General features: G+C 72.8%; 195 protein-coding genes, 1 pseudogene and 1 riboswitch (1 of these 197 cut by a window edge). Of the genes and pseudogenes, 112 read left to right on the top strand and 84 right to left on the bottom strand.

Features of this window, described 5'->3' with window-relative positions; genetic code table 11:
* The 3 genes in view from ACZ6CV_RS21455 to ACZ6CV_RS21445 are tightly spaced (at most 3 nt apart) and all read left to right on the top strand, a layout consistent with a single transcriptional unit that may run on beyond the window.
* Positions 1-1,303: the 3' portion of a hypothetical protein gene (locus tag ACZ6CV_RS21455; protein WP_469252324.1), read on the top strand. 203 nt of this gene lie to the left of the window's left edge; 1,303 of the gene's 1,506 nt are visible here — the last part of the coding sequence; the start codon falls outside the window, past its left edge; it ends in the stop codon at positions 1,301-1,303.
* Positions 1,300-1,791 (top strand): hypothetical protein, encoded by a 492-nt coding sequence (locus ACZ6CV_RS21450; RefSeq protein WP_469252323.1) that lies wholly within the window; start codon positions 1,300-1,302, stop codon positions 1,789-1,791. Before ACZ6CV_RS21455 ends, ACZ6CV_RS21450 begins: the two co-directional genes overlap by 4 nt.
* Before the next feature lie 3 nt (positions 1,792-1,794).
* On the top strand, positions 1,795-3,909 hold the full coding sequence (locus ACZ6CV_RS21445; protein WP_469252322.1) for a hypothetical protein: 2,115 nt from the start codon (positions 1,795-1,797) through the stop codon (positions 3,907-3,909).
* A gap of 36 nt (positions 3,910-3,945) precedes the next feature.
* Here ACZ6CV_RS21445 and ACZ6CV_RS21440 read toward each other — a convergent pair whose 3' ends face one another.
* The 4 genes from ACZ6CV_RS21440 to ACZ6CV_RS21425 form a co-directional block, all read right to left on the bottom strand.
* Positions 3,946-5,292, bottom strand: coding sequence for a serine/threonine-protein kinase (locus tag ACZ6CV_RS21440; RefSeq protein ID WP_362367050.1), 1,347 nt, complete (start codon positions 5,290-5,292; stop codon positions 3,946-3,948).
* 42 nt (positions 5,293-5,334) lie between these two features.
* Positions 5,335-6,228 carry a protein phosphatase 2C domain-containing protein gene (locus ACZ6CV_RS21435; protein WP_469252321.1) on the bottom strand — a complete coding sequence of 298 codons (894 nt, stop codon included), beginning with the start codon at positions 6,226-6,228 and terminating at the stop codon, positions 5,335-5,337.
* Entirely contained in the window at positions 6,225-6,884 is a 660-nt protein-coding gene (locus tag ACZ6CV_RS21430; RefSeq protein ID WP_355806246.1) for a vWA domain-containing protein, read from the bottom strand. Before ACZ6CV_RS21430 ends, ACZ6CV_RS21435 begins: the two co-directional genes overlap by 4 nt.
* A gap of 124 nt (positions 6,885-7,008) precedes the next feature.
* Positions 7,009-9,549, bottom strand: coding sequence for a GTPase-associated protein 1-related protein (locus ACZ6CV_RS21425; protein ID WP_469252320.1), 2,541 nt, complete (start codon positions 9,547-9,549; stop codon positions 7,009-7,011).
* Positions 9,550-9,766: 217 nt separating this feature from the next.
* On the opposite strand from ACZ6CV_RS21425, the gene ACZ6CV_RS21420 reads away from it, so the two are divergent.
* The 3 genes from ACZ6CV_RS21420 (at position 9,767) to ACZ6CV_RS21410 (ending at position 13,441) form a co-directional block, all read left to right on the top strand.
* Positions 9,767-10,615 carry an alpha/beta fold hydrolase gene (locus ACZ6CV_RS21420; RefSeq protein WP_469252319.1) on the top strand — a complete coding sequence of 283 codons (849 nt, stop codon included), beginning with the start codon at positions 9,767-9,769 and terminating at the stop codon, positions 10,613-10,615.
* A gap of 77 nt (positions 10,616-10,692) precedes the next feature.
* On the top strand, positions 10,693-11,973 hold the full coding sequence (locus ACZ6CV_RS21415; RefSeq protein WP_469252466.1) for a cytochrome P450: 1,281 nt from the start codon (positions 10,693-10,695) through the stop codon (positions 11,971-11,973).
* Between the two features lie 46 nt (positions 11,974-12,019).
* Positions 12,020-13,441 (top strand): DUF1266 domain-containing protein, encoded by a 1,422-nt coding sequence (locus ACZ6CV_RS21410; RefSeq protein WP_469252318.1) that lies wholly within the window; start codon positions 12,020-12,022, stop codon positions 13,439-13,441.
* A gap of 23 nt (positions 13,442-13,464) precedes the next feature.
* On the opposite strand, the gene ACZ6CV_RS21405 is transcribed toward ACZ6CV_RS21410, so the two are convergent.
* Positions 13,465-13,905 carry a Pycsar system effector family protein gene (locus tag ACZ6CV_RS21405; RefSeq protein ID WP_469252317.1) on the bottom strand — a complete coding sequence of 147 codons (441 nt, stop codon included), beginning with the start codon at positions 13,903-13,905 and terminating at the stop codon, positions 13,465-13,467.
* Positions 13,906-14,150: 245 nt separating this feature from the next.
* Between ACZ6CV_RS21405 and ACZ6CV_RS21400 the strand changes: the two genes are divergently transcribed.
* The 6 genes from ACZ6CV_RS21400 (at position 14,151) to ACZ6CV_RS21375 (ending at position 21,649) form a co-directional block, all read left to right on the top strand.
* A complete protein-coding gene (locus tag ACZ6CV_RS21400; RefSeq protein ID WP_469252316.1) occupies positions 14,151-15,191 on the top strand; it encodes a LacI family DNA-binding transcriptional regulator in 1,041 nt (346 codons plus the stop codon).
* Entirely contained in the window at positions 15,188-16,744 is a 1,557-nt protein-coding gene (locus tag ACZ6CV_RS21395) for a sugar ABC transporter ATP-binding protein (protein ID WP_469252315.1), read from the top strand. Before ACZ6CV_RS21400 ends, ACZ6CV_RS21395 begins: the two co-directional genes overlap by 4 nt.
* Positions 16,734-18,680: an ABC transporter permease/substrate-binding protein gene (locus ACZ6CV_RS21390; RefSeq protein WP_469252314.1), complete on the top strand. Its 1,947-nt coding sequence runs from the start codon at positions 16,734-16,736 to the stop codon at positions 18,678-18,680. Before ACZ6CV_RS21395 ends, ACZ6CV_RS21390 begins: the two co-directional genes overlap by 11 nt.
* 112 nt (positions 18,681-18,792) lie before the next feature.
* Positions 18,793-19,719: a ribokinase gene (locus ACZ6CV_RS21385; protein ID WP_469252313.1), complete on the top strand. Its 927-nt coding sequence runs from the start codon at positions 18,793-18,795 to the stop codon at positions 19,717-19,719.
* Entirely contained in the window at positions 19,716-20,105 is a 390-nt protein-coding gene (gene rbsD / locus ACZ6CV_RS21380) for a D-ribose pyranase (RefSeq protein ID WP_469252312.1), read from the top strand. Before ACZ6CV_RS21385 ends, rbsD begins: the two co-directional genes overlap by 4 nt.
* Before the next feature lie 239 nt (positions 20,106-20,344).
* Entirely contained in the window at positions 20,345-21,649 is a 1,305-nt protein-coding gene (locus tag ACZ6CV_RS21375; protein WP_469252311.1) for a M28 family metallopeptidase, read from the top strand.
* An 81-nt stretch (positions 21,650-21,730) separates the two neighbouring features.
* Here the strand turns inward: ACZ6CV_RS21375 and ACZ6CV_RS21370 are convergent, their stop codons facing one another.
* Positions 21,731-22,099, bottom strand: coding sequence for a hypothetical protein (locus ACZ6CV_RS21370; protein ID WP_469252310.1), 369 nt, complete (start codon positions 22,097-22,099; stop codon positions 21,731-21,733).
* 118 nt (positions 22,100-22,217) lie between these two features.
* Positions 22,218-22,891: pseudogene (locus ACZ6CV_RS21365) on the bottom strand (dienelactone hydrolase family protein).
* 454 nt (positions 22,892-23,345) lie between these two features.
* Here ACZ6CV_RS21365 and ACZ6CV_RS21360 point away from each other — a divergent pair.
* Positions 23,346-26,534: an RHS repeat-associated core domain-containing protein gene (locus ACZ6CV_RS21360; RefSeq protein WP_469252465.1), complete on the top strand. Its 3,189-nt coding sequence runs from the start codon at positions 23,346-23,348 to the stop codon at positions 26,532-26,534.
* 293 nt (positions 26,535-26,827) lie between these two features.
* Here ACZ6CV_RS21360 and msrB read toward each other — a convergent pair whose 3' ends face one another.
* The 4 genes from msrB to ACZ6CV_RS21340 all read right to left on the bottom strand — a co-directional run bounded on the left by msrB (position 26,828) and on the right by ACZ6CV_RS21340 (position 30,298).
* The gene (gene msrB / locus ACZ6CV_RS21355) at positions 26,828-27,235 is read right to left on the bottom strand and encodes a peptide-methionine (R)-S-oxide reductase MsrB (RefSeq protein ID WP_469252309.1); all 408 of its coding nucleotides are present in this window, start codon (positions 27,233-27,235) and stop codon (positions 26,828-26,830) included.
* Between the two features lie 67 nt (positions 27,236-27,302).
* Entirely contained in the window at positions 27,303-28,706 is a 1,404-nt protein-coding gene (gene murC / locus ACZ6CV_RS21350; RefSeq protein WP_469252308.1) for a UDP-N-acetylmuramate--L-alanine ligase, read from the bottom strand.
* Between the two features lie 103 nt (positions 28,707-28,809).
* Complete coding sequence (locus ACZ6CV_RS21345) at positions 28,810-29,292, bottom strand: indole-3-glycerol phosphate synthase (RefSeq protein WP_362366672.1); 483 nt, start codon at positions 29,290-29,292, stop codon at positions 28,810-28,812.
* A 133-nt stretch (positions 29,293-29,425) separates the two neighbouring features.
* Complete coding sequence (locus ACZ6CV_RS21340) at positions 29,426-30,298, bottom strand: pyrimidine reductase family protein (RefSeq protein ID WP_469252307.1); 873 nt, start codon at positions 30,296-30,298, stop codon at positions 29,426-29,428.
* A gap of 36 nt (positions 30,299-30,334) precedes the next feature.
* Between ACZ6CV_RS21340 and zapE the strand changes: the two genes are divergently transcribed.
* Together zapE and ACZ6CV_RS21330 are read left to right on the top strand one after the other, a co-directional pair.
* Entirely contained in the window at positions 30,335-31,429 is a 1,095-nt protein-coding gene (gene zapE / locus ACZ6CV_RS21335) for a cell division protein ZapE (protein ID WP_469252306.1), read from the top strand.
* A 137-nt stretch (positions 31,430-31,566) separates the two neighbouring features.
* Positions 31,567-32,928, top strand: coding sequence for a PhoX family protein (locus tag ACZ6CV_RS21330; protein WP_469252305.1), 1,362 nt, complete (start codon positions 31,567-31,569; stop codon positions 32,926-32,928).
* 55 nt (positions 32,929-32,983) lie between these two features.
* Here the strand turns inward: ACZ6CV_RS21330 and sph are convergent, their stop codons facing one another.
* The gene (gene sph / locus ACZ6CV_RS21325; RefSeq protein WP_469252304.1) at positions 32,984-33,985 is read right to left on the bottom strand and encodes a sphingomyelin phosphodiesterase; all 1,002 of its coding nucleotides are present in this window, start codon (positions 33,983-33,985) and stop codon (positions 32,984-32,986) included.
* A gap of 331 nt (positions 33,986-34,316) precedes the next feature.
* Here sph and ACZ6CV_RS21320 point away from each other — a divergent pair, with 331 nt between their 5' ends.
* Positions 34,317-35,078, top strand: coding sequence for a class I SAM-dependent methyltransferase (locus ACZ6CV_RS21320; RefSeq protein WP_469252303.1), 762 nt, complete (start codon positions 34,317-34,319; stop codon positions 35,076-35,078).
* Here the strand turns inward: ACZ6CV_RS21320 and ACZ6CV_RS21315 are convergent.
* Positions 35,075-36,136 carry a cytochrome P450 gene (locus ACZ6CV_RS21315; RefSeq protein WP_469252302.1) on the bottom strand — a complete coding sequence of 354 codons (1,062 nt, stop codon included), beginning with the start codon at positions 36,134-36,136 and terminating at the stop codon, positions 35,075-35,077. The genes ACZ6CV_RS21320 and ACZ6CV_RS21315 overlap by 4 nt on opposite strands.
* A gap of 126 nt (positions 36,137-36,262) precedes the next feature.
* On the bottom strand, positions 36,263-36,343 hold the full coding sequence (locus ACZ6CV_RS21310; RefSeq protein WP_355806243.1) for a tryptorubin family RiPP precursor: 81 nt from the start codon (positions 36,341-36,343) through the stop codon (positions 36,263-36,265).
* Positions 36,344-36,636: 293 nt separating this feature from the next.
* Here ACZ6CV_RS21310 and ACZ6CV_RS21305 point away from each other — a divergent pair, with 293 nt between their 5' ends.
* The 3 genes from ACZ6CV_RS21305 to ACZ6CV_RS21295 all read left to right on the top strand — a co-directional run bounded on the left by ACZ6CV_RS21305 (position 36,637) and on the right by ACZ6CV_RS21295 (position 38,710).
* Positions 36,637-37,329: an alpha/beta fold hydrolase gene (locus tag ACZ6CV_RS21305; protein WP_469252301.1), complete on the top strand. Its 693-nt coding sequence runs from the start codon at positions 36,637-36,639 to the stop codon at positions 37,327-37,329.
* Between the two features lie 126 nt (positions 37,330-37,455).
* Positions 37,456-38,394, top strand: coding sequence for a polysaccharide deacetylase family protein (locus ACZ6CV_RS21300; protein WP_469252300.1), 939 nt, complete (start codon positions 37,456-37,458; stop codon positions 38,392-38,394).
* Between the two features lie 145 nt (positions 38,395-38,539).
* On the top strand, positions 38,540-38,710 hold the full coding sequence (locus tag ACZ6CV_RS21295) for a hypothetical protein (RefSeq protein WP_469252299.1): 171 nt from the start codon (positions 38,540-38,542) through the stop codon (positions 38,708-38,710).
* A 21-nt stretch (positions 38,711-38,731) separates the two neighbouring features.
* Here ACZ6CV_RS21295 and ACZ6CV_RS21290 read toward each other — a convergent pair whose 3' ends face one another.
* Together ACZ6CV_RS21290 and ACZ6CV_RS21285 are read right to left on the bottom strand one after the other, a co-directional pair.
* On the bottom strand, positions 38,732-39,400 hold the full coding sequence (locus ACZ6CV_RS21290) for an ABC transporter (protein ID WP_469252298.1): 669 nt from the start codon (positions 39,398-39,400) through the stop codon (positions 38,732-38,734).
* Positions 39,400-40,353, bottom strand: a complete 954-nt coding sequence (locus tag ACZ6CV_RS21285; protein ID WP_469252297.1) for an ABC transporter ATP-binding protein — start codon at positions 40,351-40,353, stop codon at positions 39,400-39,402. Before ACZ6CV_RS21285 ends, ACZ6CV_RS21290 begins: the two co-directional genes overlap by 1 nt.
* Before the next feature lie 124 nt (positions 40,354-40,477).
* Here ACZ6CV_RS21285 and ACZ6CV_RS21280 point away from each other — a divergent pair, with 124 nt between their 5' ends.
* Positions 40,478-41,248, top strand: a complete 771-nt coding sequence (locus tag ACZ6CV_RS21280; protein ID WP_469252296.1) for a peptidyl-tRNA hydrolase — start codon at positions 40,478-40,480, stop codon at positions 41,246-41,248.
* A 42-nt stretch (positions 41,249-41,290) separates the two neighbouring features.
* Here ACZ6CV_RS21280 and ACZ6CV_RS21275 read toward each other — a convergent pair whose 3' ends face one another.
* On the bottom strand, positions 41,291-41,656 hold the full coding sequence (locus ACZ6CV_RS21275) for a darcynin family protein (RefSeq protein WP_469252295.1): 366 nt from the start codon (positions 41,654-41,656) through the stop codon (positions 41,291-41,293).
* Between the two features lie 75 nt (positions 41,657-41,731).
* Positions 41,732-42,637, bottom strand: coding sequence for an NAD(P)H-binding protein (locus ACZ6CV_RS21270; protein WP_469252294.1), 906 nt, complete (start codon positions 42,635-42,637; stop codon positions 41,732-41,734).
* Between the two features lie 321 nt (positions 42,638-42,958).
* Between ACZ6CV_RS21270 and ACZ6CV_RS21265 the strand changes: the two genes are divergently transcribed.
* From ACZ6CV_RS21265 to ACZ6CV_RS21235, 7 genes are all read left to right on the top strand, one after another.
* Entirely contained in the window at positions 42,959-43,621 is a 663-nt protein-coding gene (locus ACZ6CV_RS21265; protein ID WP_469252293.1) for a TetR/AcrR family transcriptional regulator, read from the top strand.
* Positions 43,622-43,786: 165 nt separating this feature from the next.
* Positions 43,787-44,470, top strand: coding sequence for a TIGR03086 family metal-binding protein (locus ACZ6CV_RS21260; protein WP_469252292.1), 684 nt, complete (start codon positions 43,787-43,789; stop codon positions 44,468-44,470).
* Positions 44,471-44,537: 67 nt separating this feature from the next.
* Positions 44,538-45,305, top strand: coding sequence for a DUF4142 domain-containing protein (locus tag ACZ6CV_RS21255; RefSeq protein WP_355805081.1), 768 nt, complete (start codon positions 44,538-44,540; stop codon positions 45,303-45,305).
* Positions 45,306-45,539: 234 nt separating this feature from the next.
* A complete protein-coding gene (locus ACZ6CV_RS21250) occupies positions 45,540-46,772 on the top strand; it encodes an MbnB/TglH/ChrH family RiPP precursor modification enzyme (protein ID WP_469252464.1) in 1,233 nt (410 codons plus the stop codon).
* Positions 46,773-46,936: 164 nt separating this feature from the next.
* Positions 46,937-47,695, top strand: coding sequence for a DUF4142 domain-containing protein (locus ACZ6CV_RS21245; protein ID WP_469252291.1), 759 nt, complete (start codon positions 46,937-46,939; stop codon positions 47,693-47,695).
* A gap of 100 nt (positions 47,696-47,795) precedes the next feature.
* On the top strand, positions 47,796-48,569 hold the full coding sequence (locus ACZ6CV_RS21240) for a TIGR04222 domain-containing membrane protein (protein WP_469252290.1): 774 nt from the start codon (positions 47,796-47,798) through the stop codon (positions 48,567-48,569).
* A 109-nt stretch (positions 48,570-48,678) separates the two neighbouring features.
* Positions 48,679-50,292 carry an alpha/beta hydrolase gene (locus ACZ6CV_RS21235; protein WP_469252289.1) on the top strand — a complete coding sequence of 538 codons (1,614 nt, stop codon included), beginning with the start codon at positions 48,679-48,681 and terminating at the stop codon, positions 50,290-50,292.
* Between the two features lie 28 nt (positions 50,293-50,320).
* Here the strand turns inward: ACZ6CV_RS21235 and hemQ are convergent, their stop codons facing one another.
* Both hemQ and hemG read right to left on the bottom strand, forming a co-directional pair.
* Complete coding sequence (gene hemQ / locus ACZ6CV_RS21230) at positions 50,321-51,049, bottom strand: hydrogen peroxide-dependent heme synthase (RefSeq protein ID WP_469252288.1); 729 nt, start codon at positions 51,047-51,049, stop codon at positions 50,321-50,323.
* A 4-nt stretch (positions 51,050-51,053) separates the two neighbouring features.
* Positions 51,054-52,517, bottom strand: coding sequence for a protoporphyrinogen oxidase (gene hemG, locus ACZ6CV_RS21225; RefSeq protein WP_469252287.1), 1,464 nt, complete (start codon positions 52,515-52,517; stop codon positions 51,054-51,056).
* A gap of 125 nt (positions 52,518-52,642) precedes the next feature.
* Between hemG and ACZ6CV_RS21220 the strand changes: the two genes are divergently transcribed.
* Complete coding sequence (locus ACZ6CV_RS21220) at positions 52,643-53,650, top strand: DUF4349 domain-containing protein (protein ID WP_469252286.1); 1,008 nt, start codon at positions 52,643-52,645, stop codon at positions 53,648-53,650.
* A gap of 38 nt (positions 53,651-53,688) precedes the next feature.
* A complete protein-coding gene (locus ACZ6CV_RS21215) occupies positions 53,689-55,071 on the top strand; it encodes an FAD-dependent oxidoreductase (protein WP_469252285.1) in 1,383 nt (460 codons plus the stop codon).
* A gap of 92 nt (positions 55,072-55,163) precedes the next feature.
* Here ACZ6CV_RS21215 and hemE read toward each other — a convergent pair whose 3' ends face one another.
* A complete protein-coding gene (hemE, locus tag ACZ6CV_RS21210) occupies positions 55,164-56,237 on the bottom strand; it encodes a uroporphyrinogen decarboxylase (RefSeq protein ID WP_469252284.1) in 1,074 nt (357 codons plus the stop codon).
* Between the two features lie 85 nt (positions 56,238-56,322).
* Here hemE and ACZ6CV_RS21205 point away from each other — a divergent pair, with 85 nt between their 5' ends.
* The 3 genes from ACZ6CV_RS21205 (at position 56,323) to ACZ6CV_RS21195 (ending at position 59,281) form a co-directional block, all read left to right on the top strand.
* The gene (locus ACZ6CV_RS21205) at positions 56,323-56,985 is read left to right on the top strand and encodes a DUF3000 domain-containing protein (protein WP_469252283.1); all 663 of its coding nucleotides are present in this window, start codon (positions 56,323-56,325) and stop codon (positions 56,983-56,985) included.
* 265 nt (positions 56,986-57,250) lie between these two features.
* Positions 57,251-57,913, top strand: coding sequence for a response regulator transcription factor (locus tag ACZ6CV_RS21200; protein WP_030687574.1), 663 nt, complete (start codon positions 57,251-57,253; stop codon positions 57,911-57,913).
* 78 nt (positions 57,914-57,991) lie between these two features.
* Positions 57,992-59,281, top strand: coding sequence for an HRDC domain-containing protein (locus ACZ6CV_RS21195; protein WP_469252282.1), 1,290 nt, complete (start codon positions 57,992-57,994; stop codon positions 59,279-59,281).
* 92 nt (positions 59,282-59,373) lie between these two features.
* Here ACZ6CV_RS21195 and ACZ6CV_RS21190 read toward each other — a convergent pair whose 3' ends face one another.
* Positions 59,374-60,396 carry an alpha/beta hydrolase family protein gene (locus tag ACZ6CV_RS21190; protein ID WP_469252281.1) on the bottom strand — a complete coding sequence of 341 codons (1,023 nt, stop codon included), beginning with the start codon at positions 60,394-60,396 and terminating at the stop codon, positions 59,374-59,376.
* Between the two features lie 236 nt (positions 60,397-60,632).
* Between ACZ6CV_RS21190 and ACZ6CV_RS21185 the strand changes: the two genes are divergently transcribed.
* A complete protein-coding gene (locus ACZ6CV_RS21185) occupies positions 60,633-61,859 on the top strand; it encodes a thiolase family protein (protein ID WP_362366768.1) in 1,227 nt (408 codons plus the stop codon).
* Positions 61,856-63,988 carry a 3-hydroxyacyl-CoA dehydrogenase NAD-binding domain-containing protein gene (locus tag ACZ6CV_RS21180; RefSeq protein ID WP_469252280.1) on the top strand — a complete coding sequence of 711 codons (2,133 nt, stop codon included), beginning with the start codon at positions 61,856-61,858 and terminating at the stop codon, positions 63,986-63,988. Before ACZ6CV_RS21185 ends, ACZ6CV_RS21180 begins: the two co-directional genes overlap by 4 nt.
* Before the next feature lie 69 nt (positions 63,989-64,057).
* Here ACZ6CV_RS21180 and ACZ6CV_RS21175 read toward each other — a convergent pair whose 3' ends face one another.
* Positions 64,058-65,128: a hypothetical protein gene (locus ACZ6CV_RS21175; protein WP_469252279.1), complete on the bottom strand. Its 1,071-nt coding sequence runs from the start codon at positions 65,126-65,128 to the stop codon at positions 64,058-64,060.
* A gap of 79 nt (positions 65,129-65,207) precedes the next feature.
* Here ACZ6CV_RS21175 and ACZ6CV_RS21170 point away from each other — a divergent pair, with 79 nt between their 5' ends.
* The 4 genes from ACZ6CV_RS21170 to ACZ6CV_RS21155 all read left to right on the top strand — a co-directional run bounded on the left by ACZ6CV_RS21170 (position 65,208) and on the right by ACZ6CV_RS21155 (position 67,258).
* Positions 65,208-65,579 carry a PIN domain-containing protein gene (locus ACZ6CV_RS21170; RefSeq protein WP_362366777.1) on the top strand — a complete coding sequence of 124 codons (372 nt, stop codon included), beginning with the start codon at positions 65,208-65,210 and terminating at the stop codon, positions 65,577-65,579.
* A 139-nt stretch (positions 65,580-65,718) separates the two neighbouring features.
* Complete coding sequence (locus ACZ6CV_RS21165; protein WP_469252477.1) at positions 65,719-65,955, top strand: hypothetical protein; 237 nt, start codon at positions 65,719-65,721, stop codon at positions 65,953-65,955.
* 134 nt (positions 65,956-66,089) lie between these two features.
* Entirely contained in the window at positions 66,090-66,554 is a 465-nt protein-coding gene (locus ACZ6CV_RS21160; protein WP_469252278.1) for a hypothetical protein, read from the top strand.
* Complete coding sequence (locus ACZ6CV_RS21155; RefSeq protein ID WP_469252277.1) at positions 66,551-67,258, top strand: hypothetical protein; 708 nt, start codon at positions 66,551-66,553, stop codon at positions 67,256-67,258. Before ACZ6CV_RS21160 ends, ACZ6CV_RS21155 begins: the two co-directional genes overlap by 4 nt.
* Before the next feature lie 22 nt (positions 67,259-67,280).
* Here the strand turns inward: ACZ6CV_RS21155 and ACZ6CV_RS21150 are convergent, their stop codons facing one another.
* The 13 genes from ACZ6CV_RS21150 to ngcE all read right to left on the bottom strand — a co-directional run bounded on the left by ACZ6CV_RS21150 (position 67,281) and on the right by ngcE (position 84,536).
* Positions 67,281-68,774: an ArnT family glycosyltransferase gene (locus ACZ6CV_RS21150; RefSeq protein WP_469252276.1), complete on the bottom strand. Its 1,494-nt coding sequence runs from the start codon at positions 68,772-68,774 to the stop codon at positions 67,281-67,283.
* 82 nt (positions 68,775-68,856) lie between these two features.
* Entirely contained in the window at positions 68,857-70,350 is a 1,494-nt protein-coding gene (locus ACZ6CV_RS21145) for an amino acid permease (protein ID WP_469252275.1), read from the bottom strand.
* A 146-nt stretch (positions 70,351-70,496) separates the two neighbouring features.
* Positions 70,497-72,428, bottom strand: coding sequence for a 1-deoxy-D-xylulose-5-phosphate synthase (gene dxs, locus ACZ6CV_RS21140; RefSeq protein ID WP_469252274.1), 1,932 nt, complete (start codon positions 72,426-72,428; stop codon positions 70,497-70,499).
* A 252-nt stretch (positions 72,429-72,680) separates the two neighbouring features.
* On the bottom strand, positions 72,681-74,027 hold the full coding sequence (locus ACZ6CV_RS21135) for a sugar ABC transporter permease (protein WP_469252273.1): 1,347 nt from the start codon (positions 74,025-74,027) through the stop codon (positions 72,681-72,683).
* Complete coding sequence (locus tag ACZ6CV_RS21130) at positions 74,024-74,848, bottom strand: ATP-binding cassette domain-containing protein (protein WP_469252463.1); 825 nt, start codon at positions 74,846-74,848, stop codon at positions 74,024-74,026. Before ACZ6CV_RS21130 ends, ACZ6CV_RS21135 begins: the two co-directional genes overlap by 4 nt.
* Positions 74,849-75,072: 224 nt before the next feature.
* Entirely contained in the window at positions 75,073-76,170 is a 1,098-nt protein-coding gene (locus ACZ6CV_RS21125; protein WP_362366805.1) for a substrate-binding domain-containing protein, read from the bottom strand.
* 120 nt (positions 76,171-76,290) lie between these two features.
* Positions 76,291-77,490 carry an ROK family transcriptional regulator gene (locus ACZ6CV_RS21120; protein WP_362366807.1) on the bottom strand — a complete coding sequence of 400 codons (1,200 nt, stop codon included), beginning with the start codon at positions 77,488-77,490 and terminating at the stop codon, positions 76,291-76,293.
* Positions 77,491-77,730: 240 nt separating this feature from the next.
* Positions 77,731-78,612, bottom strand: coding sequence for a carbohydrate ABC transporter permease (locus tag ACZ6CV_RS21115; protein ID WP_355804993.1), 882 nt, complete (start codon positions 78,610-78,612; stop codon positions 77,731-77,733).
* Positions 78,612-79,559, bottom strand: coding sequence for a carbohydrate ABC transporter permease (locus ACZ6CV_RS21110; RefSeq protein WP_469252272.1), 948 nt, complete (start codon positions 79,557-79,559; stop codon positions 78,612-78,614). Before ACZ6CV_RS21110 ends, ACZ6CV_RS21115 begins: the two co-directional genes overlap by 1 nt.
* A 49-nt stretch (positions 79,560-79,608) precedes the next feature.
* On the bottom strand, positions 79,609-80,871 hold the full coding sequence (locus tag ACZ6CV_RS21105; RefSeq protein WP_469252271.1) for an extracellular solute-binding protein: 1,263 nt from the start codon (positions 80,869-80,871) through the stop codon (positions 79,609-79,611).
* A 148-nt stretch (positions 80,872-81,019) separates the two neighbouring features.
* On the bottom strand, positions 81,020-81,916 hold the full coding sequence (locus tag ACZ6CV_RS21100) for a carbohydrate ABC transporter permease (protein ID WP_469252270.1): 897 nt from the start codon (positions 81,914-81,916) through the stop codon (positions 81,020-81,022).
* Positions 81,917-81,937: 21 nt separating this feature from the next.
* A complete protein-coding gene (locus tag ACZ6CV_RS21095; protein ID WP_469252462.1) occupies positions 81,938-82,852 on the bottom strand; it encodes a carbohydrate ABC transporter permease in 915 nt (304 codons plus the stop codon).
* 247 nt (positions 82,853-83,099) lie between these two features.
* Positions 83,100-84,536, bottom strand: coding sequence for an N-acetylglucosamine/diacetylchitobiose ABC transporter substrate-binding protein (gene ngcE / locus ACZ6CV_RS21090; protein WP_469252269.1), 1,437 nt, complete (start codon positions 84,534-84,536; stop codon positions 83,100-83,102).
* 477 nt (positions 84,537-85,013) lie between these two features.
* On the opposite strand from ngcE, the gene ACZ6CV_RS21085 reads away from it, so the two are divergent.
* A complete protein-coding gene (locus ACZ6CV_RS21085; RefSeq protein WP_469252268.1) occupies positions 85,014-88,916 on the top strand; it encodes a GH92 family glycosyl hydrolase in 3,903 nt (1,300 codons plus the stop codon).
* Between the two features lie 97 nt (positions 88,917-89,013).
* Here ACZ6CV_RS21085 and ACZ6CV_RS21080 read toward each other — a convergent pair whose 3' ends face one another.
* Positions 89,014-89,475 carry an ATP-binding protein gene (locus tag ACZ6CV_RS21080; RefSeq protein ID WP_469252267.1) on the bottom strand — a complete coding sequence of 154 codons (462 nt, stop codon included), beginning with the start codon at positions 89,473-89,475 and terminating at the stop codon, positions 89,014-89,016.
* A gap of 153 nt (positions 89,476-89,628) precedes the next feature.
* On the opposite strand from ACZ6CV_RS21080, the gene ACZ6CV_RS21075 reads away from it, so the two are divergent.
* Positions 89,629-90,414, top strand: a complete 786-nt coding sequence (locus tag ACZ6CV_RS21075; RefSeq protein WP_469252266.1) for a helix-turn-helix domain-containing protein — start codon at positions 89,629-89,631, stop codon at positions 90,412-90,414.
* The gene (locus ACZ6CV_RS21070; protein WP_469252265.1) at positions 90,411-90,725 is read left to right on the top strand and encodes a DUF397 domain-containing protein; all 315 of its coding nucleotides are present in this window, start codon (positions 90,411-90,413) and stop codon (positions 90,723-90,725) included. The genes ACZ6CV_RS21075 and ACZ6CV_RS21070 overlap by 4 nt, the downstream gene beginning before the upstream one ends.
* Before the next feature lie 52 nt (positions 90,726-90,777).
* On the opposite strand, the gene ACZ6CV_RS21065 is transcribed toward ACZ6CV_RS21070, so the two are convergent.
* The gene (locus tag ACZ6CV_RS21065) at positions 90,778-91,938 is read right to left on the bottom strand and encodes a S1 family peptidase (protein ID WP_469252264.1); all 1,161 of its coding nucleotides are present in this window, start codon (positions 91,936-91,938) and stop codon (positions 90,778-90,780) included.
* 507 nt (positions 91,939-92,445) lie between these two features.
* Between ACZ6CV_RS21065 and ACZ6CV_RS21060 the strand changes: the two genes are divergently transcribed.
* Positions 92,446-92,844, top strand: coding sequence for a VOC family protein (locus tag ACZ6CV_RS21060; RefSeq protein WP_469252263.1), 399 nt, complete (start codon positions 92,446-92,448; stop codon positions 92,842-92,844).
* Positions 92,845-92,869: 25 nt separating this feature from the next.
* On the opposite strand, the gene ACZ6CV_RS21055 is transcribed toward ACZ6CV_RS21060, so the two are convergent.
* From ACZ6CV_RS21055 to acnA, 4 genes are all read right to left on the bottom strand, one after another.
* Positions 92,870-94,447 carry an ABC transporter substrate-binding protein gene (locus tag ACZ6CV_RS21055; RefSeq protein ID WP_469252262.1) on the bottom strand — a complete coding sequence of 526 codons (1,578 nt, stop codon included), beginning with the start codon at positions 94,445-94,447 and terminating at the stop codon, positions 92,870-92,872.
* The gene (locus ACZ6CV_RS21050; RefSeq protein ID WP_469252261.1) at positions 94,447-96,624 is read right to left on the bottom strand and encodes an ATP-binding protein; all 2,178 of its coding nucleotides are present in this window, start codon (positions 96,622-96,624) and stop codon (positions 94,447-94,449) included. The genes ACZ6CV_RS21055 and ACZ6CV_RS21050 overlap by 1 nt, the downstream gene beginning before the upstream one ends.
* A 123-nt stretch (positions 96,625-96,747) precedes the next feature.
* Positions 96,748-99,981, bottom strand: coding sequence for an NACHT domain-containing protein (locus tag ACZ6CV_RS21045; protein WP_469252260.1), 3,234 nt, complete (start codon positions 99,979-99,981; stop codon positions 96,748-96,750).
* 158 nt (positions 99,982-100,139) lie between these two features.
* The gene (gene acnA, locus ACZ6CV_RS21040; protein ID WP_469252259.1) at positions 100,140-102,854 is read right to left on the bottom strand and encodes an aconitate hydratase AcnA; all 2,715 of its coding nucleotides are present in this window, start codon (positions 102,852-102,854) and stop codon (positions 100,140-100,142) included.
* 360 nt (positions 102,855-103,214) lie between these two features.
* On the opposite strand from acnA, the gene ACZ6CV_RS21035 reads away from it, so the two are divergent.
* Positions 103,215-104,096 (top strand): NmrA/HSCARG family protein, encoded by an 882-nt coding sequence (locus ACZ6CV_RS21035; protein WP_469252258.1) that lies wholly within the window; start codon positions 103,215-103,217, stop codon positions 104,094-104,096.
* Positions 104,097-104,098: 2 nt separating this feature from the next.
* Here ACZ6CV_RS21035 and ACZ6CV_RS21030 read toward each other — a convergent pair whose 3' ends face one another.
* The gene (locus ACZ6CV_RS21030) at positions 104,099-104,542 is read right to left on the bottom strand and encodes a DUF4267 domain-containing protein (RefSeq protein ID WP_469252257.1); all 444 of its coding nucleotides are present in this window, start codon (positions 104,540-104,542) and stop codon (positions 104,099-104,101) included.
* 159 nt (positions 104,543-104,701) lie between these two features.
* Between ACZ6CV_RS21030 and ACZ6CV_RS21025 the strand changes: the two genes are divergently transcribed.
* Positions 104,702-105,283, top strand: coding sequence for a TetR/AcrR family transcriptional regulator (locus ACZ6CV_RS21025; protein WP_469252256.1), 582 nt, complete (start codon positions 104,702-104,704; stop codon positions 105,281-105,283).
* A 66-nt stretch (positions 105,284-105,349) separates the two neighbouring features.
* On the opposite strand, the gene ACZ6CV_RS21020 is transcribed toward ACZ6CV_RS21025, so the two are convergent.
* Positions 105,350-106,174 carry a class I SAM-dependent methyltransferase gene (locus ACZ6CV_RS21020; protein ID WP_469252255.1) on the bottom strand — a complete coding sequence of 275 codons (825 nt, stop codon included), beginning with the start codon at positions 106,172-106,174 and terminating at the stop codon, positions 105,350-105,352.
* 120 nt (positions 106,175-106,294) lie between these two features.
* Here ACZ6CV_RS21020 and ACZ6CV_RS21015 point away from each other — a divergent pair, with 120 nt between their 5' ends.
* Positions 106,295-106,891: a TetR/AcrR family transcriptional regulator gene (locus ACZ6CV_RS21015; RefSeq protein WP_469252254.1), complete on the top strand. Its 597-nt coding sequence runs from the start codon at positions 106,295-106,297 to the stop codon at positions 106,889-106,891.
* Positions 106,892-107,278: 387 nt separating this feature from the next.
* Here the strand turns inward: ACZ6CV_RS21015 and ACZ6CV_RS21010 are convergent, their stop codons facing one another.
* Complete coding sequence (locus ACZ6CV_RS21010; protein ID WP_469252253.1) at positions 107,279-108,283, bottom strand: LacI family DNA-binding transcriptional regulator; 1,005 nt, start codon at positions 108,281-108,283, stop codon at positions 107,279-107,281.
* A gap of 94 nt (positions 108,284-108,377) precedes the next feature.
* On the opposite strand from ACZ6CV_RS21010, the gene ACZ6CV_RS21005 reads away from it, so the two are divergent.
* The 5 genes from ACZ6CV_RS21005 (at position 108,378) to ACZ6CV_RS20985 (ending at position 113,976) form a co-directional block, all read left to right on the top strand.
* A complete protein-coding gene (locus ACZ6CV_RS21005) occupies positions 108,378-110,339 on the top strand; it encodes an amidohydrolase (protein ID WP_469252252.1) in 1,962 nt (653 codons plus the stop codon).
* A 143-nt stretch (positions 110,340-110,482) separates the two neighbouring features.
* Complete coding sequence (locus tag ACZ6CV_RS21000; protein WP_362366873.1) at positions 110,483-112,012, top strand: helix-turn-helix domain-containing protein; 1,530 nt, start codon at positions 110,483-110,485, stop codon at positions 112,010-112,012.
* 218 nt (positions 112,013-112,230) lie between these two features.
* Positions 112,231-112,623, top strand: a complete 393-nt coding sequence (locus ACZ6CV_RS20995; protein ID WP_469252251.1) for a hypothetical protein — start codon at positions 112,231-112,233, stop codon at positions 112,621-112,623.
* A gap of 5 nt (positions 112,624-112,628) precedes the next feature.
* A complete protein-coding gene (locus tag ACZ6CV_RS20990; RefSeq protein WP_469252250.1) occupies positions 112,629-113,297 on the top strand; it encodes a nucleotidyl transferase AbiEii/AbiGii toxin family protein in 669 nt (222 codons plus the stop codon).
* Positions 113,298-113,550: 253 nt separating this feature from the next.
* Positions 113,551-113,976, top strand: coding sequence for a DUF1360 domain-containing protein (locus tag ACZ6CV_RS20985; RefSeq protein ID WP_469252249.1), 426 nt, complete (start codon positions 113,551-113,553; stop codon positions 113,974-113,976).
* A 60-nt stretch (positions 113,977-114,036) separates the two neighbouring features.
* On the opposite strand, the gene ACZ6CV_RS20980 is transcribed toward ACZ6CV_RS20985, so the two are convergent.
* The 7 genes from ACZ6CV_RS20980 to ACZ6CV_RS20950 form a co-directional block, all read right to left on the bottom strand.
* Complete coding sequence (locus ACZ6CV_RS20980; RefSeq protein WP_469252248.1) at positions 114,037-114,627, bottom strand: hemerythrin domain-containing protein; 591 nt, start codon at positions 114,625-114,627, stop codon at positions 114,037-114,039.
* A gap of 6 nt (positions 114,628-114,633) precedes the next feature.
* Positions 114,634-115,833, bottom strand: a complete 1,200-nt coding sequence (locus ACZ6CV_RS20975; RefSeq protein WP_469252247.1) for a hypothetical protein — start codon at positions 115,831-115,833, stop codon at positions 114,634-114,636.
* 192 nt (positions 115,834-116,025) lie between these two features.
* On the bottom strand, positions 116,026-117,369 hold the full coding sequence (locus ACZ6CV_RS20970) for a helix-turn-helix domain-containing protein (protein ID WP_469252246.1): 1,344 nt from the start codon (positions 117,367-117,369) through the stop codon (positions 116,026-116,028).
* Positions 117,370-117,416: 47 nt separating this feature from the next.
* The gene (locus tag ACZ6CV_RS20965; RefSeq protein WP_469252245.1) at positions 117,417-117,707 is read right to left on the bottom strand and encodes a hypothetical protein; all 291 of its coding nucleotides are present in this window, start codon (positions 117,705-117,707) and stop codon (positions 117,417-117,419) included.
* Positions 117,708-117,968: 261 nt separating this feature from the next.
* Positions 117,969-118,715 carry a hypothetical protein gene (locus ACZ6CV_RS20960; protein ID WP_469252244.1) on the bottom strand — a complete coding sequence of 249 codons (747 nt, stop codon included), beginning with the start codon at positions 118,713-118,715 and terminating at the stop codon, positions 117,969-117,971.
* Positions 118,716-118,842: 127 nt separating this feature from the next.
* Positions 118,843-119,244: a RidA family protein gene (locus ACZ6CV_RS20955; RefSeq protein ID WP_469252243.1), complete on the bottom strand. Its 402-nt coding sequence runs from the start codon at positions 119,242-119,244 to the stop codon at positions 118,843-118,845.
* A complete protein-coding gene (locus ACZ6CV_RS20950) occupies positions 119,241-120,491 on the bottom strand; it encodes an acyl-CoA dehydrogenase family protein (protein ID WP_469252242.1) in 1,251 nt (416 codons plus the stop codon). The genes ACZ6CV_RS20955 and ACZ6CV_RS20950 overlap by 4 nt, the downstream gene beginning before the upstream one ends.
* Positions 120,492-120,600: 109 nt before the next feature.
* Between ACZ6CV_RS20950 and ACZ6CV_RS20945 the strand changes: the two genes are divergently transcribed.
* Entirely contained in the window at positions 120,601-122,250 is a 1,650-nt protein-coding gene (locus ACZ6CV_RS20945) for an AMP-binding protein (RefSeq protein ID WP_469252241.1), read from the top strand.
* A 9-nt stretch (positions 122,251-122,259) separates the two neighbouring features.
* Entirely contained in the window at positions 122,260-123,078 is an 819-nt protein-coding gene (locus ACZ6CV_RS20940) for a PaaX family transcriptional regulator (RefSeq protein ID WP_469252240.1), read from the top strand.
* Positions 123,079-123,096: 18 nt separating this feature from the next.
* Here ACZ6CV_RS20940 and ACZ6CV_RS20935 read toward each other — a convergent pair whose 3' ends face one another.
* Both ACZ6CV_RS20935 and ACZ6CV_RS20930 read right to left on the bottom strand, forming a co-directional pair.
* A complete protein-coding gene (locus tag ACZ6CV_RS20935) occupies positions 123,097-125,439 on the bottom strand; it encodes a bifunctional salicylyl-CoA 5-hydroxylase/oxidoreductase (protein WP_469252239.1) in 2,343 nt (780 codons plus the stop codon).
* Between the two features lie 5 nt (positions 125,440-125,444).
* Positions 125,445-126,272, bottom strand: a complete 828-nt coding sequence (locus ACZ6CV_RS20930) for an enoyl-CoA hydratase family protein (RefSeq protein WP_469252238.1) — start codon at positions 126,270-126,272, stop codon at positions 125,445-125,447.
* A gap of 243 nt (positions 126,273-126,515) precedes the next feature.
* Between ACZ6CV_RS20930 and ACZ6CV_RS20925 the strand changes: the two genes are divergently transcribed.
* Positions 126,516-126,959 carry an ATP-binding protein gene (locus ACZ6CV_RS20925; RefSeq protein WP_355804820.1) on the top strand — a complete coding sequence of 148 codons (444 nt, stop codon included), beginning with the start codon at positions 126,516-126,518 and terminating at the stop codon, positions 126,957-126,959.
* Here the strand turns inward: ACZ6CV_RS20925 and ACZ6CV_RS20920 are convergent.
* The 5 genes from ACZ6CV_RS20920 to ACZ6CV_RS20900 all read right to left on the bottom strand — a co-directional run bounded on the left by ACZ6CV_RS20920 (position 126,925) and on the right by ACZ6CV_RS20900 (position 135,065).
* A complete protein-coding gene (locus ACZ6CV_RS20920) occupies positions 126,925-128,379 on the bottom strand; it encodes an amino acid permease (RefSeq protein WP_469252237.1) in 1,455 nt (484 codons plus the stop codon). The two genes, ACZ6CV_RS20925 and ACZ6CV_RS20920, sit on opposite strands and share 35 nt — an antisense overlap.
* Positions 128,380-128,491: 112 nt before the next feature.
* Positions 128,492-129,490, bottom strand: a complete 999-nt coding sequence (gene argF / locus ACZ6CV_RS20915) for an ornithine carbamoyltransferase (RefSeq protein WP_469252236.1) — start codon at positions 129,488-129,490, stop codon at positions 128,492-128,494.
* A gap of 144 nt (positions 129,491-129,634) precedes the next feature.
* Positions 129,635-130,867: an arginine deiminase gene (locus tag ACZ6CV_RS20910; RefSeq protein WP_469252235.1), complete on the bottom strand. Its 1,233-nt coding sequence runs from the start codon at positions 130,865-130,867 to the stop codon at positions 129,635-129,637.
* Between the two features lie 62 nt (positions 130,868-130,929).
* The gene (locus ACZ6CV_RS20905) at positions 130,930-133,506 is read right to left on the bottom strand and encodes a polynucleotide kinase-phosphatase (protein ID WP_469252234.1); all 2,577 of its coding nucleotides are present in this window, start codon (positions 133,504-133,506) and stop codon (positions 130,930-130,932) included.
* On the bottom strand, positions 133,503-135,065 hold the full coding sequence (locus ACZ6CV_RS20900) for a 3' terminal RNA ribose 2'-O-methyltransferase Hen1 (protein ID WP_469252233.1): 1,563 nt from the start codon (positions 135,063-135,065) through the stop codon (positions 133,503-133,505). Before ACZ6CV_RS20900 ends, ACZ6CV_RS20905 begins: the two co-directional genes overlap by 4 nt.
* A gap of 236 nt (positions 135,066-135,301) precedes the next feature.
* Between ACZ6CV_RS20900 and ACZ6CV_RS20895 the strand changes: the two genes are divergently transcribed.
* From ACZ6CV_RS20895 to ACZ6CV_RS20885, 3 genes are all read left to right on the top strand, one after another.
* The gene (locus ACZ6CV_RS20895) at positions 135,302-136,186 is read left to right on the top strand and encodes a hypothetical protein (protein ID WP_469252232.1); all 885 of its coding nucleotides are present in this window, start codon (positions 135,302-135,304) and stop codon (positions 136,184-136,186) included.
* A 119-nt stretch (positions 136,187-136,305) separates the two neighbouring features.
* Positions 136,306-136,587, top strand: coding sequence for a hypothetical protein (locus ACZ6CV_RS20890; RefSeq protein ID WP_469252231.1), 282 nt, complete (start codon positions 136,306-136,308; stop codon positions 136,585-136,587).
* 10 nt (positions 136,588-136,597) lie between these two features.
* On the top strand, positions 136,598-136,936 hold the full coding sequence (locus tag ACZ6CV_RS20885; RefSeq protein ID WP_469252230.1) for a DUF6233 domain-containing protein: 339 nt from the start codon (positions 136,598-136,600) through the stop codon (positions 136,934-136,936).
* Positions 136,937-136,959: 23 nt separating this feature from the next.
* Here the strand turns inward: ACZ6CV_RS20885 and ACZ6CV_RS20880 are convergent, their stop codons facing one another.
* The 4 genes from ACZ6CV_RS20880 to ACZ6CV_RS20865 all read right to left on the bottom strand — a co-directional run bounded on the left by ACZ6CV_RS20880 (position 136,960) and on the right by ACZ6CV_RS20865 (position 140,896).
* Positions 136,960-137,943, bottom strand: coding sequence for a SigB/SigF/SigG family RNA polymerase sigma factor (locus tag ACZ6CV_RS20880; protein WP_469252229.1), 984 nt, complete (start codon positions 137,941-137,943; stop codon positions 136,960-136,962).
* Positions 137,944-138,031: 88 nt separating this feature from the next.
* Positions 138,032-139,000: a VOC family protein gene (locus tag ACZ6CV_RS20875; protein ID WP_469252228.1), complete on the bottom strand. Its 969-nt coding sequence runs from the start codon at positions 138,998-139,000 to the stop codon at positions 138,032-138,034.
* A 166-nt stretch (positions 139,001-139,166) separates the two neighbouring features.
* The gene (ligD, locus tag ACZ6CV_RS20870; protein ID WP_469252227.1) at positions 139,167-140,177 is read right to left on the bottom strand and encodes a non-homologous end-joining DNA ligase; all 1,011 of its coding nucleotides are present in this window, start codon (positions 140,175-140,177) and stop codon (positions 139,167-139,169) included.
* Entirely contained in the window at positions 140,174-140,896 is a 723-nt protein-coding gene (locus ACZ6CV_RS20865) for a DNA polymerase ligase N-terminal domain-containing protein (RefSeq protein ID WP_469252226.1), read from the bottom strand. The genes ligD and ACZ6CV_RS20865 overlap by 4 nt, the downstream gene beginning before the upstream one ends.
* A 267-nt stretch (positions 140,897-141,163) precedes the next feature.
* On the opposite strand from ACZ6CV_RS20865, the gene ACZ6CV_RS20860 reads away from it, so the two are divergent.
* The 3 genes from ACZ6CV_RS20860 (at position 141,164) to ACZ6CV_RS20850 (ending at position 144,595) form a co-directional block, all read left to right on the top strand.
* Complete coding sequence (locus tag ACZ6CV_RS20860) at positions 141,164-141,850, top strand: response regulator transcription factor (RefSeq protein WP_355804782.1); 687 nt, start codon at positions 141,164-141,166, stop codon at positions 141,848-141,850.
* A gap of 64 nt (positions 141,851-141,914) precedes the next feature.
* Positions 141,915-142,553, top strand: a complete 639-nt coding sequence (locus ACZ6CV_RS20855) for a Pvc16 family protein (RefSeq protein WP_362375565.1) — start codon at positions 141,915-141,917, stop codon at positions 142,551-142,553.
* Positions 142,550-144,595 (top strand): ATP-binding protein, encoded by a 2,046-nt coding sequence (locus ACZ6CV_RS20850; protein WP_469252225.1) that lies wholly within the window; start codon positions 142,550-142,552, stop codon positions 144,593-144,595. Before ACZ6CV_RS20855 ends, ACZ6CV_RS20850 begins: the two co-directional genes overlap by 4 nt.
* Positions 144,596-144,696: 101 nt before the next feature.
* Here ACZ6CV_RS20850 and ACZ6CV_RS20845 read toward each other — a convergent pair whose 3' ends face one another.
* The 3 genes from ACZ6CV_RS20845 to ACZ6CV_RS20835 form a co-directional block, all read right to left on the bottom strand.
* Positions 144,697-146,073, bottom strand: a complete 1,377-nt coding sequence (locus tag ACZ6CV_RS20845; RefSeq protein WP_469252224.1) for a hypothetical protein — start codon at positions 146,071-146,073, stop codon at positions 144,697-144,699.
* Between the two features lie 5 nt (positions 146,074-146,078).
* Positions 146,079-147,689, bottom strand: a complete 1,611-nt coding sequence (locus ACZ6CV_RS20840) for a peptidoglycan-binding protein (RefSeq protein ID WP_469252223.1) — start codon at positions 147,687-147,689, stop codon at positions 146,079-146,081.
* A gap of 191 nt (positions 147,690-147,880) precedes the next feature.
* Positions 147,881-151,411: an AfsR/SARP family transcriptional regulator gene (locus ACZ6CV_RS20835; protein ID WP_469252222.1), complete on the bottom strand. Its 3,531-nt coding sequence runs from the start codon at positions 151,409-151,411 to the stop codon at positions 147,881-147,883.
* Between the two features lie 413 nt (positions 151,412-151,824).
* Between ACZ6CV_RS20835 and ACZ6CV_RS20830 the strand changes: the two genes are divergently transcribed.
* From ACZ6CV_RS20830 to ACZ6CV_RS20815, 4 genes are read left to right on the top strand one after another with little or no spacing between them, the layout of a single operon-like run.
* Positions 151,825-153,414, top strand: a complete 1,590-nt coding sequence (locus tag ACZ6CV_RS20830) for a phage tail sheath subtilisin-like domain-containing protein (RefSeq protein WP_469252221.1) — start codon at positions 151,825-151,827, stop codon at positions 153,412-153,414.
* 60 nt (positions 153,415-153,474) lie between these two features.
* The gene (locus ACZ6CV_RS20825; RefSeq protein ID WP_125515614.1) at positions 153,475-153,918 is read left to right on the top strand and encodes a phage tail protein; all 444 of its coding nucleotides are present in this window, start codon (positions 153,475-153,477) and stop codon (positions 153,916-153,918) included.
* Positions 153,918-154,364 carry a hypothetical protein gene (locus ACZ6CV_RS20820; RefSeq protein ID WP_469252218.1) on the top strand — a complete coding sequence of 149 codons (447 nt, stop codon included), beginning with the start codon at positions 153,918-153,920 and terminating at the stop codon, positions 154,362-154,364. The genes ACZ6CV_RS20825 and ACZ6CV_RS20820 overlap by 1 nt, the downstream gene beginning before the upstream one ends.
* On the top strand, positions 154,361-154,519 hold the full coding sequence (locus ACZ6CV_RS20815; RefSeq protein WP_362342012.1) for a DUF6760 family protein: 159 nt from the start codon (positions 154,361-154,363) through the stop codon (positions 154,517-154,519). Before ACZ6CV_RS20820 ends, ACZ6CV_RS20815 begins: the two co-directional genes overlap by 4 nt.
* A gap of 95 nt (positions 154,520-154,614) precedes the next feature.
* Here the strand turns inward: ACZ6CV_RS20815 and ACZ6CV_RS20810 are convergent, their stop codons facing one another.
* Both ACZ6CV_RS20810 and ACZ6CV_RS20805 read right to left on the bottom strand, forming a co-directional pair.
* Positions 154,615-154,914 (bottom strand): hypothetical protein, encoded by a 300-nt coding sequence (locus ACZ6CV_RS20810; RefSeq protein WP_469252217.1) that lies wholly within the window; start codon positions 154,912-154,914, stop codon positions 154,615-154,617.
* An 872-nt stretch (positions 154,915-155,786) separates the two neighbouring features.
* Entirely contained in the window at positions 155,787-156,017 is a 231-nt protein-coding gene (locus tag ACZ6CV_RS20805) for a hypothetical protein (protein ID WP_469252216.1), read from the bottom strand.
* 1,381 nt (positions 156,018-157,398) lie between these two features.
* Here ACZ6CV_RS20805 and ACZ6CV_RS20800 point away from each other — a divergent pair.
* The 8 genes from ACZ6CV_RS20800 (at position 157,399) to ACZ6CV_RS20765 (ending at position 165,909) form a co-directional block, all read left to right on the top strand.
* Positions 157,399-158,328 (top strand): hypothetical protein, encoded by a 930-nt coding sequence (locus ACZ6CV_RS20800; protein ID WP_469252215.1) that lies wholly within the window; start codon positions 157,399-157,401, stop codon positions 158,326-158,328.
* Positions 158,329-158,399: 71 nt separating this feature from the next.
* Positions 158,400-158,837, top strand: a complete 438-nt coding sequence (locus ACZ6CV_RS20795) for a phage tail protein (RefSeq protein WP_355804748.1) — start codon at positions 158,400-158,402, stop codon at positions 158,835-158,837.
* Between the two features lies 1 nt (position 158,838).
* Positions 158,839-159,594: a CIS tube protein gene (locus ACZ6CV_RS20790; RefSeq protein ID WP_469252214.1), complete on the top strand. Its 756-nt coding sequence runs from the start codon at positions 158,839-158,841 to the stop codon at positions 159,592-159,594.
* Positions 159,591-161,510 (top strand): VgrG-related protein, encoded by a 1,920-nt coding sequence (locus ACZ6CV_RS20785; RefSeq protein ID WP_469252213.1) that lies wholly within the window; start codon positions 159,591-159,593, stop codon positions 161,508-161,510. The genes ACZ6CV_RS20790 and ACZ6CV_RS20785 overlap by 4 nt, the downstream gene beginning before the upstream one ends.
* A 48-nt stretch (positions 161,511-161,558) precedes the next feature.
* Positions 161,559-161,972 carry a GPW/gp25 family protein gene (locus tag ACZ6CV_RS20780; protein ID WP_355804739.1) on the top strand — a complete coding sequence of 138 codons (414 nt, stop codon included), beginning with the start codon at positions 161,559-161,561 and terminating at the stop codon, positions 161,970-161,972.
* 6 nt (positions 161,973-161,978) lie between these two features.
* Positions 161,979-163,940 (top strand): putative baseplate assembly protein, encoded by a 1,962-nt coding sequence (locus ACZ6CV_RS20775; RefSeq protein WP_355804736.1) that lies wholly within the window; start codon positions 161,979-161,981, stop codon positions 163,938-163,940.
* Positions 163,937-164,605 (top strand): phage tail protein, encoded by a 669-nt coding sequence (locus ACZ6CV_RS20770; protein ID WP_469252212.1) that lies wholly within the window; start codon positions 163,937-163,939, stop codon positions 164,603-164,605. Before ACZ6CV_RS20775 ends, ACZ6CV_RS20770 begins: the two co-directional genes overlap by 4 nt.
* Positions 164,606-164,607: 2 nt before the next feature.
* Positions 164,608-165,909 (top strand): discoidin domain-containing protein, encoded by a 1,302-nt coding sequence (locus tag ACZ6CV_RS20765; RefSeq protein ID WP_469252211.1) that lies wholly within the window; start codon positions 164,608-164,610, stop codon positions 165,907-165,909.
* Positions 165,910-166,057: 148 nt separating this feature from the next.
* Here ACZ6CV_RS20765 and ACZ6CV_RS20760 read toward each other — a convergent pair whose 3' ends face one another.
* A complete protein-coding gene (locus tag ACZ6CV_RS20760; protein ID WP_469252210.1) occupies positions 166,058-166,981 on the bottom strand; it encodes an LLM class F420-dependent oxidoreductase in 924 nt (307 codons plus the stop codon).
* A 187-nt stretch (positions 166,982-167,168) separates the two neighbouring features.
* Between ACZ6CV_RS20760 and ACZ6CV_RS20755 the strand changes: the two genes are divergently transcribed.
* Complete coding sequence (locus ACZ6CV_RS20755) at positions 167,169-167,582, top strand: hypothetical protein (RefSeq protein WP_469252209.1); 414 nt, start codon at positions 167,169-167,171, stop codon at positions 167,580-167,582.
* Between the two features lie 98 nt (positions 167,583-167,680).
* Here ACZ6CV_RS20755 and ACZ6CV_RS20750 read toward each other — a convergent pair whose 3' ends face one another.
* From ACZ6CV_RS20750 to ACZ6CV_RS20740, 3 genes are all read right to left on the bottom strand, one after another.
* On the bottom strand, positions 167,681-168,163 hold the full coding sequence (locus tag ACZ6CV_RS20750; RefSeq protein WP_469252208.1) for a DUF6099 family protein: 483 nt from the start codon (positions 168,161-168,163) through the stop codon (positions 167,681-167,683).
* Positions 168,164-168,417: 254 nt separating this feature from the next.
* Positions 168,418-168,753 carry a nucleotide pyrophosphohydrolase gene (locus ACZ6CV_RS20745; protein WP_469252207.1) on the bottom strand — a complete coding sequence of 112 codons (336 nt, stop codon included), beginning with the start codon at positions 168,751-168,753 and terminating at the stop codon, positions 168,418-168,420.
* Entirely contained in the window at positions 168,750-169,916 is a 1,167-nt protein-coding gene (locus ACZ6CV_RS20740) for an AAA family ATPase (protein ID WP_469252206.1), read from the bottom strand. Before ACZ6CV_RS20740 ends, ACZ6CV_RS20745 begins: the two co-directional genes overlap by 4 nt.
* Before the next feature lie 544 nt (positions 169,917-170,460).
* On the opposite strand from ACZ6CV_RS20740, the gene ACZ6CV_RS20735 reads away from it, so the two are divergent.
* The gene (locus ACZ6CV_RS20735; RefSeq protein WP_469252205.1) at positions 170,461-171,525 is read left to right on the top strand and encodes a serine hydrolase domain-containing protein; all 1,065 of its coding nucleotides are present in this window, start codon (positions 170,461-170,463) and stop codon (positions 171,523-171,525) included.
* Positions 171,526-171,638: 113 nt separating this feature from the next.
* On the opposite strand, the gene ACZ6CV_RS20730 is transcribed toward ACZ6CV_RS20735, so the two are convergent.
* From ACZ6CV_RS20730 to tsaD, 3 genes are all read right to left on the bottom strand, one after another.
* The gene (locus ACZ6CV_RS20730) at positions 171,639-172,031 is read right to left on the bottom strand and encodes a cell division protein SepF (protein WP_355804711.1); all 393 of its coding nucleotides are present in this window, start codon (positions 172,029-172,031) and stop codon (positions 171,639-171,641) included.
* 220 nt (positions 172,032-172,251) lie between these two features.
* Positions 172,252-172,878 (bottom strand): GNAT family N-acetyltransferase, encoded by a 627-nt coding sequence (locus ACZ6CV_RS20725; RefSeq protein ID WP_469252461.1) that lies wholly within the window; start codon positions 172,876-172,878, stop codon positions 172,252-172,254.
* A 2-nt stretch (positions 172,879-172,880) separates the two neighbouring features.
* Positions 172,881-173,972, bottom strand: a complete 1,092-nt coding sequence (tsaD, locus tag ACZ6CV_RS20720) for a tRNA (adenosine(37)-N6)-threonylcarbamoyltransferase complex transferase subunit TsaD (RefSeq protein ID WP_469252204.1) — start codon at positions 173,970-173,972, stop codon at positions 172,881-172,883.
* Between the two features lie 145 nt (positions 173,973-174,117).
* On the opposite strand from tsaD, the gene cbiE reads away from it, so the two are divergent.
* Both cbiE and cobM read left to right on the top strand, forming a co-directional pair.
* On the top strand, positions 174,118-175,368 hold the full coding sequence (gene cbiE, locus ACZ6CV_RS20715) for a precorrin-6y C5,15-methyltransferase (decarboxylating) subunit CbiE (RefSeq protein ID WP_469252203.1): 1,251 nt from the start codon (positions 174,118-174,120) through the stop codon (positions 175,366-175,368).
* Positions 175,365-176,114: a precorrin-4 C(11)-methyltransferase gene (gene cobM / locus ACZ6CV_RS20710; protein WP_362375625.1), complete on the top strand. Its 750-nt coding sequence runs from the start codon at positions 175,365-175,367 to the stop codon at positions 176,112-176,114. Before cbiE ends, cobM begins: the two co-directional genes overlap by 4 nt.
* Positions 176,115-176,149: 35 nt before the next feature.
* Here the strand turns inward: cobM and ACZ6CV_RS20705 are convergent, their stop codons facing one another.
* The gene (locus tag ACZ6CV_RS20705) at positions 176,150-177,352 is read right to left on the bottom strand and encodes a cobalt-precorrin-5B (C(1))-methyltransferase (protein WP_469252202.1); all 1,203 of its coding nucleotides are present in this window, start codon (positions 177,350-177,352) and stop codon (positions 176,150-176,152) included.
* 17 nt (positions 177,353-177,369) lie between these two features.
* Here ACZ6CV_RS20705 and ACZ6CV_RS20700 point away from each other — a divergent pair, with 17 nt between their 5' ends.
* On the top strand, positions 177,370-178,161 hold the full coding sequence (locus tag ACZ6CV_RS20700) for a cobalt-precorrin-6A reductase (protein ID WP_469252201.1): 792 nt from the start codon (positions 177,370-177,372) through the stop codon (positions 178,159-178,161).
* A gap of 185 nt (positions 178,162-178,346) precedes the next feature.
* Here ACZ6CV_RS20700 and ACZ6CV_RS20695 read toward each other — a convergent pair whose 3' ends face one another.
* The 3 genes from ACZ6CV_RS20695 to ACZ6CV_RS20685 are packed head-to-tail and all read right to left on the bottom strand — an operon-like array spanning position 178,347 to position 181,902.
* Positions 178,347-179,888, bottom strand: coding sequence for a precorrin-2 C(20)-methyltransferase (locus ACZ6CV_RS20695; protein WP_469252200.1), 1,542 nt, complete (start codon positions 179,886-179,888; stop codon positions 178,347-178,349).
* A complete protein-coding gene (locus ACZ6CV_RS20690) occupies positions 179,885-180,526 on the bottom strand; it encodes a precorrin-8X methylmutase (RefSeq protein ID WP_362375635.1) in 642 nt (213 codons plus the stop codon). The genes ACZ6CV_RS20695 and ACZ6CV_RS20690 overlap by 4 nt, the downstream gene beginning before the upstream one ends.
* On the bottom strand, positions 180,523-181,902 hold the full coding sequence (locus ACZ6CV_RS20685; RefSeq protein WP_469252199.1) for a cobalamin biosynthesis protein CobG: 1,380 nt from the start codon (positions 181,900-181,902) through the stop codon (positions 180,523-180,525). Before ACZ6CV_RS20685 ends, ACZ6CV_RS20690 begins: the two co-directional genes overlap by 4 nt.
* A gap of 107 nt (positions 181,903-182,009) precedes the next feature.
* Positions 182,010-182,141, top strand: a riboswitch (cobalamin riboswitch).
* Positions 182,142-182,177: 36 nt separating this feature from the next.
* Between ACZ6CV_RS20685 and cobN the strand changes: the two genes are divergently transcribed.
* The gene (gene cobN / locus ACZ6CV_RS20680) at positions 182,178-185,786 is read left to right on the top strand and encodes a cobaltochelatase subunit CobN (RefSeq protein ID WP_469252198.1); all 3,609 of its coding nucleotides are present in this window, start codon (positions 182,178-182,180) and stop codon (positions 185,784-185,786) included.
* Positions 185,787-185,814: 28 nt separating this feature from the next.
* Here cobN and ACZ6CV_RS20675 read toward each other — a convergent pair whose 3' ends face one another.
* Complete coding sequence (locus ACZ6CV_RS20675; RefSeq protein ID WP_469252197.1) at positions 185,815-187,164, bottom strand: amidohydrolase; 1,350 nt, start codon at positions 187,162-187,164, stop codon at positions 185,815-185,817.
* A gap of 176 nt (positions 187,165-187,340) precedes the next feature.
* On the opposite strand from ACZ6CV_RS20675, the gene ACZ6CV_RS20670 reads away from it, so the two are divergent.
* On the top strand, positions 187,341-188,006 hold the full coding sequence (locus tag ACZ6CV_RS20670) for a histidine phosphatase family protein (protein ID WP_469252196.1): 666 nt from the start codon (positions 187,341-187,343) through the stop codon (positions 188,004-188,006).
* A 113-nt stretch (positions 188,007-188,119) separates the two neighbouring features.
* On the top strand, positions 188,120-188,299 hold the full coding sequence (locus ACZ6CV_RS20665) for a hypothetical protein (RefSeq protein WP_362375644.1): 180 nt from the start codon (positions 188,120-188,122) through the stop codon (positions 188,297-188,299).
* A 98-nt stretch (positions 188,300-188,397) separates the two neighbouring features.
* On the opposite strand, the gene ACZ6CV_RS20660 is transcribed toward ACZ6CV_RS20665, so the two are convergent.
* Entirely contained in the window at positions 188,398-188,985 is a 588-nt protein-coding gene (locus ACZ6CV_RS20660; protein WP_469252195.1) for a DUF5994 family protein, read from the bottom strand.
* Between the two features lie 318 nt (positions 188,986-189,303).
* On the opposite strand from ACZ6CV_RS20660, the gene ACZ6CV_RS20655 reads away from it, so the two are divergent.
* From ACZ6CV_RS20655 to ACZ6CV_RS20645, 3 genes are all read left to right on the top strand, one after another.
* Positions 189,304-189,648: a hypothetical protein gene (locus ACZ6CV_RS20655; protein WP_469252194.1), complete on the top strand. Its 345-nt coding sequence runs from the start codon at positions 189,304-189,306 to the stop codon at positions 189,646-189,648.
* Between the two features lie 161 nt (positions 189,649-189,809).
* Positions 189,810-190,391: a DUF5994 family protein gene (locus ACZ6CV_RS20650; protein WP_469252193.1), complete on the top strand. Its 582-nt coding sequence runs from the start codon at positions 189,810-189,812 to the stop codon at positions 190,389-190,391.
* A 50-nt stretch (positions 190,392-190,441) separates the two neighbouring features.
* Positions 190,442-190,798, top strand: a complete 357-nt coding sequence (locus tag ACZ6CV_RS20645) for a hypothetical protein (RefSeq protein ID WP_362375651.1) — start codon at positions 190,442-190,444, stop codon at positions 190,796-190,798.
* A gap of 65 nt (positions 190,799-190,863) precedes the next feature.
* Here the strand turns inward: ACZ6CV_RS20645 and ACZ6CV_RS20640 are convergent, their stop codons facing one another.
* Positions 190,864-191,922: a fatty acid desaturase family protein gene (locus tag ACZ6CV_RS20640; protein WP_469252192.1), complete on the bottom strand. Its 1,059-nt coding sequence runs from the start codon at positions 191,920-191,922 to the stop codon at positions 190,864-190,866.
* A 330-nt stretch (positions 191,923-192,252) separates the two neighbouring features.
* Between ACZ6CV_RS20640 and ACZ6CV_RS20635 the strand changes: the two genes are divergently transcribed.
* Both ACZ6CV_RS20635 and ACZ6CV_RS20630 read left to right on the top strand, forming a co-directional pair.
* A complete protein-coding gene (locus ACZ6CV_RS20635) occupies positions 192,253-192,750 on the top strand; it encodes a peptidylprolyl isomerase (protein WP_362375656.1) in 498 nt (165 codons plus the stop codon).
* A 199-nt stretch (positions 192,751-192,949) separates the two neighbouring features.
* Positions 192,950-193,897, top strand: coding sequence for a restriction endonuclease (locus ACZ6CV_RS20630; protein WP_469252191.1), 948 nt, complete (start codon positions 192,950-192,952; stop codon positions 193,895-193,897).
* An 8-nt stretch (positions 193,898-193,905) separates the two neighbouring features.
* On the opposite strand, the gene ACZ6CV_RS20625 is transcribed toward ACZ6CV_RS20630, so the two are convergent.
* Positions 193,906-194,949, bottom strand: a complete 1,044-nt coding sequence (locus ACZ6CV_RS20625; protein WP_469252190.1) for a HEAT repeat domain-containing protein — start codon at positions 194,947-194,949, stop codon at positions 193,906-193,908.
* The gene (locus ACZ6CV_RS20620; RefSeq protein ID WP_469252189.1) at positions 194,943-195,581 is read right to left on the bottom strand and encodes a HEAT repeat domain-containing protein; all 639 of its coding nucleotides are present in this window, start codon (positions 195,579-195,581) and stop codon (positions 194,943-194,945) included. The genes ACZ6CV_RS20625 and ACZ6CV_RS20620 overlap by 7 nt, the downstream gene beginning before the upstream one ends.
* A 279-nt stretch (positions 195,582-195,860) precedes the next feature.
* Between ACZ6CV_RS20620 and ACZ6CV_RS20615 the strand changes: the two genes are divergently transcribed.
* From ACZ6CV_RS20615 to ACZ6CV_RS20480, 28 genes are all read left to right on the top strand, one after another.
* Positions 195,861-196,112 (top strand): DUF3253 domain-containing protein, encoded by a 252-nt coding sequence (locus ACZ6CV_RS20615; RefSeq protein ID WP_469252460.1) that lies wholly within the window; start codon positions 195,861-195,863, stop codon positions 196,110-196,112.
* A gap of 203 nt (positions 196,113-196,315) precedes the next feature.
* A complete protein-coding gene (locus ACZ6CV_RS20610; protein ID WP_469252188.1) occupies positions 196,316-196,681 on the top strand; it encodes an STAS domain-containing protein in 366 nt (121 codons plus the stop codon).
* 32 nt (positions 196,682-196,713) lie between these two features.
* Positions 196,714-197,370, top strand: a complete 657-nt coding sequence (locus ACZ6CV_RS20605; RefSeq protein ID WP_469252187.1) for a response regulator transcription factor — start codon at positions 196,714-196,716, stop codon at positions 197,368-197,370.
* Entirely contained in the window at positions 197,367-198,506 is a 1,140-nt protein-coding gene (locus ACZ6CV_RS20600) for a PAS domain-containing sensor histidine kinase (protein ID WP_469252186.1), read from the top strand. Before ACZ6CV_RS20605 ends, ACZ6CV_RS20600 begins: the two co-directional genes overlap by 4 nt.
* Positions 198,503-198,904 (top strand): response regulator, encoded by a 402-nt coding sequence (locus ACZ6CV_RS20595; protein WP_362375670.1) that lies wholly within the window; start codon positions 198,503-198,505, stop codon positions 198,902-198,904. The genes ACZ6CV_RS20600 and ACZ6CV_RS20595 overlap by 4 nt, the downstream gene beginning before the upstream one ends.
* A gap of 128 nt (positions 198,905-199,032) precedes the next feature.
* On the top strand, positions 199,033-199,920 hold the full coding sequence (locus ACZ6CV_RS20590) for a helix-turn-helix domain-containing protein (RefSeq protein ID WP_469252185.1): 888 nt from the start codon (positions 199,033-199,035) through the stop codon (positions 199,918-199,920).
* Entirely contained in the window at positions 199,917-200,120 is a 204-nt protein-coding gene (locus ACZ6CV_RS20585) for a DUF397 domain-containing protein (protein WP_469252184.1), read from the top strand. The genes ACZ6CV_RS20590 and ACZ6CV_RS20585 overlap by 4 nt, the downstream gene beginning before the upstream one ends.
* A 467-nt stretch (positions 200,121-200,587) precedes the next feature.
* Complete coding sequence (locus ACZ6CV_RS20580) at positions 200,588-202,066, top strand: sugar transferase (protein WP_469252183.1); 1,479 nt, start codon at positions 200,588-200,590, stop codon at positions 202,064-202,066.
* Between the two features lie 91 nt (positions 202,067-202,157).
* Positions 202,158-203,483 (top strand): nucleotide sugar dehydrogenase, encoded by a 1,326-nt coding sequence (locus ACZ6CV_RS20575; protein WP_469252182.1) that lies wholly within the window; start codon positions 202,158-202,160, stop codon positions 203,481-203,483.
* Positions 203,473-204,762 (top strand): glycosyltransferase family 4 protein, encoded by a 1,290-nt coding sequence (locus tag ACZ6CV_RS20570; protein WP_469252181.1) that lies wholly within the window; start codon positions 203,473-203,475, stop codon positions 204,760-204,762. The genes ACZ6CV_RS20575 and ACZ6CV_RS20570 overlap by 11 nt, the downstream gene beginning before the upstream one ends.
* Positions 204,759-206,126 carry a YveK family protein gene (locus ACZ6CV_RS20565; protein WP_469252180.1) on the top strand — a complete coding sequence of 456 codons (1,368 nt, stop codon included), beginning with the start codon at positions 204,759-204,761 and terminating at the stop codon, positions 206,124-206,126. The genes ACZ6CV_RS20570 and ACZ6CV_RS20565 overlap by 4 nt, the downstream gene beginning before the upstream one ends.
* Positions 206,123-207,646, top strand: coding sequence for a Wzz/FepE/Etk N-terminal domain-containing protein (locus ACZ6CV_RS20560; protein WP_469252179.1), 1,524 nt, complete (start codon positions 206,123-206,125; stop codon positions 207,644-207,646). Before ACZ6CV_RS20565 ends, ACZ6CV_RS20560 begins: the two co-directional genes overlap by 4 nt.
* A gap of 3 nt (positions 207,647-207,649) precedes the next feature.
* Complete coding sequence (asnB, locus tag ACZ6CV_RS20555) at positions 207,650-209,575, top strand: asparagine synthase (glutamine-hydrolyzing) (RefSeq protein ID WP_469252178.1); 1,926 nt, start codon at positions 207,650-207,652, stop codon at positions 209,573-209,575.
* Positions 209,576-209,602: 27 nt separating this feature from the next.
* Positions 209,603-211,810 carry a bi-domain-containing oxidoreductase gene (locus ACZ6CV_RS20550; protein WP_469252177.1) on the top strand — a complete coding sequence of 736 codons (2,208 nt, stop codon included), beginning with the start codon at positions 209,603-209,605 and terminating at the stop codon, positions 211,808-211,810.
* Entirely contained in the window at positions 211,807-213,789 is a 1,983-nt protein-coding gene (locus ACZ6CV_RS20545) for a heparinase II/III family protein (RefSeq protein ID WP_469252176.1), read from the top strand. Before ACZ6CV_RS20550 ends, ACZ6CV_RS20545 begins: the two co-directional genes overlap by 4 nt.
* A 15-nt stretch (positions 213,790-213,804) precedes the next feature.
* Positions 213,805-215,322, top strand: a complete 1,518-nt coding sequence (locus ACZ6CV_RS20540) for a right-handed parallel beta-helix repeat-containing protein (protein ID WP_469252459.1) — start codon at positions 213,805-213,807, stop codon at positions 215,320-215,322.
* Between the two features lies 1 nt (position 215,323).
* The gene (locus ACZ6CV_RS20535) at positions 215,324-216,556 is read left to right on the top strand and encodes an O-antigen ligase domain-containing protein (RefSeq protein ID WP_469252175.1); all 1,233 of its coding nucleotides are present in this window, start codon (positions 215,324-215,326) and stop codon (positions 216,554-216,556) included.
* 2 nt (positions 216,557-216,558) lie between these two features.
* A complete protein-coding gene (locus ACZ6CV_RS20530; RefSeq protein WP_469252174.1) occupies positions 216,559-217,833 on the top strand; it encodes a glycosyltransferase in 1,275 nt (424 codons plus the stop codon).
* A complete protein-coding gene (locus ACZ6CV_RS20525; protein ID WP_469252173.1) occupies positions 217,834-219,087 on the top strand; it encodes a class I SAM-dependent methyltransferase in 1,254 nt (417 codons plus the stop codon).
* On the top strand, positions 219,084-219,890 hold the full coding sequence (locus ACZ6CV_RS20520; protein WP_469252172.1) for a glycosyltransferase family protein: 807 nt from the start codon (positions 219,084-219,086) through the stop codon (positions 219,888-219,890). The genes ACZ6CV_RS20525 and ACZ6CV_RS20520 overlap by 4 nt, the downstream gene beginning before the upstream one ends.
* Complete coding sequence (locus tag ACZ6CV_RS20515) at positions 219,887-220,534, top strand: PIG-L deacetylase family protein (RefSeq protein WP_469252171.1); 648 nt, start codon at positions 219,887-219,889, stop codon at positions 220,532-220,534. The genes ACZ6CV_RS20520 and ACZ6CV_RS20515 overlap by 4 nt, the downstream gene beginning before the upstream one ends.
* Positions 220,535-220,537: 3 nt before the next feature.
* Positions 220,538-221,563 carry an NAD-dependent epimerase/dehydratase family protein gene (locus tag ACZ6CV_RS20510; protein WP_469252170.1) on the top strand — a complete coding sequence of 342 codons (1,026 nt, stop codon included), beginning with the start codon at positions 220,538-220,540 and terminating at the stop codon, positions 221,561-221,563.
* 17 nt (positions 221,564-221,580) lie between these two features.
* Positions 221,581-222,834 carry a DUF4910 domain-containing protein gene (locus ACZ6CV_RS20505; protein ID WP_469252457.1) on the top strand — a complete coding sequence of 418 codons (1,254 nt, stop codon included), beginning with the start codon at positions 221,581-221,583 and terminating at the stop codon, positions 222,832-222,834.
* Positions 222,831-224,150, top strand: a complete 1,320-nt coding sequence (locus ACZ6CV_RS20500; RefSeq protein WP_469252169.1) for a hypothetical protein — start codon at positions 222,831-222,833, stop codon at positions 224,148-224,150. The genes ACZ6CV_RS20505 and ACZ6CV_RS20500 overlap by 4 nt, the downstream gene beginning before the upstream one ends.
* On the top strand, positions 224,147-225,112 hold the full coding sequence (locus ACZ6CV_RS20495) for a glycosyltransferase family 2 protein (protein WP_362375713.1): 966 nt from the start codon (positions 224,147-224,149) through the stop codon (positions 225,110-225,112). The genes ACZ6CV_RS20500 and ACZ6CV_RS20495 overlap by 4 nt, the downstream gene beginning before the upstream one ends.
* Positions 225,109-226,377: a polysaccharide pyruvyl transferase family protein gene (locus tag ACZ6CV_RS20490; RefSeq protein WP_469252168.1), complete on the top strand. Its 1,269-nt coding sequence runs from the start codon at positions 225,109-225,111 to the stop codon at positions 226,375-226,377. The genes ACZ6CV_RS20495 and ACZ6CV_RS20490 overlap by 4 nt, the downstream gene beginning before the upstream one ends.
* Positions 226,374-226,925 (top strand): dTDP-4-dehydrorhamnose 3,5-epimerase, encoded by a 552-nt coding sequence (gene rfbC / locus ACZ6CV_RS20485; RefSeq protein WP_469252167.1) that lies wholly within the window; start codon positions 226,374-226,376, stop codon positions 226,923-226,925. The genes ACZ6CV_RS20490 and rfbC overlap by 4 nt, the downstream gene beginning before the upstream one ends.
* Positions 226,926-226,950: 25 nt before the next feature.
* Positions 226,951-228,294 (top strand): glutamate-1-semialdehyde 2,1-aminomutase, encoded by a 1,344-nt coding sequence (locus tag ACZ6CV_RS20480; protein ID WP_469252456.1) that lies wholly within the window; start codon positions 226,951-226,953, stop codon positions 228,292-228,294.
* The last annotated feature ends 160 nt before the right edge of the window (positions 228,295-228,454 follow it).

Here is a 228,454-nt window from a genome sequence, read left to right as displayed (position 1 = left end):
CCGGCCGTCGGGGCGGCACGACCGGCTCCTGGAGGCGGCGCTCGGAGTGCTGGTCTTCGTACCGCTCCTCATCACCTGGTTCGGGCTCCGCGAGGCCGTGCGTGCCTACGGTGAGCTCGCGAAGGAGGACCCCGACCAGGCGACCCGCCCCTTCCTGCAGCAGTGGCAGACCGGGTTCGGCGGGCATCTGTCGTCGCTCGGACGGTTCGAGAACGTGGCCCTGATGGCGGTGCTGCTCATCGCCCTGCTCGTGGCGCTCTCGGTGTGGCACGGGCGGGTGCGGGTGCGCACCGAACACCACGAGGAGACCCAGGAGGCGGAGGAGGAGAAGCTCCTGGCGGAGCTCGCGTCGGTGCTGACCCGCGCCCAGATGCTGCTCGCCTCGCACCGCGCCGCCTCCCCGCAGCAGTTCACCGCCGAACTCACCAAGGCCGCGCAGAAGATGCAGCTGGTGACGCAGAAGGCGGAGCAGAGCCACAAGGCGCTCAGCGGGGCCACGGCGTCGGTGAGCCAGGCCATCGACGCGCTCCGCCAGGCGACCCAGTCCCTCACGACCGAGGTGCCGAAGCTCGGCGACGCGGCGAACCGCATCGACACCACCCTGCGCGACGGCACCCAGGAGACCGTCAAGGCGGGCCAGGCCAACGCGCGGGCGGCCCGCGGGATCGCCGACCACGTCAAGGCGGCGGGCGACACCGTCGAGGCCTCGCTGAAGGCCCTCGTCGCCGCCCAGCAGTCCCTCGTACTGAAGTCGGAGTCGGTGGCGAAGGCGACCGAACAGGCCTCCCAGGCCCTGGTGTCGAGCACGGGCCGCACCGGCGACGCGGTGGACGGCATGCGCGAGGCCACGGAGCGCTGGGACGCGGCGGCCGCCCACTGGCAGGACGCGGCGGCCCGCCTCGACGCCCGCATGGACACACTGGCGGGCGCGCTTCCGGCGCTCGCACCGATGGCACCGGGTGCACGGACCGCCGGCTACGACCCGGGTGGCACCCACGGGGCGTACGGGGGCACGACGAACGGCGGGGCGTACGGAGGTACGACGAACGGCGGGACGTACGGGCCACCGGACGCGCGCGCGTACGGGGCGGGCACAGGTGCGCACGCCGCCCACGGCGGGGCGTACGGAACCGACACCGGGGCGGGCGGACACGGCGCCAACGGCGCGCCCAACGAGGGGAGTTCACTCCCCGGGCCGAGCCGGCCCGGGGACCCGCCCCTCGATCCCGCCCTCGACACCCCGCTCGACGCGCCGACGACCCGGCTGCCGCCGCCCGGCCCCAGGGGCGGGGGCGCCGCGTGAGCCGAGGCCGCGCCTCGCGGCGGCGCGGCGGGCGGATGGGGGTCGTCGTGCTCGCCGGGTGGCTCTTCGCGGACCTGCTGCTCGTGCTCGCCCTGGTGTCGATGGGCGACCGCCCCGACCCGAAGATCCCCGAGCACCCCAAGCCCAGCCCCTCGAAGACCGGTTCGCCGAGCCATGAGCCCACGGGCCCCCGCTCCGTGGACCGCCACCCCCAGGAGTTCCAGGTGTCGGGCGACGACAAGGGCGACCTGGTCAAGGAGATCACCAAGGACACCCGCAAGTGGTCCGGGCGCGAGGCGGCACTCGTCCTCACCTTCGGCGGCAGCTCGAACGGCACCGTCTACGCCCACCGCGTCAACGGCCTGCTCGGCAGGGCGCGCCCGGCGATGTTCACCAAGAAGACGGTCACGGACGACTACCACAGCCTCGGCCGGCCCGCGGAGACGGCGGTGGTGCGCGTGTACTTCTACACGGCGCCGGGCGGCTAGGCGATGGCGGTCCTGCGCCCGGGCGAGCACCCGGGAACGAGTGGCTCCCGCGCCCCGCTGCCGAGCCTGCCGCGCTGCCCCGGGCTGCGCGGCTATACCCAACTCCACGCTGCGATCCGCCAGTTGCAGTTCCGGCACGCCGCCGACGTGCTGCGCGCCCCGACCCCCGCCCCCGCGCACGACACCGTCTTCGGCACCCTCCCCAGGGTCGACACGGACGACGGCTTCCGGGTCCTCGACGGGCTCTGGTTCCCCGGGCGCGGCGGGATCTGGCAGCGCGTCGACCTCTCCTACGTCCGGCAGGCGCGCGGCCGGTGGCTGTCCTCGCCCGACCCGCGCTCCGGCACCGCCGCGGCCCTGGTGGACACCCTGGAGACGCTGATCCGGGACGACGCCATGGGGCTGCGCCGCCTGGTGCTGTGGGAGGTCTGCTGTCTGCTGCGGGACGGCGGCGAGCGGCCCGGCGAGGCCGAGGCCGTCGCGCTCGGCGTGCACCGCGCGGAGGCGGGGCTGCTCGCCTCGGCCGTCGCCGCCGGGTTCCCCGCGACCGGTCCCGCCCGGCACGCCGCCGAGACCCTCAACGACGTCTGGCCGGGCGTACGGCTGCGCGAGGCGGAGCGGGTCGTGGCACGGCTCCCGCGCGCCTCCGCCTATGCCGACGGCCCCGACGACCACCGCCTGGCCGCGCTCGTCGGCGCCGTCCGCGCACGGGCCGCCGAGGTCGCGCGGCTCACCGCGGCCGCCGACACCGCCGAGACCACCGGTGCGCTGCGGGCCGCCGCCGACGCCTGGCTCGGCGCGCTGCGCCTGGCCACGGACGACGCGCCGGCCCGGGCGGGCCTGCTGCGGGTGGCCGCGCTGCTCGCCGACGACCCTTTCACCCCGGCGAGCGCCGAGGTGACGGCGGTGACCGACGAACGCGCCGTACGGCTGTCCTGGTGCGCGCCCGGACGGCCGGTCACCGGAGTGTCGTACCGGGTCCTGCGCTTCCCGGACGGCGCACCGGAGTCGGCGGTCGAGACGGTGGTGGTCGAGACGGTGGCGGGCGCGGCCGGGCTCACCGCGGTCGACACGGACGTGCCCGTCGGCCATCCCCTGCGGTACGCCGTCGTGCCGCTGCGCCGCGGCCGCGTCGCCGGGGTGCCGCGGGTGACCGCGCCGGTGCTGCTCACGCCGGTCGTCACGGAGCTGCGCCACACCGTGGTGCCCGGCGGGGTGCGGCTGTCCTGGCGGCCTGACCCGGCGGCGGCCGAGGTGCGCGTCACCCGGTCGGGGACGGCGGCGGACAGTACGGGCTGGGGCGGGGCGTCGCTCGTGCGGGTGCCCTGCGCGCGCGACGGGGTGCTCGACGTGCCGCTCGCCCCGGGCACGTACACGTACGAAGTGCGCTGCGGCTACCGCGGCCCGGACGGTGGCCTGGTGTGGTCGCGGGGCGTCACGGTGGCCGCCGTCGCCGAGCAGTGGCCGTCGCCGGTGGAGGAGCTGACGGTGCGCGAGGACCCAAACGGCGGGCGGGTGACCATCGCGTGGCGGCCGCCCGAGCTCGGCGACGGGGCGCTGCTGCCGTGGACCACGAGCCCCGTCGAACCGGGCGCCGACGTCTCATCCGTGGTGGGCCTGGTGGACCGGATCCCGGCGACCGTCGCGGGCGCCGAGTCGCGCGTGGAGCTGACGCCGCCGTCCGAGCGGCGGGTCCGGGTCACCGCGGTGAGCGTGCTCGGCGGGCGGGCCGTGTCCGGACCGAGCCTGGTCATTGAACACCCGGACGCCATTGGAGAGTTGGTGGTACGGCGGGTCGCCGACGACCGTGCCGAGCTGCACTTCGACTGGCCGGAGCCCGCCGTCCTGGTGCACGCGGCGTGGACCGACGGGCAGCGCGGCGGCGAGCGGCGCGTGCCCCGCAGCGCGCACCGGGCCGGGCAGGGCGTGGACCTCCCCGTGTCCGCCGCCGAGTGCGTCGTCACCGTGGCGCCGCTGCCCCGCCCCGACGCGGTGGCGTTCCCGACCGAGCCGGCCCGCGCGGTCCTGCCCGCGGCCCCGCCACCGCCACCCCCGGCGCCACCGGCCCCCCCGTGGTGGGGCGGCTGGTGGCGGCGCTGGCGCCGCTGGTGGACCTGACCCGGCCACGCGTCGGCGCCCGCCGCCCCGCCGGCGTCACTCCTTGACCACGGCCTCCGTCCCGCCGCCGAACTCGATGAGCAGCCCCGACCGCAGCGCGATCGTCTTGCCGGGGTCGACGTCGCGTACCGTCCCGTCGTCCTTGCGGGCCGTCCACACCGTCGAGGTGCGGTTGGTCAGGCCGAACCGGCCGCGCTGCTGCGGGTGTTCGGTGACCTCGCCGACCACGGCGGAGAAGTCGTGCCGGTCGGGGTCCTCGCGCAGATGGTGGGCGTAGACGCGGGCGCTGGGGGCGAGCCGGATGCCGCGCCGGGTGCGGAACGTGCCGGTGCCGGTGACCAGTTCGAGGCGGGGCGGCAGCTTCAGGGTGGTGCGGCACTTCCAGCAGTTGGGGGGCGCGCCGTCGGGCTGCGTCAGGTTCTGCTTGCCGCACGCGCCGCACTGGGTGATGGCGTCCAGGACCTGGCTGAGCGCCTCGCGCCACTGCGACTCGCGCACCCGCAGCTTGGGGCTGCGCAGGCCGTCCGTGAACGTCCGGATGAACAGGTCCCGCAGGATCTGCGGCAGCGCGCCCCAGGTCGCCTCGACGGTCGGCTGCTCGCCGGGGACCGGGCGGTTGCGGGTGTCGGCCGGGTCGTAGACGAAGACCGGGTCGGTGCCGTACAGCTTGCGCTTGGCGGCCTCGTCCATGCAGCGGATGTTCAGGGCCAGGGCGCCGTTGAACGGGTGGTCGTTCATCAGCAGCAGGAAGAGCAGCACGGCCAGGGAGTGCAGGTCGCTCTGGGTGCCGGGCTGGGTGCCCCGGTCGCCGCGGACCAGCTCGGGCGCCATGAAGTCCATGGTGCCCGCGACGGCGGCCTCCGCGCCCTCCACGACCGCGTTGTCGTTGTCGCAGACCAGGACGTCGCCGGTGACCGGGTCGAAGAAGATGTTGCCCCAGTTGATGTCCCGGTAGGCGATGCCCCGGGAGTGCAGGGCGCGGTAGGCCTCGACGGTGTGCAGGGCCACGGTCACCAGGGTGCGCATCGTCGCGGACGCCACCGAGGGGTCGCGGCGGAACAGGGCGGGCAGATCGCAGAAGCGTGCGGGCCGTACGTCCATGAGGTAGCCGAAGCCGGGCTGTTTGCCCTCGGGGTCCATCACGATGGAGCGGGGCCACAGGAAGCGGGGGTCGTCCCAGCCCTTGGCGATGAGGCCTTCGAGGATCTCCCGCTGGCGGCCGTCGGCGAGCTGGGGGTAGTACCACTTGACCGCCCGGTCGCCGGTCGGGGTCTGGACGCGGTAGACCTCGCCCTGCCCTCCGGAGCCGAAGAGCTCGGCGACCTTCAGCTTCTCCCCCGACTCGGCCACCAGGGTCTTTCCGGCGGCGAGCATGCCGTTCACCATTCTGTTCCTCTCTGCCCTTGACGATTCGCTGCGCTGTGCTCACGGTTGGCTGCGCTGTGCGGGCACCGTTATGGCGCCCACGAGGGTGGTGTCGTCCCCGGAGTACGTGGCGGCCCGCCCGAGCCAGTCCGGGAGCTGGGCCTGCACCGCCGCCACGCCCTGTTCGGCGGCGCGTCCGCCGAGGCCGGTGGCGAAGTCCAGGAAGCCCTGGTGGTCGGCGAAGCTCTTGGAGAGCCCGTCGGTGGAGAGCAGCACGCACGGGGGCGCGCCGCCGGTGAAGGGCTGCCAGTGCGAGCGCGTCTTGCGCCAGGGTTCGGCCTCGCAGAGCGAGTCGGTCTCGTCGCCCATGTCGGGTCCGGTGGAGAGCGGCGTGTGCGGGACGCCTTCGGCGTCGACGACCACTATGTCTCCGTCGCCCAACTGCCAGCAGAACAACATGTGTTCGGTGAGCACGGCGCCGATGAGGGTGCTGCCGTAGGCGGCGAGGTCCGGGCTCTCGGGGCGCTCGCGGGGCTTCGTGGGGTCCGCGGCGGGCAGCCAACGGGAGCCGTGCGCGGGCGCGTTGGCCTCCTGCAGCAGGGCGCACCCGTGCCAGCGGTGGCCCACCTGCTGCGGCAGCCGGCGCGCCTCCTCGCGCAGGGCGGGCCAGAGCGCCGCGTCGTCACCGATGCGCGCGGCCTCGTGCGCGAAGGGCATGGCGCACGCCGTGAACTCCTCGACCGCCCAGCTCGCCCCGAGGTCGCTGCGGAAGTGCGCGGCGCTGCCGTGTCCGTCGGCGACCGCGAGGACGACCGCGCGGCCCCCGGCGACCAGCCGGGCCGCGCTGCGGTCCTGGCTGTACTTCTTCGCCACCCCGCGGACCGCGCCGTCGAGCAGCGCCCAGGGCGCGGTCCGCGCCGCCGCGGGTCTGGTCGTCGTCTCCGGTCCGGTCACCAGATGTCGTCTTCGCCCTTGGTCATCGAGGGCACGTCGAGCGGCGTCGCCGGTTTCGCGCCGTCGTCGACCTTCGGCGTCGACGCGTCCTTGACGACCGCGGTGGACATCCAGCGGATGGCGGCGGCGAGCTGGCGCGGGTTCTTCGCCTGCAGCGGCTCCAGTTCGGGGTTGCCGAGGAACTCCTTGAGCATGCTCTTGTCCGCGTCGTCGCCGATGGCCACCGCGACGCGCACGGCGCGCTTGCCCCACGGGGTGCCGTCGATGGCGCGCAGCCCGGCCCGCCAGTCGTCGGTGGGCTGCCCGTCGGAGGCGAGCGCGAGCACGGGCGGCAGGGCGCGCTGCGGCATCGGCGGGGTCTGCAGCGCGCCGGCCGCCAGCTTGAAGGCGGCGCCCATGTCCGTGCCGCCGTAGATGTGCACGTCCTCCCAGGAGAACTGGTCGACGGGGGTGGGCTCGCTGACGTGCCAGCTCGCGCCGCTGGCGAAGGTGATGGCGCGGACGAGCAGGGAGGCGGCGGGGTTGGACTGGGCGGCCTGCTGCATCTCGGGGATGGCCTCGCGGATGGCGAAGTTCAGCTGGCCGATCTTGCCGTTCATGCCCATGGAGCCCGAGCAGTCGAGCATCCAGATGAAGTGCACGGGCCGGCTGGCCATACTGCCGCCGGGGAAGTTGTCGACGATGGTCTGGGTGGTGTCGCTCACGCTGGTCCTTTCGTGGGAAGAGGGTGGTGGGGCGGCGCGGGGGTGCCGTCACGGGCGCGCCGCCGGTGGTGCCCGGTCAGCTCTGCCGCCCGGCGACCTGGTGACGCCATGCCGTCCACTCCTGCAGGCCCTGCCCCTCCCGCTCGAAGACGGTGGCCACCTGTCCGAGCCGGCGGTGGTCGAGGCGTTCGAGGACGGGTTCGAGGGCGTGGGTGAGGAGTTCCTCGGCGACGGCGCGCCACTGCGGGGTGACGCCGTGCCGCCGGCGGGGCCGCCACAGATAGAAGTACGCGGCCAACTCCGATGGCTTGTCGGGCAGTTCGCGCACCATGCGGTCGACCTGGGCGGGGTCGAGGAGGTACGCGCGGTAGGTGTTCAGGAGCGCGGGGCCCGCGGCGACGAGGATGCGCAGTCCGTGCGCCTCGCACATGTCGAGCGGGTTGGCCCCCGCGAGGGCGCGGCCCACCCGCTCCTCGATGCCTTTGCGGAGCACCGGGCCGGGCGGCGGCGCCTTGCGGCCCAGCTCCTCCAGGAGGTCGATGGCGGCCTTGCTCAGGGGCAGCCGGCCGTCGAGCAGGTCCTGGGCGGCCACGAGGAGTTTCGCGGTGTTGCGCTCGTGGGCGCCCAGCTTGCCGTCCTCGCGCATCGCCCGTGCGAAGTCGACCAGTTCGCGGTCGCAGCGGTCGGGTTCCTTGAGCCAGCCCATGATGCGCCGACCGAGGTCCGCTTCGATGATCAGGCGGGGCGTGCAGGCGCGGGCCACCCAGGCCTGGTCCTCGGGGTCCGGCGGGTCGTTGCGCCACACGATGTGCCACAACAGGCGCAGCGTCGTGGCGTCCTCGACCTTCGGGCCCGAGAGGAGTTCGGTGAGCCGCTCGAAGAGCTGGGCGCCGCGCAGGTGGTCGGGCGCGTCGCTCAGGTACGCGGCGGCCGCGGCGAGGCGGACGGTGAGCGGCGCGTCCTCGATGTTGCGCCGCAGCCACTCGCCCTGCGGCGACCTGGCGAGCGCGCGCAGCCGGTCCAGTTTGCGTACGGTGAAGTCGACGAGGAGCAGCCGGAGCACCCGGCGGGTGAAGGCGACCCGGTCGACCTCCGTCAGGACCCGGACGGCCTGCGCGCACTCACGCCCCTCGGGGTGCAGCAGGGCGTCCGCGAGCCGGTCCATGGCCTCGGCGAGGCCGGGCCCGCCGTCGGCGCCCACCGCGAGGGCGAGGCGCAGCGGCTCGGTCCAGCCGGTGACGGGGCCGCGGAGCCGGGCGCGCAGGGCGTCGTCGGCGCGCTCGCCGTACTCCTCGCGCAACTCCCGCCAGGCGTCCTGGCCGAGCGGAAGGCCGTCGAAAGCGGTCAGGTCGGGCAGGCTCCCGTGACCGCGCGAGGCGTCGAGCCGGTGCTTGACCAGGGCGAGGGCGAGAGGTCGGGCCGCCAGGGCCTGGTCGCCGTCGAGGTCGCGGCAGAGCCGGTCGAGGCCGTCGAGGGTGTGCGGGGCGGCCTCGCCCCGGTGCACGGACCCGGCGAGGGCATCGAACACGACGTGCAGGGATTCACTGCTCAGACCGGCGAGTTCGGCGCCGGAGAGGGAGCTCGCGCCGCCGTCCGCGGTGTCCTTCCGGCCGGCGCCCGAGACCAGCGGCAGGAGCGCGAAGGGACCCTCCGGGTACGTCGCCGCGCCGGGCGCGGGGCGCGGCGGGTTGCCGGCGAGCCACCGCTCGGCGGTCAGCCGGGCCCAGGCGTCGGGTTCGTCGGGCGGCGGGCTCTGCGGTCCGCCCGTGCCGTCGTACACCCGGTACAGATACGCGGTCGTCGCCTCGTCGGAGCGGTCGAACGCGGCGCCCGGACCGATGCCGATGATCTGCTGCGGGGCGCGGTACGGGTCGGCGGTCCAGGTCGTGAAGGTCAGCGCGGGCACGTACGTCTCGGGCAGGGAGGCGCAGGCGAGCGCGATCCAGCGGGCCACGGTCTCGGGCTCCTCCTCGACCAGGACGATCTGCCGCCCCGCGGGGTCGCCGAAGAGCCGGCGCACGTCGGTGAGGAAGGGCGCGACACGGTCGGCGTGCGCCCGGGCGAACTCCACGAGCACCGAGTGGTCCAAGTGGGGTTCTGCGAGCGGCAGTTCGGACTCGACGAACCCCGCGCCGAGGGTGTCGCCGGCGCCCGGTTCCCAGGCGTCGGAGCGCCAGGTGTCGATGGGCCAGACGGGGCCGGGTCCTGGGGTGTCGGCGCTCACGTGCAGCGCCTCGACGCGCTGTCCGGGGAGGGCGGCGCACAGGAGCCGGGCGCCGTCCGGGAGCAGGGTGTAGCTCAACTCCGTGACGGCGCCGGCGATCCGCGCGACGACGGAGTCCAGCGCGTCCGCGTCCGCGCGCTCGCGGCGCGTCTCGTGTACGCCGCGCAACGCGCGCTCGCCGCGCGCCTCGTGCGCCCCGTGGCGCTCGTACTCCCCGTGGTTCCCACTGTCCCCACGGCCGCCGTGCGCCTCGTAATCCCCTTGTTCCCCGTGCTGCTCGTGCTCCTCGTGCGGTTGCTGCGGCCCGGGCCCGGCCTGTTCCGCGCGGATCAGGCGGGGGGCTCCGGTGTCCGGCTCCTGGTCGAGCCGGTAGCTGCGGCGACGGATGGCCATGCCACATTCTGACCAACCGCGGCACCGCCCCGCAGGCCGTCGGCCAAGTTCACCCCCCGCCCCGGTGTGCGCCCTTCGCACCCGCTGTCGAACACATGGCGCGGCGCGGGCACCCTTGCGCGGCACGGGGGTTGGGGACACCGTGGTCACGGCCCCGCACCCGTCCCCGGGGCCGCCCGCAACCGGGGCCCCGGACCCGCCGGCGATCGGAGTCGCAGTGACCTCCTTCCCGCTCCCCCACACCCTGCTCGGCGAAGGCCCCCACAAGGTGGTCGCGGTGCACGGCTGGTTCGCCGACCGCACGGCGTACGAGCCGGTGCTCGCGGACCTCGACGGCAACGCGTTCCAGTACGCGGTGGTGGACCTGCGCGGCTACGGCGAGGCCAAGGACGCCGTCGGCGCGTACACGACGAGCGAGGGCGCCGCCGACGTGCTCGACCTCGCCGACCGGCTCGGCTGGGAGCGGTTCTCGCTCGTCGGGCACTCCATGGGCGGCAGTGTGGCGCAGCGCGTCCTGGCCGCCGCCCCGCACCGGGTGCGGCGGCTCGTCGGGGTGTCCCCGGTCCCGGCCGAGGGTCTGCAACTTCCGCCGGAGCAGTGGGAGTTGTTCGCCTCGGCCGCGCACCTTCCGGAGAACCGGCGCGCCATCATCGACTTCACCACGGGCGGCGTGCGCCCGCGCGCCTGGCTGGACCGGATGGTGCGCCGCTCGCTCGCGGTCAGCGACGCGAAGGCGTTCCGTGCCTGGCTGGACTCGTGGGCGTGCGAGGACTTCCACACCGAGATCGACGGTTCGCCCGTCGCCGCGCTCGCCGTCACCGGGGCGCTCGACCCGGCCCTGTCGGCCGACCTGATGCGCGCCACCTGGCTGCGCTCCTTCCCGCAGGGCGAGCTGGCGGAGCTGCCGGGAGCGGGGCACTACGCGCTGGACGAGGTGCCGCTGGAGCTGATCCGTACGGTGGAGGACTTCCTGCGCGCCGAGAGCGACCTCGGCGACGGCCTGGACGGTGACGCGCGCGGGGGCGGGGTCGGGTACGCCGGCGGCGCGCGGGGCGGCGCCGCGTGAACGAGCACGGCGCGCCACCCGGCACACCCGGCACACCACCGGAGCCGCCACCCGGGCCTCCGCACGCCACCCCACCCGTGCCCGACGTCTTCGACCCCCGGCTCTACGCGGAGGGCGTCCCGTACGAGCGCTACCGCGTGCTGCGCGACCACCACCCGGTGGCGTGGCAGGAGGAGGGGGCGGTGCTCGGCTGGCCCGCGGGGCCGGGGTTCTGGGCGGTCACCCGGCACGCGGACGTCGTACGCGTGCTCAAGGACCCGGCGACGTACTCCTCGTACCTGGGCGCCACCCAGATCCGTGATCCCGCGCCGGACGACCTGCCGTTCATCCGCCGCATGATGCTCAACCAGGACCCGGCGGCGGGGGCCGGCGGCCCGTCCGCCGGGGCGGGGCCCGCCGATCACGGCAGGCTGCGCAGGCTGGTCAGCCGCGCGTTCACGCCACGGCGGATCGAGCGGTTCGAGGAGGCGGTGCGCGAGCGGGCCCGTACGCTGCTCGACGCCGCCGTGCGGCAGGCCAGGGCCGGCGACGGCACGTTCGACGTCGTCGCGACCGTCACCGACGACTACGCCCTGCTCAACCTCGCCGACCTGCTCGGCGTCCCGGCCGCCGACCGCGGCCTGCTGCTGCACTGGACGCAGCGCGTCATCGGCTACCAGGACCCCGACGAGGCGGCCGCGCCCGTGCTCGGCCCCGACGGCGTACCGCTCGACCCGCGGTCGCCGGCGATGCTGCGCGACATGTTCGAGTACGCGGGGACGCTGGCGACGCACAAGCGCGCGCACCCCGCCGACGACGTGCTGACGACGCTTGCCACCGATCCCGAACTCGGCTCCGCAGAACTGGAGATGTTCTTCTTCCTGCTCACCGTCGCGGGCAACGACACCGTGCGCGGCGCGGCGCCCGGCAGGCTGCTCGCGCTCTCCGAGAGCCCGCGCGAGTACGAGCGGCTGCGCACGGGCGCGGCCCCCCTGGCCACCGCGGTGGAGGAGCTGCTGCGCCGGCACCCCCCGGTGCTCAGCTTCCGGCGCACGGCGACCCGGGACACCGAACTCGCGGGCACGCGCATCGCGGCCGGGGACAAGGTCGTCGTCTTCCACGCGTCCGCCCACCACGACGAGCGCGTCTTCACCGACCCGCACCGCCTCGACCTGACCCGCTCCCCCAACCCCCACGTGGCGTTCGGCGACGGCCCGCACGTGTGCCTGGGCGCCCACTTCGCCCGCCTCCAACTCCGCCTGTTCTACGAGGAGTTCACGCGCGCCCTGCCGACCCTGCGCCTGGCGTCCCCACCCCGGCGGCTGGTCTCACACTTCATCAACGGCCTGAAGTCGCTGTGCGTCGAGGTGCCCGCGTAAGGTGCAAGATCGCGAATTCCGGCGCGGCGCCCGAGCGGAGACCCTCATGCACGACGAACACACAGAGCACACCGACCCCGCGGGGCACACCAGCCCTGCCGGTCACATAGACCCGGCAACACACATAGCCTCCGCAGACCTCACAGACCTCACAGACGACCTCGCCGAGCACGCGGACGAGTACCACGACGAGTTCTTCCCCGACGTCCCCGTGCCGGAGGACGGCAGTTCCTGGCAGGCGCCCGCCGATCTGGAGCAGCACCTGTACGAGCTGTGCCAGGAGGACGACGCGTACGGGTATCTGCGGGCGCTGGCCGTCGAGGGCCTGTACCGCCCGGTGCGGCTCGACGAGGACGACGCGAGGAGTGCGGAGGGCGGGCCGGACGACGAGTCCGAACAGGGCGGCGCGGCATCGGAGTTGCTCACCTTCGACCTGCCGGACGGCAGGAAGATCGCGCAGGTGTACACGGCGGGCTTCCTGCCCCGCCCGCACCCCGAGCTCGTCTACGAGTACGTCACGCTGGACACGCTCGCCGCGCACTGTCCGGACGACGTCGACCTGCTCGTCGTGAACGCGGCGACGCCCTGTCAGCAGTTCTACCTGACGACCGACGACGAGCGGGAGGTCTGGTCGGACCTGCACGCGCGCCACTACCGCCCCGGCAACCTCGCCCACCGCATCGAGACCCGCCGCACGGGGGCGCCCGCACCCGGCAGCCCGGTCCTGCACGGCCTCGCCTGTGGCGCACACCTGTGCTTCGCCAACGGCGACGCCTGGAACACCCTCGACTGGCACGGCGCGGGCCACCACAACGAGATCGACCGGCTGCGGGAGTGGTGGGGCGTGCACGACCGCGACGACTGGCTGGCCCTGCAGGAGCGCCTGCTCACCCGGGAGGTCAGCCCCTGGTACTGGGACTTCGTCCTGGACGTCCGCGCCGCGCTGATCGAGCGGTACGGTCCGCGGGTCGACCCGGAGCTCTGGCGCGAGCGGACCGAGGCGACACTGCGCCACCGCGTGTCGCAGACCTCGGGCCCCGACGCCCCGCACCGCCCCGGCGAGGACGCCGACCTGGACGGCTTCGTCGGGCACCTGCGCGACCTGGTCGGCAAGGTGATCCGCTACGAGTCCCGCTTCCGCGCCGACGCCCTGCTGCCGCCCGGCGGCCGCGTCGACACGGTCGCGGCCTGGGACACCGGCCGCGCCTCGAAGATGGCCCGCTGGGGCGTGGGCGCCCGCTACGCCACGCGCGCGGAACTGCTCAAGGCCCTGGAACGCGCCTCGGAGGCGGCCCGTGCCGCGTACAGCTCGTGGGAGTCGTTCTCCGCGGGCTACATCCTGGGCCGCTGCCTCCACTTCGACGAGGAACAGTTCGGCACCTGGTACACGGACGCACTCCGCGCCCACCGGGCCCTGACCACCGACCCGGACAGCCCCTGGCTGACGGTGGACTTCCGGGGGGTGTAGCGGCGCTCACCGGTCGGACCCTGTCACCACGCGCCCAGGACCGAGGCCGCGCCCAACAGCACGAGTCCCACCCGGATCAGCTGCCCGGACCTTCTCAGCCCCCGGTACTTGGCCACGGCTATGCGCGACAGCACGCGGAGCTCCTCGACCTGGTAGTCGGCTTCGAGCGCCTCGCGCAGCCGGTCGGGCTCACACTCCGACCACGTCAGGAAACTGCCCCGCCCCGACGCGTCGAGGCGGGGCAGGACGACTCCCAGCAGCGACCAGACCGCGGCCGCCGCCGCCCCGCTCCCGCCGGCGCCGAGAACGGCGACCGGCCACGGCTGCTGGAGCAGGTCCCTGGCGTGGCCACCGAACGAGGCCACTGCCACCGCGAGACCGGCGAGCGCTATCGATGCCTGCGTGTTGGCGCTCTGCATCTCCGAGCGCACCACGGCTGATTCTTCCTGTGCACGGGAAGACATACCCGCGCCCCCTCCCCGTCGGGATGCCTTGACGCTCCGACGCGGGGGCCACCCGCCGGGTTCCCGGCCGGCCGGGTCACCGTGCCAACGGTCGGCGGCCGCCTCACCGGCCCGGCTCGCGGCACCGCCACCACTCCCACCCCACATCACGATCAGATCTCACGCCCCCGCCACCCCTTGCCACGCCCCCGTGTAATCGTTTCCAATCCTCCGTGTAATCGATTCCACGAGGAGGTGGACCGACGATGGCGCCCAGTTCCGTGGGGATCAAGGACGTCGCGGCCGAGGCCGGGGTGTCCGTCGCCACCGTGTCGCGCGTGCTCAACGGGCACCCCTCCGTCAGCCCCGCGTCGCGCGGCCGTGTCCTCGCCGCCGTCGAGGCGCTCGGCTACCGGCCCAACGCCGTCGCCCGGTCCCTGCGCACCGACCAGACCCGGACCCTCGGGCTCGTCATCAGCGACGTGCTCAACCCGTACTTCACGGAGCTGGCGCGGTCCGTCGAGGAGGCCGCCCGCGCGCTCGGCTACAGCGTGATCATCGGCAACGCCGACGAGCGGCCCGAGCTGCAGGACCACCACGTGCGGACCCTGCTCGACCGGCGGATCGACGGGCTGCTCGTCTCCCCCACCGACGGCGGCTCGCCGCTGATGCTGGACGCCGTGCGCGGCGGCACCCCGATGGTCTTCGTGGACCGGTGGATCCCCGGCGTCGACGTCCCCGTCGTCCGCTCCGACGGCCGCCGCGCCGTCCGCGACCTCGTCGCCCACCTGCACGGACTCGGCCACCGCAGGCTCGCCATCATCGCGGGCCCGGCCGCCACCACCACCGGCAGCGAGCGCGTCGAGGCCTTCCGCGACGCGCTGTACGAGCAGGGCATCGCGCTGCCCGACGCCTACATCGGGCAGGGCGACTTCCAGGCCGACAGCGGGCGCCGCGCCACGACGCGCTTCCTCGCCCTGCCCGAGCCGCCCGACGTCGTCTTCGCCGCCGACAACCTGATGGCGCTCGGCGCCCTCGACGCGATCCGCGCGCACGGCCTGCGCGTCCCGCACGACATCGGGCTCGCGGCCTTCGACGACATCCCGTGGTTCGTGCACACCGACCCGCCGGTCACCGCGATCGCCCAGCCGACCGCCGAGCTCGGCCGGGCCGCCGTGCACGCGCTGACCGACCTGATCGAGGGCAGACGCCCGCAGTCCGTGACCCTGCCCGCCCGCCTCGTGGTCCGCCGCTCCTGCGGCGAGCCCGCCGGCGAGGACACCTCCGTACGAAGGAGCAATCCGTGAGCAGCCGAGACGAGTTGCTGCGCATCGAAGGCATACGCAAGACGTTCCCGGGCGTCGTCGCGCTCGACTCCGTCGACTTCGATCTGCGCCGCGGCGAGGTGCACGTCCTGCTCGGCGAGAACGGCGCGGGCAAGAGCACCCTGATCAAGATGCTCTCCGGCGCCTACCGCCCCGACAGCGGACGCGTGTTCGCCGAGGGGCGCGAGGTGCGCATCCACGGCGCACAGGACGCCGAGCGGCTCGGCATCGCCACGATCTACCAGGAGTTCAACCTCGTCCCCGACCTCACCGTCGCCGAGAACATCTTCCTCGGGCGTCAGCCCCGCCGCTTCGGTCTCGTCGACCGCAAGAAGATGGAGGCGGACGCCGAGGCGCTCCTGAAGCGGGTCGGCGTGCGGGTGTCACCGCGCGCGAAGGTGCGCGAACTGGGCATCGCCCGGCTGCAGATGGTCGAGATCGCCAAGGCGCTGAGCCTGGACGCGCGCGTCCTCATCATGGACGAGCCCACCGCCGTCCTCACCTCCGAAGAGGTCGACAAGCTCTTCGCCATCGTGCGCACGCTGCGCGCGGACGGCGTCGGCATCGTCTTCATCACCCACCACCTGGAGGAGATCGCGGCGCTCGGCGACCGCGTCACCGTCCTGCGGGACGGCCGCAGCGTCGCCCAGGTGCCCGCGTCGACGGACGAGGACGAGCTGGTCCGGCTGATGGTGGGGCGCAGCATCGAGCAGCAGTATCCGCGCGAACGCCCGGACACCGGGCCCCCGTTGCTCTCCGTCACCGGTCTCACCCGCGACGGCGCCTTCCACGACGTCAGCTTCGAGGTGCGGGCCGGCGAGGTCGTGGGCCTCGCGGGCCTGGTCGGCGCGGGCCGCACCGAGGTGGCGCGCGCCGTCTTCGGCGCCGATCCGTACGACGCGGGCACCGTACGCGTACACGGCGAGCGGCTGCCCCGGCACGACGTGAACGCGGCGATGGGCGCGGGCGTCGGCCTGGTCCCCGAGGACCGCAAGGGGCAGGGGCTCGTCCTCGACGCCTCCGTACGGGAGAACCTCGGTCTGGTGACGCTGCGTTCGGCCACCCGGGCCGGGCTCGTGGACCTCAAGGGGCAGCAGCGGGCGGCCGCCCGGATCGCCGAGCAGCTCGGGGTGCGGATGGCCGGGCTCGGCCAGCACGTGCGCACCCTGTCCGGCGGCAACCAGCAGAAGGTCGTCATCGGCAAGTGGCTGCTCGCCGACATCAAGGTCCTCATCCTCGACGAGCCGACCCGCGGCATCGACGTGGGCGCGAAGGTCGAGATCTACCAGCTGATCAACGAGTTGACGGCGTCCGGGCACGCGGTCCTGATGATCTCCAGTGATCTGCCCGAGGTGCTCGGCATGAGCGACCGGGTCCTGGTGATGGCGCAGGGCCGGATCGCCGGCGAGCTCACCGCCGAAGAGGCGAGCCAGGACGCGGTGATGGCGCTCGCGGTCAGCAGCGCACCCGTCGTCGACGGCACCGGAACACCGCAAGGGAACGACAAGACAGCGGAGGGCACCCGTGGCCACTGAAACCCTGAAGCGCGACGCGGGTGGCGCACCGACGCTCCGCCGCGTGCTGCTCGACAACGGCGCGCTGAGCGCCCTGATCGTCCTGGTCGTCGGGATGTCGCTGCTGTCCGGCGACTTCCTGACCACGCAGAACCTGCTCAACGTCGGCGTGCAGGCCGCGGTCACCGCGATCCTGGCGTTCGGCGTGACCTTCGTGATCGTCTCGGCGGGCATCGACCTGTCGGTCGGCTCGGTGGCCGCGCTCTCGGCCACCGTCCTCGCCTGGACGGCGACGTCGCAGGGGCTCCCGGTGTGGCTGGCGGTCGTCATGGCCGTGGCGACCGGCGTGGTCTGCGGGTTCGTCAACGGCGTGCTCGTCTCGTACGGGAAGCTGCCGCCGTTCATCGCGACGCTCGCGATGCTGTCGGTGGCGCGCGGCCTCTCCCTGGTGATCTCCCAGGGCAGCCCGATCGCCTTCCCCGACTCGGTCTCGCACCTCGGTGACACGGTCGGCGGCTGGCTGCCCGTGCCGGTGATCGTGATGGTCGCGATGGGCCTGGTCACGGCGCTGGTCCTCGGGCGTACGTTCATCGGCCGCTCCATGTACGCGATCGGCGGCAACGAAGAGGCCGCGCGCCTGTCCGGGCTGCGGGTCAAGCGCCAGAAGCTCGTGATCTACGCGCTCTCCGGTCTCTTCGCCGCCGTCGCCGGCATCGTGCTCGCCTCCCGCCTGGTCTCCGCGCAGCCGCAGGCCGCGCAGGGGTACGAGCTGGACGCCATCGCCGCGGTCGTCATCGGCGGCGCGAGCCTGGCGGGCGGTGTCGGCAAGGCGTCCGGCACGCTGATCGGCGCGCTGATCCTCGCGGTCCTCCGCAACGGCCTCAACCTCCTCTCCGTGTCGGCCTTCTGGCAGCAGGTCGTGATCGGTGTCGTCATCGCGCTCGCGGTCCTCCTGGACACGCTCCGGCGCAAGGCGGGCGCGACGCCCGGGGCCTCGTCGGGGGCGTCCGGCGGGGTGCGGGGAAAGGGGCCGCAGGCCGCGAAGTACGCGGTGGCCGCCGTGGTCGTGGCGGCCGTCGTCGGCGCGGTCTCCTTCTTCAACTCGGGCTCGTCCGGCACCTCGACGAAGATCGGCATGTCGCTGTCCACGCTCAACAACCCCTTCTTCGTGCAGATGAAGGAGGGCGCGCAGGCCGAGGCGAAGAAGTCGGGCATCGACCTGACCGTCACCGACGCGCAGAACGACGCGTCCCAGCAGTCCAACCAGCTGCAGAACTTCACCGGCGAAGGCGTGCGGTCCATCATCGTGAACCCGGTGGACTCCGACGCCGCGGGCCCCGCCGTGCGCGGCGCCAACAAGCAGGACATCCCGGTGGTCGCCGCGGACCGCGGCGTGAACAAGGCGAAGACCGCGACGCTGGTCGCCTCCGACAACGTCGCGGGCGGCAGGCTCGCGGCGAAGACGCTCGCCGAGAAGCTCGGCGGCAAGGGCAAGGTGATCGTGCTGCAGGGCACGGCGGGCACCTCCGCGAGCCGTGAGCGCGGCCAGGGCTTCGCCGAGGGCATCAAGGCCTACCCCGGGATCGACGTCGTCGCCCGGCAGCCCGCGGACTTCGACCGCACCAAGGGCCTGGACGTCATGACCAACCTCCTGCAGTCCCACAAGGGCGTGAACGGCGTCTTCGCCGAGAACGACGAGATGGCGCTCGGCGCGGTCAAGGCGCTCGGCGACAAGGCGGGCGAGTCCGTGCCGGTGGTCGGCTTCGACGGCACGCCCGACGGCCTCAAGGCGGTCGGCGCGGGGACGCTGTACGCGTCCGTGGCGCAGCAGCCCAAGGAGCTCGGGAAGATCGCGGTGCGGAACGCGGTGCGGTCGGCGCAGGGCAAGAAGGTACGGGAGACGGTGAAGGTGCCGGTGAAGGTCGTCACGGCGAAGAACGTCAAGGACTTCTCCTGAGGGCCTGTCCTTGAACCCCCGTCTGCGCGTCCGTGCCCCGGGCGCTGACCGACGGCCGTTCCGAGTACCGTCACCACCGCACCTCATCGCACGAAAGCAGGAACAAGCAGACATGAACGACGACTACGAGCTCCTTGTCGTGGGCTCCGCCAACGCCGATCTGGTGGTGGGCGTGGAGCGGCGCCCCGCGCCGGGCGAGACGGTCCTCGGCTCCGACCTGGCCGTCCACCCGGGCGGCAAGGGCGGCAACCAGGCGGTCGCCGCCGCCCGGCTCGGTGCCCGCACCGCGCTCCTCGCCCGGGTCGGTGACGACGCGCACGGACGGCTCCTCCTGGACGCGCAGCGCGCGGCCGGGGTGGACACCGACGGCGTGCTCCAGGGCGGCGCGCCCACCGGCGTCGCGCTGATCACCGTCGACCCGTCCGGCGACAACAGCATCGTGGTGTCGCCCGGCGCCAACGCCCGGCTGACCCCCGAGGACATCCGCGCGGCGGGCGGCCTGCTCGGGGCGGCCCGGGTGGTCTCCAGCCAGCTGGAGATCCCGCTGGACACGGTCGCCGAGGTGGTGCGCACGCTGCGGCCCGGGGCCCGTTTCGTCCTGAACCCCTCCCCGCCGGCCCCGCTGCCCGACGAGGTGCTCGCCGCCTGCGACCCGCTGGTGGTCAACGAGCACGAGGCGCGGGTGATCCTCGGCGAGGACGCGGGCGACGCCCCCGAGGAGTGGGCGCGCGGCCTGCTCGCGCTCGGCCCGCGCTCGGTGGTGATCACGCTGGGCGCCGAGGGCGCGCTCACCGCGGAGGCCTCGGCCGACGCGTGCGTACGGGTGCCGAGCCCGCGGGTCGACGCGGTGGACACGACGGGGGCGGGCGACGCCTTCACCGCGGCCCTCGGCTGGCGGCTCGGCCTCGGCGAGGATTTGCCGACGGCGGCGGCGTACGCGGTACGGGTGGGGGCGGCGGCGGTCACCCGTAAGGGGGCGCAGGACTCCTACCCGACGGCTTCGGAGCTCCCCGAGGCGCCGGAGGTCCCGTCCCGGTGAAGAGGTCGGGGATACTCAACCGCCATCTCGCGGGCGCGCTGGCCGAGTTGGGGCACGGGGACACCGTGCTCGTCTGCGACGCGGGCATGCCGATCCCGGCGGGCCCGCGCGTGGTGGACCTGGCGTTCCGCGCCGGGGTCCCGTCCTTCGCGGAGGTGCTCGACGGGCTCCTCGCCGAGCTGGTGGTGGAGGGCGGCACGGCGGCGGACGAGGTGCGGGAGGCCAATCCCGGGGCGGCGCGGCTGCTGCGGGAGAGCCTGCCCGCGCTGGAGTTCGTCGCGCACGAGGAGGTCAAGCGCCGTTCGGCGGCGGCCCGCCTGGTGGTGCGCACCGGTGAGGCGCGACCGTACGCGAACGTACTGCTGAGGTGCGGGGTCTTCTTCTGACGGATGACGGATGACGGATGACGGAGGCGGGCGACCGGTGCCGGCGAGAGCGGCGCGCCCGGGTAGTCCGCTATACGAACGCGACTGACCGCATTGTGACCGGATTCCGCCCTTGACGGTGGATCGTCAAGACCTCAACATCAGGCAACGCACCAGCTCCAAAGGCGCCCCGCGGCACCCGCGTCGCAGGGCGCCTCGCACGTTCCGTCCCTCTCGCCGTTCGGAATACGGAGCCCCACATGAACCTGTACAGACGTGCGGCCGTCGGTGCCGCCACCCTGGCCATCGGCGGCCTGCTCGCCACCGCCGCCCCGTCGGCCGCCGCCCCCTCACCCACCCTCGCGGCGCCCGACATCCCGCTCGCCAACGTCAAGGCGCACCTCACCCAGCTCCAGTCCATAGCCTCGGCCAACGGCGGCAACCGCGCCCACGGACGCCCCGGCTACAAGGCCTCCCTCGACTATGTGAAGGGCAAGCTGGACGCGGCCGGATTCACCACCCGTATCCAGCAGTTCACGTCCAGCGGTGCCACCGGCTACAACCTGATCGCCGACTGGCCGGGCGGCGACGCGAACCAGGTCCTGATGGCGGGCGCGCACCTCGACAGCGTCTCGGCGGGCCCCGGCATCAACGACAACGGCTCGGGCTCGGCCGGCATCCTGGAGACCGCGCTCGCCGTGTCGCGCGCGCAGCTCAAGCCGGACAAGCACCTGCGGTTCGCCTGGTGGGGCGCCGAGGAGCTGGGCATGGTCGGTTCGCGGTACTACGTCAACAACCTGCCGTCCACGGACCGTTCGAAGATCAGCGGCTATCTGAACTTCGACATGATCGCCTCGCCGAACCCGGGCTACTTCGTCTACGACGACGACCCCACGATCGAGAAGACGTTCAAGGACTACTACGCGGGCCTGAACGTCCCCACGGAGATCGAGACCGAGGGCGACGGCCGCTCCGACCACGCCCCGTTCGACAGCGCGGGCATCCCGGTCGGCGGCCTGTTCAGCGGCGCCGAGCGCAGCAAGTCCAGTGCGCAGGCGCAGAAGTGGGGCGGCACCGCGGGCCAGGCCTTCGACCGCTGCTACCACTCGTCCTGCGACACCACGTCGAACATCAACGACACGGCTCTCGACCGCAACAGCGACGCCATCGCGTACGCGATCTGGCACCTCGCCGGGGACGGCACGCCCGTACCGCCCGGCGACAGCTACGAGAACACCGCGGACGTCGCCATCCCGGACAACGGCGCCGCGGTAACCTCGACGGTGAACGTGACCGGCCGCACCGGCAACGCGCCCGCCACCCTCAAGGTGGACGTCGACATCCGGCACACCTGGCGCGGCGACGTGGTCGTCGACCTGGTCGCACCGGACGGCACCGCGTACCGCCTGAAGAACTCCAGCAGCAACGACTCGGCGGACAACGTCATCGCCACGTACACGGTCAACGCGTCGAGCGAGGCCGCGAACGGCGCCTGGAAACTCCGTGTCCAGGACGTCGCGTCGCAGGACACCGGCTACATCAACAGCTGGAAGCTGACGTTCTGACCCCTTGAGCGACGCACACCATGGCCGGGGCGGCCGGGCCGCGGAACGAGTCCGCGCCCCGGCCGCCTCCCCGGTCTCCGCTCACTTGTCACCGGCCCCCGGCCCGGCGGGAGGCACGAGGCGGGACACGGGAGGCGGGAGCGGCTGACGCCAGTCGCCCAGCCTTGTGCGGAGGAAACGACGGGCGAGCAAACGCAGGTCGTCCCACGCCGGCTCGGCGGCCAGCGCGTCACCCCAGCGGCCGAGCCGGCAGGGGGCGTCGATGGCGTCGAGACGACGGCCGATGGCGCGGAGGTCGCGCAGGTGCTCCGGCTCGAAGACCCCGCGTTCCGCGAGCCCTTCACCGATGCGACAGACCAGCTCCGCCTCCTCGACGACCTCGATCGTCTCCAGCTCACGCCCGCCCAGCCACGCGAGCTGATCCCGGGCGTCGGCCGCCAGAAGGGTCATGAGGCGGATGGTCAAGGTGTGCAGGTTGGCATCGCCGGGATGATCCACACCCAGAGGATCGCACCTGCAGCCGGGCGTCACCACGCTCGGCGCCCCCCCCAAACCCAGGCCGGCCGGATCATGCCTCAACGGGCACGCACTCAGCGAGCAGGGCGACGACATCACACCGGGCTCGCCGCGCGTGCCGTGGGTGGTAGCCGACACCGGGGACCGCGGGGTGGTCGACAGGCGGGTGGTGGAAGGCGTGCAGGGCGCCGCCGTAGACCACGAGGCGCCAGTCGACGCCCGCGGCCTGCATCTCGGCGGCGAACGCCTCCCGTTGCGCGGCTGGCAGCTCAGGTCCTCCGACCCGACCCCGACCCACACCGGACAGCGAATACGCGCCGCCTCCCCGGGCCGGCCGGTGGTCACCGCATGGACAGTGGCGATGGCCCGCAGGTCGACACCGTCGCGCCCGAGTTCGAGCCCGATGGCGCCCCGGTGCCGTATCCGATGGCGGCGATCCGGTCGGGACCGGTCCGCGGTTCGGCGCGCGACACGTCTAGTGCCGCGTGGCCGATGCCCCGCATCCGGTCGGTGTCGTCGAGCAGCGACATGCAGCGGGCGAGCATCTCCTCGGGATCAGCCAGATACCGCCCCCCTCGTGCAGATCGAAGGCCAGCGCCACGTATCCCAAGTCGGCGAGAGCCCCTGCCCTGCGGCGCTCGACGTCGCTGAGCCCCAACCCTCCTGCCCGACCAGTAGCACGGGCCGACGGCCGACACCGCCTGGAAGCGTGAGGTGCCCGGCCATCGTCAAACCGTCCACCGGGTACTCGACCGTGCGTGGCCCGCAAGTATCCGGTCACCTTGTGGATGTTTCTGTACGCGCAGGACGCAACAGCGACACGAAGCGCACTGCTTGAGGTCAGTGTTGTGGGCATTCACGCCGTTATGGGGAGGGGCCGATTCCGACCCGTATGGAACGGGCGTTCGGGGGCACGGCGCCGCGATCTATGGGGATCGTGTGGCAATTTGTGTGCGCCTCGTGACCACTGGGGTCTGCGAGATGTGTCTTCCTGTGGGGGGAAGCCTTGATGCAACGCACCGGTGGTGCGCGTGTTTCGCGTGCCCGAAAGAGAACCAGCCTCGCCACCGCGGCCGTCCTGGCCGCTGGCGCCCTGACCTTGTCCCTGTTGCCGGCCGCCGGTGCTTCCGCGGCCGATGACCCGGGCTCGGCGTGGGGCAAGGACGCACCCAACTTCACGATGCCCGCGGTGAAGGTCGGGGCGAACAAGCCCGTCGCACCACGGGCTGAACGCCAGCCCTCGCAGGAGGTGGCGGCTTGGCGGGCGCAGCAGAAGAAGCGCGCCGAGAGCGGCGAGACCGCGTCCGCGTCAGCTCGTGCCGGCGGGGAAGCCGTGGACACCTACGTGCCCGAGGGTCAGGGTGACGTGCCCTGGCACCGGATCAGTGATTTCGCGATCACGGACGCGCTGACGGCCCGGATCGACTACTCGACCGGCAACCTGATGCTCACGGCCACCGACTTCTCCATCGCGGGTGTCGGCCAGCAGCTCACCCTGGCCCGGACGTACAACTCGCTGGACGCGCCGTGGGGCAAGGTGTCCCAGCGGTGGTGGCAGCAGTACGAGCGCTACCTGCAGCTCTTCGACAACGAGGTGGTCCTCTACGACGCCTCCGGCGACACCCTGCGCTTCAAGAAGGGTTCGGACGGCTCCTTCACCACCCCGAAGGGTTACTCGAAGGAGCTGAAGAAGAACGCCGACGGCACCTACACGGTCAGCGACTGGAAGTCGCACACCAAGGACACCTACGACGAGCACGGCACGCTCACCAAGGTGACCGACAAGAACAAGGGCACCATCACGATCGACCAGCACGACAAGGGCGGCGAGAACAAGGGCTTCAAGCTGACCGAGACCCGCTCGAACCGCTGGATCGACCTGGTCAAGACCGATGCTTCACAGTGGCAGGCCAAGGACAACTCCGGCCGCACGGCCGTCTTCGACCTCGACTCGGCGGGCAACCTCAGCAGGACCACGGACGCCGAGGGCAAGACCACCACCTTCGGCTACGACTCCTCCCGCCGCCTGGCCAAGATCACCACCGCCGAGGGCCGCGTCACCGTCTTCACCTACGACGACGCCAACCGGGTCACCTCGATGCTGCGCGCCACCGAGCTCAACGGCTCCGGCCACACCGGGCCGACGTGGACGTACGAGTACGACGCCGCCTCGCCCACGGCGGCGGGGACGACGAAGGTCACCGACCCCGAAGAGCACGTAACGCGTTATGAGCACGACGGTGACGGCCAGGTCGAGAAGGTCACCGACGCGCTCGGGCACAAGCGGTCGACGAAGTTCGACGCGAACCACAACGTGGACACCGCCACCGATGCCATGGGCACCGGCAGCACCGGTGGCAATGTGACGGACTACGGGTTCAACACGCGCAACAACCTGGAGTCGGTGAAGTCCCCGACCGGGGGCAAGTCGGTGACCAGCTGGCAGACGGTCGCGGGCGGTGACAAGCCCAAGGACTCCACGAACGCCGACGGCGAGAAGACGTCGTACACGTATGACACGGCGGGCAATACGAAGTCGGTTGCGCAGACCGGCACCGGCGGCGGAAACGTCTCCTACACGTACAACCCCGCCACTCCCGACTGCGGAGGCTTCGAGGGTCAGCGGTGCACGGCCCAGACGAAGGTGTCCGCGTCGAAGACGGTAAAGACGTCGTTCACCTACGACGACCAGGGCAACCTGACCAAGGTCACCCCGCCCAAGCCGTTGGAGAAGACGACCTATACCTATGACGCGTTGGGCCGCACCGAGACGCTCACCGACGGCCGGGGCATCAAGAAGGTCTTCACCTACGACCACCTCGACCGGATCAAGACGGTCTCCACCACGAACGACACGGTGCGCTACCACTACGACGGTGACGGCAACCTGCGCCAGCGCGACGACTCCACCGGCACGGTGAAGTACGAGTTCGACCCGCTGCAGCGCGAAACCGTCCGCACCCTGCAGGACGGCTCGCAGACCCTGCTGGCCTACACCCCGGCGGGCAACGTCGACTTCTACCAGGACCCGGCCGGCAAGACCGACTACACCTGGAACGAGGTCAACAAGCTCAAGGAGTTCAAGGACCCGGCGGGCAAGACCACCACGTACAAGTACAACAACAACGACATCCGCACCCAGACCGCCTACCCGGGCGGCACCGTGCAGACGGTCGACGTCGACAAGTCCAGCCGCCCCGAGAAGATCAAGGCGACCTCCCCCAAGGGCACCCTGGTCGACCTGGCCTACACCTACGGCTACGGCACCGACGCCAAGACCGACGGCGACAAGATCCGCACCACGACCGACGCGGTCACGGGCATGAAGACCAGCTACACCTACGACGGCGCGGGACGCTTCTCCTACGCCGAGGAGAAGAAGGGCTCGACCCTCAACTCCTCCTGGCAGTACTGCTACGACCTGGCCGGGAACCTCACCAGCCAGGGCACCGCCAAGGACTGCCCGCGCGGCACCACCTACACCATCAACGACGCCCAGCAGATCACAGCCAAGAACGGCTCCACCACCAACTGGTCCTACGACGCCGAAGGCCACGAGACGGCCGGCGCCTCCACCCCCGAGGGCACCCGCACCGGCGAGAAGTGGTCCGATCACAGCCAGTTGACCTCGCTGACCGTGGGCGGCAAAACCTACGCGGGCCAGTACGGCTCCACCGACCAGAGTGAGCGCATCAAGCTCGGCGACACCTACTTCCACAACGGGCCCCTCGGCCTCTCCGCAACCTCAACTGCCGGTGTGGACACGGGCTTCAACCGCGAGCCCGGGGGCACGCTGAACTCCATGACCCGGGACGGGAAGACCTACTTCTACCTCACCGACGCACTCGGCTCCGTCGTAGCCGTCACCGACGAGGCCGGCGCGAAGGTCAACACGTACTCCTACAGCCCGCGCGGCGTGGAGCGGTCGACCACCTCGGAGACGACCACGCAGCCCTACCGGTTCGCCGGCGGCTACCAGGACCCCACCGGCATGTACCACTATGCGGCCCGCTACTACGACCCCAACATCGGCCGCTTCACCCAGCGTGACCCTTCTGGGCAGGAGAGGAACCCTTACCTGTACGCAGAGGGCGACCCCGTCAATCGCATCGACCCCAGCGGCCTTCTCTCACTCGGTGATGTCGTCGGAGCCGCCGTCGGTGCCGTAGCGAGCGCTGCCCTCGACGGGGTCTTGGGGCCCGTTGCAGGAGGCGCGGTCGGCGGCTGCATCGGAGGAGGAATCACAGCGGCGATCGACGGGGAGGGCCTCGGCGGAGTGGGCAAATCCTGCCTGGAACAGGGAGCACTCGGAGCCGGGACCGCTGGTCTCGGTGCGGCTACGAAGATGGCGACGAAGGCACTCAAGTAGGTGCAATGACGCTTCGTGTGCGGGGAACGGGCCGCTCCCCGCACACGGAGCGCCGAAGGAGAGGACATCCTGTGAAAAGTCACGCCAGTAGGCTGGGAGTGTTTCTGGCCGGGCTCATCGTCTTCGGTCTTGTCGTCGTTTCCATCCTCATGGCGATGAGCGGTACGACAAGGACGGTCGTCGGTGTCATGGCCCTGGTGGCCCTGGTCCCGCTTTTCCTATGCGGCGGCGCCTGGGTGAACAAGGGCTCTCGGGCAACGTCCCGGTGAACCGTCCGGCCCACTGGCCGCCGCTCAGCCCTCCTCCGCCGCCAACCGCAGCGAGATGCTGTTGATGCAGTACCGCTGATCCGTCGGCGTGGGGTAGCCCTCGCCCTCGAAGACGTGGCCGAGGTGCGAGCCGCAGCGTGCGCAGCGCACCTCGGTGCGCACCATTCCGTGCGAGGTGTCCTGCACCAGCTCGACCGCGTCCGTGTCCTTGGGGTCGAAGAAGCTCGGCCAGCCGCAGTGCGACTCGAACTTCTCGCCCGAGGTGAACAGCTCCGCGCCGCACGCGCGGCAGGAGTAGACGCCCTTGGTCTTGGTGTCGGTGTACTCGCCCACGAAGGCGGGCTCCGTGCCGGCCTGGCGCAGCACCGCGTACTCCGAGGGGGTCAGCTCCGCCCGCCACTGCTCGTCCGGCTTCTCGACGTCGTACGACATGGGTGCCTTCCCCTCAGATCGACTTGCTTCGGCGGCCGGACCGTCCGGAATACCGGGGATACCCGGACTACTCGGACAGCTCGGCCAGGATGCGCGGGCCGAGGTCCGTGACGTCGCCCGCTCCCATGGTGAGAACAAGATCGCCCGGCTTCGCCATTCCCGCGATCAGCCGCACCGCCGCCGCCTTGTCGGACGCGGCGGTCACCTCGGCGCCCGCCGCGCGGGCCGCGTCGATGATCAGGGCGCTGGTGATGCCGGGGATCGGGTCCTCGCGGGCCGGGTAGATGTCGAGGACCACCGAGGAGTCGGCGAGGGCGAGGGCCTGGCCCATCTCCGTGCCCAGTTCCTGGGTGCGGGAGAAGAGGTGCGGCTGGAAGAGGACCAGGATGCGCGCCTCGCCCGCGGCGGAGCGCATCGCCTCCAGGTCGGCCGTCATCTCGGTGGGGTGGTGGGCGTAGGAGTCGATGACCTGGACCCCCGCGGCCTCGCCCTTGAGCTGCAGGCGGCGCTTGACGCCGGTGTACGACTTCAGGGCGCCGGCCAGGTTCCGGGAGGGGATGCCGAGCGCGATGCCCGCGGCGAGGGCCGCGACCGCGTTGCTCGCGTAGTGGCGGCCGGGCACGGAGACCGTGAAGGTCAGCAGCTTGCCGTCCAGGAGCACGGTGACCTCGCTGGTCAGACCGCGCGCGGTGATCTTGTGGATGCGCAGGTCGGCGTCCTCGGACTCGCCGTACGTGACGACCTTGAGCCCTCCGAGGTCGCGCACCCGCTTGGTCAGCTCGACGGCGCCCGGCTGGTCCGCAGAGACGACCAGCGTGCCGCCGGGCACGACCTTGCCGGCGAAGATCTCGAAGGACTCGTAGATCTCGTCCATCGAGGCGTAGTTGGCGTGGTGGTCGAGCTCCACGTTGAGGACGATGGCGACCTCGGGGGCGTACTTGTGGAAGCTGCGGTCACTCTCGTCGGCCTCGGCCACGAAGATGTCGCCCGCGCCGTGCAGCGCGTTCGAGCCGGGCACGTCCAGGTCGCCGCCGATCGCGTACGACGGGTCGAGGCCGAGGGTGGCGAGGGTGACGGCGAGCATCGACGTCGTGGTGGTCTTGCCGTGCGTGCCGGCCACCGCGATCGGGCGCAGGCCCTCCATCAGGGCGGCGAGGGCGTCCGAACGGTGCACGACCGGGATGCCGAGCTCGGTGGCGCGGGCCAGCTCGGGGTTGTCGGCGCGGATGGCGGAGGAGACGACGACGCAGGTGGCGTCGGAGGCGATGTGCGCGGCGTCGTGGCCGATGTGGACCGTGACGCCGAGCGCGCGCAGCGCGTCGGCGGTGGCGGACTCGCGGGCGTCGCTGCCCGCGACCTTGGCGCCGCGCTGGGCCAGGATCTTGGCGATGCCCGACATTCCGGCGCCGCCGATGCCGATGAAGTGCGGTCGTTCCATGTCGGCGATGGAATGGGGCAGGCCGGGTGCCATGCGCGTGTCTCCCCTGGTGGTGCGGTACGGGTCACGTCGTACGCCGCCTGTCACGGCGTACGACGTCTGAGCAGCCCCCAGCCTATTGCCTCGCCGGAAGCGGCTACGCCTCGTCCGCCGTGCTGTGCGAGAAGAGCTTGAGGACCGGCACGCCCACCTTGTGCCGGGCCCGCGAGGCCCAGTCGCGGTGGAAGAACTCCTCCACGTAGTGCGGGTCGGTCAGGACGATCACCTCGTCGGCCCCGGCCTCCTCGACCAGGGTCTTGAGCGCGTCCAGCGGGTGGTCCTCGATCAGCCGCCCCTGTGCCGCGCAGCCCGCCGCCCGCAGCGCCCGCAGGGAGACGTCCAGTGCCTGCTCGCCGAGGTGCGTCGCCTCCTGCCCCTCCGGGGTCTCGCCCTCGCGCGCCGCCTCGTCCAGCTCGCCGAGGGCGACGTCGTCGATGGCCCGCAGCAGGCGGTCCGCCTGGTCACCCCTGGGCTGGAGCAGCACGTGGAAGGCGACGGGCTCGTCGCCGTGCAAGGTGGTGACGAATTCAACGTCGGCGGACGTCAGGGCCTTCTCGATCATCAATACGCTTGTGAACACGCCAGGCGCCCTTCTCATCCGTGGGCCGGTTCTCAGGCCCTTGCGGAAACCATCCTGCCCCGTTACCGCACGGGGACTGCGAGATCTAGTGTGCCCGGCCGAAGCCAAACGGAACGACTGATTCCGCTGATTGTCAGGTTCGGCGGTATCGAGTGAAGAGGAACCCGGCCTCTTCCAGTACGGACGTCAGTACGAAGCGGTCCGGCACCGTGAGCGCGGAGCCGCCCGCGATCCGCTGGGCGTCCCCCGAAGTGAGCATCGGCGACACCGTCAGACAGAGCTCGTCCAGCGCCCCGGCGGCCACGAACTGGCCGAGGAGCCGGGGCCCGCCCTCGGTGAGCAGCCGGGTCAGCCCCCGCTCGGCCAGCGCGGGCGCGACCCGCTCCGGTTCCACGGTCGCGCCCTCCCCCGCGATCAGCACGACGGCGCCCGCCTTCTCCGCCGCGGCGATCCGCTCGGCGGGCGCGGCGGCCCCCGTCACCAGGAGGGTGGGCGTCAGGGGCGCCGTGAAGAGCGGGAGGGAGAAGTCCAGGTCGAGGCCGGCGCTGACCACCACGATGGCGGGCGCCGGCGACTGTCCGGCCGCCGCCCTGCGCTCCTCGAAGGCGGCCCGCGCCTTCGCCGGGCGGTACCCCTCCTTGCGGACGGTCTCGGCGCCGACGATCACGGCGTCGGCGAGGCTCCGCAGGGTGCCGAAGATCCGCATGTCGGTGTCGCCGGAGATCGGGTGCGAGCGGCCGTCGTGGTGGGCGGCGCCGTCGAGCGTGGAGACCATGTTGGCGCGCAGCCAGGTCGCCTCCCCCGCGGGGTAGGCGTAGGCCTCGGCGAGCTCGTCGAGTCCCCACTCGCGGTCGTCGTGGAGTCCCCGCTCCCGGTCGGCGTGGGGTCCCCGCTCCGGGGCGGTGGTCTCGTCCTGCCGCCGGGGGGCCCGGTCGGATGTCCGGTCCTCCGCGCGGATGTCCGGCCGGTCGGCTGTCGGGTCGGTCACAGGGAACAGGCGTCGCATATCCGCAGTCTCGCATGCCCCTTAAGCTGGGGAACCGTGTCGTCCTCCACCTCAGCCCCCGGGCACCGCCGCACAGCCGAAGTGGCTCCGCTGTCCCTGTGCGCCCGCGAGCCCCATGTCCCCGCCGACCGCCTGGTCGCCGAGATGGTGCCGCCGCCGCGCTTCGACTCGGTCCGCTTCGACACCTACATCCCGGACCCCGGTCAGCCCAGCCAGACCGAGGCGGTCCGCGCGCTGAGCGGTTTCGCCGCGGGGCTCGGCGGGGCGCACGCCTCCGGGTCGGGCAGGAAGCGGTGGTTCGGGCGCTCCAAGGCCTCCGCTCCGGCGGGCCCGCGCGGCATCTACCTCGACGGCGGCTACGGCGTGGGCAAGACCCACCTCCTGGCCTCCCTGTGGCACGCGACGCCCGCCGCGCCCGAGCAGAAGGCGTTCGGCACCTTCGTGGAGCTCACGAACCTGGTCGGCGCCCTCGGCTTCCAGCAGACCGTGCGCACCCTCAGCGATCACCGGCTGCTCTGCATCGACGAGTTCGAGCTCGACGACCCGGGCGACACGGTGCTGGTGTCGTCGCTGCTCAGCAAGCTCGTCGAGCAGGGCGTGGCGCTGGCCGCGACATCGAACACGCTGCCGGGCAAGCTCGGCGAGGGCCGGTTCGCGGCCACCGACTTCCTGCGGGAGATCCAGGGCCTCTCGGCGCACTTCAAGGCGTTGCGCATCGACGGCGAGGACTACCGCCACCGCGGCCTGCCGGAGGCCCCCGCCCCGTACTCCGAGGAGCAGGTCACCAAGACGGCCTACGCCACCGACCGCGCCTCGCTCGACGACTTCCCGCACCTGCTGGCCCACCTCGCCAAGGTGCACCCCAGCCGGTACGGCGCGCTGACCGACGAGCTCGACGCCGTCTGTCTGACCGATGTGACGCCGGTGCCCGACCAGTCGACCGCGCTGCGCCTTGTGGTCCTCGCCGACCGGCTGTACGACCGAGAGGTACCGGTGCTCGCCTCCGGGGTGCCCTTCGACCGGCTCTTCAGCGAGGACATGCTGAACGGCGGATACCGGAAGAAGTACTTCCGCGCCATATCGCGGCTCACGGCGCTCGCACGGGACGCCAAGGGGCTCGTGGGCGAGTAGGCCCGCGGGCGGCATCGGCGGGCCGGGGCCGCGGGACGGCGCGCGCAACGGAAGCTACGCGCGTGGTTCCCGTGCCCCCAGGCGCGTGGTACACACATCCGGTCACATTCCTGTCCGCCAGCAGGAGGTCGCCCATCATGACTGCCACACGACGTCAGGTTCTCGCCCGCTCCGGTGCGCTGGGCGCGGGGATCGCCTTCACCGGCGCACTCTCGGAACTCTTCGCGGGCACCGCGGCCGCGCACGGGAAGGCCGGTTACGGCCCCCTCGTCCCCGACCCCAAGGGCCTGCTCGACCTGCCCAAGGGCTTCCGCTACACGGTTCTCTCGCGCGAGGGCGACGAGCTGCGCTCCGGCGAGGGCAAGGTCCCCAGCAACCACGACGGCATGGCCGCCTTCCGGGGCCGCGGTGGCGGCACGAACCTCGTGCGCAACCACGAGAACCGCGCCGACGGCCGGGTTCCGGTGCCGACCGTGAAGGGACTCACGTACGACCCGATGGGCAAGGGCGGCTGTACGGCGCTCGCGCTCGACCGGCACAACCGGGTCCTGAGCGAGCGCGTCGCGATCGCCGGGACCGCGGTCAACTGCGCGGGCGGGCCCACCCCGTGGGGTACCTGGCTCACCTGCGAGGAGACCGAGGACAAGGCCGGCACGAACGGTTACACCAAGGACCACGGCTTCATCTTCGAGGTCGACCCGGTCGACCCGCACCGCACCGGCGCGGTACCGCTGACCGCGATGGGCCGCTTCCAGCACGAGGCGATCGCCGTCGACCCGAAGCGCGGGATCGTCTACGAGACCGAGGACGCCTTCGACAAGCCCTTCGGCCTCTTCTACCGCTTCCTGCCCGAGAAGCCCGAGGGCGGCCGGGGTTCGCTGCGCGCGGGCGGCAGACTGCAGGCGATGCGGGTGCCCGGCGTGCCCGACCTCTCCTCGGTGCAGGAGACCGGCGCGACCTTCGACGGCATCGAATGGGTCGACGTGCCGGACCCGCTCGCCGCCCAAACGCCCATCCGCTTCCAGGACTTCGGCAAGAAGGGCATCACGCACGCCCAGAAGCTGGAGGGCTGCTACTGGGGCGGCTCGTCCGTCTACTTCGTGTCGTCCTTCGCGCACAGCGCGGCGGGCTCGGCGGGCGACCACTACGGCCAGATCTGGCGCTACGACCCGTCCCGGCGCCGCCTCACCCTCGTCGTCCTCTTCGGCCCGAGCACCGACGTCCAGCTGCCCGGCGAGTCCCCCGACAACATCTGCCTCGCGCCCAGCGGCGGCCTGATGGTGTGCGAGGACGGCGGGGGCGCCCAGCACGTGTTCGGCCTCACCCGCGGCGGCGAGGTCTACGCGATGGCCCGCGGCCGCCAGAACATCGGCACCCCCGACAAGCCCGAGTGGGGCGAGTTCGCGGGCGTCACCTTCTCGCCGGACCACGACACGATGTACGTGAACTGCTACACCCCCGGCACGACGTTCGCGGTGACGGGTCCCTGGCACAAGTAGCGCGGCGGTCCGTGGTCCTCGTCCCCGCGGGCGAGGGCCACGCCCGGTCGCCCGGTCAGTACGCCGTCACGGGATAGTGGTCCGACAGGTTGGTGTACGTGTAGTCCTTGCCCCAGCTCGACACCGTCCAGGGCGCGCTCCGCTCCCTGACGACGTGGTTGGTCCAGGTGGCGGGCCGGGCATGGCCCTTGCGGTGCAGGACGTGGTCGAGGTCCTCGCGCGGGTCGTCCGGGTAGCGGTCGGCGGCGATGGAGTTGTCCTGCGTGTCGAAGGAGTACGGGTGGCCGGTGCGGGCGTCGGCCGGGACGAGGTCTCCGGTGGCGAGCATCGAGGCGTACTCGGCGCTGCGTGAGTCGACGTTGAAGTCGCCCGCCACGACGACCTGTTCGGCCGCCGGGATGTTCTTGGCGTCCAGGAAGGCGTCCATCTCCTTGAGCTGCGCGGCGCGGGTGGCCGCGGCCTCCCCGTCGGCGCAGCCGGAGTCGGTGGACTGGGTGTGCGTCCCGACGACGTGCGTCCGGACGCCGTTCACGTCGAGGACGGCATAGACGAAGCCCTTGTTGGAGTACGCGTCGGAGCCGCACGCCTCCTTGTAGACGTACTGCTCCTTGCGCACGATCGGCCACTTGCTCAGGACCGTCACCCCGCCGTCCTCCGGCGTCACCGAGGAGTACGCGCCGCCGGTGGCGTCCCAGCCACCCTTGCCGCGGCCCATCACCGGGGTCTGGTGCGGGTACGCCGCCGCGGCGTTCGACTTCAGCGCGTCGGACGCGGAGTTGTCGAAGGCCTCCTGCAGCACGACGACGTCCTGGCCCCGGAAGAAGCCGGCGGCCGGTATCGCCCGGGCCCGGTGGTCCTGGCCCCAGTTCGGGTACAGCGTCTTGCTGAACAGGAACGTGTTGTACGTGAGCACCTTGAGCGGGGGCGGGGCGGCAGCGGCGCCGGCCGCGGACGCGGACGGGGCGACGGCGACGACCGTGGCGACGGCGAGCGTGGCGGCGGCGAGCACGGAGGTGATCGCCGCGGCGTGGGTCCTGCGCGGCGCTGAGTGCGGCACGGTAACTCCAGGGGTCCGGGGGCCGGTTGGAAGTCCGCACATCCAACCAGCGGGAACTACTTCTGGGGATACGTCGCGTGAACACGATCCGCGCCCAGGCTCCGAAAAGGTCCGCCGGCGCGGCGCGGAACACCCCCTTGGCGGGACTCGGCGGACCCGCGGGCGGTTCTTGGGGGCGGGGTGTACGGGCGGGGGTCGCCGCCCGCGCGTGGGGCGCGCACACGACCGCGGACGCCCTTCGCCGGCCTCCGCAGCCCCCGCGTAAACCCGCTCCGACCTGGGGCGATGAGGTGTGCGCGGCCTACAATCGGGTTCTGCGAAAGGGGACTTGATGGACCGCAGCGTACGCACGATCGATGACGTGATGAAGCTTCTGGACGGGCTCTTCGAGCCGGCGGCCGACCGGTGGTCGGCGGACGGGGCCGCGTGGTGGGACGGCTTCTACGCCGACCGGTCGAAGCCGGTGCCGTTCTTCGCGGACAAGCCCGACGAAAGCCTCGTCTCGTACGGTGAACGGGGTCTGCTCACCCCGGGGCGCGCCCTCGACCTGGGCTGCGGCCCGGGGCGCAACGCCCTGCACCTCGCCTCGCTCGGCTTCGCGGTGGACGCCGTCGACCTGTCGCAGGGCGCCCTCGCCTGGGCGGCGGACCGGGCCCGCGCGGCGGGAGCCGAGGTGAGCTTCCACCACGGTGACGCCTTCGCGCTCGCGCGGGCGGAGCTGAGCGGCCCGTACGACCTGATCTACGACTCCGGCTGCTTCCACCACCTGCCGCCGCACCGCCGCGTCAGCTATCTCGCCCTCCTCGACCGCCGGTTGGCCCCCGGCGGCCACTTCGCCCTCAGCTGTTTCGCGGCCGGCGAGGCGGGCATGGGCTCCGAGCTCTCCGACGCGGACTTCTATCGGCAGGGCGGGCTGCACGGCGGCCTGGCGTACACGGCGGAGTCGCTGCGCGGGATCTTCGCCGACCTGACGGAGGTCGAGCTCCGCCGCATGCACGACGAGCCGCCCGGCTCCCCGCGCTTCGGCGAACCGTTCCTCTGGGCGGCCCTGTTCCGCAGGGACGACGCGGACCAGGCGGACGGGCAGGCCTAAGGCCTGGCCCCGCCCCCGAGCACCAACCGCACCTTGTCGACGCCCAGCAGCCCCGCCAGCGGCACCTTCGCCGTGGTCTGCCGGGGGTCGACCGTCACGCCCTCGGCGCGCAGGATGTCGAGGAGCATGCCGGCCAGCGGCATCACCATGTGCCGCCCCCAGCAGCGTTCGGAGACGTGGCCGAAGGGGAGGTAGCCCGGGTGGTCGTCGGGGTCGAGCGTGTCCCAGCGCTCGGGGCGGAAGTCGTCCGGGTCGTCCCACAGCGCCGGGTCGCGGTGGCTGAGCAGCGGCAGCAGCAGCACGTCGTCGCCCGGGCCGATGCGGTCGTCGAGGGCGGGGTACTCGGGGCCGGCGTTGCGCAGGAGGTTCCAGGACGGCGGCAGCAGCCGCATCGACTCGTAGAGGATGTGGTCGTTCGGCGTGTCGTCGTCGAACGGCGCCCCGAGCCAGTACGCGTTGGCGACGAGCGTGGAGACGGTGAAGCAGACGGGCGCGGCGGCGCGCCGGTACATGCCCATGGCGTAGCGGCGTTCGTTGTAGTTCGCGGCCTTCGCGGTCAGGCCCGCGATGCTGGTGGCGGGCGCGCCGGGGCGGAGCCTGCCGGGCAGGGCGGCGCCGGTGGCGATGACCGCCCAGGTCAGCTTGGGCGTCAGCTCCAGCGTGCGGTCCATGAGGACGCGCAGCCGGTACGGGTCGGCGCCGAGGATCAGGTCGCGCAGGTGGACGTGGCCGACGTGCGGCCACTGCCCCGAGAGGTCGAGGCGGCCGGGCACCGGCTTCTTCAGCGCCGCCCGTACGTCGCGGCCGATGGCCTGCATGACGGCGGCCGCCTCCGTACGCGGGATGGAACGCCCCTGCAGCGGTTTGAAGGTGGGGCGTTCGCGCTCGGTGGCCGGGCGGGCGGCGAGGATCTGGTCGGTCAGGGCGGGTCCTGCGACGCCGACGGTGTCGGCGTCCAGGCGGAACACGTCCTCGCCGCGGTGGTCGCGCAGCAGGGCGTCGAGCCGGGGCGTGAGGAGCGTGGTCCGCGCGCGCCCGGCGGTACCGGATATGGACATCGGGAGTCTCCAGGAGCGGGAGGCCCGCACCCGGCGTTCGGCACACCGGGCGCGGGCCTCGACGGCGCATTGCGTCCCTACGGAATGTGCGTCCGCGCGGGATGCGCGCGGTGCCCTGCCTGCGGCCTAGTACCAGATGTACCAGGCGTAGGACTTGAGGCTCTTCTCTCCGGTGACCTTCTTCTTGAGGGAGCGGACAACCTTCATGTGCATACCTCCGGTCGTTTCCGTTCGTCCGTGCCGGACACGGACCTGCGGAGGATCTCCGTCCCCGATCAACAGCCGATAAACGGCCAGGTGATGGGCTATGCCGGGCATATCCGGAGTGCGCCGGTGAGCGGGCAGCCATGCCGTAGGGGAAGAGGGGCGGGGGCGGAGTTCCGTTCCGGTTCACCCGGTCGTCGGACGTACGCGTGCTCCTGATACCAAGATCCGTGGAGACCGTCCGGCCGTCCGCGGGCGCGCGGGGGACGCAGGGGACGCAGGAGAGAGGCACCACGATGCAGCTGCACACCCACGAGTGGGGAACCGGCGACCGGATCGCCCTGTTGATCCACGGGATGATGTCGGACCACCGCACCTGGCGGCGCGTGGGGCCCGCCCTCGCCGACCGGGGGTACCGCGTGATCGCCGTCGACCTGCGCGGCCACGGTGCGAGCGGACGCGGCGCGTACGGCGCGCGGCTCTTCGCCGACGACCTCGTCGACACGCTGCCGGCCGGCGCCGACCTCGCGCTCGGGCACTCGCTCGGCGGTCTCGCCCTGGCCCTCGCGGCCGAGCGGCTCGCCCCCGCGCGGGCCGTCTACTGCGATCCGGCGTGGGCGCTCGGCACCGACGGCGCGGTCGACCCCGCGGCGTTCGTGGCGTTCCAGCGGCTCTCGCGGGACGTGATAGCGAAGTTCAACCCGCGCTGGGAGGCGGCCGACGTGGACGTCGAGGTCGCCACGCTGGCCGCCTGGGACCCGGACTCCGCGCTGTCGCTGTCCGGCGCGCACGCCGCCGACCACACGCCCGCCGCGCCGGTCGTGCCCTCGCTCGTCCAGGTCGCGGACCCCAGCCCCGTCGTCGACGAGGCGCTCAAGGAGGAGCTGGCGCGGCGCGGCTTCGAGGTGCGGACGGTCCGGGGCGCCGGACACACCATGTACCGCGACGACTTCGACGCGTTCATGGGCTCGCTGGAGGGGTGGATCTGAGGGGGACGCTGGGGGGTGGCCCTGAGGAGGGGTCTCTGGGGATCGGGCGTGGCGGTGGAGTGAGTCCTCGCGACCTCTTGGGCCTGTTGTCCTATTTGACGTATTAATGCCTATATCGTCGCGCGGGTGATCACTCTCGTACGGAGATGCGCCGCGCTCTGCGCCCTCGGCTCCCTGACCGTCGCCCTGGCCAGCTGCGGCGCCGACACCGCCACGTCCGGTCACGCGGGCCGCACCGCCCGCCCCGCGCCGACCGCCCCCTCGTCGTCCGCTCCCCCGACCCTCGCGCCGGGCCCCGCCGGGATCACCCCCGTGTTCACCAACGGGTCCCGCAAGCACGGCCGTACCGTCGCCCTCACCTTCGACGCCGACATGACGGCGGACCAGGGACCGCGTGCGGCGGCCGGTGAGCGGTTCGACAATCCGGCCCTGGTCGCCACGTTGCGGCGGCTGAAGGTGCCCGCCACGTTCTTCATGACCGGCCGGTGGGCCGAGGAGTACCCGAAGCAGGCCAAGGACATCGGCCGCGACCCGCTCTTCGAGGTCGCCAACCACTCGTACAGCCACCACGCCTACACCGGCGACTGCTACGGGCTGCCGACCGTGCCCGCGGCCCGGATGCGCACCGACATGGACCGCGCCTTCGCGGCCTTCCGCACGGCGGGCGTCGAGCGCCGCGTGCCGTACTTCCGCTTCCCCGGCGGCTGTTACGACCGGCAGGCCCTGCGGGCGCTGGCGCCCGGCGGCGTGACCGCGGTGCAGTGGGACGTGGTCGGCGGCGACGCCTTCGCCACGGACTCCTCGGCGGTCGCCCGGCAGGTGCTCGACGGGGTGCGGCCGGGCTCGGTCGTCGTCCTGCACTGCACGCGCAGCGCGGCGCCCGCGACGGAGCGCGCCCTGCGCACGATCGTCCCCGGCCTGCGCGAGCGCGGGTACCGGTTCGTCCGCGTCTCGGAGCAGATCCGGTCGTCCGGGGCGCCGGGGACGACGGGGGCGTCGCCCCGGGCGACGGGTGCGGGGGACGCGCCGGACTCGGCGGGGCGGGACGCGTCCGACAAGTCCTGAACCGGAGCGGCGGGTGTCCGGAACCGGAGCGGCGGGTTCATGAACCGGGGCCGCGGCTCATGAACCGGGGCCGCGGCTCATGAACCGGAGCAGCGGGTCATGAACCGCCGACGGGTCCTGAACCGGCCCGACTAGGCTGGACCGCATGCCGGACGACCATGACCGCGAGGGCGCCCCGCCGGAGCGGCCGGATGAGCCCTTCGCCGAGTGCGTGCTCTGCCGCGCCCCCACCGAGTACCCGGAGTCCCGGCGGGGCGTCACGCTCTGCCCGGCGTGCGCGTGGCAGGAGGCGCAGCGCTCGGCCTGTTCGGGCTGAGCGTTACGCACCCCGGCTCCGTCAACCGCGCCGCGAGCTGAGCGCGCACGCCCCCCACAGCGCCGCCGCCGTGACAGCCAGCGCCGCCACGAGCGCGCCCAGCGGGGCGGGCACCGCGCCCTCCCTCGACCCCGTGGTCAGGTCCGTCAGGACCGACTTGGCCGGGGAACCCGTGGTGACCAGCAGGAACAGCGCGCCGAGCAGCAGCGCGGGCACGGCGCGGCCCGCGGAGCGCAGCAGCGGCCAGGAGGCGAGCGCCCCGAGCGCGGTACCGAGCAACGCGCTGACCAGCATCGCGAGGAGTCCGGCCGCGCCCGCGGGCAGCCGTTCCACCGGCACCCGTGCGTTCGTGCTCGTCGCGTCGCTGATGACCGTCACGACGCACACCGCCGCGCCGCCGAGCGCGGCGGCGGTGAGCAATGCGGCCAGCAGCGACGCGAGGTGGGCCCGGCCGGGGCCGATGGCCGCGGCGGAGCAACTGCGCGCCGCGGGCGGCTCGTTGGACACGCAGATACGGACGAGCCAGCCCGCCACGGGCAGCAGGCCCCCGGCGGCGTACGCGAGCGAGTCCAGGATGGGCTGCCCGCCCTGTACGCCGACGCCGAGGAACACGGCGTACAGGATCACCGGCGGAAGCCACCGCTGGGACCGCACCAGCAGGGCGCTCTGGTAGCGCAGCGCGGCACGCATCACCGCACCTCCCCGTCCGTGGCCGCCCGCACCGCGGCATGGGCGTCGGCGTCCGCGGCGTGCACCCGCACCACGTGCCACGGCGGCCGTGCCGTCAGCAGCTCCCGCAGGACCCGGTCCGAGTGGGGCTCGGGGACGGTGAGTCGCAGCAGACCGGGTGCGGCCCCCTCCGTCCGGGCCACGACCGCCGCCGCGACCGACGCCGGGAGCGCGGCCCCCTGCGCCCCGGAGGGCCCCTGCGCCCCGGAGGACCCTCGCGCCCCCGTGGGCCCCTGTACCTCGATGGACACCATGGGCCCCGCCCCCTCCCCCGAAGTCGCCTGTTCCGTACGGCGGTTCAGCGTCGAGCCCGTCACCGCGTACGTCGCCTCCGCCAGGCCCCGCAGCCGCAGCGGGTCGTGGTCGACGAAGACCGCGGAGCCGCCCGCCGAGGTCCGCTCGGCCACCGCGCGGTCGAGCTCGCCGCGGGCGGGCGCGTCCAGGCCGGTCCACGCCTCGTCGAGGACGAGGAGTTCGGGGTCGGCCAGCAGCGCCTGCGCCACGGCGACCTTCTGGCTGCTGCCCTTGGAGAGCTCCGACAGCGGCGTCCGCGCGTACCCGTCGGCGCCGAAACGCTCCAGCCACTCCGCCGCCCGGCGCCGGGCCGCAGCGCGCGCGAGACCGTGCACGCGGCCCATGTGCGTGAGGTAGCCGATCGCGGTGAACGGCAGTGCGGCGGGGAACCGTTCGGGCACGAACGCGGTGCGCGGACGCCCGGCCACCCGCCCCTCGGAGGGCGCGTCGATCCCGGCGAGCAGCCTCAACAGGGTTGATTTTCCTGTGCCGTTGCCGCCCTCGACGCGCACCAGGGCGCCCGCCGGTATACCGAGGTCGACCTCGCGCAGCACCCAGGGGCCGCGCATGCCGTAGCGGCGACCCACCTTGTCGAGCCGTACGGCGTGCTCACGTTCCATGCGGGCCATCCTCGCGTACGGGCCGGGGCGGTAACGATCCACGTATGGGCCGGGGCAGACACGATCCACGTACGGGCCGGGGCCGGGCACGGCCCGTCGGCCGGGAGGCTGGCAGACTTGCCGCGTGAGCAGCGAAGAGACGACCACCGCCGACAGCGCCCCCGCCAGCGCCCCCGCCGGGCCTGCCGCGCAGGACAGCCCGTTCCGGCACGAGATCACCTCGCGCGACGAGGCGCCGCAGTTCGTGCTGCCCCTCGTCGCCCGCATCGAGCGCGCCGCTCCGCCGGCCCGCACGGATGCCCTGGAGACCGCGGCCCGCGCCGTCCTGGTGATGCTGAGCGACGCGCGTTCCCTCGGCGACGGCGAGTGGGCGCAGGCCATGCGGGACTGGCAGGACGCCCGTATCCGCAAGGTGGTGCGCCGGGCCCGGGGAGCCGAGTGGCGCAAGGCCGAGGCGCTGCCGGGCATCACCGTCACCGGCAAGTCGGCGGAGGTCCGCGTCTTCCCTCCCGTACCGCTCGACGGATGGCCGAAGGAACTGGCGCGGCTCCAGGTCTCCGGGACCGAACTCGACGACCCGGAGCCGCCGGCGGGCGCCGACCCGACGCACCCCGTGCTCTGGCTGAATCCCCACGTGGAGATGACGGCGGGCAAGACCATGGCCCAGGCAGGCCACGGAGCCCAACTCGCCTGGTGGGACCTCTCGGACGAGGAGCGCGCGGCGTGGCGCGACGCCGGCTTCCCGCTCTCCGTGCGGACCGCCGACGCCGGCCACTGGCGCGTGGTGTGCGCCGGCGACAACCCGGTGGTCCGCGACGCGGGCTTCACCGAGATCGCCCCCGGCCCGACCGTCGCGGTCGAGGGCGTGAACCGCATCGGCCTCCTCGGCCCCTGAGGGATCACGTGCTGCCCGAGGGATCAGGTGCCGCCTGAGGGATCAGGTGCTGATCGACGTGACGGCCTCGACGCCGTACGTACGGGCGTAGCCGTTCTCGGTGCCGACCAGGAGGTCGACGACCTCGAAGTAGCGGTCCCAGAACGGGGTTTCGCGCAGGGCGTCGACGAGGCGCTGGTAGGCGTCGTGGTCGACGGCCTCCCAGACCCAGACGTCGGTGACGCGGGTGGAGTAGAACTCGGTGTCGTAGAAGCGCGACCGGACGCCGGTGGTCCCGGCCTCGACGGCGGGGACGACCTGCGTGGTGAACGCCTCCACCCGCTCCTGCGGGGTCATGGCGAGCCATTCGGGCGTGGTCTTGACGAGCATGAACGCCGTGACGGGCAGGGCGGTTTCCTGTGCGGACATGGGACGGGCCTCCGGGAGGTGTGTCGATGATGGGGTACGGGTGCAGATCGGGTCAGGTCGGGTCGCGGGGAACGGTCAGGCGGCGGGCGAGGACGCGACGGCAGGCCTGAGCACCCGGTCGCACCACTGCTCGAACGTGGTGGGCGTGGCGGTGTCCGGCGTGCGGGTGACGCCGGCGTCGAGGCCCGCGTCCTTGGCCCGCTTCATGTCGCAGACGCCCCGCGCGAACGTCTCGTCGAGCCCGTAGCCGACGAGGGCGGCGTACAACTCGTCGAACGCCTGGCGCTCGTACCGTACGGGCCGACCGAGCCGCTCCGTCATGATGCGGGCCAGGTCGTTCGGGGACAGGTCCTGCGGCCCGAGGACCGGGACGCTGTCCACACCGGACCACGTGCGCTCCAGGAGCAGCCCGGCGGCGACGGCCGCGATGTCGGCGACGGCGACGAGGGGGACCTTGCGGTCGGGGTCGACGACGTCCGTGAAGACGCCCTTCTCCCGGATCTCCTCGGCGTCCTCCAGGAAGTTCTCGAAGTACGAGGGGTTGGCGAGGGCGCGGTAGGCGACGCCGGTCCCGGCGATGAGATCGTCCATGGCGAGCGAGGCCGTGACCAGCCCGGCCCGGTCGGCGACGGGCGTGCCGCGGCCGAGCGCGGAGACGCCGACCACATGGCCGACGCCGTGGGTGACGAGCGCCTGCGCGGCGGGACGCGTGAAGCCCCGGAAGCCCTCGTCCGGCGTCCGCGAGGAGTCCGGCGGGACGAGCCAGAACACGGCGTCCGCGCCGGCGAAGGCCCGGTCGACGACGTCGGCGTCGCCGTGCGAGCCGACGACCACCTCGACCCGTTCACGCGTCGCGTCGGGAAGGCGGGCCGGGTCGCGCACCACGACGCGCAGGCGCTCGCCGTGGGCGGGGGCGGACTGCAGGAGCAGGGGCAGCAGATGGCGGCCGATGTTCCCGGTGGGAGCGGTGATGACGATCATGCAAACCTCGTGGCTCGGTGCGGTTTCGGTATGTCCTCATCCTGTGGAGCGCCGGGTCATTGCGACAAGAGGAACTTCGGCACGGGATCATTGCCGAAAATGGAATGACCGGGTTGAGCAGTGCTGATGAAGCCCACGGCGGTCGTCGCACGCCGCGCGCGCCGGGACACTGACCCGGGCACTAGGGTGCGAGCACGGACGGACCCGGCCGGCGGCGAAGCCGGGCGCAGAGTGGTGTCGGCGCGGGCCAGGAGCGGAGGAAGACATGCGGGCGAGAGCGGAACGCGGACGCGCGGCGTCGGACCGGCCCGGGGGCCGGTCGTGAGCAGCGGCACCGCGGGAACCGGCGGGCGGCTGGACGGCCGGGTCGAACGCGGCAACCAGACCCGCCGCCTCGTGCTGCGCCGCACCGTCGACATCGCCTCCGTCGAGGGGCTCGACGCCCTGTCGCTGGGGCGCATCGCCGCCGAGCTGAACCTCAGCAAGAGCGGGGTGTTCGCGCTCTTCGGCTCGAAGGAGGAGCTGCAGCTGGCGACCGTCAGGGCGGCGGGGCGCATCTTCCTCGACACGGTGGTGGAGCCCGCGCGCGAGGAGCCGCCCGGCCTCGGGCAGGTGGCACGGCTCTGCGCGAACTGGCTGGCGTACTCGGAGGAGCGGGTCTTCCCCGGCGGCTGCTTCTTCTACGGGGCGATGGCCGAGTACGACGCACGCGAGGGGGCCGTGCACGACGCCGTCGTCGACGCCGCCCGCGGCTGGACCGGGCAGATGGAGCGCTGCATCGGCGAGGCGCGCGACGCCGGTGAGGTGCGGGCGGACACGGACATCGGGCAGCTCGCCTTCGAACTCGTCGCCCTCATGGAGACGGCCAACGCGTACTCGGTGCTGCACGGCGCGCCGGACGCGTACCGGCGGGCGAGTTCGGGCATCACGGCGCGGCTGCGGGCGGCGGCCACGGATCCGGAGCTGGTGCCGCAACTCCCCTGAGGCGTCGGCCCATCGGGCTCCCCGAGGCGCTGGCCCATCGGGCTCCCTGAGGCGCCGGCCCATCGGGCTCCCCGAGGCGCCGGCCCACCCGGCCCCCTGGGGCGCTGGCCCATCCCGCACCGAAACCCGCTAGCACGACCGTTCGTTTAGTTTTATGCTGGCCGCATGCCTTCGACGGCTTCCCGCCCCGCCCGGAACCCCGACCCGGAAAGCAGGCACACCGTGACCGACCTCGTCGCCCTCGACCGCACCGCCGTCCAGACCTCCCTGCACGTCCTGTCCTTCGCCCGCGACGCGGCCGACTGGGAGCGCCCCACCCCCTGCGCGGGCTGGACCCTGCGCCGCCTCGTGACCCATATGACCGCCCAGCACCACGGCTTCGCGGCGGCCGCGCGCGGGGCCGGCGACGACCGCACGTTCTGGCTCGAACTGGACCTCGGCAGCGACCCGTCGGCCCGCTACGAGGAGTCCGTGCGGCATGTCGTCGCCGCCTTCGCCGAGTACGGGGCAGCGTACGAACAGGACGGCAGGGAGCGGCAGTTCGTGCTGCCGGAGCTCGGCGGCAGCTTCTCCGGACGTACCGCCGTCGGGTTCCACCTCCTCGACTACGTGGTGCACGCGTGGGACGTGGCCGTCACCCTCGACGTCCCGGTCACCTTCCCCGACGAGGTGGTCGCCGCCGCGCTCGCGGTGGCCCGGCGGGTGCCCGCTACACCCGAACTCCGCGGCCCCGGCGCCGCGTTCGCGCCCGCGCTGCCCACCCCGCCCGACGCCGGCGCCCTGGACCAGGTGCTGACCCACCTCGGCCGCTCCCCCGTACCGTTCGCGTCCGACGTCTCGCGCGGTTGAACGCCCCGCCCGTATCTTCCGTACTCCCCGGTATCACCGGCGACACCGGAGCACCACGGGAGGCACCTTGCGGCGCGTCAACGGCACGGCTCTGATCATCGCGGCACTCGTCGCCACGCTGGGGGCGATCGCGTTCCCCGTGTGGTCCTACGCCGACCGGTCCGGAACCGGGCAGGCCAATCTGGCCGCCGGTTCCGTCGCCACCCGGTGGGGGCCGCTCTCCGCCGCCGACCGGGACCTGCTGGTGAAGGTGCGGCTCGCCGGACTGTGGGAGATACCCGCGGGACAGCAGGCCGTCGAGCGGGCGCCGACCAAGGCGGTCAAGGAGGCCGGGGACCATCTGATCGTCGGCCACACCGACCTCGACCGCCGGGTGCGCGGCGTCGCGGCGCAGCTCGGCGTCGAGCTGCCCAACCAGCCCACCGAGCAACAGCAGGGCTGGCTGGACGAGTTGACCGCGGCGAGCGGCGAGGAGTACCAGCGCAAGTTCGCCAATCTGCTGCGCGCCTCGCACGGCAAGGTCTTCGGCGCGATCGCGCTGGTCCGCGACAGCACCCGCAACTCGCTCGTGCGGCAGCTCGCCACCGACTCCAACCAGACCGTCCTCGACCACATCACGATGCTGGAGGCCACCGGCGAGGTCGACTTCGACGGGATCGCGAACGGCGCCGCCTCGACCGCGACCGCCAGCCCCACCGGACCTCCGCCGCCGTCCGGCGTCGCGCCCCCGCAGGCGCCGCCCGCCGGGCCCAGCGGCGACGTGTCGGCCACGTCCCGCCCCTCGCCCGCGCCGCCCGGCCAGGTCAACACCGGCCGGCCGGAACCTCAAATGTAGCTCTGAACGTCCTCCCCCGAGGGTTCACCCGCCCCCGTCCCGGTCATGCCCTGAGGACGGAGGGCCGGGGGTACGGGGGCCCGCGGGACGAAGGGGAGCGGCATGACGCGTCAGGAGAGGCACCTGGGACGGCCGGCACTACCGGGTACGGGGAGCGCACGACCGGGTACGGGGATCGCACGACTGGGCACGGGGATCGGCTGGCGGCCCGAGATCGCCGACGCCGTGGAGGCGATGCCCGGCATCGACTGGGTCGAGGCCGTCGCCGAGAACCTCTGTCCGGGCCATCTGCCCGACTCCCTGCTGCGGCTGCGCGAGCGCGGGGTGACCGTCGTGCCGCACGGCGTCTCGCTGGGGCTCGGCGGCGCGGACCGCCCCGACGAGGGGCGTCTGACGGCGCTCGCCGAGCGTGCGGAGGCCCTCGGTTCGCCGCTGGTCACCGAGCACATCGCGTTCGTACGGGCGGGCGGCACCCTCACCGCGACGCAGCCGCTGGAGGCCGGGCACCTGCTGCCCGTGCCGCGCACCCGTGACGCCCTCGACGTGCTCTGCGAGAACGTCCGCGTCGCCCAGGACGCGCTGCCCGTGCCGCTCGCCGTGGAGAACATCGCGGCGCTGGTCGCCTGGCCGGGCGAGGAGATGACCGAGGGACAGTTCCTGTACGAGCTCGTCGAGCGGACCGGCGTACGGCTGCTCATCGACGTCGCCAACCTGCACACCAACCACGTCAACCGCGGCGAGGACCCGGCAAGGGCCCTGGACGAGCTGCCCGTCGAGGCCATCGCGTACGTCCATGTGGCGGGCGGCTTCGAGCGGGACGGGGTGTGGCACGACAGCCACGCACACCCGGTGCCCGAGCCGGTCCTCGCGATCCTCGCCGACCTGGCGTCGCGGGTGTCCCCGCCGGGCGTACTCCTGGAGCGCGACGAGAACTTCCCCGAACCCGCGGAGCTGGAAGGCGAGTTGGACGCCATCCGGGCCACCGTGAAGGTCTCGGGCGAGCTGCCCGCGCCGGAGCCCGCCGCTCGGCGTGAGGTGACGCCCGCCTCCCCGGCCGCCCGGCAGCGGACCGCGCTCGCCCAGGCCTCGCTGCTCTCCGCGCTCGTCGCGGGCACCCCGGCGCCCGAGGGATTCGACCACGCGCGGCTGAAGGTGCAGAGCCACGCCCTGGCCGCCAAGCGGGCCGACGTGGTGGCGAAGGTCGCCCCGGAGCTGCCCGGGATCCTCGGCGCCGCGTACCGCACCCACTTCCTGGACTACGCCCGCTCCCGCCCCATGACCGCCGGCTACCGCCACGACGCGCTGCACTTCGCCGCCCACCTGCTGTCCACCGGCCGGCCCGAGGACACGGCCGCCCGCGGAGAGCTGAGGACCTGGTGGCGGGAGCGCTCGGGCCCGGCCCCCCTGTCGCACCGCCCCGCCGCCCGCCTGCGCCGGGCCACCCGCCGGGTCCTGCTGCGGAGGTGACGGGAGTCGCGGGCCAGGTGGTGCAGACGAGGGTACGCCGTCTGCGGGCACCCTCCGCGCCGGGCAACCCGGCCGCCCCGTAAGGCAGTTGACGTACTCTTCGCCGTATCGGGCCGCGCCCCGCCCGGCGCGCACTAACGTGCGGTGGCGCACCAGGAGGCGTCATGCGATCCCGAACCATCAACGGCACCGGCCTCATCGTGGCGGGCCTCGTCGCGACCCTGACCGCGCTGATCTTCCCGCTCTGGTCCTACGAGGACCGCTCGGGCACCGCCCTCGACCGGCTCGACGCCGAGTCCGTGTCGACCGACTTCGGGCCGCTGTCCGCCCAGGACCGGGAGTTCATCATCAAGGTGCGCCTCGCCGGGCTGTGGGAGCTGCCCGCCGGGCAGCAGGCGGAGGAGCGCGGCACCACCAGGGCCGTGCGCACGGCCGGCGAGCACCTCGTACAGGGGCACACCTTCCTGGACGCACGCGTGCGCGAGGTCGCGGCTCGGCTCAGCCTGGAGCTGCCCAGTCAGCCGAGCCCCCAACAGCGCGACTGGCTGGTCGAGTTGAGCGGCGCCCGCGGCGAGACGTACGACGAAAAGTTCGCCAACATCCTGCGGCGCGCCCACGGCACGGTCTTCTCCCTGGTGGCCCTGGTCCGCGCGAACACCCGCAACTCGCTGGTGCGCGGCCTGGCCGACGACGCCAACACGACCGTCCTCGACCACATCAAGGTCCTGGAGAGCACCGGACTCGTCGACTTCGACGGGCTGGCGAAGGACGCGGCCACGTCCGGCCCCGCGGGACCGGTGACCCGGGCACCGCCGCCGCCGCCCGGTCCGACCGACTCCCCCGCCCCCGCCGCACCCGTCACACCGTCGGCCACCTACTCGCTGCCCCCGGCCGTCTCCCGGCCCGCACCCGCCACCCGGTGACCGGGAGCGACGGCAAACGGAACGTTACCTACCTGTCACCGGCTGTCCGCATGGTGAATAAGCCATGGCGGAATGCGGCGCCTTCGCATAGAAAACCGCCATGTTCTGGGTCCCTCTGTTCCTCCTCGCCTGGGCCGCCGCCGGGCTGTCCTGCGGCCGGCTCTGCCTCGCCGCGAGCCGCGCCGCCACCCAGGAGAAGACCGCGGCCCGCGACCACGAACTCACCCTCTACGAGACGGCGTTCCTGTCCGGCGGCCCGTACCGCGTCGCCGACGTGACGCTCGTCGCGATGGCCGGGGCGCGCCGGCTGCTGATCGCCCACACCGGCTGGGCGACCGTCGTCGACCCGGTGGGCCGCGACGCCATCGAGCGCTCGGTGCTCGGCGCGATCGGCCGGGACGGACAGTCGCGGATAGCGAAGATACGCCGGGCCACGGCCGCCGCCGACCCGGTGCGGGCACTCGCGGACCGGCTCGTCGCGGCCGGGCTCGCGGTCCCGGAGGACACCGGGACGGGCGTCGCGGCGGCGGTGCGCCAGGTGCGGGCCGCCACCGTGGCGGTGCTCGCCCTCGGCACCGTCGCGGTGCTGCTGCCGGGGCAGGGGCCGGGCGTCGCCGGGCAGGTGCCCGTCGCGGTCTGGTTCGCGCTGCCGCTCCTCGTCTGCGCGGGCTGTCTGCTCATCGCCCGCGTCGAGATCCACCCGTACACGCGGTGGGCGTCCCCCGCGGGCCAGCGGCTGCTCGGCGCGCTGCCCGCGCGCGGCGAGGGGCTCACCGCCGTCGCGGTGCGCGGGGTCCGCGCCACCGGCGACCCCGGACTACGGGCGGCCTTCGCGCAGCGGCCGCACCGGGAGGCGGGGCAACGGGGTCATTGAGCCGACACCGGCGGGCCGGTGCTTTACTTCGTCAATTACCACACGAATCATCCCTTTTGTTCGAGAACCTCCCGCACGCACAACCGAACAAAAGGGGTATGCACGCGCGATGAGAGCAGCAGCCGTCCGTTACGGAACCGCCGGATCCCTGGTCCTGACCGCCCTCGTCGCCGCCCCCGCGGGGAGCGCGAGCGGCGCCCCGCCCTCCCCCGAGACGTTCGGCACCGCCGTCGCGGCCCAGCGCGCCGAGGCCGCCGGGATCCACTGGGGCACCTGCGCGAAGGCCGAGGGCCTTCCGCCGTCCATCAAGTGCGGCACGGTCTCCGTGCCGCTCGACTACGCCCGCCCCGGCGGCAAGCAGATCAAACTGACCGTCAGCCGCACCAAGGCCACCGGCAAGGCGGCCGGCAAGGCGGCGGGCAAGAAGGTCACCCGGCAGGGCTCCCTCGTCTACAACCCCGGCGGACCCGGCGCCTCCGGCACGTACTTCCCGATGGTCGGCATGATGCCCGAGTGGAAGCGCATCGCCGCCGCCTACGACCTGGTCGGCTACGCCCCGCGCGGGGTGGGCCGCTCGGCGCCGCTGTCCTGCGAGGACCCGAAGTCGTACATCAAGGCGCCCACGCAGTCGCCGACCCACCCCGACGAGGCGTACAAGCGTAAGCGCGTCGCGCGGGCGAAGGCGTACGCGCGCGGCTGCGCGGCCCGCAACCCCGGCCTGCGCCACTACACGACGCTGAACAACGCACGTGACCTGGATGTGCTGCGGGCGGCCCTCGGTGAGCGGAAGCTGACGTTCATGGGCGCCTCGTACGGCACGTACTTCGGCGCGGTCTACGCCACGCTCTTCCCCTCGCACGTGCGCCGCATGGTCTTCGACTCGGCGGTCAACCCCGACCCGCGGCAGATCTGGTACGGCAACAACCTCGACCAGTCGGCGGCCTTCGAGCGGCGCTGGGCGGACTTCCGCGCCTGGGTGGCCAAGCACGACAAGACCTACCACCTGGGCAGCACGCCCGAGCAGGTCCTTCGCAGCTACGAGAAGGTGCGCGCCGAGCTGGTCCGCAAGCCCGCGGGCGGCAAGGTCGGCCCCGGCCAGCTGCAGGGCGCCTACCTCAAGGCCGGGTACTACGACGACTACTGGCCGATGCGCGCGGCGGCGCTCTCCGCGTATCTGAAGGGCAACCCCAAGCCGCTGATCGAACAGGCCGCGCCGGAGCCGAAGGCGGCCGCGGAGGAGGAGAACGGCAACGCCGTCTACACGGCCGTGGAGTGCAACGACGCGGACTGGCCCACCGACTTCGCCACCTGGGACCACGACAACACCCGGCTCGCGCGCACCGCGCCCTTCGAGACCTGGGACAACGCCTGGATGAACCTGCCGTGCGCCTACTGGAAGGCGCCCCGGCAACAGCCCCTGGACGTGCGCGCGGCCGGCGGCGAGCTGCCGCCGACGCTGATCCTGGCCGCCGAGCGCGACGCGGCGACGCCGTACGAGGGGGCGCGGGAGCTGAACCGGCGCCTTGAGGGATCGGTCCTGGTCACCGAGCGGGGCGCCGGCACGCACGGCATCGGCGGCGGCCCCAACCAGTGCGTCAACGGGCACCTGGACGCGTATCTCCTGCACGGCGAGCTCCCCGTGCGGCGCGCGGCGTGCGCACCGCACAAGGAGCCCTCGCCGACGTCCGGGATCCGCGCGGCGGAACTGCCCCGGGAGCGCTGACCCGCAGGACCCGGGGGGTGCCGGCCCGCTACGCCAGGCCCGCCACCAGGTCCGCCACGGACTTGCGGCGGCCGGTGTAGAACGGCACCTCTTCACGGACGTGCATCCGGGCCTCGGAGGCACGCAGGTGACGCATGAGGTCGACGATGCGGTACAGCTCGTCGGCCTCGAAGGCGAGGAGCCACTCGTAGTCGCCCAGCGAGAACGAGGCGACCGTGTTGGCGCGCACGTCGGGGTAACCGCGGGCCATCATGCCGTGGTCCTTGAGCATGCGGCGGCGGTCCTCGTCGGGCAGCAGGTACCAGTCGTAGGAGCGCACGAAGGGGTAGACGCTGATGTAGTTGCGCGGCGTCTCGTCGGCGAGGAACGCCGGGATGTGCGACTTGTTGAACTCGGCGGGGCGGTGCAGCGCCATGTTCGACCAGACCGGGTCCAGGGCGCGGCCGAGCTTCGTGCGGCGGAAGAGGTTGTAGGCCTCCTGCAGCTCGTCGGAGGTCTCGGCGTGCCACCAGATCATGACGTCGGCGTCGGCGCGCAGGCCGGAGACGTCGTAGGTGCCGCGGACGGTGATGTCCTTGGCGGCGAGCCGGTCGAAGAGGTCCTGGACCTCGTCCGCGTAGCCCGCGCGGACCGTGCCGTCCTCGGGGAGCACGTCTCGCAGCTTGAAGACGGACCACAGGGTGTAGCGGATGACCTCGTTGAGGTCCTTGGCCTTCTTGCCCGCGTTGGGCGTCTTGGCGGGGGCGTCGTCACTCATGGGGCTATTCTCCTCCGCCGCCGTGCAGGCTCTGCACCGGGTTGCGGGTGAGCTCCTCCACACCGGCGAGGTCCCCGCCCAGCTGGTCGACGGCGGCGTGGGCGCTCGCGATGCAGGCGGGGATGCCCACGCCGTCGTAGGCGGCGCCGCACACCGCGAGGCCGGGCAGGGCGGCGACGTGGGCGCGGATGCGGGCCACGCGCGCGTGGTGGCCCACCGGGTACTGCGGCAGGCCGTCGTTCCAGCGGGTGACGCGGGTGGCGACCGGCTCGGCGGTCAGGCCGGTGGCCGCGCGCAGGTCGTGCCGGGAGAGGGCGACGAGTTCGGCGTCGTCGCGCTCCAGGATCTCCGTCTCGCGGTGGCGCCCGACGGAGGTGCGCAGGACGACCAGCTCCGGGTCCTGCCGGTCGATCCAGCCCCACTTGCGGCCGGCGAAGGTGGACGCCTTGATGGTGTGCCCGTCGACGGGCGGCACGAGGAAACCGCTGCCTTCGGGAAGGTCGGTCTCGGCGCGGCGGTAGACGAGGGTCATCAGCGCCATGGAGGCGTACTCGACGGCGCGCAGCTCGGCCGCGGCGCCGGGCGACTCGGTGTCCAGGAGCTTCGCGGCGGCGGGCGCGGGCAGCGCGACGATGACGGCGTCGGCCTCGTGCCGTCCGCTCTCCGTGGTCACCAGCCACCCGTCGGCCCTCCGCCGCACCTCGGTGACCGGCGTGTCGGTGCGGATCTCGGCGCCGCGTGCGCGCAGCGACGCGGCGACGGCGAGCGGGAGGCGGCCGATGCCGCCGTCGATGCCCATGAAGACGGGCCCGGTCTGCTGGTTCTGCGCGGCGCGCGCCTGGATCTCGCGGACGCCCTCGGTGAGGGAGGCGTGGGTGCGGGCCGCCGCGAAGAGCTGCGGGACGGCCGAGCGCATGGAGATGCGGTACGCGTCCCCGGCGTACACCCCGCCGAGCAGCGGCTCCACGAGGCGGTCGACGACCTCGCGGCCGAGGCGCGCGGCGACGTACTCACCGACGGCGATGTCGTCGCCGACCTCGGTGGGCGGCAGTTCACGGTCCCGCTCGATGCGCCGCAGCCCCTCGTCGGAGACCACCCCCGCCAGGGCCGACGCGTCGCCGGGCACGCCCATGACGTGCCCCTTGGGCATCGGCCGCAGGGCGCCACGGGTCCAGATCGCCGCGGTCGCGGTGGCGGGCGGCTCCAGCAGGTCGGCGAGGCCCACCTCGCGGGCGAGGGCGACGGCTTCGGGACGGCGGGCGAGCATCGACTCGGCGCCGAGGTCGACGCGGACCCCGGCGATCTCGTCGGCGTGCAACTTGCCGCCGACCCGCCCGGAGGCCTCCAGAACGGTGACCCGCCGCCCGGGTCCCGAGGTGAGCCATCGATGCGCGGCGGCGAGCCCGGCGATCCCACCCCCGATGACGACGGCGTGGCCCATCCCCGTACGTGTGTCCGTTGCGCGCATGCCCCCCACTCTCTCAGACCGGCGAGTCCCGACCGTGACCGCATCGGGACCGGGCGGCAACCACCGTTCCGGGTCCGCGCGGCGTCAAAGAAGCATCGGTCACCACGTCTCTCGGGGGTACGTCGATGCACGCGTCCAGCAGGTCTCTCTCCTTGTCCCTGTCCCGTTCCCGTCCTCTTGCCGTCCGGGCGGTCTCCGGTCTCCTGTTGGTGGTCGCGCTCGCCGTCACCGGGTGCGGCGCGGGGGGTGACGGCGATGACAGCGGCGGTGACACGGACCGCAAGGCGGCGGGCAGCTCGGCCGGCGCGCAGGGGGCCGGCGGGGGCCGCGCCGATACGTCCGGTGGCGAGCGCCCCGGTGGCCGGAAGACGGCCGTGCCCGCCGCCACCTACATCATCCGCACCGCGCGGCTCACCGTCCGGGTCAAGGACGTCCCCCGGGCGCTCGACACGGCGCGCGCGGCGGCCGAGGACGCCGGGGGAATCGTCGGCGACGAGGACACCAGCCGCGACGACGGGGGCCGCGAGCGCTCCCGTGTCGTGCTGCGCGTCCCGCAGGACCGGTACGAGAAGGTCCTCGACGCGCTCTCCGGCACCGGCAGGCTGATCGACCGCGAGGCGAAGGCGCAGGACGTCACGGACCGGGTCGTCGACGTGGAGAGCCGCGTCAAGTCGCAGCGGGCGAGCGTGGCGCGGGTGCGGGAGCTGATGGACAAGGCGACCAGGCTGAGCGACGTGGTCGCCCTGGAGGGCGAGTTGAGCACCCGCCAGTCCGACCTAGAGGCGCTGCTCGCCCAGCGGTCGTCCCTGAAGGACCGCACGAGCATGGCGACGATCACGCTCTCGCTCACCGAGAACGCGGCGGCGAAGACGGGCGTCGATGACGACGACCCGTCGTTCACGGACGCGCTCGCGGGCGGCTGGGACGCCTTCGTCACGGCGCTGCGGTGGATCGGCGTCGTCCTGGCCGCGGTGCTGCCCTTCGCGGCGATCGCCGCGCTGCTGTTCCTGCTGTGGCTGCGGGTGGTCCGCCCGCGCGTCACCCGCCGGGCGACGCCGGCCCCGGCTCCCCTCGCCCCGCCGGCCCCGCCGGCTCCGCGGGCCGCCACCGGCCGTCAGGACGACCGGGATTGAGGGCCGTCGCGCAGGCCCCCGCGCCGTAGCGTGTCCGTATGAGCAGCACACGGGAACGACTGGTGATCATCGGGGGCGACGCGGCGGGCATGTCCGCCGCGTCGCAGGCGCGCAGGCTCAAGGGCCCCGACGAGCTGGAGATCGTGGCGTTCGAGCGGGGCCACTTCACCTCGTACTCCGCCTGCGGCATCCCCTACTGGGTGGGCGGCGACGTGGCGGAGCGGGACGACCTCGTCGCGCGCTCGCCCGAGCAGCACCGCGAGCGCGCGATCGATCTGCGGATGCGCACGGAGGTGGTGCGGCTCGACGTGCCGGGCCGCCGCGTCCTGGCCCGCGACCTCGACGCGGGCGAGGAGTACTGGACCTCGTACGACAAGCTCGTCATCGCGACCGGCGCGCGCCCCGTCCGCCCGCCGCTGCCCGGCATCGACGCGCCCGGCGTGCACGGCGTGCAGACCCTGGACGACGGCCAGGCCCTGCTCGACACGCTGGCCGGCACCTCCGGGCGGCGGGCCGTGGTGATCGGCGCGGGATACATCGGCGTCGAGATGGCCGAGGCGCTGATCAAGCGCGGTTACGAGGTGACCGTCGTCAACCGCGGCAAGGAGCCCATGTCGACGCTCGACCCGGACATGGGGTGCCTGGTGCACGACGCCATGACGGGCCTCGGCATCACCATGGTGAACGGCGCCGAGGTCACCAAGATCCTCACCGGCGACGACGGACGGGTCGCCGCGGTCGCCACGGAGGACGCCGAGTACCCGGCGGACGTCGTGGTCCTCGGCATCGGCGTGCGCCCCGAGACCACGCTCGCCCGCGAGGCCGGCCTCCCGCTCGGCGCGTACGGCGGGCTGCTCACCGACCTGGCGATGCGGGTGCGCGGGTACGACGACATCTGGGCGGGCGGGGACTGCGTCGAGGTCCTCGACCTGGTGTCCAGACGCGAGCGGCACATCGCCCTCGGCACCCACGCCAACAAGCACGGCCAGGTCATCGGCTCGAACGCGGGCGGCGGTTACGCGACCTTCCCGGGCGTCGTCGGCACGGCCGTCAGCAAGGTCTGCGACCTGGAGATCGCCCGCACCGGACTGCGCGAGCGGGACGCGGAGGCCGCCGGGCTGCGGTTCGTCACGGTGACCATCGAGTCGACGAGCCGGGCCGGTTACTTCCCGGGCGCGGCCCTGATGACGGTGAAGATGCTCGCCGAGCGGCGCACCGGGCGCCTCCTCGGCGTGCAGATCGTCGGCCGCGAGGGGGCGGGCAAGCGCGTCGACGTGGCGGCCGTCGCGCTCACCGCGCAGATGACGGTCGAGCAGATGACGGCGCTCGACCTGGGGTACGCGCCGCCGTTCTCCCCGGTGTGGGACCCGGTCCTGGTGGCGGCGCGCAAGGCGGTGGCGGCGGTGCGCTCCGACCGCTGAGTACGGGGACCGATGACGGGAGCCGTGTACGGAAAGGGTCCCCGCCCACCTGGGCAGGGACCCTTTTCGGACATCTTTCGGACGGGCGCCGTTCAGACCGCCGTGCGCGTGTGCACGTACTCCACGAGACGGGTCAGCGCCTCCGGGTCCGTCGTCGGCAGGACGCCGTGCCCGAGGTTGAAGATGTGCCCCTCGAGACCCTTCGCGGCGGCGAGCACCTCGTCGGTCCTGGCCTCGACGGCCTCGCGGGTGGAGAAAAGGACGGCCGGGTCGAGGTTGCCCTGGATCGCCTTGCCGGGCCCGACGCGGCGCGCGGCCTCGTCCAGCGGCACCCGCCAGTCGGCGCCCACGACGTCGGCGCCGGCCTCGCCCATCAGCCCGAGCAGCTCGCCCGTGCCGACGCCGAAGTGGATGCGGGGCACGTCGTACGAGGCGACGGCGTCGAAGACCTTTGTCGAGGCGGGCATCACCGAGCGGCGGTAGTCGGCGGGCGACAGCGCGCCCACCCACGAGTCGAAGAGCTGCACGGCGCTCGCGCCCGCCTCGATCTGCACCTTCAGGAAGGCGGCGGTGATCTCCGCGAGCCGGTCCAGCAGGTCCGCCCAGAGCTGCGGGTCGCCGTACATGAGCGCCTTGGTGTGCTCGTGGTTGCGGCTCGGGCCGCCCTCGACGAGGTAGCTCGCGAGGGTGAAGGGCGCGCCGGCGAACCCGATGAGCGGCGTCGAGCCGAGCTCGGCGGTGAGCATCCCCATCGCCTCGGTGACGTAGTGGACGTCGTCGGGCGTGAGGTCCCGCAGCTGCGCGAGGTCGGCGCGGGTGCGGATCGGGTTCTCGACGACCGGGCCGACGCCCGGCTTGATGTCGAGGTCGACGCCGATCGCCTTGAGCGGCACGACGATGTCGCTGAAGTAGATCGCGGCGTCCACGTTGTGGCGGCGCACCGGCTGCAGCGTGATCTCGGTGACGAGGTCGGGGCGCATGCAGGACTCCAGCATGGCGGTGCCCTCGCGCACCTTGCGGTACTCGGGCAGTGAGCGCCCCGCCTGCCGCATGAACCAGACCGGCGTGTGCGGCACGGCCTCGCGCCTGCACGCCTTCATGAAGGGGGAGTCGTACGTCGCTGCGTTCTGCCGGCCCGCGGGGCCTCGGCTGTCATTGGCACTCACGCGGAAAGTCTCGCACGTCGACCGAGAGCGCCCTCACGGGTGTCTCTCCCTGCGCGAAGGCGCCGTTCCCCTTAACCTTCCCCGCATGGCTGCGGCTCAGGGACAACGGTCGGACGGCGCTGGCGAGATGGAGAGTTCGGAGGGGAAGGTGGCGGATTCGGCTCCGCCGCCCTTTCGCGCGGCGGTCGAGGCGCTGCGGGGGGCACGGCTTCGGCCGGAGATCGAGATCGATCCGACCCCGCCGCCGAAACGGCTCGCGCCGTACGCGTACGCGGTGGAGGCGGCGGTCGTCGAGGACGAGGAGGACCTCGCGGACGGGCGGCTCGTGCTGCTGCACGATCCGGCGGGGCACGACGCCTGGAAGGGCACTTTCCGCCTGGTCACGCTGGTGCGGGCGGAGCTGGAACCGGAGATGGCGGCGGATCCGCTGCTGCCGGAGGTGTGCTGGTCGTGGCTGACCGGGGCGCTGCAGGCGCGCGGGCTCACCGCGGGGGAGGCGAGCGGCACGGTGACCCGGGCGGGCTCGCACTACTTCGGCGGCCTCTCGGAGCGGCCGCCCGCCTCGCAGATCGAGATCCGCGCCTCGTGGACGCCGCGGGAGGCGGCCGGTGGGGTGCCGGACACCGGCGCCCATCTGGCGGCGTGGTGCGATCTGCTCTGCCAGATCGCGGGGCTGCCGCCGGCGGGCCCGGCCGGCGACGGCTCGGTGGTCTCGCTGCCCCAGCGGCGCGGGCCGCTCTCCCCCTGAGCCGCCGTCATCCGTCTCCCTCTCCCCGCGGCCGGGTGCCGCGGGGTTTGTCCGCGTGGGGGTCACCCGTAAGAGGGCGTGTTCGGTTTGATCTTCGGATGATCGAGCGCATGTCCGAATTGCCCCAATTCTCTCTCACCAAATCGTGATCATTCCCTAAAGGCGGATGCGATTGGTGCCGAAGAGGTTTGTGACCTTGAAAGCACGGTTCGTCCCGGCTTCATCCCCGAGCCGGTCCCTCCCGTCCCCCCACCCAGGAGGCCTGGTGTCCGTTCTCCTCGAGCAGCCCGCAAGCCTGGTCGCCTACCGCCCGAACAAGCCGACCGCCATGGTCGTCGTGGCCGACCCCCGCGTCCGTTCCACCGTCACCCGCCACCTGTGGGCGCTCGGTGTACGCGACGTCATCGAGGCCTCGTCGATCGCGGAGGCTCGTCCCCGCATCGGCAACCCCCGGGACATCTGCGTCGCAGACGTCCACCTCCCCGACGGCTCCGGCCTCACGCTCCTCTCCGAAACCCGTGCCGCGGGCTGGCCGAACGGCCTCGCCCTCTCCGCCGCCGACGACATCGGTGCCGTGCGCAACGCCCTCGCGGGCGGCGTCAAGGGCTACGTCGTCACCGGCACCCGTACGAACGTCGGACTCCCCACCCGCCCCGGCGCGGCTCCGATCGGTTCGGCCGCCGCCCGTATGCACCGCCGCCCTCCGGGCGCCCCGAGCCACCCCGGCGGCTACCGCGAGCTCTCCGGCCGCGAGGTCGAGGTGCTGCGCCTGGTCGCGGAGGGCCAGTCCAACAAGGCCATCGGCGTCTCGATGGGCCTGTCCGCCCTGACCGTGAAGAGCCACCTCGCGAGGATCGCGCGCAAGCTCGGCACGGGTGACAGAGCCGGGATGGTGGCGGTGGCGCTGCGTACCGGCATCATCCACTGACTCATTTACACCCCTCAGGCGCCCGTCGACGGAACGTTCCGTCGACGGGCGCTGTCCATACACAGATACCCTTGACAGGTGACCGACGCCCAAGAGACCGCAGCAGACAGCTCACTGCGCACCACCGGGGGCGCCCCTCCGGACGACGACGGCCTCTCTTCCGAAGGGTTGCCGATCCCCCTCCTCGAGCCGCGCGACGGCATTCCGCCGGTGATCGCCGACGAGGAGTCCCTCGCCGCGACGGTGGCCGCCTTCGCCGCGGGCACCGGCCCCGTGGCCGTCGACGCCGAGCGCGCGTCCGGCTACCGGTACGGCCAGCGCGCCTATCTCGTCCAGCTCCGCAGGGAGGGCGCGGGCACCGCTCTCGTCGACCCCGTCGCCTGCCCCGACCTCTCCGGCCTCGGCGCCGCCCTCGCCGACACCGAGTGGGTGCTGCACGCCGCCACCCAGGACCTGCCGTGTCTGCGCGAGATAGGCATGGTTCCGTCGCGGATCTTCGACACGGAGCTCGCGGGCCGGCTCGCCGGGTTCCCGCGGGTGGGTCTCGGCGCGATGGTCGAGGGCGTCCTCGGCTATGTCCTGGAGAAGGGTCACTCCGCCGTCGACTGGTCGACCCGGCCGCTCCCCGAACCCTGGCTGCGGTACGCCGCGCTCGACGTGGAGCTCCTCGTCGACCTGCGCGACGCCCTGGAGAAGGAGCTCGACCGGCAGGGGAAGCTGGAGTGGGCCCGCGAGGAGTTCGACGCCATCGCCTCCGCGCCGCCCGCGCCGCCCCGCAAGGACCCCTGGCGCCGTACGTCCGGCATGCACAAGGTGCGCAGGCGCCGGCAGATGGCGGTCGTCCGTGAGCTGTGGACCGCCCGCGACCGGATCGCGCAGCGCCGCGACGTGTCGCCCGGCAAGGTGCTCGGCGACGGGGCGATCGTCGAGGCCGCGCTCGCGCTGCCGCCCAACGTGCACGCGCTCGCCGGGCTCACCGGATTCGGGCACCGCATGGGGCGGCGTCAGCTGGAGCAGTGGCAGGCCGCCGTCGACCGCGCCAAGGAGCTGCCGGACGCGGAGCTTCCGCAGCCGGGCCAGGCGGTCACGGGACCGCCGCCGCCCCGCTCCTGGGCGGAACGCGACCCGGCCGCCGCGGCGCGGCTCTCCGCGGCGCGGGCCGCGGTCTCCGCCCTCGCCGAGGAGCTGAACATGCCGCAGGAGAACCTGATCACTCCGGACACGGTCCGCCGCGTCTGCTGGGAGCCGCCGGCCCGGGTGGACGAGGAGTCCGTGGCCTCGGCCCTGGCCGCGCACGGCGCCCGCCGGTGGCAGGTCACGCTGGTGACGCCGGCCCTGGTGACGGCCTTGGCGACGACCCTGTCCTGACCCCGTGACGACCCGACGGCCACCTCGCGACGCGGGGTGGCCGTTCGGCGTGCGGATCGGGTTCGGTGTACGGATCGGGTTCGGCGTGCGGATCAGCTGTGGTCCGCCGTCAGGGTCTGTGCGACGTGGTCGGCCAGGTGCGGCAGCCAGTCGGGGCGCGCGTTGCCGAGCAGGTGGTCGCCGTGCGGGACGCGGAGGTACGTGCCGTGCGGCGCCGACCTCGCGAGCGGCTCGCCGTTCGTCACGCCCGGGATGACGTCCTGGGCGCCGTCCACGACCAGCAGCGGTGCCGCGATGCGCGGGGCGAGCGGGGCGAGGTCCACCCGGCGCGCGAACGCGCGGGCGGCGTCGGTACCGCCGGTGCGGCGCGCGATCATGTCCCGTACGGGCTGCGGCAGTTCGTCCCAGTCGAGACGGGACGGACCGCTGACGGTGGCGACGGCCGCCACCCTCGGCTCCAGCGCCGCCGCCCGCGCCGCGAAGTAGCCGCCCAGACTCATCCCGACGAGCCCGACCCGGAGATTCCTGCGGCCCGCCAGGGCTCCGAGGGCGTCGACGACACGGGCCACGACCCGCTCGTACTCCGCCTCGAAGACCGAATCCGCCGCGAGCACGCCCTGTCCGGGACCGTCCATCGCGAAGACCGCGAGCCCCCTGGCCAGTAGCGCGGACGCCAGATCGAGGAACTCCTCCTTCGCCGAGTCGAGGCCCGGGACGATCACGACGGTCCCGGGCGCGTCGACGGGTCCGCGCAACCGGCCGGTGAACCCCTCGCCGCTCACCTGCCGCGCGCCGGGCTCCAAGAGGGCGAGGGCCTCGCCCAGGGCCTCGTCGGCCGCGACGGCGGCGCGGTGCGCCTCCTCGTACGGTGCGAGGGTGGCCAGGTGGAACCACCGGGCGGCGGTCAGGAGGTGCTCCCCCGCCGAGCGGGCCGAGCCGGCGTCCCGGGCGCGCCGCAGGTGCTCCTGACCGGTGCGGAGGAAGGCCGGACCCCAGTCGGCGACCGAGGTCAGGTCGTCGGTGACGCGCCGGTACTCGTGGGGGTCCACGCCGGCGCCGGTGGCACGCGTCCACTGGGCGGCGGCGAATTCGGGGACGGGGGGCATGGATCGCATGACGGCGAGGCAATCCCGGGAGCCGTCCCCTCGGCCAACAACGGAACGAGACGGCCGACAACCACCGGTTGTCGGCCCAAGTGGGAGCCGTGGATCCGGTCGCCCCGGGCGCGTGTGACCTTCGCCTCGCCGAGGCGGCGGCGGGCAGCCCTTGGCCACATAGTTACCGACAAGTAGCATGACCTGAGGAAGCGCGCCGCAGGTGTGGCGCAACCGCACCCTGGAGGAGAGCCATCGTGCCTCGTACCGTCAGGGACGTCGTCTTCGTGGATGGCGTCCGCACCCCGTTCGGCAAGGCGGGCCCGAAGGGCATCTACCACGAGACCCGTGCTGATGACCTCGTCGTGAAGGCCATCCGGGAGCTGCTGCGCCGGAACCCTGACCTCGACCCCGCCAAGATCGACGAGGTCGCCATCGCCGCGACCACGCAGATCGGCGACCAGGGTCTGACGATCGGCCGCACCGCCGGCATCCTGGCCGGGCTGCCGCAGTCCGTGCCCGGCTACTCCATCGACCGCATGTGCGCCGGCGCGCTGACCGCCGTGACCTCGGTCGCGGGCAGCGTCGCCTTCGGTGCGTACGACATCGCCGTGGCCGGCGGCGTCGAGCACATGGGCCGCCACCCCATGGGTGAGGGCGTCGACCCCAACCCGCGGTTCGTGAGCGAGAAGCTCGTCGACGAGTCCGCCCTGTTCATGGGCATGACCGCGGAGAACCTGCACGACCGCTACCCGAGCATCACCAAGCAGCGCGCCGACGAGTACGCCGTGCGCTCGCAGGAGAAGGCCGCCAAGGCGTACGCCGACGGCAAGATCCAGGCCGACCTGGTGCCGATCTCCGTACGGCGCACCAACGAGGAGGCCGGCGAGACCGGCTGGGGCCTCGCCACCGCCGACGAGCCGATGCGTCCGGGCACCACCCTGGAGAGCCTCGCCGGGCTGAAGACGCCGTTCCGTACGCACGGCCGCGTCACCGCGGGCAACGCCGCCGGTCTCAACGACGGCGCCACCGCCTCCCTCATCGCCTCCGAGGAGTTCGCGCGGGAGAACGGCCTGCCGGTCAAGATGCGGCTCGTCTCGTACTCCTTCGCGGGTGTCGAGCCGGAGGTCATGGGCTACGGCCCGATCCCGGCCACCGAGAAGGCGCTCGCCAAGGCGGGCCTCTCCATCTCCGACATCGGCCTCTTCGAGATCAACGAGGCCTTCGCCGTGCAGGTGCTCGCCTTCCTGGAGCACTACGGCATCGCAGACGACGACGCGCGCGTCAACCAGTACGGCGGCGCCATCGCGTTCGGCCACCCGCTGGCCTCCTCGGGCGTGCGCCTGATGACGCAGCTGGCGCGGCAGTTCGAGGAGCAGCCGGAGGTCCGCTACGGCCTCACGACCATGTGCGTCGGCTTCGGCATGGGCGCCACGGTCATCTGGGAGAACCCGAACCACAAGGACGCCGGAGGCGACAAGTGAGCACCACGACCGCTGAGCTTCTGAAGGGTGCGGCCGAGCTGTTCCCGGACGAGGTCGTCACGCAGGCGCACGTACGCCACCTCGACCTCCCCCAGGGCGCGGGCCGCTTCGCCCTCATCACCCTGGACAACGGCTTCGACCACACCAAGCCGACCACCTTCGGGCCCGGCTCGCTCGCGAATCTCAACGCCGCGATCGACCAGGTCGAGAAGGAGGCCTCCGAGGGCTCCATCGTCGGCGTCGGCATCACCGGCAAGCCGTTCATCTTCGCCGTCGGCGCCGACCTCAAGGGCGTCGAACTCCTCAAGCACCACGAGGACGCGCTGGCCATCGGCAAGGGCGGTCACGAGGTCTTCAAGCGCCTCTCCGGCCTGGCCGTGCCGACCTTCGCGTACTACAACGGCGCCGCGATGGGCGGTGGCGTCGAGGTCGGTCTGCACTGCTCCTACCGCACCGTCTCCAAGGCGCTGCCCGCGTTCTCGCTGCCCGAGGTCTTCCTCGGCCTGGTCCCCGGCTGGGGCGGCTGCGCGCTGCTGCCGAACCTGATCGGCGCCGACAAGGCCGTCTCGGTCATCATCGAGAACTCGCTGAACCAGAACCGTCAGCTCAAGGGCAAGCAGGTCTTCGAGCTCGGCATCGCCGACGCGCTCTTCGAGGGCGCCGACTTCCTGGAGCAGTCGCTGATCTGGACGGCCTCCGTCCTGAACGGCTCGGTCCAGGTCACGCGTCCCGAGATCGACCGCGGCGAGGGCTGGGAGGCCGCCGTCGCGCGCGGCCGTGCCATCGCCGACTCCAAGGTGCACGGCGCCGCTCCGGCCGCCTACCGCGCCCTGGAGATCATCGCGGCCGCCAAGGACGGCGACCTGCAGAAGGGCTTCGACGCCGAGGACGTCGCGCTCGCCGACCTCATCATGGGCGGTGAACTGCGCGCGGGCATCTACTCGTTCAACCTCGTACAGAAGCGCGCCAAGCGCCCCGCGGGCGCCCCGGACAAGAACCTGGCGCGCCCGGTCACCAAGGTCGGCGTCGTCGGCGCCGGTCTGATGGCCTCGCAGCTCGCGCTGCTCTTCCTGCGCCGCCTGGAGGTGCCGGTCGTGCTGACCGACATCGACCAGGAGCGCGTCGACAAGGGCGTGGGCTACGTCCACGAGGAGATCGACAAGCTGCTCCTCAAGGGCCGCGTCAACCAGGACAAGGCCAACCGCCTCAAGGCGCTGGTCTCCGGTGTCCTGGACAAGGCCGAGGGCTTCTCCGACGCCGACTTCATCATCGAGGCCGTCTTCGAGGAGATCGGCGTCAAGCAGCAGGTGTTCGCCGAGGTCGAGGCGGTCGCCCCGGCGCACGCGATCCTCGCCACCAACACCTCTTCGCTCTCGGTCTCCGAGATGGCGTCGAAGCTGCAGCACCCCGAGCGGGTCGTCGGCTTCCACTTCTTCAACCCGGTCGCGATCCTGCCGCTCCTGGAGATCGTGCGCGGCGAGCAGACCGACGACGCCTCGCTGGCCACGGCCTTCGGCGTCGCCAAGAAGCTGAAGAAGACCGCGGTGCTGGTCAAGGACGCCCCGGCGTTCGTCGTGAACCGCATCCTCACCCGCTTCATGGGCGAGATCCAGAACGTCATCGACGAGGGCACCCCGGTCGCCGTCGCCGAGAAGGCCGTCGAGCCGCTCGGTCTGCCGATGTCGCCGCTGATCCTCCTGGAGCTGGTCGGCCCGGCCATCGGCCTGCACGTCTCGGAGACCCTGAACCGCTCCTTCCCCGAGCGCTTCACCGTCTCGCCGAACCTCGCGGCCGTCGTCAAGGCGGGCAAGCGCGGCTTCTACGTGTACGACAGCGGCAAGCCGGAGCTGGACCCCGAGGTCGCCGCGCTCCTCAAGCAGGGCGACTCCGTCCTGACCGAGGAGCAGGTCCGCGACCGCGTGCTCGACGCGGTGGCGCAGGAGATCGGGCTCATGCTCGACGAGGGTGTCGTCGCCGAGGCGCAGGACATCGACCTCTGCCTGATCACCGGCGCGGGCTGGCCCTTCCACCTGGGCGGCATCACGCCGTACCTGGACCGTGAGGGCGTCAGCGAGCGCGTCAACGGCAAGCGGTTCCTCGCCCCGGGCGTGGCGAGCGTTCCCGCGTAACGCTTCACCGCACGCAGCAACGACAGTGGGCCGTACGGGAGTTGTCCCGTACGGCCCACTGCCGTCTGTTCACACCGCGGCCCACGCCTCCAGCGCGAGGCCCGGCTCCGCCTTCTGGCGGGCGAGGCGCAGCGTGCCGTCGAGGCCGATCGCCGCCATGACCACCCGGCCGTGCGCGTCGAGCGCCAACGACGGGGCGCCCAGGCACGGTTCGCCGGTCTCGGCCCACCACAGGCCCGCCCCCTCGTCCTCCGTGGGGAACGCGGCGAGCGCCGGGCGCCCGCCGGTCGTGCGGTGCGCGAGGACCGTGCAGTCGTGGCCGTCGACGGTGGTCCGCACGGCCGCCGTGGGGCCGGGGCCCGGCGCGCCGCCGAGCGGCATCGCGGGGCCGCCGTCCGCCGGGCGGTGGGCGAGGACGCCGTCGCCGAGGGCGTCGGCCGCGTAGTACGTGAGGCGGTCGGGGCCGGTCTCCAAGGCGGTGCCGGAGCCGGGGGCGGGGGCCAGGGGGACGTCGTCGGCGCGCCGCAGCTCGCCGCCCTGGCTCTCCTGGGCCCAGCGCAGGGTGGCCTTGCCGGACGGGGCGAGGAGCTCCACGCGGCCCGTCGAGGTGGCGAGCGCGGCCATGCCGTCCAGGGTGTCGCGGACCTTGAGGTCCTTCCACCCCTCCCACCTGCCGCCCTTGCCCTCGCGGCGCATCCGGACGCTGCCGATCGCGTCCCGCACGAAGACGTGGACGGTGCCCGCGGCGTCCACCGCGGCGGCGGGGGCACCGAGCGAGGGGGCGCGGTCGAGGCGCTTGGTGTGCGGGTTGCCGAGCGAGCGCCAGTCCATGAGCGGCCGGCCCGACTGGTACTGGATGGAGTGCATGATCTCCACGACGGGCTCCCCCGCCGCGTCCCGCCGCTCCCTGCGGCCCAGGAAGTGCACGTAGCCGTCGCTGCCCTGGGCGAGGGTGAGGTAGGTCAGGTCGGGCGCCTCGAAGAAGTCGGGGCCGCTCCAGTCGGGGCCGCCGGGCCGCTCCTCCGTCCAGCGCAGCAGCCCTCCCCCGGCACGGGCGTAGGCGGTCAGCCGGCCGTCCCGGCCGCGCAGCAGCCAGCGGGCGGTGTCCGGGGCACCGGTGCTGGTGGACCTCGACGGCATGACTCGGCGCCTCCCCTTCCACGATCACGTCCACGGTCACGGACGCACAGCGTTTTGCCTATTAGTTTACGTTTGCCGCATGAGAACTCTCGTCGTCGTCGATGCCGCGAACGTCGTCGGATCCGTGCCCGACGGTTGGTGGAAGGACCGCCGCGGGGCCGCCGAGCGGCTCCGGGACTCCCTCGTCCCGTACGCCGCGGACGGACTGCCCGGACACCCGGGCCCCGTGGACCTGGTACTCGTCGTCGAGGGCGCCGCCCGAGGAGTGGAGTCGGTGCCCGGCGTACGGGTGGAGAGCGCACCCGGCAGCGGTGACGACCACATCGTGGAAGTGGCGGCCGGGGCGGCGGGCCGCCCGTGCGTGGTGGTCACGGCCGACCGCGAGCTGCGCCGGAGGGTGGGCGAGGTGGGCGCAGAATGCACGGGCCCAAGGGCGGTCCGCGCCCCGTGAGGGGCGCGGGGAACTGCGCGACCGGCCCCCACCGGCCCGCAGCCGGTGAACCGCCCGCCCAGCGAAGCGCTAAAGCCGCTTCGCGCTGCGCAACGTCGAGGCGTAGTAGCCGTTGCCGTCCAGGCGCGACGTGCCGCCCTTGTCGCCGATCGATGGACTTGGGGCGGTCGGCCGCGCCGATCCCCTCTGCCGCGCCTGGGCCAGGTCCTGCCCGCTCGCGGGTCGCTCCAACATGCAGGGGCGGGCCGCCGCCGCGCACGACGTGCCGTTCCTGCACGTCGAGTTCGGCCCCCGCATCCGGGTGGACCGCGACCACACCCGAGCGGTCGTGGGAGCACTCGCGGACGTCACCCGCACCTGGCAACGCCGCTCGTAGCCCCCGCCGGGCCGCGCCGCCACCCCCCTCCGTTTTGGCCCGCGTGGCCCGAAGGGGCTCTTCTCAGGCGCCGACGAGGTCCGTAGCCTGTGACACCAACTCGTCGAAGTCTCACCTGCGTTGGCTGAGGACACGTGGACACTGCGACCCTGCTTCTGCTCGGCGCGGCCGGCGGAGCGGTGCGCGGGGTCGTGCATGCCTACGACTGCATGACCGAGTGGCTCGCCCGGCGCCGGGACCATCGGCTCTCCGGGCACCCCGGGGACGAGGAACCTCCCGCGTTCGGCGCGTACTACGACATCGCGGGTGAGTGCGTCGCCGCCGCCGTGCACATCGCGCTGGGTGCCGGGGTGGCGGTGCTCCTCGGCGCCTCGGGGCAGATCAGCGGGGGCTTCGCGACCTTCGCCGCGGGAGCTTCGGCGCCCTTGGTCCTCGTACAGCTCAAGAACTCCCGGCTCGCGGACATCGTCCTCGGTGACGCGGGCGCCGCGCAGGCCGGCCAGCCGGTGCCGCCGCCCCAGGGCGAGCCGCCGGCCCGCGATCCCGGGCCCCTGCCGCGCCCGCGGCCGTCGGCCGCGGAGCGCAGGGGTGCCGAATGATCCGGCCCGCGCTGCTGCGCCGGGCCGCCGCGGCCACGATCGGCGTCGACCGGCGCCCCGACCGCGCCCGCTCCCTGCCCCCGCGCCACGACCTCACCCTGGCCCGCAGGGCGGCCGCCGCCACCATCGGGGTCCGCACCCGGCGACCGCATCCGGCGACCGCCGGGAAGGAGCCGGCGCGGAACGCGACAGCAGGGCGCGCGGAGAGAAGCGCGCCGTCCGGTCCGTTTCTCGTGTCCGCCGGAGGCCCTCCGCCCCGCACACGCCGGCGCCGCGGTCTCGTCCTGGCCGCGGTGGCCGCCGTCGTCGCCATCGCCTTCGGCGCCTTCAGCGCCTACCGCGAGGACACCTTCGTGGACACCGCTCCCCCGGCGGGCGCGCTGCCGGAGAGGTACATCGGCACGTGGAAGACCGCGGTCCCGGGAAGCCCCGACAACACCCGGACGCTCGTGATCCGGCAGGGCGAGGTGGGCGACACGGTGATGTCCCTGACGGCGGACGGCCCCGAGTACCACTGCGTCTTCCGCGCCCGGCTCGAAGCCGTCGTCCTCGACGGCATCCGGTTGGGCAAGTCGACCGTGGCTCGCGGCCGCCCGCCCGAATCGTGCAGTCCGGGCGGCGCCTCGACGGTGCTCGTGGTGGGTGACAACACGCTGCGGCGCATCGCCGGCGAGGACACGCTGACGTACACGCGCGCCCGGTGACGCACCCGGTGCCGCCCCCCTCTCACCGCCCCACCCGCACATACACCACCGCCCCCGCCACCCGCGCCACCGGCGCGTACCCGACCGAGAGGATCCGGCGCAGTGACGGCACCCGGTCCGGGGCGAACGGCTTGCCGCGGGAGTCGTCGACCACGACCGCCGGCGGGTCGCGCCGCATCTCCCGGCGGAAGACCGGCCAGGCGCCCTCGACCGCGTACTTCTCGCCCACCTGGGGCCCGTCCCGGCCCCCGCTGTAGTTCGTGAGCAGGCCGGCCGTGAGGTAGCGGCTCGCGGGGGCACGGTCGGCCAGCCAGTACGTCTCCGGGTGTATGCCCCAGAGCAGCACCCGGTCGCGCGGTCCCGTCTCGGCCCTGACCGCCTGCGCCAGGCGGGTGGCGTGCGCCAGTTCGGGGCGGGGCGCGAGCAGCCCCCAGGCGAGGAACACGGCGCACGCGCACCCGGAGGTGACCAGGGCCCGCACCGTCCGCTCGCGCGGCAGGATCTGCAGCGCGGCCACCCCCAACAGGGCTAGCGGCGGCATGAGTTGGAGGTAGTAGTGGCCGAAGAAGTGGAAGCCGAGCAGGACCGCGGCCACCGACGAGGCGAGCCAGAGCCACAGCTCCGCCGCGCCGGTGCGGGCGATCCGCAGCACCCGTACGACCGGTGGGAGGATTCCCGCGCAGGCCGCCGCGAGGACCGCCGCGTTGATCAAACCCCGCGCCAGTACGTGGAGTTCGGAGCCGGTGAAGGAGGCGTACGCGCCGGATCCCGTCACCGTCCAGAACAGGAAGCCGGTGGGGGTCGTCAGGAGCGCGGCCGCCAGTACCGGCAGGCCGAGGCCGGCGGTCAGGCGCCCGGCATCCCGCCGGTTCGCCCCGCCGTGCCACAGCAGCCAGCCGACCGGCAGGAGCACGGCCCCGCCGGTCTGCTTGGCCAGGAAGGCGCAGGCCACGGCGGCCCCCGCGGCGCCCCACCTGCGGCGGTCCGCGCACCACATGGCGGCCGCCGTGCACGGCAGCATGAAGACCTCGAAGGTGGCCGCCTGGGCGTCCTCCGGGTTGAGGCCCACGGAGATCAGCAGGTACAGCACGCCCGCCGTGCGGCCCGCGCCGTCCCCCCAGCGGTGCCGGGCCAGCGAGACCAGGAGCACCGCCGTCAGGAGCTGCACGGCGACGGCGAGGAGCTTCAGGGGCAGCAGGGAGTCGTCGCCGAAGAGCGCGAACGCGCCCGCGTACAGCCAGGGGACGAGCGGCGGCTTGCGGTCGACGACCGTCTCGTAGAGCTCGCCGCCGTCCGCCAACATCCGTGCCTGGACGGCGAGATAGCCCTCGTCCGGGCTCCACATGGGCCACCGGAAGGAGGGCAGCCGCGTCACGCACGCCAGGGCGGCGAGCAGCGGGAGCAGCCGCGCCCAGTACGCGGCCCGTGCACCCCTTCCGGGGGCGGGCTCCGTACGCGGGCCCGGCACCCGGAGGCCGGGCACGGAGCGTGGTGACGCGGAGGGCGGGGCGAGCATACGGGCACGCTAACGGCCCCGCACGCCCCGACGGATCGGGACATACGGGGCCGGGGCGTAATGCCTGCCGAACGGCGGGTGACTACCGTGCGTCGCCGGCCTGCCCGTCACGGACGTGCAGACGACTGTGCGAGCGCCCGTACGCGAAGTAGATGACCACGCCGAGCACCATCCAGACGCCGAACCGCACCCAGGTCTCGGCCGGCAGGTTCAGCATCAGCCACAGCGACGCGAGCACCGAGAGGATCGGCACGAACGGCACCAGCGGGGTGCGGAAGGCGCGCGGCAGGTCGGGACGCTGCCTGCGGAGCAGGATGACGCCGAGGGCGACCACGACGAAGGCGAACAGCGTGCCGATGTTGACCAGTTCGGCCAGCTCGTCGATGGAGGTGAAGCCCGCGACGACCGCCACGATCAGACCGAGCAGGATCGTCGAGCGGTACGGCGTGCCGAACTTGGGGTGGACCTTGGAGAAGGTCATCGGCAGCAGCCCGTCCCGGCTCATCGCGAAGAACACCCGGGTCTGGCCGAGCAGCAGGATCATGCAGACGGAGGTGAGGCCGACGGCGGCGCCGAAGCTGATCAGACCCGCCCAGAAGGGGTGCCCGACGGCCTTGAAGGCGTCCGCGAGCGGCGCGTCCGTGGAGAGGTCGGTGTACTTCTGCATGCCGGTCACGACGACGGAGACCGCGACGTACAGGATCGTGCAGATGAGCAGCGAGCCGAGGATGCCGCGGGGCACGTCGCGCTGCGGGTTGTGGGTCTCCTCGGCGGCGGTCGCGACGATGTCGAAGCCGATGAACGCGAAGAAGACGACGGCCGCCGCGGTGAAGATGCCCATCACGCCGAAGTCGCCCGGGGTGAACCCGAAGATCAGCTGGACCAGCGGCGCCGTGATGCCGCCGCCGCCCTCGACCTGCTTGCTCGGCGGGACGAACGGGTCGTAGTTGGAGCCGGTGATGAAGAAGGCGCCCACGATGATGACGAGCACGACCACGGTGACCTTGACGGCGACGATGATGTTGGTGACCCGCGAGGACAGCTTCATCCCGGCGACGAGGATGGCGGTCAGGATCAGCACGAGCACCGCGGCCAGCAGGTCGAAGCCGAACTTCCCCTCGTGCGTGCCGCTCAGCGCCTGCGGCAGATGCACGCCCGCGGTGTCGAGCAGCGAGCGGAGGTAGCCGGACCAGCCGACCGCCACCACCGCGCAGCCGAGCGCGAGTTCGAGGACCAGGTCCCAGCCGATGATCCAGGCCGGGAACTCGCCGAGCGAGGCGTACGAGAAGGTGTACGCGGACCCGGCGACCGGCACGGTCGAGGCGAACTCGGCGTAGCAGAGCGCCGCGAGGGCGCACACGACTCCGGCGACGACGAAGGCCAGGGCCACCGAGGGCCCGGCCGTCTCCTTGGCGATTTTTCCGGTCAGTACGAAGATTCCGGTGCCGATGATGACGCCGACGCCGAAGACCGTGAGGTCGAGGGCGGACAGCGACTTCTTGAGCGCGTGCTCCGGTTCCTCGGTGTCCTTGATGGACCGCTCGACGCTCTTCGTCCTGAAGAGGGTGTTGCTCACGGGCGTACCTCCACGCTTGTCGTCCCCGACATGATCGAGAGACCGAGTACCCCGAAAGCCCCGGCGCGGGCCGATTCACGCGAATGGGCCGGTCCCACCACCCGTACAGGGTGCTGAAACCGGCCCATCGGCGGTGCGCGTTGACGTCAGTCGCGGGCGGGCTCCACCGCGTCGACCGCGGCGGCGGTGTTCCGCTCGTACTTGCCGTCGAGCTTGGCGACCAGGCCGGTGACCTGCCGGGCGATGTCCGGCGCGGTCAGCCCGATCTCCGCCATGATCTCCTTGCGGGACGCGTGGTCGAGGAAGCGCGGCGGGATGCCGAAGTCGCGCAGCGGTACGTCGACGCCGGCGTCGCGCAGCGCCTGGGCGATGGCCGAACCGACGCCGCCCGCGCGGGAGTTGTCCTCGACGGTGACGACGACGCGGTGCTTCTCGGCGAGCGGGGCCATCGCCTCGTCGACCGGCTTGACCCAGCGCGGGTCGACGACGGTCGTGGTGATGCCCTGCTTGTCGAGCAGGCCGGCGATCTCCAGGCACATCGGCGCGAGCGCGCCCACGGAGACGAGCAGCACGTCCGGCTTGTCGGCGGACGCCTCGCGCAGCACGTCCATCGAGCCGACCTTGCCGACGGCCTTGACCGCCGGGCCGACCGCGCCCTTGGAGTAGCGCACCACGGTCGGCGCGTCGTCGACCTCGACGGCCTCGCGCAGCTGCATGCGGACCTGGTCGGCGTCGCGCGGCGCGGCGATCCGCAGGGTCGGCACGCACTGCAGGATCGACATGTCCCACATGCCGTTGTGCGAGGCGCCGTCCGAACCGGTGACGCCGGCGCGGTCCAGGACGAAGGTGACGCCGCACTTGTGAAGCGCCACGTCCATCAGGAGCTGGTCGAACGCGCGGTTGAGGAAGGTCGCGTAGACGGCGAAGACCGGGTGCAGGCCGCCGGTGGCGAGGCCGGCCGCGGAGACGGCGGCGTGCTGCTCGGCGATGCCCACGTCGTAGACGCGGTCGGGGAAGGCCTTGGCGAACTTCTGCAGGCCGACCGGCTGGAGCATGGCGGCCGTGATGGCGACGATGTCCTCGCGCTCGTGGCCGAGCTTGACCATCTCCTCGCCGAAGACGGACGTCCAGTCCATGCCGCCGGAGGCGATGGGCAGGCCGGTGTCGGGGTGGATCGGGCCGATGCCGTGGAAGTGGTCGGCCTCGTCCTCCTCGGCGGGCTTGTAGCCGCGGCCCTTCTCGGTGATGCAGTGCACGATGACCGGGCCGCCGAAGCGCTTGGCGCGCTGCAGGGCGGACTCCAGGGCCTCGATGTCGTGGCCGTCGATGGGGCCGACGTACTTCAGGCCGAGGTCCTCGAACATGCCCTGCGGGGCGATGAAGTCCTTCAGGCCCTTCTTGGCGCCGTGCAGGGTCTCGTAGAGCGGCCTGCCGACGACCGGCGTGCGCTCCAGGAGGTCCTTGCCGCGGGCCAGGAACCGCTCGTACCCGTCGGTGGTGCGCAGGGTCGCGAGGTGGTTGGCGAGGCCGCCGATGGTCGGCGCGTACGACCGTTCGTTGTCGTTGACGACGATCACGAGCGGGCGGTCCTTGGCGGCCGCGATGTTGTTCAGCGCCTCCCAGGCCATGCCGCCGGTCAGCGCGCCGTCACCGATGACGGCGACGACGTGGTCGTCCTTGCGGCGCACCTCGTTCGCCTTGGCCAGGCCGTCGGCCCAGCCGAGGACGGTGGAGGCGTGGCTGTTCTCGATCACGTCGTGGTCGGACTCGGCGCGCGAGGGGTAGCCGGAGATGCCGCCCTTGGTGCGCAGCTTCTCGAAGTCCTGGCGGCCGGTGAGCAGCTTGTGCACGTAGCTCTGGTGGCCGGTGTCGAAGAGGACCTTGTCCTGCGGGGACTCGAAGACGCGGTGCAGGGCGATGGTGAGCTCGACCACGCCGAGATTGGGGCCGAGGTGGCCGCCGGTCTTGGAGACTGCGTCGACGAGGAAGCCGCGGATCTCTCCGGCCAGCTGGTTCAGCTCCTCGGGACTGAGCCGGTCAAGATCGCGCGGTCCCGTGATGCGGTTCAGCAGCGGCACCCGTGCCTCCTTGCAGTAGAGCTGAGATGTGCTGTTCGAGCGTTGCCGGGTCTGTCGAGTCTAATGTTCCGCAACCGGCGGCGGCGTCCGGGCGGCGTTTTCCGGGTCACACGAACAGCGGAACCCCGCGCCCCGTAAGGGGACGCGGGGTCCGGCGTGCCCCGTAAGGGGCGCGGGGAACTGCGCGCTCAGCCAGGGACGGCCCGGCGGCCGAAAGACCACGGGCCGCCCCCGAACCCGCTCAGGGGAACGCTACGCGCGCCCCGCCGATTTCTGGGTCCGCCGCGAAATAGAGTCAATGACCACCGCGGCGAGCAGCACCGCACCCGTGATCATGAACTGAATCTCACTCGCCATGCCGAGCATGTTGAGCCCCTGCTGGATCGACTGGATGACCAGCATGCCGAGCAGCGCGGACCACACCTTGCCGCGCCCGCCGAAGAGGCTCGTCCCGCCGATGACCGCCGCGGCGATCACCATCATCAGCGTGTTGCCGCCGCCCAGGCTCTTCGTGGCGCCGCCCGAGAGGCTGGCGATGAAGAGGCCGCCGAAGGCCGCGAGCATGCCGGAGATCGCGAAGACGATGATCCGGACCCGGTCGACGTTGATGCCGGCCCGGCGCGCGGCCTCCGCGTTGCCGCCGACCGCGAAGACCTGGCGGCCGAAGGTGGTGCGCCGCGCCACGAAGTCCGCGATCACCAGGACGGCGAGGAAGAGCACCAGGGCGAGCGGCAGCCCGCGGGCGCCGTCCGGCTCGTTCAGCTCGTACGCCGCGCCGCCCGCGAGGACGGCGACGACGACCGTGCGCAGCACGATCTCGCTGACCGGCCGGGACGGCAGCCCGGCGGACCTGCGGCGCTTGCTGTCGAGCAGCAGGGAGGCCGCGTACGCGACGATCGCGACGGCCGCGAGCCCGTAGGCCGCGCCCTTCTCCGCGAAGAAGTGCCCGGTGAGGTTCTCGACGATGCTGCCCTCGGGCGTGTTGATGCTGCCCTCGCCGCCCATCAGCCAGATCTGTACGCCGCTCCAGCCGAGGAAGCCCGCGAGCGTGACCACGAAGGCCGGCACGCCGATCTTGGCGAAGAAGAAGCCGTGCAGGGCGCCGATGACCAGGCCGGTCAGGACGGCGATGAGCACCGAGAGCCAGTCGTTCATCTCGTGGGTGACGTTCAGCACGGCCCAGACCGCCGCGCCCATGCCGGCCACGGAACCGACCGACAGGTCGATCTCGCCGAGCAGCAGGACGAAGACGATGCCGACGGCCATGATGCCGAGGCCGGAGGTGAAGACCGCGATGTTCGCGAGGCTGCTCGCGTCCAGGAAGTGCTCGTTCTTCAGCTGGAAGATGATCGCGATGACGATCAGGCCCACGACGACGGGCAGCGAGCCGAGCTCGCCGCCTCGCATCTTGCGCTTGAACTCGGTCCAGTAGCCGGCCAGGCCCTCCTCGCGGACGAGCAGCCGGGGGTCGACGACCGGGACCGGCGCCGCCGACTTGTCCACCTGGGCCGGCACGGCGGCGGTGCCGGTGCCCGCGGCGGAGGTGTCCGTGGCGGGGGCGTCCGCGGTGGGCTTCGGGTTCTTGGCGAGGTCGCTCACTTCGCGTCCTCCTTCGTGACCGGGTTCGCGCCCGGGTTCGTGACCGAGGCCGAGCGCGCCGAGCGGCGGGTCACGGCGTTGTCCGTGGCGCCGGTGATGGCGGCGATGATCTCTTCGTTGGTGGTGTCCGCGACGGTGAAGGTGCCGTTGTTGCGGCCGAGCCGCAGCACCGCGACCCGGTCCGCGACGGCCTTCACGTCGGCCATGTTGTGGCTGATCAGGATCACGCCGTGGCCGCGCTCGCGCAGCCGCTCCACCAGGTCGAGGACCTGGGCGGTCTGCTCGACGCCGAGGGCCGCGGTGGGCTCGTCGAGGATGACGACCTTGGGGTCGCCGACCAGCGCGCGGGCGATGGCGACGACCTGGCGCTGACCGCCGGAGAGCGCCGCGACCGGGATGCGGACGCTGGGGATGCGGATGGAGAGGGTGTCCAGGAGCTCCTTGGCCCGCTTCTCCATCTTGATCTCGTCCAGGACGGACGCCGTCCTCAGCTCGCTGCCGAGGAAGAGGTTGGCCACGACGTCGAGGTTGTCGCAGAGCGCGAGGTCCTGGTAGACGGTGGCGACGCCGAGGTTCTGGGCGTCGTGCGGGCGTCCGATGCGGACCCCCTTGCCCTCCCACTCGATGGTGCCGTCGTCGATCGGGTGGACGCCCGAGATCGTCTTGACGAGCGTGGACTTGCCGGCGCCGTTGTCGCCGACCAGGGCGACCACCTCACCGGTGTGGATTTCGAGGTCTACGTCCGTGAGCGCCTGGACGGCGCCGAACCGCTTGGAGACCCCGCGCAACGCCAGCACGGGCGTAGCGGACACGTGAATCAGCTCCTTCGCCGCCTGACCGGCGGGGATGGTGGTGCAGCAAGGACAGTGCCCGGGGGAGAACAGCCTTCCGCGGGCAAGTCCGGCACCCGCCCCCCGTTTGCGGGGCGGTTTGATGGGGCGGGCACCGGACCGGTACCGGGGGTTCCGTTCCGTACGGGCCCGGGGAGCGCTCTCACGCGCCCCCGGGCCCCACTTCGTACGAACGGGCTTACCGCAGACGGGCGTTACTTGATACCCGCGGCGTCACAGGCCTTCTTGTACTGGGCCGTGCAGATCTCACTGGCCTTGTACACCTTGTCCTTGATGATCGTGTCGGCGACCTCGTCCTTGGTGATCGCCTGCGCGTCGTACAGCTTGGCCGGGATGCCCTTGACGTCGCCGCTGAGCGAGTCGACCTTGCGGTCGGCGAGGGCGTCGATGTCCTTGCCCTGCAGCAGACGCACGGCGATCTCGGCGGTGGTCTCGGCCTCCGGCTTGATCTGCTTGTAGATCGTGTAGTCCTGGGTGCCACCCAACAGACGCTGTACGCCCGCGAGTTCGGCGTCCTGGCCGCCGACCGGGACCTTGATGCCGCGGCCCTTGAGCGCGGTGATCGCGGCGCCCGCCATGGTGTCGTTGGCGGCGTAGACGCCCTGGATGCCGTCCTTGCCGAGCTTGTCGATCGCGGAGGACATCTTGCGGCTCGCCTCCTCCGGCGACCAGTCCGGGATGTCCTGCTCGTACGCGATCTTCTTGACCTTCTTGTCGAGCACCGAGTGGGCGCCCTTCTTGAAGAAGGGGGCGTTCGGGTCGGTCGGAGAGCCGTTGAGCATGACGACGTTGGCGTCCTTGGCCTTCGAGCCGAGGGCCTTGACCATGGCCCCGCCCTGCAGGCGGCCGATCTTCTCGTTGTCGTACGACACGTACGCGGCGAGCGGGCCCTCGGCGAGGCGGTCGTACGCCACGACCTTCACGCCCTGCTTGTCGGCCTGCTTGACCCACGACTTGGTCGACTTGTAGTCGACCGCGTCCAGGATGATGACCTTGATGCCCTGGGTGACGAGCGCGTCGAACTGCTTCTTCTGCGTCTCGATGTCCTGCGCGGCGTTGTTGTACTTGACCTTGCAGTCCGAGCAGAGTTCCTTGATCTTCGCCTCCATGAAGGGGCGGTCGAAGGTCTCGTAGCGCGTGGTCTTGTTCTCGGGGAGCAGCAGACCGATGGTCTTGGTGTCGCCGCCGCTGCCCTTGTCGTCGTCGTCGCCGGCCTTGCCGCACGCGGTCATGGCCAGTGCCATCGAAACCGCTGCGGTGCCTATGACGACGCGACGCGTCATTGCGTTCATTGGGGTGCCTCCCTGACGAGGCCGCGACGTTGCGGCCGAGGTGGCTCGAAGTCAACTCGGCCGCCACACCAGCGTCAAGGAGTAAATCCTTAACGAGATGACAACGGTGCCATGCGTTATCTAAGTGAAGGCAGGCGCCTGCGTGGGGAGGCTTCCGTCCAAAAGGGTGGAATCCCCCATCTCGCTCAGCGCGAGGGCCAGCGCGCCGAGCACCTCGGCGCGCCCGCCCAGCGCCCCCGGCAGCACGGACAGCTGCCGCGCCGCGCTGGGGATGGCGTACCGCCCGACCGACTCCCGGATGGGCCCGAGCACGAGCTCGCCGGCTTCCGCGAGATCGCCGCCGAGCACGACACGGGAGGGGTTGAGGAGGTTGCAGAGGTTCGCGACGCCGCTGCCGATGTGCCGGCCCACGTCGGCGATCACCCGCCGGCACCCCGGGTCGCCGTCCCGCGCGAGCCCGACCACCCGCTCCATGGTCAGATCGGTGCCGTGGCTGGACTGCAGCAGCGGCAGCACGTACCGGGCGGCGGCGAAGGTCTCCAGGCAGCCGCGGTTGCCGCAGCGGCACACCGGGCCCGACTCGTCGAGCGTGATGTGCCCGATCTCCCCCGCGGTGCCGCCGGGCCCCCGGTAGATCCGCCCGCTGATCACGAGCCCGGCACCGACGCCGCTGGCGACCTTGATGTACGCGAGGTCCTTGACGCCCCGGCCGCTGCCCCAGACCAGCTCGCCGAGCGCGCCGAGGTTGGCGTCGTTGTCGACGTGCACCGGCACCCCGAGGCGGCCCTGCAGCTCCTCGGCGGGCTTGGTGCCGGTCCAGCCCGGCAGGATCGACGTCGAGCCCAGCGTGCCGGACTCCACGTCGATGGGTCCCGGCACGCCGAGCCCGACCCCGGCGATCTTCGTACGGTCCACTCCGGTGGCCGCGATCAACCGGCTGACCAGCTGTTCGGCCCGGTCGAAGCCCTGCGCGGCGGACGCGTCGACGTCCAGCGGCTCGGACTCCTCGGCGAGCACCTGGTGGGCGAGGTTGCCGACCGCCACACGCAGGTGGGTGTGGCCGAAGTCGACCCCGATGACGATGCCGGCGTCACCGCTGAGCGAGACGCTGCGGGCCCGCCTGCCGCCCGCCGAGGTGGGCGTGACCTCGACCGTCCCGGCGTCCTTTAGCTCCCGGACGATGTTGGAGACGGTCGCGGCCGACAGGCCCGTCGTCCTCGCGATCTCCGCCTGCGTGAGCGACCCGGCGAGCCGTACGGCGCGCACGACCCGTTCGAGATTGGCCCGGTGCAGAGACGACTGCGACCCCGGAGTCTCCATTGACTCTCACCCTTTGCCCTCTTTCGGGCGGCCCGTGGGCCGCCCGCGACACCGGCCTCGGAAACGCCTACCGGGCCATGTACAAGTTATGAACTCCAAACTCTGCTGAAGGAGTCGCTGCAGTCAAGTCGTTGAGGAAAATCCGGACCCTCCACCCAGCGAATACCGGAAACGGCCGCCCCCTGCCGGGAGCGACCGCCTCCGTACTCCTTCGGACGGGCCGCACGCCCGCCCTCCCGCCTATTTCACCGAGCCCGCCGTGAGTCCCGACACCACATGCCGCTCGATGAACGCGAACAGCACGATGACCGGCACGATGGCGACGACCGACGCGGCGAAGAGGTAGTTCCACTGCACCGTGTAGTTGCCGATGAAGTTGTTGATGCCGACCGTCAGCGGCTGCTTCTCCGGCTCCGTCGTGAGGGTCAGGCCCATCACGAACTCGTTCCACGAGGTGATGAAGGTGAAGATCACGGCCGTGACCACGCCCGGCAGGGCGAGCGGCAGGGTCACCTTGATCATGGCGCCGAAGCGGCTGGTGCCGTCCACCATGGCGGCCTCCTCCAGCTCCGGCGGGATGGAGCTGATGTAGGCCGTCAGGATCCACACCGCGAAGGCGAGGTTGAACGCCGCGTTGGTGAGGATCAGGGTCCACACCGAGTTGAGCATGTCCAGCTCGTGGAACTCGCGGTAGAGGCCGACCAGCAGCGCGGTGGGCTGGAACATCTGGGTGACCAGGACGAGCAGCAGGAAGAGCTTGCGGCCCCGGTAGCGCATCCGGGCCGTGTAGTACGCGGCGGGCAGCGAGACGAGCAGCACCAGGAGCGTGGCGCCGCCCGCGACCAGCAGGGTCACCTGCAGGTTCTGGCCGAGCTCGGACTCCTTCCAGACGTCGATGAAGTTGGCCCACTCCAGCTTGCCGGGCAGGTACGTGCGGTCGCGCAGCTCCTCCTTGGGGCGGAGCGCGGTGACGACCATCTCCAGGTACGGCGCGAGGAAGACCGCGGCGAGCAGCCAGGCGCAGGCCGTGACGACCAGGGTGCGGGGCCGGAAGGCGCGCCGGGCCTTCGCGGGCCCGCCGTCCTTGTGGGGCGCGGGGCGGGTCGCCGTCGCGGTGGCCATCAGTCCTCCTCGTTCCACCGGCTGACCTTCAGGAAGATCAGCACGAGCACCACGACCATCAGGAAGTTGACGACCGACATGGCCGCGGACTCGCCGATGTCGGTCTCCTTCAGCTTGTACATGAACACCATCGACGTGGAGGTGTCGTAGCCCGGACCGCCCTGGGTCATGGCCCAGATGATCGGGAAGGAGTTGAAGACGTTGATGAGGTTGATGACCACACCGACGAGGAAGGCGGGCCGCAGCATCGGGAGCGTGATGTGGCGGTACGTCTGCCAGGGGCCCGCCCCGTCGATCCGCGAGGCCTCGTAGACGTCCTGGGGGATGGTCTGCAGGCCGGCCAGGAGCGTGTACGTGGTGAAGGGCAGGGAGACGAAGACGGCGACCGCCATCATCCACGGCCAGGCGGTCTCCGGCTTGCCCAGCCAGTCCTTGGAGCCGTCGATCAGACCGAGGTCGAGCATGAAGGTGTTGAGCACGCCCGCGGTCTGGTTGAGCATCCACTTGAAGCCGATGGCGGTCATCAGGACGGACGCCGCCCACGGGGCGATGAGCGCCCAGCGGGTGATGCGGCGGCCGGGGAACTTCTGGTTGAAGAGCTGGGCCAGGGCCAGCGAGAGCAGCATCGTCGCGGTGACGACGACGACCGTCCACAGCACCGTCCAGAGCAGGACGGACCCGAAGTCGCTCTCCTCGAAGAGCTTCTTGAACTTGTCGGTCCCGGCGCTGCCGCGCACCTTGCCGGCGATGGAGATGTTGAGGAACGAGGTGCGGATCAGCTCGACGACGGGCCAGACGACCACGGCGAGGATCAGCAGGATGACGGGCGCTATCCAGGGCAGCGGACCGAGCCGGGCCAGACCGCTGCGGCGGCTCACCGGCCTGGGTGCGCGCCCGCCCCGTCCCCGGCCGGAATCGGCCGGGGACGGAGGGGCCTTCAGGGACACAAGGACTCCTTGCGGACGGGATGAGGGGTGAAGAGGGCCCGGCCGGGCGCTACTTGGCCTCGGCCGCCGCCGACTCCGCCTTCTTCTGCAGGTCGCCGAGGACCTGCTTGGGGTCGTCGGAGACGGCCTTGCCGCCGGTCTTCTTGATCTCGGCCGACACGACGTCCCAGGTGGTGTCACCCAGCGGGTAGAACTTGGCGTTCGGCAGCACCTGGAAGAACGGCACCAGGTCCTCGTGCTTGCCGTTGCCCTGCATCGTCTTGAGGGCGTCCTGGGTGACCGGCATCAGGTTGTACATCTCGTCGAACGCCAGCATCTTCTTGGAGTACGTGAAGTCCAGGAACTTCTTCACGCCCTCCTTCTTGGCGCCGCCGTCCTTGAACGCCATCATCCAGTCGGCCACGCCGAGGGTGGACTTCAGCGGCCCGTCCTTGCCGGGGATGGGCGCGACGCCGTAGTCGACCTTGCCCTCCTTGGCCATCTGGATGAGGCTCGGGTGGCCGTTGAGCATGCCGACCTTGCCGGCCGCGAAGTCGGCGAAGGCCGTCTTGCGGTCGGTGGAGGCGGGGTTGGCGTACGTCAGGCCGGGCTTGACCAGGTTGGTCTTGAGCCAGTCGAAGGTCTCGACGTTCTTGGCGCTGTCGATCGTGTACTTGCCGCTCGCGTCGGTGTAGCCGCCGCCGTTGCCGAGCTCCCACATCATCGACTCGCCCTGGGTCTCCTCGGGGCCCAGGGGCAGCGCGTAGGGGGTGTCGGCGGCCTTCTTGTCCTTGATCTTCTTCGCGGCGGCCGCCAGTTCGTCCCACGTCTTCGGCGGGCTCTTGATGCCGGCCTTCTTGAAGACGGACTTGTTGTAGAACATCACGCGGCTGGAGGAGACCCACGGGATGCCGTACTGGGTGCCGTCGACCTCGCCGGCCTTGGCGAAGGTGGGGATGAGGTTGTCGCGCGTCGTGGGCGACATCACCTCGTCCGCCTTGTAGAGCAGGTCGTCGGCGACCTTGTCCGCGTAACCGCCGGTCTGCAGCAGGTCGGGCTCGTTGCCCGCCTGGATCATGTTCTTGACGGACTTGTCGATCTCGTTCCAGTTGATGACCTGGACATCGACCTTGTAGCCCTTGTTGGCCTTCTCGAATTCCTTCTTGACCTGGTTCCAGTACACCTTGGAGGCGTTGGAGGCCTTGTCGCCGTAGTCGGCGGCGACGAGCTTGATGGTCTTGCCGTCCCCGCTGTCGCTGTCACCGCCGCAGGCGGTAAGACTCAGCGCCATGGCGAGCGTTGCCGCACCGGTGGCGACTATTCGATTCCTCATGATGGTTCAACCCTTCGACATCGGTGTCGACTTGAGCGCGTCCAGTCGCCCCCCGCGGCCCGTGGCGCCGACACTACTCACGGCCCGATTCGCCTCGACAGGCCTAGACCACTTTCGTGGCCAAGCTGAAATCACCTGCCTCACCAGGTCACTTGATGGCGCCCGCGGTGAGACCCGCCTGTACCTGTCGCTGGAAGACCGCGTAGACGACGAGCACGGGAAGCATCGCGATGGTCAGGCCCGCGAAGAGCGCGCCCCAGTCGCCGCGGTAGCCCTGCGAGACGGCCAGCGAGGCGAGCCCCTGGGGCAGCACGTAACTCTTCTCGTCCTCGTTGTTGAGCAGCAGCGGGAGCAGGTACTGGTTCCACTGGCCGAGGAAGTTGAAGATGCCGATGCTGACCAGGCCGGGCTTGGCCATCGGCAGCATGATCTGGAAGAACGTCCGGGTGTGCGACGCGCCGTCGACCATCGCCGCCTCCTGCACGCCGGTCGGCAGCGTGCGGAAGAAGGAGGTCAGGAAGAAGGTGGTGAACGGCAGCGAGTACGCGATGTAGGCGATCATCAGGCCGGGCCGGGTGTCCAGCAGACCGAAGTTCTCCATGACCGCGAAGAGCGGCACCAGGGCGAGGATGACCGGGAACATCATGCCGCCCGCGAACAGCATGAAGATCAGCCGGTTGCCGGGGAAGGTGAAGCGGGCGATGACGTAGGCGGCCATCGAGCCGAGCAGCATCGTGCCGGTCAGCGAACCTGCCAGGATGATCAGCGAGTTGAGGGTGTACTGCCCGATGCTCGCCTTGCTCCACGCGTTGGAGAAGTTCTCCCAGTGGAAGGAGGCCGGCCAGCCCATCGGGTCGCTGAGGATCTCCGCCGAGGGGCGGAACGCGGTGAGCGCGACCCAGATCAGCGGCCCGGCGGCCAGGATGACCCACAGGACGAGGAAGGCGTGCGAGAAGACGTTGAGGGTCGCGCCGCCCGTCTCCCGCTCGCGGCGGGGCGCGTCGGTGGTCTCGGAGCGCGGCGCGGTGGTGGTGGTCGTGGTCATGATGCAGTGGCTCCCGCGGTCTCAGTATTCGATCCGGTCGCGGTTCCCGACCCGCATGACGATCAGGGAGAACGCCATGCTCAGGAAGAGCAGCACGACGCCGATGGAGGTGGCGTAGCCGTACTGGCCGTCCCGGAACCGCTCGTAGAGGAAGACCGGGGTCACCTTCAGTACGTGCGGGGGGACCATGACCAGGCAGATCGCGAAGGTGTCCAGGGCCTGGATGCCCATGTAGATCCAGCCGGTGCGCACCGTGTCCCAGATCAGCGGGAGCGTCACGTTGAAGAAGGTGCGGGCGCGGCCCGCCCCGTCCAGGAGCGCGGCCTCGTAGATGTCCTTGGGGATCGCGCCCATCGCGGCGGAGAACAGGACGACGTAGAAGCCGATGAAGCTCCAGCTGACCACCGTGAGCAGCGAGATGATGCCGAGCGTCTCGTCGCCGCCCAGCCAGGCGGGGCCTTGGATGCCGGCCTTGTCGAGACCGCCGTTGATCAGGCCGCTGTTGGTGTTGAAGACGCGGCCCCACACCACGGCGATGATGGCGACGGAGAGCACCTGCGGGAAGAAATAGACGACCTTGTAGACCGAGGAGCCCGCGACGCCCGCGATGGCCTGTCCCCTGCGGTGCCGGCCGCCCGAGGTGATCATGTAGGCGAAGAACATGCCGAGGATCAGGGTGATCGCGGGGGCGATGAGCAGCAGGAGCGCGCTCACCTGCAGGGAGTCCCAGAAGCGTTCGTCGTTCCACATCTTCTGGTAGTTCTCGAACCCGACGAAGTGCGCGACGGGACCGCCGGACCAGTCGGTGAACGAGTAGTAGATCGCCTGCACAAAGGGCGAGATGACGAACAGCGCGTAGAACGCCAGCGGCACGGCCAGGAAGCCGACGATGAAGCGGTACTTGTCGAGCGTGCGGTAGCGCCGGTCGTAGCGCACCCGCTCGGGGGTGAAGCGGGGCGGCAGCACCGCCGCCAGGAGGAACAACGGCAGGCTCGGTGCGCCCGGCGCCGGCCTCGGGCCCGTCTTCTGCTTCTTCGGAGGTGGGGAGTTCTCCACCAGGGTGTCGGTCTTCACGCTGCTCAGCCCCGCCGCTCTTTCACATGCCTGTGTGCTCGGTCGCGTGCCCGGGTCCGGGGCCGTGCGGGCCCCGGACCGTCGGGCGGATCACGTAGGGATCGGAAGGTCAGGCCTTCTTGATCTTCGTGATGTCGGGGTCGTTCTTGATCCGGTCGGAGGCCTTCTGCATGGTGTCCATCGCCTGCCGGGCGCCGATCTGGCCCTGCATGAACTTGTGGATCATGTTGTTGAAGTCCTCACGGAACAGCTCGTTGTACCAGTCCATGAACTGGGGGATGACGACGTTCTCGCCGGCCGCCTTGATCGCCGCCTGGGCGCTCGCCGCGCCCGGGGGCAGCTGCTTCAGACCCTCGAGGACGCCCTTGACGACGGGCAACGAGCCGACCTCCTTGAAGAGGTTGACGGCAGCCTCCCTGCTGTACATCATCCGCATCCACTCCAGGCCGCCCTGTACGTTCTTGGCCTTGGCGGGGACGATGAAGGGCTCACCGGCCGGGGCGTAGAGCGTGCCGAACGGCATCTTGTCGCCCGAGTCGAGCGACGGGGTCGCGCCCACCGCCATCCGGAAGTCCTTCGGCGTGGTGTCCTTGGCCTCGTTCTCCACCCAGGAGCCGTTGGGCACGAAGAGACACTTGCCCTCCTTCGTCCACGCGGTCTGCATCTCGGTGTGCGCCTCGGTGCCGTCGAAGCCGGTCAGCACGTACTTCTTGGCGACCAGCTCCTCCCAGGCCTCGAAGACGTCCTTGACCGCGTCGTGCTTCCAGGCGTCCGGCTCCAGGTAGTCCATCGCCGTGGTGACCTCGCGGCCGCCGCGCTGGGCGAACATCGCGTACATGCTGAAGAACATGTAGCGGGGGTGGCCGCCGGGGTAGCTCCAGCCGTGGATGCCCTTGGCCTTGGCCTTCTTGCAGACCGCGAGCATCTCGTCCCAGGTCTTCGGGTACTCCGCCTCCAGGCCCTCCTCCAGGAGCTTCTGGGAGTACCAGTTGCCGTACACCGTCATCGTGATGTTGAGCTGGTAGCACTCCTTGCCGCCGAAGCGGCCCATCTGCTCGACGACCGGCACCAGGGTCTCGCGCACGGTGACCTTCGGGTCGTCCCAGGAGGGGGACGCGAGCATCTCGTTGAAGTCGGCGACCTGCTTGTTGTGGACGAGCTTGCCGATGTTCATCTGGTCGGCGCCGGAGTTGTTGACGACGTCCGCCGTGGGCTTGCCCCGGACGATCTTCGGCTGGACCTGGGTGGCGATCTTCTCGGTGGGCTTCTGGTCCGTGTCGGCCTTGGGGTACTTCTTGCCGTACATGTCCGTGACGAACTGGGCGTACTTGTCGCCGTACCCGCCGTTGAAGATGTAGACCGTGAGCCCCGCGTCCTCCTTGACGCCGAGCGGGTTCTTCTTGGTCTTCTCGCCCTTTTCGGCCTTGTTCTCGTCGCCGCCTCCGCTGGCGCAGGAGCTCAGTGCCCCTACGGCCGGCACCGCGAGCAGACCGGCGACAGCCGCCCGCTTCATGACATCACGACGGTTGACGCTGGTGGATCCCATGCTCAAGTCCTCGCCTTCTCCAGGACTCAGGCGGTGAACCGGATCCTCCCCGGCACCGCGGTGGTGTGAAGCTGGGGTCGTGCAGATACATCGGTGAAGCGGCAGGATGCGGTCGACCGGGCCCGCGACCGGCCGGACGGCCCGCGCGGACGCCGACAGGTATAGTCCACTCGCGGTCGGCTGGGCAAGATCGAATACAGCTTTGCTCCGCCCCTTTTCCGAGTTGAGACCTGCGAAGATCCCTGGTGAGAACCTCTCGCAGATCGTTGCCGCAACCCCTGGACTTTCGCGCCGGTTTCCATGGACTTTCCCGCAAGGTACCGGCGGCGGTACGGGTGGTGGTCCCGCGACACGGACACGCCCGTACGACTCACGACACCCGTCAACAACCTTGACACCCATCACCACTTGACGCCCTACTAGACCTTGCGCAGCGATCGTGACAACGTTGTCCAACCCGCAAGGAGGGGCTCGGGGATGCCGTACACGGCACGCAGACCTCGTCTCAGACACCACCGTCCGCTCGGACCGGTCCCCCGTTCGGCCGTGGCCGCCGGGGCGCTGGCGCTCTCGCTCATCGCGGCGGCACAGGGGGCCGCCGTCGCCGGGCCCGAGCAACCGCCCCGCTCGGAGCGGGAGTTCTCCTCCTCCTTCGAGAAGGGGGAGGCGCAACCCGACTGGCTGAACACCGTCGAGACCGGACCGGACGGCAAGAAGAAGGCCGCCGGCGTGAACGGCGAGTTCAGCTCCGGTCTGCCCGGCAGCGTCAACGACCACGTCACCGAGGTCCGTGCGAGCGGCGAGAACAGCGGCTCGGGCGAGGTCGCGGCGAACCTCGTCGACGGCGAGGCGACGAGCAAATGGCTGACGTTCGCCAAGGACGGTTGGGCCGAGTTCGACCTGGACGAGCCCGCGAAGGTCGTGACGTACGCGCTGACCTCCGCCAACGACCACGCGGAGCGCGACCCCAAGGACTGGACCCTGAAGGGTTCGACGGACGGCAAGGACTGGAAGGTACTCGACGAGCGCACGGGCGAGACGTTCGACGGCCGCCACAAGACCAAGAAGTACGACATCGACAACGCCACGGCGTACGCGCACTACCGCCTGGACGTCACCGCGAACAATGGCGCGGACGACGCCCTGCAACTGGCCGACGTGCAGTTGTCGGTGGGCGGCGCGGACGCCCCGGCCCCCGAGGACATGCTGAGCCTGGTGGACCGCGGCCCCAGCGGCTCCCCCACCGCCAAGTCCCGCGCCGGGTTCACCGGAAAGCAGGCGCTGCGCTACGCGGGCAGCCACAAGGCGGACGGCCGCGGTTACTCGTACAACAAGGTTTTCGACGTCGACGTCAAGGTCGGGCGGAACACCGAGCTCGGCTACCGGATCTTCCCCGCCATGGCCGAGGGCGACCGTGACTACGCCGCCACGAACGTCTCCGTCGACCTCGCCTTCACCGACGGCACGTACCTCAGCGACCTCAAGGCCGTCGACCGGCACGGCTTCCCGCTCACTCCGCAGGGCCAGGGCGCGTCCAAGGCGCTCTACGTCAACCAGTGGAACGACGTGGCGGCGCGGATCGGGCAGGTGGCCGGGGGCAAGACGGTCGACCGCATCCTCGTGGCGTACGACGCGCCCAAGGGCCCGGCCAAGTTCCGCGGCTGGCTCGACGACGTGTCCCTGAAGGAGAAGGCACCGGCCAAGCCGAAGGCGCACCTCTCCGACTACGCCGACACGACGCGCGGCACCAACTCCAGCGGCGGCTTCTCGCGCGGCAACACCTTCCCGGCCACGGCGGTCCCGCACGGCTTCAACTTCTGGACGCCGGTGACCAACGCGGGCTCGCTGAGCTGGTTGTACGACTACGCGCGCGGCAACAACGACGACAACCTGCCGACCATGCAGGCGTTCAGCGCGAGCCACGAGCCGAGCCCGTGGATGGGCGACCGGCAGACGTTCCAGCTGATGCCGTCGCTCGCCCAGGGCACCCCGGACGCCTCCCGGACCAAGCGGGCGCTGCCCTTCCGGCACGACAAGGAGACGGCGCGCCCGCACTACTACGGCGTGACCTTCGAGAACGGCCTGAAGGCCGAGATGGCGCCGACCGACCACGCCGCGATGATGCGGTTCACCTATCCCGGTGACGACGCGAGCGTCATATTCGACAACGTCTCGGAGAAGGGCGGCCTCACCCTCGACGAGGACAAGGGCGTCGTCTCCGGATTCTCGGACGTCAAGTCGGGCCTGTCGACGGGCGCGACGCGGCTCTTCGTGTACGGGGTCTTCGACGCGCCGGTCACCGCGGGCGGCAAGCTGGAGGGCGGCGGTGGCGGTGACGTCACCGGCTACCTCCGCTTCAAGCCGGGCAAGGACCGCGCGGTCAACCTGCGGCTCGCCACCTCCCTGATCAGCCTGGACCAGGCGAAGGCCAACCTCGCCCAGGAGATCCCGTCCGGCACCTCCTTCGACCGCGTCGAGAACCGCGCCCAGCAGGCGTGGGACGACATCCTCGGCAAGGTGGAGGTCGAGGGCGCGAGCGAGGGGCAGCGCACGAGCCTGTACTCCTCGCTCTACCGGCTCTACCTCTACCCCAACTCGGGCTTCGAGAAGGTGCGTTCGGAGAGCGGCAAGTCGACGTACAAGTACGCCTCCCCCTTCTCGCCGCAGACGGGCCCGGACACCCCCACCCACACCGGCGCGAAGATCGTCGAGGGCAAGCCGTACGTCAACAACGGCTTCTGGGACACCTATCGCACGACGTGGCCGGCCTACTCGCTGCTCACCCCGAAGAAGGCGGGCGAGCTGGTCGACGGCTTCGTGCAGCAGTACAAGGACGGCGGCTGGACCTCGCGCTGGTCCTCGCCGGGCTACGCGGACCTGATGACGGGCACGTCGTCGGACGTCGCGTTCGCCGACGCGTACGTCAAGGGCGTGAAGTTCGACGCCAAGGACGCGTACGACGCCGCGCTGAAGAACGCGACGGTGGTGCCGCCGAGTTCGGGCGTCGGACGCAAGGGCATGGAGACCTCGCCGTTCCTCGGCTACACGCCCAGCGAGACGCACGAGGGCCTGTCGTGGGCGCTTGAGGGCTATCTCAACGACTACGGCATCTCCCGCATGGGCGCCGCCCTCTACAAGAAGACGGGCAAGAAGCACTACAAGGAGGAGTCGGAGTACTTCCTCAACCGCGCCCGTGACTACGTGAACCTCTTCGACGACAAGGCGGCGGGCGCCGGCACCTCCCCGGGCTTCTTCCAGGGCAAGGACGCCAAGGGCGACTGGCGGGTGGACTCCTCGAAGTTCGACCCGCGCGTGTGGGGCCACGACTACACGGAGACCAACGCCTGGGGTTACGCGTTCACCGCCCCGCAGGACTCGCGCGGTCTGGCGAACCTGTACGGCGGGCGCAAGGGGCTCGGCGACAAGCTCGACACGTACTTCGCCACCCCCGAGACCGGCTCCGCGGAGTTCGCGGGCTCGTACGGCGGTGTCATCCACGAGATGACCGAGGCGCGCGACGTGCGCATGGGCATGTACGGCCACTCCAACCAGGTCGCCCACCACGTGGCGTACATGTACGACGCGGCCGGGCAGCCGTGGAAGACGCAGGAGAAGGTCCGCGAGGTCCTCTCCCGCCTCTACACCGGCAGCGAGATCGGCCAGGGCTACCACGGCGACGAGGACAACGGCGAGCAGTCGGCCTGGTACCTGTTCTCCTCGCTCGGCTTCTACCCCCTGGTCATGGGCAGCGGTGAATACGCCATCGGGTCACCGCAGTTCACGAAGATGACCCTGCACCTGGACAACGGCCGCGACCTGGTCGTCAAGGCGCCGAAGAACAGCGCGAAGAACGTGTACGTGCAGGGGCTCAAGGTCAACGGCAAGGCGTGGAAGTCGACCGCGCTGCCGCACGAGATCGTGGCGCGCGGCGGGGTCCTGGAGTTCGACATGGGCCCGAAGCCGTCGTCGTGGGGCTCCGGCAAGAACGCGCAGCCGGCGTCGGTCACGAAGGACGACAAGGTGCCGTCGCCCCGGAAGGACGCGGTTTCCGGCGAGGGCGCCCTGTTCGACAACACGTCGTCGACGCAGGCGACTTCGGGCGCGGGCACACCGGTGACCCTGCCGGTGAAGGGCAGGACCAAGGCGGTGCAGTACACGCTGACGTCGGCGTCCGACAAGGCGAAGGCGCCGCGCGGCTGGACGCTGCAGGGCTCCAAGGGCGGCCGGAAGTGGCGGACGCTGGACCGGCGTTCGGGCGAGTCGTTCGCCTGGGACCACCAGACCCGTGCCTTCACGGTGGCCCGGCCCGGCGCGTACGCGCACTACCGGCTCGTGCCGACCGGCTCGGCGACGCTGGCGGAGGTGGAACTCCTGAGCTGAGCCGGGCGCGGCCCGTATGACCGGGGCCGTGCGGTGCCGTGACCTGTCCGGCACCGCACGGCCCCCTCATGTGCCGGGGGGGGGTGCGGGTGCCGGTTCAGGTGTCCGACGTGTGCCTCTCCGCGGCGAACTCGCACCACACCACCTTGCCGGGGTCCCGCTCGCCGACCCCCCACTTGTCGGCGAGGGCCGCCACGAGCAGGAGCCCGCGCCCCGACTCGGCGTCGCCGTCCTCGCGCAGGTCGAGCACGGGCCGGCCGCCCCCGCTGTCGTGCACCTCGACGCGGACGGCGCCGCCCGCGTGGCGCAGGTGCAGCCGGAATCCGCGGCCGGGCGGGACGCCGTGCAGCAGGGCGTTGCTCGCCAGCTCGTCGACACAGAGGGTGATGTCGTCCGCGCGCTCGCCACGGATCCCCCAGTCGGCGAGGGCGGCGGCCGTGAAGGCGCGGGCCACGGGGACGGACCGCCGCTCGCGCCGGTAGAAGCGTTCACGCGGGGCGTGGGGGGTGAGGGGGATGCAGGGGGCGTGGGGGGTGTGGGGTGGAGTTTCGTCGTTCACGTGACGAGAGTCACGCTCCGTGGCCATGATGAGGCAGTACGTGAACCCGTACGTCTGAGCTGTACGGGTTCACCGTGTGAAGGCACGGCTTCTGGTGGGGAGTTGGACCGTATGAACAGCCCTAGGCGACGGTCTCGCAGGAACGCGTCGGCGATGAAGATGGTGGGCGCGCTGCTCGCCGTCCACCGGGAGGCGGCCGGGTACACGCAGCGGTCGCTGGCGGAGCGGTTCGTCGTGAGTGAGGAGCAGATTGCCTCCATCGAGCAGGGGCGGCGGCCGCTGAAGATGGATCTGGCGGTGCAGTTGGACGACGTCCTCGGCACGAACAGGACGTTGCAGACCGCCGTGGAGAACATGCCGGAGGTGGACCTGGTTCCTCGGTGGGCCGAGGAGTATCTGGACTGCGAGCGGGAGGCGATCGCTATCTCTCTGTACGCGAACCAGGTCTTGCCCGGTCAGTTGCAGACCGAGGCCTATGCACGGGCAGTCTTCCGCAGCCGCGTACCGGTCTTCGACGAGGACGAAATCGAGCGGCTCGTGGCGGCACGAGTAGAGCGCCAGGAGATCCTGCATCGCAGGGTCCCCCCGACCACCAGTTTTGTCATCTGGGAGGCGGTGCTGCACGACCGTCTCGGCGGCCAGCAGGTCTACTACGAGCAGCTCCGCCGCCTGCGAGAGTATGCCGAACTACCCGGACTCGCTCTGCAGATCCTGCCTTTCGGGCGCACCACTCATGCGGCGCTCGACGGCCCCTTCGTACTCCTGGAGACCCTTGATCATCAACGCCTCGCGTACACGGAAACCCAGCGCGGAAGTCAACTGATCGCTGACCCGGACGAGGTGGCGATCCTGACGCAGAAATGTGCGATGCTGCGAACACAGGCCCTCAACGCCGAGCTCACGAGGGCCGAGTTGGACCGTCTGCTAGGAGATCAATGAGCGGCACCGCGCTTATGTGGTTCAAGTCGACCTACAGCGGCAGCGAGGGCGGCGAGTGCCTCGAAGTCGCGTACGCCTGGCGCAAGTCCAGCCACAGCGGCAGCGAAGGCGGCGAATGCCTCGAAGTCGCCTACGGTTGGCGCAAGTCGAGCTACAGCGGGAGTGAAGGCGGCGCCTGCCTGGAGGTCTCCGCGCACCCCGCCGCCATCCACATCCGCGACTCCAAGAACCCGGACGGCCCCCACTTCACGGTCGCCCCGACCACCTGGACCGCGTTCCTTTCCCTGCCCCGGGACGGCGCCCGCGCCTGACGCACGCGGGGTGGGGCGCCCGGCAAGCGCCGGGCGCCCCACCCCGCCCGGCTCAGGCGGTGTGCAGCGTCAGCCCATACCGTTGAAGGATCTCGTTCACCGGCTGGAACCACGTCTCGCCGCCGCCGGAACAGTCGCCCCAGCCGCCGGACGTGACGCCCTGCGCCTGGTCGCCGCTGATGAACGAGCCGCCCGAGTCGCCGGGTTCGGCGCAGACGCTGGTCTTGGTGAGCTGGTACACCGTTCTGCCGTCCGAGTAGTTGACGGTCTCGTTCTTGGCGAGGAGCTGGCCGCAGTGCCAGTGCGAGGTGGAACCGGAGCGGCAGATCGACGCGCCGACCGGCGCTTCGGCCGAGCCGCGGACCAGCTGGTCGGAGACCGTGCCCCAGCCGAGGACGACCGGTACGGTCCACCAGCCGTTGCCGACGGAGACCCAGGCGTAGTCGTCGCCGGGGAACGACGAGCCCTGGAACGAGCCGACGGCGGAGTTGTCCCAGCCGCGCACCGCCTGGCCGGCGCCGCCGCAGTGGCCGGCCGTGACGAAGCCGCCGTACACGGAGAAGCCGATGGAGCAGCGGACGTTGCCGGTGTAGTACGGGTCGCCGCCGACGGTTCCGGCGGCGAAGGTGCTGGGCCGGGCGGCGACCGTGTCGACCTGGACGGGCCCGGCGGCGCGGGCGCGGCGCAGGAAGGTGCTGACATCGTTGTCGGAACGGTGGCCCGCGACGACGTCCACGACGACCCGGTTCTTGCGGGTGTCGACGCGCCAACTGGCCACGTCGGCGGGGGCCTTGAGCTTGTCGATCCGCTTCTTCGCCGCGTCCAGCGTGCGGGCGCTGTGCTCGACGAGACGGACGTCGGCGCCGGTCGCGCGGACGTCGGCGGCGGCGGTCCGCTTGGTCACGGCGACGGTGAGCCGGCCGGGGCCGGCGTCGTACCAGGACCCGGCGTAGGCGGCGCCCGCCGCCTTGCGTGCCGCGCGCTCGGTCTTGGTGGCCTTGCGCTCGTCGGCGAGGCGGTCACGCGCGGCGGCGGGGGTGAGGCCGAGATCGCGCTGCATGGCCTGCAACTGGGCGCCGGTGGCGGGTGCTTGGGCCTCGGAGCCGGGTACGGGGGCGGGGCTCGCGGCGGCGGGGGTGAAGCCGGTACCGACACAGGCGGCGGCGACCAGCAGGGCGGACAGTCCGAGACTCGTACGGGTCTTGCGTCTCACAGGGGGGTCCTCTCGTCGTACCAGCGGGGGTGGTGGAACGGAGTCGTGTGCGTGAGAGCGCTCTCAGGTGCCGCGGGGAAGCGTAGGGATCCTCGCGGGACAAGTCCAGACCTACCGCTCGCCCACCCGGCGTTGCCGGCCCACCAACTGTCGGGCGCTCAGGCGGTGTTGTGCTGTGGGGACGGGGAACACGGAAGGGCACGCCCCGGGTCGCCGGGGGGTGCGTCGCCGGTGTCCGACGGCCCGCACCTCGGAGTCGAGGAGGTCGGACGTCATGGGCAACGTGGGCCCCGTAGAACTGGTGATCATGCTCGTGCTCCTGCTCATCATCGCCATTCCGCTCGCGGTGGTCATCCGCGGCGTGCGACGCCGCGGCAGGTAGCCCCCCCGGCGGGGAGGGCTCGACGTATGGGGAGCGCCGTGGCTATGATCCACGGCGACATCGCGTGTCGGTCACCGGCTGGGTGAGGCATGGAGGTGTCGGGAGATGCCTTCTGGAGGCATTCCTTGTCCGTCGAGTTGAACCACACCATCATTCACGCCCGGGACAACCGGGAGTCCGCCGAGTTTCTCTCGGGCATTCTGGGGCTCGAAATCACCGCCGAGTGGGGGCCGTTCGTCGCGGTCCAGTTGAGCAACGGCGTCACCCTGGACTTCGCCGCCATCCCCGCCGAGAAGATCACCCCGCAGCACTACGCGTTCCTGCTCTCGGAGCCCGAGTTCGACGCGGCGTTCGCACGGATCCGCGAGCGCGGGCTCACGTACTACGCCGACCCGCACGGCAAGCAGCCCGGCGAGATCAACCACCACGACGGCGGCCGTGGGGTGTACTTCATGGATCCGGCCGGGCACGGCATGGAGATCATCACGGTGCCGTACGGGGGCTTCCCCGGCTCCCCCGAGTAGCGCGCGCCCCGACCGCCCGCGCGGTTCAAGAAGGGCAGCTCTTCGCCCCCTCCCCCCGGTACGTCCGGTACAGCGGCAACTCCCCCTTGCCGTCGTCCCGATGGCGTACCGAGGGGAACTCGATCACCGGGACCGGCTTGCACACGGCCCACTGGTCGTTGACGCCGGGGCCCGTGAAGCCGAACGTCCCGCTCGACCCGGCCAGACACCCCAGGCACTCGCTGCCGTTGACCGTCGACGTCGTCAGCGTGCTGTAGATGTCCTTCGTGGTCGGCAGCTTCGCCGGGTCCGGGGTCGTCGTGCCGCCCTCGTTGACCTCGCTGTACGTGCGGTCCACCGCGTCCGCGAGCAGGGCGAAACCGTCGTGGTACAGGGACGCGTAGCCGTCGTCCAGGGGCTTCGCGCCCAGCGGGTGGGCGCTCGCGATCTTCTTGAAGCGGGCCAGGAACTCCGCCGACCCCTGGGGCGGCGCGTTCTTGCCCTTCGCCCACTGCGGGTCGTACGCCGCCGCGTCGACGATCGTCGCGTTGGCGGTGCGCAGGCTGCGTTCCGCCTCGACGCTGCTGAGCGTCGGCTCCAGGCCTATGGCCACCTTCATGATCCGCAGTTTGCGGCTGCGGTCGCAACCGGCCTCACCCGCAAGGCGGTTGACGAAGGCGGGCAGGTCCTGGTCGCGGCCCGCGTAGAAGACCGTGTCGACCCGGTCGCGGCAGATCTTCGCCACCGCGTCGGCGAACCGCTGCGGAATGCCCTGGTCGTTGCCTGACGAGCCGATGAAGTGCGCGGTGTGGTTCGCGAGGTCGTACTTCTCACCGAAGTGGCGCTCGAAGACCTCGCGGAGGTTCTTCGAGTACACGTCGCCCTCACGGCTGTCCCAGAGCAGCAGGCCCTTGCCCTTCTGCGGATAGCGGTCGAGGTAGCGGGCCAGGGCGCGGGCGAACTCCTCGTTGTTGGGCGACGTCTTGAAGAGGTAGCGGGAGTTCATGGAGGCGGCGGTGAGGACCGGGCCGACCGTGGGGATGCCGCGCGCGGACAGCTCGGCGACCATCGCGCGGGTCTCCTCCGTACTGCTGGGGAGCCCGGTCACCCCGACCAGCGGCGCCTCGGTGTCCTTCGTCAGGCCCTCAAGGCGGTCGACGACGGTCTTCCACTGGCCGAGGTCGCGGCCGTCGGGCGCGAACAGCAGCTGGTAGTGCGGCCCGCTCGCGCTGTTCGCCTCCTGCTGCGCCGCCAGCGCACCCGCGAGCGCCCGCCGGATCATGTCCCCGGTCATCACGCTCGACTCGTCCGACGTGAACGGCATCATCAGCGCGATGCGTACGTACGGAATGCGGTGCCCGTTGCCCTTGGGGTTCTCCCAGTCCTGCTCGACGCGCGCGTTCTCGTCCGCCACGGCCTCCATGAGGGACGCGATGCCGTCGTCCGCGTCGAAGGTGTGGTCGGCGACCCCGACGCACTCGCCGTTGATCTTTGACAGACCGTCACCACACGGGCCAGGACGCGAGTTGACCCAGACCAGTGAGCCCGCGACCAGTGCGGCCGCCACCACCGCGGCCACCAGCCATTCGAGCGGACCCCACTCCTTGGGCGGGTGGTTGAACATCAGGACCCCTCACTGGCGGGGACGGGCAGGACCTGGCGCTTGCGGGCGGCGGCGGGCCAGTCGCGGGCGGCCCTGCCGAGGGCGGCGTACCAGGCGGGGTGGCGCCGGGACAGGAAGCCCAGCTCGTCGCCGACCGCCTGGCAGAGGGTCTCGGCGTCCGGGTCGATGGCCGGGTCGGCGTACGGCTCGGACAGGTACCACAGCGCGTGCAGGAGCCGGTTGACGCACCGGCCCGCCTCGTCGAGGTGGGTGTAGCGGGAGGCGTGCTCACCGAGGGCGATCTCCACCCGCTGGTCGCTCCACCCCTCGCCGTCGCTCCCGTAGAAGGCGCCCGACGGGGCGCTGCCCACCGGCGGGGTCGGCGCGGTCGCGCAGTGGCGCAGGCAGACCAGCCAGTGCTCGACGCTCTGCTCGGCCTCCTCGGCGCCGAACTCGTCCGCCAGCATGTCCACCACCTGCCCCGCGTTGCCGGTGGCCAGGCTGTGCCGCAGCGCGTCCGCCTCCTCGGTGTCGGCGCGCTGGACGTGGTGCAGATGCAGGAAGCGGTGGATCTGGTACCAGCTGTGCGGGTCGTCGGCGGGCGGCGAGGTGCGGCGCGCCTCGTGCACGAGCAGCGTCTGCAGCAGCCGGTTCTCCACCAACGGCCCCTCGACGGGCACGGCTTGCTGCCACTGGCGCTCCACCAGGTACTGGGCCGCCGCGTTCGCGGGCAACTGCTCGGGCCCGTCGAGGCGCAGGTCCTCGGCGAGCGCCTCGGCGGCCGCGCCGTCCCGCGCCAGGCACAGCACGACGAGCCGGTCGCGCTGGCGCCGGTCCGGCAGCAGGTCCTCCAGGAGTACGTGGGTGACGGGCCGGCCCGCGGCGGTGGGCAGGTCGAGGAGGTCCTTGGGGGTGACCGCGCGGTTCTGTCCCGCGGCGTGCACCACGGCGTCGCACAGCACGGTGCTGGCCGACGGGTGTCCCCCGGTCAGCGCGTGCAGCGCGGTCGCCAGGTGGGGGTGGAGCAGCCGGGAGGAGGCCCGGTCGAGCAGGGAGAGGATGTCGTCGCGGCCCAGGGGGGTGAGCGGCACGACGAGCAGTCCGGCGGACGGGTCGTGCCCGTCGCGCTGCCACAGGGGGGCCGCGTCCTTGCGGTGCGCGCCGCCGACGACGGGCAGCAGGTCGGCGAGTTCGCGGCGGACCGCGTGCGGGGCCTCGTCCGGCGGCAGGTCGCCGAGGCGGGTGGCGACGACGGTGATCCGGTCCCGGCCGGGGTGCTGCGCGGTGGCGCGGTGTTCCAGGAGGAGTTCGAGGAAGCGCCGCCCGGCGGGGGTGTGCGCGTCGTCGAGGAGGATCAGCGGCCAGGGCTCGCGGTTCCAGCGGCGCACCCGGCCGTAGGCGGTGGCCACTTCGTGGAGGAAGGCGGCCATGAGGGTGTTCTCCACGGCGTGCTGGTAGTCGCCGCCCCGGTGGAAGCGGCGGCCGAGCTCCAGGAGGGCGTCGGGCGGCGCGGTGGCGCCGGCGGGGGCGGTGTGCCGCTGCCCGTACCAGTTCCTGGCCGGATCGAGGGAGCGCAGGGACTGCAGTTCGCGCAGGATCGCCGCGGTGACCGGCTGCGAGCCGTCGTCGTCCTGCAGCTCGATCCCGGCGGCGGCCGCGCCCGCGGCCTCCTCGACGGAGGCCTCGACCCGCTCCGACCACTGCCGCGCCACATCCCGCTCGGGCCCGCTCAACAGACCGCAGGCGCCGAGGAGTCGGGCATGGCGCACGCAGACGGCGTCCCGCCCGTCGGCGTCGTCCAGATACCAGCCGGAGACGGCGAACAGGCCGGGCAGCAGGACGGGGAAGTGCCCGAGTCCGGGTGCGAACGCGCACACCAGACGCTCCAGGATCTGCACCAGGTCGGCGGCCGGCGCGGCGGGGACCCCGCCGGGCGGCGCCTCGGGGTCGGGCGCCCCGGCCACCGCGACGCGTATGTGGGCGAGCGGCAGCCTCGTGTCGTAGGCGCGCGCGAGGCCGTCGAGGACGGCGCTGCGGCCGAGGCCGTGCTGGCCGGTGAGCAGCACGACCGGCGGGTCGTCGCCGAACTCCCGCTTCCTGCGCGCCCGTTCCTCGTAGGCGAGGCCGGTGAGCGAGGGGACGAGCGAGCCCACCAACGGGTCACGACCGTACAGCAGTGGCGCTTGCGGCCTGCCCATCCGACGACGTCCCGCTTCCCTTGCGATCCTCGGCCGCGACCGGCCGCTGGCTGTGTGCGACAACTCCCCTACGGACGGCAGAACTTACCTGCGCATCCCGTCTCCCGCCAGCGGAACAAGGGGTCAGGGATGCGGATATATCTCCAGGTCCACCCCGTCCGGAAGATCGGACGCCCCCTGCACCTCACCGGGATACGCGAGCCTGACCCGCCGCAGTCCGGTCAGCCCCTTGAGCGAGCGGAGGTGGATGTCGGTGCCCTGGGTGAGGTGGAGCTCCGCGAGGCCGGGCAGCCGTCCCGCGATCCTGCGCAGCGACACGGGGGCGCCCGGCTTGGCGTACACGTACAGGTACTTGATCTGCGGGATTCCCGTGCTCGGGCCGAAGAAGAGCAGCATGCTCAGCTGCTCGGGCGAGAGGGTCAGCGTGTGCAGCGTGGGCAGCCTCGGCTCCGCGCCCTCGCGTGCGGCGAGCAGGCCCGCCCAGTGGTCGGGCATCAGACGCTCACCGGCGTCGTGCAGGCGCAGCTCCTCCAGGGCCGTGCAGCGGGTGATCTCCGCCATCTCGACGGTGCCCGGCGGCAGCGCGAGGACGCGCAGACGCTCGGGGTGCGGCAGGTCGGCGAGGCCGCGCCAGGGCACCTGCGCGCCCAGGTGCAGCTCGGTCAGACGCGGGCAGTCGGCGAGCCGGGCCAGCGGCTCGAACTGTGGCAGGTCCTCCAGTACGAGGGTGCGCAGGGCGGGCAGGAGGGTGAGCGGCGCGGGATCCTTGACGTTGCGGCAGCCCTGCAGGGTGAGGCTCTCCAGGTGCGCGAAGTCCGCGAGCGGGCCGAGGTCGTCCAGCTGGAGGGCGCCGCGCAGACGCAGCTCGCGCAGCCGGCGCGGATCGAGGGCGGCGCGCACGGCCGCCGGGTCGAAGTCGCCGTGGATGCCGACCCGTTCGCAGCCCGGCAGCGCGGCGAGCGCGTCGAGTTCGGCCCGCGAGCGCACGGTGACGGGTTGGGTGGGGTCGGCGGCGAGCAGCGGCCCGATGATCTCTTCGGCGTAGACACGCGTGTCGAACCGGTCCCAGTGGCCGAGGAGTTGGGCCCGTACGACGGACTGGCGGGTGTCGAGGAACTCGCGCAGCCGGGGTATCGCGGAGTCCCCGCCGATCTGGCAGATCGCGTGCACGGTCGCCAGCTCCTCGTCACCCGACAGCTCGCCCGCGTGGGGCAGCATCTGCAGGAGCAGCGGGCCGGTGCGGGCGAGCACCCGGGCCTGGCGCAGGCTGCGCGGCGGCAGCATGCGGGCGGCCTCGGTCTCGATGGTCCTGCGTACGGCGGGGTCGAGGCGGGTGGCCTGTTCCAGGGAGGCGAGGGCCAGCAGCCGCAGGCGGGCCCGGACGGTCGGGTCCTTCTCGCGGTTGCCGCGGTCGTTGAGGCGCATGAGCAGGTCGGCGCGTCCGTTGTGGTCGCTCTGTGCCACGGCCATCTGCACCACATCTTCCCACTGGTCGACATGTGCGTTCTTCACCAGGATGCCGAAGTCGCGCTCCTCGAGCACGGCCTTGGCCCCCAGATAATCCTGGAACGTGCGGTGGACGAAGTCCACGGCGCCCACGGCGGGTTCACGGAGCAGACCGGAGCGTTCCAGGAGGTACTGCAGGGCGTCCTCGGGCTCCCCCAGCTGCTGCAGGCTGGGGACCTGGGGCTGGAGCCTGCGCACCACGTCGACGGCGTCGGCGCGTTCGATCTGGGTGCGTTCGTTGCGGATCAGCCAGTACGCGAGGCGCTTGAGGGGCTCGGTGGCGGCCTCCTCGTCCAGCTCGGCGTGGCCGCCCCTGCCGAACAACTCCCGTTCCATGTCGCGCCGTTCGAGCAGCATGGACAGGGCCGCCTTGTAGAGGGCGGCGCGGCCCCGGGGCAGGAAGCCGCGGCGTTCGCGGTGCAGGGCGCAGATCAGGCTGCACATCAGCGGGTTGGTGGCGAGTCTGCTCAGCTCCGGGCTGGCGCGCAGGGCCTCGGTCAGCTCGTCGCCGAGCCCTTCGCGCGCGCCGGCCGCGGTGTGCCAGCGCTGGATGAAGACGCGCAGGTCGTCGGGGCGCAGCGCGTTCAGGGTGAACTCGTGGAAGCCTTCGCGGGCCAGCCAGCCGGGGTCGAGCGCGGAGGGACGGGTGGTGGCGAGCCACAGGTTGCCGGGGAAGGCGGCGAGGAGCCCGCGCAGCCAGACGCGGGTGCGGGTGCGGTCGCCCTTGGGAATCTCGTCGAGCCCGTCGATGAGCAGGAGCCCGCGCCCGTTCTGCAGCACGCGCGCGGCCCAGCCGTCCGGCTCGGTGCCCACCAGCGGGCAGCCCATCCACCGCAGGAAATCCTGGGGCAGCGGGAGTTCGGTGCCCTCGCGGGCCAGGGTGCGCAGCGGCAGGACGAAGGGGACGCGGCCGAGCAGCTGCGGCAGGTGGGCCGGCACCGTCTCCTGGCGGGCGGTGGTGATCGCCAGCCACTGCACGAGGGTCGTCTTGCCGGTGCCGGCGAGCCCGTGCAGCAGCACCCGGCCGCGGCCGGCCAGGGCGCTTTCGACGCTCTCCTCCAGCTCCGCGTCCCGGACCGCCTCCACGGCCTCGGACTCGTCGACGGCCGCTGCGGGCGCGGCGACGGCCCGCGGGCTCAGGTAGGCGCTCTCCAGGGACCACTCCTGGCCGCCGGGGTCGCGCAGGTCGACGCCGTAGATGGTGAGGCTGCCGTGCCGCTCGACGACGTAGTGCGCGTAGCTCTCCTCGAAGCGGGCGTCCGCCGTCGTCCAGTCGTCGCCGGACACGCGCCGCCGGATGATCTCCAACTGCTCGCTCTGTTCCCGCATTTCGCGCAGTCCTTCCAGCTGGGCGCGGGCGGCGAAGCCGGGGCGCTGGGTGAAGAACCGGACGAGGTGCACGCAGGCCGTCTGCAGGAGCTGGTCGTGGAAGAGCGCGGCGTCGCGGGTCAGGAGCCTGCGGGTGTCGGGCCCGGCCTGCCGGGACAGCCGGGCGGCGAGCCGCTCGGGCCCGAGCACGAAGACCTGCACGTCGTCCATGTCGAGCTCGCCGAGCGCGAAGAGGGTACGGGTGAGGGCCTGGCCGACGGCGTCGTGCTCGTCGTCCTCGATGGGCCGCTCGCCGGGGCCCGCGGCCCGCACGGCGCGGCGCACCAGTTCGCTCGCGAGCCGGTGCATGTCGTCCTTGCTGAGCGCGGGGTGGTCCCCGGCGAAGGACAGCAACCCCGTGATGCGCACGGGCCGTTCGCCGAATTCGGCGCCGGGCGCCTTGGGCGGCGGCAGGACCAGCCGTTTGAGCAGCGGCACGACCACCGAGGACGCGACCTTGAGCCCCACCGCTCCCACGTCCACGCGCAGCCCCCGCCCTCTCGCACCCGTGCCCGTACCACCGGTCCGCGTACCCGTACTCGTCGGCGCACCCGGCACACAAAGCGTAGGGCCCGCACCCCCTTCGCAGGGAGTACGGGCCCAACTGGCCTTACCGGGCCGCGCACTTGCGGCTCGCAGACCTACTTCTTGATCAGCGAGCGCAGCACGTACTGCATGATGCCGCCGTTGCGGTAGTAGTCCGCCTCACCGGGGGTGTCGATGCGGACGACCGCGTCGAACTCCACACCGGAGTCGGTGGTGACCTTGACCGTGCGCGGCGTGGAGCCGTCGTTCAGCTCCGTCACGCCGGAGAAGGAGAAGGTCTCCTCACCGGTGAGGCCGAGCGAGGACGCGGTCTGGCCCTCCGGGTACTGGAGCGGCAGGACGCCCATGCCGATGAGGTTCGAGCGGTGGATGCGCTCGTACGACTCGGCGATGACGGCCTTCACGCCGAGGAGCGCGGTGCCCTTGGCGGCCCAGTCGCGGGACGAGCCGGAGCCGTACTCCTTGCCGGCCAGGACGACCAGCGGGATGCCCTGGTCGATGTAGTTGCGCGAGGCGTCGTAGATGAACGAGACCGGCGCGTCCTCCTGCGTGAAGTCACGCGTGAAGCCGCCCTCGGTGCCCGGCGCGATCTGGTTGCGCAGGCGGATGTTGGCGAACGTGCCACGGATCATGACCTCGTGGTTGCCGCGGCGCGAGCCGTAGCTGTTGAAGTCGCGGCGCTGCACGCCGTGCTCCGTGAGGTACTTGCCGGCCGGGGTGTCGGCCTTGATCGCACCGGCCGGGGAGATGTGGTCGGTGGTGACCGAGTCGCCCAGCTTCGCGAGGACGCGGGCGCCGGTGATGTCCTCGACCGGGGCCGGCTCGTGCGCCATGCCCTCGAAGTACGGGGGCTTGCGGACGTAGGTCGACTCGGGGTCCCACTCGAAGGTGTTGCCGGTGGGGATCGAGAGGGCCTGCCACTGGGCGTCGCCCGCGAAGACGTCCTCGTAGGACTTGTTGAACATGTCCTCGCCGATGGAGTTGGCGACGACGTCGTTCACCTCGGCCTCGGAGGGCCAGATGTCCTTGAGGTGGACCGGGTTGCCGTCCTGGTCGACGCCGAGGGCCTCGGTGGTGATGTCGATCTTCATCGAACCGGCCAGGGCGTACGCGACGACCAGCGGCGGGGACGCCAGGTAGTTCATCTTGACGTCGGGGTTGATGCGGCCCTCGAAGTTCCGGTTGCCGGAGAGGACCGACGTCACGGCCAGGTCGTGGTCGTTGACGGCCTTCGAGACCTCCTCGGGCAGCGGGCCCGAGTTGCCGATGCAGGTGGTGCAGCCGTAGCCGACGAGGTTGAAGCCGACCTTGTCGAGGTAGGGGGTGAGCCCCGCCTTGTCGAAGTAGTCGGTGACGACCTTGGAGCCGGGCGCGAGGGTGGTCTTGACCCAGGGCTTGCGGGTCAGGCCCTTCTCGACGGCCTTCTTCGCGACGAGCGCGGCGGCGACCATCACGTACGGGTTCGAGGTGTTGGTGCAGGAGGTGATCGCGGCGACGGTGACGGCGCCGTGGTCCAGCTCGTACGTCGAGCCGTCGGGGGCGGTCACCAGGACCGGGTTGGACGGGACGCCGTTGGTGGTGGCCGGGGAGTCGGAGGCCGGGAAGGACTCCTTGCCCGCCTCGTCCACGCTGTCGACGTAGTTGCGCACGTCGATCTTGAACTGCTCGGAGGCGTTGGCGAGGACGATGCGGTCCTGCGGACGCTTCGGGCCGGCGATCGACGGGACGACCGTGGAGAGGTCCAGCTCGAGCTTCTCGGAGAAGTCCGGCTCGGCGGCCGGGTCCAGCCAGAGGCCCTGCTCCTTGGCGTACGCCTCGACGAGGGCGACCTGCTGCGCGTCGCGGCCCGTCAGCTTCAGGTACTTCAGCGTCTCGTCGTCGATCGGGAAGATCGCGGCGGTGGAGCCGAACTCCGGCGACATGTTGCCGATGGTGGCGCGGTTGGCGAGGCTCGTGGCCGCCACACCCTCGCCGTAGAACTCGACGAACTTGCCGACGACGCCGTGCTTGCGCAGCATCTCGGTGATGGTGAGCACCAGGTCGGTGGCGGTGGTGCCGGCGGGCAGCTCACCGGTCAGCTTGAAGCCGACCACGCGCGGGATGAGCATGGAGACCGGCTGGCCGAGCATCGCGGCCTCGGCCTCGATGCCGCCGACGCCCCAGCCGAGGACGCCCAGGCCGTTGACCATCGTGGTGTGCGAGTCGGTGCCGACCAGCGTGTCGGGGTAGGCCTGGCCGTTACGGACCATGACCGTACGGGCCAGCTTCTCGATGTTGACCTGGTGGACGATGCCGGTGCCCGGGGGGACGACCTTGAAGTCGTCGAAGGCGGTCTGGCCCCAGCGCAGGAACTGGTAGCGCTCCTTGTTGCGGCCGTACTCCAGCTCGACGTTCTGGCCGAACGCGTCGGCGGTGCCGAACTTGTCGGCGATGACGGAGTGGTCGATGACCAGCTCGGCCGGGGAGAGCGGGTTGACCTTGTCCGCGTCGCCGCCGAGCTCCTTGACGGCCTCACGCATGGTGGCGAGGTCGACGACGCAGGGCACGCCGGTGAAGTCCTGCATGATCACGCGGGCCGGCGTGAACTGGATCTCCTGCGAGGGCTGGGCCTGGGAGTCCCAGCCGCCGATCGCACGGATGTGGTCGGCGGTGATGTTCGCGCCGTCCTCGGTACGGAGCAGGTTCTCAAGGAGGACCTTCAGGCTGTAAGGGAGCCGTGCGGAACCCTCGACCTTGTCCAGCTTGAAGATCTCGTACGACTCGTCGCCCACGCGCAGCGTGCTGCGGGCGTCGAAGCTGTTCGCCGACACGACAGTCTCCTTCATATTTGTGCGCGTTCGCTCACATCCTGCCGCCACGACTCCTCGTCGATCCGCTAAGGTAAGGCTTAGTTAGGTAACCCTTACCGAGTGGCGGCCTCTGGTGCGCCTCGGCAGATATCTCGATGTCGAGATAACTCTAGTACATGACCCGCGCGGGCGACGAGGCGCATGCCGCCAACCCGGCCGTTTGGCCCTTCCGGCAGTGACTCCAGCCGGAAGGGCGACTATGTAGTGCGTGAGGCGGGTCACACCTGCTGGACCTCAACTGCGGTTGAGCAAGCAGGCTTCCGGTCAGCGGGGCGATCGCTTCACGGTCGCCCGGGACCTGCGCTCATTGAGGAGTCTGTGATGGCTGACAACCGTGTCGTGGTGGTCACCGGTGCGACTGGCAAGCAGGGCGGCGCCACCGCCCGCGCCCTGCTGTCCCGCGGCTGGACGGTGCATGCGCTGGTGCGCGATACCGGCAAGGCGGAGGCTCTGGCGCTGAAGGAGGCCGGGGCCGTGCTGGTGCGCGGCGATCTCGACGACGCGGCCTCACTGGATGCGGCGCTGGCGGGGGCGTACGGGGTCTTCAGCGTGCAGACCTTCGCCGGGCCCGACGGCTTCGTCGGCGAGGCGCGGCAGGGCAAGGCCCTCGCGGACGCGGCGGCCCGGGCGGGCGTCGCGCACTTCGTCTACAGCTCCGTGGACGGCGCCGACCGGCCCGGTGAGGTGCGGCACTTCGCGAGCAAGGGGGAGGTCGAGCGGCACATCGAGGCGCTCGGGCTGCCGGCCACGGTGCTGCGCCCGTCGTTCTTCATCACCAACTTCGAAGGGCTCGGCCCGCAGTGGAGCGAGGGAGAACTGGTGCTCGCGCTGGCGCTCGCGCCGGAGACCCGGCTGCAGATGATCGCCCCCGGGGACATCGGGGTCATCGCCGCGGCCGCCTTCGACGCGCCTGCCGACTATCTGGGGCGCACCATCGAGATCGCCGGGGACGAGGCGACCGGCCCCCAGATGGCCGAGATCTTCGGTCGCGCCGCGGGCCGGCCGGTGCGCTTCGACGCCCTGCCGGTCGAGCAGGTGCGGGCGCACAGTGAGGAGATGGGGGCCATGTTCGACTGGTTCAACACCGTGGGCTTCCGCGCCGACCTGCCCGCGCTGCGCGAGCGCCACCCCGGGCTGACGAGCCTGGACGCGTGGGTGAGCGAGCGGTGGACGGCCCCGGCCGAGCCGGTGCGGGCTGCGTGAGGTCACGCCCCGCTGCCGATGACCGCGGTCCGTGAGCGCGCCGGGGCGGTGGCCTTGCGTGCCGCGCCGGTCTCCCGGAGGGTCAGCAGGCCGGTGATCGCGATCAGCGCCGCGGTCAGGCCGTGGACGCCGAGCGCGGTGGCGAGGGGGCCGTCGTGGGCCAGGACGTTGATCATGTCGCCGAACGGGGCGACGGCCTCCATCAGCAGGACCCACCCCAGGGCGCGGCGGTGGCCCGTCAGCAGGAGGACGCCGATGACCAGGCCCATCGAGAGTTCACGGGTGCCCTTCATGATGAGGAAGCCGTCGCCGTTGCCGGCGGGCCAGGTCGGCAGACCAACGCCGTGCGTGGACGCCTCCGGGGCCAGGATGAACAACGACCCGAGGTAGAGGACGAACAGGGCGCAGACGGTGGCCAGGACGGTGTTGACGTTCTTCAGCGACATGGTTCTTCTCCTTTGACGGGTGAGACTCCAGCTGACGGGTGGGACTAAAGCGGACACGACGCCGCCAACGTCCGTTTGCCAACAGCGTTGGCCTACGCTGTTGGCAAACGTAGAGCCGCGACTCTGGACTGTCAACACCCGTTGGTCTACGTTGTTGGCATGACCGGCACCACGGAGAACCAGCAGGCCGCACGGCGTTCCGACGCCACCCGCGCCACGATCCTCGACGCGGCCCGCGAGCGGTTCGTGGCGGACGGGTACGAGAAGGCGACCATCCGGGCCATCGCGCGCGACGCGAAGATCGACCCGTCCATGGTGATGCGCTACTACGGCAACAAGGCGGGCCTGTTCGCGGCGGCCGTCGCGATCGATCCCGGGTTGCCGGGTCTGCCCCTCGAACCGCGCGAGGAGATCGGCCGCACGCTGGTGCGGCACTTCCTCACCCTGTGGGAGGAGAACGGCGAGCTCACCGCGCTGATGCGGGTCGGCGCCACCGACCCGGCCGCCGCCGCTCGCATGGAGAGTGTGCTGCGCGACCAGATGATCCCGCTGGCCCAGCGGCTGGGCCACGACCCCGAGCAGGCGCAGGCGCGGGCCGCGCTGTGCGTCTCGACCGTGCTGGGGCTCGCGCTGACGCGTTACGTGCTGCGGTTCCCGGCGAGCGTGGCGCTCGGCCGCGAGGAGATCGTGGACTGGCTCGGACCCACGGTCCAGCGGTATCTCACCGCGCCTACGCCCTGACGGATGATGTATGGCGTATGACGTACGGCGGATGGCGGATGACGGATTCGTCCGTCTCCCCGCCCCTCAGCTCTCGCCCGTACGCACCGCCGCCACCGCCACCGTCACGTACCGCATCGTGAAGCTGCCGCCCATCGCGTCGACGGCCGTGCCCACCGCGGCCATCACGTGGGACTGGGCCTCCGCGGGCAGGCGGGTGAGGGCGCCCTGGGTCGGGAGCTGGTCCAGCCAGGCGTCCCGGGTGTACGTGCACTCCCAGGCCAGGCGCCACTCCTCCGGTTCCGCGAAGCCGCCCGCCCGGCGGATCCCGTCGGCCGCCTTGCCGAGGATGAGCCGGTACGAGTCCGTGGTTGCCGTCGTGGTCTTACTTACCGTCGTCGCCTGGGCAGCCAGCGGCGAGTCGGGCGCCGCCTCCCGGTAGGCCGTGGCGAACGCGTCCGCCACGGCGGCTGGCGGTTCGTGCACGTTCCAGAACGCCACGAGGCGGCCGCCGGGGCGCAGCACGCGCGCCGCCTTGGCCGCCCCCGCGACCGGGTCCACCCAGTGCCAGGCCTGGCCCGCGACCACCGCGTCGAAGCGGCGGCCCGCCGGGTCCCACTCCTCGACCGTCGCCACCTCGGTCTCGACGCCGAGCCGCCGGGCCAGTTCGGCCATCCGCCCGTCGGGCTCGACGCCCAGCACGGAGCAGCCCGCGGCCTGCAGTTGGCGGGCCGCGATGCCGGTGCCGCAGCCGACGTCGAGGACGGCGGGCGGGGGGCCGTCACCGACGATCCGGTGGATCAGGGCGTCCGGGTAGCGGGGCCGGGTCCTGTCGTACCGTTCGGCGTCCACGCCGAAGGACTCGGCGATACCGCGCTGCCGGTGGGGCTCGTTCTCCGGGATAGTGGGCATGCGCCCACTGTGAGTGGGCACGTGCCCACTCGTCAACGGGTCGGGCACGACCAGCAGGATCAGGCAGACACGAACCGTCGTATCGGACGGGCAAGACGGCCACAGGGCAGAGGAGAACGTATGGCGCCGACCGGGGTGGCCCTCCGCGATGTGCGCGAGCAGCTGTTCGGCGCCGCCGAACGCGTCCTGCTCCGCGCCGGACCGAACGCGCTGACCAGCCGCGCGGTGACCGAGGAGGCGGGCTGCGCCAAGGGCGTCCTGCACCGGCACTTCGCCGACTTCGACGCCTTCCTCGCCGAGCTGGTGCTCGACCGCATCGGCCGGCTCGACGCGCGCGGCGCCGCGCTGTGCGCCGCCGCCGGGACCGGCACCGTCGTCGGCCGGCTCACCGACGCGCTCACGGAGCTGTTCGGGCCCGTCGCCCTCGGCGTCCTCGGCCTGATCACCTCGCGGGACGCGCTGCGGGCGCGGCTGCGCCGTACCACGCCGGTCGGGATCCCCCTGCTGACGGAGGCCGCCGCCGTCCTCATCGCCTACCTCACGGCGGAGCGCGACCTCGGCCGGCTCGCCCCCGACGCCGACGTCGACACGCTCGCCCTCGCCCTGACCGGCGCCGGACACCTGCTCTTCGCCGGACACGAGGAAGGGCCGCCGGAGCCGGAGGCGGTACGCAAGGTCGTGGTCTCGGTGATCGGCGGGGCCGTACGCGAGGGGTGAGGCCCGGGAGGCGTCCGTCCGCTCAGCGCGCCGTCGGCCGCCGGGCCGAGGACGTGCGGACCACGAGCCCGGCCGGGACGACGACCAGACCCGGGAGCGGCGTGCCCGTGCCCTCGATCAGGTCTACGAGGGCAGCCACGGCGGTACGGGCCGTACGCGAGGGGTGAGGCCCCGGATGCCGCGTCCGGACGCTCAGCGCGCCGCCGTCCACCGGGCCGAAGACGCGCGGGCCACGAGGCCGGCCGGTACGACGACCAGGCCCGGGAGCGGCGTGCCGGTGCCCTCGATCAGGTCGACTAGGGCAGCCACCGCGGTACGGGTCGCCCGATCCGGGGCGAGGGTCACCGGGGGCTCGGCCGAGGTGAGGCCCCGGACGCGTCCGCCCGCTCAAGGCGCCGCCGGCCGCCGGGCCGAAGACGCGCGGACCACCAGCCCGGCCGGGACGACGACCAGGCCCGGGAGCGGCGTGCCCGTGCCCTCGATCAGGTCGACCAGGGCAGCCACCGCCGTACGGGCCGCCCGCTCCGGGGCCAGCGTCACCGTCGTCACCGGGGGTTCGGTCGTCGCGTAGGCCAGGTCCTCGCTCGCGCACACCAGGCGCACGTCGTCCGGGACGCGCAGGCCGTGCCGGGTCGCCGCGGCCAGGAGCTGGCGGCCGCCGGGGTCGTACGCCGCGTAGACCGCGTCGGCGCGGTGCGCACCCGTCAGCAGCGGGTCGAAGGCGTGGCCCCGGTCGTCGGTGGGGTCGAAGGGCACGATCAGCGGAGCCGCGCCGCGCTCCGCGCACCACCGCAGGTACGTCGCCGTCACCGCGCGGGCGTAGTGCTCGTCGCCGTTGCCCGCCTGCAGGGCCGGGCGGCGGGCGCCGGCGGCGGCGAGGTGGTCGAGGACCGTGCGGGTGGTCGCCTCGTGGTCGTTGTCGACCCAGTGGTCGCCGGGGCGCGGGTCGCCGGGGAGGCCGTCGAAGACGAGCGGGATGCCGCGGGCGCGCAGGGCCCGGACCATCGGGTCGCCGGGCGGGCTGTCCACGATCAGCATGCCGTCGACGGCGAGACCGTGCCAGGAGTCGTCGGCGGCGCGGTCGGCAGGCAGCGTGGTGAGGGCGTAACCGCGCGCGTGGGCCGCCGAGGTGGCCGCGGTGACGGCACGGGAGAAGTAGGCGATGTCGGTGTAGTTCCAGGCGGCGGGGAACGTGGTGACGGCGATGCCCAGGGTGCGGCTGCGCGGCGGCCCCGGGGTGCCGTAGCCGAGCCGGGTCGCGGTGTCGCGGACCCGGCGGCGGGTGGCGTCGGCGATCCGGCCGGTGCCGTTGAGGGCGTGCGAGACGGTCGCCGTCGAAACCTCCGCGGCGCGGGCTATGTCGGCGAGAGTCGGCCCTGGCACGCGGCTCATCGTACGGAATCCGTGGCGCGCGGCGGGTTCTGGTTAACGGGTTACTCGTCGAGGGTTCCCTCCACTCGCTTCCCCTACGCGTTGGAGTGTGGCCATGTCCCAGCCGTCCCAGCCGTCTCAACCGTCCCAGCCATCTCAGCCGTCCGTCCTCCCGCTCTCCCGGCGCGGCCTCCTCGCCGCGGGAGCCGCAGGAGTCGCAGGAGCGGCCGGGCTCGTCGCCGCCGCGGGGCCCGCCGCGGCCTCCGCACCCGCACCGGCGTCCGCGCGGCGCAGGTCCGCCGCCCTCGTCGTACACAACGCCCGTGTCTTCACCGGCACTTCGGGCCACGGCCGACCCGACGCCAGGGCCGACGCCGTGGCCGTGGGCCGGGACGGGCGGATCCTCGCCGTCGGCACCGACGCCGTCGTCAAGCGCTTCGCCGGGCGCGACACCGAGGTCGTCGACGCCCGGGGCGGCACCCTCATGAGCGGCGTCCACGACGGGCACGCCCACCCGATGGACGCCGCGAACCGCTCGCTGCGGCCCTCCCTCGCGAGCGCCGAGCAGACCGTGGAGGAGCTGCGCAAGACGCTGACCGGGTTCCTGGAGGACTCCGCGGAGCAGGAGCCGGACGGCTGGCTGGTGGTGGAGGACTGGAACCCGGTCGGGCTGCTCCCCCGCGGCACGGCCCCGCACCACTCCCTGCTCGACGCCCTGCCGACCCGGCGCCCCATCGCCCTGCGCGGCGGCGACGGCCACAACCTCTGGGCCAATCAGCGCGCCCTCGACATCGCGAAGATCACCGCGGCCACCCCCGACCCGGTCGGCGGCACGATCGTCAAGGGCGCGGACGGCGAGCCCACCGGCGTACTCAAGGACGACGCCCAGCCGCTCGTCTCCCGGCACATCCCCGAGCCGGACGCGACCCGGCTCACGGACGCCGCCGCGAAGATCTTCGCCGAGGCCGCCGCGTCCGGCATCACCACCTTCATGGAAGCCGTGGTGGGCCGCGACGAGCTGAAGGTCTATCAGCGGCTCGCCGAGTCCGGGCGGCTGCCCCAGCGCATCGTGCCCGCCCTGCGCATCGAGACCGAGCTGACGAAGGACCCGGCCGCGGCGCTCGCGTACGCGAAGGAGCTGCGGGCGGACTTCCAGGGCGTACGCGGACTGCGCTTCGGCACGGTCAAGGTCTTCCTCGACGGCGTCATCGAGTACCCCGCCCAGACCGCCGCGCTCCTTGAGCCCTACCTGGACGAGGACGGCAGGCCGACCGACCACCGCGGCGAGCTGTACGTGTCGTCCGCCGACTACGGCCGGCTGAGCGCCGCCTTCAACGCCGAGGGCTGGCAGATGCACGCCCACGCCATCGGCGACCGCGCCGTGCGCACCTCCCTCGACGGATACGCGTACGCCCTGCGCAAGACCGGCCGCCGCGATCTGCGCAACACCACGGCCCACCTCCAACTGGTCGACCCCGCCGACCTCCCCCGCTTCGCCGCGCTCGGCGTCGTCGCCTGCATGCAGCTCCAGTGGGCCACCCGCAACGTCTGGACCATGGACGCGCTGCGGCCCTACATCGGCGCGGCACGCCACCGATGGCTGTACCCGGCGCGCAGTCTGCGCGAGCGGCGCGCGGCCCTCGCGGGTGGCTCGGACTGGCCGGTCGACCCCCTGCAGGTCTGGAACCAGATCCGCACCGCGACCGACCGCGAGGGCATGGAGGGCGAGGGCGACCTGTACCGCGCCCAGGAAGGGATCAGCCGGACGTCCTCCCTGCTCATGCACACCGTGGGCACCGCACGGCAACTGCGCTCCGAGCACCTCACCGGCACCGTGGAGAGGGGGAAGGCGGCCGATCTCGTGCTCCTGGACCGCGATGTGACGCGGTGTCCGGTGGCCGATATCAGCTCTGTCGACGTGCGCATGACCCTGGTGGGAGGCACAGTGGTGCACGACGCGCAGTCGTCGGCAGGACGCGCGGCCGCCGCCCGGGTGACGCGGGCGGCGGCGGGGCCCCGGCCCACGTCGTACGCGTCGGTGCACGGCGGCCGGCACGCCTCGTGCGGGTGCGGCTGACCGCCCCCGGCGCCACGGTCGGGCAGGGGTACGGCCGAACTGCCGGGCGCGGGACGGTCCGCGGAGAACCCGTCGGACGGCCGCTCCCCATATGGCCCACCCCCGCGCGCTCTTCATCTCATATCTGAGATAGCCTTCGACGCATGGCAGACGACTACCTCGTACGCATCGGCAAGCTCATCCGTGACGCCCGGCAGCACCGGGGCTGGACACAGACGCAGCTCGCCGAGGCGCTCTCCACCAGCCAGAGCGCCGTGAACCGCATCGAGCGCGGCAACCAGAACATCAGCCTTGAGATGATCGCCCGGATCGGCGAGGCGCTCGACAGCGAGATCGTGTCGCTCGGCTATGCCGGGCCGATGCACCTGCGGGTGGTCGGCGGCCGCCGGCTCTCCGGCTCCATCGACGTGAAGACGAGCAAGAACGCGTGCGTGGCGCTGCTCTGCGCGTCCCTCCTCAACAAGGGCCGCACGGTGCTGCGCCGCGTCGCCCGCATCGAGGAGGTCTACCGCCTCCTGGAGGTCCTCAACTCCATCGGCGTACGCACCCGTTGGATCAACGACGGCGTCGACCTGGAGATCGTGCCGCCCGCCCGGCTCGAAATGGAGGCCATCGACGCGGAGGCCGCGCGCCGCACCCGCTCCATCATCATGTTCCTGGGCCCGCTGCTGCACCGCCTCGACCACTTCAAGCTGCCGTACGCGGGCGGCTGCGACCTGGGCACCCGCACGATCGAGCCACACATGATCGCGCTGCGCCGGTTCGGTCTGGAGATCGCGGCGACCGAGGGGCTGTATCACGCCGAGGTGTCGCGCGACGTCAGCCCCGACCGCCCCATCGTCCTCACCGAGCGCGGGGACACCGTCACCGAGAACGCGCTGCTCGCCGCGGCGCGCAGCGCCGGCACCACCGTCATCCGCAACGCCTCGTCGAACTACATGGTCCAGGACCTGTGCTTCTTCCTGGAGGCGCTCGGCGTCAAGGTCGAGGGCATCGGCACGACCACGCTGACCGTGCACGGCGTGCCCACCATCGACGTCGACGTGGACTACTCCCCCTCCGAGGACCCGGTCGAGGCGATGAGCCTGCTGGCGGCCGCGGTCGTCACGGAGTCCGAGCTGACGGTCCGCCGGGTGCCGATCGAGTTCCTGGAGATCGAGCTCGCGGTCCTGGAGGAGATGGGCCTGGACCACGACCGCACCGCGGAGTACCCCGCGGACAACGGCCGTACGCGCCTGATCGACCTCACGGTGCGGCCCTCCAAGCTGGAGGCGCCGATCGACAAGATCCACCCGATGCCGTTCCCCGGCCTGAACATCGACAACGTCCCCTTCTTCGCGGCCATCGCGGCGGCGGCGCAGGGCAAGACGCTGATCCACGACTGGGTCTACGACAACCGGGCGATCTACCTCACGGACCTCAACCGCCTCGGCGGCCGCCTCCAACTCCTCGACCCGCACCGGGTCCTGGTGGAGGGCCCCACCCGCTGGCGCGCCGCGGAAATGATGTGCCCACCGGCCCTGCGCCCCGCCGTGGTCGTCCTGCTCGCGATGATGGCGGCGGAGGGCACGTCGGTCCTGCGGAACGTGTACGTGATCAACCGCGGCTACGAGGACCTGGCGGAGCGCCTGAACTCGGTGGGCGCACAGATCGAGACGTTCCGGGACATCTGACGTCTCAGGGAAGACGTGTCGCCACACCCCTGCTGCCCTGAGTGGACGCGAGGCAGGAGGGGTGTGGCGGACGGGCATCATCCCGACAGCGCATGCCTCCGCTCGGGGCGGAACGCGCTGCCACAGCCATGCCCGCCCGGCACGGACCATGCTCCTCGATCCGGACACCGGCTCGCCCATCATGGCCCGCACCGAAACCCGGCCGCCATAATGGAGTCATGGCATCCAGCCCACACGATCCCGCCTCCGTGTCGACGGACCTCCTTGGCACCGACGTCGAGGACCTCGCGCTGTACCGGGAGAAGTTCCGTCGCCGTCTGCCGGAGTCGCTGGACGAATTGCACGGCCCCACCCAGGGGGTCGTCGAGCTACCGCTGCACGTGGCCTGGTCCGGCATGACCTCGTACGACCTGGGCAAACCTCGCCAGTGCATGGGCCTGTACCGCACCGTCCTGCACGAGGGCCTGCACGACGACCTGCCCCGCTACCTCAACCAGGACCTGCTGCTCCAGTTGTGGCCGGTACTGCGCACCCTCGTCGGCCGCACCGTGCGCACCGTATGGGAAGACGCCTTCCCTCAGCTGGCCTCCCGCACCCAGGCCGCCGCGTGACGGACATGCCGGAGCTGCACACGCGGCTCCTGGCCGATGTGATCGCCCTCGGCTCGCCGTATCCCCTGGTCCTCACCGGCGGATATGCCGTGCGGGCGCACCACCTCGTCAACCGCCCCAGCCAGGACCTCGACGTCGCCACCGAGAACCCAGCGCCCATGGCCGAGATCGCCGCCACGCTCCGCGTCGGCCTGGAAGCCCGCGGCTGGGAGGTGCGCGCGCTGGAGACCGCCCCGCTGTCCGCCCGCTTCACCGTGACCGACCCCGCCACCGGGCAGGAATGCGAAGTCGACATCCTCAAAGAGATCTTCTGGCGGCCGGTCGCCCAAAGCCCGTACGGGCCCGTCCTCGCGGAGGAGGACGTGATCGGGACCAAGGTCCGTGCCCTCGCCGACCGAGGTGCGCCCCGCGATCTGATCGACGTGTTCGCAGCTTCCCGCCGCTGGACGAATGCCGAGCTCGAAGAGTTCGGACGCCGCCACGCACGCGGCCGCTTCGAGCGCGAGGATCTGCAGGCGAACCTCACCGGCGCCGAGTGGACCGACGACGAAGCCTTCGCTGCCTATGGACTCGATGACGCCACCATCACCACCCTTCGCAACTGGGCCGTGGAGTGGGCCGACGATCTCGCGGCCCGTCTCCTCGAAGAATCCGGTGAACCGGACATCGGGTAATGCCTGACGCTCCCCTCTCTTCGGGGGAGTACGGACCGTGCCCGTCCGTCCTTTGTGACGGGGCATACGGACCCATGGAGGTGGACCTTCGTTTCCTCTCGTGGCAAACGGTTACTTGTGGGGCATGGTCGATGAGCCGGATGACGCACCTCAGCAAGACGCCCGTACGCACCGGATGGGGGACCTCCTCCGCCGGGTCGGGCGGGCCTATGATCCGCGAGGGGAGCACAAGGTCGGCGGGCACGCCGGGGCCGTGGTCGCCTTTGGGGCTTACGCGGCCGCCTGGGGTGCCGTGCTGGGGCGGCGGAAGGTGAAGCTGCCGGGCCGCTGCGAGCCGGGGGACATCGTGCTGACGGCGACCGCCGTGTTCCGGCTGAGCCGGCTGCTCAGCAAGGGGTCCGTGACGAGCCCGCTGCGGGCGCCGTTCACCCGGTTCGAGGAGGCGTCGGGGCCCGCCGAGGTGCACGAGAGCCCGCGCGGCGGCGCCGTCAGGTCGACGGTGGGTGAACTGGTGACCTGCCCGTTCTGCCTGAGCGTCTGGCTGACCACCACGTTCACCGGGGCCCGCCTGCTGTGGCCGGACGCCACCCGGGCCGTCACCGGTGGCCTCACCGCGCTGGCGCTCTCCGACACCATGCAACTCGGCTACGACTGCCTGCTGCAGCGCAACGAGGAGTGACCCGCCGTGACGGCCCGGGAGGGGGCCGTTACAGCGGTTGGCCGTCACGGCGGGTGGCCGCTACTCCTTGCCCATCGCCTTGCGCACGGCGTCCCTCGTGCGGTCCATCAGGGCCGCGACGGGCCCCAGGGCCATGTTCGCCGCGCCCGACTCCACGCCGGGGTGGGGCCGCGTCGGTGCCATCGCCTCGGCGGCCTTGACCGCCTTCGCCATCGCCGCCAGGTCGGTGACGTCGGTGCTGCGACGGATGTGCGTGAACTCGTACCGTTCCTCCGCCCGCGCGTGCTCCTGGACGTCCTTGCGCAGCTTCAGGAGCTGCGGCATGAACTTCGGGTCGTCGGTGTCGTAGTCGTCCAGGTCCGCCAGGGTCTCCTTGGCGGCCTTCTCCTCGGCGAGCCGGTCGTCCACGACCTGTGTGCCGCCGGCGAAGGCGTGGCGGGCGAAGGGATGGACGACCTCCTCCTCCGCGGTCTCGTGCACGGCGAGCAGGCGCACCAGGTGCCGCCAGGCCGTGCGGCGCTCGTCACCGGTCGCGGCCTCGACCTCGTCGAAGAGGTTGCGGATGTCGCCGTGCTGGCGCATCAGCAGGCCGACGACGTCGGTGTCCTCGGCGTGGTCGGCACCGGCCTGGGGGGTGTGGAGGGTGGACATGCCGCCTCACTTCTCCCGCTGGGACGGGTCGGGGTGCTCGCCCTCGGTCTGGACGCGGTACTCGCGGCCGAACATGGCGTCGTGCTCGACCATGACGCGGTCGCTCGGCGGCGCCTCGCCGCCGTGGATCTGCTCCTGCATCGTCTCGAACCGCTCGTGCGCCTCCCGCACATAGCCCGCGCCGAGCGTGGTCAGGTCCATCTGGGTGTCGAGCAGCTCGCGCAGGTAGCCTTTGTTCGGCTCGAACGTGAGCACGTTGGGCAGCTCCGGCGCCAGCACCGAGGCGGGGTCGCGGCCGTCGTACGTGCGCATCAGGTCGCACGCGGCGTGCAGATGCTCCAGTTCCATGTTCAGGTGCAGCTCCCAGATCGCCTTGACCTTCGGGTCGCTCTCCTGCTCCATGAAGGAGTGGTACAGGTAGCACTCGTTGTACTCGTGGTTGACGAGCTGCTCCCACCACGTCTCGCCCGGGTCCACCAGCGACTCGTAGTGGGTGACGTGCTCCTCCTCGATGAGCCCGATCTCCTGGTACAGCTGGCGGGCGATGGGCTCCATGTAGGTGGGGCCGGTGTTCATGTAGAAGTTCATCGTCTGCTGCTCCGCCGACATGATGGTCAGGGCGTGCAGCTTGGACAGCGGGTCCGTCCCGTCCTTGGCGTACGGGTCACGGACGTTGTCCACCGGGTCGCGGTGGTGGAAGCGCGTGGGCCGGCCCGGCATGACCTCCGTCAGGCCGTCCACGATCGACTCCGCCTTGCGGTGCTCGATCATCTCGTACAGGTTCGCGTACCGGTACAGGTGGTCGAAGTCCTCCAGGACGCCGAACTGGTACGCCTGCTTCAGGTACGGGTCCGGCTCCATCCGCGCCACCCACGCGGTGAGGTCGACCGCCACCTGCTCGTAGGCGACCGTCGTCTCCAGCACCGAAGAGACCCCCGGCAGCAGCCAGTTGACGACCTTCTGCTGCTGCGCCTCGATGTACCGGGTCCGCGCCAGCTGCCGCTTGACCTCGGGGTCCACCGTGTTCCTGGCCAGCTGGTGGCTGAACATGATCGCTTCGACCTCGATGCCGTTCATCGTGATGATGCGGCAGCGGGTGTACGGGTCGCAGTGGTCGGGGTCGATGGGAGCGACGTTGAGCTCGCGCCAGTTGCGTACCTGCTTGTCCAGCGGGATGCCCCGCTGTTCGAGCGGATTGAAGGTCACGACGGTCCTCCTGATGGTGGGCGAGTGGGCGCAGCGCCCCCGCCGTCCGCGCACCGTTTCCGCCAGGTTCCAGGGCACCGCCCGCCCAAACTCCCGCCCGGGAACCGCCCCCCCCCACCCCCCACGCCCGTACCGGTGCCCCGGTGCCCCGTACGGCCCAGGGGCGGGGAGCTCGCCGGTGCGGCGCGGCGGTCAGCCGTCCTGCAGCTGGCGTTCCCATCCGGTGGCGCCGGGCGGCCAGCCGTACGTGGGGCGGCCCGCGCGGCCGCTGGTGCGGAACGGCTTGCTCTGGTCGTCGACGCGGGTCACGCCGTGCCGTTCGCCGCTGGACCACTCCAGTTCGAGGTACCAACGGACGTCGTGCGCGTCGGCGTTGGCGCTGATGTAGAAGACCTCGGGGTCGTTCTCGCTGATCTTGTACGGGAAGTCGCGCTGGCCGTGCTCGGGGACGGCGCGCGGCGCCGGGTCGTCGAGGTCGACGGCGAAGGACCTGGTGGACACGTCGCCGCCGCAGCCGGTGTGCATCTGGTAGTTGTTCCAGGCGAGCGGGGCGCCGGTGCTCTGCACGCGGACGTTCATGCGCTCCAGGACGACCGGCTGTTTGCCCACGCCCTGCACGGTGACCTCGACGAACTGGTCGCGGGACGAGACCGCGCCGAGGTCGCCGACCCAGCCGGGCGCGTCCTGGTCGGCGGCGGGTGGCTGCGGCATGTCGCCGGGGGCGCGGTTGACCAGGAAGTCCTTGGCGCAGGGATCTTCGTAGACGTACGGCTTGGTGCGCGTCGTCACCAGGTCCGGCCCGCCCCGCGCTCCGCCGGGCGCGGTGCCCGTCCCGGAGTTCCGCGAGGCACCGGACGACGGGGCCTCCTCCTGGGTGGGCGGGGCGGAGGGGGCGCCCTTCTGCTTCCCGGCGTCGTCCCTGCCGTCGCCCTTTCCGTGCCCGGTGCCGGGTGAGCGGAGGGCGCTCGCGTCCGAGGAGACCGCGGCCTGCCCGGTGTCGCGACGCTGTCCGTCGCCTGCGCCGCCGTGCAGGACGAGCGCGGCGGAGCCGATGCCGACGACCGCGGCCACGGCGGCCGCGAGGGCGAGGGTGCGCCGTCGGCGGGAGAGGGACAGCGGCGGCGCGGCGGCGGTCACGCGGCCCGGTCCCGAGGGCGTTCCGGGCTCGGCCGTCGGCGTGGTCTCCGCGCCGTGTTCGGGCAGGGGTGCGGGGTTCGGGTCGGCCGAACTCGTGGGCGCGGCACCGTCGTTGCCGGGTGTGCGGGTGGTGGACGCGCCGGGCGCGGCGCGCCCCGGTTTCCGTCCGCGGTCCGCGTCCGCCAGGATCCACCGCCGGTGGACCTCCACCAGCTCCTCCGGCGTGGCCCTGCACAGGCGGGCGAGCCGTTGCACCGGGGCGAACTCGGTGGGCACCGCGTCCCCGTTGCAGTACCGGTGCAACGTGGACGTACTCATGTGCAGCCGCTTGGCCAGCACCCCGTAACTGAGCCCGGACCGCTCCTTGAGCTCCCCCAGCAGCTCCGCGAGCGACCCCATCCGCACCTGCTCCCTTCCCGTCGGACGTTCCCCGAAAGCGCCGGCACTCACGTGTGGGCGCTGATCACGTCGGCGGAGCCGAGCACGACGGACACGCGGTCGACGTCGGCCCCGGAGGTCCCGGAGGTCCCGGAGGTCCCGGAAGCGTCGGGGGTATCGGGGGTGTCAGGAGTGACGCCGTCGCCGATGGAGCGGGTGATGACGGCGCCCGCCTTGCCGTCCGGTCCCGTGTCGTCGTCACCGCCGGTCTGGCAGGCGGTCAGCGAGAGCACCGCGGCGGCCGCGACGGCGAGCAGCGAGGCGGCACGGACGGTACCGCGCGAACGGCGAGTGGTCATGACGGGAATCCCCCCACGGGTGATCGGGATGCCGTTCCGGCGCCTGCTCCCCGCAGGCGGCGGGCCGGATCTGCTGTTGGCTGCACCCCGTCAGATGACGCCCGTGCGGGAATTGTTCACCGGTTTCTGTCCGTACTTGGTAACAAGGGAGGTGTCCGCAGAGGCGGAAAGGGAGCGTGCGCGTCCGGGCACGCGGACGCGGCGCCGGTCCTCATCGGACCTGCGCCGCGCCGCTGTCCCGCGTGGGGCCGTACGCCCCGACTACCGCCCCGAGGCGGCCAGTTCCTTGAGGTCCACCGTCTCGCCCTTGCCCGGCGTCTCGGGCTTCACGGGCTTGTTGTAGTCGGTGAAGGTGGCCTCGTTCGGCTTGTCGCCGCCCTTCACGGAGCTGCGCAGGATGTACGGCTTGCCCTCCGTGGCCACGTACAGGGTGTGCGTCTCGCCGCCGGAGGCCTTCTTCGTCAGCATGATGGCCTCCTTCCCGTCGACGGACGTCGTGTCGCCCTTCTTCATGCCCTTGCGCGTGGACTTGTCCTCGTCCATCGACGCCACCAGGCCCTGCTTGTCGCACATGCCCGCGGTCTGCGCGTCGTCGGCGGGCATCTTGACCCACTTGTCGACCACCTTCGCCAGCACCTTCTGCGAACCGGCCTGGCCCTTCAGCGCGCTCTTCCAGTACTGCTCGTTGCCGCGCACGTACAGCGTCCCGTTCGTGTGGCGCAGCTCGGCCTTGGTCCCCGCGGTGTCGACGGTCCCCTCGCAGTTCTTCTCCTGGTCGACCGCGAGGTCCAGGCTCACCGACTTGCCGTCGGCCTGCTTCATGTCACCCTTGAGGCGCATCGACTCGGCGCCCTTGGTGGCCGCCACCGCCTTGGCCGCGATCTGGTCCGCGCTGTCCTTGGCGAACGGCTTGGAGTCGCCTCCGTCGTCGCTGTCGCCGCAGCCCGTCAGCAGAACCGCGCCGAGTCCGACCATGCCGATAACGCCCGTAACCTTGCTCGCACGCACGTGGTCACCCCTCCTGCGGAACGTCTTTCCGTCCCGTACTCCACGACCCCGGTGGCCGCGGTCGTGATCCAGTACCCCGCGATGCGCCGAGCTCACCCGGTACCGGTCATTCCGCCTAACTCGCCCGTCACTCCAGTACCGCGACGCCGTCCAGCTCCACCAGTGCCTGCTCGTCCCAGAGCCGGACCGCGCCGATCACCGCCATCGCGGGGTAGTCGCGGCCCGCCAACCTCTTCCATACGCGCCCGAGTTCGGCGGCGTGGTCGCGGTAGTCGGCGACGTCCGTGGCGTAGACGGTGACGCGGGCCAGGTCGGCGGGGGTGCCGCCGGCGTGGCGCAGGGCGGTGAGGAGGTTGGTCAGGGCGCGTTCGAACTGCTCGGTCAGGGTCGCCCCGGTGACCTTGCCCTCGCCGTCCAGGGCGGTCTGCCCGGCGAGGAAGACGAGGCGCGAGCCGGTCGCGGTGACGGCGTGCGAGAAGCCGGTGGGCGGGGAGAGTTCGGCGGGGTTGACGCGGTGCGGGCTGCTCATGCGGAGGGCTCCTCGCCGGAGGTCGGGGTCGGGGTCGGGGTCGGGGTGGGGGGCGGGGCGGATGAAGGGGCGGGCGCCAAGGACGCGTACAACTCCTTGGCGATGACCGTGCGTTGGACCTCGCTCGCGCCCTCGTAGATGCGGGGCGCGCGCACCTCGCGGTAGAGGTGTTCCAGGAGGTGGCCGCGGCGCAGGGCGCGGGCGCCGTGCAGTTGGACGGCCGCGTCGACGACGTACTGCGCGGTCTCGGTGGCGATGAGTTTGGCCATGGCGGCGCGCCGCGCGATGCCCTCGCCCCGGGGGCCCTCGCGGTCGTACGCCGCGGCCGCCGCGTACACCATCAGGCGGGCCGCCTCGGTGCGCGTGGCCATCTCGGCGACTTGGTGGGCGACTGCCTGGAGGTCCTTCAACTTCCCGCCGAACGCGTCCCGTTCGGCGGTGTGCGCCAGCGTGGCGTCGAGGGCGGACTGCGCCATGCCGACCGCGAACGCGCCGACGCTCGGCCGGAACCGGTTGAGCGTGGTCATCGCGACCCGGAAGCCGCGGTCCACCTCGCCGAGCACGTCGTCCCCGCCGACCCGCACCCCGTCGAAGTCGAGGGCGCCGATCGGGTGCGGGGAGAGCATGTCGAGCGGGGTGCCGGTGAGGCCCGCCCGGTCCGCCGGGACCAGGAAGGCGGTGACGCCGCGCGCGCCCGCGCCCGGGGCCGTACGGGCGAAGACGGTGTAGAAGTCGGCCTCGGGGGCGTTGGAGATCCAGCACTTCTCGCCGGTGAGGCGCCAGCCGTCGGGCCCGTCCGGCTCCGCCGCGAGGCCGAGCGCCGCCGCGTCCGATCCCGCGTCCGGCTCGGAGAGCGCGAAGGCCGCGACGGCCTGCCCGGCGCGCACGGGCGGCAGCCAGCGCTCGCGCTGCGCCCGCGTGCCGTGCGCGTGCACGGGATGGGCGCCCAGGCCCTGCAGGGCGAGTGCGGTCTCCGCCTCCGTACAGGCGTACGCGAGGGACTCGCGCATCAGGCAGAGGTCGAGGGCGCCGGACCCGCCCGCGCCAGCGCCCGCGCCCGCCCCCGCTTCCCCGCGATCCTCGAACAAGGCCTCCAGCAGGCCGAGTTGGCCCAGCTCGGCGACCAGTGGCCGGTTCACGCGGCCCGGCTCGCCCTTCTCCGCCAGCGGACGCAGCCGCTCGGCGGCCAGCGCGCGCAGCTCCGCGCAACGGGCGGTTCGTGCCGGATCGAGCGAGAATGCCGTCATCCCGGGCCCCTCCTTTATCGCGCACCGTTGACTGCCGTCACCATCACGATACGCTCGTCCCGCGAGCCCACCACAGCGCCCGACCGGCAGGCAAGGGGGCAGAGCCGCCATGGACTCCACCGGCAACCCAGTGATGACCGCATCCGGCCACGTCGACACGTTCACCCGGGACCACCTCCCGCCGCGCGAACAGTGGCCCGCGCTGGTGCACGACCGCCCCGAACTGCGCTACCCCGACCGTCTCAACTGCGGCGCGGAGCTCCTGGACCGCTCCCTCGAACGGTTCGGCGCCGAACGCCCCGCCTTCCACGCCGCCTCCGGCGAGACGTGGACGTACGGGCAGCTGCGGCGCCACGTCGACCGCGTCGCGCACGTGCTGAGCCACGAGCTCGGCGTGCGCCCCGGCGAGCGCGTCCTGCTGCGCGGGGCCACCACGCCGTGGCTCGCGGCCTGCTGGCTCGCCGTGATGAAGGCGGGCGCGGTCGCCGTCACCGTGCTGGCCCAGCAGCGGGCGCAGGAGCTGGCCACCATGTGCGAGATCGCCGAGGTGCGGCACGCGCTGTGCGACATCCGGGTGGTGGACGATCTGATCAAGGCCGGGGTGCCGGGGCTGAGCGTCACCACGTACGGCGGCGAGGGGCCCGACGACCTGCTGGTGCGCGCCGCCCGCAGCCCCGACCGGTACGAGGCGGTGGACACGGCCGCCGACGACGTCGCGCTGATCGCCTTCACCTCCGGCACGACCGGCCGCCCCAAGGGCTGCATGCACTTCCACCGGGACGTGCTCGCCATCGCCGACACCTTCGCGCGGCACGTCCTGAAGCCGGTGCCCGACGACGTGTTCGCGGGCAGCCCTCCGCTCGGCTTCACCTTCGGCCTCGGCGGACTCGTCATCTTCCCGCTGCGCTTCGGCGCCTCCTCGGTCCTGCTCGAACAGGCCGGCCCCAAGCTCCTGTTGCCCGCCATAGCGCGCCACCGGATATCGGTGCTCTTCACCGCGCCGACCGCCTACCGCACGATGCTGGACCAGCTCGACGGCCACGACGTCTCCTCGCTGCGCCGCTGCGTCTCGGCCGGCGAGAACCTGCCCGCGGCCACCTGGCGGGCCTGGCACGAGCGCACCGGCCACCGCGTCATCAACGGCATCGGCGCGACCGAGCTCCTGCACATCTTCGTCTCCGCGGCCGACGACGCGATCCGGCCCGGCACCACCGGGCGTGCCGTGCCGGGGTGGCAGGCGCGCGTGGTCGACGACTCCGGCGCCCCGGTGCCCGACGGTGAACCCGGGCTCCTCGCCGTGCGCGGCCCGGTGGGCTGCCGCTACCTCGCCGACGACCGTCAGCTGCAGTACGTACGGCACGGCTGGAACGTCACCGGCGACACCTACGTCCGCGACGCCGACGGCTACTTCCGCTATGTCTCGCGCGCGGACGACATGATCATCTCGGCCGGGTACAACATCGCGGGCGCCGAGGTGGAGGAGGCCCTGCTGCGCCACCCCGACGTCGCCGAGACGGCGGTCGTGGGCCGCCCCGACGCGCTGCGCGGCCAGGTGGCGGTGGCGTTCGTGGTGCCGCGCGAGGGGGCGGCGCGGGACGAGGAGACGGCGGCGCGGCTGCGCGCGTTCGTCAAGGCGGAGCTCGTGCCGTACAAGTGCCCCCGCGAGATCGTCTTCCTGGACGCGCTGCCGAGGACGGCGACGGGGAAGCTGCAGCGGTTCCGGCTGCGCGGCGGGCAGCGGGACCGGCCGGAGCCGTAGAGTGATCACGTGTCCGAGCAGCACACTCCACGGTCCCTGATCGTCACCTTCTACGGCGCCTACGGGCGGGCCGCCCCCGGCCCGGTCCCGGTGGCCGAGCTGGTGCGCCTCCTCGCGCCGGTCGGCGTGGACGCGCCGTCGGTCCGGTCGTCGGTCTCCCGGCTGAAGCGGCGCGGGCTGCTCGTGCCCGCGCGCACCGGGTCGGGCGCGGCGGGATACGCGCTCTCGCCCGACGCCCGCCAGCTCCTGGAGGACGGCGACCGCCGCATCTACGGCACCGAGGCCGCGCGGCAGCGGGGCGGCTGGGTCCTCGCCGTCTTCTCCGTGCCCGAGTCGGAGCGCAACAAGCGTCACGTGCTGCGCTCGCGCCTCTCGGGCCTCGGCTTCGGCACGGCGGCCCCGGGCGTCTGGATCGCCCCCGCCCACCTCTACGAGGAGACCCGGCACACTCTGGAGCGGCTCCAACTCGCTTCCTACGTCGACCTGTTCCGCGGCGAGCACCTGGGGTTCGCCGCGACGGCCGAGGCGGTCGCACGCTGGTGGGACCTGTCGTCCCTGGCCAAGCAGCACGAGGCGTTCCTGGACCGGCACGAACCGGTGCTGCGCTCCTGGGAGTCCCGTGCGGGCGAGCCCCCGCGCCCGGAGGAGGCCTACCGCGACTACCTCCTCGCGCTCGACTCCTGGCGCCAACTCCCCTACGCCGACCCGGGCCTGCCCGCCGAGCTGCTGCCCGCCGACTGGCCCGGCGCCCGCTCCGCCGCGGTGTTCGCGGCGCTGGACGAGCGGCTGCGGGAGGCCGGAGCCCGGTTCGCGCACCCGGACGCCTGACCTCCCCTCAGCCCCGGCTCAGCCTTGACTGAGCGTCAGCCTGGGCTTGGGCGCGTCCGTGCGTCCCGTCTGGGGGCGCCGGCTGCCCGCGCGGTACTGCTGCGGCCAGGTGGCGCCCGGACCTGTGTAGCCCTGTTCGGCGGCGGCGTGCAGGGTCCAGTGCGGGTCGTACAGGTGCGGGCGGGCCAGTGCGCAGAGGTCCGCGCGCCCGGCGAGCAGCAGGGAGTTGACGTCGTCCCAGGAGGAGACGGCGCCGACCGTGATGACGGGGATGCCGGTCAGGTTGCGGATGCGGTCGGCGTACGGCGTCTGGTACGAGCGGCCGTACGCGGGGCGTTCGTCGGAGACCACCTGGCCCGTCGAGACGTCGATGGCGTCGGCGCCGTGGGCGGCGAAGGCGCGGGCGATTCCGACGGCGTCCTCGGCCGTGGTGCCGCCCTCGGCCCAGTCGGTGGCGGAGATGCGGACCGTCATGGGCTTCCGCGCGGGCCACACCTCCCGTACCGCGTCGAAGACTTCGAGGGGGTAGCGCAGCCGGCCCGGCAGGTCGCCGCCGTACGCGTCCGTGCGGCGGTTGGTGAGCGGGGAGAGAAAGCCGGAGAGCAAGTAGCCGTGGGCGCAGTGCAGTTCGAGCAGGTCGAATCCGGCCCGCTCGGCGCGCCGGGCGGCCGCGACGAACTGGTCGCGGATCGCGGTCAGTCCGGCGCGGGAGAGCTCGCGCGGGATCTGGCTGCCCGGCTTGTACGGGAGCGGGGACGCGGCCTCCAGCGGCCAGTTGCCGTCGGGCAGCGGATCGTCGATGCCCTCCCACATCAGCTTGGTGGAGCCCTTGCGGCCCGAGTGGCCCAGCTGCAGGCCGATGGCCGTGCCGGGCGCCTGGGCGTGCGCGAAGTCCGTGACGCGGCGCCACGCCTCGGCCTGTTCGTCGGTGTAGAGCCCGGCGCAGCCCGGAGTGATGCGGCCGCGCTCGCTGACGCAGACCATCTCCGTCATCACCAGGCCCGCCCCGCCGAGTGCCCGTGCGCCCAGGTGGACCAGGTGGAAGTCGCCGGGTACGCCGTCGACGGCCGAGTACATGTCCATCGGGGAGACGACGACGCGATTGCGCAGTGTCAGCCCGCGCAGGCGCAGGGGCGTGAACATCGGGGGTGTGCCGTCCGGGCAGCCGAACTCGCGCTCGACGGATCGGGTGAACCCGGCGTCGCGCAGCCGGAGGTTGTCGTGGGTGACGCGGCGGCTGCGGGTGAGCAGGTTGAACGCGAACTGGAGCGGCGGCTGGCCGAGGTGGTCGGGCAGCCGCTCGAACCACTCCAGGCTGGCGCGGGCCGCGCGCTGGGTGGAGGCGACGACGGGGCGGCGCTCCTCCTCGTACGCCCGCAGCGCGGCCGGGATGTCGGGCTGCTCCTCCAGGCAGGCGGCGAGGGCGAGGGCGTCCTCGACGGCGAGCTTGGTGCCGGAGCCGATGGAGAAGTGCGCGGTGTGCGCCGCGTCGCCGAGCAGGACCGTGTTGCCGTGCGACCAGCGGGAGTTGACGACGGTGCGGAAGGTGGTCCAGGAGGATTTGTTGGAGCGCAGCGGGCGGCCGCCGAGCGCGTCCGCGAAGATCTTGGCGCAGCGTTCGGTGGAGCCCTGCTCGTCGAGGTCGGCGAAGCCCGCGGCCTCCCAGACCTCCTCGCGCATCTCGACGATGACGGTGGAGGCGCCGGTGCCGGCCGCCGAGAAGGGGTAGCCGTGCAGCTGCATCACGCCGTGCTCGGTCTCGGCGATCTCGAAGCGGAAGGCGTCGAAGGCGAAGTCGGCGGCGAGCCAGATGTAGCGGCAGCGGTGGGTGGTCAGGCTCGGCCCGAAGACGTCGGCGTGCGCCTCGCGGGTGAGGCTGTGCACGCCGTCCGCGGCGACGACCAGGTCGTACGCCGCGGCGAGCTCGGCGGCGGGCGGCGCCTCGGTGCGAAAGCGCAGTGCGACGCCGAGGCCGCGGCAGCGCTCGTGCAGGATCTCCAGGAGCCTGCGCCGGCCGAGGGCCGCGAAGCCGTGGCCGCCTGAGGTGTGGCGCCGGCCGCCGTGCACGATGTCGATGTCGTCCCAGCGCACGAACTCGGCCTGGAGGGCGGCGTAGACGGCGGGGTCGGCGTGTTCGATGCCGCCGAGGGTCTCGTCGGAGAGGACGACGCCGAAGCCGAAGGTGTCGTCGGGGGCGTTGCGCTCCCAGACGGTGACCTCGCGGGCCGGGTCGAGGCGCTTGAGCAGGGCGGCGGCGTAGAGGCCGCCGGGGCCGCCACCGATGACGGCGATCCGGTGGGCCGCGGCGGCGCCCCCGGCGGGCGGCTGGGCGGACGGCTGGGCGGACGGCGCGGCGCTCATCGTCGTCACCGTCCCTGCCACTTCGGCGGGCGCTTCTCCGTGAAGGCCGCGTGGAACTCCCGGTAGTCCTCGCCGTTCATGAGCAGCGCCTGGGTCGAGGCGTCGAGCTCGACGGAGGCGGCGAGCGGCATGTCCAGTTCGGCGGTGAGCAGCGCCTTGGTCTGCGCGTACGCGAGGGCGGGTCCGTCGGCGAGCCGGCGGGCGAGATTCGCCGCGGCCTCGCCGGCCTTGCCCTCCTCGGTCAACTCGCTGATCAGGCCGATCCGTTCGGCCTCGGGGGCGCGCACCGGCTCGCCCAGCATGAGCAGCCGGGTGGCGTGGCCGAGCCCGACGACGCGCGGCAGGAGGTAGGCGGCGCCCATGTCGCCGCCGGAGAGGCCCACCCGGGTGAAGAGGAAGGCGAACCGGGCGGAGGGGTCGGCGACGCGGAAGTCGGCGGCGAGGGCGAGCACCGCGCCGGCGCCCGCCGCCACCCCGTGCACGGCGGCGATCACCGGGAAGGGGCACTCGCGGACGGCCCGCACGACCTGTCCGGTCATCCGGTTGAAGTCGAGGAGCTGGGCGGTGTCCATGGCGAGCGTGGCGCCGATGATCTCGTCGACGTCGCCGCCGGAGCAGAAGCCGCGCCCCTCGCCCCCCAGCACGAGCGCGCGCACGGACTTGTCGCGGGACAGCTCGGCGAGCAGGTCGCGCAGGTCGGCGTAGGCGCCGAAGGTGAGCGCGTTGAGCTTGTCGGGGCGGGCCAGGGTGACCGTGGCGACCCCCGCGTCGACGGTCAGGCGCAGGTGCCGCCAGTCGGGGGTGCGGGTCGCGGAGCCGGTGAAGGGACTCATGAGGTGCGGCCTCCTCGGCCTGGGCGCTGGAGTTCGCTGGCGTGGACTGCCCCCCGAAGTTATCACTGTTCCGTGACTGTCGTCAGGAGTACGCGATACATGCCTGTCGCGGAAGTCCCGACATGCACGTCTTGTCTCCCCTGACACCCCAGGGACGGACGTCCCGGACATGCCCGACCGTCGCCCCTGTCGACATGGCGCTTAGGATTCGTACGGTTGAAAGCAGGACCGCCGCCTGCTGCTGTGAACGGACCCGCCTTGTACGAACCTTCCTCCCCCGCCTCGTGGCGCATCGCGCTGCCGCACACCACGGCAGCCGTGCCCGTCGCGCGCGCACTGGTCCGTACAGCACTCACGGACATCGAGTTCTCCGCCGACTCCGACACCGCCGAGCTGCTCACCGCGGAGCTGGTGGCCAACGCCGTCGAGCACACCGGCGGGCAGGAGCCCATAGAGCTGGTGATCGAGCTCCTGCCGACCGGCTGTCAGGTCGAGGTGCACGACTCCAACCCGCTGCCGCCCGGCAACCTCACCGACCCCTGCCCCGTGGAGCCGGACCCCTGGCAGGAGCACGGCCGCGGCCTGCTCCTGATCCGCACCCTCAGCTCCTCCTGCGGCCACCGCCCCACCGCGTCCGGCAAGGCCGTCTGGTTCACGCTCCCCGCGCTGCCCCCGCACCGGCACTGACCGGCCCCTCGCCCCGGCCGAGCCGCGAGTGGCCGCGGCCGTAGAGCGCGTAGACCACGGCGCCCACCACGAGGAAGACGGCGAACTGCAGCCACGTCGTCCACCCGGTGCCCCAGATCAGATACAGGCAGAAGCCCACCCCGAGGAGCGGGCTGACCGGGAAGAACGGCACCCGGAAGGTGCGGCGCAGCTCCGGGCACGAGCGGCGCAGCGCGATGACCGCGACGTTCACCGCCACCATGATCGCCAGCGTGCCGATGGTGGTGAGGTTGACGACCACGTCGAGCGAGGAGAAGGCGGCGGGCACGGCGACGACCGCCGCGACGATCCAGGTGCCCGCGGCCGGGGTGGCGGTCCGCGGCGAGATCTTCTCGAAGACGCGCGGCATCAGGCCGTCGCGGGACATCGACATCAGGATGCGGGTCTGGCCGTACATCACGGCGAGCACCACGGAGGCGATGGCGACGACCGCACCGAAGGCGATGATGCCGCCGCCGACGGTCGAGTCGGTCACCTGGTCGACGATGAGCGAGAGCGCGGCGGGCTTGTCGGCGACCGCGTCCGGGCCGAGCGCGCCGATCGCGGCGAGCGCCACGGCGACGTAGAGCAGCGTGACGACGCCGATGCAGATCAGGATCGCGAGCGGGATGTTGCGCCGCGGGTCGCGCACCTCTTCGCCGGCCGTGGTGACCGCGTCGAAGCCGATGAAGGAGAAGAAGGCCAGCGAGGCGCCGGCCGTGATGCCCGAGGCGCCCGCGCCCGCGAAGGGCGTGAGGTGGCCGTCCTCGAACGCGGTGAACGCGATGGCCAGGAAGAACAGCAGGATGGCGATCTTCAGCACCGCCATGGCCGCCGTGGCGCCCGCGCTCTCCCGGATGCCGCGCACCAGGAGCACGGCGGCGAGCAGGATGACGAGGACGGCGGGCAGGTTCACCGCCCCGCCCTCCCCCGGCCCCGCGGAGAGCGCGGCGGGCAGCTCCCAGCCCGTGAGGCTGTGCAGCAACTGATTCAGGTACTGGCTCCAGCCGACCGCGACGGCGGACACCGAGACGCCGTACTCCAGGAGCAGACACCAGCCGACGAGGAAGGCGGTCCGCTCGCCCAGGGAGGCGTACGCGAAGGAGTACGAGCTGCCGGAGACCGGGATCGCGCCGCCCAGCTCGGCGAACGAGAAGGCGGTGAAGACGCAGGTCACGGCCGCGAGGACATACGAGACGGCGACGGCGGGCCCGGCCTTGGCGACGGAGTCGGAGAGGCCGACGAAGATGCCGGTGCCGACGATCGCGCCGACGCCGAAGCAGACGAGCTGGAAAAGCCCCATGGTGCGCCGGAGGCCGTGGCCCTCCAGGTCGGCACCCGACTCGGCGACGAGCCGGTCGGGGGACTTGATGCGAAGCCCGGAGGTGCGCGAGGGGCTCATGAGGTGGTTCTCGTTTCTGGTGGGGCCGGGTGCGGTGGTCCGGTCCCACCAGTCTGTGCCGGTGGAGCGGGTACGGCAGGTCAGGGCGGGCGCAGGTCGTGCGTACCGCGGGTCAGGCGAGCGTGGCGACCAGGACCGCCTTGATCGTGTGCAGCCGGTTCTCCGCCTCGTCGAAGACGACGGAGTGCGCCGACTCGAAGACCTCGTCGGTGACCTCCAGGGAGTCCAGGCCGTATCTCGCGTGGATGTCCCGGGAGACCTGGGTGTCCAGGTCGTGGAAGGCGGGCAGGCAGTGCAGGAACTTCACGTCGGCGTTGCCGGTGGCGCGCAGCACGTCCATCGTCACCGCGTACGGCGCGAGGGCCGCTATCCGCTCGGCCCAGACCTCCTGCGGCTCCCCCATCGACACCCAGACGTCGGTGCCGACGAAGTCGGCGCCCCGGACGCCCTCGGCGATGTCCTCGGTGAGGGTGAGGCGGGCGCCGCTCGCCTCGGCCAGCGCGCGGGCGCGGGCGACGACGTCGTCGGCGGGCCAGTAGGCCCGGGGCGCGACGATACGGACGTCCATGCCGAGCAGCGCCCCGGTGACCAGGTAGGAGTTGCCCATGTTGAAGCGGGCGTCCCCGAGGTAGGCGAAGGCGGTCTCGTGCAGCGGCTTCGCGGTGTGCTCGGTCATCGTGAGCACGTCGGCCAGCATCTGGGTGGGGTGCCAGTCATTGGTCAGGCCGTTGTAGACGGGCACGCCCGCGTGGGCGGCGAGCGTCTCGACCGTCTCCTGCGCGTCCCCGCGGAACTCGATGGCGTCGAACATCCGGCCGAGCACCCGGGCGGTGTCCTTGGGGGACTCCTTCTTGCCGATGTGCGAGCCGGACGGGTCGATGTACGTCGTCGAGGCGCCCTGGTCGGCGGCGGCCACCTCGAACGCGCAGCGGGTCCGCGTCGAGCTCTTCTCGAAGATCAGCGCGATGTTCCTGCCCCGCAGCCGCGGCGTCTCGGCCCCGGCCTTCTTGGCCGCCTTCAGCCCGGCGGCCAGCTCGACCAGGCCGCGGAACTCGTCGGCGGTGAAGTCCAGCTCCTTGAGGAAGTGGCGGCCGGTGAGGTCTGTGGCCATGAGGCGCTCCAGGGATGCGGAGGGGTGTGCGGGCAGGGGTCACCCCGCAGGGTGACCCTGAAACTATATACGACCCTCCACATTTATATACAGGCTGTCTCCGCGCGGGGCGGTCCGTGGCCGCGCGGGGCGGTCCGTGCCCGCTTACGCGCCGGCCACCGGGTCCCGCTCCACCGGGCAGCTCATGCACCGCGGGCCGCCCCTGCCACGCCCCAGCTCGCTCCCCAGGATCTCGATCACCTCGAGGCCCTGCTTGCGCAGGAAGGTGTTGGTCGTGGAGTTGCGCTCGTACGCGACCACGACGCCGGGCTCCACGGCGAGGACGTTGCAGCCGTCGTCCCACTGCTCGCGCTCGGCCGCGTGCACGTCCTGGGTGGCCGTGAGCACCCGGATCGCGTCGAGGCCGAGCGCGGCGGCGATGGCCCGGTGCATGTTCTCCGGCGGATGGTCGGTGACCTTCAACTCCCGGTCGCCGACGCCCGGTTCGATGGTGTACGAGCGGAGCATGCCGAGGCCCGCGTACTGCGTGAAGGTGTCGCCGTCGACCATCGTCATGACCGTGTCCAGATGCATGAAGGCACGGCGCTTGGGCATGTCGAGGGCCACGATCGTCTGCGCCGAGCCCGCCGCGAACAGCTTGTGCGCGAGCATCTCCACGGCCTGCGGGGTGGTGCGCTCGCTCATCCCGATGAGCACCGCGCCCTTGCCGATCACCAGGACGTCGCCGCCCTCGATGGTCGAGGGGTAGTCCGCCTGGCCCTGGGACCAGACGTTGAAGTCCTCGTCCCGGAAGAGCGGGTGGTGGCGGTAGATCGCCTCGAAGTGCACGGTCTCGCGCTGCCTGGCCGGCCAGCGCATCGCGTTGATGGAGACCCCGTCGTAGATCCAGGCGGAGGTGTCGCGGGTGAAGAGGTGGTTGGGCAGCGGCCCGAGCAGGAAGTCGTCCAGGTCCATGCAGTGGAAGCGCACCGACGTCGGCTCGGGGTGCGCCGCCAGGAACTCCCGCTTGGTCATGCCGCCCACCAGCGCCTCGGCGAGCTCCACCGACGGCATCGTCTCGAACGCGGCCCGCAGGTGGTCGGTGGCGAGCGGCCCGTACTCCTTCTCGTCGAAGACGCGGTCCAGGACGAGGAGGCGGGCCGCGGGCACGTCCAGGGTCTCGGTCAGCAGGTCACCGAAGAGGTGGACCGCCACCCCCCGGTCGCGCAGCACGTCCGCGAACCCGTCGTGCTCCTGACGGGCCCTGCGCACCCACAGGACGTCGTCGAAGAGCAGGGCGTTCTTGTTGCTCGGAGTCAGCCGCTTGAGCTCCAGATCGGGGCGGTGCAGTATGACGCGGCGCAGCCGCCCGGCCTCGGAGTCGACATGGAATCCCATGGAGTCCATCTTTCCCCGGCCGGACGGCCGACGCCTGTCATTGCGGGCAATGACCCGGCGGGTCAGAGCCTCGGGTCCACCGGCTCCGACTCCAGGGCGAGGACGGCGAAGACCGCCTCGTGCACGCGCCACAGCGGCTCGCCGTCCGCGAGCCGGTCCAGCGCCTCGAGGCCGAGCGCGTACTCGCGGACGGCGAGCGAGCGCTTGTGGCCGAGGGAGCGGTCGCGCAGCCGCGCCAGGTTCTCCGGCCGCGTGTACTCCGGGCCGTAGACGATCCGCAGGTACTCGCGGCCCCGGCACTTGATGCCGGGCTGGACGAGCCGCCCCTGTCCGTTCCTGACCAGCGCCCCGACCGGCTTGACGACCATGCCCTCGCCGCCGCGTCCGGTCATCTCCAGCCACCAGTCGACCCCGGCCCGCACGGACGCCTCGTCGCCGGTGTCCACGTACAGGCGGCGGGTGGTCTGCAGCAGGTCCGAGCCCTGGCCGCCGTCGTGCTCCACCATGCGGTCGATCAGGGCCAGTTGCCGGTCGTGCGGGAGGTCGGCGAGGCTGCGGCCCTGGACGGCCAGGATCTGGAACGGCGCGAGCCGCACGCCCTCCAGGCCGTCGGTCGGCCAGCAGTAGCGGCGGTACGCCTCGGTGAACGCGGCGGCGTCCGCGGCCCGGCCGCGCTGCCCGCGCAGCAGGTCACCGGTGTCGACGCCGCGCGCCGCCGCGGCCTCCAGGGCGGCGATGGCGCCGGGGAGGACGGCTCCGGCGGCGGCTCCCGTGGCGGCGTACTGGGTGCGGAGCAGCCCGGAGGCCTTCAGGGACCACGGCATCAGCTCCGCGTCGAGCAGCAGCCAGTCCGTCGCCAGCTCCTCCCACAGGCCCGCCTCGGTGACGGCCTCGCGCAGCCGGCCGAGGATCTCCTCGGTGACGGCGGGGTCGTCGAAGAAGGGGCGGCCCGTGCGGGTGCAGAGGGAGCCGGTCGGGCCGCCCGTCACGCCGAAGCGCTCCCGGGCCACCTCGGCGTCGCGGCAGAGGAGTACCACCGCGCGCGACCCCATGTGCTTCTCCTCGCACACGACGCGGGCGACGCCGTCCTGCGCGTACGCGGCGAAGGCCTCCACCGGGTGCTCCAGATACCCCTCGAGGCCGGAGGTGGCGGTCGGCGCCATCGTCGGCGGCAGGTACGGCAGCAGCCGCGGGTCGACCGCGAAGCGGCTCATGACCTCCAGGGCCGCGGCCGCGTTCTCCTCGCGCACGGCGACGCGGCCCGCGTGCCGGGTCTCCACCGTGCGGCGGCCGTGCACGTCGGTCAGGTCGAGCGGGCGCCCCTCGTGCCCGCCGGGTGCCTCGGTGCGCAGCGGCTTGGCCGGCTCGTACCAGACCCGCTCGGCGGGTACGTCGACGAGCTCGCGCTCCGGCCAGCGCAGCGCGGTGAGCCGGCCGCCGAAGACGGCGCCGGTGTCCAGGCAGATGGTGTTGTTCAGCCAGGTGGCGGTGGGCACCGGGGTGTGGCCGTAGACGACCGCGGCCTCGCCCCGGTAGTCCTCCGCCCACGGGTAGCGCACGGGCAGCCCGAACGCGTCGGTCTCGCCCGTGGTGTCGCCGTACAGCGCGTGCGAGCGCACCCGACCCGAGGTGCGCCCGTGGTACTTCTCGGGCAGACCGGCGTGGCAGACGACGAGTCTGCCGCCGTCCAGGACGTAGTGCGAGACGAGGCCGTCCACGAACTCCCGTACCTGCGCGCGGAATTCCTCGCTCTCGGCCGCCAGCTGTTCGACGGTCTCGGCGAGGCCGTGGGTGAGCTGGACGCCGCGGCCCTTCAGGTACCGGCCGAGCTTGTTCTCGTGGTTGCCGGGCACGCAGAGGGCGGTGCCGGCAGCGACCATCCCCATCACGCGGCGCAGCACGCCCGGGGTGTCCGGGCCGCGGTCGACGAGGTCGCCGACGAAGACGGCGGTACGGCCTTCCGGGTGCGCGCCGTCGACGTAACCGAGCTTGCCGAGCAGGGTCTCCAGCTCGGCGGCGCAGCCGTGGATGTCGCCGATGACGTCGAACGGGCCGGTGAGGTGCGAGAGGTCGTTGTAGCGCTTCTCGGTGACGACGGTGGCCGACTCGATCTCCTCGACGCCCCGCAGGACGTGCACCTTCCGGAAGCCCTCGCGCTCCAAGTGGCGCAGGGAGCGGCGCAGTTCGCGCTGGTGGCGCTGGATGACGCGGCGCGGGATGCCGGACCGGTCCGCGCGTGCCGCGTTGCGCTCGGCGCAGACCTCCTCGGGCACGTCGAGCACGATGGCGATGGGCAGCACGTCGTGCGCTTTGGCCAGTTCGATCAGCTGCTTGCGGCTGTCGCTCTGCACGCTGGTCGCGTCGACGACGGTGCGGCGGCCCGCGGCGAGGCGCTTGCCCGCGATGTAGTGGAGCACGTCGAAGGCGTCGCCGCTCGCGCTCTGGTCGTTCTCGTCGTCGGCGACGAGCCCGCGGCAGAAGTCGCTGGATATGACCTCGGTGGGCCTGAAGTGCCGGCGCGCGAAGGTCGACTTGCCGGATCCGGTGGCGCCGACGAGGACGACCAGGGAGAGGTCGGTGACGGGCAGGGTGCGGGTGGTCCGGGCGGACGCGGGGGTGGCGCCGTTGTCGGTGGTCATGCGGCCCGCACCTCCTTGGTGGTCTTGGGTGTGCCGGTCGTGCCGGTCGTGCCGGATGTGGTTGATGTGGTGGTCGTGGTGCCGGCCGGGGCGTTCTGCGGGGTCCGCTCGCTCCGGGTGAAGACGGCCATCTGGGTCGGCGGTCCCACCTCGGGGTCGTCGTCGCCGACGGGCGCGAACTCCACGTCGTAGCCGTGCCGTTCGGCCACCGCGCGGGCCCACGCGGCGAACTCCTCGCGCGTCCACTCGAAGCGGTGGTCGCCGTGGCGCACGTGCCCGGCGGGGAGCGACTCCCAGCGGACGTTGTACTCCACGTTCGGCGTCGTCACGAGGACGGTGCGGGGGCGCGCGGAGCCGAACACGGCGTACTCCAGGGCGGGCAGGCGCGCCACGTCCACGTGCTCGACGACCTCGCTGAGCACCGCGGCGTCGTACCCCTTGAGCCGCTTGTCGGTGTACGCGAGGGAGCCCTGGAGGAGCGTGACGCGCTCCGCCCGGCGCTCCCCCACGCGGTCGAGGTTCAGCCGTCGTGCGGCGACGGTCAGCGCGCGCACCGACACGTCGACCCCGACGATCTCGGTGAACCGCACGTCCTTGAGCAGCTCCTGCACCAACTGGCCCTGCCCGCAGCCCAGATCGAGCACGCGGGACGCCCCTGCGGCGGTCAGCGCGGCGAGGATCGCCTCGCGGCGCCGCACGGCGAGCGGCACCGGCTTCTCCTCGGTGTCGGCGTTCTCGTCGACGGCGTTGTCGATCTCCTCGACGTCGGTGTCGTCCGCGTCGGCGAGCCGCACCAGTTCGAGCCGCTCGGCGGCCTCCCGGGTCAGCGACCGGCGCCGCGCGAGGTAGCGGCTGGTGATGATCTGCTGCTCCGGGTGGTCCGCGAGCCAGCCGTCGCCGGCCCGCAGCAGCTTGTCGACCTCGTCCGGCGAGACCCAGTAGTGCTTGGCGTCGTCGAGGACCGGCAGCAGCACGTACAGGTGGCGCAGCGCCTCGCCCAGGGTCAGCTTCCCGTCGTCCGCCTGCAGGACGAGCTGGACGTAGCTCGAGTCGCCCCACTCGGGGAACGTCACGTCCAGGGGCACCGGCGTCACCGCGACCGTCCAGCCCAGCGGCTCGAAGAGCGCGCGCACCAGGTCCGCGCCGCCGCGGGCGGGCAGGGCGGGCACCTCGACGCGCAGCGGCAGCGGCCGCGCGGCCCGCTCGGGGCGGGCCGCGCACACGCCGCGCATCGCGCTGGAGAACACCGCGCTCAGCGCCACGGCGAGCAGCGACGACGCCGCGTACGGCCGGTCGTTCACGTACTGCGCGAGGGCCGCGTCGGGCGCACCGCCGCGCCCCTTGCCTCTCCCCTTGCCGCGCCGCACGAGCGCGATGGGGTCGACCTCCAGGAGCAGCGCGGCGGTGCAGCGCTCGGCGGTCGCCTCGGGGTAGAGGACGTGCGCGACGCCGTGCGCCGTGCGGTACGCCTGCGCTTTATCCGGGTGCTTGTGCAGCAGAAAGCCCAGGTCAGTGGCTGGGTTCCGCGCATCGCCTGTAGTCGAGATCGTCAAGAACACACGGCTGAGTATCGCCGTCGGCCGCGGGGAAGGCCACGGAGTTTGCGCGCTGCCGACGGGGCGGATGGGTGCCGGAAGGGGGGCCGCGGCCCCCTGTGAGGGTTCTGTGACTTTTGCGCCTTTGGGTTGTTACGTCCCTTATGGGTGGGCTTGATGCAGGGTGCGTAGCTTCGTAGATGTCGCCGCAACGGGGCGGCACCCCCGAGAAACCGAGACCCTGAATGGCCCTCTTTCCCATGCGTATGACCTCCCGCGCCCTGCGTACCGGCATCATCACCGCCACCGCCGCCTCCGCGATCACCCTCGGCGCCGCCTCCGGCGCCCTCGCCGCCACCCAGCACGCCCCCGCCGGCGTCACGGTCGAGGCCGCGTCCCACGCCAAGAAGAACGCCAAGAAGAACGCCAAGACCGCCAAGACCAAGCGCGCCTACGTCAAGACGGTCAAGCTGGCCTCGAAGGGGCACACCGCCAAGGTCTACAAGCTCGGCGCCGCCAAGTTCCAGGCCGACGTGATCCACAAGGGCCACAAGATCGCCACCCTGACCGCGTCCGGCAAGGCGGCCTCGGCCAACCTGAACGGCCTGCACGTCAAGCTCACCCAGCGTGGCGCGGTCACCTCCTGGGTCGACCGTGCCAAGCCGGCCCCCAAGCCCAAGCCGAAGCCGAAGCCCAAGCCCGCCAAGCGGGTCCTGGTCTCCACGCACGCCCTGGCCGACGGCCACGGCACCGCGAAGGTCTACAAGCTGTCGACCAACCACTTCCAGGCCGACCTCTTCGGCCGGGGCGCCAAGCTGGGCACCCTCGACGCGAACGGCCGCGCCGCCACCGGCGAGGACAACGGCCTGCACGTCGTCCTCTCGCCCGACGGCCAGTTCCGCTCCTGGCTGGACCAGGTCGAGGACCCCACCCCGGCGCCGGTCCCGGACCCCGAGCCGACGCCGGACCCCGACCCGGAGCCCACCCCGGACCCGGCACCGGTCCCCGACCAGAACCCGGCGCCGGCCCCGGCCCCCACGCCGAAGCCCGACGACACCAAGCCCGCGCCCGCCCCGGTCTCGCCGGTCTCCCCGATCGCCCCGAGCACCGACCCGGGCGCGGTCAACCCGGCGCCCGTCGCCTGACGGCGCCACCTCTCGAACGGGAGGCGGGGCGCGCCCGGATGCATGGGACTCATCCGGGCACGCCCCGCCTCCCGCACCCCCTCACCGCCCCCTAGCCCCAGCCGAAAGGACCCGGTCCCGTGCCCGCGCGCCTGCGAGCCCTCCTGATCGTCGTCGTCGCCCTCGCCGCCACGGCGCTGCCGACCGTCGTCGCGTTCGCCACCCAGCCCCACGTGCCGTCCACCGTGCCGCACAGCACGCCGCGCGAGGAGATCCAGCCCGCCGCCAACATCGTCGGCGAGGTGGCCCGCAGGACCGCCGAACGCTTCGTCGGCAGACCGCTGCAGGTGATCCCCGAGCAGACCGTCCGCCCGGCGACCGCGCAGACCCTCGATCCGCGCGATCCCCGACCGGACGTCTAGACTCGAACATGTGAACGAACCGCGTCCGCTGACCCGTCTCGACCTGCTGCGCTTCCTGGAGCGCGTGCAGCTCGGCGACCTGGAGCGCACGCGCGGCTGGATCGCCGCCGAGGAGCGGCGCGAGGCCGAGCGGCTCCGCGGCGCGCAGGCCAGGCCACCCGTCCCCGACTGGGTGATCGAACAGGGCCTCGGCGGCCGCGCCCCGGTGTACGTGCACGTCGGCGGCTGTCACATGGCGGGCAAACGGTGGCGCGGCGTCCCCCGCGAGCAGGCACGCCGCGCCCTCGCCGAGAACGTCGACCCGTGCCCGCACTGCCGCCCCGACACCGAACTCGGCGTACTGGACTGACGGGACACGGGCACGCCCCGCGGCTACTCGCGGGTCAGCATCCCCGCCCGCAGCCGCGCCAACGTACGCGCCAGCAGCCGGGACACGTGCATCTGCGAGATGCCGAGGACGATGCCGATGTCGGCCTGTGTCATCTCCTGGCCGAAGCGGAGCTCGATGATGCGGCGCTCCCTCTCGTCCAGTTCCGCGAGGAGCGGGGCCAGGGCGTGGAGCTGTTCGACGACCTCGATGGCGGGGTCCACGTCGCCCATCACCTCGGCCAGCGAACGCCCGCTCCGGTGCGCCTCGCCGTCGTCGCCCGTGTCGTGCGGGGCGTCCAGGGAGCCCGCGGCGTAGCCGTTGGCGGCCACGATCCCCTCCAGGACCTGCTCCTCGCCCACCTTCAGATCGGCGGCGAGCTCCTTGACCGTGGGCTCGCGGCCGAGCACGGAGGAGAGCCGCTCCTGCGCTCTGGTCAGTTCGATGCGCAGTTCCTGCAGTCTGCGCGGGACGTGCACGGCCCAGCTGGTGTCGCGGAAGTACCGCTTGATCTCACCGAGGATGCAGGGCACGGCGAACGAGACGAACTCGAAGCCGCGGCCCATGTCGAACCGGTCGATCGCCTTGATCAGCCCCACGGTCCCCACCTGGACGATGTCCTCCAGCTGACCGTTGCCGCGGTTGCGGAAGCGGCCCGCCACGTAGTGGACCAGGGAGAGGTTCATCTCGATGAGGGTGTCGCGCGTGTACGTGTGCTCCGGCGAGCCCACCTCCAGCGTCCCGAGCCGCTCGAAGAACAGCTTCGACAGCTCCCGGGCGTCCTTCGGCGCGACCTGGTCCGCCTCGATCCGCGGCAGCGCTCCGACCGCCTCGCCGCGCGGAAACTCCACGGCCTCGCCGCGCAGGAACTCGACGGCCTCGGCACGCCGGGGCGCGACCACCTCGTTCCGCGGGATGCCGAGGGTCTCGGCGCGCGTCCCCGCGTTCGGCTCAGCGGCCTCGTCCACGCCGACTGCCCGAAGAAACATCGTCCAACCCCTAGTCTGAGTGGCGCTCTGCGCCCGGTACTCGTACTCGTACTCGTCCGTCGTGATTCGCGGTCCGTGCCCCGCACCTTCAGGTCGCGACGACCGTGAAGGGGATGCCTTCGCGGTCGCCCAGCACGGCCTCCCGGCGGGAGGGCGGTCCGTACGGCGGCGCGATCACCCGGCCGCCCCGGTCGAGCGCCGCGGCGGCGGCCGCGTCGACGTCGGCCACCCGGAAGCTCGTGTGCCAGCGGTGGCGGCCCCCGGAGCCCGGCGCCGTCCCGCCCCGCAGGGCGGCGACCCTGCGCCGGCCGTCGAGCACCGCTATCCGGTCGTCCACGTACTCCACGTCGCAGCTGGTCTCCGGGTCGCCGGCCCAGCCGAGGACGCCCCCGTAGAAGAGGGCCGCCGCGAAGATGTCCCGGGTGTGCAGTTCGAGCCGGGCCGTCGGGGCATGGCCCACGCTCCAGCGCAGGTCGGGGGCCTTCTGGCGGACGCCGAACACCGCGTCCTCCGGGCCCGCCACCACGGCGACCCGGCCGGCGCCGGTGGTCAGCGGCCCGACCGCCACGGTGGCGCCGCGTTCGCGCAGCCGGGCGACGGCGGTGTCCACGTCGTGCACCAGGAAGTACGGCATCCAGCTCGCGTGACCGCCCAGATCGCCGGCGGTTTCGCTGATGGTCCCCACCGGCACCCCGCCCTTGAGGACCAGCGAGCGGGCCCGGCCCGCCGAGCCGAGCAGCGGCACGTGGCACCAGCCGAGGACCCGGCCGTAGAACTCCTCGGCGGCCCGGATGTCGCGGGTGACCAGGCTCAGCCAGCAGGGCGCGCCCAGGGCCCGGCCCGCGCCGCCCGGCGGCGGGGCGTCAGTGGCCGCGGGGGCGGCGGGCCCGCGCTCACCCGGCGGGACCAGGCGCAGCGCCCTCGTCTTCCAGAACGTCCTGCGCAGGGCCCGCGGGCGCCGCACCACCTCCCGGCCCCCGGTCGGCGCGTGGGGCACCGCCTCCTCCCGCCGTGCCGTCCGCTCCCGTTCGTTGCCCACACTCATGTCCCGTGGCACAGCCTTCTCCCTCATCCGGTTCCGGGCGTCAGCCGTGTCGTTCCGCAGAACGAAACCCCCATACCGGGACCTTCCGCCCTCACCTCGGGGGCGAAGGTCCTCAGCTGGGCCGGGACCTACGGGAGAGGAGCGGGAGCCGGGAGGTGTGCCCGCGCCGCGGGGAAGGTCAGTCCCGCGGGCGTTCCCGGACGATGTCCGCCGGGTCCTTGTCGTCGCGCAGCCCCTGGTAGCGGGGGTGCCGCAGCATCCCGTCGCGCGTCCACTCGGTGAAGGCGATCTGCGCGACGAGCCGGGGCCGCACCCAGTGCGCGGTCCGCTCGGCGACCCGGCCCTCGAACGGCGAACCGGAGGTCTCCAGCCCGTCCAGCCGCGTGCGCAGGTCGAGCAGGGCGCGCCGGTCGAAGCCGGTGCCGACCTTGCCCGCGTACCGCAGCCGGCCGCCCTCGTGGTAGCCGATGAGCAGCGCGCCGATGCCCACGCGGCTGCCCGCGGGTTCCGTGAAGCCGCCGACCACGAACTCCTGGCCCTGGGAGCACTTCAGCTTGAGCCAGTCGTCGGAGCGCCGTGTCCGGTAGGCGCTGTCGGCCCGCTTGGCGATCAGCCCCTCCCAGCCGCGCGCGCAGGCGTCGGCGAGGAGGTCGGCGCCGCCTTCGTTGCGGTGCGCGCAGAACCGCAGCGGGGCCGCGAAGGTGAGGGCGCGGCGCAGCAGGGACTTGCGGGTGCGCAGCGGCAGCCGCCGCACGTCCGTGCCGTCCAGGCGCAGCAGGTCGAAGACGTAGTACGTGACGGCGACCTTGCTCGCCTCGACGTCGGCCCGCCGGGTGAGCCCCATGCGCTGCTGGAGCCGCGCGAAGTCGGTCCGGCCGTGCGCGTACGCGACGATCTCGCCGTCGACGGTGAAGTCGGCGCAGTCCTGGGCGGCGAGGGCGTCGACGATCTCCGGGTACGTGGCGTCGAGCCGTCGTCCGGAGCGGGAGCGGAGGGTGACCCGGCCGTTCTCGCGGACGGCGAGCACCCGGATGCCGTCCAGCTTCCGCTCGAAGATCCAGCCCGCCGGGAAGTCGCGCCGGTCGCTGAGCCGGGCCAGCATCGGCGCGGCGGCCAGCTCGACGCCGGGCGGCGCCTCGCGCAGCCGCCCGGCGTCGTCGGCCGCCAGCGTGTCGAGGAGGCCGCTCACCCCTTCCCCCCGCCGTTCGACTCCCATCTGGGGGCGTCCGGGGCCTCGGCGACCTGGCGCAGGGTGCGGCCGCTGCGCGCGGAGCGGGCCCGCCGCGGGTCGGGGGTGCCGCCGCTCTTCGCGCCCCCGGACCCGGCCCGCACCAGGAGCCAGGTGGGCTTGGCGGAGCCGCCGTCCTGCTCCTCGCGGCCGTGGAACCGGGTGAGGGCGTACGGGCCGCGCAGCTTCTCGCCGTGCAGCTCGAAGGTGGCGTGGCCGTTCTCCAGGGCCTGGCCGAACGGTACGGGCCGCTTCTGCTTGTCGTGGCTGGTCGGGGTGTAGGTGCCGCGGTCCCAGACGATGACGGTGCCGCCGCCGTACTCGCCCTCGGGGATCACCCCCTCGAAGTCCCGGTAGTCCATGGGGTGGTCCTCGGTGGGGATGGCGAGCCGCTTGTCGTGCGGGTCGGTGGACGGGCCCTTGGGGACCGACCAGGACTTGAGCACGCCGTCGACCTCGAGCCGGAAGTCGAAGTGCATGGTGCTCGCGTCGTGGATCTGCACCACGAAGACGGGTTCGTCGTCCCGCGCGGCGCGCTCGCCACGGGGTTCGGTACGGTCGTCGCCGGGCTCGTCCTCACGCTTGCCGGCGGGCTCGTCCGTACGGTCGCCGCTCGGCTCCTTCGTGCGGTCGAAGTGCCGCTTCCCCCGGTAGGTCCGCAGTCGGTCCTTCTCGCTCACGAAAGGCTCCTTTCCGTCGGCTCGCCGATCCGCCCGGGCCTGGTACCCCGGGCCGGCCGCCAGCACGCACCACCAGGTCACACGCCTGCGCGGGGGCGGACACGCGCCCTGGAAGCGACGGTACGGGAGAGCGGCGGACTCGGCGCGGCTGACGGAATACGACCGGGACGCGTCGGTAAACGTCCACGTTGATCCGTCGGCAATCGTTTATTGATCGAGTCGGGTCACCCTGCCCTGTCGCTATTCGGGGGAAGACAGGGAACTTCAGTGTCCGATACACGTATATCGGTGGCCGTGCACGCCGCCGACCCCCTCAGCCGGGCCGGAGTGATCAGCCATCTCCGGCACGAACCCACCGTGGAACTGGTGGACAGGGCCGGAGACGGCCCGCCGGCCCCCGAACCGGCCCGCTCCCCCGCGTCCGCCCCGGACCGGGTCGCCGTCATGCTCGTGGACCGGCTCGACGACACGGCCGGCGCCGAGCTGCGGCGCCTGGCCCGCTCCACCGAACAGCGCGTGGTCCTGATCGCGAGCGAACTGCGCGAGCCCGAACTCCTCTCGGTCGTCGAGTACGGCGTGCGCGCCATCCTCTGGCGGCACCAGGCGACCCCGCAGAAGCTGCTGCGCGCCGTGCACAGCGCGGCGCGCGGCGAGGGGGAGCTGCCGCCCGACCTCATCAACCGGCTCATGACCCAGCTGGGCCGCCTGCGGCTCTCGGCGCTCGACGGCCCGCCCTCCGGCGCCGGGACCCTCGTGCCCACGCTGGGCATGGCGCCCCGCGAGGTGGACGTGGTGCGGCTGATCGCGGAGGGCCTGGACACCAAGCAGATCTCGGAGAAGCTCGCCTACTCCGAACGCACCGTCAAGAACGTCCTGCACGCGCTGATGACGCGCCTGCAGCTGCAGAACCGCGCGCATGCCGTCGCGTACGCGCTGCGGGAGGGATACATCTGATGCGACCGAACCAGCCTCCGCACCGCGCCCCCGGACGCGGACCGTCCACGCGAGGAGTCCGGCCGTGATCCACGAAGTCGACGAGGCGCTGCGCGGACTGCTGCGCGGCGCGCTCCCCGAAGGCACCGGCGAGGTCGTCTTCGAGGCCCCGACCCGCGACTGGGCCGCGCGCCGCAACGCCCCGACGCTCAACTCGTACCTGTACGACATCCGGGAGGACGTGGCCCGGCGCGAGCGCGGCGCCTACGCCGAGCGCGGCCCCGACGGCACGGTGCTGCGCAGGCGGCAGCCGCCGCGCTGGTTCCGGCTCTCCTACCTGCTCACCGCGTGGACCAACCGCCCCGAGGACGAGCACCGGCTCCTCTCGGCCGCCCTCGGCACCCTGCTCGCGCACGAGCTGCTGCCGCCGGAGAACCTGCCCGACGCGCTCGCCGCGCTGCGCGCCACCCTGCCGCTGACCGTCGCGGTGCCGCCGCCCGAGTCCCGCTCCATCGCGGACATCTGGTCGGCGCTCGGCGGTGAGCTCAAGCCGTCCCTCGACGTGGTCATCACCGTGCCGTTCCCGGTCTCGCCGACGTACGAGGTGGCGCCGCCGGTCACCGAGGGCGCGGTCGTGGGCGTCCGCGGCATCGACGGCGTGCCCGGCGACGCGAAGCCCCGGATGCTGCGCACCCAGCGGGGCGACGGGGCGGGGCAGCGGTGAGCGCCGCCGACGCGATCCTGGCGCGCCTGGACGCGCTGCGCGGCCGGGTCGCCGAGCTCGTGGAGCGGCGCGGGGGCGACGACCCCACGGCCGCGGACCCGCTGCGCGGTCTGTACGTGACGCGCGAGACGGCCCACCGGCTGGCCACCGCTCCCCCGCCCGAGCCGCCGCTGCCCGCGCGGGACCCGGCGGGCGCGGACGGCGACGACGCGCAGGACCCGCTGGACCCGCTGGACCCGCTGGCGGAGCTCGCGCGGCGGTTCGGACTCGGCGCGTTGGACCGGGAGATCCTCCTGGCCGCCCTCGCGCCCGACGTCGACCGCCGCTTCGAGCCGCTGTACGGCTACCTCAACGACGACGTCGGGCGGCGCAGGGCCACCGTCGCGCTGGCCCTCGACCTCGCGGGCACCGGGCCGCACGACCCGTTCGCCCGCACCCGCTTCCACCCCCGGTCGCCGCTGCGCGCCGGGGGCCTCATCGTCGTCGAGGACGAGGAGCGGCCGCTGCCGGGGCGCGCCCTGCGCGTGCCGGAGCGGGTGGTCGCGCAGCTGCTCGGCGACGACACCCTCGACCCCGAACTGGTCGGCCACGACGTGGAGTTGCGGGAGGGCGGGGTGGCGGCGGCGCCCGCGCACCCGCTCGCCGCCCGGATCGCGGAGCTCGCCGTCGAACGGCCGCTCCTGGTCCATCTGCGCGAGCGCAGGGAGGGCACCGCCGCGGGGCCGGTGACCGAGGCGCTGCGGGCGGCCGGACTGCCCGTGCTGCGGTACCGCCCGCCGGCCCGTACCGGGGACGGCGCCTCCGGGACGGGCGCCGCCACCGCGCTCGTGCGCGAGGCGCGGCTGCGGCGGGCGGCGCTCGTCGTCGGGCCGCTGCCCGCCGACGCGGGCCCGCTGGTGCGGTCCCTGGCCACCGGCGACGTGCCGGTGGTCTTCTTCGGCGGTGAGCCGTACGACCCGGGGTGGGCGCCGGACGCCGGGCTGCTCGCCCTGGACGCGCCGCAGGACGGCGTCGACGCGGCCGGGGCCTGGCAGGGCGAACTCGCCCGGCACACCCCCGCGTACGCGCCGGACTTCGACCTCGGCGAGGCGGTCGCGCCGTACCGGCTCAGCGGTGCGCAGATCCGGCGGGCGGCGCGCGGCGCCGCGGAGCACGCCGCGTTCGACGGGACCGCGCCCACCGCGGCCCATCTGCAGCGCAACGCCCGGCTGCAGTCCGCGCCGCTGCTCGACAAGCACGCCCGGCGGATCCGTCCCGAGGTCGGCTTGGGCGATCTGGTCCTGCCGGCCGAACCGCTCGGCCTGCTCCACGAGTTGGCCCTGCGCGCCCGGCACCGCGACAAGGTGCTCGGCGAGTGGCGGCTGCGCACCGGCGGCGGGCGCGGGCGTGGCGTGATCGCGCTGTTCGCCGGCGACTCCGGCACCGGCAAGACGCTGTCGGCCGAGGTGGTGGCCGGTGAACTCGGCCTGGACCTCTACGTGGTGGACCTGTCGGCGGTCGTCGACAAGTACGTCGGCGAGACGGAGAAGAACCTGGAGCGGATCTTCGTGGAGGCGGACCGCACGGACGCGGTGCTGCTCTTCGACGAGGCCGACGCCGTCTTCGGCAAGCGCTCGGAGGTCAAGAGTTCGCACGACCGGTACGCCAACCTGGAGAGCGCGTACCTGCTGCAGCGTCTGGAGGCGTTCGACGGGATCGCGGTGCTGACCACCAACCTGCGGGCCAACATCGACGACGCGTTCACGCGCCGGCTCGACCTGGTGGTCGACTTCCCGTTCCCGGACGTCGAGCAGCGCCTCGCGCTGTGGCGGACCAGCCTCGCCGACACGCCCTGCGCGCCGGACATCGAGGACGAACTCGCCCGGTGCGCCAAGGAGTTCGAGCTGGCGGGCGGCGCCATCCGGTCGGCCGCGGTGACGGCCGCCTATCTGGCGGCGGGGCACGGCGGCCCGGTCTCGGGGGACGACGTGCTGGCCGGGGCGCGGCGGGAGTACCGCAAGATGGGCCGCCTGGAGCCGGGGACGTCCCTGCCCTGGCAGTGACGCGACGGGGCCGGACGGCCGGATGCGGGCGGCGCCTTCTCGGCACCGCCCGCATCGTTCGTTCCGCGGCCTCCGCTCAGGCCAGTCCGCGCCCCGCGCTGTTACTCAGGCCAGTCCGAGATCGTCCAGCCCATGCTCTTGCGGTCGTCGCACTTCCAGGTGACGGCGCTCGTGTCGTTCTGCATGTCGACGAGGCACTCGCCGTTGCCGACGCCGACGATCCGCGTCAGGCCGTCGTCACGCCGCTCCAGCTTCCACTTCTGGTTGTCCGGCAGCCGGCCGCTCCTGATGTTCTCCGGCGGCGCGTGGAAGATCTGGGCGATGTTGGTGTTGACCTTCTGGTCCAGGACGGTGCCCGGGGCGTTGGCCGGCTCCAGGGCGTAGGTGTCGGACTCCGGGTAGTGGTGCAGGATCCACTCCTGGTTCTTCCCGAACTCGTCGCTCTGGTTGGGATTCTGCCCGACGTAGGTGCCGTCGGCCTTCTCGCCCTTCTTGACCTCCAGGTACCAGCCGCTGCCCTCGTCGCTGCGGATGGTGTGCGTCTTGGGGCCCTTGGGCTTGTCGTCCTTCTTGCCGCCGCCGCCCGGCTTGGACTTCGGCGCGTCGTCCTTCGCGGCGTCCGCGGGCGGGGGCTTCTCCTCCTCCTTCTTCTCCTCGCTCGCCGACGGGCTCGGCGCCTTCTTCATGCCGTCGTCGTGCGGGAGCACCTCCTGCCGCCCCGGCTTCTCCCTGGCCGCCGTGGCCACGCTCGGCTTGTGCTGGAACCACACCACGGCGAAGGCGACGGCCGCCGCGAGGAGGACCGAGAGCACCGCCATCACCCAGCGCGGGATCACCGAGGGCTGGACGTAGGTGCCGCGCAGCTCGACCGGCTCGGGCACCCCGGCCCGCAGCACGGAGACGGTGAACGGGTGCTTGCGGGTGCCGCCGACCCAGCTCACCGCGCCGGGCTTGATGCGCAGGTCCGCGAACCCGGCGCGGCCCGGGGCCACCTGGACGGAGCCCGGCTCCGCCTCGACCTCCAGCTCCTCGCCGTTCTCACGCCCGGACAGGGACGCCGTCAGCTGCTGGTTGCCGAGGTTGTCGACGGCCACCGACGCCTTGGCGCTGAGCCTGCCGCGCACGATCAACGGCAGCAGCTCCGAGCGGAGTTCGGCGAAGGGCCCGACGGTGACCTGGCCCTCGGCCACGCCCGCGGTGTGCGGGTTCTCCCGGGGCATGACCCGGACGCCGAACGGCGTGGGCCCCGCGATCGCGTCCGGGGTCCGGGGCGGCGCGAACGACACCTCCGCGGTGCCCTCGGCCCCCGGGTACAGGCGCAGCACGTCGGGCTGCACGCGGGACCAGCCCGCGGCGGCGCCGACGACCTGGAGGCGGTACTCCTCCACCGTGTCGCCGGTGTTGCGCACGCGCAGCCGTACGCTCGCGGTGGAGCCGGGGTCCACGGAGGTCGCGGACGGTTCGAGTGAGGTCCACATGCCGCTCACCGCCCCGCCACGCCGGGGTTGTTGACGCTGCCGCCGACGAGCGCCCGCAAGGTGGCGCTGTCGGCGGTGCCGGTCGCCGGAAGGCCGACGGACACCTGGTACTCCTTGATGTGGGTGGCGGTATTGCTGCTGTAGCGGGCGGTCGTGGGGGGTGTGCGCCCGTTCTTGAAGTAGGCGACGCCGTGTGCGGCGTACTCCCGGTCGCGGTTCAGGTCCTTGTCGCTGATGCCGGCCTGCGAGGCCCACCAGAACGCGGCCTGCAACTGCACGACCTCCCAGCCATCGGTGCCGGAACGGACGTCGTCGGGGGTGATGCCCTGGGCCCACAGGGAGGTCAGGGTGGCCCGGCCGAGCGTGCCTTCCGGGTCGGTCTCGAAGATCTGCGCGGTGTTGCGCCCTGAGTCGCGTCCGCTGCGGACGACGGCCTTCTGGTAACAGATGAGTTTGGCCTCGGTGTTGGCGTCGATCACGCCGGGCGAGTAGTGCCCGGCGAGGGTGCAGGGGTTGCTCGAGCCGAGGGCGGCGAGGCGGCGCTGGGCGTACTCGACCACGACGTCCGCCTGGTAGCCGCGCCGCCAGGGCGGTCCCGAACGGGGCCCGGCGCCGCGGGCCGACCCGGCCTTCGTGTCCGCGCCGCCACCGCCCCCGCCACCGAAAGAGGCGTCAGACGATCCGGCCTTGTCCGCGTCGGCGGGGCCCGCGCCCGCGCCGTCGCCGCTGCCGCCCGCTCCTCCGTCGCCGTGTCCGCCGCCGTCGCCGCCCTTGTCCTCGGCGTCCTTCGGGGCGTCCATCAGCTCGTCCTTCTCGCCGCCCTGCGGTACGGCGGCGGGCGCGGCGTCCGCCTGGTTCTCGCGCGTCGACCCGGTGACGTCGGGCGCGTAGGTGAACCAGGCCACGAGGAACGCGACGCAGAGCGCCGCGACGACGCTGCCGAGCGCCAGCAGCGACCGGGGCAGGACCGGCCGCTGGTCGAAGCTGCCGGGCAGCTCGTGGGCCTGCTCGTCGCCGGAGCGGCGCACCGAGACGGTGAGCGGGTGCGGCTGGGCGGTGCCCGTCCACAGCAGCCGCTGCGGGCGCACGGTGAGCCGTGCGAACGCGGCGCGGCCGGGGGCCGCCTGGACGGCCACCGGGGTGGCCTCGCAGATCAGCCGCCCGGCGTCGTCGCGGACGGAGAGGGTGGCGGTCAGCGGGGTGTTGCCGAGGTTGTCGACGGCGACCGAGGCGCGGCCGCGGAGCCGGCCGACGAGGGTGGGCGGCAGTAGTTCGGCCCGCAGCTCCGAGAAGGGCGCGACGGTGACCTGCCCCTCGACGACGTCGCGGCCCTCGGGGTTCTCCCGGGGCTCGACGCGGATGCCGTACGGGGTGGGGCCGGCCGGCGCGTCCGGTGAACGGGGCGGCGCGAACGAGATCTCGGCCGTGCCCTCGCTGCCCGGGTAGAGCCGCAGCACGTCCGGTTCGACGCGGGCCCATCCCGACGTGGCGCCGACCACCGCGAGCCGGTACTCCTCGACGGTGTCTCCCGTGTTGCGTACGCGAAACCGTACGGTCGCGCGGCCACCGGCATCAACGGTCACCGCGGCCGGGTCAAGGGAGTTCCACCACGTCATACGGGCACGGTAGAGCGCACCCCCAGGTGTCGCCTTGTACGAAAGGGCGACGTCAGGGGCAGCCCGTCCTGCCCTCCCGTACGGCCCCCGCGGTCGCCCCACGCAACGCCGGTGTGTGCGGGGCGGGTTCAAGGACGTACGAAGGGGACATCGCGGCCCCCGCGCAGGCGTGGCCCGCCCCGCGCCGTGGTTCAGCCGTGAGCCGACAGGGCGGGGCTCGGGGCGTCGGGGCAGGGTGGCCCGCCGGACAGGAATCCGGCGATCTCGGTGGCCTCCAGGGCACCGCGGCGGTCCATGCCGCGGTGGGCGATCCGCAGTGCGGCGCGGGCCCGGTCGAGGTCGCCGAGGGCGAGCAGCGCGCGGCCGCGCGCGGCCATCGCCAGCGCGTGGCAGAACGCGTCGCCCAGCTCGGCCTCCACCGCGAGCGCCGTGTCCGCGCACTCCATGGCCTCGACGGGTCTGCCCTGCTCCAGTTCGCAGGAGGCGAGGCGGGCCCAGCACAGCGCCTCCCAGCGCGGGTTGTGCGCGCTGCCGTGCAGCCGCTGCGCCTCGCGCAGCCGGTCCGCCGCCGCGCCCGCGCGACCGTCCCGCAGCAGCGTGCAGCCCGACTGGTAGAGGACGTGCGCGAGCGTGGACGTGGAGTCCGACGCGCGCGCCTGGCGCTCGGCCGCGACGACGGCGGTGTCCGCCTCGGCCCGCCGGCCGAGGCCGATGTACGCCCGCGCCATGTGGGACAGGATGCGGATCCGGTCGCCGTGGCCGCCGAGCGCGCCGAACCGCGCGTACGCCAGGCGCAGTTGGTCGAGCGCCTCCTCGTGGCGGCCCATGCTGATCAGGACGATGCCCAGCTCGTGGCTGCCCTCCGCGCCGACCAGCGGGTCGCCCGCGGCCGCGGCGAGGCGCAGGCTCTCGCGCAGCGCGCGCTCGGCGCGGCCGTAGGTCTCGGTGCCGTAGTGCGGGGCGCCGAGCAGGCGCAGGGCGCGGGCCGCCGACCGGTCGTCGCCGTGGGCGCGCGCGGTCCGCAGGGCGAGTTCGGCGAGGGGTTCGAGGTCGCGGTGGCGTGCGGTGCCCGCCACCAGGTGGGACCAGGCGGTGAGCAGGTCGACGGTGGGACGCAGACCGGGCGGCCCGCCCGGCGCCGCGGCACCCGCGACCCTGGCGTTCGAAGTCCCGGCGTCCGAGGTCCCGGCCTCGGCGTCCCCCGCGTCCGGCACGTGCCGCAGCGCGTTCTCCGCGGCGGCGCACAGCCGGGAGTGCGCGACGACCAGCCAGTCGTGCGCGGTGGCCTCGTCCGGCAGCTGCTTGCCGGCGGAGGCCGGGGTGTGCAGCAGCTGCGGCAGCACGCTGTGCGGCTTGGTGCGACGGATCGCGGTGATGACGGTGGCCAGCACGTAGTCGAGGAAGCGGAGCCGGGCGGCGGCGCGCTCCCCGGCGCTCTCGCGCCGCTCGCACTGACGGCGCGCGAAGAGCCGCACGAGGTCGTGGAAGCGGTAGCGGTCCTCGCCGTGCAGCTCCATGAGCCCCGCGTCGACGAGGCGTTCCACCGCGCTCTCCGCCTCCTCGTCGCTCACGTCGAGCAGCGCGCCCGCGGCGCCCCGGCAGAAGGACGGCATGTAGCAGAGCGAGACCATCCGGAAGGCGCGGGCGAGGCCCGGTTCCAGCGCCTCGTACCCGAGCCGGAAGCTCGCCTCGACGTTCAGGTCGTCCACCCGCAGCTCGTCCAGCCTGCGGTGCTCGTCGCGCAGCCGCGCGGCGAGGTCGGCGACGGAGCGGCCCGGCCGGGCGGCGAGCCGGGCGGCGGCGATCCGGACGGCCAGCGGCAATCCGCCGCAGGTGGCGACCAGTTCGCGGGCGGCGGCCGGTTCGGCGGCCACCCGGTCGGCGCCGGCCATGGCGGAGAGCAGGCCGAGTCCCTGCGTTTCGTCCATCGTCTCGACGTCGAGCAGGCGCGCGCCGGGCAGGGTGATGGTCCGCGAGCGGCTGGTCACCAGGACCGCGCAGCCCGGTGTGCCGGGCAGCAGCGGCCGCACCTGCGCGGTGTCGCGGGCGTTGTCGAGGAGTACGAGCACGCGGCGCCCGGCGAGCAGCGAGCGGTACAGCGCGGTCTGCTGGTCGAGGCCGTCCGGCACGGCGCTCTCGGGCACGCCGAGGGCGCGCAGGAACCCGGTGAGGGCCCTGCCGCTGTCCACGCCGGGCGCCGGGTCCGCGCCGCGCAGATCCACGTACAGCTGCCCGTCGGGGAACTCGCTCCGCAAGGCGTGCGCGACGTGTACGGCGAGCGCGGTCTTGCCGACGCCGCCGAGGCCGGTGAGGGTGGCGACGGCCATCGCGCTGCCGGAGGCGGCGGTGCGCAACGTCTCCGTCAGCAGCCGCGCCTCTGCCTCGCGCCCGGTGAAGTCGGGTACGTCGGGCAGGAGTTGGGCGGGGGTGAGGGGCGCGGGGGCCGGGGTGCGCAGGGGGTGGAGGCGGCGGAGGTCGAGGGGGAGGTCCGGGGTGCGGTCCGGGGCGGTGGTGGTCGTACGGTCCGGGGCCGGGCGGCTCGTCGTCGTACGGTCCGATGCCGCGCCCGCCGGGGAAGCGGGACCGGCGCCGGGGGTGCCGTTGCTCGGAGCCTCGCCCTGCCGCGCCACCGCCAGGTGCCCGTACGTACGGGAAGACGTACGGGACGCGGCGCCCCGCGAGCCGGCGGCCGTCTCCTGAGGGTCGGGGCCGGTCCGGCGCGGCCCGGATATGCGCCCGCGCTGCTCGCCGACGCGGGGCGGCGACAGGGCGTGCGGCGCGGCGCGCAGGCCGGGGCGCGGGGCGCCGGCCGCCGGGAGCGGGACACCCTTCAGCAACCCCTCGTACAGGGAGGTCAGTTCCCTGCCCGGGTCGACGCCCAGCTCGGCGGCGAGCCTGCGGCGCGTGGCCTCGTACACGGCGAGCGCGTCGGCGCGCCGGCCGCCCCGGTGCAGGGCGAGCATCAGCAGCGCCTGGGCGCGCTCGCGCAGCGGGTGCTCGGCCGCGAAGACGCTGAGCGGCGCGGTCGTCTCGCCGTGCCGGCCCAGTTCGAGCGCGCAGCCGAAGTACTCCTCCTGGGCGGCGACGGACAGTTCGGTGAGCCGGTCCCGCTGGCGCCGGGCGTACGGGCCCGGCAGGCCGGCCAGCGGGGCGCCGTCCGACAGGGCGAGCGCGGCGGTCAACTCGGCGTGGGCGTCGGCGTGTTCGTCGGCGGCGCGCAGGGCGCGCGCCGCGGCCACCCGGTCCTCCAGCTCGCACGCGTCGAGACAGGTCCGCGGCACCCGCAGGGCGTAGCCGTCGCCCGACGACACCAGGAGCCGGGCGGGCCGGCGGGCGCGCCGGTCCGGTTCGAGGAGGGCGCGCAGCCGGGAGACGTACGTGCGCAGCGTGCCGATCGCGCGCAGCGGCGGCTCCTCGCCCCACAGCGCGTCGACCAGTTCGGCCGCCGACACCGGGTGTCCGTCGCGCAGCAGCAGGGCCGCCAGGGTGGCGCGCTGCTGCGGCGGGCCGAGCGTGAGGGGCTGTCCGTCCCGCCAGGCGCGCACCGGCCCGAGGACCTGGAACCAGAGCGTTGCGCCCAGGCCGTCCGGGTCGGTTCCGCTGTTGCCGTCGCGGCCAGGACCGCCGCCCGCGTGCTCCGCGTCGCCCCGCATCGTCAGCCCGCGCTCCTTGCCCCGTGACGCTCTTCGACGTGCCCGTTCGTACTGGCCACGGATGGCCATCCGCACCAAACGTTACGTCAGCCACAGACGTCATCCCGCATCGTGTGGTTCCGCTACGGCCATGTTGACCAGGTGTTGACGCCGCGGACACGGAGTGCGGGGCATATGCGCCACCGAGCGGTCACATCCGGCCGCCGACGGGCACGCGCCCCGCGCCGCGGCCCCGCACCGTGCCCGACTCCGGTGACCGGAAGGGCAACGGGCGGCGGTCCGCCGCGCCATATCCAGGTTCCGGCGGGCGAATTCTGGCCGGAAGGTGTTCACGGGCGTCTGAACGGGCAGTGGCATCTGCCCTCGTTGACGTCCGTCCGTCTCTACGCACCGGTGCGCGCGTGGGACATCGTCGACACGGTACGAACCCGTGCCGGCTGTGCGCCGGTCCCGCTCGCCCTCGAACCTTGGAGCACAGCAGCATGCCCAACTACCTGTCCCCCGGCGTCTACATCGAGGAAGTCGCCAGCGGTTCGCGCCCCATCGAAGGGGTCGGCACCTCCGTGGCGGCCTTCGTCGGTCTCGCGCCGCGGGGACCGCTCAACGAGCCGACGCTGGTGACCAACTGGTCGCAGTACGTGGCCGCGTTCGGCGAGTTCACGGACGGGTACTACCTGGCGCACTCCGTGTACGGCTTCTTCAACAACGGCGGTTCCGCGGCGTACGTCGTGCGCGTCGGCGGCACCGACGGCGACGAGCCGCAGCAGCAGGCCGCTCCCGCCCAGGACCGGTCCCCCAAGGAGCTCACCGCCGGCGCGCCCGCCGCGCTCGGCACCTTCACGGTGTCGGCGATCACCTCGGGCAGCACCGACGGCGGCGCGCTCACCGTCGAGGTGCAGGACGGCGAGGGCGAGGGCGCGGCGGACCGCTTCAAGCTGATCGTCAAGGACGGCGAGAAGGTCGTCGAGAGCTTCGACGTCAGCGCGAAGAAGACCGCGCGCAACTACGTCGTCACCCAGGTCAAGCAGCGCTCCAAGACCATCGTCCTGGAGGAGGCCACGGCGTCCGCGCAGCTCGCCAAGCCCGAGGCGCAGACCGTGACCCTCGCGCCGCCGGCCCCGGCGGCCCCGGCCGTGCCCGCGTCGAACGGCGCCGTGTCCCGCGTGGAGACCGCCCAGTTCATCGGCGACTCCGCGGACCGCACCGGCTTCGGCGGCCTGGAGGCCCTCGACGAGGTCAACATGGTCGCGGTGCCCGACCTGATGGCCGCCTACCAGCAGGGTCTGATCGACGAGGAGCAGGTCAAGGCGGTCCAGCTCGGTCTCATCTCGCACTGCGAGCTGATGGGCGACCGGATGGCCATCATCGACCCGCCGCCGTCGCTCAACGCCCGCCAGGTGCGGCAGTGGCGTCAGGAGCTGGCCGGCTACGACTCGCGCTACGCCGCCCTGTACTACCCGTGGATCAAGTCCTTCGACCCGGCCTCCGGGCAGTCGGTGGTCGTGCCGCCGTCCGGTCACATGGCCGGCATCTGGGCGCGCAACGACGCCGAGCGCGGCGTGCACAAGGCCCCGGCCAACGAGATCGTGCGCGGGGCCGTGGACCTGGACCTGCAGATCACCCGCGGTGAGCAGGACCTGCTCAACCCGGTCGGCGTGAACTGCATCCGCGCCTTCCCCGGGCGCGGCATCCGGGTGTGGGGCGCGCGCACCATGGCGTCCGACCCGGCCTGGCGCTACCTGAACGTGCGCCGCTACTTCAACTACCTCGAGGAGTCGATCCTGATCGGCACCCAGTGGGTGGTCTTCGAGCCGAACGACCACGCGCTGTGGGCCCGTATCCGGCGCAACGTCTCCGCGTTCCTGGTCAACGAGTGGCGCTCGGGCGCCCTGTTCGGCCAGCGCCCCGAGGACGCGTTCTACGTGAAGTGTGACGACGAGACCAACCCCCCGGAGTCGGTGGACCTCGGCCGGGTCGTCTGCGAGATCGGCATCGCGCCGGTCAAGCCCGCCGAGTTCGTGGTCTTCCGGCTCGCGCAGTTCTCCGGCGGGGGCGGCGAGCTGGAGGAGTAGGCACGCCCGCACGAACCGAACCTCAGCCACCCGCAAGAACCGTTTCAGGAGTGAACTTCCTTGTCCCTTCAGCCCGGTGACGCCCTCACCACCCACAATTTCGGCCTGCAGATCGACGGTGTCATGGTCGAGTACCTGCAGGAGGTCAGCGGCCTCTCGATGGAGCAGGACGTCATCGAGTACCAGCAGGTCTCGGCGGACGGCAAGCCTGTCGTCAAGAAGATGCCCGGCGTGAAGAAGGCCGGCGAGTGCACCGTCACCCGCGGCATGACGCAGAGCCCGGTCTTCAGCGAGTGGATCAACAAGTCCATCGCGGGCGACATGGGTTCGGCGCGCAAGAACGCCACGATCATGATGATGGACTACCAGAACAACCCGGTGAAGCGGTACAACCTGCGCAACGCCTGGTGCAGCAAGGTGGAGACCAGCGGGGTCAAGGCCGGCGACGCCGCCGCCCTGACCGAGCAGGTCACCATCGTCTTCGAAGAGCTGGTCATCGAATAATGCGGCGCGAAGGCCCGGCGGCGCCGGGGGCAGTGGCGGGAGCGGTGCCCGGTGCCGCGACGGACACCCGCGAACCGCTGCGCACGGAGTTCGAGTTCGAGCTCCCCCGCGGTTTCGTCGACGAGTCCGGCACCGTGCACCGCAACGGCGCGATGCGGCTGGCGACGGCGCGCGACGAGCTCGTCCCGCTGCGGGACGTGCGGGTGCGCGAGAACCCGGCGTATCTGTCCGTCGTGCTGCTCGGCCGGGTCATCACCCGGCTCGGCACGCTCGGCTCCGTCCACGACGGCACGGTGGAGAACATGTTCGCCTCCGACCTGGCCTTCCTGCAGGACTTCTACCGGCAGATCAACGCGGAGGGCCACACCCGCGCGGCGGTGGCCTGCCCGCACTGCTCGGAATCCTTCGAGGTCGAGCTGGCCGGGAGCCGCCTGGGGGAATCGTGACGTACGCGGCCGACCGCATCGAGGAGGAAGTCGCGTACCTCGCCTACCACTTCCACTGGGGCATGGACGACATCCTCGACCTCGAACACGCGGACCGGCGCGCGTACGTGGCCCGGACCGCCACGTTGGTGGAACAGGCGGAGGCGAGGCAGTGACAGGTCGGTGAGGTGGGCAGTCGGTCGGTGAGTCGAGGTAAGTGATGGGCTTGTTCAGGTGGCGGCGGGGGTCGCGGGGCGACGGGCCGGTGGTGTCAGCGGTGCCGGTAGTGCCGGTAGTGCCGGATGCGGCGGGTCCGGAGGCTGCGGGCGCGGATTCGGCGATCGTCGGTGCCGGTGGCGGTACCGGTGTTTCCGGCAGCGGTACCGGTGCTTCCGGTGTCGTTTCCGGTGCTTCCGGTGATGTATCCGGTGGTGCTTCCCGTGGCGGCGGGTGGATCGGCATGCCGCCGGTCCAGCGTGTGCTCGCGGCGCCTCGGACGGTCGCCGAGCAGGGCTTCGGCGCGATGCTCGCGACGCACCAGAACCCGTCCTTCGGGGGCGAGTTGGGGCACGCGGTGCGGTCCTCGGCGCCCGGGGGCCTGCTGCGTGACGTCCTCACTCCGGTGGCCGGCACCCCCGGCAGCCTCGACCTGCCGTCGCTGCGGTTGCCCGTGCGGGGGCGGACGGAGGGGGCGGGGCCCGAGGAGCCGGGGGCGGAGGCGGGGGTTGCTCCCGCGTTCTTCCCCTCGGCTCCGTCGACGTCGGCCTCCCGGCGGCCGTCGGCTGCGGGACCTTCCGGTACGTCGTCGCGTGCGGCGTCCGGGGTTCGCCCTGCGTCGGCGGGCAAGTCGTCCGCCGGCGCGTCACCGGCTGGTACGTCGCCGTCCTCGGCCTCGTCGACCGGTGTCTCGTCGTCCGGGTCTGCCTCGACGGGTACGTCGGGTACGTCGCCGTCGGGCCCCGCGGTGCAGCGTGCGGTCGCCTCGCCGTCCGGAGGTTCACCTTCCGGTCCCGGCGGGGCGTCGGCCGGTGCGGCCTCTTCGGGTTCCACGGAACAACGGGCCGGGGGTTCGTCGACGCCGCCGACCGGTGCGTCACCGTCCGGCTCGATGGCACAGCGTGCCGGTGGCCCGTCGACAGGCACGGCTCCGCTGAGTTCCGCGGCCGAACGCGCCGCCGCCACGGGTCGGCCCTCCGATGACTCCGCTGACTCCGCGCCCGGCACTGCAGCGGCTGGGGCCGCCCCGTCGGGCCCCACGGTGCGGCACGCGCCCGGCTCGCCCTCCGGTCCCACGGCTCGGAGGTCGGACGCCTCACCCGCAGGTTCCGCCCCTTCGGGTCCCACGGTGCGGCGCGCTGCCGCCACACCGCCCGGTGACTCGCCGTCCGGCGACTCACGGCCCAGCGCCGCAACCGCAGGTGCCGCCCCGGCAGGCCCGGCAGTTCAGCGCGCCGCCGTACCGTCCGGCGACTCGGCGACCCGTACCGCCCCGTCGGGCTCCACGGCTCGGCGCTCCACAGACTCACGGCCCGGCGCCTCGACCGGCGGCACCGCCCCTTCGGGCCCCGCGGCTCGGGCCACCGCCACACCGCCCAGCAGCTCGTCGTCCGACGCCTCACGCCCCGGCGCCTCCGCCGCTGGTACCGCCCCTTCGGGTCCCACGAGTCGGCGCACAACCGCCACGCCCCCCAGCAGCTCGCCTTCCGGCGGCGCACGGCCCGGCGCCGCAACCGCAGGTGCCGCACCGGCAGGCCCCGCAGTTCAGCGCTCCGCCGCCACCTCCCCGGCCACCAGCTCACCCACGACCCCCGCCACCCGGCGTCCCGGAGACCCGCGATCCGACGCCCCGTCGGCCGGCACCGCCCCGCTGAGTTCCGCAGCCCAACGCGCCGCCACCACACCCCCCGGCGACACACCCACCACAGCCCGACCCTCCGGTGACTCCGCGCCCGGCACCTCAACCACAGCCGGGGCCACCCCGTCGGGCCCCACGGTTCGGCGCGCCCCCGGCTCGCCCACCGGCCCCACGGCTCGAAGGTCCGACGCCTCGGCCGCTGAAGCGGCGCCGACGGGCCCCGCAGTCCAGCGCTCCGCCGCCACCTCCGCGGCCGACAGCGCACCCACGGCCCCCGCCACCCGGCGTCCCGGAGACCTGCGATCCGACGCCCTGTCGGCCGGCACCGCCCCGCTGAGTTCCGCAGCCCAACGCGCCGCCGCCACACCCCCCGGCGACACACCCACCACGACCCGACCCTCCGGTAGCCCTGCACCCGGCGCCGCAGCAACCGGTGCCGCCCCCTCAGGCCCGACCGTGCAGCACGCCCCCGGCTCGCCCACCGGCCCCACGACTCGGAGGCCCGACACCTCGCGGCCCGGCGCCTCAACCACGGGTGCCGCACCGACGGGCCCCGCAGTTCAGCGCTCCGCCGCCACCTCCCCGGCCACCGGCACACCCACCGGCCCCGCCACCCGGCGTTCCGGAGACCCGCGATCCGACGCCCCGTCGGCCGGCCCCGCGCCCGGCGGTGACTCCGCGGTGTCCGCCGCCCCCGGCAACCGTACGGACACGCCCGCGACCAAGCCCTTGACCGGAGCCTCAACTCCGCTCACCGGCACGGAGGTTCAGCCCGCCGCCGCAGCGGCGGAGCCCACCGTGCCCGTGGTTCAGCGGACGCGGACGGCCCGGTCCCCGCTCGTGTCGGCGGTCCCGGCCGTCGTGCCGCAGCGGAAGCTGTTCCCCGTCGGGACCACCCCCCGTACCACCCCCGCACCGGACACCAAGCCCACTCCCACCGCCACCACCGCGCCGGACCTCGCCACGAGCGGCGGCCGGCCCACCGACGTCCCCGGGTCGGCTTCCCCCGCCGGCCCGGGGACTCCCCCCGCCCCCGCGGCCCCCGACTCCGTCGCTGTACGGGCGAATTCCCCCGTTCAGCCCGTACAGCGACGGCCTCACGTACGACGGGTCCGGCGCGCGCAGGACAACGGCCCCACCTCGACCGGCGCCCCTCGCACGGGCCTCGGCCAGCCGGTGAGCCGGCCCGCGAGCCAGCCCGTGAACCCGCCCTCCCCCGCGGCCCCGCCCGTCCCGGCACCGCAGGGCCGGCCGCGCCGGACCCCGATCGGCGCGCCCATCACCCCCGTACAGAAGGCACCCGGCGGCACGCCCGGCCCCGCGCCCCTGCCCGCCCCCGCGGCGACACCCACGCCTGCGCCCGAGCCCGAGCCCGTCCAGACCCCCGCCCCCGCGCCCACCCCCGAGCCGCAGAAGCAGCCGGAGCCGCACCCGCACCCGCACCCGCTCCCCGTCGTCCCGGTCAACCGCCGTATCACCCCCGGCAGTTACCGGCCCGCCGCCCCCGGCGCCACGCACCCGCGCCCCCTCGCTCCCTCCCGGGGACTCTCCGTCCCCGGCCCGGCGACGGGCTCACCGGCACCCGCGTCCGCCACCGCCCCCGCCCCCGCCGGGCGGCGCCCCTCGGCCACCCCGACGCCCGCCCCCGCCCCCGTACCCGTACCCCTCCAGCAGCCCGCGCCCGCCGCATCCGCGTCGGCCGCGCCGGTCGTCGTACCGCTCGCGCAGCCGGCCGGCCCGGCGGCCCGCCGCGCGCACGCCGCCGCGCCGACTCCCGTACCCGTACGCCGTACCGCCCCGACCGCCCCCGTCCAGCGGGCCGCGGCAGCCGCCCCCGCGCCCCAGGCGCCCCCGCCGGCATCCGCGCCCGCGGCGCAGAAGCCCGTCACCGTCGCCCGTACCGGCGGCGGATCCGGGACCGCGCCGAGCAGCGCCGCCAAGACCACCGCCCCGGCCGCGCAGTCCGCCACCGCACAGGCCCCCGCCGACTCGGCGGCCGCATCGGAGGCGACCCCCGCCGACCTCGACGACCTGGCCCGGCGGCTGCTGGCCCCCCTGTCGCGGCTGCTCCGCGCGGAGCTCCGCAGCGACCGCGAGCGGATCGGGCGGATCCGCGACCACGGCCGCTGACCCGGCACCGAGCCCGACCCCGTCCCTGACCGCATCCACCGCCACCGCCCAAGAACCCAGGAAGTCATCCCATGCCCTCGCCCCTGGACCCAGGCTCGACCGTCTTCTTCAAGCTCACCATCGACGGCCAGGACCTCGGCCTGTTCAACGGCTGCGAGGGCCTGGCCTCCGAGGTGGAGGTCGAGCAGCGGCAGGAGGGCGGCAACAACGGATTCGTCTGGCAGCTGCCCACCCGCGTCACCTTCTCCACCATCCGGCTCACCCGGCCGCTGACCAAGGACACCTCGCGCGTGGCGTCCTGGATCTCGTCCATCGCGACCGGGATCACGCGGCCCACCGCGCAGATCGCGGCCCTGCGCGCGGACGGTTCCATCGTCGCGCAGTGGGGGCTCGTCGAGGTGCTGCCGGTGCGCTGGCAGGGGCCGAGCCTGAGCCCGGACAGTCCGGCCGTGGCGACGGAGACGCTGGAGATCGCGCACCACGGCTTCACCGACGCGGGAGGTGCCTGAGATGGCCGCGCCGACCGGCGGCCGCGCCGGCGCGAGCCTGGTGCGTGCCGCGCTCGCCATCCACCAGCCGCCCACCGACCTCGGCGGGTCCATGGGCGGGCGGATCGGCGAGGTGGAGTTCCAGTTCAACCCGACGCAGCTGCAGATGGGCCGCTCCGCCGAGTGGCGCACGCAGCACGCCGTCGCCTACACGCGCGGCGCGCCGCCCAAGTTCACCGGCGCCGCCCCCGCGACCCTGCAGTTGGAGGTCTTCCTCGACTCCTCGGGCACCCCGAACTCGGGGAAGGTGCAGAAGCAGGTGGAGCTGCTGCTCTCCTGCTGCGAGGTGACGCCGCAGAGCCTCACCTCCAAGCGGCCCTCGCCGCCCTGGGTGCGGTTCTCCTGGGGGTCGTTCAACACGGTGCAGTTCGTCGCGTACGTGACCAACGTCAGCGCCACGTACACCCTGTTCAACCCGACCGGCGAGCCGATCCGCGCCACCTGCTCGCTGTCGCTGACCGAGGTGGCGATGCCCACCAAGGGGCAGAACCCGACGTCCGGCGCGCTCTCCGCCCGCCGGGTGCACCGCACCGTCGCCGGTGACTCGCTGGCGTCGCTGGCCTGGCAGGAGTACGGCGACGCGACCCGCTGGCGGCTGATCGCCGAGGCCAACGAGATCGACGACCCGATGCGGCTGAGACCCGGCACCGAACTGCTGCTGCCCGCCGCCGACGAGGCGCACCCCGTCCCCGCCACCGCGCACGTGGAGTCCGCATGACCGAGAAGACGTACACGAGCGTCCTGCACGCCGAGATCGGCGGGTCCGTCCTGCCCGACAAGCTCGCCATGCTGCTCGTCGAGGGCTGGGTGGACTCCAGCGTGAACGTGCCGTCCGCCTTCCAGCTGACCTTCGCCGACACCGGCGGGGACATCCTGGAGAAGTTCCCGCAGATCAAGGTGGGCGCCAAGGCGGTGCTCTCGCCGTTCACCGACGGGGTGCGCGGCAAGCCCATGCTCACCGGCGAAGTGACCGCCCTGGAGGTGGACGCCGACGGGGGCGGCAAGTCGCTGGTCGTCCGCGGCTACGACCCTGGCCACCGGCTGCTGCGCAACCGCCGTGTGCAGGGCTACAAGAACATGACGGCCTCCGACATCGTGCGCCGCGTCGCCTCCCTGAACAGTCTCAAGCTCGGCAAGATCGAGTCGACGCCGACGGTCTACGAACTGGCCACCCAACCCGGCATCACCGACTGGGACTTCCTCTCCCGCCTCGCCCAGGAGAACGACACCCATCTGTCGTTCGACGAGAAGGGCAAGCTCTGCTTCGGCAAGCTCAAGCCCGCCGCGGGCGCGCCGGCCGACTCCACGCCGGCCGCGCAGAGCCCGTACGTCCTCGAGTTCGGGCACAACGCGCTGCACAGCCGGGTCGCGGTGACCGCCGCGGGACAGGTCGCCAAGGCCGGGGTGCGCGGCTGGGACATGCGGGCCAAGCGCGCCCTGTCCGCCCAGTCGCCGGCCGTGACCAGCAAGGACATCGTCGCCGACATCACCCCCGGGCAGCTCTCCACGCCGTTCGGCAAGGCCGAGCTGACGGAGACCCGCACGCCGTACACCACGCAGGCCCAAGTCACGCACGCGGCCAAGGCGTTGGCGGACGACGTGGCGGGGTCCTTCGCGGAGGTCGAGGTCGCGGTGACCGGCAACCCCGATCTGCGGCCGGGGCAGCCGGTGGCGCTGAAGGGCGCCGGGTTCCCCTTCGAGGGCAAGTACACGGCGACCGGTGTGCGCCATCTCTTCGAGTCCGGGCGGCAGTTCATGACCTGGCTGACCGTGTCGGGGCGACAGTTCCGTTCGCTGTACGGTCTCGCCTCCGGCGGCGCGGACGCCGCGCCGCCGATGCCGGGTGTCGCCATGGCGCTGGTCAGCAACGCCAAGGACCCGCTCAAGATGAACCGGGTCAAGCTGCGCTTCCCGTGGCTCTCGGACACCTATGAGAGCGACTGGTGCCGGATCGCCCAGCTGGGCGGCGTACGCGGCGGCGGTCTGATGCTGCCGGAGGTGGGCGACGAGGTGCTCGTCGCCTTCGACCGGGGCTCGCTGGAGCACCCGTACGTCCTGGCTGGGCTGTACAACGGCCGCGACAAACCGACGCCCAACACCGACGGGCTGCAGCCGATCGACCCGACGAGCGGCCGGGTCAACTGGCGGTCCATCTCCTCGCGCAGCGGCCACACCATGGAGCTCGTGGACGCCAAGTCCCGGATGAAGAGCGGGATCCGGCTGCAGACCGGCAACGGCAGGCTCACCGTCCACATGGACGAGACGCGGACCAGCGTGACGATCCGCAGCGACGGCTCGGTGTCCATCTCCGGGACGCGCAACGTCAGCATCCGGGCGGGCGGCAACCTGTCGCTGACCGCGGGCGGTTCGCTGACGATGAGCGCGGGCGGCGCGGTCGACATCAAGGCCGGCGCCAAGTTCGGGGTCGCCGCGGGTGGCGTCGCCGACATCAACGCGACCGGCGCCGTCAGCCTCAAGTCGGCCGGTGCGGTCGCCGTCAACGCGGTCGGCGCCGTCTCCGTCACCGCGGCCGGCGCGGTCGCGGTCAACGCGGGCGCCGCGGCCGCCATCACCTCGCCGGCCACGGTCGCGCTGACGGCCCCGGCCGTGCTGCGCAACGGCATCCCGTTCTAACGGACTTGAGGGAGTGGAACGACATGTGCCTCAAGGGGGTCACCGGACATGAGTGAGCAGTTCGTCGGCGCGGGCTGGACGTTCCCGCTGCGCACGGACGCGGGCGGCGGCATCGCGCTGGCCCGGCGCGAGCGCGAGATCGAGGAGTCGATCCGGCTCGTGCTCGCCACCGCGCCGGGCGAGCGGCCGATGCGGCCCGAATTCGGCTGCGCCGTCCACGACATGGTGTTCGCGCCGGTCAACGAGGCGACGGCGGGCCGGATCCGGTACGAGGTGCGGTCCTCGCTCGACCGCTGGGAGCCGCGCATCGACGTCCTCGACGTCGAGGTCAGCCCGGCGCCCGACGATCCGTCCGTCCTGTTCATCGACGTGAGCTACAGCGTGCGCGGCACCAACAACCCGCGCAGTCTCGTCTTCCCCTTCTATGTGATCCCGTCCACGGAATCAGAGAGCGGAGTCTGAAGTCCGATGGCCCTGCCCGCCCCTCACCTCGACGACCGGCGCTTCCAGCAGTTCGTCGACGACGCCAAGCGCTACATCCAGCAGCGCTGCCCGGAGTGGACCGATCACAACGTCTCCGACCCGGGTGTCACCCTCGTCGAGGCGGTCGCGCACATGGCCGACCAGATCGTCTACCGCCTCAACCGCGTGCCGGAGAAGAACCACCTGGCCTTCCTCGACCTGCTCGGCGTCACCCTCTTCCCGCCCTCCGCGGCCCGCGCCGACGTCACCTTCTGGCTGTCGGCGCCGCAGCCCGAACCGGTGGTGCTGCCCGCGGGGACGGAGGTGGCGACCAGCCGCACCGAGACCGAGGAGGCGGTGGCCTTCGCGACGGAGGGCGACCTGACCGTCGTCCCCTGCGAACTGGACGCCGTGCTGCGCCAGGAGGAGGGCGGCACCCCGCAGGACTGCGGGCAGGACGTGTTCGGCGGCCGGGACGTGGCGGTCTTCGCGACCTCGCCGCGCCCCGGCGACACCCTGCTCTTCGGACTCAGCGCCGCGGTGCCGCACTGCGCGGCCGTCCTGCAGCTGGACAGCCGGGTGGACGGCGTCGGCGTCGACCCGCGCCAGCCGCCGCTGGTGTGGGAGGCGTGGACCGCAGAGGGCTGGACCGAGTGCGAGGTGGACTCCGACTCCACCGGTGGCCTCAACCGGCCCGGCGAGGTCGTCCTGCACATCCCGGCCGGGCACATCGTCTCCCGCATCGGGCGGCAGGACGCGGGCTGGGTGCGCTGCCGGGTGGTCGAGGCCGTCAAGGGCCAGCCGTTCTACAGCGCGTCGCCGACCGTGCGCTCCGCGGCCGCGTTCACCATCGGCGGGACGACCGCCGTCGCCCACGCGGACGTGGTGCGCGACGAGATGCTCGGCGACTCCACGGGTGTGCCGGGACAGCGCGTCCGGCTCGCCCAGGCCCCGGTGGTCGCCGACCGGCCGCCGCTGGTCCTCGAGGTCTCCGACGGCGAGGACTCGGGCTGGCACGCGTGGCAGGTCGTGGAGCACTTCGCCGCGTCCGGCCCCTACGATCCGCACGTCACGCTCGACGCGACGACCGGGGAGATCGCCTTCGGGCCCGCGGTGCGCGAACCGGACGGCACGCTGCGGCAGTTCGGCGCGGTGCCGGCCAAGGGGTCGGCGATCCGCGCGACCCGCTACCGCACCGGCGGCGGCCGCGCGGGCAATGTGGCCCGGGGCGCGATCCAGGTGCTTCGCAGCTCCATCCCGTACGTCGCCCGGGTGGAGAACCGGGAGGCGGCGCGCGGCGGCGTGGACGGCGAGACCGTGCAGGAGGCCAAGGTCCGCGCGCCCATCGCGCTGCGCGCGCAGGAACGGGCGGTGACCGCACGCGACTACGAGGAGCTGGCCCGCAGGGCGGCCCCCGAGACGGCCCGGATCCACTGTCTGGCGGCGGAGTCCGCGGAGGTCGGCGAGAACGCGGTCCGGGTCCTCGTCGTCCCTCAGGCCGTGGCGGACCGGGGCGGCCGGCTCCGCTTCGAGCAGCTGGTGCCCGGCCAGGAACTCCTCTCGCGCGTCACCGACTTCCTCGACGAGCGCCGCCCGCTGGGCACCCGCCTGTCGGTCGGGCCGCCCTACTACCAGGGCGTCACGGTCGTCGCCACGCTGCACTCCTTCCGCGCCGCGCAGGCCGAGCGGGTGCGCGCCGAGGCGCTCGACGCGCTGTACGCCTACCTCGACCCGCTGACCGGCGGGGCGCACGGCGAGGGCTGGCCGTTCGGCCGTCCGCTGCGGGCCGGCGAGATCTTCGCCGCGCTGCAGCGGGTGCCCGGCGTGGAGCTGGTCGACGAGGTCCTCCTGCACCCCGCCGACCCGCTCACCGGCCGGCGCGGCGACGCCACCGACCGCATCGAACTCGCGCCGTCCGCGCTGCTCTTCTCCTTCGACCACCGCGTCCGCGTCATCGAGGCACGATGACCGCCGGTACCGAGGGGCACGCCCCGGGTGTGCTCGCCGACCGGGCGCGCGCCGAGAAGGTGGGGCTGCGCAAGCCGGGCTCGCCGGCGCAGTCCTCGTCGGGCTCGCGCCGCGGGTCGTTGGCGACGCTCGGTTCGGCTCATCCGCTCGCGGAGCAGCTGCCCGGCGTCTTCGCCGACGACGACTTCATACTGCGCTTCGTCTCGGGCCTGGACGTGGTGCTCGCGCCGGTCTTCACGGTCCTGGACTGTCTGGAGGCGTACTTCACGCCCGCCCTGGCGCCCGAGGACTTCGTCGGCTGGCTGACGGACTGGGTCGGTACGGAGCTGGACGGCACGGAGCCGCCGGCGATGCGCCGCCACGCCGTGGCCTCCGCCGTCGCCCTGCACCGGGTCCGCGGCACCCGGCGCGGTCTGTCCGCCGCCGTCGAACTCGCCTTCGGCATCCGCCCGGAGATCACCGAGAGCGGCGGCGCGACCTGGTCCGCGCGGCCGCTGGGCGCCTTCCCCGGCACCCCGCGCCCCGGACTGCACGTGGCCCTGCGCGTGCACGACCCGGCGACGGTCGACCCGCACCGCCTGCGCGCCGTCGTCGCCGCGGCCCGCCCCGCCCACCTCCCCTTCACGGCCGAGGTGACCGCCACACCTTCCCCTGAAGGGACCTAGCAATGCCCGAGCAGCCCGAGATGGACGGAATGTCGAACTCCCCCGCCACCACACCCCCGTGCCCCGAGTGCGGCACCCCGGCCCGCCAGCACGGCCAGTCCTTCTGCGACTCGTGCGGCGCCTTCCTGCGCTGGGACACCCCGGCCACACCGGTCGGCCCTTCGAACGCCTCCGACGCCGCGACACCCGGACACCGCCCCACGCCTCCCGCGGGCCGGCCCCACGGCGGCAACAGCGGCAGTAGCGGCAGTAGCGGCAGCAACAGCGGCCACAACAGTGGCAGCAACGGTCCCGCCCCGGCCGCCGACCCCCGGCTGCGGCACGGTTCGCCGGGCCCGGCGGGCTCCACGGACACCACCGTGCCGCTCCCGTCGAGCGGCCCCCAGGACCCGCCCGCAACGCCGCCGTCGGCCGCCACCACGAACGCGCCGTCCCCCGCCCCCTCCTCGTCGTCGCCGTCCGACACGGCGATACGGTCCCTGCTCGTGCCGGTGCCGGACGCCGCCGAGCCCGTCGCGCCGGAGACCCCGGGCGGCGTGCTCCCGGGCAGGCCCGAGGCGGCCCGGCCGCGCGTACGACAGGCCGCCGTGCCCGCCGAGCCGGAGAGCGGCCCGCCGTGCCCGAGCTGCCGGGTGCCCAACGCGCCCCACCGGCACTTCTGCCGCAGCTGCGCGAGCCCCCTCAGGGACTCCATGACCCCGGCCGCCGAGGGTCCGTACGCCGGTCAGCGGCCTCGGTTGCACCGGGACCGCACCCGCTGGATCGCCCGTGCCGTGGGCGTCGCGGTGGTCGCGGGCCTGATCGTCGGCGGGATCTTCGGGGGGCCGCCGGCCGCGCGGGCGATCCAGGACCACTTCGCCAAGCGGGTCCCGGTCCACCCCAACGACTGGAGCGCGTCGCACGCCGCCCCCAAGCAGGCGGCCAAGCTCGCCTTCGACGGCTATGCCAACACCTGGTGGGGCACCGGCTACGCGGGCGACTCGGCGGGCCAGTGGGTGCAGGCCGACTTCGGCCAGCCCACCGACCTGCTCAACCTCCTGATCACGCCCGGCACTTCGCCGCGCAGCGCCCAGGCCGCCGAGCAGGCCCGGCCCATGGAGTTCGACCTGGTGGTCAGCGACTCCTCGGGCAAGGTGCACACCATGCACCGCCGGATCAACGACGGCGGCGTGCAGCGGGTCGACGTACGCGTACGGGACGCGGTCACCGCCCGGCTCGTGCTGCGCTCCGCCTACGGCACGGGCAAGGACCGCCAGGTGGCCATCGCCGAGCTGGAGTTCTTCGGCCGGTCGACCGGACAGTAGCCGACCCGGCCGCGGTCGGCCCTGGCACCGGGGCGTCCCGGCAGCGGTCGGCCGGACCGCGGAAGGAGTGGCCGCCGGGCACCGGAGGGGTGAGCCCGGCGGCCACGCACGAGGGCCGGCGGTCGGCGGCCGGCGGCACGCCGTGCGGCTAGGGCAGCTGCGACTGCACCTGCGAGGAGATGAGCTCCAGGTGGTCCAGGTCGGCCAGGTCCAGGCACTGGAGGTAGACGCGGCTCGCGCCGATCGCCTCGTACCGCCCGATCTTGTCGACGACCTCGGCGGGCGAACCCGCCAGGCCGTTGGCCTTCAGCTCGTCCACGTCACGGCCGATGGCCGCGGCACGCCGGGCCACCTCCGCGTCGTCCTTGCCCACGCAGACCACCAGCGCGCTGGAGTACACCAGGTCGTCGCCCCGGCGCCCGGCCTGCTCGGCGGCCGCGCGGACCCGCCCGAACTGCCGCTCGCTGTCCTCGATCGAGGCGAACGGGATGTTGAACTCGTCGGCATACTGAGCGGCGAGGCGCGGGGTACGGGTCGCGCCGTGGCCGCCGATCAGGACCGGCACCTTCGCCTGGGCGGGCTTGGGCAGCGCCGGGGAATCGGTCAGCTGGTAGTGCTTCCCGGCGTGGCTGAAGGTCCGGCCGACCTCCGTCGACCACAGCCCGGTGACGATCTCCAGCTGCTCCTCCAGGCGGGCGAACTTCTCCTTGGGGAAGGGAATGCCGTACGCCCGGTGCTCGTCCTCGAACCAGCCCGCTCCCAGGCCCAGTTCGACCCGCCCGCCCGACATCTGGTCGACCTGCGCCACCTGGATCGCGAGGACGCCCGGCAACCGGAACGTGCCCGCCGTCATCAGGGTGCCGAGCCTGATCCGCTTCGTCTCGCGGGCGAGGCCGGCCAGCGTGATCCAGGCGTCCGTGGGCCCCGGCAGACCGTCGGCCGTGCCCATGCGGAGGTAGTGGTCCGAGCGGAAGAAGGCGTCGAAGCCGAGGTCCTCGGTGGCTTTGGCGACGGTGAGCAGGGTGTCGTAGGTGGCCCCTTGCTGGGGCTCGGTGAAGATTCGAAGATCCATGGCTCCATCCTGCACGCTCGAACGCCCGTCAACCCCGCCGGTCCCGCCGATCCGGCACCGCCCCGGTCGGGTGAAAATCCGTCAACCCGGCGGGGGCCCGCGCCCGCTCCAGTGACCCCGCCCGCCGGGTGATCGTTGGCTCGGGCGGAGCCGGACCGCCCGGCACCCGCGCCGGCGGCCGCTGCCGGTGCGTCTTCTGCGTCATCTGCTCTCCCCCGCGGGGAGGGCGAGGGCCGAGGAGGCCGTCATATCCCAGGAAGCCGCGCCCGACCAAGAGGCCGCCGCGCACCGAGCGCCGTCGCCCGCGTCCACGTCCACGTCCACGTCCACGTCCACGTCCACGTCCACGCAGCAGGGTGCGCCCAAGGGCCTGTTGCAGCAGATGGAGGAGTTGATGGCAGCGCTCAACGCCGATCTGAGCCAGCTCGACGCCGATCTGCAGCAGTCCACGTCCCCCGGCACGCCGTCCCAGGACGCCCCCGCGACGCCCTCCACGGACACGGCCGGACCCAGCACCAGCACCAGCACCAGCACCAGCACCGCAGGCTCCTCGGTCGCCGGCGTCCGTCCGCCGGGCGGCGACGGGCCCGGCCTCTTCTGACGGCACCGGCGCCCTTCGGGAATCTGTCACCGGCGTCAGCCGGGAACCTGTGCGGCGGCCCTGCCCCACGGCGGGGTGGGCGGCACGGAGCGGCCGCCTCACGACGGCCCCGCCGTCGAGTCCGCCCCGGGCAGGCTCCCCTCCCGCACCGCGAGTCTGCGCAGCATCTCAAGGACCCGGTCCCGCGACTCGTCGGCGGCGTCGATCGCCTCCATGCACTGCCAGTACACCCCCTCCTCATCGGCGCCCATGGCCACCCCCACGAGCGCGATGCCGACCTCGCCCAGGAGCCGGTCGAGCCCGAGCAGGACCTGCTGCGCGTCACCGGTCTCCGTCAGCCGCGCCGCCCGTATCTCCTCCGTGCCGAGGCGCGGGGCGTCGAGCACCCCGCAGAATCTGCCGCCGACCTCGCTCAGGCCCAGCGCCTCCCCCCGTAACTCCGGTGGTCCCGCGACCGCGAGGCGGACGCCGATCGCCTGCGCGAGAGCCTGCGACTGCCAGACCTCCACGACGATGTCCGCGGGATCCTGACTGCGCGCCAGAGCGCGGCGGTTCGCCTCGATGAGCCGCATCGCGTCCATGCCGGCCCCCTCCATCCCGCGCGCACGCGCCGCCCGATTGCCCGAACTCCCCTGTCCACTACCCAGAGTGATACTCATCCGGGCGAAAAGCCAGGGGTAGCCGGAAATCTGTGGACAACCGGTCCGGCTTGGCCAAGCCATCCACTCCGGAGAGTGACGAAATGAGCGGAATCGGAGGTTCCGAGTGCCGTGCGTCCGGTTCCGAGCAGCCGCTCAAGCCCCCGGCTCCGTGCGTCCGGTTCCGTGCGGCCGGCTCAGGAGCCCCCGGGCGCCGGGAAGCGCCGCTCGTTCCGTTCGATCTTCGCCGCGAGCGCCGCCAGCACGTCGATGCCCAGGACCTCGCAGAACTGCAGCAAATACGCGAGGACGTCGGCGACCTCGTCCGCCACCCGGGGCGCCGTGTCCGGGTCCGCCATCACCCGCACCGACTCCTCCGGCGTCAACCACTGGAAGATCTCGACGAGTTCGGACGCCTCGACGCTGAGCGCCGCGGCCAGGTTCTTCGGGGTGTGGTACTGCTCCCAGTCGCGCGCCGCCGCGAACTCGGCCAGCCTGCGCTGCAGCACCGCCACATCAAGTCGTTCCGTCACGGCTCCAGGTCTACCACCGAGGCGCCCGTGGCGTCGGGGGCCCAGGACGCGTCCCCCACCACCCCCACCAGGCGGATGTGCCCGCGCTCGCAGGTCCGCGCCGCCAGTTCGCCGAGAGCGCGGGCCTGCCGGGCGTCCAGGCGCCGGTCCAGGCCGTCGGCGAGGACCGTGAGGGTCTGGTAGGCCTGCGGCACCTCGGCCACCGGGTCGACGGCGAGCACGCCGGGCCCGGTGAGCAGGACGAGCGCCAGCGCCAGATATCTCAACTCGCCGTCCCCGAGCCGCCCCAGCGGCGTGCGCACTCCGGCGCCCCGGTCGATGAAGGCGTGTACCGCGCCGTCCGCCACCTCCTCGGCCCGCACGTCGGCGACCGGCCCCGCGCACCCGGTCCGCACCGCCGAGACGAGCATCCCGTGCCGCACCGCGCACTCCGACCTCGTACGCCAGAGCACTTCGGCGAGGTTGTCGCAGCCGCCCCGCAGCCGGCCCGCGCCGATCAGCCCCGCCGGGACCGGCGCGCGCATCCGGCTGGGCCGCGGGTCGCAGGCGAACGCCGAGCGCAGCGCGACGACGACCTGCTCCGCCGCCGCGAGCACCAGCCGCTGCCCCTCGGTCTTCCCGGCCACCCGCAGCGGGACGAGCGCCGTGCCGAGCCGGTCGTCCGGCATCGGGGCGCGCGTCACGGGCGCCGAGCCCGCGGTGTGCCAGGCCGCCTGGACCACGCGCCGGCCGGGGTCGCGCAGCGCGGTCTCCAGGAGGACGAGGCCGCCCCTGGTCAAGCGCTCGCCCACGACGCGCAGTTCGGGCTCGGCCTGGACGGCGAGGTCGAGGCGGATCGCCCCGGCGGGCCCGCCGACCGTGCAGCCGATGCGGAAGCCGCGCCGCTGCTGCCGGTCGGCGCGGGCGCGTTCGGGCACGCACGCGACGGGGTCGGCGAAGACCTCGGCGAGCTCCTCCCCGGCGCAGAGCCGCGCCAGCGCCTCGTACGCCCCGAGGGCGCTGGACTTGCCGCTGCCGCTCGGCCCGGTGAGCAGGGTCAGCGGACCGAGCGGGAGCACCGTGGCGCGGTGCCCGGCGAAGGCGGACAGGCGCAGTTCGGTGACCTGCGGCCGGTCCTGGCCCGTCGGTGGCCTTGGGACCGACACCCGGGAATGCTCCGTCATGTCCGGAAGGTAAGCGGCGGCGAACGCGCCGAACCGTTACGCCCAACCGACCTTCCCACGATCGAGGGATTCCCCCGGAATGTCCCCCGCGGCGATCGGCGAACGGCTAGGCGAGGGGCTGGGCGGCGGACGGCTGACGGCTAACGGCCGTGGTGGGTGCGGTGGTTGTGGGGGCCCCGGGGGGCAGCCCCCGGAGCCGCCATAGGGCCAGCACGTCGACGCCTCTGGGGCCAGCCGGATGGGCCGTTCCCCGCCGGGCTGGTGGGGTGGTCGCCGAACGTCGTCTCTCTGTGCCGAGGAGCTCATCATGCTGGTGGCGTCACGCAATAGACGGGGGCCGGTACGTCTGGCCGGGCTGGTCGGGGTCGTCGGGGTGGTCGGTGCCCTGCTCGCCGTGTCGACCGGGGCGGCGGCGACCGCGACCGCGGAGCCGGGACCGGGACCGGGACCCGGACCGGGACCGGGACCGGGACCGGGACCGGGACCGGGACCGGGACCGGGACCGGGACCGGGACCGGGACCGGACGATTCACTGCAACGGGAGGTGGAGGCGATCCACCGCACCGGAGCCGTCGGCGTGGCCGCCGACGTGACCTCGGCGGGCGGGCCCGGCACGGCGGGCGGACACGCCACGGCGCGCGCCGGAACGGCCGAGGCGGGCGGCCCGAGGGCGATGCCGCGGAACGGCCGCTTCCGTATCGGTAGTACGACGAAGACGTTCACGGCCGCGGTCGTGCTGCGCCTCGTCGGCGAGGGGCGCCTGTCGCTGGACGACACCGTGGAGCGGTGGCTGCCGGGCGTGGTCCGGGGCAACGGCTGGGACGGCGGGCGGATCACCGTACGGCAGTTGCTGCGGCACACCAGCGGCATCACCGACCCTGTGCCGCCGCCCGCCCTGAAGAGCGCGGAAGGCTATCGGGCCGAGCGCTTCCGCACGTACCGACCCCGGCAGATGGTGGAGATGGCGCTGCGGGAGTCGCGCCCCGCGCCGGGGGTGCCGGGCTGGGCGTACTCCAACACCAACTACGTGCTCGCCGCGATGATCGTCGAGAAGGTCACGGGCCACAGCTGGGAACACGAGGTGGAGCGCCGGATCATCCGCCCCCTGGGGCTGCGGGACACCGGTGTCTCGCGCACCTATCCGTTCATCGCGGGGCGGCACGCGGCCGCGTACGCCACGTTCGACGACGGCCCCTCCGGTGACGGCAGCGGCACCGACACTGCCGGTACCGATGTCACCGTACTGAACCCGAGCATGGCCGTCGGCTCGGGCTCGGTCGTCAGCACCGCCCACGACCTGAACCGGTTCTACGCCGCGCTGCTCGGCGGCCGTCTCCTCGAGCCCGCACAGCTCGACGAGATGAAGTCCACCGTGGACGCGCCCGCGCTGAACGCGGAGTACGGGCTCGGGATCGGCGAGATCCAGTTGTCGTGCGGCGGGAGTTACTTCGGCCACCGGGGCGAACTCCTCGGCTACGTCACCTGGGCCGGCACCACCCCGGACGGCGACCGCACCGCGGTGGTGTACGTCACCCGCAACGGCGGCCCGGACACCGAGGAGGCCATGACCGCGCTCATCGACCGGGAACTGTGCCGGTCCGGGTCCTGACGAGCCCGGCGCGTCCGGGTCGCGCCGCCCCGGCGGACCATGCACGGGTTTGGGTCACCCGCCCATGATCCGCCGGATCCCGGCCGTACCCTGAGCACCGCCCAGGGCCACGCCTAGGACTGCGCGACGGCGTCCACCAGGCCCTGCACCTCGGTGCCGGGCGGCGCGAGGAGGAAGACGTTCTTGTCGACCCGGTGCATGCCGCAGCCGAGGCCGAGGACCACGCCGCTGCTGAAGTCCAGGACCCGCTTGGCGACTTCCGTCTCCGCGCCGGTCAGGTCCAGCAGGACCGGGATCTGGGCCATCACGGTCTCGGCGACCTCGCGGGCGTCCGCGAAGACGTTCACCCGCATCACGACGAAGCGGCGCCGCGTCTCGGTCTCCGCGTCGGGCAGCGCGCGGTGCCCCGGCCACGAGGGCCATTCGTTGCGGCTGCGCAGCGGTACGACCTGGGCGAGCCCTTCCCACTGTTCATCGGTGACGTCGTGGCGCTGACTACTGCTCACTTGCCCACCCCGTCCTGGCTCGCACTTGTTCTCTGCACCGGCCAATTCTTACGCCAAGTCACCCGTTCAGCCCAACAGCGACACGGATGGCCCCGTCGGCACCGGCCCGGAAACGGGGCCAGGACAGGGGTGGGGGCGGCGTTTCGGGGCTTCCGGCTCCGTGAGGTTCGCCACCTTCGGGCACGGGGCCGACAGGTGTACCGGCGTCAACTCGGCCTGTCTAGGCCAGATCCGGGCGTTCCGCTCCCCGGGTCGCGGCCGGATGGTCGGGGCCCAGGAACAGCACCGGCTCCGGGTCGCCCTCGCCGGGGTGGGTGACCTGGTGCCAGCCCGCGCGCCGGTAGAAGCGCACTGCGGCGGCGGCCTGCGGTGAGGTCAGCAGCCAGCAACGGCCGTCGGGCGCACCGCCGGTCACCGCGGCGAGGAGCGCGCGGCCGACGCCGCGGCCGTGCGCGGACGGCCGGACGGCGAGTTCGTCGACCTGCAGGGCGCCGCCCAGCCACTCCTCCGTACGCCGGGCGCCGAGGGCGGCGGTGACGAGCGGGTAGGAGCGGGTGTCGGGCAGCGGGTATCCGGTCGGCCACGCGGACGCGAAGCCGAGGACGCGGGGTTCCCGGCCGCGCGGGCCGGGCCCCTGGCCTGCCGTGCCCTCCAGTGCGACCGCTCCCGTGAAGCCGGCGTACCCGGCCTCGTCCGCGAGTCGTTCGAGGTAGCGGTCGGCCTGGGCCGGGTCCTCGTTCCAGGGCGGCTGCCCGAACGCCTCGGCGTACACGGAGCGCACGCCCTCGGCGTACCCGAGCAGTTCGGCACCGGCCAGCCCGTTCCGGACGCGCAGCCCCGCCCTCACGCTCACGCGGCCGCGCCCCGGCCCGCACCGGCCGCCGCACGCGCGCCGAACGCCCCCACCGGGTTGAGCGACGCGAACTCCAGCGGCGCCGACGGGTCGATGGAGACGTCCAGCGGCGCCGACTCCGCGCCCGCGCGCACCAGCAGGTCGCCGACGGCCGCGATCATCGCGCCGTTGTCCGTGCACAGCCGCAGCGGCGGGACCCGCAGGGCGATGCCGGTCTGCCGGCAGCGTTCCTCGGCGAGCGCGCGCACCCGGGAGTTGGCCGCGACGCCGCCGACCACGACCAGCGTGCCGACGCCGTGTTCGCGGCAGGCCGCCACCGCCTTGCGGGTCAGCACGTCGGCGACGGCCTCCTGGAGCGAGGCCGCCCCGTCGGCGACCGGCAGCTCGTGCCCCGCGTGGTTCTCGGCCCAGCGGGCGGCGGCCGTCTTCAGGCCGGAGAAGGAGAAGTCGTACGGGGCGTCGCGCGGCCCGGTGAGCGGGCGTGGGAAGGACACGGCGGCCGGGTCCCCCTCCCGCGCCGCCCGGTCGACGGCCGGGCCGCCCGGGTAGGGCAGGCCGAAGACCCGCGCCACCTTGTCGAAGCACTCCCCCGCCGCGTCGTCGAGGGTGTCGCCGAGGTGGACGATCGGGTCGCGCGCCAGATCGCGTACGAGCAGCAGCGAGGTGTGGCCGCCGGACACGATCAGGACCATGCAGGGGTCGGGCAGCGAGCCGTGCTCCAGGGTGTCGGCGGCGACGTGCCCGGCCAGGTGGTGCACGCCGTACAGCGGGACGCCGAGCCCGTACGCGAGGCTCTTCGCGCCGGCGAGGCCGACCTGGAGGGCGCCGGACAGGCCCGGTCCCGTGGTCACGGCGACGGCGTCGACGTCGGACATCCGCAGGCCCGCCTCGTCGAGCGCCCTGCGGACCACCGGGGTGAAGGAGTGCAGGTGGGCGCGGGCGGCGATCTCCGGGACCACCCCGCCGTAGCGGGCGTGCTCGTCCATGCTCGACGCGACCGCGTGGCCGAGCAGCCGGCCCTCGCGGACCAGGCCCGCGCCCGTCTCGTCACAGGACGACTCGATGCCGAGCACCACCGGAGAGCCCATCGCACAGCGGCCTTTCTGCCCAGGGAGGCCGCGCGGGAGACCGCACGGCTTATTGCAAGTAGTTCGCAATAAGGGTACGCCGCCCGGTCACCAGTAGAGTGCGGCTGCGCAGCTTCTCCCCGAACCCCGAGGTCAGGTACCCGCAGTGACCCCCGCACCCCCCGCAGGCACCCCGGCCGTGACCGTCGTCGGGATCGGGGCCGACGGCTGGGAGGGCCTTCCGGCCGCCTCGCGCACGGCGCTCTGCGCCGCCGAGGTCCTGATCGGCGGCCCGCGCCAGCTCGACCTGCTGCCCGCCGACCGCTGCGCGGGCGAGCGCGTCGCCTGGCCCGCACCGCTGCGGCCCGCCGTGCCCGGCCTGCTCGCCGCGCACGCGGGGCGCCGCGTCGCCGTCCTCGCCAGCGGTGACCCGATGTTCTACGGCATCGGGCGGGCCCTGACCGAGGAACTGGGCGCCGCCGCGCTGCGCGTCCTGCCGCACCCGTCCTCCGTCTCCCTCGCCTGCGCGCGCCTCGGCTGGCCGGTCGAGGACACCGAGGTCGTCACGCTCGTCGGGCGCCCGGCCGCGCGGCTCACCGCCGCGCTGCACGACGGGCGCCGCCTCCTCGTGCTCAGCGCGAACGCGGCCACGCCCGGCGAGGTCGCCGCCCTGCTGCGCGAGCGCGGCTTCGGCCCGAGCCGGCTGCGGGTCCTCGAACAGCTCGGCGGGGAGGGCGAGTTGACGTACGACGGACGCGCCGACACCTGGGCGCACCCGCCCGGCGACGCGCTGAACGTCGTCGCCGTCGAGTGCCGCCGCTCCCCCGACGCGCTGCGGCTCGGCGTGGTGCCCGGCCTGCCCGACGCCGCGTACGAGAACGACGGCCAGCTCACCAAGCGGTACGTGCGTGCCGCCACGCTCGCCGCCCTCGCGCCCGCACCCGGCGAGCTGCTCTGGGACATCGGCGGCGGCTCGGGATCGATCGCCGTGGAGTGGCTGCGGGCGCACCCGTCGTGCCGTGCCGTCACCGTCGAGAAGAACCCCGTGCGCGCCGAGCGGATCACCCGCAACGCCGAACGGCTCGGCGTGCCCGCGCTGCGCGTCGTCACCGGCGCCGCGCCCGCCGCGCTCGCCGGACTCCCCGCGCCGGACGCCGTGTTCATCGGCGGCGGCCTCACCGCGCCCGGCCTCCTCGACGGCGCGTTCGCCGCGCTGGCGCCCGGCGGGCGCCTGGTCGCCAACACCGTCACGCTGGAGTCGGAGGCGCTGCTCACCGAGTGGTACCGGCGCCACGGCGGCGAGTTGGTGCGCCTCGCCGTCGCGCAGGCCGTCCCCGTGGGCGGCTTCACCGGCTGGCGGCAGGCCATGCCGGTCACCCAATGGTCCGTCACCAAGTCTGGAGAGCAAGAACGATGACCGTGTACTTCATCGGCGCGGGTCCCGGCGCCGCCGACCTGATCACGGTCCGCGGCGCGCGGCGGATCGCCGCCTGCCAGGTCTGCCTGTACGCGGGCAGCCTGGTGCCGCGCGAGCTGCTGGCCGAGTGCCCGGACGGCGCGCAGCTCGTGGACACCGCGCAGCTCACCCTGGACCAGATCACCGAGAAGCTGGTGCACGCGCACGAGCAGGGGCTCGACGTGGCGCGGCTGCACTCGGGCGACCCGTCGGTGTTCAGCGCGGTCGCCGAGCAGATGCGGCGGCTCGACGCGGCCGGGGTGCCGTACGAAGTGGTGCCGGGCGTCCCGGCGTTCGCCGCGGCGGCGGCCGCGCTGAAGCGGGAGCTGACGGTGCCGACCGTCGGCCAGACCGTCATCCTCACCCGGATCGCCCAGCGCGCGACCGCCATGCCGGAGGGCGAGGACCTGGCCACGCTCGGCCGCAGCGGCGCGCTGCTCGTGCTGCACCTGGCCGCGGGCTACGTCGACCGCGTGGTCGAGGAGCTCCTGCCGCACTACGGCGCCGACTGCCCCGCGGCCGTGGTCGCCCTCGCGAGCCGTCCCGACGAAGTGATCCTGCGGGGCACGCTGGAGTCCATCGCGGGGCAGGTCAAGGAGGCGGGCATCGTACGGACCGCCGTCATCATGGTGGGGCGGACGCTGGGGGCGTCGCAGTTCCGCGACAGCCATCTGTACTCGGCGGAGCGGGACCGGCACGTCTGCTGAGCGCGGCGCGTGCCGGGACCGTTGTCCGTGGCCCCTTACGGGGCGCGGACCCCGCTGCGCCCCACCACCGTGCCCGCCCGGTCGATGCAGATGACGTCCACCTGGACGGGGGCGCCCCGCAGCACCGCGAGCGCCTCGTCGCGGGCGGTCTCGGCGACCAGGTCGCCGAGCGGTACGCCCGCCGCCGCGCACAACTGCAGTGCGGCGAGGCCCGTGTTGGCGTCGGCGACCTGAGCGGCCAGGCCGGCACCGGCGCCGCCCCGGCGGGCGAGCTCGGCCAGGAAGCCCTTGTCGACCTGGGAGCGGGCCGAGTGCAGGTCCAGGTGGCCCGCCGCGAGCTTCGACAGCTTGGCGAAGCCGCCGCAGATCGTGAGGCGGTCGACGGGGTGGCGGCGCACGTACTTCAGGACCGCGCCCGCGAAGTCCCCCATGTCCAGGAGCGCGTCCTCCGGCAGGCCGTACTCGGCGACGACGGTCTTCTCCGACGTCGACCCCGTGCACCCGGCCAGATGGGTGCGCCCGGCCGCCCGCGCCACGTCCACGCCGCGCCGGATGGAGTCGATCCACGCCGAGCAGGAGTAGGGGACGACGATGCCGGTCGTGCCGAGGATCGACAGGCCGCCGAGGATGCCGAGGCGCGGGTTCCAGGTGGAGCGGGCGATCTCCTCGCCGTGGTCGACGGAGACGGTGATCTCGACGTCGCCGGTGCCGCCGTGCGCCGCGGCGACCGCCGCCACGTGGTCGCGCATCAGCTGCCGGGGCACGGGGTTGATCGCGGGCTCGCCCACGTCCAGGGGCAGCCCGGGGCGGGTGACGGTGCCCACGCCCGGGCCCGCCTTGAAGACGACGCCCGCGCCGGGGGGCAGCAGCCGTACCGTGGCCCGCAGCAGTGCGCCGTGGGTGACGTCGGGGTCGTCGCCGGCGTCCTTGACGACGGCCGCCATGGCGTACGTGTCGCGGGGGCGCGGTGCGGTCGGCCCCGCGCTCGGCCCTTCGATCGGCCCCTCATCCGGTTCCCCGACCAGCTCCTCCGCGGCGAGCGCGAAGGACGGGGTCTGGCCCTTGGGCAGGGTGATGGTCACCGGGTCGGGGAAGTCGCCGGTCAGCAGCGCCGTGTACGCGGCGGTGGTGGCGGCGGTCGCACAGGCGCCGGTCGTCCAGCCGGGCCGCAGACCGGTGTGCTTGAGTTGGGCGCCGCGTCCGCCCTTGGGCTCGCTTGCCGCACTTGCCTCACTCATGAAGGAAACCGAACTCCGTGCACGTACTGATTCTGGGTGGGACGACCGAGGCCCGCAGGCTGGCGGAGCTCCTCGTGGGCGAGGCGGGGCTGCGGGTGACCAGCTCCCTGGCGGGGCGGGTGGCCGCGCCCCGGCTGCCGCCCGGCGAGGTCCGCGTCGGCGGCTTCGGCGGGGCACAGGGGTTGGCGGCGTGGCTCCGCGAGCACCATGTGGACGCGCTCATCGACGCCACCCATCCTTTCGCCGGGACGATCTCGTTCAACGCGGCGACGGCTGCCGCCACCGCCCATGTTCCCCTGCTCGCCCTGCGCCGGCCCGGGTGGGTCGCCGGTGCCGGGGACGACTGGCACCCGGTCGACTCCCTGGAGCAGGCGGCGCGGGTGCTTCCCGGGCTCGGTGAGCGGGTGTTCCTGACCACGGGGCGGATGGGGCTCGCGGCGTTCTCGGGGGCGGATCTGGCGGGGCTGTGGTTCCTCGTACGTTCGGTCGACGCGCCGGAGCCGCCGTGTCCGGCCCGGATGGAGGTCCTCCTCGACCGGGGGCCGTTCACGTTGGACGGGGAGCGGGAGATCTTTTACTCCCACCACATCGATGTCGTGGTGACCAAGGACAGTGGGGGCGCGGCGACCGCGCCGAAGCTTGTCGCTGCGCGCGAGGCGGGGGTTCCCGTCGTGGTGGTCCGGCGTCCCCCCGGGCCGGAGGGGGTCACCGGCGTCGCCACGCCGGAGGAGGCGCTTGCTTGGGTGAGCCTGCTGCGTGGTGAGGAGCGGGTCGCTCGTGGCTGGTCGCGCAGTTCCCCGCGCCCCTGAGGTGGGCCTGGGCGGGTGCCCCACGACGGGCGGCCGTCACCCGGTGCGGGACGTGTGCGGCTGGCCCTGGTGGGGGCTGGTCGCGCAGTTCCCCGCGCCCCTGCAGGGGCGCGGACCCGTGCTTTTAGGGGCGCGGGGAACTGCGCGAGCGGCCACGGCGCACCCGCAGGCGGCACACCAGGGGGCTATCCCTCGGGATACCGCCGCGGTGTCCACACGATCTGCTCCTTGCCCCCGTGCCGCCTGACCCACCGGGTCTGGGAGGAGCCGACGATCAGGAGGGTGCGCATGTCGACGTCAGCCGGGTCCAGGTCGCCCAGGCGGACGATCCGGACGCTCTCCTCGGGGCCGCCCACGTCCCTGCCGAGCACCACCGGGGTGTCGGGGGTGCGGTGTTCCAGGAGCAGTTCGCGGGCCTTGCCCACCTGCCAGGTGCGGCTGCGCGAGCCGGGGTTGTAGAGGGCGAGGACCAGGTCCGCCGCGGCCGCCGCGGCCAGCCGCTCCGCGATGACCTCCCACGGCTTGAGGCGGTCGGAGAGGGAGAGCGTGGCGTAGTCGTGGCCGAGCGGGGCGCCCGCGCGGGCGGCGGCCGCGTTGGCGGCGGTCACCCCGGGGAGCACCCGTACGGGGACGTCCTCGTACGCGTCCTGCGAGGCGACCTCCAGGACCGCCGTGGCCATCGCGAAGACGCCGGGGTCGCCGCCCGAGACGACGGCCACCCGTCGCCCGCGCCGCGCCAACTCCAGTGCGTACTCCGCGCGTTCGGACTCGACCCGGTTGTCGGAGCCGTGCCGGCGCTGGCCGGGGCGGTGCGGCACCCGGTCGACGTACGTGGTGTAGCCGACCAGGTCGTCGGCGGCGGCGAGCGCGCCGCGCGTCTCGGGGGTCAGCCACAGCGGGCCCGCGGGTCCGGTGCCGACCACCACGACCTCTCCGCACCGCTCCGCGACCGGCTCCGGCGCGGGCCCGCCCGTCAGCGGCGCCACCCGGCTCGGCAGCACCGCCACGGAGAAGTACGGCACCGACTCCGGGTCCACGTCGGCCAGCCGGCCGGTGCGTTCGCCCGCCATGGTGGCCCGCTCGACGTAGCGCGCCTCGTCGAGGCGGCCCGCGCTCTCCAGCGCGCCGCGCACCTTGCCGAACGTGCGGCCCAGCTTCATGACGACCGCCGAGTCCGTCGCCGCGAGGCGCGCCGCGAGCTCCTCCTCCGGGAGCGTGCCCGGCAGGATCGTGAGCACCTCCTCGGCCTCCACGAGCGGCTCGCCGAGGCGGGCCGCCGCCGCGCTCACCGAGGTGACGCCGGGAATCACCTCGGTCGGGTAGCGGTGCGCGAGGCGCTTGTGCATGTGCTGGTAGGAGCCGTAGAAGAGCGGGTCGCCCTCGGCGAGGACGGCGACCGTGCGGCCCGCGTCGAGGTGGCCGGCGAGGCGGGCCGCGGCCTCCTCGTAGAACGCGTCGAGCGCGCCACGGTAGCCGCCGGGATGGTCGGTCCGCTCCGTGGTGACGGGGTAGACCAGCGCCTCCTCGATGTGGTCGGCGCGCAGGTGCGCGGCCGCGATCGAGCGGGCGATGGAACGGCCGTGCCGCGCCGAGTGGTACGCGACGACGTCGGCCGCCGCGATCACCTCGGCGGCGCGCAACGTCATCAGGGACGGGTCGCCGGGGCCGAGCCCGACCCCGTAGAGGCGGCCCTGCGGCTGCTGCTGTCCGGTGGGCACGCCGCTCATTCCGCCTCGCTCGCAATCGCGTTGATCGCCGCCGCGGCCATCGCGCTGCCGCCGCGACGTCCCCGTACGACCAGGTACTCCAGGCCCGCGTGGTGGGCCGCGAGCGCGTCCTTGGACTCGGCGGCGCCGACAAAGCCGACCGGGATGCCGAGGACGGCGGCCGGGCGGGGCGCGCCCTCCTCGATCATCTCCAGGAGGCGGAAGAGGGCGGTGGGAGCGTTGCCGATGGCCACGACCGACCCTTCGAGGCGGTCGCGCCAGAGTTCGAGGGCGGCGGCGCTGCGGGTAGTGCCGAGGCGCGCCGCGAGGTCCGGCACGGACGGGTCGGCGAGGGTGCAGATCACGTCGTTGCCGGCGGGCAGCCGCTTGCGCGTGACGCCGCTCGCGACCATGTTCGCGTCGCACAGGATCGGCGCGCCGTCGCGCAGCGCCTTGCGGGCGTCGGCGATCACGCGCGGGCTGTACGAGAGGTCGCGCACAAGGTCGACCATCCCGCAGGCGTGGATCATCCGGACCGCGACCTGGCTGACGTCGGCGGGCAGGCCCTCGAGGTCCGCCTCCGCGCGGATGGTGGCAAAGGACTCGCGGTAGATCGCCGCGCCGTCCTTCTCGTAGTCGAACACTGTGCTCTCGCTCATCTCGTGGCCGTGGTTTTCGGGGTGGTACGTGCGGTGGTGACCGTCTCGGTCAGGGTCCTGCCGGTGACGCGTGCGGGTTCCTCGCCGGGGGCGTGCACCGTGACCTCGTACCGTCCTTCGCCGGTGGCGAGTACGTCGACCCAGTCGCCGTGCGGGTGCCCGCAGCGCCGTTCGCAGCCGGACCAGTGGACGGGAAGCCCGCCGGGGCCCGGTACGACGTCCGCGCGGACGTCGGCGCGGGACTTGGCGCAGCCGGGGCGGCCGGTGCAGGCGCCGACGCCGAGCCACGGCGAGTCGGGGGTGGTGAGGTATCCGGCGCCGTCGAGCGCGGCCAGCCGTTCCCGGGCGGCCCCGTCGTCGGCGAAGCCGGGCAGCACGAAGCCACGCCAGGGCGTGACCCGCAGCTCGCCACCGGGCAACGGCAGCAAGGCCCGCCATGCGTCGACGCCCACCCGCCCGAGGGGGGCATTGACGAGGACGGCCCGCCCGTGAACACCGGGTGGGGGCGGGCCGGTGACGGGTACGGGCGGACCAGTGACGGGTACGTCCGGGGTGGCGACCGGCGCGCCCGCGGGGCCGACGGGTGTCTCAGCGGTGGGGACCGGCACGCCCAAGGTGCCGACCCGTGCCTCAGCGGTGGCCGTCGCCGCAACCCCCGCCCCCTCCAACGCCCCCGCCACGTCCACGTCCCACCCCGGCGGCAGCTCCCGTACCCGCCACGCGCCGTTGCCCGCCTCGTGGGCCGCGGTCAGGAAGGCTTCGGCTGCGGCCAGGGCCGCCCGTGGTGCGTCGGATGCGGTGACGCGGAGGGCACTCGACCCGACCCGTACGACCGCCGTACCCCCCGATTCTGCGATCAAGGTCACATCGCCGCCCAGTCCGGCCACATCTCCGCGGCCGTCGTCCAGGACGAACAGGAAGCGGCCGGAGAGCTGTGTCGTCCACTCCGCGCCGCAGAGGAGTCCGTCCAGCTCACGGGCCCACAACTGCACGTCGGCGTGGCCGAGTCCGTCCGTCGTGGCCAGGGGGGACGCCACCACGTTCCGGACGCGTTCGTGCCGTTCCGAGGGCAGCAGGCCCGCATCGGCGAGCAGTCGGGAGAGTTCGCCGCCGCAGGTCTCCCCGAGCCCGCGCAGCTCGATGTTGCCGCGCGAGGTGACGCTGAGGTTGCCGTCCGCCAGGCGCTCCGCCACATCGGCGAGCACCTCGACCTGACGGGCCGTCAAGAGGCCGCCGGGCAACCGGAGTCGGGCCAGGCGGCCGTCGTCGGCGAGGTGCAGGCGGAGTGCTCCGGGGCAGGCGTCACCCCGGTCACGTATGGGGGATTCGCCCTGGTCTGGGGAGGGGGTTCGGGTGGGCGGCATGGCGGCGAGCATACCCACGCCGATCCGGCCGGTCGCCTCCCGAGACGGGCCGTCCCGGCAGGTGGCCGCCCCGCTCGCGGCGGGCAGGACTTACTATGCAGGCGGCGGGCTGCCAAGTCCGTCGACGCCAGCGACGGCGTGGGTCCACCAGGACCCGAGGGAGGAAGCCCGGTGCGAATCCGGCGCGGTCCCGCCACTGTGAGCCCCACCCGTGGGGTGAGCCAGGAACTCCCGCCGTCCATACGACCACCCGGGGCGCGGACACCCCGAGGAAGGCCTGCGCCCGCATGCTTCTGCTGTTGTCGACCTCCGACACCGACCTGCTCAGCGCCCGCGCGGCGGGAGGCCCGGTCGACTACCGGTTCGCCAACCCCTCGCGCCTGGACCTCGCCGGGCTGCCCGCCCTGCTCGACGGCGTCGACCTCGTCGTCGTACGCCTCCTCGGCGGCGTACGCGCCTGGCAGGACGGCCTGGACCAGCTCATCGCCACCGGCCTCCCGGTCGTCGTGCTCACCGGCGAACAGGCACCCGACGCCCAGCTGATGGCGTCCTCCACCGTGCCGGTCGGCATCGCCGCCGAGGCGCACGCCTACCTGGCGCACGGCGGCCCCGCCAACCTGGAGCAGCTGGCCCGCTTCCTCTCCGACACCGTGCTGCTCACCGGCCACGGCTTCGAGCCGCCCGCGCCCGCCCCGTCCTGGGGCCCGCTGGAGCGCACGGCCCGCGCGGACGTCGAGGGCCCGACCGTGGCGGTGCTCTACTACCGCGCCCACCACATGAGCGGCAACACCGCCTTCGTGGACGCCCTGTGCGGCGCCATCGAGGACGCCGGGGCCCGCCCGCTGCCGCTGTACGTGGCCTCGCTGCGCGCCCCCGAGCCGGAGCTGATCGACGCGCTGCGCGCCGCCGACACCATCGTGACCACCGTCCTCGCGGCCGGCGGCACCAGGCCCGCCGAGGCCTCCGCGGGCGGCGACGACGAGTCGTGGGACGCGGGCGCCCTGTCCGGCCTGGACGTGCCGATCCTGCAGGCGCTCTGCCTGACCGGGTCGCGCTCCGCCTGGGAGGAGAACGACGAGGGCGTCTCGCCGCTCGACGCCGCGAGCCAGATCGCGGTGCCGGAGTTCGACGGCCGCCTCATCACGGTCCCCTTCTCCTTCAAGGAGATCGACGAGGACGGGCTTCCCGCGTACGTGGCCGACGCCGAGCGCGCGGCCCGCGTCGCCGGCATCGCCGTGCGGCACGCCCGCCTGAAGCACATCCCGGCCGCCGACAAGCGCCTCGCGCTGGTCCTGTCCGCGTACCCGACCAAGCACTCCCGCATCGGCAACGCGGTCGGCCTCGACACCCCCGCCTCCGCCGTGGCGCTGCTGCGCAGGCTGCGCGCCGAGGGGTACGACTTCGGGCCCGAGGCCGACATCCCCGGCCTGGTCTCCGGCGACGGCGACGAGCTGATCCGCGCGCTGATCGACGCGGGCGGCCACGACCAGGAGTGGCTGACCGAGGAGCAGCTCGCCGCCAACCCGGTGCGCATCCCGGCCGCCGACTACAAGCGCTGGTACGCGACGCTCCCCGCGGAGCTGCGCGCGTCCGTCGAGGGCCACTGGGGGCCGCCGCCCGGCGAGATGTTCCTGGACCGGTCCCGGGTGGGCGACGGCGGCGACCCGGAGGGCGACATCGTGCTCGCCGCCCTGCGCCGCGGCAATCTGCTCATCCTCATCCAGCCGCCGCGCGGCTTCGGCGAGAACCCGATCGCGATCTACCACGACCCGGATCTGCCGCCGTCGCACCACTACCTGGCGGCATACCGCTGGATCGCGGCCGCCGCGTCCGACGGCGGCTTCGGCGCCGACGCGATGATCCACCTCGGCAAGCACGGCAACCTGGAGTGGCTGCCCGGCAAGAACGCGGGGCTCTCCGCCGCCTGCGGCCCGGACGCCGCGCTCGGCGACCTGCCGCTGATCTACCCCTTCCTGGTCAACGACCCGGGCGAGGGCACGCAGGCCAAGCGCCGTGTGCACGCCACGCTCATCGACCACCTGGTGCCGCCGATGGCGCGCGCCGACTCCTACGGCGACATCGCCCGCCTGGAGCAACTCCTCGACGAATACGCCCAGATCAGCTCCATGGACCCGGCGAAGCTGCCCGCGATCCGCGCGCAGATCTGGACGCTCATCCAGGCCGCCAAGCTCGACCACGACCTGGGTCTTGAGGACCGTCCGGACGACGACGGCTTCGACGACTTCCTGCTGCACGTCGACGGCTGGCTCTGCGAGATCAAGGACATGCAGATCCGCGACGGTCTGCACGTGCTCGGCGCCGCCCCGGCGGGCGCCGACCGCGTCAACCTCGTCCTCGCGATCCTGCGGGCCCGCCAGATCTGGGGCGGCACCACCGCGCTGCCGGGTCTGCGCGAGGCCCTCGGTCTCGACGAGTCCGCGGCGACCCGCACCGGCGCCGACGAGGCCGAGGAGAAGGCCCGCGCGCTGGTCCAGGCGATGGACGACGCGGACTGGGACCTCGCCGCGCTCCCCACCGACCAGGGTGAACAGGTCGCCGCCGTCCTGGAGTTCGCGGCCCGCGAGGTCGTCCCGCGCCTCGCAGGCACCACCGCCGAGCTCGACCACGCGGTGCACGCCCTGAACGGCGGCTTCGTCCCGGCGGGCCCCTCGGGCTCTCCCCTGCGCGGCCTGGTCAACGTCCTGCCGACCGGCCGCAACTTCTACTCGGTCGACCCCAAGGCCGTGCCGTCCCGCCTCGCGTGGGAGACCGGCCAGGCGCTGGCCGACTCCCTGCTGGAGCGGTACAAGTCCGACAACGGCGCGTACCCCACCTCCGTCGGCCTGTCCCTGTGGGGCACCAGCGCGATGCGCACCGCGGGCGACGACGTCGCGGAGGCCATGGCGCTGCTCGGCGTCCGCCCCGTCTGGGACGACGCGTCGCGCCGCGTCACCGGCCTGGAGGCCATCCCGTACGAGGAGTTGGGCCGCCCGCGCATCGATGTGACGCTGCGCATCTCAGGGTTCTTCCGCGACGCGTTCCCGCACACCATCGGCCTGCTCGACGACGCGGTACGGCTCGCCGCCTCCCTGGACGAGCCCGCCGACCGCAACCACGTCCGCGCCCACGCCCAGGCCGACCTGGCCGAGCACGGCGACGAACGCCGGGCCACCACCCGCATCTTCGGCTCCCGCCCCGGCACGTACGGCGCCGGTCTGCTGCAGCTCATCGACTCCCGCGACTGGCGCACCGACGCCGACCTCGCCGAGGTGTACACGGTGTGGGGCGGTTACGCGTACGGCCGCGGGCTCGAAGGACGCCCGGCGCGCGCCGAGATGGAGACCGCGTACAAGCGCATCGCGGTGGCCGCGAAGAACACCGACACCCGCGAGCACGACATCGCGGACTCGGACGACTACTTCCAGTACCACGGCGGCATGGTGGCGACCGTGCGCGCGCTGCGGGGCACCGCCCCGGAGGCGTACATCGGCGACTCCACGCGCCCCGAGACGGTCCGCACCCGCACGCTGGTGGAGGAGACCTCGCGGGTGTTCCGCGCGCGCGTCGTCAACCCCAAGTGGATCGAGGCGATGCGCCGCCACGGCTACAAGGGCGCCTTCGAACTCGCCGCGACCGTGGACTACTTGTTCGGGTACGACGCCACGACGGGCGTCGTCGCCGACTGGATGTACGACAAGCTCACCGAGACGTACGTCCTCGACCCGACGAACCGTCAGTTCCTCCAGGAGAACAACCCCTGGGCGCTGCACGGCATCGCGGAGCGCCTCCTGGAGGCCGAGTCGCGCGGCATGTGGGCGAAGCCGGACCCGGCGGTGCTCGAAGCGCTGCGCCAGGCCTACCTGGAGACCGAGGGCAACCTGGAGGACGAGGGCTGAGCCCCTCGCCCGCCCCGGCGGCCGGCCGTCACCGCGCCGGCCGGCCGCCGTCCAGCCAGGCCAGCGCGGCCGTCGTCAGCGCGGTGACGCCGGTGGTGAGCGTCGGCTCGACCAGCGGCGCGAAGGACGGCGAGTGGTTCGAGGGGATGTCCCGCTCGAAGGTGCCCGCGCGCTGCGCGGCGATCACCTCGTCCGCGTCGGCGCCGCCGAACAGCCAGTAGCAGAGCGGGACTTCGCCCTCCGCGGCGGTGGCGAAGATCCCGACGTCCTCGCTGCCGGTGACCTGGCCGGGGTCGATGACCCGCTCCGTGCCGAGGACGGCGCTGATCGCGGCCATCGTCCGGTCGACGGCGTCCGCGTCGTTGACGACGACGGGGAAGGTGTCGATCTCCGTGATCTCCGGCTCCTTCTCCGCCCCGGCCGTGGCGGCCTCGCCCCTGATGATGCGCTCGACGGCGGCGAGGACGCGGGTGCGGACCTCGGGCGTGTAGGTGCGGATGTTGAGCTGGAGTTCGGCCTCGTCGGGAATGATGTTGTGCTTCGTGCCCGCCCGCACCGAGCCGACGGTGACCACGGCGGTCTCGCCGCCCGCGATCTCCCGGGACACCACCGTCTGCAGCCGCATCACGGTCGACGCGGCGAGGACGACGGGGTCGATGGTCGCCTCCGGGCGCGAGCCGTGCCCGCCCTTGCCGAACAGCCGCACCCGCAGCGCGTCGGTCGCCGCGAAGGCCGCGCCCGGGTGGGCGCCGATCATGCCGGCGGGCAGCGGCGCGACGTGCTGGCCGAGCACGACGTCGGGCGTGCCGAACCGCTCGTAGAAACGGTCGTCGACCATCTCCTGCGCGCCCTGCCCGGCCTCCTCTGCGGGCTGGAAGACGGCGACGATCCGGCCGGACCAGTCCTCGCGGGCGTCGGCCAGCAGCTTCAGGGCGCCCAGCAGACAGGTGACGTGCATGTCGTGGCCGCAGGCGTGCATGACGCCGTCGGTGCGGGAGGCGTACGGCAACCCGGTGCGCTCGGTGACGGGGAGCGCGTCCATGTCGGCGCGGAGCAGGACGGTGGGGCCGGCGGCCGGCTCCGAGTCACGGTCCTCAGACTCGGGGCCACCGTCCGGTTGCGCGCCGTCGTTCGCCAGGACGGCGACCACGCCGGTGCGGCCGACGCCGGTGGTGACCTCGTAGCCGTACGAGGCGGCGCGGCGGGCGACCTCGGCGGCGGTGCGGTGTTCCTCGAAGGAGAGCTCCGGGTGGGCGTGCAGATCGCGGTAGAGGTCGGCCAGGTCGTCCCGGATGGCGTCGAGGCCGCGCAGGGCGGCGGGTCGGGACGTGCTGGTGAGCTCACCCGTGGCGGCGGGCTTCGGTTCGGCGGCGGTCATCTCACGCTCCTCGTCTGTGGCGCTCCCGCCGTCCAACGTACGGGGTCGTGATCAGGATCGACTTGCCAGAACCGCCGGAACCGCCCGCCGGAACCACCGGAACCACCGGAACCGGACCGTGACCCCGACGCGTCCCCTCGCCTGCCGCCACCGAAGATCGAAAGGGACCGCACCCCATGACCACACCCCCCGCCGCACCCACCACCGCGACCGCACCCCCCACCCCGACCGCCACCCGCCACCTCTACATCGCCCGGCACGCCGAGGCCACGCCCGACGAGAGCGGGCTGAGCGAGGCGGGCCTGCGCCAGGCGGTACTGCTCGGCGAACGGCTCAGGGACATACCGCTCGCGGCGATCCACCACGGCCCGCTCCCCCGCGCCACGCAGACCGCCCAACTGATCGGCGAGCGGCTCGCCGGAGTCCCCCTGCACAGTTCGGAACCGGCCGGCGACTACATCCCCTACCTGCCCGCGCGGGACGAACTGCCGCCGGAGACCGCGGAGGCCACCCTGGCGCGTCTCGCCGAGTTCCCCGAGGCGGAGCGCGCGGGCGGACCGGCCCTGGCCCGCGAGGCGGTCGCCCGGTTCACCGGCCCCGTCGCGGGAACCGAGCCGCGGCACGAACTCCTCGTCACCCACAACTTCCTGATCGGCTGGCTGGTCCGGGCCGCGCTCGGCGCCCCGCCCGCACGCTGGCTGGGCCTGAACCACGGCAACGCGGCCCTGACCCTGCTGCGGTACACCCCCGGCCGCACCGCCACGGTGGTCTTCTTCAACGACATGCGCCACCTGCCGAAAGAGCTGCGCTGGACCGGTTTTCCCCCGGAGCTCCGCGGCTGAAGCGGCTGGTGCGCGAGCCCGTCCGCCGACTTCTGCCTGATCACCCCATAGCGGGGAACACGGCGGACAGCGGGATCACCCGCGACTCCCCGTCCCCCGGCAGGAGAAGACAGATGCTTGCAATCGCGGCAGCCGTGCTCTTCGTCATCGCGTTCGTCATCCACGCCACCGAGACATCGACCGAGGCCGTCTTCAGCCCGACGAGCCTCATGCTCGTCGGCCTCGCGCTCCTCGCCCTGCACTCGGCCGGCCTCGGGTCCGGCTGGTCCGCGGGCCGCGGACGCCGGCGCTGAGCCACGGCCGCGGGCGGGCGGTGCCGGTCCGGCGGAATCAGGGCCGCCGGTGCCGCCCGGCCCTCGTAATCCCGTGCCCCATCCCCCGTGCCTGCGGCCTAGGCGGCGGGGCCTTCCGAGGCGGCCGCCATGAGCGGCGCCGCCGCCTGCTCGGTCGTGTCCGGCGGCACGACCAGCAGATCCCAGCGTCCCCGGCCCGGAGCGAGCAGGAGGACGGTGTGCGGCAGAGGCGCCGTCGGGTTGCGGTGCACCTGGACGACCTGGTTGGCCACGAGCATCCGGCCCGGCGCGTCGGACCACATCGGTCCGTTGACGGTGACGGAGCTGACCTCGCCCCAGGCGTGGGGCAACCCCGCCAACAGCTGCGGAAGTTCGGCGAGCACATCGTACGAGCGCGGCCACCATGCGCCGTCGATGGCCCGGGGCAGCGTGCCGCGGGGTGCCAGGCTCAGGCGGAGGTCGGGATGGGTGGGCTGGTGGAGGGGTTCCGGGGCGAGGACCATGGCGCGCCTGCCAACTTTCTCATGGGGGGTGGGCGGTTGGATGCGGAGGCGGCGGGCAAAGACCCGGGCCGGGCGGATACGGGCCGTGGCGGTACGGGGAGCGCGGATCGCCGGGCCGGCCCCTGAAGGCGTGTCGGCGCCCGAGGGGGCGGCCGTCGCGGGGGTGCCGGAAACGAGGGTCATACGGGGCTCCTCGGCCTCGGTGCGAATGGCGCGGCCGGGGTCACGGGCTGCCCCTGTGGAGGGAGTTGCGCGGCCCGACCGGTCGGAAACGACGTCGAGGGCCCTCGCCCTGTCCACCGTACTCCCGTACGCCCGAAAGCGGAGCGGTCCGGATCGGCCGGCCTCCGCGTTGACACGGACCGCGGCCGGACGTTGACTGACAAAAGCCCGGCGGGAGCACCAGCTTTCCGCAGGGCCGGACACGAGCCGTGCACACCATCGATCACGCCCGCACACCGAGCACGATCATCCCCACCTGCGGAACGGAAACGGCACCTGATGTACGACCAGACACGCGCCCAGCAGCCCGCGGACCAGCCGGGGGGCCGTTCGGAACGTCCCGCCGCCGGACCGGAGCCGCTGCTCCCGTCGGACGAACGCGACAGGATCACCCGGCGCCTCGGCCACTCGGTCAACACCTTCGCGGACACCCCGCGCGAGGCGCTGGAGGAGGCCGACGCCCTGTTGGACGAGACGTCCGCCAAGCTGGTGGAGGCCATCGCGGAGCGGCGGCGTGCCCTGCGCGCCGGCTGGCACGAGCAGGATCTCGACACCCAGTCGGCCGAGGCCCGGCTCGCGCTGCGCCAGTACCGGGAGACCATCCAGCGGCTGACCCGGCTCTAGGGTCTTTCGCCGGGCGGCGGGCCCGGCGCACCCGGCCGGTCCGCGGAGTACGGTGGAGGGTACCGAGGGCATTTCGCACACCGGCTCCGAGCCGGGTCGTTCTCGGTGAGCGATGAACCCCGGGCCGGTCGCAGCGGCCGACCCGGAGACGGGTCCGCGCCATGTCGGCGACCTTGCACCCACTCCTGCCCCCCGTCGAGCCCGACGCGGCCCCGGCCGTGCGGCTCACGCTCAAGAGCGGCGGCACACACCGAGGACTCCTGGACGGCGCCTGGTGGCCCCGCTCCCGGGACCTGCTGAGCGAACTGCCCGCGCTGACCGCGGCGTTGGAACCGGTGTGGGGCCGCATCACCCGCGTCGCCGTCAATCCGACGTACTGGCCGGTCGTCCCGCGCAAGGTCCCCGTGGACGGTCACGTCGTGCGGGTCGGCTGGTTCACCCCGGAGATCGACCCGCACAAACTGCTCCTGCTCTCGTACGGTGTCGGCCGCTGGGACCTGCTGGTCGTCCCGCCCGGGACGGCACCCGAGGCGGCGGCCCGTCTCATGGCGGCCGCGTCCGACCCGGCGGGCCCGGAGCTGACCGCGAGCGCGCTCATGGCCGAGGACGCGGCACGGCACGGCGCCCACGCGCCGGCCGAGCCGCTGGGCCTGGACCAGGCGTGGGAGTACGAGGGCGGGGCCGCGGCGGTGTCGGCGGTTGTGGCGGCCGACCCGGGCGGCCGCCCGGCCGGCGTCCGGTAAGGGGGTTGCCGTGACCGCCTCGCGGTCGGCCGCTGCATAGAATCTGCCTCATGTCGAAGACTGACGAACTGCTCGTTGACGTCGCCGCCCTGGTGGAGTCCGGGCAGAGCAACCAGATGTCCCTGACCGTGGTCACCGGCGGCGCCGTGATCACCGGCCGACTGGCTCCCGAAGCGGTGTGGAGGCAGCGGGTGTCCGAGGTCCTGACGGACTCGGTCCGCCTGGGTGAGTTCTCCGCCGTGTTCGACACTCCCACGAAGGACGGGCCGCCCACCCATCTGCACTTCCACGTCGCCCGGATCCTGCAGGGCACGGTGGGGATCCCCGAGACGGGCGGGATGTACCGGGTGGCAATCGACGACGTCAGCGCCTGGAGCATGGGCGACTTCAGCTATTCCGACCACTGAGCCACGCCGACGACCGAGCCACCCCGACGACTGAGCCACTACGACGACCGCGCACGCCGCCCGGGTCAGCCGGCTCGCTGCTCACGCAGGGGCCGGCCCGCCCGGTGCAGGCTCCTGAGCGCCTGGCCGTAGGAGGCGACGAGCGAGGTCTGCAGGTACGTCACACCCAGCTCGTCGCAGTAGCGGCGGACCAGGAGCTGCGCCCTGCGCAGGTTCGGCGAGGGCATGCTGGGGAACAGGTGGTGCTCGATCTGGTGGTTCAGCCCGCCCAGCACGACGTCCGTGAACCAGCTTCCGCGTACGTTGCGCGAGGTGAGCACCTGGCGGCGCAGGAAGTCGGGCCGTTCGTCGCCGGTGAGCGTCGGCATGCCCTTGTGGTTCGGGGCGAAGATGGCGCCCAGATAGAGGCCGAACAGGCACTGGTGCACGACGATGAACAGCACCGCCTTGCCCGGTGAGAGTGTCAGGAACAGGGCCGAGAGGTACAGGGCGAAGTGCGCGGCCAGCAGCGCCCCTTCGAGCCGGCGCTGCTTGAGCGACCGGTCCGCCAGGGCGCGCACCCCGGCGACGTGGAGGTTGAAGCCCTCCAGGGCCAGGAGGGGGAAGAACAGGTACGCCTGCGCCCTCCCGATCAGCCGGGGCAGGCCGCCGGCCGCGCGGGCCTGCGCCTGGCTCCAGACCAGGATGTCGGGGGCCACGTCGGGGTCGAGCTCCTCGTGGTTGGGGTTCGCGTGGTGGCGCGCGTGCTTGTCCTGCCACCAGCCGTATCCCATGCCGATGCCGAGGTTGGCGGCGATCCGTCCGACCACCGCGCTGGAACGGGTCCTGCGGAACACCTGGCGGTGGCCGACGTCGTGGGCGACGAGCGCGACCTGGCCGAAGACCAGCGCCAGGAACGCTCCGATCGCCAGCGTCCACCAGCTGTCGCCGACGGCCACGAAGGCCGTCCAGCCGCCCGCGAAGGCCGCTGTCACCAGGGCCATGCGCACGCCGTAGTAGAACGGCCTGCGCCGCATCAGCCCGGCGTCCTTGATCTCCTTCGCCAGTCGTGCGAAGTCACTGCCCCCCTCACGTCGGGCGGGGCGCGCCCGATCCGTCGTGGGAGGGCGGAGGGTGGTCGACATGTGTCGCCTCGATTCGCGCCGCGAGCCGGCTCGCCGTCGACGTCGGAGGGACGTCGGCGGCGGCGCCGGGCGGGGCGGTAGAAAATGAGATCTGTCACGCCGTCGTGGTGGCGTGGTGCACAGATCGGGCCCGTGCGGTCCCGGCGCGTCGTCTTTGTCGGCCCGCGTCCGTGGTGCGACGTGCGGGCCGGTGCGCCGTCCCGGACCGGAGGGCCGGAAAGGGGAGCCGAGTGCTGGGGCGCCCTTACGTCAGCCTACACAGGGCCACATTCGCGCGGCGTAAGGCCATTCGCGGCGTCACGCAGGCCGAGGCCATGGCAGGATCGCCTTATGGCTACAAACGTTTTCTTCAACATCACCATCGATGGCGAGGCCGCAGGCCGCATCGTCTTCAAGCTGTACGACGACGTCGTCCCCAAGACGGCGCAGAACTTCCGTGAGCTCGCCACCGGCCAGAACGGCTTCGGGTACGAGGGCTCCGGCTTCCACCGCGTCATCCCGGAGTTCATGCTCCAGGGCGGCGACTTCACCCGCGGTGACGGCACCGGCGGCAAGAGCATCTACGGCGAGAAGTTCGCCGACGAGAACTTCCAGCTCAAGCACGACAAGCCGTTCCTGCTGTCGATGGCGAACGCGGGCCCGAACAGCAACGGCTCGCAGTTCTTCATCACGACCGTCCTCACCCCGTGGCTCGACGGCAAGCACGTCGTCTTCGGCGAGGTCGTCGAGGGCGAGGACCTGGTGAAGAAGATCGAGTCCCTGGGCTCGCGCTCCGGTGCCACGAAGGCGAAGATCGTCATCGCGTCCTCGGGCGTCGTGGGCGAGTAACACGTCGTTCCCGTAACACCGGGTTCGATAACACTGCATTTCGGACCGTGAGGGCCGGCGTCGACACAGGTCGCGCCGGCCCTCGCTCGTTCCCTCCTCCCGCCTCTGCCGCCCCCTCCTGACCATCCCTTTTAGCGTTGCCGATCTTGGGCACCCGGGGATGCGTGATCTTGGTTGTCGTCCACCATTGAGGGAGGGAATGACCGTGCCCTCGCGCCCGGTTCGCCGCAGGGATCGTGAGCGGCGCTTCGATCTCCGTACGACCGCCCTGTTCTTCGTCCTCGTCGCCGTCGCCCTGTGCGGCACGGTGTTCCTGGTCAGGACCGCCGCGCAGATGGCGCAGACCCGTCCGCTGTGGGTCGGATCGCTCGTCGTCGTGGGTCTCGCGGCCGCCTATCTGGGACGGGCCCGGTGGCGCCGTTTCTCCGCGGCGCGGTATGCGCGGCGCGCGGCCGAGGTCCTGGAGGAGGCGGCCGAGCGGGCCTCGGCGAGCCTCGACGCCACCGCGCCCGCGGGGCCGGCACCCGCCGTCGCCGGGGTTGCCGACCTGCGCGGGGCCGGCGGGTGGGGGCCGCGGGACGAGACGTACGTGGACCAGACGTACGTGGACGAGACGTACGTGGACCGGACGGACATGGCCGAGACCTACGTGGCCGAGACCACGTACACGGTGACCGAGTCGGCCTCCGAGACGCTCGTCCTGGACGACGACGTGGAGGCCGCGACGACCGTCGTGCTCGACGCGCCGGTCGACTACGCCGCCCTCGACCCCGACGCCTTCGAGCAGGCCATAGCCGACCTGTGCGCCCGTGACGCCTGCCAGGACGCCGAAGTCGTGGGCGGCGCCTGCGACTTGGGCGCGGACGTCCTGGCGGTGGCCCCGGACGGCCGCAGGGTCGTCATCCAGTGCAAGCGGTACGGCGCGGACCACAAGGTCGGCTCCCAGGACCTGCAGCGCTTCGGGGGCACGTGTTTCACCGTCCACGAGGCGGACGTCGCGGCGCTCGTGACGACGAGCGACTTCACCGCGCCCGCCCTGGAGTACGCGGAGCAGTGCGGCATAGTCTGCGTGAACGGCGCGGAGCTTCAGGCGTGGTGCGACGGCACCGGCCCGAACCCCTGGGAACTGGTGCCGGTCGAGGCCTGAGCCGTCCGTCAGGCGCTCGGGCCCTGCGGCGGGGTGTCGTCCGGGAGCACTCCGAGCAGGGCGGTGGCGACCAGGGCCACGGCCGGGTCGGGGTCGTCGGTCAGGCCCCGGAGGGTCTCGCGGGCCGCCGCTCCTCCGACCTCCACCAGCGCCTGGGTGAGGCGGATCCGGGTCGCGGAGTCCGCGGACGGCGCGGCCAGCTCCTCGGCGAGGGCGGCCGTGATGCGGTGCGCGCACTCCGGGTCGCCGGACAGCGCGCCGAGCACCTCCGCCGCGTCCACGTCGTTCGCGCCCTCGACCACCATGTCGACGAGGACCGGTACGGCGGCCGGTGCGGTCGCGGCGGTGCCGTGCCGGCCCAGGGCCAGCGCGGCCTGCCGGCGCACCGTCGTGTCGGCGTCGCCGAGCGCCGCCGTGAGCACCGCGGTGGCGCCCGGGGCCCCCGGCATCCCGGCGAGCGCCAGCATCGCGCGCCGCCGGACGTCGACGTCCGGGTCGTGCGCGCCGGCGGCCAGCGCCGCCACCCCGTCGTCCCCCGCGCGGGCGAGCGCCCAGCGCAGCGCGCCCGCCACGTACGGGTCGGCCTCGGCGAGGACCGCGCCGGCCAGCACCTCGGCGGGGGCCGGCGCGTCCGCAGGATGGGCCAGGACCGCCTGCTGCCGGCGTGCGGCGCCGGCCGAGTCGAGCTCCCGCATCAGCTCCACCACGCGCAGGACGTCCTGCCAGCCCGCGGGCGCGGAGGCGTCGATCGCGCGGAGCCGCGCGAGCAGTTCCCGCTCCCGCGCCAGGCGGTCCTCGGCCCACTCGATGAGGTCGCCGACCAGGGCGGAGGGCGTGAAGTCCGGGTCCTCGAGCGCGCGCCCGATCTGCTTGAGCGAGAGCCCGAGGGACCGCAGGCTCTCCACGTGGAAGATCCTGCGGATGTCCGCGGCGGAGTACTCGCGGTAGCCGCCGACGGTACGGCCCGTGGGCCGCACCAGACCGAGCGCGTCGTAATGCCGAAGCATCCGGGCACTCACGCCGGACCGCCGCGCCACCTCCCCGATCAACAACCCCCGGCCCCCGAACCCAGCACCACCTGTCGCTTCGCCTCCTCGACCGCCGCGTCGAAATCCCTCTCCGGGTCCCGCAGGAGCAATTCCGTCGCGTGGGCGTGGGCGGCCACCTCCGGGTCGGGCGACGTCGCGGACCTCTCCAGTACGGGGTGGGCCGCCTCTCCCAGGTCGACGAACGCGCGGCTCAGGCTGCGGCGTACCTCGTGGCCGCCTCGGGCCAGTTGCCGGGACAGGTCCTCGGCCAGGGCGTGCCTCTCCGCCTCGTCCCGCGGCGCCAGGGCGACCGCCACGCGCCACGCGGTCCGTGCCACCTCGTCGTCGGGGTCGCTCAGCAGGTCGCCGGTGATCCAGGGCCACGCCCTGGCGTCGCCGATCTTCGAGAGCGTGTGCAGCGCCTGTCCGCGCGCCTGCGGGCGTTCCGCGGCCAGCTCCCGGCGGATCCGGGGCAGGGCGTTCTCCGCCGGGAGACGGGTCAGCGCCCAGGACAGCATGTCCCGTACGAAGAAGTCCGGCTCGACCGCGCACCGCTCGACGAGCGCCTCCAGGAACACGGGGTCGGGGCGCGAGCCCACCGCCAGGGCCGCCTGCAGCCGCACGGACGAGTCGTCGGCGCCCAAGGCGTTGATCACGCGGGCGTGTTGCGGGGTCACCTGGTTCGAGTCGTTGATCGGGACCACCTCCTGCGCCCAAGGGGAGACCTTAACACCGTGTCAAGGTCAAGCCCGGGGTCGGAGAAGCAGGCAAATGCGCAGGCCAGGTGGCGTGTGACCGTTCGAAGGCGCGGGACCGCACCGGGCGTACCCGGCCACCGCGCGACCAGCGGTCACCGGTGCGACACTGACCGCGTGACGGAGAACGAACGGCAGAGCGGGTCGCGGAACGGGCCGGACCACGACGACCACACCACCATCGACCGCCGCCTGGAGCGCGCCATCCTGGACCTCCTGGCACGCCGTGACCCGACCTCCTCCATCTGCCCCTCGGACGCCGCGCGCGCCGTCCACACCGCAGACGACGACGGCTGGCGCGCGCTCATGGAACCCGCCCGCCGGGCGGCTCGGCGCCTGGTCGACGCGGGTGAGGTGGAGATCACCCAGGGCGGCAAGCCCGTCGACGCCGCGCAGGCCCGCGGCCCCCTCCGCATCCGCCGCGCCCGCTGACGGACCGCGGCGGCGCGGCAACCTCCGTAGGCGCGTGTTGACTTCCACGACTAGTGCAGATTCACTAGAGCTCAACTGATGCCCTCGCACTATGAGGTAGCGATGTCGTGGCCGACCACACGGACCTTCCCCCCAGGAAGCGCTCCAAAGGCCCACCAGCGTCGGCACATGCCGCGCGTGAGCACGGAGAGGTGCGGGACACTGTGACCGTTCATCCGTTCACGTCGCGGGCGGACGTCCACGCGGGCGCCGCCCGGGTGACGCTCGTCGGCGAACTCGACCTGGACGCCGCGCCCTACGTCCGCGACGCCGTCGCGGCCTGTCTGGTGAAGCGCCCGACCAGCCTCGACCTCGATCTGACCGGTGTCTCCTTCTGTGACTGCGCCGGCCTGAACTCCTTGCTGGTGGCCCGGAATTCGGTGCTCTGGGCGGGTGTGGGCCTCCGCGTCGAAGGGGTCGGCGAGCAGTTGTCGCGGCTGCTCGCCCTGATCGGGGCCGAGTCCCTGTTTCTCGGGGAGACCGCCCCCGCAGCGGCCGCCGAGTCGCCGCTCCGGGACCAACTGGCATGATCGTGCGGTCCGCCACCTGCGAGGATGTCCCCATGCCTGCGCCGTCTGCCCACCACCGTCCGGTCAAGGTCCTGCTGGTGGAGGACCACGACATGGTGGCCGAGGCGATCTGCCTGGCCCTGGAGCGGTCACCCGATCTACGGGTCGTGGGGCGTGCGCCGTCGGTGGCCGGGGCCCTGAACACGGCGCGGCGGTGTGCGCCGGACGTCGTCCTGATGGACCGCCGCCTGCCGGACGGTGACGGGGTCACCGCCATCGCCGATCTGCTGGCCCTGATACCGGACGTGCGCGTGCTGATCCTGACCGGCGAGGGCAACGGATCGGTGGCCGCGCGCGTGGCGGAGACGGGCGGCGCCGGACTGATCCTGAAGGCCCGCGGACTGCACGAACTGGAGGACGCCGTACGCCGGGTGGCGGCCGGCGAGGTGGTGTTCAGCCCCGGTCTGCTGGGCGACGTGCTGGAGCGGCTGAGCGGCAGGACCGCGGGGGTCGGCGCCAACCTCACCCCGCGGGAGCGCGAGGTCCTCCACCTCCTCGGCGAAGGGCGCACCACCGCGGAGATCAGCGAGCAGCTCGGGGTCGCCCTCAACACCGGGCGCAATCACGTCCAGCGGGTGCTGGAGAAGCTGGGCGCGCGTTCCCAGCTGGAGGCCGTGACGATCGCGCGCCGCGAAGGGCTCCTCACGTGACGCGGGAGGAGGGCGAACAGCAGCGGGAGGAACAGCAGCAGGGTCGACAGAGGCGGGCGGCGCCGATGTCGGAGGCCGCCTTCACGCTGCTGGTCCAGGGCGTCCTCGACTACGGCATCTTCATGCTCGACCCGCAGGGCCACATCATCAGCTGGAACGCCGGCGCGGAGCGGATCAAGGGGTACCGCGCCGAGGACATCGTCGGACAGCACTTCTCCGTCTTCTACCCGCCGGAGGACCAGGCCTCGGGCAAGCCGCAGTGGGAGCTGGAGACGGCCGTGGCCGACGGCCGCCTCGAGGACGAGGGGTGGCGCGTCCGCAAGGACGGCTCCCGGTTCTGGGCGAACGTCGTCATCACCGCCCTGTGGAACGACCAGGGCGTGCTGCAGGGGTTCGGCAAGGTCACCCGCGACATGTCCGAGCGGCGGGCCGCACAGCACGCCCTCAGTGAGCGCCGGCGGCTCTTCGACCACCTGGTCCAGGCGCAGGAGACGGAGCGGCGCCGCATCGCCTGGGACGTCCACGACGACTCGATCCAGGCGATGGTCGCCGTCGGGATGCGGCTGGAACTCCTCGCGGACCGGGTGCCGGAGGCGTACGCGGCCGAACTCCAGCGGCTCGACGCGTCGGTGCGCGAGGCGATCGGCCGCCTGCGGACTCTGACCTTCCGGCTGCACCCGCCCGGCATCGACCGGCACGGCTTGGTCGAGGGGCTCGCCAGCCACCTGGAGGACATGGTGGGATCCTCCTGGGGGATGGCCTACTCGCTGGCGCACGAACTGGAGCGCGAGCCGACCCCCGAGACAGCCATCACCATTTTCCGTATCGTCCAGGAAGCATTGCTGAACGTACACAAGCACGCGCGCGCCAACCGGGTCGACGTGCGGGTCGCGTCGGCCGACGGAGGCATCGTGACGCGGGTCGTGGACGACGGAACCGGCACCCCGGTGTCGCAGGACGGTGCCCGTGACCACTTCGGGGTGATCGAGATGCGGGAGCGGGCCGAGACGGCAGGAGGATGGTGGTCCATGCACAGCCGCCCCGGTACGGGGACGACCGTCGAGTTCTGGGTGCCGAACCCGCTACCCGCCGAGGCACCGGCTCCCGGACCGGAACCGAAGAGCGACGAGCCGTGACCGCTGCGGCCGAGGACGGCTCCCCCCGTTCACCCTTCTCGGTACTCCTGTGCGACGACAACGCACTGCTCCTGGAGACACTGGACGAAGTCGTGCGGGCCCAGCCCGACATGGCGGTCGTGGGCACCGCGCGCGACGGGGAGCAGGCGCTCCGGCTCGCGGCGCTGCACCGGCCGGACCTCGTCGTCCTGGACGTCCGCTTCCCCGGCGGCGGCCCCTCCGTCGCGCGGGGCATCGCGAAGTGCTCGCCGGCCAGCCGCGTCGTGGTGTTCTCGGCCTACGACGACAAGACCTCCGTGGAGCAGATGACGAGCGCGGGCGCCCGCGAGTACGTGCTCAAGGGCACGGGCAACCGCGCCCTCCTCGCCGCCCTGCGCCGGGCGGCGGAGGCCGCGTAGCCACCAGGCCGGCGACTGGTACTCCGTGACGGAGTACGAGTACGGAGGGTGGACAGCCCCGCAACGGAACGTAACCATGGCCGGGTCGGGAGTGGGCCGCGGGGCAGGCGTACGGGAGGTGTCCTCGCATGGCGGACGGTACGGACGGCACGGACGGCACGGACGGCCGGGGTGGTACGGGTGGTTCGTCCGGCGGGAGCGAGCCGGAGGTGTCGGACAGCCTCAGGACGTTCGGCGAGGTCCTCAAGGCGTTCCGCAAGCGGGCGCGTCTGACCCAGGAGGAGTTCGCCGAACGGGTCCCGTACTCGGTGCAGACGGTCGCCAAGATCGAGCAGGGCCGCCGTTTCCCCCAGCCGGACTTCGTGGAGCGGGCCGAGGAGGTCCTCGACGGGTTCGGGGCGCTGCGGGGCGCGGCGCGGCATCTGTCCCGGCAGCCGGGTCTCGCGAGCTGGTTCCGCCGGTGGGCGCAGTTCGAGGCGGACGCGGTGAGCCTGAACACGTACGAATGCCGGGTGGTGCCGGGCCTGTTGCAGACGGAGGCGTACGCGCGAGCGGTGTCGTTCAGCGTGCCGCCGCTGCCGGACGAGGCGCAGTTGAGCGAGCGCATCGCCGCGCGGCTCGCGCGCCAGGACCTGCTGGCCACGAACCGCAGGCCGCCGACCTCCTTCAGCTTCATCGTGGAACAGGCGGTGCTCGAACGGCACACGGGCGGCGAGGAGGTGACGCGGGAGCTCTACGACCATCTGCTCGGCGTGATCGACCGGCACTGGAACGTGGAGTTCCAGCTGATGCCGCTGCGCCAGCCGAAGCACGCGGGCCTGGACGGTCCGCTCCAGTTGGCGGAGACGCCGGACCACCGGTGGTTCGGATACTCGGAGGGGCAGAAGAACGGACGGCTGATCAGCGACCCGAAAGAGATCAGCGTGCTCCAACAGCGCTATGCCAAGATGCGCTCACAGGCCCTGACCCCCGAACACTCGCTGGGCCTGCTGAAGCGGATGCGAGGAGCGCTATGAGCACGTCCGAACTGGCCTGGTTCAAGAGCAGTTACAGCGGCTCCGAAGGTGACAGCTGTGTCGAGGTGGCGCTGTCCGGAGCGGCCACGACGTCCGACGGGGCGGTGCACGTGCGGGACTCGAAGCTGCCGCGCAGTCCGCGGTTCGCCGTCACGCCCGAGGCATGGCTCCGCTTCCTCTCGTACGCGACACGGGACTGACCCCGTCCCACCCGTCACAACCCCGAGGGCCCCGCCGGTTTCAACTCCGTTGCGGGGCCCTCCATTTGTCGCCAAGCGACGCGAATAAGCCTTTCCAGCGGCCGGTCGGCAAGCTTGGGCACAAATTCCACACATCCCCTCTCCATAGCGGGCTCGATGGTCTAGATTGACCGTGCTTCAGAGGTTCAGAACTGAAGCGACCGGTTCCTGGAACCCGAGAGGGGTCCTTGGGTGTGGGGAGCACCCGAGGTTGAGACGGGTTCCCGTGTGCGCACAAAGCCGGCAGGGACTGCGCGTTCGCTGTCGCCTGCGTGAATCACATCCACCGACGCGGCAGGGACCGGCATGTCATGCGCGGAAGGCTGAGCCTTCCGCGGGGGGAAGAACAGCGCGGAGCGGGAGGCTGGGGTGCCTTCCGGGGCACCAGTGCGAGTTGAACACGAACCACTGCAGACCTGGGGGGTCCTGTGCAGCAGGGGGAATTAGTCAACCCGTTTCCGTCGGCGCGGGGGCGTCTGACGAACGGGGCCATCAGCCGGCCCGCCATGGAGTGGGAGCAGCGGTACCGCCGCATCGTGATCACCAGCGATACGGTCGCCACCGCCTTCGTCGTGGCGTCGATCGGCGGGTTCTTCGGAGTCAGGGACGCCGCCAACTGGCACGAGAAGTGGAGGATTCTCGCCTTCGGCACCGAACTGCTGGTGCTGGTGGCGCTCGCGATGAGCAAGGCGTGGGCGCCGGCCGTGCTCGGGCAGGGCGCGGAGGAGTTCCGCAGGCTCGGACGCTCGCTGTTCACGGCGGCGGTCGTGCTGTCGCTCGGCGGGATCGCGCTCGCCTCCCGCAACATCAAGCTCTGGATATTCGTCGCCCTGCCGGCCATCGCGCTCGTCACCATGACCGAGCGGTATCTGCTCCGGCTCTGGCTGCACAAACAGCGCAAAGAGGGGCGGTGTCTGCGCCCGGTGCTCGCCGCCGGAAGCCCGGCCACCGTACGGGACCTGATCATGCGGACCCGCAAGTTCCCGCACCTGGGCTGGCGCGTGGAGGCGGTGTGCACGCCGGACGACCACGGCATCGACAGCGACCATGTGGACGGCGTGCCGGTCGTCGGGCGGCTGGCGGACGTCGCGGGCCACGTGCGCAGCGACGGGTACCGGGTCGTCGCGGTCACCCCGGATCCGCACTGGTCACCGGACCGGCTGCAGCGGCTGGCCTGGAACCTGGAGGGCAGCGACGCCGAGATGGTCGTCGCCCCCGTCCTGATGGAGGTGGCGGGGCCGCGGCTGCACGTCGACGCGGTGCTCGGGATCCCGCTGCTGCGGGTCAGCATGCCCACCTTCTCCGGCGGGCGCCGGGTGGTGAAAGGGGTCGTCGACCGGCTGGGCGCCGCGCTCCTGCTGCTGCTCTTCGCGCCGCTCATGGTGGTCGTCGCGCTGCTCGTCATGGCGGACAGCCGCGGCGGAGCGCTCTACCGCCAGCGCCGGGTCGGCAAGGACGGCTGCGAGTTCACCATCTTCAAGTTCCGCACCATGGTCACCGGCGCCCACACGGCACGTGCCGCGCTGGCCGACCACAACGAAGGCGCCGGGCTGCTGTTCAAGCTCCGCAGGGACCCGCGGGTGACCCGGGTGGGGACGGTGCTGCGCCGGTACTCGATCGACGAGCTCCCGCAGCTGTTCAACGTACTCACCGGGTCGATGTCGCTCGTCGGCCCGCGGCCCCCGCTGCCGGAGGAGTCCGCCGCGTACGGCCCGGACATCCGCCGGCGGCTGCTCGTCAAGCCCGGCCTCACCGGCCTGTGGCAGATCAGCGGACGCAGCGACCTGCCGTGGGAGGAGGCGGTCCGGCTCGACCTGCGGTACGTGGAGGACTGGTCGCTCGCGCTCGACTCGGTGATCTTGTGGAAGACGCTGCGCGCGGTGCTCAAGGGCCAGGGGGCCTACTGATGTTCGGGAGGCCACCGATATCCGGGGGGCGCCGCTTCGTCGGCGCAGGAAGCGCAGGCCGCCAGGGCCTGCCTGGGGGGAGGAGAGCGTCATGAGAGTCAGCGTCTTAGGGCTCGGATACGTGGGCTGCGTGTCGGCCGCGTGCCTGGCGGGCCAGGGCCACGAGGTCATCGGGGTCGACGTCAACCAGGCCAAGGTCGACCTGGTCAACGCCGGCAAGGCGCCGGTGGTCGAGGAGCGGATCGGCGAACTCGTCGCCGGCGTCGTGGAGTCCGGGGCGCTGCGCGCCACCCGCGACGTCCGCGACGCGGTCCTCAACAGCGACGTGTCGCTGATCTGTGTGGGCACCCCGTCGGAGCCCAACGGCAGCCTGTGCACCACCTACTTGGAGCGGGTCACCGAGCAGATCGGCGCCGCGCTGGCCGAGCGGGGCACGGAGGGCGGCCGGCACACCGTCGTCTTCCGCAGCACCATGCTCCCCGGCACCTGCCTGAACCTGCTGGTGCCGATCCTGGAGAAGCACGCCGGCGGCACCGCCGGAACGGACTTCGGGGTCGCGGTCAACCCGGAGTTCCTGCGCGAGGGCACCAGCGTGCGGGACTTCTTCGACCCGCCGAAGACCGTCATCGGCGAACTCGACCCCGCCAGCGGCGACGTGGTCGCCGCGCTCTACGACGGCCTGCCCGGCGAGGTGTTCCGGGTGCCCGTCCCGGCGGCCGAGGCGATCAAGTACGCGGACAACGCGTTCCACGGCCTCAAGATCGGCTTCGCCAACGAGCTGGGCTCGGTGTGCCAGGCGCTCGGGGTGGACTCGCACCAGGTGATGGACGTGTTCCTCGCCGACCGCAAGCTCAACATCAGCCCCGCCTATCTGCGGCCCGGCTTCGCCTTCGGCGGCTCCTGCCTGCCCAAGGACCTGCGCAGCCTGGTGTACGCGGCGCAGCGCGCCGACGTCTCGGTGCCGATCCTGTCCCACGTCCTCGCCTCCAACGCCGACCACCTGCAGCGCGCGGTGGACCTCGTCGAGCGCACCGGCAAGCGGCGGGTCGGGCTCTTCGGGCTCTCCTTCAAGCCCGGCACCGACGACCTCCGCGAGAGCCCGCTCGTCGAGCTGGCCGAGCGGCTCTTCGGCAAGGGGTACGACCTGCGGATCTACGACGCCAACGTGAGCCTCTCGCGGCTCATGGGCGCCAACCGCGAGTACATCGAGACCCGGCTGCCGCACCTCGCGCAGCTGCTCGCCGACTCCGTCGACGAGGTGCTCGACCACGCCGAGGTGTGCCTCGTCGGCAGCAGCGACCCGGCCGTCCTGGCCAAACTGCCGCACGGCGCGGCGCCGGTGATCGTCGACCTCATCCGCCTTCCCGACGCCGAGGCGCGCCGGACCGAACCGGGGTACATGGGCCTTGCTTGGTGACACGACGTCCGACGACGCGGCGGCCGACGACATGACCGCCGGTGCGGGCCGGCGCGCGCTGGTCCTGGTGGAGAACCTCTCCGTGCCCTTCGACCGGAGGGTGTGGCAGGAGTGCACCACGCTGCGCGACGCCGGGTGGGAGGTGCACGTCATCTGCCCGCGCGGGACCAAGCGGGACACGGAGGCGGAGGCCGTGATCGACGGGGTGCGCATCCACCGCTACCCGTTGCGCGCGGCCACCGGAGGCCCGGCCGGCTATCTGCGCGAGTACGGCACGGCGCTGTGGCACACGGCCCGGCTGGCCCGCGCGGTGGGACCGGTCGACGTCGTCCACGCCTGCAACCCGCCCGACCTGCTGTTCCTGCCCGCGCTGTGGCTGAAGCGGCGCGGCGCGCGGTTCGTCTTCGACCAGCACGACCTGGTGCCCGAGCTGTACCTCTCCCGGTTCGACCGGGGCAAGGACCTGCTCTACCGGGGCGTGTGCGCGCTGGAACGGATGACGTACCGGGCCGCCGACGTCGTGCTCGCCACCAACGAGAGCTACCGGGACGTCGCGGTGCGCCGCGGCGGACAGCGGCCGGAGGACGTCTTCGTGGTGCGCAGCGCGCCCGACACCGACCGCTTCCACCCGGTGCCCGCCGAACCGGAGTTGAAGCGCGGCAAGCCCCATCTGCTGTGCTACCTCGGCGTGATGGGCCCGCAGGACGGCGTCGACTACGCCCTGCGCGCGCTGGCCAAGCTGCGCGACGACCTCGGGCGGACCGACTGGCACGCGGTGTTCGTCGGTGCGGGCGACGCCTTCGACGCGATGGTGGAGCTGTCGAAGCGGCTCGGCCTGTCGGAGCAGGTGCAGTTCACCGGGCGCATCCCGGACGCCGACCTGGCGCGCTATCTGTCCACCGCTGACGTGTGCCTCTCCCCCGACCCGCGCAACCCGCTCAACGACGTGTCCACCATGAACAAGGTCCTCGAATACATGGTGATGGGCCGCCCGATCGTCTCGTTCGACCTGCGGGAGGCGCGGGTCTCCGCGGGTGACGCGGCGCTCTACGCGCCCGCCAACGACGAGGCGGAGTTCGCCCGGCTCGTCGCGCTGCTCCTGGACGACCCGGAGCAGCGGGCCGAGATGGGCAAGCTCGGCCAGGAGCGGATCGGCGGACAGCTCTCCTGGCGGAACTCCCAGCGCTCGCTGCTCGACGCCTACGCCGCCGCCACCCGGGGCCGCGCCCCGGTGTCGGCGGCCCCCCGAGTCCGTACAGGGAAGAGGCAGCGCAGTTGAGTGAGGACGTCATACGCCTGGTCACCATCGGGCGGATCTTCCGGCGGCGCTGGCGGCTCCTCGTCGTCGCCGCCGTTCTGGGCGCCCTGGTCGGCTACGGCGCCTCACTGCTGTTCCCGCCGACCTACACGACGTCGACCTCGGTCCTGCTGGCCGGTCAGTGGGAGGAGCGCGAGCTGCTGACCCAGGCGGAGATCGCGTCCAGTTCGGCGGTGGTCGACCGCGCGGCCGCCGCCCTCGAATGGGACGGCGTCGGCGCCGGTGACCTGGGCGACCAGGTGAGCGCCAAGGCGGCCGACGGGAACATCATCAAGATCTCCGGTACGGCCGAGACGCCGGGGCGCGCCCAGCGCCTCTCCGACCAGGTGGCGCAGGAGTTCGTCACCTTCGCCGCGCGGATCGCGGGCGACGGCACCAACGCCGACGAGGAGGAGGGGCCCGAGGCGCTGCGCGAGCGGGTGGCGACGACCAACCGCCGCATCTCCGACCTGGCCGACTCGGCCGACCCGGGGCGGACCGTGGAGAGCGTGCAGGCCCGCACCGAGCTGGAGAAGCTGCGCACCGCGCTGCAGCAGGCCATGAAGAAGCTGGACGACGCGGACCCGGCGACCAACAAGGCCAACATGGTCGTCATGGGCCCGGCCGCCCGGCCCAGCGGCGAGGCGCCGCCGACGCGGACACAACTCACCGTCGCCGGTGCGGTGTTGTTCTTCCTGTTCGCCGTCATCGGCCACCTCGCCACTGCCCGGACCCACCGCGGTCTGCGCACCGAGGCGGAGATCAGCGCGGCGCTCGGCTCCACGCTGATCGGCACCGTCGACGTGCCCGGTGAGCGCGGCCTGCCCCGCTCACGGGGCCGCGGCCCGCGCTGGCTGCGCCGACTCCTCGGCGCCGACGTCCGGTGGGACCTGCCGGCCCCGCGGCCGTCCGCCGGCGCGGCGGGACGGCAGACCCGGTACCGGCGGGTGTGCGCCCGCCTGCGCAACCAACTCCCCTCCCCCCGACGGATTCTGGCCGTCGTACCGGAGGGCGACGAGATCGCCCTGCGGGCCGCCGGGCAGCTAGCCGCCGAGGCCGGGAACGATCCGCTGCTGCGCGTGGTGGAGGTCTCGGTGACCCGGCCGCTGGTGCCGGACCGCGGCACCGAGTCCGGCGCCCTCGTCGTGCTCAGCGCGGGCTGCTGGAGCGCGGGCGAGCTCGCCGGCGTCGCCGAGGCGTGCGCGGACGGCAGACACGAGGTCGTGGGCGTCGTCGTCGCCGACCCGGTCCGGGCCGCCCGCTCGGAACGGGCCGCCGACCTCCCCCGGCCCCCTCACGCGCGGGCGGTCGCCGTGGGGGACGACGCGCGAGGAGGTGCGGTGTGACGACGGACAGGACATCGGATACGGGGTCCTCTCCCCTCTTCGACCTGCACGCGCTGGTGGTCGCCGTGCGCAGGCGCCGCCGCTTCTGGTGCGCCCTGGCGCTGCTCGGGCTGCTCGCCGGTGCCGCGCTCGCCGTACTGCGCCCGCCGCCGCCCGCCGCGACGACCAAGGTGCTCGTCACCCACCAGGACGACCAGCCCAACGACACCGGCACGCTGATCCGCACCGACGTCGAACTGCTCGGCACCACCCGCATCGCCGGCAAGGCCCTGCAGGCGCTCAAGTCCACCGAGAAGCCCGAGGACTTCATGGCGGACTACCGAGGGACCGGCGTCACCAACAACCTGCTGCAGATCGACGTGACGGGTGCGAGCGACGCGGACGCGGTGGCCCGGGTGAAGGCGCTGGCCGACGCGTTCGTCGCCGACCACGTACGGCGGATGCGGGAGAGCGCCAAGGCCGAGGCCAAGGCGCTCATCGCGCAGCGCGACCGGATGCGCAAGGAGCTCGGGCAGATCAACGACTCGATCGGGACCCGCTCGCCGGAGAGCGACCCGCAGGGCTCGGCGAGCATCGAGTCGCTCTACGCCCGGCGCGCCGAACTGAACTCGCGCATCGCCGACTTCGACCAGCGCGCCGAGGAGGCGCGCATCGGCACGCCCAAGCTCGTCGCGGGCACCCAGATCGTGGACGCCCCGCGCGCCGTGCATCACTCCCTGCCGAAGTCGGCCCTCACCAACGCCGGGATCGGGTTCTTCCTCGGGCTCTTCCTCGGGCTCGCGGTGGCCGCGGTCGGCTCGGTGGTGGCGGACCGCCCCGTGCTGCGCCGGGAGATCGCGGCGAACCTCGGCGCCTCGGTCGTCGCGGAGCTGCGCGGCCTGCCCCGGCGCTTCTCCTGGCCCTGGCGGCTGCGCAGGACCCGGGCGGCCCACGAGCGGGTCACCACGACGCTGGCCCGCACCGTGCGCGGCGCATCCGAGCCCGTGTCGCTGCTCGAACTGGGATGCGCGCGCAGCACGAGCGTGCTCGCCCGGAACGTCGCCGCGGCCCTGGCGGCGGACGGCCCGGTGGCCCTCGTCGACGGCCTGCCGGGCCCGCACCTCGCCGAGGCCCGCCGGGGCCCCGGCGACCCGGACGTGGTCACCGGCGAGCAGGCCGCCGCCCTGCCGCGCCAGGTGCGCAGGATCGGCGTCGGCTCGGTCGCGCCCGGCACCGCCTGGACCGACCTGCAGTACCTCGGCGGCCAGACCGTGCTCGTGGTGCGCGCGGGACACGGCAGCGCGGGCTGGTTGCACACCGTGGCGCGGCAGCTCGCGGACCAGAACATCCCGGTCCTCGGCGTGGTCCTTGTCGACCCCGACCCGCGCGACCGGACCGACGGCACGCTCTGGGACGGGCTGCACATCGCGCTGCGCGGCCACGGCGAGCGGCTGGCCCGGGAGAGCGTGCGGGGCCGCGCGCGCACCGAGCGTTCATCGAGAGCAGTACGCGTTCCCGACAGTGACAAGGAGGCGAGGTAGCACATGTGTGGCATCGCAGGCACGTACCGGTGGCCGGACGGAAAGGCCGTGACCGACCGGCTGACCGAAACCCTCGCCCATCGCGGCCCGGACGGGGCGGGCCGGTACAGCCACCCCGCCGGTGACGGCGACGTCCAGCTCGGCCACCGCCGGCTGGCCATCATCGACCTGTCCGAGACCGGCGCCCAGCCGATGGTCTGTGACGGCCTGGCCCTCACGTACAACGGCGAGCTGTACAACGCGCCCGAACTGCGTGCCGAGTTGGCCTCCGCGGGGGTGCGCTTTCGCGGCACCTCCGACACCGAGGTGGTCCTGGAGGCGTGGCGGCGCTGGGGCACGGACTGTCTGCCCCGGCTGCGCGGCATGTTCGCGTTCGGGGTCTTCGACGAGCGCACCGGCGAGCTGGTGCTCGCCCGCGACCAGCTCGGCATCAAGCCGCTGTTCCTGCTGCGCCGCGGCCCCGGCCTGGTGTTCGCCTCCGAGCTCAAGGCGCTGGCCGCCGCGACCGGCGGCTCCCTCGACGTGGATCCCGGGGCGCTGGTGGCGTCGCTGCTGTACTACTGGGTCCCGGACTCGCGCTGCGCGTACCGCGAGGCGGAGAAGCTGCCGCCGGGGAGCTGGCTGCGGTGCCGACCCGACGGCCGGGTCGACCGGGGGCGGTTCTGGAACCTGAAGGACGTCGCCGCGGAGGGCCAGGAACGGGCCCGGTCGGGGCAGTTGCCGGACATCGCCGCCGTCGTCGCGGAGTCGACGCGCCGGCACATGCTCTCCGACGTGCCCGTGGCGACGTTCCTCTCCGGCGGTCTCGACTCCAGCTATCTGACCGCCCTGGCCGCCCGCCACCAGCCCGGCATCTCCGCGTACACGATCGGATTCCGCGCGGAGGACGCCAAGTTCGAGGCGATGCCGGACGACCTGCGCTACGCCCGGCAGGTGGCCGCGCGGTACGGCGTCGACCTGCACGAGATCGAGATCGCGCCGAACGTCCTCGACCTGCTGCCGGAGATGACGTACCACCTGGACGAGCCGATCGGCGACCCCGCCGCGATCAACACGTATCTGATCTGCTCGGCGGCCCGGGAGGCGGGCGTCAAGGTGATGCTCTCCGGGATGGGCGCCGACGAGCTGTTCGCCGGGTACCGCAAGCACCTGGCCAACACGCTCGCGCTGCGCTACCAGCGCGTCCCGCGGCCGCTGCGGCGCGCGGTGTCGGGTGCCGTGGACCGGCTGCCGGTCGCCACGGCCCGGCGGGGGTACCGGTCGGTGCGGTTCGCCAAGCGGTTCCTCTCCTTCGCCGATCTGCCGGAGGAGACCGCGTTCCGGCGCAGCTACACCATGTACGACCAGGAGGAGCTGCTCGCCCTGGTCGATCCGGACCTCGCCGGGACGGTCGACGACGTGCTGACCGAGCACGCGGACGTCTACGCGGACAACGACCTCGACGACTTCGTCAACCGGATGTGCCTGGCCGACGCCCGGATGTTCCTGCCGGGCCTGAACCTCGCCTACACGGACCGCTCCAGCATGGCCGCGTCGACCGAGGTGCGGGTGCCGTACGTGGACGTCGAGGTGGTCAAGGCGGCGTTCGCGGTGCCCGGCAGCCGCAAGATCGTCGGACGGCAGGGCAAGGCCGTCCTCAAGGAGGCGGCCACCTCGACCCTGCCCCGGGAGATCGTGTACCGGCCCAAGGGGCTGTTCAGCGCCCCGCTGCGGGCCTGGATGAGCCGGGACCTGGCGCCCCTCGTGCGCGAGGTGGTGAACGACGGGGTCCTTGTCACCTCGGGGATCCTGCGCCGCGACGCGCTGGCGCGCATGGTCGCCGAGGACGCCGCCGGACAGCGGGACTTCTCCAAACATCTGTGGCATGTGCTGACCCTCGAGTACTGGTATCGCGGCGCGACCTCTGGGTCCGACCGGAGCACTCGGTAAACGGCTTAGGAATTCAGAGGAGTACGGGTGAAGCAGGTTGTTCAGAACTACAAGAGCGGCGAGCTGGCGGTCCTCGACGTGCCGGTCCCCGGGTGCAAGGCGGGCGGTGTGCTGGTCCGCAGCGCCTTCTCGCTGATCTCCACCGGGACCGAGCTCATGAAGGTCTCCGAGGCCGGCATGTCGATGGTCGGCAAGGCCCGCTCACGCCCCGACCAGGTGGCCAAGGTCATGCAGAGCGTGGCCACCAACGGGGTGCCCGCCACCTATCGCAAGGTGATGGGCAAGCTGGACTCGTACACGCCGCTGGGCTACTCGCTGTGCGGGGTGGTCGAGCAGGTCGGCGCCGGGATCGACGACGTGTCCGTCGGTGACCTGGTGGCCTGCGCGGGCAACGAGCACGCGCTGCACGCCGAGGTGAACTGGGTGCCGCAGAACCTCTACGCCCCGGTGCCGGACGGCCTCGCCGCCCGGCATGCCGCCTTCGGCACCGTCGGGTCGATCGCGATGCAGGGCGTCCGCCGCGGCGAGCCCCAGCTCGGCGACGTGGCGCTGGTCATCGGCCTCGGGCTGATCGGCCAGCTGGTGGTGCAGCTCCTGGCCGCCTCCGGGGCCCGCGTGGTGGGCGTCGACCCCGACCCGGTGCGCTGCGAGCTCGCCGAGCGGCTCGGCGCTGCGGCCTGCGGCGACCCCGAGTCCTCCGCGGTGGAGAACGCCGTCGCCGAACTCACCGACGGGCACGGCGTGGACCAGGTGTATCTGGCCGCGGGCGGCGGCAGCAACCAGCCCGTCGAGCTGGCCGCCCGGCTCTGCCGGGACCGGGGCCGGGTGGTCGACATCGGCAAGTGCCGGCTCGACCTGCCGTGGAACGCGTACTACGAGAAGGAGCTCGACGTACGGTTCTCCCGCAGTTACGGCCCCGGGCGCTACGACCCGGCGTACGAACTGGAGGGGCGCGACTACCCGATCGGCTATGTGCGCTGGACCGAGCGCCGCAACCTCGCGTGCTTCCTCGACCTCGTCGCCCGGGGCCGCGTCGACGTGGAGCCCCTGGTCTCCCACACGGCCGACTTCGCGGACGCCGTCGAGACGTACCAGCGCCTGAAGGACGGCGACCTGAAGGCCGTGGCGGTGCTGTTCCGCTACCCCGAACCAGCGGCAGACTCCGGCGAGTTGACGGAAGAGGGCGAGGCGGCGCCCTCGGTGACCGTGCCCGCCGTGAAGCGGAGCATTGGCGGCGCGCCCGCCCCGGTCCGGGCGTCCAAGACGCCCGTGCGCCTCGCGTTCGTCGGCGCCGGGAACTACGCGACGTCGATGCTGCTCCCGCACCTGCAGGGGCGCGAGGGCGTCGAGCTGTCCACCGTCGTCACCACGACCGCGCTCTCCGCGGCCAACGCCCGACGCAAGTTCGGCTTCGCCGAGGCGACCACCGATCTCGACGCCGTCCTCGGCGACAAGTCCGTCGACGCGGTGTTCGTGGTCACCCGGCACAGCTCGCACGCCGAGCTGACCCGCAAGGCGCTCCTGGCCGGCAAGGCCGTGTTCGTGGAGAAGCCGCTCGCACTCACCGAGGACGAGCTGGCGAGCGTGGTCGCGACGGTGGAGGAGTCCGGCAACGACCGGCTGCAGGTGGGCTTCAACCGCCGCTTCTCGCCGCTGCTGCGCGAGGCCAAGCAGCGGTTCGGCGCCCGCAGCGGCCCGGCCCACCTGCGCTATCTGGTCAACGCGGGCCGGCTGCAGCACGGCAGCTGGTACCTCCAGCAGGGCACCGAGGGCTCGCGGTTCGCCGGAGAGGGCGGGCACTTCATCGACACGGCGAGCTGGCTGCTCGGGGCCGACCCGGTCTCGGTGTACGCGGTCGCCACCTCGGGCCACGAGGACCTCCAGGTCGTCCTGCGCTACCCCGACGGGTCGACGGCCACCATCAGCTACGTCACCACCGGCCCGTCGAGCTTCCCCAAGGAGACCCTCGACCTGGTCGCGGACGGCCGCGCCCTGCGCCTCGACGACTTCGTGCGCGCCTCGGTCCACGGCCAGAAGAAGTGGGTCAGTTCACGGCTGCCCAAGGCCAGGGACAAGGGCCAGTCCGCAGAACTGGCCGCGTTCGTACGGGCCGTGCGCTCGGGCGGGCCGATGCCGGTGCCGCTGGAGTCGCTGGTCGCCACCACGGCGGCCACCCTCGCCGTGCGGACCGCCCTGGCCGGCGGCGCGCCGGTGACGCTGGCGGGAGAGCGATGACGCTGAGCGCGGGCTGGTACCTGCGGCGGCTGTCCCGGATGGAGCCGCGGGAGGTCGGCGGCCGGGTGGGCGACGCGGTGCGCAGACAGCGGTGGCGCTCGGAGCGGCCGCACTGCCCGCCCGTGTCCGGCGCCCGCTTCACCGCGGCGCTGCCCGCGGAGGCGATCGCCGCGATACCGCCGGACGCGGCGAAGCGCCTGGTCGCCGAGGCGGACCGGCTGATGGCCGGGCACGTCACGTACTTCGGGGTGGACCGCGACGACCTGGCGGACCCGGACTGGTGGTCCGACCCGAAGACCGGCCGGCGCGCCCCGTGGGACTACGCCTTCGACGTGCCGTACCGGGACGAGGACGCGGTCGGCGACGTCAAGCAGATCTGGGAGCTCTCCCGGCACCAGTACCTGACCGTGCTCGCCGCGGCCTACGCGGTCACCGGCGACGAGCGGTACGCCGAACGCGTGGCCGCGCACCTGCGGTCCTGGTGGGCGGGCAATCCGCCGCTGCGCGGCGTGCATTGGATCAGCGGCATCGAGCTGGGCGTCCGGCTGCTCTCCTGGGTGTGGGTGCGCCGGCTGCTCGACGGGTGGTCCGGCGCGCGGGGCCTGTTCGAGGACGACCCGGCGGCGCTGCACCAGATCTGGCACCACCAGCGCTGGCTGGCCGCCTTCCCCAGCCGGGGGTCGTCGGCGAACAACCACGTCATCGCGGAGGCCGCCGGGCAGTTGGCCGCCGCCTGCGCCTTCGGGTGGTTCCCGGAGTCCGCGCGGTGGCGGGAGGACGCGCTGCGCTCGCTGGAGCGCCATCTGCGCGCCAACACCTACGTCTCCGGTCTCAACCGCGAGCTGGCCACCGAGTACCACGGCCTGGTGCTCGAACTGGGGCTCGCCGCGGTCGCCGAGGCGGACGCGGCCGGCGTGCCGGTCCCGGCGACGGTCCGGCCGGTGCTGCTGCGGATGACCGACGCGCTCGCGGCCGTCGTCGACAACCGGCTGCGGCCGCCGCGCCAGGGCGACGCGGACGACGGTCACGGTCTGGTCGTGGACGGCGCGGGCACCGACCGCTGGGGCTCGCTGCTCGCCACCGGGGACGCCGTGTTCGGGCGGCTCGACTGGTGGCCGAAGGTGACCGGCACCGATGTGCGCACGCCGCTGCTCGCCGCGCTCCTGCGGCCGTACGGGCAGCCGGGGACCGCGCAGGCCGTGGCCCGGCCGGAGAGCAGGCCGAGCCACTTCGCGGATGCGGGCATGACGATCCTGCGCGGCCCGGAGGAGATCTGGTGCCGCTGCGACGGCGGTCCGCACGGCTTCCTGTCCATCGCCGCGCACGCCCACGCGGACGCGCTCTCCGTGGAGGTGCGGCACGACGGGGTCGATGTGCTCGCCGACCCGGGGACGTTCTGCTACCACGGCCAGCCCGAGTGGCGGCAGTACTTCCGGTCGACGCTCGGCCACAACACGCTGCAGCTGGACGGCGCCGACCAGTCGGTGTCCGGCGGCCCGTTCCTGTGGACCCGGCACGCCCGCAGCCGCGTGCTGATCGCGGAGACCGGCGCCGGGTCCGACGGGGCGACGGCCCGCTGGTGCGCCGAGCACGACGGCTATCAGGACGCCACCCACCGCCGTAAGGTCGAACTCACGGCAGCACGCCGGGAGTTGAAGGTGATCGACGAGGTGCGCGGCCCGCGCCGGAGCGTGCGCCTCGCCTTCCACCTCGGCCCGGCCGTCGCCGTGGACCTGGTGGACAGCCGGGCCGTGCTGACCTGGACCCGCGACGGCGAGGACCGCTCCGCGGTGCTCGACCTGCCCGGGGAGCTCTCCTGGCGGGCGCACCGCGGCGAGAGCGAGCCGCCGCTTGGCTGGTACTCCCCCGGCTTCGGACGCAAGGAACCCGCCACCACGCTGATCGGCACCGCCTCCGCGGCGGCCGGTTCCGGCGACGGCGTGCGGGAGTTCACCACCGTCCTCACGTTCCGGGGTTAGGGAGGCCACGTGGTGATGAAGAGGCGGCTCGGGGTGTGGTCGGCGGCACCGCTGGTGGTGGTCCTGCTGACGGCGGCCGGCTGTGACGACGCGCCCGCGCCCCGGGCGAAGCCCGCGGCCGTCGCACCCGCCACCCCCGTGGCCCGGGTGTGCGCCAAGCCCGAACCCGGCCCCGCGAAGGCACCGGCGGGCGCGGTCACGGTCGACCCCGCGAAGGTGGGCGACCTGGTCGCCAAGACCAAGAAGAGCCCGCCGCACACCACGTTCTGGCTGCGGCCGGGCAAGCACCGCCTCGCGTCCGACCGGTTCGCCCAGGTCATCCCGAAGAAGGGCAACCGCTATCTGGGCGCGCCGGGCGCGGTGCTCGACGGCAACAAGCGCAACCAGTACGCGTTCGGCGGCTCCGCCCGCGACGTCACCGTCGGCCATCTGACCGTGCAGCGTTTCGTGGCGCCGCCCGACGAGGGCGTGGTCAACCACGACTCGGCCGACGGCTGGGTGATCGAGCACGCGACGATCCAGCACAACACCGGTGCCGGTCTGATGGCCGGCGCACGCCAGCGGGTCCGCGCCAACTGCCTGCGCGAGAACGGCCAGTACGGCATGAACGCGTACAAGGCCAAGGGCCGGATCAGCGGCCTGGTCGTCGAGGGCAACGAGATCGTCGGCAACAACACCGGCGACTGGGAACGGAAGCGCAAGGGCTGCGGCTGCACCGGAGGCGTCAAGTTCTGGGCGGTCGACGGAGCCGACGTGCGTGGCAACTGGGTGCACGACAACCGCGGCACCGGGCTGTGGGCGGACACCAACAACAACGACTTCCGCATCGAGGGCAACGTCCTGGAGAAGAACGACGGGGCGGCGCTGATCTACGAGACCAGCTACAACGCGGTCATCCGGAAGAACACGATCCGGCGGAACAACTGGGTCGAGGGGCGCCGGTACGCCGACCGCGGCGACTCCTTCCCGCTCGCGACCGTCTACATCTCGGAGTCGGGCGGCGAGCCGCGCGTGAAGGCGCGTACGGACGAGATCGAGATCGACCGGAACGTCCTGGAGGACAACTGGTCCGGGATCACCCTGTGGGAGAACGCCGACCGGTTCTGCAACAGCCCGGCCAACACCTCGTCCGGCAACTGCACGCTGCTGGTCAAGGACACCGAGCGGTGCGCGCGGCCGGGCATCACCAAGGAACCGCTCTACGCGGACTGCCGCTGGAAGACCCAGCGGGTCGACATCCACGACAACCGCTTCGTCCTGGACAAGGCCGTCGTCGAGTGCACGACCAAGTGCGACCGGATGGCGGTCCTCGCCAACTACGGCACCTATCCGGACTGGTCGCCCTACATGGGCGAGCGGGTGGCCGAGTCGATCACCGGCAAGCAGCACAACCGCTGGCGCCACAACACCTACGTCGGACCGTGGAAGTTCGTGGCCCACGACCCGAGCCGGGTCCTCGACTTCGGGCAGTGGCAGGCCGCCCCGTACCGGCAGGACGACCGCAGCACCCTGCGTACCCGGGCAGGTGACTGAGATGCCCGCGGACCACACGTCGCGGACGGTCGCCGTCGCCTGGGGACTGCTGGTCCTCAACACGCTCGGCTCCGCCGGGGCGGAGACCATCGTCCCGCTGCCCCGCTCCCTCATCCAGATGGCCACCATGGGCGCGCTGGTCCTGGCGTTCGCGCTGGCGCTCGCGGTCAACCTCACGCTGCGCATCCGGCCGGGCGCGTACGTCTTCCTGCTCACCCTGCTGCTCGTGCCGAGCCTGATCTCCAGCGTGAACCCGGACTCCGGCTTCGGCGCGCTGTTCCGCTGCGGCAGGCTGGCGCTCTTCGTCGCCACCCTGTGGCTGCTCAGCCGCTGGTGGGACGGGGGGCTGAGCTTCGTCAGACACCACATCCGGATGTACTTCGTGGTCCTCGGGTCGGTTGCCGCCGGTCTGGTCATCTCGCCGGGCGCCGCCCTGCCCGACCTCTACGGCGGGCGTCTCGTCGGCGCGCTGTGGCCGCTCACGCCGCCGCAGATCGGGCAGTACGCCGCGGTCATCATCGGACTCACCGTGCTGCTGCTCCTGGGCCGCAGGACCGACCGGACCAGTGCCGCGCTGGTCGTCGTGCCGTCCTTCGTGCTGCTCGCGCTGACCCACACCCGGACGGCCACGCTCGGCCTGTTCATCGGGCTCGCCCTCGCGATCTGCTCGCTGCTGCTGACCAGCTCCGCCGCCCGCCGGTTCTTCACCTGGGCGGTGCTGACCGCCACGGTGGCCGCGGTGGCGTTCAGCTCCGCGCTCCAGGCGTGGTTCCTGCGCGGCCAGACCGAGGAGAACTTCTCCAACCTCACCGGCCGGGCCAAGGTCTGGGACGCCCTCCTCGCGGCCCCCCGCTCCACCTCGGAGCAGCTGTTCGGGATGGGCCTCGGCGACAAGTCGTTCGGCGGCCTGCCGATCGACAACAGCTGGCTGGCCGTCTACCAGGAGCAGGGCCTGACCGGCACGGCCATCGTGGCGGTGATCATCCTCGTGCTCGGCGGTGTCGCGCTGCTGCGGCCGCCGTCGCTGCAGCGGGCCTGCGCCATCTTCCTGATCAGCTACTGCGCCATCGCCTCGTACACCGAGGCCGGTCTCGGCGACGCCTCGCCGTATCTGCTCCATCTGGCCGTGGCCGCCTCGCTGTTGGCGGCGCCCGCCGCGGCCCCGCCGCTCCCGGCGCCCGCGGCCTCCCGACGACGTGTCCCGCGCTGGGCGCGCGGATCGGAGGTGATCTGACCGTGCGCATCCTCGTGGTGCACAACCGTTACGCCTCGGCGCAGCCGAGCGGCGAGAACAAGGTCGTCGACCAGGAGATCGAGCTGCTGCGCGCGGCCGGCCACCACGTCGACCTGTTCGAGCGGCGCAGCGACACCATCGCCGCCCGTTCCCTGCCGGGCAAGGTCGCGGTGCCGCTGCTCGTGCCCTGGAACCCGGCGGTCCGCTCGGAGCTCGCCGCCCGGCTGCGCGCCGAGCGCCCGGACGTCGTGCACGTCCACAACGTCTTCCCGCTGCTCTCGCCCGCGGTCATCGCCGCCTGCGCCGACGCGGGCGTGCCCGCCGTGGCCACGCTGCACAACTACACGCAGATCTGCCCGCCCGGCACCCTGCAGCGGGACGGCAGGCCGTGCACCGAGTGCGTCGGCTCGTCGCCGCTGCCCGCCGTCCGGCACGGCTGCTACCGGAACTCCCGCCTGGCGACGGTGCCGCTGGCGGTCAGCCTGTCGGTCAACCGGCGCCGGTGGTGGACCGGTGTGGAGCGGTTCTTCTGCATCTCGGCGGCCCAGCGCGAGGTCCTGGTGGCGGCCGGCATGCCCGCCGAACGCCTCGCCGTGAAGCACAACTTCGTGCCGGAGCCGGAGGAGCGCCGGACGGGCGACGGCGAGCACCTGCTCTACCTCGGCCGGCTCGCGGAGGCCAAGGGCGTGCGGCTGCTCATGGCCGCGTGGGACGAGCTCGCGGCGGACGGCGGCGTGGGCGTACCGCTCGTGATCGCCGGGACGGGTCCGCTGGAGCCGGAGGTGACGGCGTGGGCGGCGGGCCGGGACGACGTGCGGTACGTCGGCCTGTACGACACCGCGGAGTGCCGCAAGGCGCTCGCGCGGTCGGTCGCCGTGGTCGCCCCCTCGACGTGGCTGGAGGCCTTCGGCCTGGTCGTCGTGGAGGCGATGGCGGCGGGCGTGCCGGCCGTGGCCGCCGGGCACGGCGCCTTCGTCGAGCTCGTCGAGGACGGGGTGACCGGGCTGCTGCACCGGCCGGGCGACGCCGCGTCGCTCGCGTCCCGCATACGCCGGATCGCGGTCGATCGCGGCCGCAACCGGGAGATGGGCCGGGCGGCCCGCGGCCGGTACGAGCAGGGGTTCAGCCCCGCCGTCGGCCTGGACCGCCTGGTGGAGGGGTATCGCACCGCGATCGCGGTGCGGGCCGGAGACGGGAACGGTCCGTCGCCGGCAGGGGGAACGGAAACACGGGCTCGTGGCGGGGACACCCGTACGGGCAGGGATGGGGGCAGTTAGATGACACGATGCCGACTCTGCGGCTCGGCGGCGCTGGAGAGCGTCGTCGACCTGGGGGCGACCCCGCCGTGCGAGAGCTTTCTCGCCGCGGACCGGCTGGACGAGCCGGAGCCCGCGTACCCGCTGCACCTGCGGGTCTGCACGGAGTGCTGGCTCGCGCAGATCCCGCCGCTGATCACGCCGGAGGAGACGTTCAAGGAGTACGCGTACTTCTCCTCCTTCTCGACGTCGTGGGTGGAGCACGCGCGCACCTTCGTCGCCGACGCCGCCCGGCGGGTGGGGCTCGGCGCCGACTCCTTCGTGGTCGAGGTCGCGAGCAACGACGGGTATCTGCTCAAGCACGTGGTGGACCGGGGGATCCGCTGCCTGGGCGTCGAGCCGTCGGTGAACGTCGGTGCCGCGGCCAGGGAGGCGGGCGTGCCCACGGTCACGGAGTTCCTGAGCCCCGAGACGGGCGCGGCCGTCCGCGCCGAGCACGGCCCGGCCGACCTGGTCGTGGCCAACAACGTGTACGCGCACATCCCGGACGTGGTCGGGTTCACCGAGGGGCTGCGCGCCCTGGTCGCCGACGACGGCTGGGTCTCCATCGAGGTGCAGCACCTGCTGACCCTGATCGAGGAGAACCAGTACGACACGATCTACCACGAGCACTTCCAGTACTACACGGTCGCCTCGGCGGCGCGGGCGCTCGCGAGCGGTGGACTCGCCCTCGTGGACGTCGAGTTGCTGCCCACGCACGGCGGCTCCATCCGGCTGTGGGCCCGCCCCGCCGAGGTCGCGGGCGAGCCGTCACGGCAGGTGGCCGAGGTCCTGGACCGGGAGAAGGCCGCCGGGCTCCAGGACCTGTCCGGGTACACCGAGTTCTCCGCCCGGGTCGCCAAGGTCCGCAGGGACCTGCTGAAGTTCCTCATCGAGGCGGCCGAGCGCGGCGAGACGGTCGTCGGCTACGGCGCGCCCGGCAAGGGCAACACCCTGCTCAACCACTGCGGCATCCGGCCCGACCTGCTCGCGTACACGGTCGACCGCAACCCGTACAAGCACGGCCGGTTCACCCCGGGCACCCGCATCCCGATCCTGCCGCCCGAGCGGATCGCCGCCGACCGGCCCGACTACGTCCTGATCCTGCCCTGGAACCTGCGGGCCGAGCTGGTCGAGCAGCTGTCCTACGTGCACGAGTGGGGCGGCCGCCTGGTCTTCCCCGTCCCGGAACTGAGCGTCGTCGACGCCACGTCTTCGAAAGAGGCCACAGCATGAAGGTCGTCCTGTTCTGCGGCGGTTACGGGATGCGGATGCGCGACGGGGCCGCCGACGACATGCCCAAGCCGATGGCGATGGTCGGCCCGCGGCCGCTGATCTGGCACGTCATGCGCTACTACGCGCACTTCGGGCACAAGGAGTTCATCCTGTGCCTGGGGTACGGGGCGCACCACATCAAGAACTTCTTCCTCAACTACGAGGAGACGACGTCCAACGACTTCGTGCTGCGGGGCGGCAGGACCGAGCTGCTGTCCACCGACATAGCCGACTGGACGATCACGTTCGCGCAGACCGGCATCGAGTCGCCGATCGGCGAGCGGCTGCGCCGGGTCCGCCACCACCTGGACGGCGACGAGATGTTCCTCGCCAACTACGCGGACGTGCTGACCGACGCCCCGCTGCCGGAGATGATCGACCGGTTCGCCCGGCGGGACGCGGGCGCCTCGATGATGGTGGTGCCGCCGCAGTCCTCCTTCCACTGCGTGGAGCTGGGCGAGGACAACCTGGTGGGCGGCATCACGGCGGTCAGTGAACTGCCGCTGTGGGAGAACGGCGGCTACTTCGTGCTCCGCCAGGAGGTCTTCGACCACATACCGGAGAACGGCGACCTGGTCGCCGACGGATGCGGCCAACTCGCCAAGCGGGGACGCCTGGTGGCGCACCAGCACCGCGGCTTCTGGAAGCCGACCGACACGGTCAAGGAGCGGGCCGCGCTCGATGCCGCGTACACCCGCGGCGAGCGCCCGTGGGCCGTGTGGGAGCGCGACGGCGTGCCGACGGACGCCGGGGTGCGCGCGTGATCCGGCTCGGGGCCGGGCGCCTGGAACGGATCGTCGCGGTGGGCGCGCACTGCGACGACATCGCCATCGGCGCCGGCGGCACACTGCTCACGCTGTGCCTGGCCCGGCCGGGCGTCCGCGTCGACGCGCTGGTGCTGACCGGCGGGGGCGGCGAGCGGGAGCAGGAGGAGCGGGCCGCGCTCGCCGCGTTCTGCCCCGGCGCCGACCTGCGGCTGACCGTCCTCAAGCTGCCGGACGGCCGGCTCCCCACGCACTGGGAGGAGGCCAAGGCCGCGGTCGAGGAGCTGCGCGCGCAGAGCGACCCCGACCTCGTCCTCGCCCCGCGCACCGACGACGCGCACCAGGACCACCGGGGCCTCGCCCAGCTCGTGCCCACCGCCTTCCGCGACCACCTCGTGCTCGGCTACGAGATCGTCAAGTGGGACGGCGATCTCGGCCGGATGGCCGCGTACCAGCCGCTTTCGCCGGAGACCGCCGAGCGGAAGGTGCGGCTGCTGCAGGAGCACTACCCCTCGCAGCGGCACCGGCCCTGGTACGACCGGGAGGCCTTCCTCGGCCTCGCGCGGATCCGCGGCATCGAATGCCACGCCCGGTACGCCGAGGCGTTCGCCGTCACCAAACTCACTCTCGACCTGGGGGAATGAACCTTGCGCGTACTGCTGACCGGACATCAGGGCTACCTGGGCACCGTGATGGCCCCGGTCCTCGCGGCCGCGGGACACGAGGTCACCGGCCTCGACTCCGGCCTGTTCGCCGACTGCGTCCTCGGCCCGCGGCCCGCCGACCCGACGGGGCACCGGGTGGACCTGCGGGACGTCACGGCCGACCACGTGGCCGGATTCGACGCGGTGATCCATCTGGCCGCGCTCTCCAACGACCCGCTGGGCTCGCTGGCGCCCGAACTCACCTACGACATCAACCACCACGCGTCCGTGCGGCTGGCCCGGCTGGCCCGCGAGGCCGGGGTGCGGCGCTTCCTGTACGCGTCCACCTGCTCGGTCTACGGCGCCGCGGGCGGCGGTGAACTGGTCGGCGAGGACGCCCCGTTGCGCCCGGTGACCCCGTACGCGGAGTCCAAGGTGCGGGTGGAGGACGACCTGCACGCGCTGGCCGACGACGACTTCAGCCCGGTGTACATGCGCAACGCCACCGCCTTCGGCTTCTCGCCCCGGCTGCGCGCCGACATCGTCCTGAACAACCTGGTTGGCCACGCGCTGCTCACCGGCGAGGTGCTGGTGCTCTCCGACGGCACGCCGTGGCGCCCGCTGGTGCACGCCGCGGACATCGCGCGGGCCTTCACCGCCGCGCTGGGCGCGCCCCGGGAGGCGGTGCACGACCGGGCGTTCAACATCGGCAGCGAGATCAACAACGTCACGGTCGCGGAGATCGCCGAGCAGGTCGCCGCTTCGGTGTCCGGCTCGAAGGTGGTCATCACCGGCGAGAACGGCGCCGATCCGCGCTCCTACCGGGTGGACTTCTCCCGGTTCCGCGCCGCGGTGCCCGGCTTCGACTGCACGTGGACGGTGCAGCAGGGCGCGCGCGAACTGGCCGATGCCTACCGCGAACACGGCCTGACCCAGGAGGACTTCGAGCAGCGCTTCACCCGTCTCGCCGTGCTGCGCGCGGCCTCCGGTGCGGGCACCGTCGACGACACCCTGCGGCGGCGCCCGTGACGGCGGTCGGCGAGGAGATGCACGCACTGGTGGAGCGGCTGTACCCGCTCTGCCGGAGCATCACCGGCGACGGTGTGCGCGCCACCCTGCGCATCGTCGACGAGTATCTTCCGCTGGAGATGCACGAGGTGCCGACCGGGACGCAGGTCCTCGACTGGACGGTGCCGCAGGAGTGGAACATCCGGGACGCGTACGTCGCCGACGCCTCCGGCCGCCGGGTCGTCGACTTCGCCGCGTCCAGCCTGCACGTGCTCGGCTACAGCGTGCCGGTGTCGGCGACGATGCCGCTCGCCGAGCTGCGGAGCCATCTGCACACATTGCCGGACCACCCCAAATGGGTTCCGTACCGCACGAGTTACTACCAGCCGCAGTGGGGGTTCTGTCTGGCCCAGGAGACCCTGGACGCCCTGCCGGACGGCGACTACGAGGTGCGCGTCGACTCCACGCTCGCCGACGGTCATCTGACCTACGCCGAGCACGTGATCCCCGGACAGGTGCCGGACGAGGTGATCGTCTCCTGCCACGTCTGCCACCCGTCGCTGGCCAACGACAATCTGGCCGGCATCGCGGTGGCGACCTATCTGGCCCGCTCGCTGGCCGGGACCACGCCGTACTACACCTACCGGTTCATCTTCGCGCCGGGCACCATCGGCGCCATCACCTGGCTGGCCCGCAACGCGGAGCGGATCGACCGGGTCAAGCACGGGCTCGTGCTCGCCTGCGCCGGTGACGCGGGCCAGTTGACGTACAAGCAGAGCAGGCGCGGCGACGCGGAGATCGACCGGGTGCTGCGGCATGTGCTCGCCGCGACCGAACGCCCGCACCAGGTCAGGGAGTTCACCCCGTACGGCTACGACGAGCGGCAGTTCTGCTCGCCCGGGTTCGACCTCGGGGTGGGCTCGCTCAGCCGGACGCCGTACGCGAGCTATCCGGAGTACCACACGTCGGCGGACAACCCGGACTTCGTCTCCGCGGAGGCGATGGCGGACACCCTCGACGTCTGCCGTACGGCGTTCGGCGTCCTCGACCGCAACCGGCGCTACGTCAACCTCAGCCCCTACGGCGAACCGCAACTGGGGCGGCGGGGGTTGTACGAATCCCTCGGTGGCCGCAGCGACGCCAAGGAGGCGCAGATGGCGATGCTCTGGGTGCTCAGCCTCTCCGACGGCGAGCACGGTCTGCTGGACGTCGCCGCACGGTCGGGGCTCGCGTTCGACACCGTCGCCGCGGCGGCCGACGCCCTGCACGGCGCCGGACTGATCAAGGCATGACGCCGATGGCCACCGAGGGGGAGAACACGACGACGCCGCAGGCCCCGATGCGGAGCACGGCGCGGACAGCCAAGCGGGCCATGTTCGGCCGGCTCTCCTGGGGCCTCGCCGACCAGGCGGCCTCCAGCATCTCCAACTTCGTGGTGGGCATCTACGTGGCCCGCTCGCTGGGGCTTGCCGCGTTCGGCGTGTTCAGTCTCGCCTGGGTGACCTACGGCGTGGTGCTCAGCGTCTCCCGCGGGCTCGCCACCGACCCGCTCGTGGTGCGTTTCAGCGGTGTGCCGGACTCCGCCTGGCGCACCGCGGTGGCCCGCTCGTCGGGCACCGCGCTCGGTGTCGGCGCCGCCGTCGGCGCGGTGTGCCTGGTGGTCGGTCTGGGGGTCGGCGGCCGCGTGGGGCCCGCGTTCGCCGGCCTCGGCGTCGTGCTGCCGGGGCTGCTGATGCAGGATGCCTGGCGGTACTCGTTCTTCGCGGCGGGCGCCGGGCGCAAGGCGTTCGTCAACGACCTGGTGTGGGGCATCGCGCTCGTCCCCGCCCTGGTGGTGGCCGCCCGGGTGGGCGGCGTGGCCGCGTTCGTCCTCGCCTGGGGCGCGTCGGCCGCCGTCGCCGCGGTGTACGGGTGTCTGCAGTCCGGTATCCGGCCGCGGCTCACCGGGGCGCGCGCGTGGCTCCGCGACCACCACGACCTCGGGCTGCGGTACCTGGTCGAGAACGTCAGCACCAGCGGCGCGGCCCAGCTGCGGGCGTACGGGCTCGGTGCGATCGTCGGCGTCAGCGCGGTGGGCGTGGTCCGCGGCGCCGAACTGCTGCTCGGCCCGTTCATGGCCGTGCTGATGGGCCTGTCGCTGGTCACCGTGGCGGAGGCGGCGCGGGTGCTGCGCAGGGCCCCGCACCGCCTCGGCACCTTCTGTTTCCTGCTGGGCGGCGCGCAGGCGGTGGCCGCGCTGCTCTGGGGCGCGGCGCTGCTCCTGATGCCGGACCGGCTCGGCGAGCTCACCCTCGGCGACGTCTGGGGCGCCGCCTCCGAGCTCATCGTGCCGGCCACGCTCGGGGTCGCGGGCGCAGGGCTCGGCACCGGCGCCGCGGCCGGCCTGCGCGCCCTCGGCCTGGCCCGGCGCAGTCTGCGCAGCCAGCTGTTCGCCTCCGCCTGCTATGTCGCCGGCGGGCTCGGCGGCGCGGTCGTGGCCGGCACGGTCGGCTCGGCCTGGGGCGTCGCCGCCGCGACCGTCTGCGGTTCCGCCGTGTGGTGGCTGCAGCTGCGCGCCGCGCTGCGCGAGCACCACCAGAACTCCATTACCGAAGTGAGGACGTCATGACCGCGCATCCCCGGCTGAGCATCGGCCTGCCCGTGTACGACGGCGAGGAGTACCTCGCCGAGGCGCTCGACGCCCTGCTCGGCCAGACCTACGAGGACTTCGAGCTGGTCATCTCGGACAACGCCTCGACCGACGGCACCCAGGACATCTGCCGCGAGTACGCCGCGAAGGACCCGCGCATCCGCTACCTGCGGCTGCCGCGGAACATCGGCGCCGCGCCCAACCACAACTACGTGTTCACGCAGTGCCGCGGCGAGCTCTTCAAGTGGGCCTCGCACGACGACCTGTACGCGCGCGACCTGCTGAAGCGCTGCGTGGAGGCGTTGGACGAGCGGCCGGAGGTGATCCTCGCGCACAGCGGCCAGGCGGTCATCGACGGCGACGGCACGGTGAAGGTCCCCTACGCGTACGGGCTCGCCACCGACTCGCCGCGCGCCCCGGAGCGCTTTCGCAGCCTGCTCTTCGAGCCGGGCGGCGACGACTTCTACGGGGTGATGCGGGCCGACGTGCTGCGCCGGGTGAAGCCGCACGACAGCTACCACCACGCCGACCGCACGTTCGTCGCCGAGATCACCCTGCACGGGCCCTTTTACCAGGTGCCGGAGCTGCTGTACTTCCGCCGCGACCACCCCACCCGCGCCGAGCGCGCGAACCCCTCGCTGCGCTCCCGCTGCGTCAACCTGGACCCGCGCCGCGCGGGCCGGCTGCACCCGACGCCCCGGCTGCTCGCCGAGTACGTCCTGGGGTTCACCTCGGCGATCCAGCGGGCGCCGCTGTCCGCCGCGGACCGGCGCGCGTGCCACCGCCACGTGGCCGCGTGGCTGGCGAGCCGGGCCCGCCCCGGCGCCGGCGAGCGGGTGGAGGACCGCGCCCCCGTCGACCCGGGCGCGCACACCGTCTCCGTGGACGAGGTCGTCGCGGGCCGCGAGGGGCGCGCCGGCCGTGAGGGGCGTCAGGGATGACGACGTCGGCCGGCCAACCCCCCGTGCGCGTCGGGGTGTTCGGGCTGCTCGGTTCCGGCAACCTCGGCAACGACGGGTCGCTCGAAGCCGTGCTCGGTCATCTGCGCACCGCACACCCGGGGGCCGCCGTGGACGCGCTGTGCGGCGGACCCGATGCGATCACGGCGCGGTACGGGATCCCCGCGACGCGGCTGCACTGGTACCGCGGCGAGTATCGGACCGCGTCCCGCGCGGGCGCCGTCGCGGGCAAGGGGTTCGGCAAGCTCGTCGACGCGTTCCGCACCGCCGCGTGGGTGCGCCGCCACGACGTGGTGATCGTGCCGGGCATGGGCGTCCTGGAAGCCACGCTGCCGCTGCGGCCCTGGGGCTTCCCGTACGCGCTGTTCCTGCTCTGCGCGAGCGGCCGGCTGCTCGGCACCCGGGTCGCGCTGGTCGGCGTGGGCGCGGACACGATCCGCAACCGGTCGACCCGCACCCTGGTCCGCTGGTCGGCGCGGCTCGCGGCGTACCGCTCGTACCGTGACGACCTGTCCCGCGACGCGATGCGGGCGATGGGCGTGGACACCGGGCGCGACCGTGTCTACCCGGACCTCGCGTTCGCCCTGCCGACGGCGGAGGCGAGCGCGCCATCGGATGTTCCCGGTCTGGTCTGTGTCGGCGTGATGGCCTTCCACGGCAGTGACGCCGACCGCGACCGCGCCGAGGAGATCCACCGGCGCTATCTCGACGGGGTCACCGCGTTCGTCCGCGCGCTGGTCGAGGAGGGCCGGCCGGTCCGGCTGCTCACCGGCGACGACGTCGACGGGGCGGTGGTGGCCGCGATCCTCGACGCGGTCGGCTCGCCGCTGGTCACCGCGGCCGACGCGGCCTCGCTCGACGATCTGATGCGGGAGACGGCGGCGGCCGACGCCGTGGTGGCGACCCGGTACCACAACCTGGTCTGCGCCCTGAAGTCCAACGCCCCTACGCTCGCCCTCAGTTACGCGGCGAAGAGCGACGCGCTGATGGACCGGATGGGCCTCGGCGCGTACTGCCACCCGGCCCGCGAGGTCGACGCCGGCCGGCTGTTGGAGCAGTTCCGCGAACTGGAGAAGCGGGCGGCCGGGCTGCGCCGGACCCTCGCCGAGCGCAACCGGACCGCTACCGCGCAACTCGCCGACCAGTGGGCCGAGTTGACCGCCGTTCTGTTCCCCACGAAGACGAAGACCACGTCGAAGTCGAAGACCGAACACGCCGGGTCCCGTCCCCGGCAGGAGGCACCATGAAAGTGACCGAAGTCCCGGCGATCGCCGGCGCGTACCAGTTCGAGCCGGAGCGGCACGCCGACGAACGCGGCTTCTTCTGCCGGACGTTCGACGCCGACGTGATCCGCTCGGTGGGGCTCGACCCGGCCGCCTTCGTCCAGGACAGCGTGTCCCGTTCGGTCCGGGGCGTGCTGCGCGGCCTGCACCTGCGCTCCGGCGCGGGCGAGGCCAAGCTGGTGCGGTGCTCGTACGGGCGGATCTTCGACGTCGCCGTGGATCTGCGGAAGGACTCGCCGACCTATCTGGGCCGGGCCTTCTTCGACCTGTCCGGCGAGACGCAGACGACGGTGTACATCCCGGCGGGGTGCGCGCACGGCTTCCAGGTCCTGACGGACACCGCGGACACCTCGTACAAGATCGACCGGCCGCACGACCCGAGCGAGGACGTGACGATCGCGTTCGACGACCCGGAGCTCGCCATTCCGTGGCCGCTGCCGGTGACGTCGGTGTCCGCGCGGGACCGGGCGGCGCCGGGCCTCGCCGAGGTCCTGAAGCAGAGGGAGGGGTGACGTGGACGGGAAAACGGTCGTGGACGTGGACACCGAGAACACCGCAGGCGCCGGGGAGTTGCGGCTCCCCAAGTCGCAGGCGCTGAACGAGCGGCTGCACGCGCTGGTCCCGGGCGGCGCGCACACCTACGCCAAGGGCGACGACCAGTATCCCGAGCACCTCGCGCCGGTCATCAGCCACGGCCGCGGCGCCCACGTGTGGGACGTCGACGGCAACCGCTACATCGAGTACGGGTCGGGCCTTCGGTCGGTCAGCCTCGGCCACGCCCACCCGCGGGTCGTCGAGGCGGTGCGGCGGGAGCTCGACCGGGGCAGCAACTTCGTGCGGCCCTCCGTCGTGGAGGTCGAGGCCGCCGAGCGCTTCCTGGCGACCGTGCCGACCGCCGAGATGGTGAAGTTCGCGAAGAACGGCTCCGACGCCACCACCGCCGCGGTACGGCTGGCCCGCGCCGCCACCGGGCGGGCGCGGGTGGCCCTCTGCGGCGATCACCCGTTCTTCTCCGTCGACGACTGGTTCATCGGGACGACGCCGATGTCCGCGGGCGTCCCGGCGGCGACGGACGAGCTCACCGTGACGTTCCCGTACGGGGATCTGGCCGCCACGGAGGAGCTGCTCACCCGGTACCGGGACGAGGTGGCCTGCCTGATCCTGGAGCCCGCCACCCACACCGAGCCTCCCCCGGGCTACCTCGCGGGCCTGCGCGAACTCGCCGACCGGCACGGCTGCGTGCTGATCTTCGACGAGATGATCACCGGCTTCCGCTGGTCGGAGGCGGGCGCCCAGGGGCTGTACGGCGTGGTGCCGGACCTCTCGACGTTCGGCAAGGCGCTGGGCAACGGCTGTGCGGTCTCCGCGCTCGCCGGGCGTAGGGAGCTGATGGAGCGGGGCGGCTTCCGGCACTCCGGCGAGCGGGTGTTCCTGCTGTCCACGACGCACGGGGCGGAGACGCACTCGCTGGCGGCGGCGATGGCCGTGCAGGCCGTCTACGTCGAGGAGGGCGTCACGGCGCGCCTGCACGCCCTCGGCGACCGCCTGGCGGCCGGGGTCCGCGAGGCGGCGGCGGGGATGGGCGTCGCCGACCACGTCGTGGTCAGGGGCCGGGCCAGCAACCTGGTCTTCGCCACGCTGGACGCGGAGGGCCGCCCGTCGCAGGAGTACCGCACCCTGTTCCTGCGCCGGCTCCTCGAAGGCGGGGTCCTGGCCCCGTCGTTCGTGGTGAGCAGCGCGCTGACCGAGGCGGACATCGACCACACGGTGGAGACGGTGGCCCAGGCGTGCGCGCTGTACCGCAAGGCACTGGACACGAACGACCCCACCCCATGGCTGGGGGGCCGCCCGGTGCGGCCGGTGTTCCGCCGGGTGGGGTGAGACGGTACGCGACCTGGCCGAAAGGCACCGGACGCGGGCGCCCCCCCTTGGCTGGGAGCCGCCCGGTGCGGCTGACGTTCCGACGGGTGGGGTGAGGCCGTACGCCGCCTGAGCCCCGGTCCCGGCCCGGCGGGGCCGGGGGGCCGGGGCCGGCGAGGCC

Source organism: Streptomyces sp. NPDC041713, from assembly GCF_055591085.1.
Note: the sequence above shows the minus strand (reverse complement) of the source record. Positions and strands in the feature narration are given on the sequence as shown.

What these genes read in the sequence shown, in the direction of transcription:
- ACZ6CV_RS21445 (WP_469252322.1), top strand. Translation starts at nt 1,795, where the DNA reads ATGGCGGTCCTGCGCCCGGGCGAGCACCCGGGAACGAGTGGCTCCCGC.
- ACZ6CV_RS21430 (WP_355806246.1), bottom strand. Translation starts at nt 6,884, where the DNA reads ATGGCCAGCCGGCCCGTGCACTTCATCTGGATGCTCGACTGCTCGGGC.
- ACZ6CV_RS21425 (WP_469252320.1), bottom strand. Translation starts at nt 9,549, where the DNA reads ATGGCCATCCGTCGCCGCAGCTACCGGCTCGACCAGGAGCCGGACACC.
- ACZ6CV_RS21410 (WP_469252318.1), top strand. Translation starts at nt 12,020, where the DNA reads ATGCACGACGAACACACAGAGCACACCGACCCCGCGGGGCACACCAGC.
- ACZ6CV_RS21405 (WP_469252317.1), bottom strand. Translation starts at nt 13,905, where the DNA reads ATGTCTTCCCGTGCACAGGAAGAATCAGCCGTGGTGCGCTCGGAGATG.
- ACZ6CV_RS21400 (WP_469252316.1), top strand. Translation starts at nt 14,151, where the DNA reads ATGGCGCCCAGTTCCGTGGGGATCAAGGACGTCGCGGCCGAGGCCGGG.
- ACZ6CV_RS21385 (WP_469252313.1), top strand. Translation starts at nt 18,793, where the DNA reads ATGAACGACGACTACGAGCTCCTTGTCGTGGGCTCCGCCAACGCCGAT.
- ACZ6CV_RS21375 (WP_469252311.1), top strand. Translation starts at nt 20,345, where the DNA reads ATGAACCTGTACAGACGTGCGGCCGTCGGTGCCGCCACCCTGGCCATC.
- ACZ6CV_RS21370 (WP_469252310.1), bottom strand. Translation starts at nt 22,099, where the DNA reads ATGACCCTTCTGGCGGCCGACGCCCGGGATCAGCTCGCGTGGCTGGGC.
- ACZ6CV_RS21360 (WP_469252465.1), top strand. Translation starts at nt 23,346, where the DNA reads ATGCCCGCGGTGAAGGTCGGGGCGAACAAGCCCGTCGCACCACGGGCT.
- msrB (WP_469252309.1), bottom strand. Translation starts at nt 27,235, where the DNA reads ATGTCGTACGACGTCGAGAAGCCGGACGAGCAGTGGCGGGCGGAGCTG.
- murC (WP_469252308.1), bottom strand. Translation starts at nt 28,706, where the DNA reads ATGGCACCCGGCCTGCCCCATTCCATCGCCGACATGGAACGACCGCAC.
- ACZ6CV_RS21340 (WP_469252307.1), bottom strand. Translation starts at nt 30,298, where the DNA reads ATGCGACGCCTGTTCCCTGTGACCGACCCGACAGCCGACCGGCCGGAC.
- ACZ6CV_RS21330 (WP_469252305.1), top strand. Translation starts at nt 31,567, where the DNA reads ATGACTGCCACACGACGTCAGGTTCTCGCCCGCTCCGGTGCGCTGGGC.
- ACZ6CV_RS21320 (WP_469252303.1), top strand. Translation starts at nt 34,317, where the DNA reads ATGGACCGCAGCGTACGCACGATCGATGACGTGATGAAGCTTCTGGAC.
- ACZ6CV_RS21315 (WP_469252302.1), bottom strand. Translation starts at nt 36,136, where the DNA reads ATGTCCATATCCGGTACCGCCGGGCGCGCGCGGACCACGCTCCTCACG.
- ACZ6CV_RS21310 (WP_355806243.1), bottom strand. Translation starts at nt 36,343, where the DNA reads ATGAAGGTTGTCCGCTCCCTCAAGAAGAAGGTCACCGGAGAGAAGAGC.
- ACZ6CV_RS21305 (WP_469252301.1), top strand. Translation starts at nt 36,637, where the DNA reads ATGCAGCTGCACACCCACGAGTGGGGAACCGGCGACCGGATCGCCCTG.
- ACZ6CV_RS21295 (WP_469252299.1), top strand. Translation starts at nt 38,540, where the DNA reads ATGCCGGACGACCATGACCGCGAGGGCGCCCCGCCGGAGCGGCCGGAT.
- ACZ6CV_RS21290 (WP_469252298.1), bottom strand. Translation starts at nt 39,400, where the DNA reads ATGCGTGCCGCGCTGCGCTACCAGAGCGCCCTGCTGGTGCGGTCCCAG.
- ACZ6CV_RS21285 (WP_469252297.1), bottom strand. Translation starts at nt 40,353, where the DNA reads ATGGAACGTGAGCACGCCGTACGGCTCGACAAGGTGGGTCGCCGCTAC.
- ACZ6CV_RS21275 (WP_469252295.1), bottom strand. Translation starts at nt 41,656, where the DNA reads ATGTCCGCACAGGAAACCGCCCTGCCCGTCACGGCGTTCATGCTCGTC.
- ACZ6CV_RS21270 (WP_469252294.1), bottom strand. Translation starts at nt 42,637, where the DNA reads ATGATCGTCATCACCGCTCCCACCGGGAACATCGGCCGCCATCTGCTG.
- ACZ6CV_RS21260 (WP_469252292.1), top strand. Translation starts at nt 43,787, where the DNA reads ATGCCTTCGACGGCTTCCCGCCCCGCCCGGAACCCCGACCCGGAAAGC.
- ACZ6CV_RS21250 (WP_469252464.1), top strand. Translation starts at nt 45,540, where the DNA reads ATGCCCGGCATCGACTGGGTCGAGGCCGTCGCCGAGAACCTCTGTCCG.
- ACZ6CV_RS21245 (WP_469252291.1), top strand. Translation starts at nt 46,937, where the DNA reads ATGCGATCCCGAACCATCAACGGCACCGGCCTCATCGTGGCGGGCCTC.
- ACZ6CV_RS21240 (WP_469252290.1), top strand. Translation starts at nt 47,796, where the DNA reads ATGTTCTGGGTCCCTCTGTTCCTCCTCGCCTGGGCCGCCGCCGGGCTG.
- ACZ6CV_RS21235 (WP_469252289.1), top strand. Translation starts at nt 48,679, where the DNA reads ATGAGAGCAGCAGCCGTCCGTTACGGAACCGCCGGATCCCTGGTCCTG.
- hemQ (WP_469252288.1), bottom strand. Translation starts at nt 51,049, where the DNA reads ATGAGTGACGACGCCCCCGCCAAGACGCCCAACGCGGGCAAGAAGGCC.
- hemG (WP_469252287.1), bottom strand. Translation starts at nt 52,517, where the DNA reads ATGCGCGCAACGGACACACGTACGGGGATGGGCCACGCCGTCGTCATC.
- ACZ6CV_RS21220 (WP_469252286.1), top strand. Translation starts at nt 52,643, where the DNA reads ATGCACGCGTCCAGCAGGTCTCTCTCCTTGTCCCTGTCCCGTTCCCGT.
- ACZ6CV_RS21215 (WP_469252285.1), top strand. Translation starts at nt 53,689, where the DNA reads ATGAGCAGCACACGGGAACGACTGGTGATCATCGGGGGCGACGCGGCG.
- ACZ6CV_RS21205 (WP_469252283.1), top strand. Translation starts at nt 56,323, where the DNA reads ATGGCTGCGGCTCAGGGACAACGGTCGGACGGCGCTGGCGAGATGGAG.
- ACZ6CV_RS21190 (WP_469252281.1), bottom strand. Translation starts at nt 60,396, where the DNA reads ATGCGATCCATGCCCCCCGTCCCCGAATTCGCCGCCGCCCAGTGGACG.
- ACZ6CV_RS21175 (WP_469252279.1), bottom strand. Translation starts at nt 65,128, where the DNA reads ATGCCGTCGAGGTCCACCAGCACCGGTGCCCCGGACACCGCCCGCTGG.
- ACZ6CV_RS21170 (WP_362366777.1), top strand. Translation starts at nt 65,208, where the DNA reads ATGAGAACTCTCGTCGTCGTCGATGCCGCGAACGTCGTCGGATCCGTG.
- ACZ6CV_RS21155 (WP_469252277.1), top strand. Translation starts at nt 66,551, where the DNA reads ATGATCCGGCCCGCGCTGCTGCGCCGGGCCGCCGCGGCCACGATCGGC.
- ACZ6CV_RS21150 (WP_469252276.1), bottom strand. Translation starts at nt 68,774, where the DNA reads ATGCTCGCCCCGCCCTCCGCGTCACCACGCTCCGTGCCCGGCCTCCGG.
- ACZ6CV_RS21125 (WP_362366805.1), bottom strand. Translation starts at nt 76,170, where the DNA reads ATGAACGCAATGACGCGTCGCGTCGTCATAGGCACCGCAGCGGTTTCG.
- ACZ6CV_RS21120 (WP_362366807.1), bottom strand. Translation starts at nt 77,490, where the DNA reads ATGGAGACTCCGGGGTCGCAGTCGTCTCTGCACCGGGCCAATCTCGAA.
- ACZ6CV_RS21115 (WP_355804993.1), bottom strand. Translation starts at nt 78,612, where the DNA reads ATGGCCACCGCGACGGCGACCCGCCCCGCGCCCCACAAGGACGGCGGG.
- ACZ6CV_RS21105 (WP_469252271.1), bottom strand. Translation starts at nt 80,871, where the DNA reads ATGAGGAATCGAATAGTCGCCACCGGTGCGGCAACGCTCGCCATGGCG.
- ACZ6CV_RS21100 (WP_469252270.1), bottom strand. Translation starts at nt 81,916, where the DNA reads ATGACCACGACCACCACCACCGCGCCGCGCTCCGAGACCACCGACGCG.
- ngcE (WP_469252269.1), bottom strand. Translation starts at nt 84,536, where the DNA reads ATGGGATCCACCAGCGTCAACCGTCGTGATGTCATGAAGCGGGCGGCT.
- ACZ6CV_RS21085 (WP_469252268.1), top strand. Translation starts at nt 85,014, where the DNA reads ATGCCGTACACGGCACGCAGACCTCGTCTCAGACACCACCGTCCGCTC.
- ACZ6CV_RS21075 (WP_469252266.1), top strand. Translation starts at nt 89,629, where the DNA reads ATGAAGATGGTGGGCGCGCTGCTCGCCGTCCACCGGGAGGCGGCCGGG.
- ACZ6CV_RS21070 (WP_469252265.1), top strand. Translation starts at nt 90,411, where the DNA reads ATGAGCGGCACCGCGCTTATGTGGTTCAAGTCGACCTACAGCGGCAGC.
- ACZ6CV_RS21055 (WP_469252262.1), bottom strand. Translation starts at nt 94,447, where the DNA reads ATGTTCAACCACCCGCCCAAGGAGTGGGGTCCGCTCGAATGGCTGGTG.
- ACZ6CV_RS21050 (WP_469252261.1), bottom strand. Translation starts at nt 96,624, where the DNA reads ATGGGCAGGCCGCAAGCGCCACTGCTGTACGGTCGTGACCCGTTGGTG.
- ACZ6CV_RS21035 (WP_469252258.1), top strand. Translation starts at nt 103,215, where the DNA reads ATGGCTGACAACCGTGTCGTGGTGGTCACCGGTGCGACTGGCAAGCAG.
- ACZ6CV_RS21030 (WP_469252257.1), bottom strand. Translation starts at nt 104,542, where the DNA reads ATGTCGCTGAAGAACGTCAACACCGTCCTGGCCACCGTCTGCGCCCTG.
- ACZ6CV_RS21025 (WP_469252256.1), top strand. Translation starts at nt 104,702, where the DNA reads ATGACCGGCACCACGGAGAACCAGCAGGCCGCACGGCGTTCCGACGCC.
- ACZ6CV_RS21020 (WP_469252255.1), bottom strand. Translation starts at nt 106,174, where the DNA reads ATGCCCACTATCCCGGAGAACGAGCCCCACCGGCAGCGCGGTATCGCC.
- ACZ6CV_RS21015 (WP_469252254.1), top strand. Translation starts at nt 106,295, where the DNA reads ATGGCGCCGACCGGGGTGGCCCTCCGCGATGTGCGCGAGCAGCTGTTC.
- ACZ6CV_RS21010 (WP_469252253.1), bottom strand. Translation starts at nt 108,283, where the DNA reads ATGAGCCGCGTGCCAGGGCCGACTCTCGCCGACATAGCCCGCGCCGCG.
- ACZ6CV_RS21005 (WP_469252252.1), top strand. Translation starts at nt 108,378, where the DNA reads ATGTCCCAGCCGTCCCAGCCGTCTCAACCGTCCCAGCCATCTCAGCCG.
- ACZ6CV_RS21000 (WP_362366873.1), top strand. Translation starts at nt 110,483, where the DNA reads ATGGCAGACGACTACCTCGTACGCATCGGCAAGCTCATCCGTGACGCC.
- ACZ6CV_RS20995 (WP_469252251.1), top strand. Translation starts at nt 112,231, where the DNA reads ATGGCATCCAGCCCACACGATCCCGCCTCCGTGTCGACGGACCTCCTT.
- ACZ6CV_RS20990 (WP_469252250.1), top strand. Translation starts at nt 112,629, where the DNA reads ATGCCGGAGCTGCACACGCGGCTCCTGGCCGATGTGATCGCCCTCGGC.
- ACZ6CV_RS20980 (WP_469252248.1), bottom strand. Translation starts at nt 114,627, where the DNA reads ATGTCCACCCTCCACACCCCCCAGGCCGGTGCCGACCACGCCGAGGAC.
- ACZ6CV_RS20970 (WP_469252246.1), bottom strand. Translation starts at nt 117,369, where the DNA reads ATGGGGTCGCTCGCGGAGCTGCTGGGGGAGCTCAAGGAGCGGTCCGGG.
- ACZ6CV_RS20965 (WP_469252245.1), bottom strand. Translation starts at nt 117,707, where the DNA reads ATGACCACTCGCCGTTCGCGCGGTACCGTCCGTGCCGCCTCGCTGCTC.
- ACZ6CV_RS20955 (WP_469252243.1), bottom strand. Translation starts at nt 119,244, where the DNA reads ATGAGCAGCCCGCACCGCGTCAACCCCGCCGAACTCTCCCCGCCCACC.
- ACZ6CV_RS20950 (WP_469252242.1), bottom strand. Translation starts at nt 120,491, where the DNA reads ATGACGGCATTCTCGCTCGATCCGGCACGAACCGCCCGTTGCGCGGAG.
- ACZ6CV_RS20945 (WP_469252241.1), top strand. Translation starts at nt 120,601, where the DNA reads ATGGACTCCACCGGCAACCCAGTGATGACCGCATCCGGCCACGTCGAC.
- ACZ6CV_RS20935 (WP_469252239.1), bottom strand. Translation starts at nt 125,439, where the DNA reads ATGAGCGCCGCGCCGTCCGCCCAGCCGTCCGCCCAGCCGCCCGCCGGG.
- ACZ6CV_RS20930 (WP_469252238.1), bottom strand. Translation starts at nt 126,272, where the DNA reads ATGAGTCCCTTCACCGGCTCCGCGACCCGCACCCCCGACTGGCGGCAC.
- ACZ6CV_RS20920 (WP_469252237.1), bottom strand. Translation starts at nt 128,379, where the DNA reads ATGAGCCCCTCGCGCACCTCCGGGCTTCGCATCAAGTCCCCCGACCGG.
- argF (WP_469252236.1), bottom strand. Translation starts at nt 129,490, where the DNA reads ATGGCCACAGACCTCACCGGCCGCCACTTCCTCAAGGAGCTGGACTTC.
- ACZ6CV_RS20910 (WP_469252235.1), bottom strand. Translation starts at nt 130,867, where the DNA reads ATGGGATTCCATGTCGACTCCGAGGCCGGGCGGCTGCGCCGCGTCATA.
- ACZ6CV_RS20905 (WP_469252234.1), bottom strand. Translation starts at nt 133,506, where the DNA reads ATGACCACCGACAACGGCGCCACCCCCGCGTCCGCCCGGACCACCCGC.
- ACZ6CV_RS20895 (WP_469252232.1), top strand. Translation starts at nt 135,302, where the DNA reads ATGCGTATGACCTCCCGCGCCCTGCGTACCGGCATCATCACCGCCACC.
- ACZ6CV_RS20880 (WP_469252229.1), bottom strand. Translation starts at nt 137,943, where the DNA reads ATGTTTCTTCGGGCAGTCGGCGTGGACGAGGCCGCTGAGCCGAACGCG.
- ACZ6CV_RS20845 (WP_469252224.1), bottom strand. Translation starts at nt 146,073, where the DNA reads ATGTGGACCTCACTCGAACCGTCCGCGACCTCCGTGGACCCCGGCTCC.
- ACZ6CV_RS20840 (WP_469252223.1), bottom strand. Translation starts at nt 147,689, where the DNA reads ATGACGTGGTGGAACTCCCTTGACCCGGCCGCGGTGACCGTTGATGCC.
- ACZ6CV_RS20835 (WP_469252222.1), bottom strand. Translation starts at nt 151,411, where the DNA reads ATGGCCATCCGTGGCCAGTACGAACGGGCACGTCGAAGAGCGTCACGG.
- ACZ6CV_RS20830 (WP_469252221.1), top strand. Translation starts at nt 151,825, where the DNA reads ATGCCCAACTACCTGTCCCCCGGCGTCTACATCGAGGAAGTCGCCAGC.
- ACZ6CV_RS20820 (WP_469252218.1), top strand. Translation starts at nt 153,918, where the DNA reads ATGCGGCGCGAAGGCCCGGCGGCGCCGGGGGCAGTGGCGGGAGCGGTG.
- ACZ6CV_RS20795 (WP_355804748.1), top strand. Translation starts at nt 158,400, where the DNA reads ATGCCCTCGCCCCTGGACCCAGGCTCGACCGTCTTCTTCAAGCTCACC.
- ACZ6CV_RS20790 (WP_469252214.1), top strand. Translation starts at nt 158,839, where the DNA reads ATGGCCGCGCCGACCGGCGGCCGCGCCGGCGCGAGCCTGGTGCGTGCC.
- ACZ6CV_RS20785 (WP_469252213.1), top strand. Translation starts at nt 159,591, where the DNA reads ATGACCGAGAAGACGTACACGAGCGTCCTGCACGCCGAGATCGGCGGG.
- ACZ6CV_RS20780 (WP_355804739.1), top strand. Translation starts at nt 161,559, where the DNA reads ATGAGTGAGCAGTTCGTCGGCGCGGGCTGGACGTTCCCGCTGCGCACG.
- ACZ6CV_RS20775 (WP_355804736.1), top strand. Translation starts at nt 161,979, where the DNA reads ATGGCCCTGCCCGCCCCTCACCTCGACGACCGGCGCTTCCAGCAGTTC.
- ACZ6CV_RS20770 (WP_469252212.1), top strand. Translation starts at nt 163,937, where the DNA reads ATGACCGCCGGTACCGAGGGGCACGCCCCGGGTGTGCTCGCCGACCGG.
- ACZ6CV_RS20765 (WP_469252211.1), top strand. Translation starts at nt 164,608, where the DNA reads ATGCCCGAGCAGCCCGAGATGGACGGAATGTCGAACTCCCCCGCCACC.
- ACZ6CV_RS20760 (WP_469252210.1), bottom strand. Translation starts at nt 166,981, where the DNA reads ATGGATCTTCGAATCTTCACCGAGCCCCAGCAAGGGGCCACCTACGAC.
- ACZ6CV_RS20750 (WP_469252208.1), bottom strand. Translation starts at nt 168,163, where the DNA reads ATGGACGCGATGCGGCTCATCGAGGCGAACCGCCGCGCTCTGGCGCGC.
- ACZ6CV_RS20740 (WP_469252206.1), bottom strand. Translation starts at nt 169,916, where the DNA reads ATGACGGAGCATTCCCGGGTGTCGGTCCCAAGGCCACCGACGGGCCAG.
- tsaD (WP_469252204.1), bottom strand. Translation starts at nt 173,972, where the DNA reads ATGGGCTCTCCGGTGGTGCTCGGCATCGAGTCGTCCTGTGACGAGACG.
- cobM (WP_362375625.1), top strand. Translation starts at nt 175,365, where the DNA reads ATGACCGTGTACTTCATCGGCGCGGGTCCCGGCGCCGCCGACCTGATC.
- ACZ6CV_RS20705 (WP_469252202.1), bottom strand. Translation starts at nt 177,352, where the DNA reads ATGAGTGAGGCAAGTGCGGCAAGCGAGCCCAAGGGCGGACGCGGCGCC.
- ACZ6CV_RS20695 (WP_469252200.1), bottom strand. Translation starts at nt 179,888, where the DNA reads ATGAGCGGCGTGCCCACCGGACAGCAGCAGCCGCAGGGCCGCCTCTAC.
- ACZ6CV_RS20690 (WP_362375635.1), bottom strand. Translation starts at nt 180,526, where the DNA reads ATGAGCGAGAGCACAGTGTTCGACTACGAGAAGGACGGCGCGGCGATC.
- ACZ6CV_RS20685 (WP_469252199.1), bottom strand. Translation starts at nt 181,902, where the DNA reads ATGCTCGCCGCCATGCCGCCCACCCGAACCCCCTCCCCAGACCAGGGC.
- cobN (WP_469252198.1), top strand. Translation starts at nt 182,178, where the DNA reads ATGCTTCTGCTGTTGTCGACCTCCGACACCGACCTGCTCAGCGCCCGC.
- ACZ6CV_RS20675 (WP_469252197.1), bottom strand. Translation starts at nt 187,164, where the DNA reads ATGACCGCCGCCGAACCGAAGCCCGCCGCCACGGGTGAGCTCACCAGC.
- ACZ6CV_RS20670 (WP_469252196.1), top strand. Translation starts at nt 187,341, where the DNA reads ATGACCACACCCCCCGCCGCACCCACCACCGCGACCGCACCCCCCACC.
- ACZ6CV_RS20665 (WP_362375644.1), top strand. Translation starts at nt 188,120, where the DNA reads ATGCTTGCAATCGCGGCAGCCGTGCTCTTCGTCATCGCGTTCGTCATC.
- ACZ6CV_RS20660 (WP_469252195.1), bottom strand. Translation starts at nt 188,985, where the DNA reads ATGACCCTCGTTTCCGGCACCCCCGCGACGGCCGCCCCCTCGGGCGCC.
- ACZ6CV_RS20655 (WP_469252194.1), top strand. Translation starts at nt 189,304, where the DNA reads ATGTACGACCAGACACGCGCCCAGCAGCCCGCGGACCAGCCGGGGGGC.
- ACZ6CV_RS20650 (WP_469252193.1), top strand. Translation starts at nt 189,810, where the DNA reads ATGTCGGCGACCTTGCACCCACTCCTGCCCCCCGTCGAGCCCGACGCG.
- ACZ6CV_RS20645 (WP_362375651.1), top strand. Translation starts at nt 190,442, where the DNA reads ATGTCGAAGACTGACGAACTGCTCGTTGACGTCGCCGCCCTGGTGGAG.
- ACZ6CV_RS20640 (WP_469252192.1), bottom strand. Translation starts at nt 191,922, where the DNA reads ATGTCGACCACCCTCCGCCCTCCCACGACGGATCGGGCGCGCCCCGCC.
- ACZ6CV_RS20635 (WP_362375656.1), top strand. Translation starts at nt 192,253, where the DNA reads ATGGCTACAAACGTTTTCTTCAACATCACCATCGATGGCGAGGCCGCA.
- ACZ6CV_RS20630 (WP_469252191.1), top strand. Translation starts at nt 192,950, where the DNA reads ATGACCGTGCCCTCGCGCCCGGTTCGCCGCAGGGATCGTGAGCGGCGC.
- ACZ6CV_RS20605 (WP_469252187.1), top strand. Translation starts at nt 196,714, where the DNA reads ATGCCTGCGCCGTCTGCCCACCACCGTCCGGTCAAGGTCCTGCTGGTG.
- ACZ6CV_RS20590 (WP_469252185.1), top strand. Translation starts at nt 199,033, where the DNA reads ATGGCGGACGGTACGGACGGCACGGACGGCACGGACGGCCGGGGTGGT.
- ACZ6CV_RS20585 (WP_469252184.1), top strand. Translation starts at nt 199,917, where the DNA reads ATGAGCACGTCCGAACTGGCCTGGTTCAAGAGCAGTTACAGCGGCTCC.
- ACZ6CV_RS20575 (WP_469252182.1), top strand. Translation starts at nt 202,158, where the DNA reads ATGAGAGTCAGCGTCTTAGGGCTCGGATACGTGGGCTGCGTGTCGGCC.
- asnB (WP_469252178.1), top strand. Translation starts at nt 207,650, where the DNA reads ATGTGTGGCATCGCAGGCACGTACCGGTGGCCGGACGGAAAGGCCGTG.
- ACZ6CV_RS20545 (WP_469252176.1), top strand. Translation starts at nt 211,807, where the DNA reads ATGACGCTGAGCGCGGGCTGGTACCTGCGGCGGCTGTCCCGGATGGAG.
- ACZ6CV_RS20540 (WP_469252459.1), top strand. Translation starts at nt 213,805, where the DNA reads ATGAAGAGGCGGCTCGGGGTGTGGTCGGCGGCACCGCTGGTGGTGGTC.
- ACZ6CV_RS20535 (WP_469252175.1), top strand. Translation starts at nt 215,324, where the DNA reads ATGCCCGCGGACCACACGTCGCGGACGGTCGCCGTCGCCTGGGGACTG.
- ACZ6CV_RS20525 (WP_469252173.1), top strand. Translation starts at nt 217,834, where the DNA reads ATGACACGATGCCGACTCTGCGGCTCGGCGGCGCTGGAGAGCGTCGTC.
- ACZ6CV_RS20520 (WP_469252172.1), top strand. Translation starts at nt 219,084, where the DNA reads ATGAAGGTCGTCCTGTTCTGCGGCGGTTACGGGATGCGGATGCGCGAC.
- ACZ6CV_RS20505 (WP_469252457.1), top strand. Translation starts at nt 221,581, where the DNA reads ATGCACGCACTGGTGGAGCGGCTGTACCCGCTCTGCCGGAGCATCACC.
- ACZ6CV_RS20500 (WP_469252169.1), top strand. Translation starts at nt 222,831, where the DNA reads ATGACGCCGATGGCCACCGAGGGGGAGAACACGACGACGCCGCAGGCC.
- ACZ6CV_RS20495 (WP_362375713.1), top strand. Translation starts at nt 224,147, where the DNA reads ATGACCGCGCATCCCCGGCTGAGCATCGGCCTGCCCGTGTACGACGGC.
- ACZ6CV_RS20490 (WP_469252168.1), top strand. Translation starts at nt 225,109, where the DNA reads ATGACGACGTCGGCCGGCCAACCCCCCGTGCGCGTCGGGGTGTTCGGG.
- rfbC (WP_469252167.1), top strand. Translation starts at nt 226,374, where the DNA reads ATGAAAGTGACCGAAGTCCCGGCGATCGCCGGCGCGTACCAGTTCGAG.